The following is a 230,686-nucleotide window of genomic DNA, read 5'->3' as shown; positions in this document are numbered from 1 at the left end:
GCAGGTGCCCGGTTCTGTTATTCCCGGTATGATCGGGTTAGAAGCGGGTCAATCTGCATTTGGTGATGCGTATGCATGGTACAAACGTTTACTCACATGGCCTTTGCAGCAGATACTGTCAAAATCATCTTTACTTGATGATGAAACAAAAGCAAAACTCATCAGTGAAACAGAAGATGCTATCATTCCACAATTAAGCAAACTTGCTGAGCAACTGGAAATAGATGAACATAGTGAATTGGCAGTTGATTGGTTCAACGGCAGAAGAACGCCTGATGCCAATCAATTACTCACTGCTTCAATTACCGGTCTTGATTTAGGAAGCGATGCAGTGCGTATGTTCAGAGCAGTTGTGGAAGCAACCTGCTTTGGTGCAAAAGCAATTGTAGAGCGTTTTGTTGAGCAAGGTATTCCAGTGAAAGGTTTGATCGGTCTTGGTGGAGTAGCAAAAAAATCTCCTTTCATTATGCAGATGATGGCCGATGTCATGAACATGCCCATCAAAATTCATAAGAGCGAACAAACCTGTGCATTGGGTGCAGCGATGTTTGCTGCAACTGTAGGTGGTGTTTATAGCAAGGTGGAAGATGCAATGCAGGCAATGGGTCAGGGCTTTGATGCAGAATATCATCCCAACCCTGATCGTGCAGCCATTTACCAGTATCGTTATGAAAAGTATAAGGAAGTGGGTGCCTTCATGGAAGAGCAAACAAAAGAACAAGCAGTAGAAGCACTCGATTGATGAATAATGAATAAAAATTGCCACAAACACGCAAAGTAAAATAGGTAACAACAGTTTTCTTTGCGCATTCGTGGCCAACAAGAAATATGAGTAAGTATAGTCACATACAAGAGGAAGCATACGAAGCCAATATGCAATTGCCGAAATTGGGATTGGTGTTATTTACATTCGGCAATGTAAGTGCGGTTGACAGAAGCCTGGGTGTATTCGCCATTAAACCAAGTGGTGTTCCTTACGAAGATCTGAGTCCCGATAAAATGGTGATCGTTGATTTTGATGCCAACACAGTTGAAGGTTCTTATCGCCCTTCATCTGATACAAAAACACATGCTGTATTGTACAAGCATTGGGAAAAGATCGGAGGCATCGTTCATACACATTCAACTTATGCAACGGCATGGGCACAGTCGCAACGTGATATTCCGATTTTTGGAACCACACATGCCGATTACAATACGGTTGATATTCCATGTGCTGCCCCCATGAGCGATGACATGATCAAAGGCAATTATGAATACGAAACAGGTTTTCAAATTCTTAATTGTTTTAAAGACCGTGGCTTGAGTTATGAAGAAGTGGAAATGATATTAGTAGGCAATCACGCTCCATTCACATGGGGTAAGAATGCAAACAAAGCTGTTCATAATAGTGCGGTGCTTGAGTTTATTGCACAAACATCATTGCTTACTGAGCAGATCAATCCCAATGCTCCACGTTTAAAAGATTCAATTCGTCAAAAACATTACGAACGTAAACACGGGCCGGATAGTTATTACGGACAAGCATAAACTATCCTGTTCTTATTACAACAAACATTCAATCGATCACAGATATAATTATTAAAATGAAAGCGTTTAAAAATTTAGAAGTATGGTTTGTTACAGGCAGTCAGGACCTGTACGGTGAAGAAACATTAAAACAAGTAGCATCACACTCGCAGGAAATTGCAGGTTCACTCAACGATGCAGCCGTTATTCCTGTAAACGTTGTGTTTAAACCAACCGTTAAGTCATCAGAAGAAATATATGCCGTTTGTGCAGAAGCAAACGCATCAAAGAATTGTATCGGCATTATTACATGGATGCATACATTTTCTCCAGCTAAAATGTGGATCAGGGGTTTAAATGTTTTACATAAACCATTGCTTCACCTGCATACACAATTCAACCGTGATATTCCATGGAGCAGTATTGATATGGATTTTATGAATCTTAATCAAAGTGCACACGGCGACAGGGAGTTTGGATTCATCGCCACACGCATGAAGGTGAAACGTAAAGTAGTGGTTGGTCATTGGCAGGACCCTTTGGTGCTCGAACGCATCAATGTATGGGCAAGAGCAGCAGCAGGCTGGCACGATTCACAAGGTGCACGCATTGTTCGCTTTGGTGATAACATGCGTTATGTGGCCGTAACAGATGGTGATAAAGTAGAAGCTGAAATGAAATTCGGTTACAGTGTAAATACACATGGCATTGGTGATCTTGTAAAAGTGATCAATGAAGTGAGTGATGCAGATGTAGATAAACTCACCGAAGAATATTTTGATACATACAATGTTGTTGCCTCTTTAAAGAAAGATGGTAAACAATACCAATCACTTCGTGATGCTGCAAAAATTGAAATAGGTATGTTGTATTTCCTTGAGCAAGGAAACTACAAAGGTTACAGCGATACGTTTGAAGATCTGCATGGCATGAAACAATTGCCCGGCATTGCATCACAACGTTTAATGGGCAAGGGTTATGGTTTTGCGGGTGAAGGCGATTGGAAAACTGCAGCTCTTGTACGCACCATGAAAGTAATGGGCACAGGTTTGAAAGGTGGTAATAGTTTCATGGAAGATTATACTTATCATTTTGATCCTTCAAATCCTTTAGTGCTTGGTTCACACATGTTGGAAATTTGCGAAAGCATTGCAGATGGTAAAGCTAATTGCGAAATTCATCCGCTGGGTATCGGTGGTAAAGAAGATCCTGTGCGTTTAGTATTCAATGTTGCAGCCGGTCCTGCATTGAATGCTTCAGTTGTTGATATGGGCAATCGCTTCCGACTGTTAGTTAATGAAGTTGAAGCTGTGGCTCCTGTTGCTGAATTACCAAAACTTCCTGTTGCAAGAGTATTGTGGAAACCATATCCAAACATGAATGATGGTTGTGCTGCATGGATATTAGCAGGTGGAGCACATCATACAGGCTACAGTCAGAATCTTACATCAGAACACATGGAAGATTTTGCAGAAATGGCCGGGATAGAATATGTACGTATCGGTAAAAACACAGATATTTATCAATTCAAGAATGAATTGCGTTGGAGTGAAGTATATTACCGCTGATTTGCACCTACCACAAAATATTTTTTCAAAACGTAAAACTTGTCAATGAAAAGTTTATCAGGTTTAGACATTCTCATTTTTGTTTTCTATTTCATTCTTGTAGCCGGTTATGGTTACTGGGTATATCAAAGAAAAAAGAAAGCATCTATTTCCGCATCACATGACTACTTCTTAGCTGAAGGTTCGCTTACATGGTGGGCAATTGGTGCATCGTTGATCGCTTCTAATATTTCTGCTGAGCAATTTATCGGCATGAGTGGTAACGGTTATTTTGTAGGTATTGCAGTTGCTGCTTACGAATGGATCGCTGCATTGGCACTCATCATTATTGCTGTTTGGTTTATGCCGGTGTATTTAAAGAACAAGATCTACACCATGCCCCAGTTTTTGAAAACGAGGTATAATGAAACGGTGTCGTTGATCATGGCCATCTTCTGGTTGTTCTTATACGTGTTTGTAAACCTTACTTCTATTTTGTATTTAGGAGCGATCGCTATTAGTGGATTGATCGGGCCTGAATACTTACATACAGTTATGATCGCTCTTGCAGTATTCTCTCTCATCATCACATTGGGTGGTATGAAGGTGATTGGTTATACGGATGTGATACAAGTGGCAGTGTTGATCATTGGTGGTTTTGCAACAATTTATTTTGCATTGACAATCGTTAGTGAAAAATTTGGTTTAGGCAGAGATGCGGTTGCAGGTTTTAAAACATTGATGACGCAAGCTCCTGATCACTTCCATATGATCCTGAAGAAACCAACAGAAGCATCTTCGCAGGAAGACATTAATAAATACCTGATCCTTCCTGGTATTGCAATGTATTTTGCGGGTCAGTGGATCGTGAACCTGAACTATTGGGGTTGTAACCAATACATCACACAACGTGCATTAGGTGCCGATCTTGATACAGCACGTAAAGGAATTCTGTTTGCAGGTTTCTTAAAGTTGTTGATGCCGATCATTGTAATGTTACCAGGTATTGCTGCGTATGTGTTGCATCAAAATGGTCACTTAAGCGAATTACGTGGAATGGATGATGCATACTCTGCCATTCTTGGTTTCTTGCCATCAGGATTAAAAGGATTGGCTATTGCTGCGTTAACTGCTGCAATTGTTGCATCACTTGCTGGTAAGCTTAATAGTATTGGTACCATCTTTACATTGGACATCTATATGAAGTACTTCAGGAAGAAACCTGCAGTAACTTCTGCAAATGCACCTGCTATGGATGCTGCTCCTGTTTATAATGACGGCGATGAAAAGAAAATGGTTTGGGTGGGAAGAATGGCAGCATTGGTTTCAATTGTATTGGCTGTAATTTTTGAATGGAAAGATATGTTAGGTATCAGTGGTGAAGGTGGATTTACATTTATTCAAAAGTATACCGGCTTTATAAGCCCCGGCGTATTTGCTATGTTTATCCTTGGTATGTTCTGGAAACGTACCACAGGCGCCGCTGCTGTTGCAGGTCTTATTACGGGTTTTGTAATGGCGATTTTCTTCAACAGTTTTGCTGTAAATGTATTTGGGCATGAAACACTCATGTACACTGCATTTAAAAATAATGATGGTGTTTATGAAATTCCATTCCTCATCAATATGGGATGGGCCTTCTTTATCACCATGGCGGTAATGATCGGTATGAGCCTTGCAGGACCTAAGGTTAATCCGAAAGCATTTGTGCTAGATAAGGAAATGTTCAAATTGAAACCTTCAGTTATTGCCATGATCGTATTTACATTGCTTATCCTTACAGCATTGTACGTGAAGTTCTGGTAAGATAAAAGTTGATATAGTTCACATAAACGATCGCTCATGTAAAAATCTTTTGTTGATTTGCATGGGCGATCGTGTTTTTATACGTTAGGAAAACAAGAAAACGAATGAGTAAGAATGCATTTTTATTTGATTTGAATGGAACCATGATCGATGATATGCAGTATCATATCAAAGCATGGCATGGAATATTGAATGAGTTGGGTGCAAACATTTCAATGGATCGAATGAAAGAAGAGTGCTACGGTAAGAATGATGAATTGCTGGAACGCATGTTTCCCGGCCGTTTTACCGAAGCTGAGAAACAAACCATGAGTCTTGAAAAAGAAAAGCAATACCAGCAGCAGTTTAAACCTAATTTGAAGTTGTTACCTGGTTTGCTGGAATTTCTTGAAAAGGCTCATCAGCAACAAATAAAAATGGCCATTGGTTCTGCAGCTATCATGTTCAATATTGATTTTGTGTTAGACAATCTCAACATCCGTGATTATTTCGCTGCTTTGGTGAGTGCAGATGATGTGGCAATAAGTAAACCGGATCCTGAAACATTCTTAAAATGTGGTGAACGTTTAAATACAAATCCAACTAATTGTATCGTCTTTGAAGATTCCCCAAAAGGAGTGGAGAGCGCAAAACGTGCAGGCATGAAAGCGGTGGTATTAACTACGATGCATGAAGAACATGAGTTTACTGTAGATGATCATGTGTTGTTATTTGTAAAAGATTTTACCGATGAACGATTAAGCAAATTGTTTTCTTAACTGCTTACACAAATATCCGGTTGTGATAATTGTAATTTTCCCTGAACTCTTTCGGCGTACATCCTTTTTTCTTTTTGAAAAGACGGTTGAAATTCGAAATGTTATTGAAGCCGCAGTTGTATGCAATTTCAGCAACGGAATGTGTTGTATCAATTAATTGTCGTGAGGAATGGCCAAGACGCAATTCCAATAAACTATCGATAAACGAAATGCCTGTGCGTTGTTTAAAGAAGCGACTGAATGATGCTGGCGTCATGTTCACCAGCTTTGCAACTTCATCAAGCGTAACATTTTTATGAAAGCTATGGTTCATGTGTTCCAGTACTTTTTCTATTCGCCTGCTGTTGTAGGTTAATTCAGCGCCACTGAAGGTTGTGTCAGATAAAGTGCGCATGTTGCGTGATACAGAAAGATCATGGAGGATCGATAATAATTCAAGCACAGAATCAAACCCATGCTTTTGACTTAAGATGATCAGCCGTGGTTCTATTTGCTGCATAGTTTCAGTAGAAAATAAAATTCCTTTTGCTGATCGCTCCAGCATCTTGCGGAGGTAACTCAGTTGGTTGCGTCGTAAAAATTTATCATCGAACAGATCTTTGTGAAATTGAATCGTGATCTCATGTATCTCTTTGCTTTTGCATTTATGTGTTTCCCAAACATGCGGAAGATTCGACCCCACCAACACTAATTCATAATCATCTATCTCCGCAATATGATCGCCAATGATGCGCCTTGCACCTTTTGCTTTGCGAATAAAGTTCAATTCCAATTCTTCATGGCAATGCAATGGAAAATCAAATTCACTCTTGGTGCGTGTGAATAAAGTAAAGCAGTCGCTGCTGGTGAGAGGAGTTATTTCACGCATGAGATTGTTGTGCATGGTCAATCGTTTGATGTAAAATTAGTAAACGGAAGGTAAGAAAGTACAATTGACAGCTTTGAATTGAACAAGGCTATTTGCGGAAAATTGCCCGTTTAACAGGCGTTTCAGCGGTTTCCTGCGGAAAAACTGCATTACAAAATACAATGCTTGGATAAAAAAGTATTAGTATTCGATAGAATATGAAAGATATATTTGTCTAAACATTCTTGCTATATGAGAAATTTACGATTGCTCCGGGCTATCGCGTTACTATGTGCGTGTGTCTTACTCGCTTCTTCCATTTCAGCACAAAACAGAACCATTACAGGTATTATTTCTGACAAAGCGGGCACGCCCGTTGAAGGTGCTACAATTACTGTGAAAGGACAGAAAACTGCAACTCTTACCGATGCAAATGGTGCATTTAAAATTGACGTTCCATCTGCCAATTCAGTTTTGGTTGTATCCTATGTTGGTGCAAAGTCTGTAGAAATATCAACCGCTGGCAAAACTACCGTTCTGGCAACAGTTGATATTGCAGATGTCAAGCTGAGCGAAGTTGTTGTAGTTGGTTACGGTAAATCAAGACGGTCGAATCTTACAAGTGCACAAACAACTGTATCTGCAAAAGATATAGAGCGAACAGTAAACACCACCATTGAGCAGGCTATCCAGGGCAGGGCTGCCGGTGTGTATGTTACACAAAACTCGGGACAACCCGGCGGTGGCATTTCCGTTAACATCCGTGGTATAAGTTCATTAGGTCGCACGCAACCATTATATGTAGTGGATGGTGTGCAAATACAGGCAAATGAAGATGTATCGTATGGTTCATCTAGTTCTTCCAATCCTTTAGCTGGTATTAACCCAAATGATATTGAAGATATCCAGATTCTGCAGGGACCATCGGCTACGGCTATTTATGGTTCACGTGCCAGTAATGGTGTAATCCTCATCACAACAAAACGTGGTAAGGCAGGAGATTTTAAGATCAACTATACTTACCAGCATAATATTCAAACTCCACCCGATGAACTTAAAGTAATGAACTTAAGTCAGTACGCTCAAATGGTTAAGGAATACCATTCCATTGCAGGTGGTACTACTCCCGGCGAATTTTTAGATCCCACTCTTTTAGGTGAAGGCACAAACTGGCAGCGTGAATTATTTAATAATGCCACTATGAGCAAACATCAATTGAGTTTAAGTGGTGGTAGCAACAATACGAATTATTATCTGTCGGGTGAATATTTGAAGCAACAGGGTGTTGCATTAGGTTCTGGCTTTAAACGTTATGGTTTTCGTTTGAATATGGATAATAAACCGAGAACATGGATCACAATCGGCACCAACCTCAGTTTTAATCAAACGAATGAAAACCTCACCGCAACAAACTATGGTGATGCACAAAGTCCGCTTATCTCAAATGCATTGCGTTTAACCCCACAGATACCGGTTAAAAACCTGAATGGTTCATGGGGTGGAAGCGATCCTGTTAATGGCGCTAATCAATTTGCGCCTGTGAATCCTGTAGCGCTTGCAAGCCTCATCAGCAATAACAATATGAAACGCCAATTCCTTGGCGGTTTGAACCTTGGCATCACCATCGTAAAAGGATTAGTATTCAGAACATCACTTAACGGTAGCGCAGGCAACGGACTTTCTACTTACTATACACCAACTTATAGTATTGATCAGTGGCATACGAATTTACTTGCGTCATTACAATCGGGCACATACTCAAGCTGGTACTGGAACTGGAACCAAATGCTTGAATACACAAAGCAGATTGATAAACACAATTTCACTTTAATGGCGAGTCATGAAGCGCAGGAATCGCAATGGAAAGCGTTATCAGCAGGAAGAACAGGTTTCCTTACCAATGATATTTTTGATGTGAATGCGGGAAATCCTACTTCAGCTACAAACGAAGGAGGAACTTATCCATGGTCAATGGAATCGTTCCTTGGAAGACTCAATTATAATTATGACAATCGTTACCTGTTAACAGGAACTTTCAGAAGAGATGGTTCTCCTTATTTTGGTGCCGATAACCGGTGGGGTAATTTCCCTTCTGTATCCGCAGCATGGAGGGTTTCACAAGAAAAGTTTTTTGAAGTTCCTTTCATCAGCGAATTGAAACTAAGATATGAAACAGGCTTAACAGGAAACCAGGGAAGTGGGTCGGGAATTTATGCACCATTAAATACGGGTGCAACACCCTGGGGTACCGGTTTATTACCAGCATCATTTACCAATCCCAAATTGCAATGGGAGCAAACAATGACCCACAACATTGGGCTCAACCTTGGTTTGTTGAAAAACCGAATTACAATTGAAGGTGATTACTACATTAAGAATACCGATAACTTAATTCTCCAGGCAAGCTTACCATGGTACATGGGTACAAATGGAAGCCCCGGTTCAGTTGGTGCACCATTAGTTAATGCTGGTGCATTAAAAACAAAAGGTTGGAATTTCTCTATCTCAAGCAGCAATATTCAGAATAAAAATTTCAAATGGGAAACAAATCTGAACCTCTCACATTTCAGATCAACCATTGAATCATTAAACTCAGACAATGCATTTATCGACAGAACATCGTGGTGGATGAATAACTGGACACAACGTGCAGCAATTGGCCAGCAGCCCTGGTTGTTCAGAGGATATATAGAAGAAGGGATATTCTCATCGATCGATGAAATTAATGGCAGCGCTGTGCCGGTTGATAACAGTGGAAACAGAAGACCCACAGATCCGCAAACAGGTATATGGGTAGGTGACGTAAAGTATAAAGATATTAACGGCGACGGAAAGATCGATGTAAATGATATGACGAATATTGGTAGCCCATGGCCTAAACTCACAGCTGGTTTAACCAACTCGTTTTCTTATAAGGGTTTTGATCTGAGTGTTCTTATTGTTGGAACTTACGGAAATGATATTTACAACTACATTGCTTCTGAAGCAAGCAATCCTAACAATATTAATCTCAGCAGAAATTTATTAACTGCATCAATGGGCTATGCAAAGATCAGTACAGATGCCAACGGAAAACCATATCTCACAAATGCGGGAACAACCATTCCACGTATGTCAAACAATTCTGTAGCCAATGATAACAACTACGGAAAAATTACCACCAGGTTTGTAGAAGATGGTTCTTATTTAAGAGTGAAGAATGTTACACTTTCTTACAACGTGCCTTTCAAATATTTGAATTATGCAAAAGTGATAAAGGGATTAAGAGCAACAATAGGGGCTCAAAACCTTCTAACATTTACAAAGTACAAAGGATACGATCCGGAAGTGGGAGCGTATGTTGGAACAGGATCAAGCTCATCGAACCAGGCAATAGGAATTGATTTTGGTCGCTATCCATTAACCCGCATGTACACTGCAACAATTAGTGTTGACTTCTAAACTTATTCACATGAAAAAAATAACTAGCATAAAATATTTAATAGGCTTACTGGTTGCTGTTGCAGCATTTTCAGGATGTAAAAAAACATTCCTGGAAAAACCACCATTAAGTTCCATTACCGATGCAAACTTTTATAAAACCGATGAACAGGTACTGGCAGGCACAGCTTTGCTTTACAGCACGGTGTGGTTCGATTACAATGATAAAGCCATGTACAACCTCGGTGATTTCAGAGGAGGTACTGCATTCTCAGCATGGAACGACAGAGGAAATGTATTGTTTAATACCACGGGTGATAACGGAGAGAACGGTGCATCATGGCGGGCGTTCTTTAATGTGGTGGGTCAGTCAAATCTTTTTCTTTATAACATCAATCGCTATGGCGGACCAAATGTTTCTGCAACTGTTAAAAAAACAGCCATTGCAGAAGCAAGATTTATGCGTGCATTGGCGTATCGTTTCCTCGTGATGAACTGGGGACCAGTTCCTGTTATTGAAAACAACTTCGATAAATTGTTTGATACATCAATCAACAGAAACACTGTAACAAGTGTATGGCGTTTTATTACAAGAGAAATGCGTGCAGCAGCAGAAGATTTACCAACTGTGGCAACACAGGAAGGAAGACTTACAAAATGGTCGGCCGAAGGAATGCTTGCCCGTTTTTATCTTACAAGAGCTGGTGTTGAAGCTGCTGGCGGAGTTAGAAAGCAACAATTTTTAGACAGTGCAAAATACTATGCTGAAAGAGTTATTAATAACAGCGGAAAGAAATTACTTACGAATTACTACAACCTGTTTAAACATCCGTACGATAATAATTCAGAAGGTTTATTTGAACTGCAATGGGTTTTTGCAGGCGCCAATGTTTGGGGTATTTCAAACAGCATGCCTGAGTATCTTGCTTTCAGTCCTGATATTGCATTTGGCGGATGGGGCGGAGATAAAGGCGCAACATGGTGGCTCATCAAACAATACGATGGTATTACAGAGCAACCTGATGGTACATTAAAAGGTCGTACGCTGGATAACAGGTTATACTCAACCTTTATGCTTCCGGGAGCTTATTATCCGGAGATCACAAAAGTTTCCGACAAAACAAAACTCATTTATCCATTTACAGGAACCGATCAAAACTTTCTTGCAGTTAAAAAATATATTATTGGCTCACCGGTTGACCTGGCTGGAATTGCTGCTCAACAGCGCTATCCAAATAATACGTACATGATGCGGTTGGCAGAGATGTACCTTATCTATGCTGAAGCAACCATTGGTAATAATGGGTCAACGAGCGATGCAACTGCCGTTGATTATTTTAACAAGGTGCATACAAGAGCAGGTTTACCTGCTTATGTAGTGGGAGGAGTAAATGGAAGTGGCCCGCTTACACTTGACGCAATTTTTTCTGAGCGTTTTAAAGAGTTTGCAATGGAAGGCATGGCTTGGTACGATCTTGTAAGCTTACATTATTATAATCCTGCGAAAGCATTTTCTATTCTCAATTCACAGGACAGAGGATTGTTCTTTACAAGACCAGATCAAATGCCGAATCCAACACAATGGACTTTTACAAAGACATCGTGGTTTTCCGAAAGAACGATTTCTGCCAATGAAGGTAACTTCCTGTTACCTATTCCAAATTCAGAGATCAGCAATGCACCAAATCTTCAGAAACCACCGGTTGATTATCCATAATTGTTGCCAACAAGATTGTTAAATCAAAAAGACATTTAAAATGAAAATAGTAACCAAGCACATACTTTTTTTTCTGACAGTTGTCGCTTTTAGCAGTGCCTTTTATTCCTGCACAAAAGAAACAACCGCTGAGCCGAAAGTTAAGTATGTAAGAATAACAAGGCCTGAGTCATCCGATTCATTATTAGTTGGTGCCGGACAGGGAAGCCTGATCGCTATCGTTGGCGAAAACTTAAAAGGAGCAGTTGAAATATGGTTTAACGACCAGCAGGCAAGGCTTACGCCCACATATATTACCAACACAACCATATTGGTATCTGTGCCGAATCCAATTCCAAAACAAATCACCAATAAACTCAAAATTATTTTTAGTGATGGTTTTATTCTCTATCATGATTTTGAAGTGCAGATCAGTAAACCAGTTGTAAGCAGCATGGTGAGCGAGTTTGTAAATACCGGAAGCGTTGCAACAATTAAAGGCGACTTTTTTTATACGCCGTTAACGGTGACGTTTGCTGGTGGGGTCAATGGAACAATTGTTTCTGTAACAGATCAACTTATACAGGTAGAGGTTCCTGCAGGTGCACAACCCGGACAAATAACTGTTAAGACGAATTTTGGTGAAACAAAATCAGACTTCTGGTTTAGAGACAGCAGGGGCCATTTCATTGACAGCGATCCGTATGAAGGCTGGTGGAATTCTGGTTATGTAGTAACGAATCCAGGCCCAACTGATCCTCCTTCTATCAGCGGTAATTATATACGCTTTACAAAACAAATAGGCTCATGGAGCTGGAATGAATTAGCAGGTGGCCCTGCATCAGCAATGCCGGTGCATAGCAAAAATATTCCTGATGCTGCAATATTAAAACCCGAAGATTATTACCTGAAGTTTGAAGTAAACACCGTTAAACCTTATAACGGGAATGTGGTGAAAATTAATGTTGCATTAAGTGCAGAAGATAACAACGGCTACAAATGGATTCCTCCGTATGATACAAAAGGTCAATGGCACACAGTGGTTATTCCATTAACAGAAGTGTTTGCACAATACACGCCTAAACCAGTAGTTAACCCTGCTGGCTATTGGAGCCGTATACTTATGGGGCATGCAGAAGGAAGCCTCGATGCAGATATTGCATTTGATAACTTCAGGGTAGTGCCAAAAGTTATTAAATAAACATTACCTAAAAACTACAATTCAAAACGATGAATAAACTATTTAATATACGGATGCTTTCCTTTGTTTGCTTCGTTACAATAATTGGAATAGCAACTTCATGTAAGAAAAATGATGCGAAGTCTGGTGATGTGAAATTGCTGAGCTTTGGCCCAACCGGTGCAAAGCATGGAGATACATTGCTTTTTATTGGTAACAATCTTAATAAAGTAACTTCCATTCAGTTCACAGGAACTACTTCAATAGTAGATCAGAAAAATTTCATATCTCAATCAGAAGAATTGATAAAGCTGATCGTTCCTTCATCTGCCGAAAAGGGATATGTTACATTAAAAACTACAGATGGCGATATAGTTTCAAAAACAATGTTTAACCTGGATGTATTAACCACTGTAACTTCTATTACCGCCCAGGCAAGGCCCGGAGAAAATATTACCATTACAGGTAACTATCTCAATTGGGTAACAAGGATCACGTTTGCGAGAGATAAACTGGTAACGAATTTTGTAAGTAAATCAATTAATCAAATTGTGGTTACCGTTCCTGCTGATGCAGAAACCGGTCCATTGATTCTTTCTTACGGAGGCACGGATTCAGCAGATGTGCAAACAAAAGATACATTAAAAGTTACGTTGCCGGTAAGCACATCCTTTTCTCCAAACCCTGTAAAACATGCAGCTGACCTTACAATTACAGGAACGAATCTTGATCTGGTTAAAAAAATAATTTTCACTAGTGTTGCAACTCCTGTTACAAGTTTTGTGAGTCAAACAGCTACGCAGATTGTTGTTAAAGTGCCAGCCAGTACCACAAAAGGTAAAGTGAAGTTTGAAGCTGCATCGGGAGTACAAACTACATCAACAAGCGATCTCGATGTTGTATTGCCAGCTATTACTACTATGTTACCTAATGCAGTTGATCCATTGGCAAATCTTACAATAACCGGAACTAACCTTGACCTGGTATCATCAGTTGCATTTATAGGTGTTACAAATGCAGTTACTTCCTTTGTCAGTCAAACAGCAACACAGCTTGTTGTAAAAGTGCCTGCAGGTTCAATAACAGGTAAGTTGACATTGTTTGTAAAAAATTCAACTCTTTCAGTAAAGTCTGCTAACGATCTCATAATTGTTGGTTCATCGGTTCCTCCAATCATTCTTTATGATGATGCGCTAACCTCTGCATGGAATGGCTGGATCGGCGGCGGCTGGGGTGGCACAAAAGATTTAAGCAATGCTACACCTGTGCAGTCTGGTTCCAAATCGTGCAGAATTAGTTATGTCGGCGATTGGGGTGTTCCTCTTCAATTAGGTGGTGCTAATATTTCATTGGCAGGTTATACTTCGTTAAAAGTTTCCATTTATGGAGGCGCAGGAAGTAATAATCAAAACGTAAACATCGGGTTTAATGAGGCGGATGGTAAAACCATAACAATTGTTGAAGGGCAATGGACTGATTATACAATTCCATTAAGTCAGATTTCTTCAGCTTCTACATTATCATTTTTATACTTTAAGAAGTATTCGACCAATGGTGATTTTACAATTTATTTCGACAACCTGGGGATTTATTAAGATCAACAATTAAGCTGTGCAGATTGTTTTTTGCATAAATCTGTCGCATGAAACATAGTCGGTTACCTTACAAAAAATGAATTGCATTTCGATGAGATACAGCCAGCATTGTGTTGCTTTTATTTCAGTTTTCATCCTTGCTGCCTGCCAGGTAAAAGCGCAGCAGGAGCTGCCATCTCATAAGAAGGCAACAAAAGAAACGGTGAGTCTGTACAACAATTTAAAGAGGGTAGCTTCCAAGGGTTTTCTGTTTGGTCACCAGGATGATCTTGCCTATGGTGTTAACTGGAAATATAAACACGGAGCAAGTGATGTAAAAGAAGCAGCTGGTGATTATCCCGCAGTTTATGGATGGGAAATCGGTGGACTTGAACATGATCTTCCAAAAAATCTTGATGCTGTTCCATTTGAAACCATGAAACAGTTCGTACAGGATGGTTATGAACGTGGTGGCGTTGTTACGATCAGTTGGCATGCAAACAGTCCGTTAGGAAATGGCAAGAGTGCATGGGATACAACACATGGAACAGTTGCTACAATATTACCGGGAGCAGTACATCATGCTTTATATAAATCATGGTTAGATAAAGTTGCTTTATTCCTCCAATCATTAAAAGGAAAAAAAGGAGAAGCTATCCCGGTTTTGTTCCGCCCGTTTCATGAATTAACAGGCAGTTGGTTCTGGTGGGGCCAACGGCAATGTACACCTGAAGAGTTTAAAGCCTTGTGGCGGTTTACATTTCAATATCTCCACAATGAAAAAAAACTCAACAACCTGTTGTGGGTGTATAATACATCAGGTGATTTTACAACAGCAGAAGAATTTTTGGAACGTTATCCCGGCGATGATATGGTGGATATGGTGAGCTTTGATACATACCAGTATGGCGACACAACGCAATCGCCAGTATTTGCTGAACGGCTGAGCAAACAATTGAAACTTGTACAATCCATTGCCGATGAAAAAAAGAAATTAAGTGCATTGGCAGAAACAGGTTATGAAGCAATACCCGATACGAACTGGTGGACGAAAACATTGCTGTCGGCTATTGGTGACACCAAAATTTCCTATGTGCTGGTACGGCGCAATCATGGTTATAATGAACACATGAAAAAGATGCATTACTATGCTCCGTATAAAGGACAGGTATCTGAAAATGATTTTCAGAAATTCTATCAGCATACAAAAACATTATTTGAAAAAGAGGCTGCGGTAGAAAAAATGTATAATCAATGAGCAGTCGTTTTAGTATAATCGGTAGTTGGCGGACTGATTCTTCAGTCTGCACTTTGTTCAACGCATGAAGAAACGGATATTCGTTAGATGAAATTAAGTTTTATTGATATCGGCATTATCGTTCTGTACCTCGTAACCATGGTTATGCTTGGTTGGTTTCTGCGCAAGAAAGCAAGACAGAACAAAGAGAGTTATTTAATGGGCGGGAAAAAACTTCCCTGGTATATGTTAGGAATGAGTGATGCTTCTGATATGTTCGATATCAGTGGTACCATGTGGATGGTGAGTTTATGTTTTGTATACGGTATCAAAAGTATTTGGATTCCGTGGTTGTGGCCGGTATTCAACCAGGTGTTTAATATGATGTATCTCTCAAAATGGTTGCGTCGTTCAAATGCAACAACCGGAGCAGAATGGTTGGCAACACGTTTTGGACTTGCGGGAAAAGGAGTGAAGGGTTCACATAATATTGTTGTTGCCTTTGCGCTTATCGGTTGTCTTGGTTTCCTTGCCTATGGTTTTATTGGTCTTGGAAAGTTCATTGAAATATTTGTTCCATGGGAAATGGTAAAAAGTTATGTGCCATTTGATGTGTCGCCACAATATGTGCCGCATGTTTATGGCATTGTGTTTACACTGTTTGCCATGTTCTATTCAATACTTGGTGGTATGCACAGTATTGTATTGGGCGATCTGATCAAGTATGCCATCATGACGATTGGCTGTATTGCTATCGCAGCTATTGCAATGATTCATCTAAACGGTCAGTCGTTGAATGTTCCAACAGGGTGGGATGATCCTTTCTTTGGTTGGAATCTCAATCTCGACTGGAGCAATATTATTAATGATGCAAACAAGAAAATTGCAGAAGATGGTTATGGTTTGTTTGGTTTGTTCTTTATGATGATGTTGTTCAAAGGTGTGTTTGCAGCAGCTGCCGGCCCGGCACCTAATTATGATATGCAAAAAATCCTTTCAACCAAATCGCCAAAAGAAGCATCAAAGATGACAGGGTTTGTTTCCATTGTGTTATTACCTGTGCGCTATTCAATGATCATTGGTTTAACAGTACTTGGTTTATTGTATTACGATAAGCTGCAACTAGGTAATGGCAGTGGCGGAACTGATTTTGAACGTATACTCCCTGCAGCTATCAATAACTTTTTACCAATAGGAATTTTGGGTTTGGTGCTCACTGGTTTGCTGGGTGCATTTATGGGAACTTTTTCGGGTACGTTAAATGCGGCGCAGGCCTATCTTATTAACGATGTTTATTTAAAATATGTGAACCCAACAGCATCTACCAAAAAGATCATCCGCATGAATTACCTGGCCGGTATTTCTGTAGTTACCATCGGTGTAGTGCTTGGCTTTTTTGCAAAAGATGTTAATAGCGTATTGCAGTGGATCGTATCAGGTTTATATGGTGGTTACATTGCATCAAACGTATTGAAATGGTATTGGTGGCGCTTTAATGCAAATGGTTTTTACATAGGCATGTTAACTGGTGTTGCAGGAGCTATGATCTTTTCAAGATTGTTTACCGGTATTGAATTTCTGTTTTATTTCCCTGTGCTGTTTTTATTATCTGTTGCCGGCAGTTTAATTGGTACATATACTGCTGCTCCAACCGATATCGAAACACTCAAAACATTCTATCGCACAGTACGTCCATGGGGTTTTTGGAAACCCATTCATGAGCTGGTGCAGAAAGAAGATCCATCCTTTGAAGCGAATACAGGTTTTAAACTCGATATGTTCAATGTTGCACTTGGAATAATTGGTCAGTTGTTAATGACTTTGCTTCCAATGTACATCGTGTTATCAATGCATTTACCCTTGTTCATCACCATACTACTATTGCTTCTGATTATTCTCATCCTGAAAAAAACATGGTGGAATAAGCTGGAAGATTGACCCCAAACTTTGAATTTATGAGTGAAAGATTTTACAGCCGATTGGCAAAACTCGAAGAGGAGCAGGAAGAATTGCTCAGGAGGCTTAATGAAAAAGAAAAAACGGGAAACGGTATTATCGACCGCTACAAATATCCTGTACTTACAAATCAGCACACACCATTATTCTGGCGTTATGATTTGAATGAAGAAAGTAATCCGCATCTCATGCAACGCTTTGGCATTAATGCAGTGCTAAATGCAGGTGCAATTAAATGGAATGATAAATATTTGTTGGTGGCAAGAGTGGAAGCGGCTGATCGTAAATCGTTTTTTGCGGTGGCCGAAAGCCCGAACGGTATTGACAATTTTCGGTTTTGGGATTATCCTGTCGTAATGCCTGAAACAAACGTGCCTGATACCAATATCTACGACATGCGTTTGATTCAACACGAAGACGGTTGGATCTATGCACTGTTCTGTACAGAACGCAGAGATGCATCAGCGCATGAAGCAGATCAATCAGCAGCAATAGCTCAATGTGGTATTGCACGCACAAAAGATTTAGAGAAGTGGGAACGGTTGCCTGACCTTGTTACCAAATCAGCACAGCAACGTAACGTAGTACTGCATCCGGAATTTGTGGATGGTTGTTATGCATTTTATACAAGACCGCAGGATAGCTTTATTGAAGCAGGTAAAGGCGGCGGTATTGGTTTTGGTTTAAGCAAATCAATTGAACAAGCTGTTGTAGAGAAAGAGGTAGTGATCGATAAGAAAATTTATCATACGGTATATGAAGCAAAAAATGGATTGGGACCTGCACCTATTAAAACAAAACTTGGATGGTTGCACCTTGCACACGGTGTGCGCAACACTGCTGCGGGTTTGCGTTATGTATTGTATATGTTCATGACCGATCTGAATGATCTTACCAAAGTGATATCCAAACCATCGGGCTATTTTATGGCACCGGAAGGTGAGGAGCGTATTGGTGACGTATCAAATGTATTATTCAGTAATGGATGGATAGCTGATGATAATGGCACAGTGTTCATCTATTATGCATCAAGCGATACACGTATGCATGTTGCAACAACTACCATCGACAAATTGCTTGACTATGTACAAAATTCACCGGCAGATGGTTATCGTTCTGCTGAAACGGTTAAAACATTAATGGAACTGATTGATAAAAATCAAGCTGAAATTTTGGTACGTTCAAATCATGCTTTAAAATAATGAATGATGGAATTGACGGAGGAACCACAAGTGGCACAACCTATGGCTTTGCAACAATATAAAGCTGAACTTGAACAGGAGTTGAAAGAGATACTTGCTTACTGGATGAAATACAGCATTGATCATGTAAAGGGTGGCTTCTATGGAAGTGTAAACAATGATAATATGCCTGGCACCAATGCAGCAAAGGGTATTGTACTCATCAGCCGCATTTGCTGGAGTTTTTCGGCAGCTTACCAGTACAAAAAACAAAAAGAATATTACATAACTGCACAACGTGCATTTCAATACATCTTCGATCATTTTATCGACAGGGAACATGGCGCAGTCTATTGGTCGGTTGATGGAGATGGAAATATGCTCGACGGAAAAAAACAAATCTATGGTTTAGCTTTTTGTATTTACGGACTAACGGAGTTTTACAAAATTTCTCAAGACAAGGCTGCGCTGAATACAGCTATCGATCTGTATCATTTTATTGAACAAAAAAGTTTCGATAATAAACATAATGGTTACATCGAAGCATTTGCAAGAGACTGGCAGGAACTAAGTGATCAGCGCCTGAGCGCCAAAGACAACAACGAGCGTAAAACTGCCAACACTCATCTGCATGTTATTGAAGCATACGTAAATTTGTATGCAGTATGGCCCAAAGAAGAAGTGAAAGGAAAGATCATCAACCTGCTATCATTGTTTGATGAATATTTCATCAATAAAGAAAACCATCATCTCAACTTATTTTTTGATGATGAATGGAATCTTCGTTCAACATTACAATCATACGGACATGATATTGAAGCGGCCTGGCTATTGCAACAGTTTGCAGAACTGATACAGCATGAACGATACAGCAAACGATTTAAAGAATTAGCTGTTTCACTTACTAAAGCAGCAGAACAAGGCTTGGATACCGACGGTGGTTTGTGGTACGAATTTGAACCGGAGTCAAATCACCTTATCAAAGAGAAACATTCCTGGCCGCAGGCAGAAACAATGATCGGTTTTTTCAATGCGTATCAACTTACAGCCAATAAGAAATATTTATTGCGATCTATACAAAGCTGGGACTTTGTGAAGGCACATGTTAAAGACCATGTAAACGGGGAATGGTTCTGGGGAGTGTACGATGATTATTCACTCATGCAAAAAGATAAAGCTGGTTTTTGGAAATGCCCTTATCACAACAGCAGGGCCTTGCTCGAAATAATACAACGGATCAATAATTCAATCTGATCAATGAAAATAAAACAACATTCAAACCTGGGCCTGCCCGGGTTGCTGGTTTGCTCCATGATTATTTTTTCTTCCTGTAAAAAACATTCAGCTGCTGTGGTAACTCCTCCTGTTCCGGTAAACCCTAATGATACCATAACTGTAAATCCACAGGTTGATCCTGCACTTGCATCCACCATTGGTTTTTTTATGAACGACTGGGAAACAAGAAATTTCGCCATACCGGCTACAACAACTGCTGGATCTGTTCCAGTTACCGCTAATATAACGGTAACGGTCGACCGCAGTGCAGTTATTACTAAAATCCCCCGTTCATTTGCAGGTAACAATTCGAATATCTGGATGACGCAGATCGTAACAGAAGCGGCCCTAATAGATCATCTGACTACTCTTCATCCGCATCTTATTCGTTTTCCCGGCGGAAGCATCAGTGATATTTTCTTTTGGAATGCACAACCTGATACGCCACCTGCTGATGCTCCTGCTCAATTACTGAAAGCAGATGGAACAAGTGCGAATGCAGGTTATTGGTTTGGAAAAAACACAGCCAGCTGGACATTCTCCGTTGATAATTATTACAACATGTTACAGCAAACAAATAACAAAGGCATGATCACAGTAAACTATGGTTATGCACGCTACAGCACCGGAGCAAATCCTGTAGCTGCCGCTGCTCATCTTGCTGCTGATTGGGTACGTTACGATAACGGTCGAACTCAATACTGGGAAATTGGAAATGAAAATTTTGGCGATTGGGAAGCGGGTTATCGAATTAAAACTGCTGATAACAAAGATGGTCAGCCCGAATACTTAAGCGGACAGTTATATGGTCAGCATTTCAAAGTATTTGCAGACAGCATGCGTAAAGCCGCACAGGAAATCGGTAAGACAATTTACATCGGTGCAGTGATGTCTGAGTCTGCGCCTCTTTCATGGTGGACAAATACTGCTAAAAACTGGAACAGTGGTTTGTTAAGCACCGCAGCAAATACTCCTGACTTTTACATAGTACATAATTATTACACAGCTTACCAAACCAATGCAGGAGCAACTGAAATACTTAACACGCCAGTTACCGTTACACAAACTATGATGGATTATGTGAAGCAAACGATCAGTATTGCAGGAGCTTTACAAAAGCCAGTTATATTAGGTGAATGGAATATTTTTTCCACAGGTTCGAAGCAACAGGTATCACAGGTGAATGGACTACATGCGGTGATGGTATTAGGCGAATCGCTGAAAAATAAATTCGGCATGACGGCCCGTTGGGATCTTGCAAATGCATGGGATAATGGAAATGATCATGGCATGTTCAGCCAGGGCGATGAACCCGATGCTGTTCCAAAATGGACACCACGTCCTGCATTCTATCACATGTATTTCTTTCAAAGGTACCTCGGCGACAGGTTGGTGATTTCCACATCATCTTCTGCTGATATTGTAAGCTATGCTTCATCATTCACATCGGGTGAAACAGGAGTAACATTGGTGAATAAAAGTGCCGAAGCAAAATCGGTTGAACTAAACTTTAAGAATTTCCGTAAAGGAAATAAATTCTATTGGTACACATTAACCGGAAGTAATGATAATGGAGAGTTCTCACGTAAAACAGTAATAAATGAAATTGGCCCTTCCATTGCAGCTGGAGGCCCGGTTAATTACAAATCCATCAGTCCATTTGCTGCGTCGGCAACAGGCACAGTGAGAGTTACGGTTCCCGCAAGAGCGGCCGTGTATATGGTGGTGGAGAAAAAATAAAAGGATTTAATACGTCAGCGACAAACAAACCATTAAATTATAGACTGTGATGATAAAAAAGAGTTGTGTTATTCTTTTTCTGTTGAGTTGTTTGATGCAGGTTAAGGCAATGCCAACGACAGCGCCAACTTACTCAGCTGATCATCCGTTTATTCAATATACCGGTCGTGTTGATTTTACAAATCCAAAATTGCCAAGATTCTGGCAGCCCGGTGTGCACATCAGTTTTCGGTTTAAAGGAAATGAATGCGACATTCTTTTGAATGATGAGATGCTGTGGGGTAGTAATCACAATTACCTGGAATTAATTGTTGATGGTAAAGCATATCGACTGCAAACAGTTAGCAGGCATGATACATTATCGGTAACAAAGTATTTGTCAGCATCAAAAGAACATAGTATTATACTTTGCAAAAATACAGAAGCAAATATTGGCTGGCTTGAACTGACAGGCATTCGCTGTGAAGAGTTATTGCAACCAAAGCCAAAACCCCAGCGCAAGATCGAATGCATTGGCAACTCGATCACCTGTGGTACCGGTAGCGATGAAAGTACAATTCCCTGCGGGCAAGGTAAATGGCAAGATCAGCACAATGCCTGGTTCAGCTACGGTGCAATTACAGCAAGAGAACTAAATGCGCAATTTCATTTATCATCGGTTTCCGGTATTGGGCTCATGCACAGTTGCTGCAGTATGAATATAACCATGCCAGAAGTATTTGATAAGGTCAGCATGCGGAACGATAGCATTCCATGGAATTTTGCCAGCTATCAACCTGATGTTGTTACTGTTTGTCTTGGACAGAACGACGGCATACAGGATTCTTCTAAGTTCTGCCTTAACTATATTTCATTTATTCAGCAGTTGCGTGGCTATTATCCCCGTGCCCAGATCATTCTGTTAAGCAGCCCAATGGCTAATGCAGGGTTGAAAGCATTTATGAAAAAAACTTTAACAGGAGTGATAAAGGCATTGAATAAGAAAGGAGATAAAAAAATTGCTGCTTTCTTCTTCTCAAAACAATATAGCAGTGGTTGTGATTATCACCCTAGTCTGGCAGAGCATGAGCAGATTGCGAAAGAGTTAACTGCCGCTGTAAAAAAGATCATGAATTGGTAATCGCAAATAGATTAACACTGAATTCATGGAGGATTTTCAATATATCACGAAACATTATTTACATGAAACAGATACTTTATTTCTTCTTGCTGCTTACTGTTTCAATTACTTCTTTATCCCAAACGAAAATGAAGTTGATTGATCCTTTGGCAACAAAGGAAACAAAAGCATTATTTAAAAATTTGCATAAACTTTCTAAAAACCATATACTTTTCGGCCATCAGCATGCAACTCAATACGGACATGGATGGGTAGGCGATGAAAACAGAAGCGACGTAAAGTCAGTCACAGGATCGCACCCGGCTGTTATTGGTGTCGACTTGAGCGGCTTATCAGGCCAGCCCCAGCAGATGATTGAAAAAGAAAAGGTAGCACTGCGTAAAAACATTTCAGATACTTACAACAGGGGAGGAATAACTACCGTTTCCTGGCATTTTAATAACCCGGTTTCACCAACATCTTTTTACTGGAATGATTCAACTGTTGCCGCTGCTGTAAAGAATATTATCCCGGGTGGAACGCATCACGAACAGTATAAATCAATTCTTACAACCATTGCCGATCTGGCAAAATCAATCAAAGGCAATGATGGAAAAACTGTTCCAATGATTTTTCGCCCATATCATGAGTTTGATGGTGATTGGTTCTGGTGGGGCAAAAGTCATTGTACCGTTGATGAATTTAAAAACTTATGGCGTTTTACAGTTACTTACCTCCGTGATTCATTGCAGGTTCATAATTTTATTTATGCTTTTTCTCCCGATAATACATTTGCAACTGAAGAAGAATATTTGGAACGCTACCCAGGTAATGATTATGTTGATATGGTAGGTATGGATAACTATGGAGATTTCGGTCGCTATGGAAGGTATAATCCCGAAGCAGGCTACAGAAAGTTGAAGATTGTTTCTGACTATGCCATCAAATCAAATAAATTAGCAGCATTTACGGAAACAGGTCTTGAGTCAATTCCCAATGAAACATGGTGGACAGATAAACTGCTGGCAATACTCCAACGAAGTAAATTGAAGTTGTGTTATGTGCTGGTGTGGCGGAACGACAGTAAAAGCCCGACCCATTACTATGCTCCTTTTCCGGGCCAAGTCTCGGAACAAAATTTTATTCAATTCTACAACGATCCTTATACGCTGTTTGAGAAAGATCTAAAAAAGGTATACAAAAAATGAAAAAGCTATTTCTGATTATTCTTTTAACTGCATTTTGTTTTGCAGGTAAATCACAACCCGTTGCTCAGCACGGAAAGTTAAGTGTAAAAGGCACCAAGCTTGTTGATGCAAAAGGCAATCCTGTTGTTTTACATGGCATGAGTTTCGGCTGGCACAATCTCTGGCCACGTTTTTATAACGAGGGAGCAGTGAAAGAACTGGTAACAAAATGGAACTCTACTGTTGTGCGTGCATCAATGGGTATCGAGTTAAACGCCAGTGGCTATCTCAAAAGTCCGGAGCAATCGGTGAAGTTGATGAAGAATGTAATTGATGCCAGCATCAAAGAGAAGGTGTACGTGATCATTGATTGGCATGATCACAATATGCATACGAAAGAAGCAGTTGATTTTTTTTCAATGATGGCAAAAGAATACGGTCATCATCCAAATATCATTTATGAAATTTTCAACGAGCCTGATTATGAAACATGGGCCGAAGTAAAAGCATATTCAGAAGAAGTGATCAAAGCTATTCGTGCAATTGACAAGGACAATATTATTCTTGTTGGTTCACCAAAATGGGATCAGGATATTCATTTGCCCGCTGCAGATCCAATTAAAGGATTTGGCAACCTGATGTACACCATGCATTTTTATGCAGGCACACATAAACAATGGTTGCGTGACCGCACTGACGAAGCGATCGCTAAAGGATTACCCATCTTTGTTTCAGAATGTGCCGGTATGGAGGCTACAGGAGATGGGCCTCTCGATCACAAAGAATGGAAAGCATTTGTTGACTGGATGGATGCTCGTGGGCTGAGCTGGATTGCATGGTCTGTATCGGATAAAAAAGAAACCTGTTCCATCCTTAATCCCTCAGCAGCTTCAAATGGAAACTGGATCGAAGCTGATGTGAAGGAGTGGGGAAGACTAACCAAAGAATATTTGCATTTATATAAAAAATAACCAAGAGTTAAACATCTTCTTCCACGTTAAAAATATAACCGGCTCCATACACATTACTCAGGCTTATCTTTTTTGATTGAGCAAATATTTTCCTTAACCGTGAAATAAAAACATCAAGACTTCTTCCAAGGAAATAATCATTCTCGCCCCAGATGCGAACGAGAATTTCTTCCTTCTTAATACGCTTGTTTTTATTCTGGTAAAAGTATTCGATAAGTTCTGCTTCACGTGTGGTGAGCTTCGCTACTTTTTTATCAGGAGTTGTAACAGTGAGTTGTTCCCTGTTGTACAAAATATCACCAATCATGTAAGATGACAGCTGCACTTTTGGTGCAACGGCTCCTGAAGTCATCTTAAGAATATTCTTCAGCTTTAATGCCAGCTCATCTATATCGAATGGTTTACTTATATAATCGGTTGCTCCAATATTCAATCCTGTAAGCCGGTCTTTCTTTTCTGTACGTGCAGTTAAAAAAACAAACGGAATATGTTCTTTGATCTTGACAATATTCTCAGCCAGTTCAAAGCCGCTCTTTTGCGGCATTTGCACATCTAATAAACAAAGCCCGTAATTGGCAGCATTTTCCCTGAATGCTTTTAATGCGTTCTTAGGATTATCATACCAATCAATATCGAACCCTTTCGTTTCAAGGTATTGTTTAATAAGACTACCAAGATCCTGCTCATCTTCCACAAAAAGTATTTTCTCTGTCATGTTCACCTCGTTAATACATTACAACATAAATCTTATGCCTGATCCTGAACAGTTGGTATGTAAATGATAAACTCTGTGCCAACCTGTTCTTTACTTATTACTTCATAATCCCAGCCGTGTGCATCGAGGCATTGCTTGGAATGGTATAAACCAAGACCAATACCAGGTGCATTGCTGCTTACAAGCGATGGGTTACGGTAAAACTTCATAAACATTTTCCGTTTTACTTTATTGCTCATGCCATCGCCATTATCTTTTATACTCAATGCCAGCGTTTGACTGTTTTTTGCATAAGTAGTAACGGCAATTTCTTTTAATGATTTATGATTGTACTTCACCGCATTGTCGAGAATATTCAGGATGATGGAGGTGAAATGCAGTTTGTCGAGCAACGCAAGATCGTCATTCGTTTTATTTGCAAATGAAATAGTCGTGTTTGCAAGATCAACGTTTATACGGTAGTCTGAAATGATTTCTTCCAACTCGTGATTAATACGATGTTTCTCCAAAACAAGCCGCACCGGTTTTTCACCCCCGGTTTCAATTACCTGCTGCATTAGAATGGTTAAACGCTCGCTTTGTCGTTTAATAATGCTGTGCAAATTATCAAGCTTCTGACTTTTGATAATCTGGTTTTCGTTTTCAATTGTTTTGTTAGCAATGATGATCGTAGTAAGTGGGGTTTGAAATTCATGGCTGATGGTGTTAATGAAATCTGATTTCATTTCACTTGACTTCTTTTGCCTGATCCAGTTAGCAAAGGTTAAAAAGAAAATTGTCAGGATGGCCACAATAGAAAAGATCGACAGAAGTGTTTGGGGTAATGTTTTATAAACGATTTGTTGCAAGCGATCAGGTCGGTCGCAATACAAAGCAAAATTCATACGGTAGCTACGAGCGGTAGTGGCACTTACTTTTAGGGCCGAAGCAAGTGTTTGCGGGCTGTAGTTTTTTAATGTGCCGCCAATTTTTGCTCCATGATGTTGCAAATAAGGAACGGAAGTTTTGTAATCTGATTCAGTATTAGAAAAAATTGTGTAATACTGGTTGGGTTCAATAGCAATTGCGAAGTTTTCGATAAACAATGCATACTCAAGTTTGGCACTAAGATTATGTTTTCGCTTGAGTGAATCTAAAAACTTATCCATATTGTTTGCTTCATTCAATGCCTTAAATAAAGTATCGCACAAACGGGCTGATAAATTCTTAAATGCATCGGTGTTATGCAATGCAAACACTTCCAGGTTATCGAACTGCTTGTAAAGAATGCTGTCAATAATCTTTACAGCACCCGGGAACACTTTATCATTTACAATACTTTCCTCATATGCCTTTTTAATGATCTTCTTCTCATCAATATTATACACTTTCTCTTCCAGCTTGTAAATATTACGGATGTGGATCAACTGCTCCAGGCAAAGAATGACGGTGCAGATAATAGCAATGACTTTAAATAAGAAAATCCGGTTTCCTTTAAACATAAATGGCACACTGGTTTTACAAGCAGCAAGGAAAGTACAAAAAAACTCATTTCTGCCCTCTAAACTTTTTACGTTAAGTATTCATTAACTATTTGTTCGGTTTGTGTTGACCACAGCATGATTTTATAAAAATTAGTATTGCTATCATTTTCTTAAACCAAAACTATTTATGAGCAAAACAATTGCATGTAAACCATTCTTGAGTTTACTGTTGTGCTTCAGCCTGCTTGCCAATTGGGCTACTGCACAAACAACAGTAAAAATCAACGGTGTGGTTAAAGACAGGTTGGACAAAGTTATTTCCGATGTAAGTGTTACCGTTCAAGGTAAAAACAATGTTGGAACAACTACCAATGAAAAAGGTGAGTTTACACTCACTGTTACTACCGGCGATGTGCTGGTATTTTCTTATGTAGGGTTTATTGAAGTTACACGCCCGGTTAACAACACACTTTATTTCGAAATTATCATGGATGCCAAACAAGGTAGCCAGGAAGAAGTAGTTGTTGTGGGCTTTGGTAAGGCAAAAAAGATCAGCTTGGTTGGAGCTCAATCAACGGTAAACGTTACAGAGTTGAAACAACCTGTTGCTAACCTTAGTACAGTACTCGCCGGCCGTGTATCGGGTATAGTCGGTGTGCAACGTACAGGTTTACCGGGTGAAAATACAGCTGATCTTTGGATTAGGGGTATTTCAACATTCGGGCCGAATGGGTCTGGTGCTTTAGTTATTATTGATGGTGTACAGGGACGTGATATCAATTCACTCGATCCTGAAGACATTGCTTCCTTCACTATATTGAAAGATGCATCGGCTACGGCCGTTTATGGTGTGGCAGGTGCTAATGGCGTAATTCTCATCAACACTAAAAAGGGTAAAGCAGCAAAAGCTGTGTTGAAGTTTAATTACAACCAAGGTATTACAGCATTCACCAAACTTCCTCAGCAAACGGGTGCCGAATCATATATGAATCTGCGTAATGAAGCACGCATTGCATCTGGGCTTGCTGCAGAATATTCTCAGGCTTATATTGATTCAACATTAAAAGGTAATCAACCATACCTCTATCCAAATGTTGACTGGATGAAAGAGATATTTAATAAATCAGGCGTTACACGTCGTTTTAACTTTAGTGCAAGTGGCGGTGCTGAATTAGCAAACTATTATGTGGCGCTGGCATATTATGATGAACAAAGCTTGCTGAAAACAGACGGCTCCCAAAGTTATGAATCTGATCAACGTTTCAAACGTTACAACTTCACCAGCAACATTAACATGAGCTGGACAAAGACAACTAAGTTCGATTTGGGTATTCAAGGTTATATCACCAATCTCAACACGCCTGGGTATAATGCACAGCAGGCGTTCAGAGAAGTGATGCAAACAACGCCAATACTCTATCCGAAGATGTATCCGGGAAATCTTGTGCCCGGTATTAATGCTGCTAACGCACAACGTAATCCTTACGAAGAAATTACACAAACAGGTTATGTAAACATCGCCAGCAACCAGGTTTATTCAAATGCAAGAATCACGCAGGATCTGAAAGCAATACTTCCGGGTTTATCTGTGTATGGTTTATATTCCTTTGATGCATTCAACTCACAAACCATAAGCCGCACACGACAGCGTAATACGTACAAAATAAATCCTATTACTCCCTATAATGCCGACGGTTCGGTGAATTTGTTGCCTGTTATCACGTCAGGTTCCGATAACCTCGCTTATGGAAGAGGTAATGGTGGCAACAGATCCTACTATCTTGAAACAGCACTGAATTATGACCGTGAGTTTAAAAAAGATCATCGTGTTACAGGTTTGCTATTGTATAATCAACGTTCATATATTGATGCGTTCGCAGGCGATCTTACCGCATCGTTACCTTTTAGAAGTATGGGTGCCGCTGGTCGTGGTACTTATTCCTTTCAGGATAAATATTTTGCTGAAGTAAACTTTGGGTACAATGGTTCTGAGAACTTTGCACCAGAAAACCGTTTTGGTTTCTTCCCTTCCATTGGATTGGGCTGGGTTGTATCAAGAGAGAAATTCTTTGAAGCTGTACAGCCCGTATTTCAGTTCTTCAAGATTCGTTACTCTGATGGTTTAGTAGGTGCCGGCTCCGGTGGTCGTCGTTTTGGTTTTTTAACTACGGTAGTAGACAATGCAGCTGGCTACTTATGGGGCAATGGTACATCTAACCAACCCAGTAACGGCGGAGTGCAGGTGCAATTTTATGGCGCACCTGTTCAGTGGTCTAAATCACGCAAACAAGATCTGGGTATTGAATTCAAAACATTGGATTCACGACTCTCTGTTATTCTCGACTTCTTTAAGGAACACAGAACAGGTGTGTTTCTTCAAAGAGCAAGTCTTCCTGCTTATGTTGGTTTAAACAATAATCCTTTTGGTAACCTCGGTGTAATTAACAATGCCGGTTTTGATGCTACAGTTGAAACAACTGCTTTCTACTGGGGACAAACCAAATGGGATTTCAGAGGAACGGTTACATATAACCGTGATATGATCATGGAAAATGATCAGCCAACGCAGCCATACCCTTACATGGAGCGTAGAGGTTATAACGCTATATCAACTTATGGCTATACTGCAATCGGACTCTTCAGCAATCAACGTGAAATTGACAATGCTCCTGATCAAACACCATTGGGTGGTATTCCAAGACCGGGAGATATTCGATACAAAGATCTCAACAGCGATGGTTTGATCAACAATCTCGACGTAAGCCGTATTGGTAATGGTGATGTGCCCAATTGGATTTATGGTTTTGGTTTCAATGTTGAATTCAAACGTTTTTATTTAGGTGCTTTCTTCCAGGGTATACAAGGTGCCGACCGTTTGTTGGGTGGTGATGGTATTATTCCATTTAACAACAGCACTGGTCCTGAAAGAAGTAACCTGCTCACTATAGCAGAAGACAGGTGGACAGAAGCAAATCCTAATCCCAATGCATTCTATCCACGTCTTGCATACGGTAACGCAGCCAACAAGAACAATGCTGTTGCAAGTACATGGTGGGTGAAAGACATTTCATTCCTGCGTTTAAAGAGTCTTGCTTTTGGTTACAACTTACCTGAGAAATGGGTGAAGAAAGCGGGCTTCAGAAGTGCACAGATATATGGTCAGGGCTTTAACCTGTTTTACTGGAGCAAGTTTAAATTATGGGATCCTGAATTAAATACTGGTAACGGTGCATCGTATCCCAACATCAGAAACTTCTCTTTGGGTATTGAGTTTACCTTATAATCAATCCAAACAAACGAACATGAAAAAATTATTTCTTTCTATATCTCTTATAACGGCTCTAGTATCAATGAATAGCTGTAAAAAGTATCTTGATACTGTGCCCGACAACATCCTCACCATCGATGATGTATTTAAAACACGTACTAATGTAACACGTTATATCGGTAATATTTACCAGGCAATGCCCAATGAACATGCACAACGTTTTGCAGGTTCAGAAAATTCTGGAGTGTGGACCGGTGCATCGGATGAAGGCAAATACACCTGGGATTTTGTGTATGCCAATAACATGAACAAAAGTGCATGGGCTAACACAGATGGTAACGTGTCGTCCTACTGGGATAATTATTACCGTGCGATTCGGAATGCAACTGATTTTATTCAGCGTATTGACGGAGCTACACAAGAACTTAGTGTTGCCGAAAAAACAAAATTTAAAGGTGAAGCAAGAGCATTAAGAGCTTTCTTTTATTATCAGTTATTACGCATTTACGGTCCCGTTGTAATTCTTGGAGAAGACCTTATTCCGGTTGCGGCTACCCCCGATGAAGTAAATCGCCCACGTACGTCTTTTGATGAATGTATCAGTTTCGTGGTTGATCAACTGGATAAAGCATATACCGAGTTGCCGACACCAAATCCGAATGACGTTTTAGGAAAATTCACAAAACCTGTTGTTAAAGCCTATAAAGTACAGGTGCTGATGTTAGCGGCAAGCCCGCTGTTTAACGGCAATACGGATTATGCCACGTTGAAAAACGATGATGGTAAGAATCTAATCAATCAAACCTACGATGTAAGTAAGTGGACGAAAGCAGCGGCAGCTGCAAAAGATTTTTTGAATGAGTATGCACCGGGCACTTATGATCTGTATCGTGTTTCCGATGCCGATGCGTTTAAAGCAGCTTATTTATCCTGTCGTGATGTAATTACACAAAGCTGGAACAAAGAATGGATCTTTGGTCGTTCTAACTCAGGTTACGGTCTTATTCGTTACGATCGTACACCTTTTCATGCAGGTTATGCCAGTCAACGTGGTGCAGGTTCAAACGGAGCAACACAAGCACAGGTAGATGCGTACTTCATGGCAAATGGTAAACCTATCACCGATCCTACTTCGGGTTATACTGCGACTGGTTTCAGCAGTTTTAAAGCACCGTATGATAATACGACCCGTTCAACGTTCAATCAATGGGTAAACCGTGAACCTCGTTTTTATGTAGGTATTACTTATACAAATAGTGTTTGGTTGTATCCTGATCAGAATACCGGTAATCCGATTATTACCAATATGGAATTTTCAGGTAATTCAGGTCTTGCACAAAGTACATCGGATGTGTCGCCAACAGGTTATATCATTCGCAAAGGTGTTGCTAATACGGATGATGCAAGAGGTAGTTTGTATTTACGTTTAGGCCAGATCTATCTTGATTATGCAGAAGCATTGAATGAATCAAACCCTGCGGATGCAGATATTTTGAAGTATCTCAACTTTATTCGTGAACGTGCAGGTGTGGCGCAGTATGGAGCAGGTGTTAATCCACTGGCTGTTCCTGCGAACCAGGCCGAAATGCGTGCAGCTATTCGTGCAGAAAGAAGAGTAGAGCTTGCGTTTGAAAACATTCGCTATTTCGAAACAAGAAGATGGAAGATAGCAGAGCAAACAGATGCCGGTCCATTTTACGGTATGGACAGAACAAAGAATGGTACAGCATTTTATACCAAAACGTTGTTGGAGACAAGAACTTTCCGCAAGAGAGATTACCTGTTTCCAATTCCTGCAAATGAAGTGTTGAAAAATCCACTCATTAAACAAAACACAGGTTGGTAATTCATTCTATTCATCATCTCATATTAACTAAGATGCAAAAAAATAATCTCTATAAATTCATAGGAGCGATGTTAATAACAGCATCAATAGCTTCCTGTAACAAGCCGGAAGAAGTGAAGCTGGCCAACGAAGGTTCTGTCTATATGCCACAGGCTGTTGGTACAAGAGCTAAGACGGATCTTTTATTTACATCAACCAACACACGCCAAGAACTTGTATTTGGTGCAGCGTATGGTGGTGTAAAATTTGCCGGTTCGGATAACAATGTTTCATTTGTTGTTGATGCTGCAAAAGTGGCTGCTTATAATACTGCAAACGGAACAAACTATACATTGTTACCTGCAACCAGTTACGAACTATCAGGTTTAACTTCAGTTATTCCATCGGGTGCAACAAGTTCAACACCATTAACATTAACTGTAAAAACAAATACAGTTACGCCGGGTGTTCGTTATATATTGCCCATCACTCTATCCAGCGTTACAAGCGGAGAAATTGTTTCAACATTACAAACAACCTATTTCCGCTTCGATACATTGCTGAAAAAATCAATTGATGTTACAGGGCTTGGTACATTGTCAGTGAGCAATGAAAACGACGGTGGCTCTGCTGCTGGCGAAGGTTCACCCAAGCTCACCGATAATGATGTTAACACGAAATACCTGTTTCAATCATGGACTACAGCCCTTGCTACTAATGGTGGTGCATGGTTTAAGCTTCAGTTTGCAACGCCGGTTGCAGTTGGTGCGTATACGATCACATCTGCAAATGATGCTGCATCCCGTGATATGAAAGATTGGAAACTCCAGGGATCGACCGACAATACAACATGGGTTGATATTGATACCCGTACCGGCGAGATGTTTTCAGCACGCTATCTAACAAGACGTTTTGAAGTTCCGGGAACACCGCAGCCTTATTCTTATTACAGAATATTTATGACGGCAAACAACGGTAGCTCGCTTGTGCAGATAGGTGAGTGGCGTTTGATCAGGTACGAATAATTCAACAGAGCTGCAGCAGTTGATCAACTGATTGCTGCAGCTCTTTTTTTTAGATGAATGCAGGATGATTTTGTATCAATAAAACCAACTGCACGGAAAAAGTTCAGGCAAACAAATAAAACAATGAAACGGAATATGCTCGCAAGCGGAATGATGATGGCTTTGTCGGCAGTTGGCTTATTGATATCGGGTTGCAAAAAGAAACAAACGGCAGATACAATACCTCCGCCAGTTATTAATTATGATGTACCCGCATCAACCTGGCAGGAACATTGGTTCGATCATACACAATTAATTTCAAGGGTCTATTATGACACATCACTTGTTGTCTACTTTGACAATGATGTGCAGAAAAGTATTACATGGCCAAATACTTTTGTAAAAGAAGTGTGGCAGTACACAAGAAAAACCTACGGTTACGAATTTGGAACCGATAAGCGACTGTATGCCATTTTTCATGCCGGTAAATATAGTGGTGGCCATCCGGGTTATTATTACAGTAACCGCCACGATAATAAAAATGTGATTGACTGTGGTTCATCAAGTCTTAACGCATGGACAAGCGGAACCGGCAACGATTTGGATCTTGTAACACATGAAGTAGGACATGTAGTAGAAAGTGCAAATAATAACGCAAAGGGCTCGCCTGCATTTTCCATTTGGAGAGACAGCAAATGGATGGAAATTTATATTTACGACGTTTACCGTGGACTCGGTCGCACTGCAGATGCTGATCGTTGGTATAACCTGATGATGACTACAACAGATAACTTTCCTCAAACCAATACACAGTGGTTTAAGAATTGGTTTTACCCAATCTACAATCAATATGGTAATAGCGCTGTATTAAATAAATTTTTTAAGCTGCTTGAAGCTAATTTCCCCAAAGATGGAAACCGGCAATACTCGAGAGACATGAACTGGGGTGAGTTTATTCATTTTTGGAGTGGGGCAGCAGGTGTAAATTTAAAACCGCTTGCCACAACAGCTTTTGGCTGGCCTGCAGAATGGGAAACTCAGTTCAATAAAGCAAAAACAGATTTTCCGTCTGTAACATATTGAATACATTCTGGTAACAATCAATGCATTTCTTCTGAAAAATAATTTTACTTCGCAATACAATTAAAGGATCAACTTCAACATGTTTAAAAGAAAAATAGCGATAGCGGCAATAGCCCTGTCATGTGCAGCTGCAGTATCAGCCCAGGTGAAAGATCTAGTACAATATGTAAATCCGCTGATGGGAACATTATCGAAACCTGATTTGTCGAATGGTAATACCTACCCGGCAATTGGAACTCCCTGGCCAATGAATATGTGGACGCCGCAAACAGGCGAGAATGGAAATGGTTGGCAATACACTTACACAGCTGATAAGATCCGTGGATTTAAGCAAACACATCAGCCATCACCATGGATGAATGATTACGGCTTGTTTTCAATTATGCCCGTTTCAAAAAGATCCGTTTTTAAACAGGAACAAAGAGCAAGTTGGTTTACACATAAAACAGAAGTGGCACAGCCGCATTACTACAGTGTGTACCTGGCCGATCATAATATCACAACAGAGATCACTCCAACAGAACGTGCAGCAATTTTTCGCATCACTTATCATTCAACGGATAGTGCATTTGTAGTGGTGGATGGTTTCCGCCGAGGTAGTTATATTAAGATTATTCCCGAAGAAAACAAGATCGTTGGTTACAGCACGTACCATGCAAGAGGCCGATTGAAAAATTTTGCCAACTATTTTGTATTGCAGTTCAATACTCCGTTTACGTTTAAAAAAGTTTGGTCGAAGGATGCATATGTAGATGGACTGGAAGTTAAAGCTGATACCACAGGCGCAGTAATTGGTTTCAACATCAGCAAAGCAAATCAACAGGTGATTGTTAAAACATCATCTTCATTCATCAGTATTGAACAAGCCGAACTGAATTTGAAAAATGAAGTGGGCAACAAAACATTTGATGCTGTAAAAGCAGAAACACAAAAACTGTGGAATGATGTATTGGGTAAAATACAGGTAGAAGGTGCAACTGAAGAACAACTGAAAACATTTTACTCTTGCTACTATCGTGCAGTGATGTTCCCGAACAAACTGTACGAGAAAAATGCGGCTGGAGAAATTGTGCACTACAGTCCATACAATGGAAAAACCGAAAAAGGTTATTTGTATGGCGGCACAGGTTTCTGGGATACGTTCCGTGCATTGTATCCATTCCTCAATTTGATGTATCCATCTGTAAACAAGGAAATGCAGGAAGGTTTGCTGAATGCATATAAAGAAGGTGGCTTTCTTCCTGAATGGAGCAGTCCCGGGTTTGCAGATATAATGGTTGGAAATAACTCAGCTTCTGTTGTGGCAGATGCGTATTTGAAAAGCGCAAAGATTGCTGATATCAATAAATTGTATGAAGGCTTATTGAACGGTGCCAACAATGAAGGGCCAATGCATGCGGTAGGGCGTTATGGTGTAAAATATTACAATGCACTTGGCTATGTGCCTTACAATGTAAAGATCAATGAGAATGTTGCACGTACATTGGAATATGCATACGATGATTTCACCATTTTCAAACTGGCGCAGAAGCTTGGTCGTCCTACATCTGAAATTGAGTTGTATGCACAGCGTTCACTTAACTACAGAAATGTTTTTGATCAACAACATAAACTGATGCGTGGCAAAAATGCACAAGGCGATTTCCAGGCACCATTCAATCCGTTGAAATGGGGAGATGCATTTACCGAAGGCAACAGTTGGCATTACACATGGAGTGTGTTTCATGATATTGACAACCTGGCAAACCTGATGGGCGGACGTAAACAGTTTGCAAACATGCTCGATTCTGTGTTTTCATTACCTCCAATTTTTGATGATAGTTACTACGGTGGTACCATTCATGAAATCCGTGAAATGCAGATCGCTAACATGGGGCAGTATGCACATGGTAACCAGCCGATTCAACACATGATCTATCTCTACAATTATGCAGGTGAATCGTACAAAACACAATATTGGGTGCGTGAAGCAATGAATCGTTTGTACAAACCAACGCCCGATGGTTATTGTGGTGATGAAGACAATGGACAGACATCAGCCTGGTATATTTTCTCAGCAATGGGCTTTTATCCTGTTTGCCCGGGAAGCGATCAGTATGTAATAGGTGCGCCATTGTTTAAGAAAGCAACCTTAACGTTTGAAGACGGAAAGAAATTTGTGATAAATGCCCCGGCTAACAGTGCAAGTAACCGTTATGTAAAAACACAAACATTGAATGGCGCAGCTTACAGCAAAACATGGCTTTCTTATTTTGATGTGATCAAAGGCGGAACGTTTGCGCTAAACATGAGCAGCACGCCTGAAAAAGCAAGAGTAACTAAAGAATCGGATCTGCCATATTCATTTTCAAAAGATGAAAAAGCACTTTTTGATAAAGTGAAAGGTATTCAGCCTCCGGGTTTATCAACCATTACTTTACCTGCAAAGCCTGACACAATCTCAAAGAATGGTCTAACACTTTACATGATCGATGAAGAAAGCAGCCTGACAAAGGAATTCAAACAACGAATGATCGATGCATTCTTTTTGCAATATCCAAAGCTGATTCAGAAGTATAATCTCAATGCCAAGAAGGCGATCAACTTTGTGATCGATCCGAAATACGATGGAGTAGCTGTTACAACTGCAGACAACCGCATTGTGTACAACCCGGCATGGTTTCATAAAAACCCCGAAGACATTGATGTGGTAACACATGAACTGATGCACGTAACGCAGGCCTACAAATTCAATAATGTACCGGGTTGGGTTACAGAAGGCATTGCAGATTATGTGCGTGCAACAGAAGGAATCAATAATGTAAAAGGTAAATGGGCGATGCCTGAGTTGCAGGCAACACATAGTTATAAAAGTGCCTACCGCATTACTGCACGTTTCCTTTTATGGATCACACAGAAATACCAAAAGGATTTTGTGGTGAAATTAGATGATGCTGCACGTACAAATAAATACTCTGCTGATTTCTGGAAAACAAACACAGGGAAAACAGTGGATGAATTATGGACAGAGTATAGTGCAAGTCCCAAAGTTGAGATCACTTACAATTAGAATGATGAAGATGTTGAATAAAATAAAAGCAAGTGCATGGATTGTGGCGTTGGGAATAACAGCAGCTGCATCTGCACAAACAAAGTTAACGTCGTATGTAAATCCGTTGATCGGTACGGCGAAAATGGGACATACCTTTCCCGGTGCTACGGTACCGTTTGGAATGGTGCAGTTGAGCCCTGATACAGATACTTTACAATATTTAGATAAAGGACGTTACAATCCCAACATGTATAAGTATTGTGCAGGTTATCAATACACTGATAAAACAATTGTTGGGTTTAGTCATACACATTTCAGCGGCACTGGCCATTCAGATCTGGGTGATTTTTTAGTGATGCCAACAGTCGGTGCGTTGAAATTGAATCCCGGTGTAGCAACTGTGTCACGCAGTGGTTACCGTTCTGCTTATAGTCATGAAACAGAAAAAGCAAGTCCCGGTTATTACAGCGTTGTGTTGGATGATTACAAAGTAAAAGCCGAGTTGACCGCTACTGAGCGGGTAGGATTTCATCAATATACTTTTCCGGAAGCAAACGATGCACATATCATCCTCGATATGGTGCATGGCATTTACAATTATCCCGAAAAAAATGTGTGGACGTTTGTGCGTGTAGAAAACGACACACTGATTACCGGTTATCGCCAAACATTGGGCTGGGCAAGAACAAGAACTGTTTATTTCGCTATTACGTTTTCAAAATCAATTAAAAGTTATGGCAGTGTAAACGAAAAGCAGGAAATGTATGGCGGCTTTTGGCGCAAGTTCAACCAGAAAGAAAACTTTCCAGATCTCGCAGGTCGTCAGTTAAAACTCTATTTTAACTTCGATACAAAGGCTAATGAAAAAGTGAAGATGAAGTTTGCGTTGTCGGGTGTAAGTTCTGCAGGCGCATTGCTCAATCTGCGCACTGAAATTCCCCATTGGAATTTTGAACAAACAGTTGCTGAAGCAAGTGCAAAGTGGGAGAAAGAATTGCAACGCATTCAGATCGATGCAAACCAGGAAACGAAGCAGAATTTTTACACGGCCATGTATCATGCGTTTATTGCGCCAAATACATTCATGGATGTAGATGGGCAATACCGTGGGCTTGATCAGAACAATCATAAAGCAGAGGGCTTTACTAACTATACCACGTTTTCGTTGTGGGATACCTATCGTGCATTGCATCCGTTGTACAATCTTGTGCAGCAGAAACGAAACAGCGATATGGTGAAATCGATGATGGCGCATTACAACCAAAGTGCATTGCATATGCTGCCCATCTGGAGCCATTACGCCAACGATAACTGGTGCATGAGTGGTTACCACAGTGCAGCAGTATTGGCTGATGCAATTGTAAAAGGCACAACCGATGTGGATGCAAGTGCAGCGTTAGATGCATGTATTGCCACTGCACGCCGCAGCAATTACGAAGGAATAGGAGAGTACATCAAGTATGGTTATATCCCAACGGAAAAATCAGGCGTATCAATTTCTAATACGTTGGAATATGCTTATGATGATTGGGCCATTGCACAACTGGCAAAGAAAGTGGGGCGTATGGATGTGTATGATGAGTTCATCAAACGTTCAGCCAATTACAAAAATGTATTCGATAAAGATGGTTTTGTAAAACGCAAAGATGCAAATGGCAACTTCCTACCCAATGCCGATCTGTTGAGTACACATGGACAAGGATTGATCGAAGGCAACTCATGGAACTACAGTTTCTTTGTGCCGCACAATCCAACTGATCTGATTACATTAATGGGTGGCACGAAAAAGTTTTTAGCCAATATGGATTCGTTGTTCACCATGTATTTGCCCGATAAATATTTTGCAGAAACAGAAGACATCACACGTGAAGGAATTATTGGAACTTATGTACATGGCAACGAACCTGCGCATCACGTAGCTTATTTATACAATTTTGCAGGCAAGCCCTGGAAAACACAGGAGCTGATCCGCCGCATTTTAGCCAATCAATACAAACCAACTGTTGATGGGTTGGGTGGCAATGATGATTGCGGACAAATGAGTGCGTGGTATATTTTCAGTTCACTCGGTTTCTATCCAGTTGCTCCTGGCTCGGATGAATATGAGATCGGCAGTCCGATCGTAAACAATGCAATATTCAATTTAGAGAATGGAAAACAATTGAAGATTACAGTGCAGAACCAGGGTGAAAAGAATATGTATGTAAAAACGGTTCTGATTAATGGGAAAGCATTAACCGGAACTGCTCTAAAACATGCAGACTTAATGAATGGTGGTGAAGTTGTTTTTGTGATGACGAACAAACATAGCAAATGATTATTGAGAAATAAATCCTGCAGTGTTTTCTAACCGAGCAGGCATAACGCAAGCAGCAAGCGTTTTAGAGTTAAGCATCAGCAGTTAAGAAAAACGGCAACTTTCCAGTTGCCGTTCGTTTTTATTTTATCTTTCTTGCTTTCACTCCTTCATTTGTTATGACAACAGGCTTAATAAATCCATTTTCATCAAACGATAAATATTCAATACAGGTTTCTCTTGAGTTGCCATCTTTTTCCGTTAACGGTCGACGGTGATAAATAATATACCACTCATCTGTTCCGGGAATATTGATCACAGAATGATGCCCGGCACCTGTAGCGATCTTGGGATCTTGTTGTAAAATTTTTCCAACACGCTTGAATGGTCCAAAAGGCGAATCGCCAATTGCATATGCCACGCTATAGTTCGGTCCCGTCCATCCACCTTCCGACCACATAAAATAATATTTCCCATTGCGGATAAACATGAATGGTCCTTCCACATAATTTTCAGGAGTAATTTCTTTAAACGTAGTTGTGTCGTTGAATGGAATAAATCCTGTGAAATCATCTTTCAGTTGTGCAATATTGCAGTGACGCCATCCTCCATAAATAAGATAGTACTTGCCGTCTTTATCATGAAACACAAACTGATCGATAGGCTGTGCACCATTGTAAAATTTATCAACGAGCGGTTTACCTAAATGATCTTTGTATGGTCCTTGTGGTTTATCTGCAACAGCCACACCAATGCCGCCATATTCATTGTTGTTCTGAATATCATTGGCACCAAAGAATAAGAAGTATTTGTTTTTCTTTTTAATGATTGAAGGAGCCCATACCGCACGCTTGGCCCATTTTATTACAGCTGTATCCACAATGCGTTCATGCTTTGTCCAGTTAACAAGATCTTTCGATGAAAATGCATCAAAGAAAACCTGCTTGCCGTAAGGCGCAGAATAAGTCGGGAAGATCCAGTACTGTTTATCAAAGATGATCGCTTCCGGATCGGCATACCATCCTTTAAATAAAGGGTTGCCTGATTGTTCTTTTTTTGTTTGCTGAGCAAAAACATTTGAGAACATACTTATAGAAAGTAGCGATGCTGCAATGAGTTGTTTTTTGTTCATATCTGTTTTTTTAATGCGTCAAGACTGTATAAAAATAATTCAATCGGGTTGGATAAAATGGTAATAAAAATTAAATAACGAACTTACGCCGTAGGCTGTTTTGGATAACAAAACGATGCAGGTTTTTCCTGCAACTGAAACAGAACGGCAAAATATTGAAACAGCAGGAATAAGTGATGCGAAATGTTTTAAGGTGCTTTACATCAAACGATCTGTTTTGTGTTTGAAACAAAGAACACAAGCCATTTTCTAACGGATGATTCACATGAAGCCATTTTTCCAAATTTCAATAGTAGTTACATTTCTACTGCTGGCAAATGCAGCAGATGCACAAAAGTCAGCAATAAAATCTGCATACAAGAAGCGACCAAACATTATCCTCATCATGGCCGATGATCTCGGCTATTCTGATCTTGGATGTTATGGCGGCGAAATACAAACACCCAACCTCGATTATCTTGCAGCAAACGGTGTTCGCTTCCGTAATTTTTATAATACATCACGCTGTTGCCCAACAAGAGCTTCGTTACTTACAGGCTTATACAATCACCAGGCAGGCATTGGTGAAATGACTACGCCCCGTAAAGAAGAAGGTTATCGTGGATTTATTACGCCTAATGCCGTTACAGTTGCCGAAGTATTGTATGCAGCGGGTTACCGCACAGCTATGACGGGTAAATGGCATGTGTCGAATACCATTGAACAACCCACAAAAGAGGAGCAGGTAAAATGGCTCAATCATCAAACATCGCATCCATTCTTTTCACCAGTTGAGCAATACCCAACAAGCAGGGGTTTTGAAAAATACTATGGAAATATTTTTGGTGTAGTTGATTTCTTCGATCCCTTCAGTTTGGTAAACGGGACAACGCCTGTAGCAAAAGTGCCGGCCGGTTACTATCATACAGATGCGATCAATGACACGACTGTAACTTATATTAAGCAGTTTAGCAAAGGTGAACAGCCATTCTTTATTTATGTTGCACAAACAGCTCCGCATTGGCCTTTACATGCATTGCCGGAGGATATTAAAAAGTACGAGCAAACATACGAAACAGGGTGGGATGCAATTCGTATAGCACGTTACAAAAAAATGGCAAAGCTTGGGTTGATCGATTCTACAGTAACGAAACTTTCTCCAAGAATTAATAACGATCTCAATTGGGAAAACAATCCAACAAAAGACTGGGATGCACATGCAATGGCCGTGCATGCGGCAATGATCGACAGAATGGATCAGGGCATTGGTCGCATCATCAACACATTAAAAGAAACCGGTGAGCTTGATAATACCGTCATTTTATTTTTAAGTGATAATGGTGCAAGCCCCGAAGACTGTGCAAGGTATGGTCCCGGCTTCGATCGCCCCAACCAAACAAGAGATGGCCGTACTATTTTCTATCCTGTAAACAAAGATGTATTACCAGGCCCTGAAACTTCGTTTGCGTCTATTGGTCATCGTTGGGCCAATGTAGCCAATACTCCGTATCGTTTTGCAAAAGAACAATCGTATGAAGGTGGTGTGCGTACACCTATGATCGCCTTCTGGCCAAAAGGTATCAGCAACAAAGGAAGCTTTTCAGACCAGGTGGGACATGTCATGGATTTCATGCCAACCTTCCTGCAGCTTACATCTGCTGAGTATCCAAAAACATTTAAAGGCAATACTATAACAGCTTACAGTGGTATTAGTTTAGTGCCAGCATTTAACACAAAAGCAAAACTGCAGCCCCGGGTTTTGTACAACGAACATTTTAAAGCAAGATATGTGCGTGATGCAAAGTGGAAACTCGTTTCATTAGCCGGTGATACAACGTGGCGTTTATATAATATGGATGAAGATGAAACAGAATTAAATGATCTGTCGGAAAAATATCCGGAAATTGTTAAGAAACTTTCTGTGAAATGGCGCAACTGGGCATTAACACATGCTGTGTTACCTAAACCATAAATTGATACGGAGCTTAAAACACTGATCGATTGCATTTGAAATACCTTTGATGAAACACATTTACAAACTTTAGAAACATTTGAGATAATTGAGAAACATTGATGCGGGTATTTTGCAGTCGATAGATCTGCATTGTTTGATCGCTTAACTTTATTTCACACATTTTTTGATTATGAAAAAATCGCTTGCCATCCTTTTATTTCTTTCTGCGCATTTTACCTATGCCCAGCAATGGAAAATAGTTCCCGGAAAGATCAGCTCTCCATGGGCTGACAAAGTAAATCCTGCTAATACATTACCTGATTATCCACGACCACAACTCGTTAGAACTAACTGGACAAATCTTAACGGGATGTGGGATTACGCTATTCTGCCAAAAACAGAGCAAAGCATTCCTGCAGCATCACAAGGAAATATTCTTGTTCCGTTTGCTGTTGAATCGTCATTATCAGGGGTTGGTAAAACAGTGGGAAAAGACAGCGTGCTTTGGTATAAACGAACAGTAACGATCACGTCAACAAAAAATAAAAATGTATTGTTACACTTTGGTGCTGTGGATTGGGAGTGCACTGTCTTTGTAAATGGAAAAGAGGTGGGCACACACAAAGGTGGATACGACCCGTTTTCATTTGATATCACATCTGCATTAAAGAAAGGCAAAAAGCAGGATATTGCTGTTCGTGTTTGGGATCCGAGTGATGAAGGTCCTCAGCCAAGAGGTAAGCAGGTGAAAAATCCGCATGGCATCTGGTATACACCGGTAACAGGCATCTGGCAAACAGTTTGGGCCGAAACTGTTTCTTCAACTTATATTGCTGAAACAAAACAAACGCCTGATGTCGATCGAAAATCATTGCATGTAACTGCAAAGCTGGAGAATATGCAACCCGGCGATCAGCTTGTTGTGAGTGCATGGGACGGTACAACAAAAATAGCTGAGCAAACAGTTACAAATGGCGAAGCTATATTGGCTGTTGCTAATCCTAAGTTATGGTCAACAACAAATCCTTTTCTCTATAATTTAAAGTATACGATTCTTCGCAAGGGGAAAGCCATTGATGAAGCAACAAGTTATTTTGCCATGCGCAAAATTTCTATGAAGGCTGATGCAAGTGGCATGCAACGTATGTTACTAAACGATCAGTTTGTATTTCAATACGGCCCTCTTGACCAGGGATGGTGGCCTGATGGTTTATATACTGCACCAACTGATGAAGCCCTTAAATTCGATATTGAAAAAACAAAAGAGATGGGCTTTAACATGATCCGCAAACATGTGAAAGTTGAACCTGCACGTTGGTATTACTATTGTGACCTGATGGGAATGTTAGTGTGGCAGGATATGCCTAGTGGTGATCTTGGTAATCGTTGGGAAAGTCGTCCCGGCATTTACGGACGTGCAAGTGATAAGCAACGTACTGCAGAATCAGAATCGATCTTCCGTACAGAGTGGACAGAGATCATGCAGGACCTGCACAATTTCCAAAGCATTGTGGTTTGGGTTCCCTTCAACGAAGCATGGGGTCAATTTAAAACAAAAGAAATCGTTGAATGGACGATGCAAAAAGATCCTTCACGTTTAGTGAACACTGCAAGTGGTGGCAACTTTGAAGATGTGGGACATATAACCGATCTGCACAATTATCCTGAGCCCTTAATGCCACATCCTGATATGTTTGGTAAAACAACTGTGTTGGTGCTTGGTGAGTTCGGTGGTTTAGGTTTGCCGGTTGAGAATCATACATGGCAGGAAAAAAATAACTGGGGCTACCAGAGTTTTAAAAACAATACCGAGTTATGGAACAGGTATGCTGAGTTTGTAAATCGTATCCCTGCACTTATCAAAAAAGGATTGTCTGCAGCAGTGTACACCCAAACAACCGATGTGGAAGTTGAAACCAACGGCATTTTAACTTATGACCGTAAACAAATAAAAATGCCTGTTGACAAACTTTTTCAACTGCATCAGCAATTATACAAAATTAACCTGGATATGAAAGGTTCCATGAGCAAGCAATAATAGTCACTGGCGTGTTTTATAACGTAAGGAAGTGTAAGGCTGATGCATCGTCAATAACATTTGGTTAAGTATTGATGTTGTCGGCCATACACTTTTTCTTATTAGTTTGCTTCTAGAAAATTTATCATGATGAAGAACTATTTGATTCTTTCTCTCACTCTTGCTTTTTTCATTAACCAATCTTTGCCTGCACAGGAAAGTAACTATTACAAAGAAATGAAGCAGCTGCAGGCTGCTATTAAAAAGAACTTTTACGATAGTACAGCAGGGTATTACAAGGAAGTGGTGTCGCCTAAGCCAAACGATAATGCTTATTCGTATCTCTGGCCCATCTGTGCCATGTACCAGGCAGTGCATGAAATTGAAAAGATTGAGAAGGGTACTGATCTCATGCATCCCATGTCACGCATTATTCGTGATTATTACGATCCTGCACCACCGGCTCCCGGCTATGCATCATACATCATGAAATTAAAAGGTGGGGATCGATTTTATGATGATAACCAGTGGATCGGTATTACATCGATGGATGCTTATAGCATAAACAAAGAACTGCAACACCTCAACATTGGCAAAGAAATTTATACCTACATGATGACGGGCTTCGATACTGTACTCACCGGTGGTTTGTATTGGCAGGAAAACAAGAAAGTATCGAAGAACACCTGCTCTAATGGGCCGGGAATTATTCTGGCGCTTCAATTATACCAGGCAACAAAACAAAAAACGTATCTCGATACAGCGCTGTTGTTATACAACTGGGTAAACAAAACACTGAAAGCGCCATCGGGTTTGTATTATGATAACATGAGTGTGAAAAATCGCAAGATCACCACATGGACTTTTTCTTACAACACGGGTACGATGCTGCAGTCAAGTATTTATTTGTATGAATGTACGGGTGATAAAAAGTATTTGCAGGAAGCAACTGCTATTGCAGACAGTTCGCTCGGTTTCTTTTATGGTAGCGGAAAATTCAAAGACAACTACTGGTTCAATGCGGTGTTGCTGCGGGGTTATCAGCATTTATTAAAGTATAATAAAGACACAAAGTATATCAAAGGTTTTCAGCAATGTTTAGATCACGCACTTTCCAACAACAGGAACGGGCAAGGACTTTTTCAGAAGGATCATTTGCTTGATCTTGTAGAACATGGCGGCATGTTGGAAATACTTGCACGCTTTGCATGGCTCCAACAGAAAGGTATTCTAACTAAAAGTCATCATTAAATTAGCAACGATGAGCGCTGATCGTTTTTTCTTAATACTCCTTGTACATGTTATGGCAGTTTGTGCAACAGCACAACAAAAAGAACTGGTGAATTATGTAAACACATTGCAAGGCACCAATTCAAAACATGAATTAACAAGGGGCAATACGTATCCAACCACTGCATTTCCTTTTGCTATGCATACATGGACGCCGCAAACAGGTAAGAACGGCGATGGATGGAAGTACCAGTTTTTCAAAACAACTATTCGTGGTTTTCAGCAAGCGCATCAATGCAGTTCGTGGACAACCGACTATTGTGTGTTTTCGTTTATGCCGGTTACAGGAAAGTTGATTGTAAATGAAGATGAACGTGCAACTGGATTTAAACATGAAAATGAAATTGCAAAGCCACATTATTACAAAGTAAAACTCGATAATGGTATTGTTGCAGAAATGTCGCCAACAGAACGTGGCGCACATTTGCGTTTTCGTTTTCCAAAAACAGGAGCGAGTTACCTGGTGCTGGATGGTTACACCGGTTTCAGCGGAATTAAGATATGGCCGAAAGAACAAAAGATCACCGGTTATGTAAGTAATAACAAGAACAACAAAGGCAGTCTCATTAAAAATTATTTCGAAATTCATTTCGATGAGCCTTTTGTAGATTATGGCACATGGGAAAATCGTAATAACAGCATCAGTGCTGCTAAAACAGAAGGTGAAGGCGGTGGCATTGGTGCATACATCGAATTCAAAAAAGGCGTAGTGGTGCAGGTGAAAACAGCATCATCGTACATCAGCCCCGAACAGGCTGCTCATAATCTCAACAGCGAATTAAGTGCACACAAAACGTTAGACGATACCAAAGCAGCTGCTGCAGCAATATGGAACAAACATCTCGGTCGTATTTTGGTTGAAGGTGGAACAGAAGAACAGAAAGCAACTTTTTATTCCTGCTTCTTCAGAGCGAGTTTGTTTGCAAGACAGTTTTATGAATACGATAAAGATGGTAACCCATATTATTTTAGTCCGTACGACGGAAAAATTCACAAAGGGTACATGTTTACCGATACCGGTTTCTGGGATACATTTCGTGCACAGTTTCCTTTGAATGCATTGATGTATCCCACAATGCATGGCCGCTACATGCAGGCATTGCTCGATGCGCAGGAACAATGTGGCTGGTTGCCATCGTGGAGTTTTCCAGGCGAAGGTGGAAGTATGATCGGCAATCATGCAATTTCGTTATTGGCTGATGCATGGGCAAAAGGCATCCGCACATTCGATCCGCAACGTGCATTAAAAGCTTATCTCAACGAAGCAACAAATAAAGGTCCGTGGGGACCTGCCAACGGAAGAGATGGTTGGAAACAATATTATCAATTAGGTTATGCACCTTATCCGGAAGTGCGTGAGGCAACAGCAAAGACATTGGAATATGCGTATGATGATTTTTGTGGCTACCAGTTAGCGAAAGCAACAGGCAACGAATTTTATCAAAGCATTTTTGCAAGACAGATGTACAACTATAAAAATGTGTACGATGCTTCAACAGGTTTTATGCGTGGACGAAAAGCGAATGGAGAATGGGCTCCCAATTTCGATCCGGTAGAATGGGGCGGGCCTTTTACTGAAGGAAATGCGTGGCATTGGGTATGGTCTGTTTTTCACGATGTGCAAGGCTTGATCAAATTAATGGGCGGTAACAAACAATTCAATACAAAACTTGATTCTGTTTTCTCTGTTCCTAATACAGTAAAGGTTGGAACTTACGGTGGCATGATCCATGAGATGACAGAGATGGTAATGGCCAACATGGGACAGTATGCACACGGTAATCAACCGATACAGCACATGGTTTATTTGTATAACTACAGCGGTGAGCCGTGGAAAGCACAATACCATGCAAGAAATGTAATGGAGAAATTGTACAACTCAACAGAGAATGGGTATCCCGGCGATGAGGATCAAGGGCAAACATCGTCGTGGTATGTTTTAAGTGCCTTAGGTTTTTACAGTGTGTGCCCAGGAACGGATCAATATGTAATGGGTAGTCCGGTGTTTCAGAAAACAACGATCACGTTGGAGAATGGAAAACAGTTTGTGATCGAAGCAAAAAATAACAGCAAAGAAAATATTTACATTCAATCTGCAACACTCAATGGAAAAACGTTCGATCAGAACTGGCTCACGTATGCAGATATAATGAATGGCGGTACATTGCAGTTTGTTATGAACAGTCAACCCGAATTTAAAAGAGGCACAGCCGATAACAGTAAGCCGTTCTCTTTATCAAAATAACAACTATGAACAGAAAACAATTTATACGAAACACGAGTATTGCAGGTGCAGGTGTTTTATTGCATCCTTCTTTTTCTTTTGCAAATAACGGAGTTGAATATCCCATTGTACGTGTAGCAGCAGACAAACGTCATTTTCAAAGTGCAGCTATTGAAAAAGCTATTGCAGAGTTTTCAGCGAACGTAAAAAACAAAGAGCTGACCTGGTTGTTTAACAACTGTTTCCCCAATACATTAGATACGACTGTTTATCACAGCTCAAAAAATGGTCGACCAAATACGTATGTGATCACCGGTGATATTGATGCCATGTGGTTGCGTGACAGTACAGCGCAGGTATCGCCTTATCTTCCGTTTGTAAAAGAAGATAAAGCATTGCAACAGTTGATCGCCGGTGTAATTAACAGGCAGGCGTTTTGCATCAACAAAGATCCATACGCCAATGCATTTTACAACGATGAAACAAAACAAGGCGAGTGGAAGACCGATCATACCGAAATGAAACCCGGTATTCATGAGCGCAAATGGGAGATCGACAGTCTATGTTACCCTGTACGGTTAGCTTACAAATACTGGAAAGCAACCAACGATGCAAGTGTATTTGATGAAAGCTGGAATAAAGCTGCACATTTGATTGTAAAAACATTTAAAGAACAACAACGTAAAACAGGAAAAGGCCCGTACAAGTTCGAACGCAGAACAAGTTGGGCAACCGATGGTGTGCCGCTGGGTGGTTATGGTTATCCTGCAAAACCAGTTGGGTTGATCTTCTCCATGTTCCGGCCAAGTGATGATGCAACCATTTACCCGTTGTTTATACCTGCCAACTTTTTTGCAGTGGTGAGCCTAAAACAAATGGCCGAAATTTTTACATCTGCTTATAAAGACGCTGCTTTTGCAAAAGAATGTACAGCATTAGCAACAGAAGTGGAAACAGCCATAAAGCAATACGGCATTGTTACACATCCGCAATTTGGTAAAGTGTATGCGTACGAAGTAAATGGTTATGGCAGTTTCAATATTATGGACGATGCAAATGTGCCGAGTCTTTTGTCGTTGCCTTACCTGGGAGCAGTTGCTGCAAACGATCCGGTATACATCAACACAAAAAAATTGTTGCTGAGCGAATACAATCCTTTTTTCTTTAAAGGAAAAGCAGGCGAGGGCATTGGTGGTCCGCATGTGGGTGTGGATATGATCTGGCCATTGAGCATTGTGATGCGTGGCCTCACGAGCTCAAACGAAAAAGAAATCAAAGCATGTGTCGACATGTTGCAGCAATCGCATGGCGATACCGGTTTTATGCACGAAGCATTTCACAAGGATGATTCAAAGAAATTCACACGTTCGTGGTTTGCATGGGCCAATACCATTTTCGGTGAATTTTTGTGGAAAGTGTACAAAGAAAAACCGCAATTGCTAAATAGCTGATTAAACTTATGATGCACCTTTTCACCCGCTTGCTTTTGTTGGTATCTTTTCTCACAGTTCATTTTTCATTTGCTGTTGCACAACAGCCAGTAAAAGATCCAACTGCAATTTACTTTGCCGATCCATGCATATTCAATTACAACGGTCTGTATTATCTCTATGGTACAACAGAAGAAAACTCGAATAATGGTTTTGTTGTGTACTTCTCAAAAGATCTTAGGAATTGGAAAAAATCAACTTCACAAGAAGGTTATGCATTAAAGAAGAGTGAAGCATTTGGCAGGTCAGGTTTTTGGGCACCACAAGTGTTTCAACAGAAAGATAGTTTTTACATGGCCTATGTTGCCAATGAAAACATTGCCATTGCAAGATCAATACACCCTGCCGGGCCATTTAAACAAGAGAACAAAAAGCAATTAGATGCACCGGTAAAACAGATCGATCCTTATTTGTTTGTTGATGATGATGGCAAGAAATATCTCTATCATGTGCGTCTTACAAACGGCAATCGCATTTTTGTTGCTGAAATGGAAGATGATCTTTCTGCTATTAAACCATCAACGGTTAAAGAATGTATTGCTGCATCTGAGCAGTGGGAAAATACAAAGAATGTTCCCTGGTCAGTTACAGAAGGCCCAACAGTTATTAAGCATAAGGGCCTGTATTATATGTTTTATACTGCAAATGATTTTCGAAATCCCGATTATGCGGTCGGTTATGCTACTGCCACTTCACCATATGGGCCATGGAAAAAAAGCAGTGATAGTCCGATCATCAGCAGGCATTTGTTGGGAATAAATGGCACCGGACATGGAGATTTTTTTAAAGACAAAAAAGGAAACCTGCTGTATGTGCTTCACACGCATTTCAACGACAGTACTACAGCGCCCAGACGAACAGCGATAATTAAAGTTCGCTTTAAGAAGAATAAAAAGACAGGCATTGATATTTCTGTTGCAGACAAGAAGAGTTTCTATTTTCTGAAAAAAGAAATCGCCACGAAGCATTAAACCTAATGTTTATTTCTTTCTGCCTGCTTTGAGGTTACATAATCTCTCGGCGTTAAATTAAAATGCTTTTGAAAGTTGCGGGAGAAATTGCTTTGTGAACTAAAGCCCACCATGTAAGATATCTCATAGATCTTGTACTGACCTTCAGCCAATAATTCAGCTGCCTTTTTCAATCTTGTAATGTTAATGAGCTCAATAGGTGTTAATACCGATACGGCTTTTATCTTTCTATAAAGCGTAATACGGCTCATGTTCATGATCTTAGCCAGTTTGTTTACGTCAAGATCAACATCGTCAATGTTGCTGGAGATAGCAGTATTCAATTCTTCCAAAAATCGTTCATCTGCCTTTGAATGTTCATTGCTTCTAATATGTACTAATGGTGAACTGGCAAAAAAATCACGGATCATATTCCTGTTTGCAATAAGACTTGCGATCTGTGCATGTAAATGTTCTTTTGAAAAAGGTTTTTCGATATAGGCATCAGCTCCAAGCTCCAATCCTTCTACCTTTGATTGAATAGTATTTTTTGCTGTGAGCAAAATCACTGGTATATGTGAATATTCGAAATTGGATTTAATTCGTTTGCAGAGTTCAAAACCATCAATGCCTGGCATCATTACATCACTTATGACAAGGTTAACAGCTTCTTTACTAAGAATAGATAATGCCTGTTCACCATCTTCAGCTTTCAACACAGTGTACTTGTTGTTGAGCGAACGTTCAAGCAAGTCTAAAATTTCTTCATTATCATCCACAACTAAAATGGGAGGCAACATATTATTCGTTATTAAGTTAAAGTCAGCTTGCAGTATTTTCCAGGGGCAAGGTAACAACAAAGATATTGTGCTCTTCCGCTGAAGTGCGCAAGAAGAGTTTTCCTTTGTGTAATTCAGTTAGTGATTTTGCCAGTGCCAGTCCTATACCAGTGCCTTGTCTTTTTTGCGTTTCCTTTAATCGTACAAAAGGCTCAAATATTTTTTCCTTCATATCATCGGGTATTGCAAGCCCGTCGTTTTCTATTTCAACCGACAATTCTGTTTTGCTATTCTCCTGTGGAAGTAAACGGATGAACACTTTTTGTGAAGCATATTTCACAGCGTTGTCAACAAGATTTGAAAATATTTTGTTCAATGCTTCTTCGTCGGCATAAAGATACACATCACTCTCCGGCAATTCGATGCTGTAGTGGAGGTTTCTTTTTTTAGCAACGGCTGCAAAATCAGTATAGGTATCTTTCAGGAGTTCAGTAATGTTTACTTTCGAAAAATCGAGCCTGAACGAATTTGTTTCGGTTTTCCTGAAATCTAGTATTTGTGTTATCAAAGCAACCAGCCTGTTGGTATTGCGGTTCATCATAAACAGGTCGTCTTTAATAACCGGTATCTCATCTACTTTCTCCATCAGGTTTTCCACAGGTCCTTTTATAAGCGTAAGTGGTGTTTTTATTTCATGTGCCACATTGGTAAAGAAATCGATCTTGGCTTCATAGATCTCTTTGCGTTTTTTGCTTTCGTTATAAATGTGATAGATGTGAAATAGATAATAAAGCAAACAAGCAAACAGAATGAAGTAAATAATATAGGCTATCCTTGTCGCCCAAAAGGGTGGAAGAATTTTTATTTTCAATTCTTTTATCTCTGTAGTGAACGTACTGTCAACAGATGCTTTTACCTGGAATGTATAACTACCGGGTGAGAGATTACTGAAATAAACTTTACGATTCGGTTTAATGGTGGTCCAGGTTTCATCGGCGCCCTTCATTAAGTAACTGTACTCAGTCATTTCAGGTGAAGTATAACTCAGCGAAGCAAAGTCAATGCTGAACGAAGAACGGTCATGTGGCAATACAATTTCTTTTGTCAACAGGATCGATTTTTCCAGGAAAGAATTCTTTGCGCCAACAACCTGCTCTTCATTCTGCACCTGGAAACCTGTGATATACACTGGTGCAATGCGTGAAGCATTATCAAAATCATCAGGATGGAAACGAATCATTCCTTTAACGCTTCCAAAATAAATGGCACCTGTGCTGTCTTTAAATCCTGAATTATAATTAAACTGATCGTTGAGCAATCCATTGTCCTTTGTATACACTGTAATTTTTGATGTGGAAGGGTTCAGGTGTACAAGTCCACGACTGGTAGTAATCCAGATATTACGACTATTATCCTCAAGCACTTTAAAAATAAAATTGCTGGGCAATCCGTTACTTGTGTTGTAGTAAGTAAGTTTTGTTTTGTTTTTATTGAGCTTTGACAAACCGCCCCCATCTGTTGCAATCCAGATATTGTGATCGCTATCCTCCGTAAGTGCATTTACAATATTGTTAGGTAAATTTCTACTGTTGTTTGAATTGTTTTCGATGTGACCTCTTTCACCGGTTCGCTTGTTGAAATAATAAACACCACGTTGATGTGTGCCCACCCAAATTGTATTGTCGCTTGCTTCCATGAGGGAGGATATAAATGTATTGAAGGGAACTTCATTTAACAGATCGAATGCTTTGTCTTTTTCATTATAAGTGAATAATGAATTGCTCGAACCGATATAAATAGTTCCATCCTTGCTCTTCAGCATGCTTACAACAAAGTTGCTTTTCAAATCACGGCTGCCTGAACCATAGCCATATCTTTTGATCACTTTCTCCGTTCTCAGATCCATGATATCAAGACCATGGTCAAATGTGCCGATCCATAATTCGTTTCCATTTAACAACAGTCCATGAATATTACTATACGCAATGTCGGTGCTTTTGCCCGACGGTTGAAATTGCGTAATAACGCCCGTAGCCGGATTAAGTTTGTTCAAACCTGCATCCTCAGTTCCCAGCCACAAGTTGCCTTTATTGTCTTCGCATATTTCACGCACTACATTTCCACTGATGGCTGTCGCAGAATGATCAGGAAAAAATTTCTGGAAAACGGTATTCTGTTTTGAATAGTAATTGATGCCACCAAAATAGGTGCCTGCCCACATGCCGCCTTCACGATCTTTACAAATTGAATAAATCGCATTATCAGAAAGCGAATACACATCAAGAAATTTTTTCTTGAGGTTGATGTATTCGTTTGTTTTTGTGTTGAGAATAAAAATTCCCGATTCAGTTCCTATCCAGAATTCATCGGGCGTGTGTTGTTCAATATCACGCACAAATACAGCGGTACGATCAGGATTGTAAGTAAGTATGTCTTTGTAAGTAAGTGTTTCGAGATCAAATTCCTTTAATCCCTGTATGGATGTGCCAACATAAATTCCATTTCTTCCATTAAAATGAATTTTTGGTATCCAGGTTGAGGAAGGAGAGGGCGAATGCGAAAACATATTGAACGCTGTAAAGCTGTTCGCTGATGGATTATACCGATGTAAGTAACCATTTACTGAAGAAACCCACACATCACCATTGGGAGTAAAACAAATGGATGATGCAAGAAAATAATCAGCTTCAGCAAACTTCGTGAGCCGTTTATCCTTGAAATTATACTTATGCAAAACACCTGCAGCTATAAACCAAAGCTGACCTTGTTTATCAAAAGAAACAGCATTGATCACTTCCAGTGTATCAATAAAAGGTACTAGGATTTCTTTTTCCCTATCGAATGTATAAATGCCACGTTGTGTACCAACCCATAATTTGTTTTGCTTATCAACTTCGAGACAATTTACAATTGCAGGCATAATACTGTTGCCTTTGTTTTGAACATTGTAATGTTTAAACTGGTAGCCATCAAAACGATTCAATCCGTCTTTTGTACCAAACCAGAGAAAACCTGTTGAATCCTGTGCACTGCAAAAAACCATGTTATGCGAAAGGCCGTTTTCAACCTGGTAATGCCTGAAAGAATATGATTGTGCGTTTCCTTCAAATGAAAAAAGCAAGATAGCCGTAACAATCTGCAGCGTTAATAAAATATGTTTCGTTTGTTTCAATAGCGTAGTTAGTTTATATGGTTGCACCGCTTAGGAGGCAAGACACTGCTGTAACATTTGTTAAAAATAAATGAAACAATTTGAAAAAATTATGAAACACGTGGAATGACCTGTCGGGAAAACATGGTTTTAATTTACACAATGAAATTAAAGTAGCTGTAATGCCAAATTAAGTTCATAGCGATTTACCATTATTAACTAATAACTACTTGCCGTATGAGTTTTTTCAAAAAACGCATCATGCCTTTTATTGCCCACACTGCAATAAACTTCAGGCAAAAACAAAAATTCCTTCTTTTTACATTCTTCAGTCTTTTCGCCTTCTGCAGTGCATTTGCACAGGAGGCTGTTACAGTATCGGGTATTGTAAGGGATAGTACTGGTGCGGCTATTCCACAATCGACTGTTTCAGAGAAAGGGAAAAAGAATGCCACAACTACAAATGCAGAAGGAAAGTTTACACTTACTGTAGCCAACAACAGAGCTGTGTTGGTGATCACTTCTGTTGGTTATACACCATTGGAAGTGCCGGTTGGAAATCAAACAAGTCTTACTATTTCACTTGAACAACAAAAGGTGAGTATGGAAGAGGTTGTGGTGATTGGTTATGGTACTAAACGAAAAGAATCATTAACCGGTGCTATTTCTTCTATTACTGCAAAAGATATGGATCGTGTACACGGCGGTTCTACTGTAAGCTCCGGGCTCGCAGGTAAGTTGCCTGGTGTTACATTTAAAATGCCTGATGGTCGTCCCGGTGCAAGTGCAAACATCCAGATACGTAACATGGGCGATCCGCTATATGTTATTGACGGTATTCAACAGGATGCAGGACAGTTTAACAACCTTGCACCAAATGATATTGAAAGCATTACTATCCTGAAGGATGCATCAGCAGCTATCTACGGTGTGCGTGCTGCAAACGGTGTTGTGGTGGTTACAACAAAACAAGGTCGTCGCAACTCTGGCAACACCATCAACATTAATGCTTACACTGGCGTACAAAACTGGTCGAGATTTACAGACGTATTGACTAACTCATACGACTATCAGCGTTATCGTGCAGAAGCTGAAGTAAACCGTTATGGCAGCACAGCCATTACTCAAGCTGAATTAGATAAATGGAAAGACGGTTCATTACCTGGCTATAACAAGAGTTTCGACTGGAGAGATTTCATTATTAAAAAGAATGCTCCGTTAAACTCTGTGAACATCAATTTTACAGGTGGTACTGATAAACTTAATTACTATGTATCTGGTACACGATTGTATCAAAACTCTGTATTAGGTCGTGAGTATAAATTCGGAAGAACAAACCTGCAATCGAACATCACTGCACAAATTGCAAATGGTCTTAAAATAGGTCTTGCACTCAATGGAAGAATTGAAACAAGAGATAATCCTGGTGTACCAGGTGGTGATGACTATTGGTTAGCTCGTTTCGCCATTCTCCGCAACACTCCATTGGAGCGCCCATATGCAAATGATAATCCAGAATACCTTAACGATATTAAGCATAACGAAACAAACTGGGCATACCTCAACTATAAAAATGCCGGTAAGTTTCACAACGATTGGCGTGTAATGCAAACAAATGCAACGGTTGAATACCAGGTGCCGTTTGTAAAAGGTTTAAGCGTGCGGGGTTTATACTCTTATTATATTGCAGATTACCTGTTTAATAACCATGAGTATACATACGATACTTACACATACAAACCTTCTGATTCTTCGTATACAAGAACCGGTGGCAGTATCAATCCATGGAGAGAAAGAGAACAGATCAAACAGATCAATATCTCTTCTCAATTACAAGCGAACTATAACAACAGCTTTGGTCGTCATAACGTAGGAGCCACATTCGTTGCAGAGCGTATCAAGAACCAACGTTTACGTAACTGGATTCACTCTGTGCCAACAACCAACGCATTGCCACTTATTTATTTTGCAACGGCAGATCAATACCAGGATAGTGACGATCGCCAGGCACGTATTGGTTATATCGGTCGCTTGAACTACAACTTTGCAAGCAAATACTTCCTTGAATTATCTGCAAGAAGAGATGCATCTTATCTCTTTGCTCCTGATAAAAGGGTAGGTTACTTCCCAAGTGTGTCTGTAGGCTGGAGATTAACAGATGAAGACTTTATGCAGAAACTTCTTGGCGGCAACAGGATATTAACTGATTTCAAAATCCGTGCATCTTATGGCCAGTTGGGTGATGATGGTTCGGCACTTGGTCTTGGTGCTTATAGTTACCTCGCAGGTTATAACTACAACCAAGGCATTGGTATTCTTGGTGGTGTTCCTGTTATTGGTTCAAGAGATCGTGGCGCACCTACCACAAACATTTCATGGTTGGTCAGTAAGATCACAGATGTTGGTGCTGACTTTGTTTTATTCAAAGGAAAGATCACTGGTTCATTTGATTATTTCTACAGGAAAAGAACGGGTTTAAGAGGGGTACGTACAGATGTATTGATCCCGGTAGAAATTGGTTATGCATTACCTAACGAAAACCTGAACAACGATGCTCAATATGGTTCTGAAGGGTCGTTAAGTTATAACGACAATTTTGGGAACGTGCAATTCCAGGTGGGAGGTAATCTTTCTTATACACGTTCTAAATTCCTTGACAGTTATAATCCAACGTTCTTTAACTCATGGGATCAATACCGCAACTCCGGTGAAAACAGGTTAAAGCGTATTGACTGGGGATACATCATCGATGGCCAGTTTCAAACACAAGAGCAAATCAATAATCACCCCGTTAATATTGATGGACAAGGTAACAGAACTTTATTGCCTGGTGATTTGATCTACAGAGATGTGAATGGTGATAATAAAATTGATGGTTTTGATGTTCGTCCTATTGGTTATGGTGGTGGTGCACAACCAAACATCAACTTTGGGTTTAACGTTGCAGTGGCATGGAAAGGAATTGAATTTCATGCAGACTTTTCTGGTGCATCTGGTTACACCTGGTTCCAGAACTGGGAAACACGTTGGGCATTCCAGAATGATGGTAACTTAAATAAAATTTTTGAAGACAGGTGGCACAGAGCTGATATTTATGATCGCAACAGTGCATGGATCCCCGGTCGTTATCCTGCACTGCGTTACAACGAAGGTGGTCATAGTAACTATAACCGCAGCTCAACATTCTGGGCACATAATGTTACTTATTTAAGAGCCCGTACGTTGGAACTTGCATACACACTGCCTGCTTCCTTAATGTCAAAACAAAAAATAGTGAAGAAAGCACGTTTCTACATTAATGCTTATAACCTTTTCTCTATTGATAATGTAAAGAAATTCAGCATCGATCCGGAAGTGAATGACGATAATGGTCTTCAGTTCCCGCAAAACAAATTTGTGAACGTTGGTGTAAACATCACTCTTTAAATTATTATTCAATCTTACTTAAATGAAAAGAACATTATTATATATAGGTGCAGCTTCGATGCTTACAGTGGCGAGTTGCAAAAAAGACAGCGAATTCCTGGATGTTCAACCAACTTCCATCATCTCCACTGATCTTGCCTTTTCAAATTCTGTGAATGTACTTTCAGTACTGGCCGATCTGTATAACCGCCAGGTGGATATTTCTACGTTGAAAGATTGGGCATCGATGGCAGATTTCAGTGAAAGTTTTCCTTCAGAAAATGGCCGGGCAAACATTGTGCAACGTAATAGCTGGGGCTTTGGCGAATGGGGCAACTGGGACTATGCATATGTTAGGGAACTAAACCTGTTTCTTGAACGTTTAGAAGCATCAACTGCAATTTCTGCTGCCGACAAAGCATTGTTTAAAGCTGAAGGTCGTTTCCTGCGTGCCAACTATTATTTCGAAATAACAAAAAGAATGGGTGGTGTGCCGCTTATCTTAAAATCACTGGTGTACGATTTCAGTGGTAAAGCAGAGAACCTGCGTTACCCAAGATCGAAAGAATCAGAAATGTATGATTTTGTTATAGCAGAAGCAGAAGCTATTAAAAATGATCTGCCTGTTGATAACAAATCAAGCGCAACAACTGCCGCAAGAGCAACAAAAGGTGCTGCTTTAGCTATGGAGGCAAGGGCCGCACTATATGCTGCATCAATTGCAAAATATGGTGTGAATACGCCAACGGTAACCTTAGCAGGTGGTGAAGTAGGTATTCCTGCAAGTATGGCTTCAGCTTATTATACAAAAGCATTGAACGCTGCAAAAGAGATCATCAATGGAACTGCAGGTGCCTATGCATTGTACAACAAGAAACCTGACCTGTCAGAAAACTTTGCAAACATCTTTATCGATAAAGGAAATAATCCTGAAACCATTTTCATTGAGGATTTTAAACTCAAGAGTGGTAAAGTGCATTATTTCACCGGTTGGAATCAACCACGTTATGGCGCTGAAGAGGAAGAAGGTGGGCGTATCAACCCATCACTTAACCTTGTTCAGGAATTTGAATTGCTCAACAACACATTTGCACCAATTGCAATTGCAGATGGTAGTGGTAATCCGATCTTTTACAGTAATCAAACAGATCCGTTTGCAGGAAGAGATGCAAGGCTTGCAGGTACAGTAATGTTGCCCGGTACTGCATTCAAAGGCCGCACAGTTGATATCTGGAACGGTTATCAAATGGCTGATGGTTCAATCATAAGTGGTGATGACAGGGGTCAACAAAAAGTATTACCCGGTACAACAGGTTTACGCCAGGTAGTTGGTTTCGATGGCCCTATTAATGCAAAAGAGTTTACAGCACAAAGTGGCTTTTATCTCCGCAAGTATTTAGATCCAGCCATTGGTTCGGGATCACGTGGTACAAACAGTGAATTGCCATTCATCCGCTATCGTTATGCTGAAGTATTGTTGAATGCAGCAGAAGCAGCTTTCGAATTGGGTAATGCAGCAGAAGCAGCGTTGTACATGAACCAGGTGCGTGCAAGAGCTGGATTAACAACACCTTTAGCAGCTGGCGATATTACATTCGATCGCATTGTTCACGAACGCCGTGTGGAACTTGCATTTGAAGGTCATGTATTGTTTGACCGTAAACGTTGGAGAATCGCTCACCAGGTTTGGGATGGAACAAAAATGACAGTAAGTGATCTGCTTACAAATATTGGTAAAGCAACAAAACGTAATACTCAACCATACGGACTATGGGCGTATAAATATTTCAATCCCGGAAATCCGAACGATGGTAAATGGTTGTATAAAATTGTTCTCCCAACGTTGGTAACAGGTGCAAACAATTTTCAATTGGGCAACTATTATTCATTTATCGATGATAATATCAGGGCTAACAATCCAAAAATTGTAAAGCAGCCTAACCAATAAACGAATTAAGTGAGTTGTATTTTCAATAGTTTTCTCATGCAGTTATCAAATGCAACTCACTTTTTCACTTTGATGTAACAACAAAAAACAAAAAGATGAAAATGAAATTTCAATATATCGGATTGCTGGCTTTCTTAATCGCAGCAGTTTCCTGTAAAAAGGATAATTACAAGGAACCAACAACTGTGCTGAAAGGAAAGATCGTTTACCAGGGTGAAGCTATCCAGGTGGAGTATGATCGTGTTCCATTTGAATTATACCAGTTTGGATTTGGTAAAGTGGGTGCCATCCGTCAATCATTTACACAGGAAGGAACTTACTCCTGCAAATTATTTAATGGTGAATACAAACTCATTATACCTACCGGTCAAGGTCCTTTCAAATGGAAACAAACCACATCAGGTGCACCTGATAGTATTTTAATCAAGTTAAATGGCGATCAAACACTCGATCTTGAAGTAACGCCTTATTACATGATTCGTACGCCGCAGTTTTCTGCAGCAGCAGGTAAAGTGAACGGTTCATTCAAAGCTGAAAAAATTGTGGTGGATGCAACAGGTAAAAATATTGAAAGCGTTAGTCTTTATATTAACAAAACGCAGTTTGTATCGGCCACCGATAATATTGCAGTTACCACTATTACGGGTGCTAATGTTACGGATCCGAATAACATCAGTATGCAGGTGACCATCCCTGCAATGGTTCCTACGCAGAACTATGTGTTTGCGAGAGTGGGTATCAAGATCGCTGGTGTTGAAGACAGGATATTTTCACCTGTACAAAAGCTTACTTTTTAATATTGATTTTACGTAGTTTAATATAACCAAAAAGTCAGCAGTAGTTTTGGTAAAAGGTAAGCAGCTGCTTTAGTTAGCACTGATCGTTACCAAGGCCATTTAGCTCTGGTTAAATGGCCTCTTTATTTCTTAAGATGTGTTTGTGAATAGTGTTTTCAAATAGTATAAAATGAAAAAAACAGGTTTATTAATAGTTACAGTTCTCTTATTGTGTTTAGTGGGTTTGGGGCAAAACAGAAAAGCACCGGCTTACCCGTTGGTTACACATGATCCCTACTTCAGTATATGGTCTAATACCGATTTGCTCACAGAATCGCCTTCACGTCACTGGACAGGTACAGATCATTCTTTAATTGGTATGTTGAAAGTTGACGGAGATGTGTATCGTTTTTTAGGAAATACCGGTAAACAGTTTAAACAAATTTTACCAGCGGCCGATGAAGTGTATTACGAAGCTGCTTACACTGAAGCAACCCCGACAGGGGAATGGACAAGCCTTTCGTACGACGATAGTAACTGGAAAAAAGGAAAGGGTGCTTTTGGCGATAATAAAACCACTGCACAAACCATGTGGTTATCAAATGACCTTTGGTTGCGCAGAGAATTTACAATCAACAACAACGATCTGAATGATCTATATGTAAAACTTCATCATGATGATAATGTGGAAGTGTACATCAATGGTGAGCTGGTTTTTAAAACCATCGGCTGGACAGGGAAATACATCTACCTGCCGGTCAGCGAAGCCGTAAAAGCAAAACTGAAACAAGGAAAGAATGTGTTGGCCATTCATGTGGCAAACACAGCGGGTGGCCAATGGCTCGATGCTGGTATTGTGCAGGAAGTGAAACCATCACAAAGCGAAACCCAGAAAGTTGCAGAACAAAAATCTGTTACGATCAACGCTACGCAAACCATTTACGAATTTACCTGCGGCAAAGTTGATCTTACACTCACATTCACTTCGCCTTTATTGATCAACGATCTTAACCTGCTTGCACGGCCTGTAAGTTATATCAACACTAAAGTAAGATCAAATGATGCTGCAACACATGATGTGCAGTTGTACCTGGGCGCTTCAACTGATATTGCAACCAATACAGCTGCTCAACCGGTAGAAGCAAAAAAATATACTTCCGGCGGTTTAACGATTATGAAAGCCGGTACCGTTGCACAACCAGTATTGCAAAAGAAAGGCGATGACCTGCGTATCGATTGGGGCTACATGTACATCGCTGCTCAACAAACTTCAACAGTAACACAATACGTTTCTGAAGAAGAAGGCATTGCCAATTCATTTGCTGTGCCAACAAAGTCAGCAAGTGACGGAAAGCATTTGTTTTTAAATACGGTTGTACGTATGGGTAAGATCGGTGCAATTGCAAAAGAACAAATGCTAATGATCGGTTATGATGATCTTACACCTGTTCAATATTTTGGAACAAATTTAAAACCCTGGTGGAAGCAAGGCGCAACAGCATCAATGGAACAACTATTGACTGCAGCGCAAAAAGAATATCCAACTGTTTTGGCGAAATGCGCTGCCATCAATAAAACAATTTACACTGATGCATTAAATGCAGGCGGCGAAAACTATGCAAAGCTTTGTGAAATGGTGTACAGGCAAAGTATTGCAGCACACAAATTGGTTAAAAGTCCGCAAGGTGAACTCCTGTTTTTATCGAAGGAAAATTTCAGTAACGGATCAATTAATACGGTTGACATCACTTATCCATCAGCACCAATGTTCCTTGTTTACAACCCGGAATTGTTGAAGGGTATGATGAATGGCATTTTCTATTATAGCGAAAGTGGCAAATGGACAAAACCTTTTGCAGCACACGATCTTGGTACATATCCTTTGGCAAATGGACAAACCTATGGAGAAGACATGCCTGTGGAAGAAAGCGGTAATATGATCATTCTTGCAGCTGCCATTACAAAAGCAGAAGGCAATCCTTCTTATGCAAAGAAGCATTGGAAAACGTTATCTGTTTGGGCCGAATATTTAAGCAGAGAAGGATTTGATCCTGCCAATCAATTGTGTACTGATGATTTTGCAGGGCATCTTGCACGCAACGTAAATCTTTCAGCTAAAGCAATTGTTGCATTGGGTGGTTATGTGCAAATGGCTGAACAATTAGGAGAAAAAGAAACAGCTGCTAAGTATAAAGCACTCACAAAAGAAATGGTAACGAACTGGATGCAGATGGCAGACGATGGTGATCACTATGCACTAACCTTTGATAAAAAAGGAACCTGGAGCCAGAAGTATAATCTTGTTTGGGACAAAGTATTAAACATGAACCTGTTTCCAAAAGATGTGTATGAAAAGGAAATACGCTACTATTTAGGTAAGCAAAATAATTATGGCTTACCGTTAGACAGCAGAGCCACGTATACTAAATCTGATTGGATAGTCTGGACTTCGGTACTTACATCAAATAAAAACGACTTTGATGCATTTGTAAACCCCATATACAAGTTTACTATGGAAACAAGTTCAAGAGTGCCTGTTTCAGATTGGCACCAAACTACAACCGGTCGCATGGTTGGTTTCCAGGCAAGGAGTGTAGTGGCTGGTTACTATATGAAGGTGCTGGAACAAAAAATGAAAAAGAAATAGTTGACTCGTGTTTAAATATTTCTTCATCATATCATTTTTTTCCATTGTGTCGATACAGGCACAACAACTAATGAAGCCGGTAGCTATTTTACACTATGTGTTCGATAGTTTTCAACCCGGTAAGGTAAAAATGAAAACAGGTGAATGGTTTGATCAAAAGTTGAATTATAATACCGTGACCGGTGAAATGATCTTCGAAGAGAAAGGAAAGTATCTCGCCATCAAAGAGCCATCGCAGGTCGATACAGTTTTTATTGCAGGCAGAAAATTCATTCCGGTAGATAAAGCGTTTTACGAGCTGATCTTAAATGGAAAGTATCCTTTGTTCCAGGAATTTACAGCCAAGCTCAACGAGCTCGGAGCATCCATTGGGTATGGTAATGCATCGGCATCAACAAACGCTGTTTCAATAAACCTTCTGCGACGTAACGGACAGGCTTATGAAATGAAATTACCTGATGAATACCTAGTAGTACCATCATTTACTTTCTGGATACTAAAAGATGGGAACTATCAAAAGGCGGGAAATGCGAAACAACTAATAGCTGTTTTTCCTGCAAAGAAGCAATGGATCAACAATTTTATAAAAACAAATAATACAGATTTCTTAACCCGTAACGATGTACTTACGCTTGTTCAACAACTTCAGTGATAAAACAGTGGTCGTAACAGCAGCAATTGCATCCCAACTAAATGATCAATAAATTAATATGTATAAGAAGACCATCATTCTCTGCCAGTTATTTTTATTACTGATATCAGTTTCAGCAGAAGCGCAAAAAACAAAAAAGGAAGCCGTTGCTATTTCGGTACCCCTAGCTTCAAAAATATGGAGCGTTGAAAAAGCGAACGCATGGTATAAGGAACACAAATGGCTTACAGGTGCAAATTATATTCCTGCAAACGCCATTAACCAATTAGAAATGTGGCAGGCGCAAACATTTGATCCTGCTCTCATCGATAAAGAATTAGGTTGGGCACAAAGCATTGGCTTCAACACGATGCGGGTGTTCCTGCATTCACTTGCATGGAAGCAAGATCCGGAAGGTTTTAAAAAACGCATGGATCAGTTCTTAACTATTTCTGCAAAGCGTGGCATTGAACCAATGTTTGTATTCTTTGATGATTGCTGGAATAAAGAACCCAAAGTGGGAACACAACCTGCAGTAAAAACCGGGATTCATAACTCAGGATGGATGCAGGATCCCGGTCAGCCAGCATCTGCAGATAGTACAAACTTTCCTGTGCTTGAAAAATATGTAAAAGATGTGTTGACTCATTTCTCAAAAGACAAACGCATTCTCTTGTGGGATCTTTACAACGAACCTGGCAACAATGGCAAAGGCGATTCATCAATGGCATTGGTGAAAAAAGTATTTCAATGGGCACGTGAGGTAAATCCTGATCAACCCATTACTGCGGGTTTATGGGCATGGAATCTTGAAAATTTAAATGCCTATCAGTTATTGAATTCAGATATCATTACTTACCACGATTACCAGGAAGTATCATTGCACAAGAGAGTAGTGGAAGTATTGAAAGCAAGTGGTCGTCCATTGATCTGCACAGAATATATGGCACGCACAAGAAACAGCCGGTTTGCAACAGTGCTACCAATGCTGAAAGAAAAAAATGTTGGCGCTATTAATTGGGGTTTTGTTGCTGGTAAAACAAATACCATTTATGCGTGGGATACTCCGCTTTCAGATGGCAGTCAACCAATAGAATGGTTCCATGATATTTTCAATACCGATGGCAGCGCATACCGTAACGACGAGATCAATCTCATAAAAAAATTAAACGGTATTAAATAGTTAGCAAGTCTCATATATATAGCAATCGTTAACACACCTTGTGTTTCTACATGAGGTTTTTATTCTTCCTTCGCAATTCAAAAAGAGTATGCTACAACGCTACTGTTGCAGCATAACTATTGACCATAAGTCAATCTTTTAACTAATGAACAAAAGAAATCAGTTAACAACAAAAGTGAAGAAGGCGGCAACTGTTTGTGGGTTTGCATTTGCATCGTTGTGTGCGTACAGCCAGGATAAGATCACAACTGTAAAACGACCTTCCACCGAAAAAACAAATAGTCACTATACAGGTAATCGTTTGCCTCTGCAAACATTAAGTTTTATTAAACTGCCAGCCGGCTCGATCAAGCCTGGCGGATGGGTGTTGAAGTATTTAGAATTGCAGCGAGATGGATTAACAGGGCAACTGGGAACCATCAGTGCATGGCTCGATAAAAATAACAACGCATGGTTTAGTAATGATGGCAAAGGTGATCATGGTTGGGAAGAACTGCCGTATTGGTTAAAAGGTTATGGCAATCTTGGTTATGCATTGAACGATGCAAACATTATTGCAGAAACAAAATTGTGGTTGAACAAAGCATTCGAAAGTCAGCAGGCCGATGGTTACTTTGGCCCAAAGCTTTCTCCAAATGATCGTAAAGAAATTCCTGATCTGTGGCCAAACATGCTCATGTTGTGGACGCTGCAATCGTATTACGAATACACAAATGATGCACGTGTTATTCCATTTATGCTGAAATACAGTAAATGGTTGATGAATGTGCCTGATGAAAAATTATTGAAGACCTATTGGGAAAACAGCAGGGGTGGAGATAATTTATACAGTGTCTATTGGCTTTACAATCGTACAGGTGAAAAATGGTTGCTCGATCTTGCACACAAGCTTCATCGTAACACAGCCGATTGGAATCAACGCAACAACTTACCCAACTGGCATAATGTAAACGTAGCACAATGTTTCAGGGAGCCTGCTACTTATTACATGCAAACAAAAGACAGCAATCATTTAAAAGCAACCTATAACAATTTCTTTCTTGTTCGTAATATTTATGGCCAAGTGCCCGGCGGCATGTTTGGTGCCGATGAAAATGCACGTAAGGGATATGATGATCCACGACAGGCAGTTGAAACATGCGGGTTGGTTGAACAAATGGCATCGAATGAATTATTGGTTGGCATTACAGGTGATCCGTTCTGGGCCGACCATTGCGAGAATATTGCATTCAATAGTTATCCTGCAGCGGTAATGCCCGACTTTAAAGGACTGCGTTACCTCACAGCACCCAATATGGTTGTGAGCGATAGTCGCAATCATGCCCCCGGTATTCAAAACGAAGGGCCTTTCCTGATGATGAATCCTTTCAGCAGCCGGTGCTGTCAACATAATCATGCAATGGGCTGGCCTTACTATAATGAACATTTATGGATGGCAACACCCGATAATGGCATTGCAGCGATGCTGTACAGCGAAAGCGAAGTAACAGCGAAAGCCGGAAAAGGAACGGAGGTTAAACTGAAACAGACAACGCATTATCCTTTTGATGATAAAATAAAAATTGAAGTAAGCACAGCAACTGCAACAAGCTTCCCTTTGTACATGCGTATTCCTGCATGGTGCAGCAATTCAAGCATCAGTATCAATGGTATTGCACAGAAGGTTTCACTTGAAGCAGGCAGCTATGCCCGCATTGAACGCACATGGAAACAAGGCGATGTTGTTGAATTGATATTGCCCATGCAATTGCAGAAAGATGTGTGGACAAAAAATAAAAACAGCGTAAGCATCAATTATGGTCCTCTTACATTTTCATTAAAGATCCAGGAAGTATATAAACAAATGGACAGCAAAAAGTCTGCAATTGGAGATTCAAAATGGCAGGCAAATGTTGATCAATCGAAATGGCCTTCATTTGAAATTTATCCGGCAAGCATGTGGAATTATGGTTTGGTTTTAACTGATCAACCATTGGAACAACAGTTTGAAGTAGTTAAAAAAGCATGGCCGTCAAACAATTTCCCTTTTACACAAGATGCAGTTCCATTCATGTTAAAAGCAAAAGGAAAAATTATTCCTGAATGGATCTTAGATAAGAATGGTTTGTGCGATCTGTTGCCACAAAGTCCTGTAAGCACATCAACCAAAGAGCAAAGCATTGAACTAATACCAATGGGTGCAGCAAGATTACGGATTGCTTCATTTCCTGTAGTAAAATAAAAACGATAAAAGCATGCATATGAAAAAACAAAAACTTTTTAATTTATGCCTGATCGCTGCAGCCATTGCAACTGGTTGCACCAACGCTGCACAAAAGAGTGAAAACAGTGACACTGAAAAACAAACAGTAACCGTACAGCTTCCCTCAGCAGCAGCTTATGCACAAACCATCGATGGTAAACAAACAGCCTTGTATGTGTTGAAGAATAAAAACAATATGCAGGCAGCCATTACAAACTATGGCGGTCGTTTGGTGAGCCTGCTTGTGCCCGATGCAAACAATGATCTTGTTGATGTAGTAGTTGGTTTTGATAGCGTGCTGCAATTCAAATCATCAACCGAACCTTACTTTGGAGCAACTATCGGTCGATATGGCAACCGTATTGCAAAAGGAAAATTTACATTGGATGGGAAAACTTATACCTTGTTCACCAACAACGGGCCTAACACGTTGCATGGCGGTAAAAAAGGTTTCCAATATGTAGTGTGGGATGCAAAGCGGGTGGGCGATAGCTCACTGGTGCTCACTTATCTTTCAAAAGATATGGAGGAAGGTTATCCTGGCAATCTTTCAGTGTCGGTTACGTATACACTCACTTCTGATAATGAACTGAAACTTGACTACGAAGCAACAACGGATAAAAAGACTGTTGTTAATCTTACCAATCATGCATTCTTCAATTTGAATGGACAGGGTAGTGGCACAATCAACGATCATCAACTTATGATCAATGCTGATCTGTACACACCTGTTGATTCAACATTGATACCATTAGGCAAAAACGAATCTGTTGTAAACACGGCATTCGATTTTCGCAAGCTGACAGCTATTGGTGCAAGAGTGGATGCCGATGACGCACAATTGAAAAACGGTAAAGGCTATGATCATAATTTTGTTCTCAATAAATCAACAGGTGCAGGTTTAAACCACGCAGCAACAGTTATTGCAGATAAGACAAATATTGTAATGGATGTGTTTACACAGGAACCCGGTTTGCAATTTTATGGCGGTAACTTTATGCAATCGAAGAATACGATCAAAGGTGGCGGTAAAGATGATTTTCGTACAGCGTTTTGTTTAGAAACACAACATTTCCCTGATTCACCCAATCAATCTTCCTTTCCTTCAACAGTTCTTGAGCCGGGTCAAACATATAAAACAAGCTCTGTTTATAAATTCTCAATGAAACAATAATAGTAAACCCGATATTGTAGAATGAAATTGTTGAAACCTTTTTTTGGTGTGCTTCTTGTCTTCGCAAATTTGTTTGCAGAAGCGCAGCAAATATTTACCAATCCATTATTACCAGCAGGTGCCGATCCATGGTGCATGTATAAAGATGGTTATTATTATTACACACATACGACCGGCCGCAACATCACCCTCTGGAAAACAACCAGCATTGCTGGTTTAAAAACTGCAGAAAAGAAAGTTGTTTTCACGCCACCGGCAAAAGGTCCGTACTCAAAAGAGTTGTGGGCGCCGGAAATACATTTCCTGCAAAACAAATGGTATATCTATTTTGCTGCTGACAGTGGTAAAAATATTGATCACCGTATGTGGGTGCTGGAAAACAGTGCTGCCGATCCGCTGCAAGGCGAATGGATCGTAAAAGGAAAACTCACCACGCCCGGTGATAAATGGAGCATTGATGGTTCTTTGTTTGAACATAACAAACAACTATACATGATCTGGTCGGGTTGGGAAGGCGATATGAACGGCCAACAGAATATTTATATTGCTAAAATGCAAAATCCGTGGACGATAGAAGGCGACCGTGTAAAAATTTCATCGCCTGAATATCCATGGGAGCGTAATGGTAAGATCAGCAATCCTGATGATCCGCCGAATGTATATGTAAATGAAGGGCCGCAGGTATTGGTGAATGGCGATAAACTTTTTCTCATTTATTCAGCTAGCGGTTGCTGGACGGATACGTATGCATTGGGTATGCTCACAACAAAAAGTAATGCTGATCTGATGAATGCTGCCTCATGGAAGAAATCACCCGACCCTGTTTTTAAACAATCAATTGAAAACAGTGTATATGCTCCCGGTCATAATTCTTTCTTTACATCACCAGATGGAAAGGAAAATTATATTCTCTATCATGCCAACTCAAAACCGGCGCAGGGTTGTGGTGGCTTTCGTTCACCCCGTGCACAAAAATTTACCTGGAATAAAGATGGTACGCCCAACTTTGGTGTACCGGTGAAAGAAGGAGAATCGTTATCAGTGCCATCTGGCACTCAGTAACAAGTTTGCTGAAATACTACTATCGATTATAAGCGAGAAGGCGGTCTGAAGGGACCGCCCTTTTTATTCCAGGTCAGTTGTGCAATCGTTTGTACAGTACAGGACGGTGCGCAATGGAATTTACTCGTATTTTCATAGTTCTTGTTAACGGCCATTGCTATATGAAATCTTTCTTCAAACGGAAATCTGTTCTTGTTGTCCTCGTTTTATTTGTATTGCTGTGTGGCTACACTTTCCTCATGCCTTCCCGTAGCATCGATTATAATGTTGATGTAAAACCAATTCTTAATAAAAAATGTATTTCCTGCCACGGTGGTGTAAAGAAGCAGGGCGGTTTCAGTCTGCTGTTCAGGGAAGAAGCATTAGCTGAAACAAAGAGCGGCAAACCTGCTATCGTTCCCGGTGATCCTGCTGCCAGCGAAATGATCAGGCGGTTAACATTGAAAGATGAAGAAGAGCGTATGCCTTATAAAGAACATCCGCTTGCTGAAGAAGAGATAGATGTGCTGCGTGCGTGGATAAAGCAGGGTGCAAAATGGGGAACTCATTGGGCCTATGCTGCTGTTGAAGAACAGGAAGTGCCTAAAGGCAAGCGACGTTTCTTTGGATTGTTACCTGCAAAGAAAAATGAATGGGTGCGTAACAATGTAGACCATTTCATTTACGATAAACTTGCTGAACAAAAACTTACACCTTCAGCAGAAGCCGATAAAGCAACCTTGTTACGTCGTGTGAGTTTGGATATTACCGGCTTGCCACCATCGCAATCAATTGCACAACAATTTTTGAACGATAACACAGCAGGTGCTTATGAACGTTTAGTCGATAGTTTATTGGCTTCTCCCCAATATGGCGAACGCTGGACAGCTATGTGGATGGATATGGCACGTTATGCCGATACAAAGGGATATGAGCGTGATGTGTATCGTTCCATCTGGCGTTATCGTGACTGGTTGATTCAATCGTTCAACGAAGACAAACCGTACAATACATTTTTAGTTGAACAGGTGGCAGGAGATCTGTTGCCCAACCCGACCGATGCACAATACATTGCTACAGCGTTTCATCGCAATACGATGACCAATGATGAAGGTGGTACTGATAATGAAGAGTATCGTACAGCTGCGGTGATGGATCGGGTGAATACTACATGGGAAACGTTGATGGGTACAACTTTCGCTTGTGTACAATGTCACAGTCATCCGTACGATCCGTTCAAGCATGAAGAATATTACCAGTTTCTTGCGTTCTTCAACAACACACGTGATGAAGACACTTACGAAGAATATCCTGTGTTGCGTGAATACAAGAATGCAGACAGTATAAAGTTTGAAAAGCTGAGTGCGTGGTTGCAGCAACATGTATCAAAGGAAAAGAAAGCAGAGATCATCCGTTTTATTAAAACAGGTCAGCCGGTGATTAACTCTGTTGTGTGCGATGAATTTACCAACAGTGCATTGGCTGATACTAAATGGTTATCGTTACGGAACAACGGAAGCACACGCATAAGGAAAGTTGATCTCAATGCAAAGAACGTCCTCATGTATCGTTATGCAACAGGAACGGAAGGAGGTGTGTGGACGATCCATCTTGATAGTATGAATGGAAAAGTGCTTACAAGCATTCAGTTAAAAACAACTAAGGGATGGAACGTTGCTTCAGTATCTATTCCTATAGTTGATGGAGTGCATGATCTGTGGTTAACGTACAAAAATCCGAACCTGAAAAAGCCGGAAGATAACGGAGCAAACTTCAGCTGGTTTTATTTCACGCAAACATTTCCCGGCAGTGACCAGCCCGGTTATGATTCTGCAAAACAACAGTACATTGATCTCATCGGCTCAACAGCGTTTACATCCACACCCATCATGATAGATGGTGCAAATGATTTTGCACGTACAACAAATGTATTTGAACGTGGCAACTGGATGGTGAAAGGTGCGGAAGTGCAACCCGGCGTGCCACATACATTAAATCCCATGCCTGCAAATGCACCGGCCAATCGTTTAGGCTTAGCCATGTGGCTCACAGATAAAAAAAATCCATTGGTTTCACGCACAATGGTGAATCGTATTTGGGAACAGCTGTTTGGTCATGGACTTGCAGAAACATTGGAAGACATGGGCACGCAAGGTATTCCGCCAACGCATCAGCAATTGCTCGATCATTTATCGTGGCAGTTGATGCACAAGTATAACTGGAGCTTAAAAACACTCATCAAAGAAATAGTGTTGTCAGCAACATACAGGCAATCATCCATTGCTACCAAAGAACTGATTGAAAAAGATCCATCGAACAAATGGTATGCAAGAGGGCCACGTGTACGTTTATCTGCAGAACAATTGCGTGACCAAGCATTGGCTGTAAGTGGTTTGCTGAGTACAAAAATGTTTGGACAAAGTGTAATGCCTTATCAGCCTGATGGCATTTGGCTTACGCCTTACAACGGTGCAATATGGACAATGAGTGATGGTGATGACAAATACCGTCGTGCCATTTATACGTTCTGGAAACGAACTGCGCCTTATCCGTTTATGATGATGTTTGATGGTGTTGCTCGTAATGTATGTGTTGCTCGACGCATCAACACCAATACACCTTTGCAGGCATTGGTAACCTTGAATGATTCTTCTTATCTGGATATGGCTCGAAACTTTGCATACGAATTAAAGAGAGAAGGCGTGAAGGATGCTGCACAACAGATCAGCAAAGGATATGAGCAGATGATGTACAAACCCATCAGCAAAGAAAAACTAAAAGCGTTGAACGATCTGTATACACAATCATTACAAAAATTCAATAAGGATAAACTGAAAGCATGCGAAGTGATTGGTATGGACAGCAAACACAACAACCCGGAGACAGCAGCATTGGTAGTGGTGATGAATGCCATGTTGAACCTGGATGAATGGATAACAAAAAATTAATTCAGTAAACGTATTATATGACACGTAACGAATTAAATAATCAACGTCTTGCTGAAGAAGCAAAGCAAAAAGAACTGCAGTTCTTTACACGCAGGCATTTCTTAAAAGAAAGTGCCATGGGTTTTGGTGCGTTGGCATTGGGTTCGTTGCTTGGCAGCTGCGGCAACAACAAGGGAATGGTATCAATGCCGGTGTTTGATGCGGCACATCCGTTGGCACCACGCATGCCGTTCTTTCCTGCAAAAGCAAGATCGATTATTTACCTGCACATGGCAGGCGCACCATCACAACTGGAGTTGTTTGATTATAAACCTGAGTTGGCAAAACTCAACGGACAGGATTGTCCACCTTCACTACTCGAAGGAAAAAAGTTTGCATTCATTCGTGGTGTTCCGAAAATGTTAGGTCCACAGGCAAATTTTAAACAGCATGGCAAGAGTGGTTTGTGGGTGAGCGATTACCTGCCGCATTTTTCTACAATCGTTGATGATGTCTCGATCATCAAATCAGTAACAACAGATCAGTTCAACCATGCACCTGCGCAATTGCTGATGCATACAGGCAGTGCAAGATTAGGACGGCCAAGCATTGGTAGTTGGGTCACCTATGGTTTAGGAACAGAAAATCAAAACCTGCCGGGCTTTGTGGTGTTAACATCAGGAGGTAATAATCCGGACGCAGGTAAGAGTGTTTGGGGAAGTGGATTTTTGCCGAGTGTTTATCAAGGTGTACAATGCAGAAGCGAAGGCGATCCGGTGTTGTTCATTAATGATCCGCAAGGTATTGACAGAGATTTACGCAAAGCTTCCATTGATGCGATCAATAAAGTAAACCAGGAGCAATACAAAGAGTTCAATGATCCTGAAATTCTTTCTCGCATTTCGCAATACGAGATGGCGTACAAAATGCAGATATCTGTTCCGGAAGTAATGAACATCAATGATGAGCCGGAATACATTCGTGAAATGTATGGTGCACAACCGGGCAAAGGAAGTTTTGCCAACAATGTTTTACTTGCTCGCAAGCTTGTTGAGAAGGGTGTACGTTTTGTGCAGTTGTTCGATTGGGGTTGGGATACGCATGGTACAAGTGCAGATGGTGCAGTGGATATTGGATTGATCAATAAATGCAGACAGGTGGATAAAGCAATGACGGCATTGATACTTGATTTAAAACAACGGGGACTGTTAGACGAAACATTGGTGATATGGGGGGGAGAGTTTGGACGTACACCGATGCAGGAAAACCGTGATGGAAAAGAAATGCCGTTTAAAGGAAGAGATCATCATGCAGAAGCATTCAGTATGTGGATGGCAGGTGGTGGTATTAAAGGCGGCACAACTTATGGCGAAACAGATGAAATTGGTTACGGCATTACGAGCGGTAAAACGGAAGCATTCGATATACAGGCAACGATCTTAAACCAACTTGGTTTCGATCATGAAAAATTCACGTACGAATTCCAGGGACGACCATTCCGTTTAACAGATGTGAGCGGAAAAGTGATCAATGATATTCTTGCTTAACAAAACAATCAACTACCAACCCATCAAAAATGAAACAAGATAGACGGGATTTTATTAAATCAGCTTCATCCGTAACAGCAGCAACCATGCTCGCTCCGTTTGCCGCAATAGCTGAAACAGAAAAGCCAATGTTCCCCGCCAACGATAAATTCAGATTGCTGTTTATGCAAACCAGTTGGGGTTTTAATGGAAACATTGATGCATTTTGTGCAGCAGCAAAGAAAGAAGGCTACGATGGCATTGAAGTGTGGTGGCCCGCCGATGATAAAAAAGCACAGGACGATTTGTTTACTGCATTGAAAAAACATGATCTGCAGGTTGGCTTTTTATGCGGTGGTTCACAAAGCAACTGGCAGGAACATCTGACAACATTCAAAAAAAATCTTGATGCTGCTACGAGTAATACTATTCAAAGACCGGTGTACATCAATTGCCATTCAGGTCGGGATTATTTTACGTTTGAGCAGAATCAGCAATTCATTTCATACACAACACAGAAGAACAAAGAAACAGGTATTCCTATTTACCATGAAACACATCGTGGTAGAATGATGTTTGCAGCGCATATCACAAAACAGTTCATTGATAAAAATCCTGAGCTGCGATTAACACTTGATATATCGCATTGGTGCAATGTGCATGAAAGTTTATTGGCCGATCAGAAAGAAACCGTTGATGCTGCATTGGAAAGAGTGGGGCATATTCATTCACGTGTTGGTCACCAGGAAGGGCCGCAGGTAAATGATCCACGTGCACCGGAATGGGATGCAGCGGTAAAACAACATCTTGCCTGGTGGGATAAAGTAGTCGAACGTAAAAAAGCAAACGGCGAACAGCTGACGATTCTAACAGAGTTCGGTCCGCCGAATTATCTACCAACGCTGCCTTATACACGACAGCCGGTAGCTGATCAATGGGCGATCAATGTGTACATGATGCAGATGTTGAAGAAGAGGTATGAATGATGTTTCGTCTGATGCCTACGGCTGACGAGGAGAAAAGAATTTCAGATAATCAAAAAATCGAACTAGCTCACAGCTTTTATGCTATTAACAGTATCAGAATTTATTGGTCGCTTTCATCCGGTGCTGGTGCATTTGCCCATTGGTATTTTACTGATTGGAGCTGTGTTTTATGTATTGTCGCTGCGTGAACAGTACAAGACATTGCAACAAGCGACCAATGTAGCATTGCTGTTGGGGATGCTTAGTGCAATTGGGTCTAGTATCAGTGGTTATTTGTTATCCATCAGCGGCGATTATGAAAATGATGCAGTGAGTACCCACAAGTGGATGGGATTTGCGGTTGCTGCTTTTTCTATTTTGTGCTACTTCCTCCATGCTAAAAAGAACAATACTGTTAAGTGGGTGATTGGTTTAATGACGATACTTATTTTCATAACAGGACACACCGGTGGTTCAATAACACATGGCGCCGATTATCTCACCAAATCACTTTCTCCATTAACAGAAAAAAAGGAACGGAAGCCAATTGCGAATGTGCAGGAAGCTGCAGTGTATGCTGATGTGGTGCAACCCATTCTCGAAGAAAAATGCTACAGTTGCCACAATGCCAATAAACAAAAAGGCAAACTCCGATTGGATGGTCCTGAATGGATCAGCAAAGGCGGCAAACAGGGTGAAGTAGTAATTTCAGGTAATGCAGATGAAAGCGAACTCATCAAGCGATTGTTGTTACCCAAGCAACATGAAGACCATATGCCGCCAAAAGAAAAGCCACAGTTGAATGAAAAGGAAATTGCATTGCTGCATTGGTGGATCAATGCCGGTTTGTCGTTCGATAAAAAAGTAAAAGATCTTGCACAAACAGAGAAAATAAAACCGCTGCTGTTAAGTTTACAATCACTTGCAGGTAATGAAGCAAAAGAAAAACCTCAGATCCCTGATGCAGCAATTGAACAGGCCGATGCGGCAGCAATTAAAAAACTTACTGACAGGGGAGTGGTAGTATTACCTGTGGCACAAAACAGTAATTACCTGATGGCGAATTTTGTAACAGTACAGGATTTGAAACAAGAAGATGTCAAACTTTTATTGCCAATAAAAAAGCAGTTAGTGTGGTTAAAGCTCAATAGTCAACAAGTAAATGACGCAATGCTCGTCACCTTAACGCAATGCCAAACGATTTTCCGACTTGATCTTAGCAATTCAAAAATTACTGATCAAGGAATGGCTTCTATCCAAAAACTTCCTTTTCTGCAAACCCTTAATCTTGTTGGCACTGCCGTTACTTCTAATGGTTTACTGCAATTGAAAAACAATAAACACTTAACAACGGTTTATATTTACCAGTCGGCAGTTGACAAAAGGAACTATGCCATCCTTAAATCTGCATTGCCTAAAATAAAAATAGATACTGGCGGTTATAAAGTGCCCACATTTGCAACCGATACAACGGTGCTAACTAAACCGCCACAATCACAGGCCGATTAATATTAATGAGCCGAATCTTCTTTCTCAACAACCGCCAATTTCTTTTCAGGAAACCAAAGTCGCAAAACCGATGCAGCAATTTCCTGTAACTCGTTATAGGTATCCGGCTTTCGTAAAAAGCAATTAGCTCCTAATTTGTACGATGAACCCTCATCTTGCGAAAAAGTAGAGGTGGTTAGAATGATAACGGGAATGTGTGCAAAGCTTTTGTTCTCTCTTATTTTCTTCAACACATGTAATCCCATTAAGCCCGGCATATTTAAATCAAGTAAGATTAGGGACGGCAAGTTTCCGGGATTTGCCTTTTGAAGTATGTCCATCAGCAGATCGCCTGTTTCTATAAACACATAGTCGATGCTGGAGTTGTTTTCCAAAAAAGCTTCGAGGATAATTTGTCTGTCATCGGGGTCGTCATCAACAATAAAAATGTTTTTTTTCGGTGGCTGTTTCATAAAGGAATAGTTATTGCAGTAAGTTAGTTAGAAATATATAATAATTAGTAAATCAATACCGGGGAAAGTTTTTGAAACAACACCTGTGTGGAAATAATTCCACATTGTGGGGAATTTATTGTTTACTAAAAACGTATCCGGAACATTTTTTAAACTGCTTATTCAAAACCTGACAATCTGCATTTATGAGTAATGCCAAACCTCATGCCAGTACAAGTTCAAACGGAACAATCAGCCCTAAAAAAAAATCTGCTGCTACTTTACCAAAAACCAACGGCAAGAAGCAACCGCTTTTGGATGTTGATATTGATCCATCGGTAAACTTCGACAGTAAACAACTCCTTAAAGTTTTAATGGAAGTAAAAAACGGAAACTTCTCCGTTCGTATGCCCATTGATGAAGTTGGTTTAAATGGTAAGATCTGTGATACGCTTAACGACATCATTTCCTTGAATGAAAGAATGATGTATGAATTTACCAAAGCTGGTAATATTATTGGTAAACAAGGAAAACTTACTCAGCGTATTGAAGTGCCCAATGCAAAAGGACAATGGGGAACAGGTGTTGATTCATTAAATACACTCATCTCTGATCTTGTACATCCCACCATTGAAATTGCACATGTAATCAGTTCGGTGGCAAAAGGAAATCTTTCGCAGGAAATGCCATTGGAAATTGGCGGACATACGTTGAAAGGTGAATTCTCCAGGATTGCCAAAGAAGTAAACGACATGGTGAAACAGCTCAACCTGTTTTCGATGGAGGTTACACGTGTGGCTCGTGAAGTAGGTAGTGAAGGTAAACTGGGAGGCCAGGCGAAAGTAAAAGGAGTAGCTGGTGTTTGGAAAGATTTGACCGATTCGGTAAACCAGATGGGTAGTAACCTTACTGCCCAGGTGAGAAATATTGCAGAAGTAACTACGGCCGTTGCTAAAGGAGATCTATCAAAAAAAATCACCGTGGATGTAAAGGGTGAGATCCTTGAATTGAAAAACACCATCAACACCATGGTGGATCAATTGAACTCTTTCTCATCGGAGGTAACACGTGTGGCGCTTGAAGTAGGTACTGAAGGAAAACTTGGTGGACAGGCACAGGTAAAAGGTGTTGCCGGAACATGGAAAGATCTAACTGACTCCGTAAATCAAATGGCCAGTAACCTTACAGGCCAGGTAAGAAATATTGCAGAGGTAACAACGGCGGTGGCGAAGGGTGATTTGTCGAGACAAATTACGGTGGATGTAAAAGGAGAAATTTTAGAATTGAAAGATACCATCAATACGATGGTGGATCAGTTGAACTCATTCTCTGCAGAGGTAACACGTGTGGCGAGAGAAGTAGGTAGTGAAGGTAAACTCGGTGGACAAGCGAAAGTAAAAGGTGTGGGTGGTGTATGGAAAGATCTTACCGATTCAGTAAACCAGATGGCGAGTAACCTTACCGGACAGGTAAGAAATATTGCCGAGGTAACAACAGCGGTTGCGAAAGGTGACTTGTCAAGAAAAATTACCGTGGATGTAAGAGGAGAAATTCTTGAATTGAAAAATACCATCAACACGATGGTGGATCAGTTGAACTCATTCTCATCCGAAGTAACACGTGTGGCGCTTGAAGTAGGTACTGAAGGAAAACTCGGCGGACAAGCGCAAGTAAAAGGTGTTGCAGGAACATGGAAAGATTTGACCGATTCTGTAAATGGTATGGCGAGTAACTTAACGGGTCAGGTAAGAAATATTGCCGAGGTAACAACAGCTGTGGCGAAAGGTGACTTGTCGAGAAAAATTACCGTGGATGTAAAAGGAGAAATTCTTGAATTGAAAAATACCATCAACACGATGGTGGATCAGTTGAATTCATTTGGTAGCGAGGTAACACGTGTGGCACGTGAGGTAGGTAGTGAAGGAAAATTGGGTGGACAGGCACAGGTGCCTGGTGTTGCAGGAACATGGAAAGATTTAACTGACTCTGTAAATATCATGGCGGGCAATCTTACATCACAGGTAAGAAATATTGCGGAGGTAACAATTGCTGTGCAAACAGGTGACTTGTCGAGAAAAATTGATGTGGATGTAAAAGGAGAAATTCTTGAATTGAAAAACACCATCAATACGATGGTGGAGCAGTTGAGAAGTTTTGCATCGGAAGTAACACGTGTGGCAAGAGAAGTAGGTAGTGAAGGTAAACTTGGTGGACAGGCTGCAGTAAAAGATGTGGGTGGTGTATGGAAAGATCTCACCGATTCTGTAAATGGTATGGCGAGTAACTTAACTGGCCAGGTGCGTAACATCGCCGAGGTAACAACAGCGGTAGCGAAAGGTGACTTGTCGAGAAAAATTACCGTGGATGTAAAAGGAGAAATTCTTGAATTAAAAGATACCATCAATACCATGGTGGATCAGTTGAATTTGTTTGGTAGTGAGGTAACACGTGTGGCAAGGGAAGTAGGTAGTGAAGGTAAACTTGGTGGGCAAGCCGATGTACCGGGTGTTGCAGGTACATGGAAAGATTTAACGGACTCTGTAAATAAAATGGCGAGTAACCTTACATCGCAGGTAAGAAATATTGCCGAGGTGACAACAGCCGTTGCGAATGGTGACTTATCAAGAAAAATTGGTGTGGATGTAAAAGGTGAAATCCTTGAGTTGAAAAACACCATCAACACGATGGTGGATCAACTTCGTGGTTTTGCGTCGGAGGTAACACGTGTGGCAAGAGAAGTGGGTACCGAAGGTAAACTTGGCGGACAAGCGAACGTACCGGGTGTTGCTGGTACATGGAAAGATTTAACGGATTCTGTAAACCAGATGGCTGGTAACCTTACTGCACAGGTAAGAAATATTGCCGAGGTGGCTATTGCCGTTGCCAATGGTGATATGAGTAAAAAAATTACGGTGGATGTGCGTGGTGAAATCCTGCAATTGAAAGAAACACTCAACACCATGGTGGATCAGCTTCGTGCATTTGCATCGGAAGTAACACGTGTGGCTCGTGAAGTTGGTACCGATGGTAAATTGGGTGGACAAGCCTTTGTACCTGGTGTTGCAGGCACATGGAAAGATCTTACCGACTCGGTGAATTCAATGACGGGTAACCTTACTGCGCAGGTGCGTAATATCGCCGAAGTAACAAAAGCGGTGGCATCAGGTGACCTTTCAAAAACGGTTGCCATTGATGTAAAAGGAGAAATTCTTGATTTGAAAAATACCATCAACACAATGGTGGAACAGTTGAACTCATTTGCATTTGAAGTAACACGTGTGGCTCGTGAAGTTGGTACTGATGGTAAACTTGGAGGACAAGCTGAAGTAAGAGGTGTAGGTGGTACATGGAAAGATTTGACTGACTCGGTAAACATGATGGCTTCAAACCTTACCAACCAGGTGCGTGGTATTGCAAAAGTGGTAACAGCGGTTGCAACAGGAAACTTAAAACAAAAACTGGCGATCGTATCACGAGGTGAGGTGGCGCAGTTGATCGATACCATTAATGAAATGATTGATACGCTTGCGTTGTTTGCCGACCAGGTAACAACGGTGGCACGTGAAGTGGGTGTTGATGGACGATTGGGCGGACAGGCAAGTGTGCCGGGTGCTTCTGGTATCTGGAAAAACTTAACGGAAAACGTAAATCAGCTCGCACAAAATCTTACTACGCAGGTGCGTTCAATTTCCGAAGTGGCATCAGCTGTTACAAAAGGTGACTTAACAAGAACCATTCGTGTAGAAGCTAAAGGTGAAGTGGAAGCGTTGAAAGATACGATCAACCAGATGATCGCTAACCTTAAAGAAACAACATTACTTAACCAGGAACAGGATTGGTTGAAATCGAACCTGGCGAAGTTTACGCAAATGTTGCAGGGACAGAGAGATTTGAAAACGGTAACACAACGTATTCTTTCGGAACTAGCACAGGTGGTAATTGCACACTGGGGTGCATTTTATATTTTAAGACAGGATGAAGAAACACAGGATGTAAAACTTAGTTTGTTCTCGGCCTACGGTTATAAATCCGATAGAAATATTCCAGCTGAATTTTCTATTGGTGAAGGTTTGGTTGGACAAGTAGCATTTGAAAAAGAAAGGATCATCCTGTCAAACGTTCCTTCAAATTATATAAAGATCAATTCAGGATTAGGAAAAGCAAAACCCTCTAACCTCATCATTTTACCTGTGTTGTTCGAAAACAAAGTAAAAGCGGTTATTGAACTTGCTTCATTAGATACATTCAGTCAAACGCATCTTGATTTCTTAAGCCAGTTAACAGAAAGTATTGGTATTGTATTAAATACTATTGAAGCAAACTCGAGGACAGAGGAATTGCTGGCTCAATCGCAATCGCTTGCCGGTGAGTTAAAAATTCAGCAGGAAGAGTTGAGTAGAACCAACGATGAGCTACAGGATAAAGCATTGCTTCTTGTGAAACAAAAAAATGAAGTGGAAGATAAGAACAGGGAGGTGGAAGAAGCACGACGTTCACTCGAAGAAAAAGCAGAGCAGCTGCAGCTTACTTCAAAATATAAATCGGAGTTTCTTGCAAACATGAGTCACGAGTTAAGAACTCCTTTGAACAGTTTGCTCATTCTTGCACAACAGTTATATGAAAATGCTGAAGGTAACCTCAACGAAAAACAGGTGAAGTATGCAAAAACAATTCACTCCTGTGGTGATGATCTTATTCAATTGATCAATGATATTCTTGATCTTTCTAAAATTGAATCAGGTTTTATCTCGGCAAATATTTCTCCTGTTCGTTTTGCAGAGATCGCTTCATTTGCTGAAACAACATTTAAACCTCTCTCTGAAGCGAAGCATTTACGATTCAACATTGAAATTGACACTGCATTAGCTGTAACAATGGAAACCGATCTTCAGAGATTAAACCAGATCCTGAAAAATCTTTTATCGAATGCATTTAAATTCACAGAGAAGGGTGAGATCAAATTGAAAATATACGAAGCCAATAAAAACTGGAAACCTGGCAATCCCAGTTTAGATAATGCAAGGAAAGTGGTTGCATTTTCAATTAGTGATACAGGTATTGGTATTCCACAGGAAAAGCAGAATATCATTTTTGAAGCGTTTCAGCAAGCCGAAGGTTCAACAAGTCGTAAGTACGGCGGTACTGGTTTGGGTTTATCAATCAGCCGTGGTCTTGCAGAATTGCTTGGTGGAAATATTGAGCTTGAGAGCAATCCTTCGCACGGAAGTACCTTCACACTCTTCCTTCCATTGGAAAGTGCAACCGGTCTCGTCGTAAAAGAACCACCTGCATCATTAACCTCTCTTAAGCAATTTAAGCTGGGCGATGGAAGCGCTGAGATCGATACCTTGCTTAATTCAATAAGGGTTACTAGTGCTAATGATGCTGATAATCTCAGTATTGTAAATGAAATGATCAATGAATCAGGCGATGACAGAACCAACATTTTACCAAAGGATAAAGTATTGTTGATTGTTGAAGATGATTTACGTTTTGGTAAGATCATGATCGAGAAAGCACATCAGAATAATATGAAAGCAATTGTTGCTATCAGTTATATTGAAGTGTTTGACTTTATTAATCGATATACTCCTGTTGCCATAACACTTGATGTAAAACTACCCGATACCAGCGGATGGAAAGTAATGGATATGTTGAAAAATGATCTCAATTACCGGCATATCCCAATCTATCTTGTTTCGGGTGAAGAAAACCGTAGCCTTGCATTGAAACGTGGTGCCAGGAATTTCTTATTGAAACCGCTCACAACAGAAGCAATTAATGAACTTTTTGAAGATATACTTTCGGTAATCACAAAACCGGTGAAAAAAATCTTACTGGTAGAAGACAACGAAATTGAATCGTCTCAAATAGCAAAAATGATCACGTTTAAACAGGCAAACGTAAGCATTGCATTAACGGGCCAAAAAGCGTTTCAGCAATTAACGACCAAAGATTTTGACTGCATCATTCTTGACTATAGTCTACCTGATATCTCCGGCATGGATCTTATTAACCAGATAGGGGAGATGAAGCATAAAATAACACCTGTGATCGTTTATTCGGCAAAGGATTTTGATAAAGCTGAACTAAGTCATATTCATCGCACCTCTAATACTGTGCTGCTGAAAGGCGTTAATTCACTTGAAAATCTTTTGGAAGAAGTGGTGGTACATCTTCATCTTAACCACAAAGAACTGCCACCCGAAAAACAACGCATTATTGAAAATATCCGCATCAAAAACGATATTCTCACGGGCAAAAATATTTTGGTGGTGGATGATGATGTTAGAAATTTGTTTGCACTCACAACGGTGTTCGAACGACTCAGCATTAATGCTATTACTGCAGAGAGTGGTAAAGAAGCGATCGAAATCATTAATAACGACAATCCCGCAATTGATATGGTGTTAATGGATATTATGATGCCGGAAATGGATGGTTATGAAACCACACAAAAGATCAGGAGAGAACATAAGAACAGTACATTACCTATTATTGCTGTAACGGCGAAAGCAATGAAAGGTGATCGTCAGAAATGTATTGAGGCCGGAGCATCGGATTACATAACAAAACCATTAAAAATTGATCAGCTACTTTCTTTAATGCGTATCTGGTTTCATAAGTAACAAAAATGAAAAAGAAGATTTTATTGGTTGATGACCGGCCAGACAATTTGTTATCGATGGAAAGTCTACTCGATAAGGATGGATATGAATTGGTGAAAGCTGATTCAGGAAGGCAGGCGTTAAAAATTTTGTTGACGGAGTTTGATTTTGCTCTAATCCTGATGGATGTTAAAATGCCTAATTTAAATGGATTTGAAACAGCTGAACTCATTTACCAAAGAGAAAAGCTGAAACATATTCCTATTGTATTTATTACTGCTAATAACTTAGGCGAAGAACATATGTTTAAAGGATATAGCACCGGTGCAGTTGATTATATTTACAAACCCGTAAACCCTGAGTTGTTAAGGGCAAAAGTTTCGGTATATATCGACCTGTACACAAAAAACCGGCAGCTGATTGCGCAGGAGCAGAAATTAATGATCATCAACAAGAATCTTGAAAACGAGATAAGGGAAAGAAAAATATCTGAAGAGCAGGTGATTGAACTTAACAGAAGGTTGGTTGAAAATATTGATCGTTTAGAAGCTGCAAATAAAGACCTGGACAGGTTTGCATTTATGTCGTCGCATGATTTGCAGGAGCCACTCCGTAAAATCCGTACGTTTACCGATCTCTTGCATTCAAAGTACAAAGATGTGTTTAATGATGATGCTATACGCTATATCAACCGTATCCAGAATGCTGCTGAGCGTATGCAAACATTGGTGAAAGATATTCTCGAGTTTTCCAAATTGTCCAATGATAAAGACCGTTTTGTAGAAACCGATCTAAATATTTTGATGGATGAAGTGCTTGCAGATATGGAAAGCATGATTCATGAAAAGAAAGCCATTGTAAATGTAAAATCTCTTCCGTCTCTTGAGGTAAACCCTGGTTTAATGCGACCATTATTCTTTAACTTGATAGGCAATGCGCTGAAGTATAGTCAAAAAGAAGTAGAACCGGTAATAGACATCTATGGCGAGCCTGATGCTAATGATGAAGAACTGAACTCGGTTGTAAAAAAGAAGCGCTATTGCAGAATTTATGTAAAAGATAACGGAATAGGATTCGACCAAAAATATGCAGAGAAGATTTTCGACATGTTTGTTCGTCTTCACGGCAAAAGCGAATACCCGGGCACTGGAATAGGACTGGCTTTATGCAAGCAGATAGTGGAGAAGCACCAGGGATATATTTCTGCGTTGAGTACAGAACAAAAGGGATCAACGTTTATTATTTCATTGCCAATGTAACCAATAGGAGGCGACGCAACTATCATGAAACAAAATGACATTCGAATATTGATTGTAGATGATGATGAAGACGATTTCTTCATTATTAGTGAATATATCAGGCAGATAGACGATCGCAAATTTGTAATTGATTGGTGTAATTCATTCAAAGAGGCAACCGATAAAATATGCGGCTCTAATTATGATCTGTATTTTATCGATTATTTATTGGGTGCAAGAACAGGAGTTGAACTTATTCGTGAATCAATCGAAAACAATTGCGAGGAGCCATTTATATTACTAACCGGGAACGGCAATTCCGCCATAGATAAAAAAGCGATGGAATCTGGCGCAGTGGATTATTTGGTTAAGGGCGAACTGAGCGCTGAAAAACTTGAACGATGCATCCGCTATTCGCTTGAACGTGCATCTGCTTTAAAAGCGCTTCGTAAAAGTGAAAGTAAATTCAGGAACATATTTGAGAAATCGAAGGATAGCCTTTTTATTGCCAACGAGAATCTTCTGTTTGTTGAAGTGAATGATGCCTTTTGTCATCTGGTTCAATATACAAAAGAAGAGTTGTATGGTAAGACGCTTTATGAGCTACTTGCAGATTTTGCCAGCCGTAAAGTGATTAAGCAACAATTAGAAGGTACTGGTGATGTGCCTGATAAGGAAATAGAAGTTCGCACAAAATTTGGTGAGAACAAGATTTGTATTCTTACTTTGTCAAAGGAAAAAAACACCTCCGACGTTAATTATATACAAGGGATTATACATGATATTACGGCGTTAAAGAAAACGGAGAAAGAAAGGTTGATGATTGAAAAGATGGAAGTGGCCAGCCGTTTAGTAAAAGTAATGGCACATGAAGTAAGAAATCCGTTGAATAATATCATGCTCTCCGCTGAACAATTAGAGCATATGATCAACAATGAGCAGTCGCAAGTCTGTTTCAATATTATTCGACGCAATAGCAAACGAATCGATGCTTTAATAGCCGAACTGTTGAAACCGGTAAATGATGAAAAATTGTCGTTGGAGAAACATTCGTTACAGAATATTCTTGAAGAAAGTATTGATGCGGCTATCGATCGTATAAAGCTCAGGAATATTGATTTGCAAAAAGAATACCTGGATGAAGTTGCATGGGTGATGGCCGACCGGGAAAAATTGAAAATTGCTTTGTTAAATATCATTATTAATGCAGTAGAAGCAATGAATGATAACGGGGGGCGTTTGAACATTTCATTAAATAGAAACAATCATCATTATATTGTTTCTATTGCTGATAACGGTTGCGGCGTTAGCGCTGAGAATCTGCCGCTTTTATTTGAACCATATTTTACTTCGAAGAAGCAGGGAATGGGTATTGGGCTGGCCTCAACACAAAACATATTGAATTATCATAAAGCAGAGATTACGGTAGTGTCGCAACCCAACCAGGGCACAACGTTTAAAATGCTGTTCCAGGTTTTTACCGAATAGCCATTTGGTAAAGCAAAAAGAGGTGCGTTTAGAAATGTGTGATATGCAGGAATAATTTTTTTAAAAATTTGAAAGTCACAATGTGAAAACCTACAAAAATTTTTTTATTGCCGACGATGATCCGGATGATCAGGAGCTTTTTATAGAAGCATTGCATGAAGTGGATGAGCTTTGTGTGTGTGTAACAGCTTTTGATGGTTTGGAAGCACTCACAAAATTATCCAGCTCCAGAATTTACTTGCCTGATATTATTTTCCTGGATTTAAACATGCCCCGAATGAATGGAAAAGAATGCCTGGCAGAGATCAAAAAAAGCAGTCTACTTAAAGAAGTACCTGTCATTATTTATTCTACCTCGGCTGATAAAAAAGATATGATCGAAGCGATGCAATTAGGAGCGGTATTCTTTTTGCAAAAACCCAATCGTTTTGAAGAACTTTCCCTGGCGCTAAAACACATTATTGCTTATGACTGGAAGAGAGCATGAGGCAAGAAGCAAAAAGGCGATTCAGAATTGAATCGCCTTTTTGTTATCGTAAACCCGAGCGTTACGTTTTCTTATTCCTCATCTTATTCATATACTCCGAAGGCAGCATATTAAATTTTGCCTTAAAAGATTTTGCAAAGTAATTAGGAGTGGAAAAACCAACTGTATAACCGATTTCAGCAATGCTTAAATCACTTTTTTCTAACAGTTGTGCTGCCTTATTCAGTTTAACAGAACGAATAAATTCAACCGGTGTCTGTCCTGATATTTCGAGAAGTTTGTTGTAGAGCGTGCTTCTGCTCATACCCACATGTCGGCTTAGGTTTTCTACTGACAACTGCGTATCAGTCAAATTTTCTTCCACATATTTCGTGATCGATAATAGCAATTTATCAGAAGAAGATTCAAATGATATTTCCGACGATAGTATATCAACACGCTTACTATATGTTGTCTTTAATGTATCGTTTAACGTTAGCAGGTTCTTGATTTTTGCATTCAGCACTTCAAAATTGAATGGCTTTGTAATGTAATCGTTGGCACCTGTTTGTAATCCTCTTACCTGTTCTTTCTCTTCTGTTAATGCAGTTAAAAGAATAACCGGAATATGATTGGTTCGTTTATCTGCTTTAATTTTTTTACATAGCTCAACACCATCCATGTGTGGCATGCTAATATCGCTTACAATTAAACTAGGGTGCAAAGCCAATGCTTTTTGCCAACCCTCTAATCCGTTTGCTGCTTCAAATACTTTATACGACTGTCGGAGGTTATCCTTTAAATAAAAGCGAAAATCATCATTGTCCTCAACCAACAGAATAGTTGGCAAAACAGTTCCGTTATTATTGGTTACAATTGGGTCAATTAGCACACGGTTGTCTACCTCTTCAACTATGTCTTCGGTATGCAAAACAGGTGCAACTGTGTCAGCTGTTTTTGGTATTTCTGCAAACGGAAGTTCAACTGTGAATGTGCTGCCTTTATTTTCTTCGCTTTCAACTGTAATGTTGCCACCATGCATTTTCACAAATTCTTTTGTGATCGACAAACCGATGCCAGTGCCCTGGTTAAGAATAGATGCAGCTGTGGGCTGCTGAAAAAATCGTTCAAAAATGGCTTCTTTCTTATCAGCAGGAATACCGATGCCGGAATCTTTAACTGAAATAGAAAACATTGTCTGCTTGTCGTTACTTTCTTGTTTCTGAACATTCAGCTCGATAATTCCGCCACTTAATGTAAACTTAAAAGCATTAGATAAAAGGTTGAACAGAATGCGTTCGATCTTATCATGATCAAAACTGGTGTAAAATGATTGGGTATTAGTTTGAAAATTGAATTCAATTTGTTTTCGTTGCGACAGATCAAGAAAAGAATCAAATACTTCTTTTACAAAAACGATCAGATCACCTTCTTTTGGTTGCAGCTTTAATTCCTGCTCTTCCATTTTACGAAAGTCGAGCAATTGATTTACAAGATTAAGCAAGCGTTTACCATTTCGCTTAATAATATTTAACTGGTTTCGAAATGCATTGCTTTTGTCTTGTTCTATGAGGCTATCAACAGGGCCAAGTATTAAAGAGATAGGAGTTCTGAATTCGTGACTAAGGTTTGTCAGGAATTTCAACTTTAATTGATCCAATTCATGAATTCGTTCCGCCTCTTTACGTTCCTGTTCAGCACGAAAAGTTTCCTGCTCAACCATAAACTGACGCCTAATTTTTTCAATGCCTCTCTGCCGGAAATAGATAAGTCCACCAACGATCATTAATCCGTATAATATATAGGCGTAAGTGGTTCGCCAAAAAGGCGGGTGCACATATATCTTTATAGATGTACCCTGTTTATTCCACACACCATTGTTATTACTTGCTCTTACACGTAAAACATATTTACCGGGCGATATATTAGTGTACGATACCGATGAAGTATTCCCGATACTGATCCAGTTTTTATCAAGCCCTTCCAGCTTGTATTCATATTGATTTTGTTCGGGTGATGTAAAGTTTAAGCCCACAAAGCTTAAAGCAAAATTTTGCTTGTGATCCAGATTTATTTCACTGGCTGTAATAATGTTTTCCTGTATAGCCCCATCTTCTGAAGGAACTACCGATCGGTTAGATATTTTTAGATCAGTAAATATTACGGTCGGCGGTATGGTATTCATTTTGGGATTTGCCGGATTGAAATAGTTAAAGCCTTCCTGGCCTCCAAAAAACAAATCGCCACTTTTTAATCGTAATCCAGAGCCATGAATAAAAATATTATGTTGTATGCCATTATGGTAACTGTAATTGTTGATCTTTCTGGTGCTTGTTTCAACACTGCTTAATCCTTTGTTTGTGCTTACCCATATAAGCCCGTTCTTATCTTCAATGATTTTATAAATATTATTATTATTGAGCCCATCTTTTTCTGAATAAGAAACAAAATCATTTGTCTTTCTGTTGAACATAACCAAACCCTCACCAAATGTACCCGCCCAAACATTCCCTTCCTTGTCTTCTAATAATGTAAGAACCTTATCGTTCGGCAGTTTGCTGTTTTGTGTTGTGTAAATTTTAAATTTTTGTGAAGACGGGTTGTAAATAGCAATTCCTCCGCCGTGAGTAGCAATCCACATCTCACCATTTTTCGTTTCCACAATATCACGTATATACCCGTTAATAGGTAAGTTTATATCATTAGGTAAAACAGGGTGGGGCGTCATTCTAAACAATGTCTTATGATTACTGTTTAAAACAACAATCCCATTACCGTTAGTGCCCACCCAGAAGTTGCCCTTCCTGTCTTCATTGATACAATAAATTTGATTCGAAGGAATGTCAGCCGTCCCTGCACCCAGCAGTAGTTGTTCATATTTTCCGGATGCCGGATCATAAATAAAATATCCATCATCAAATGTTCCGATCAATAATTGATCATTGCTTGACATTGTCAGCGTTATGATTGAAAGCCCTTTGATGTCGGGACGCTTTGATCTTATATTGATCTGCTGGAATAATTTTGTTTTCGGATCAAACAAACTAAGACCACCACCATCTGTACCAACAAACACTTTCCCATCGTCTGCCTCAGCAAAAGATGTAACAATGGAAGCATTTAATCCCAACTTATCAAAAGGGTTGCTCGGTATTAAATTAAAGAGGTTTAGATTTTTGTCATATTTGCTTATTCCACCCAAAAAAGTACCGAGCCAACAAATACCTTCCTTATCAAGGTAAACCCAGTGAAGACTATTACTTGAAAGGCCATTGGTATTCCGAGAATCATAATGGTAGCCCTTCATCGTTTTTGTTTTAACGTCAAGGATGTTTAATCCCTTTGATGTACCGATCCATAATTTATTAGCGTCATCAACCGCTACCGAATAAATGAAGTTGCTATTGAGTGTTTGGGGGTTTGCTTCAATGTGCTTAAACCTGGTGAACACTTTTCCGTTCCGGGCCAACATGTTCAAGCCGTTATTTGTGCCAACCCAAATAACTCCTTCTTTATCTTCTGTAATTGATAGCACATGGTTGCTGCTTATACTTGTAGGTTCGTTAGGGGAATGATGAAATGGACTGAGTGAGTTTGTTTCCCTATTATACAAAAACAAGCCTTCGGGAGTTCCGATCCACATCCGCTGTTTGCTGTCTTCAAAAAGAGCAGTACATGTTTTGTTGAAGCGGGAGCGGATCCCCGGTTTGAAATCGGAAATGCGCTGCGTTTTCTTGTCCATGATATTTATGCCATCGAAATGCCCGATCCATAATTTGTCCTGGAAATCGCTGCTAAGACTCATAATTACATTATTTCGAATGGCGCCTTCCTCAGGCCTTGAGTCGAAGTTTATAAAAGCATCTTTTTTCCTGTTATATAAGCTTAGCGATCCGCTGCTGGTGCCAATCCATAAATTGCCAGCTTTGTCTTCGTGAAGTGATAATATCTCGTTGGCTTGCAAACTCGCAGGTTCACTTGGTTTCCTGCGGTAGACTTTAAAATTCACCCCATCAAACCTGTCTAACCCGTCATCAGTGGCAAACCACATGAATCCATACTTGTCTTTTATAACGGCATTTACATTGTTTGATGACAAGCCATCTTTTGTAGTAAGGCTGGTAAAATTGATATCGTCTTGCCCGTTTACGATCGGTAGCCAAGTAAACAAACAGAGGCAGGAGAACAGTAATTTTTTATTATTCAGCATTTGAAACAGCAGTCAATTCCTTTAAAAATAAATCCCGCCTACACTCATTTAACTGTAGGTCAAAGACACAGCATACATTATTAAACGGGCCGGCGCATTCATCAAAAAATCATCCCGTTCAACTGGTTTGAAAGATTTTATCCTCACTCAAAAAGCTGCTTAACACAAAATTTTAGGGCAAACGGTACTTCCATTTTTCACGCAAAAGCTTTTGGCGAGCTGGTAAAAATTTCTTTTGAATACAGCTTTTAAATTCCTTCCAAAAAAATAATTACAAGTGCTAATGTAAAACTTGTTTGTTGAATAAATACAAAACTGCAAAAAATATAAAAAAGGCAATTGGTTGATTTTCAATCAATATAATCGGTTGCATAAAATCGTCACAAAACATTTGTTCTATAAGTTTCAACAAATGAGCCAGCCCTGCAGAACCGGAAAAATTAGTTTTGAAATCATAAGAATTTAACCGGCGAGGGCAAAAAGCAGGAACGTTCGGCTTTGATTTTTTTCCGGAAAAATTCGAAGGTATTGGACGGCAAGGCAAGCCAGCAGTAGGGAGGCCATACGAAAGAATTATCTCCCGCTAAAAGCCTGACCTGACCGTCGGTTGCGATTGTTCAGTTTATCATATACCAACTTGAATTTGGCTGCTTTGGGATTTACATAGTTTCTATGTGGTGCCATGCCGTGTCGTTCAAGATCACACTACTGATTGCCATATGGAAGTAATAAAAGATTTGCAAAGACAGATTGCGATGCATGATATGAGGGCATATAAAGAATTATATATGCTTTTGTTTGATGGTCTTCATAAACTCTCTTTTTCTCTTATTAAGTCTCGGGAAGGTGCTGAAGAAATTGTATCTGACACCTTTATTAAATTATGGCAAATAAGAAGCCAGCTGCACCACATTGAAAATCTCCGGGCCTATCTCTATACCACAACAAGAAATCTATCTCTCAACTACCTGGCAAAAACTTCAAGGCGTCCTGTATATCATTTAAATGATGTGCATGTGGACATAGTTGTTGAGTTTACGAGCCCCGAAGATTTGTTTATTTCCAATGAAACAATAAGAGGAATAGAGGAAGCTATACAAGGGCTGCCTCCCCAGTGTAAACTGGTATTTCAATTAGTGAGAGAAGAAGGGTTAAAATACAAAGACGTAGCGAATGAATTGAATATTTCTGTTTTCACCGTACGCAATCAAATGTCGATAGCTACCAAAAAGATAAGCGATGCTTTAATGTATGGAGTTACCAGTCGGTTTGGATTGGCCACTTCTAACTAATACTGATTGATCCGGTGATAATTCCTGATCAACCAAACAGTTCTTTTAAAAAAGTTTAAACCGGCTTTGGTACATTTTAAACTCCACCTTGTCTATTCAAATAAGGCAGTTATTGTCACTGATCAGTGACGTAACTAAGACGGGAATTAAAATGAAACTGAAATTCTGATTTTTTCAATCGTATGATGATGTCCAACAATTTCAACAATATACAAGAGGATTACTCATGCATAAGAAAGGAGAAAGCCTACAACAAACATCTGAAGCGAATGCAGGATCATTTGGTTAAGGCCGCACTTCAATCAGAAGCTATATCAGAACAAATGCCCGAATCCAAACCCATGAAACCAAAAGCACCATGCGTGCAATGGAATCAATTGAGAAATTGATTTTTTTAACTGCTACCATAAACACCTTCATCCCGCAACAACAGTTGCGTGGATACTTCGAAAACCAAAACGATTGAACATTTAACAATGATGTTTAAAAACTTGCAAAATCAAGCTTTCTATAAATTAAAAAAATCAAGTATGAAATGCGTGGCTAAAAACAAGCTGCTTAAGCTGGCAATTGCTCTTATTTGGATTTTATTGGCAGGCGTACCTGTAATGGCCCAGGATTCCCGAACGGTGTCGGGGACCGTAAGAGATTCATCAGGTGTTGCGCTTTCGGGAGCCACCATTAAGGTAAAAGGAACCAATATATCAACTGCATCTGATTCAACTGGTCATTTCAGGATTACTATTCCTACAAAAGACAGAATACTTGTGGTTAGTTATGTTGGAATGGATGAAATAGAAGTGAATGTAGCCAATCAAAATATGGTTGAGGTGCGATTAAATATTGCTCGATCTACTATGGAAGACGTTGTTGTAGTTGGTTACGGCCGGCAAAAGAAAGAAAGTGTGGTAGGGGCTATTACTCAAACAACGGGGAAAGTTCTTCAGCGTGCAGGTGGTGTTTCAAATATTGGTGCTGCACTCACCGGCAACGTGCCTGGCGTTATAACCGTACAGGGAACAGGGGTACCCGGAGGCGAAGATCCTACTATATATATCAGGGGGCAGGGTACGTGGAATAGTTCAAGCCCTTTAGTGTTGGTAGATGGAATTGAACGTCCGATGAATGGTGTCGATATTGGCTCAGTAGAAAGCGTTTCTATTTTAAAAGATGCATCGGCCACGGCAGTTTTTGGCGTGAAGGGTGCCAACGGTGTTATTCTTATAACTACTAAAAGAGGTGTTGAGGGTAGGGCGAACATAAATTTCACCTTTAACTCTACAATGAAAATACCTTCCCGCCTTCCGCAAAAATATGATGCATATGATGCATTACAAATCAGGAATTTGGCGATCGAACGGGAATTAGCAATCAGTCCTGCATCATGGGCTGATTATACTCCTCAGGCAATAATTAATAAATATCGTAATCCAGCAAATGCACAGGAGGCCCAACAGTATCCCAATATTGACTGGCAGGACGAGTCTCTTAAAAAGATGGCCTGGGCACAAAATGCCAACATCAATATTTCAGGGGGATCGGGATTTGTAAAATATTTTACTTCAGTAGATATCCTTCACGAAGGTGATATCATGAAAATTCCAGACAACCATAAAGGTTACACACCCGGTTTTTTTTATGACAGGTTAAACATTCGTGCAAACCTCGATTTCAAATTAACCAAAACCACAAACCTCTCAGTAAACCTTGCCGGACTACACGGAAACAAACAAAATTCACGTAGCGGTTTTGAGTATTCGTGGTACCAGGGTATTTATGGTAATGCACCTGATCTTTTTTACCCTCAATACAGCGACGGTTCTTATGGCTATTATCCACTTGACCCCGTTTCAACCAATAACCCTGCGCTGATACTTGGAAACAATGGTGTTTTGAATACCAAAACAACCCAAATGACAACCGATTTTGTGCTCACACAGGACTTAAGCTTTTTAATCAAGAACCTTAGCTTCAGAGGGTCCTATTCACTTGATAACACCTTTGTTGCAACCGGTGGAATTAATGATGGCGGCAGTAACATCACTAAATGGATTAACCCAGTTACTGGCGCAGTTCAATACGGCAATACAGCTGGATCGAACCAGTTCGACTATGTAGTACCGCTATGGACAGGAGCTTCAGATGTATTTAATAATGGGGGAACAAGGAGACAGAATGTTTATCAGTTGCAATTAAACCATTCCGCCAAAATAGGAAGGCACAATATTACAGCAATGGGCTTGTTCATGCGTAACGAAAATGCGACAGGCAGTAGTTTCCCCGAATATCGTGAAGATTGGGTGGGCAGGGTTACTTACAATTTTGCCAGCCGGTATTTTGCTGAATTTAATGGAGCATACAATGGCTCACAAAGATTTGGCCCCGATTACAGGTTCGAGTTTTTTCCTTCTGCAGCAATAGGTTGGACGATAACGAATGAAAAATTCATGCAGAAAATTCCTTGGGTATCCTCTCTTAAACTTCGTGGTTCGTATGGTTTAGTGGGAAATGACAGGGTAGGCGGAAATTATCTTTATGTAACGCAGTGGGGTTATGGTGGACAAACCCGAATGGGTGATAATAACGCCAACAGCCCTTATGTAAATTTCAGAGAAAATTCTATAGGCAACCCGAATGTGCATTGGGAAACAGTGGCTAAGGCAAATATTGGTTTAGACTTTTCACTATTCAGAGGACTTTTTGAAGGTACTGTTGAGCTGTACCAAGATCGTAGAACCGACATTTTAATCAATGGTAATCAAAGAGCAGTTCCAGCCTATTATGGCGGTACTCCACCAATTTCCAACCTGGGTGAAACAGTTGTAAAGGGGTATGAATTGGAACTCAAGTTTAATAAAAGGCTTAAGAGGAGTATGCGTGTATGGGCAAACACTGCGATGACCTACGCTAAGGATGAGGTAATTGATCGTGACGATCCGCAATTGCTGGATGCATATCGTAAACAGGCTGGATACCAGATTGGACAGGCCAGGTCTTATATCCGTACGGGGTACTACAATACATGGGATGAGGTTTACGGCAGCGGTATATTAAATGAAAACGACAATAATAAAATGCCCGGAAACTTCAACCTCGTTGATTTTAATGGCGATGGAAGAATTGATGAGGCTGATATTGTGCCGTTCGCTTACCCGTCGAGACCTCAAAATACATATACTGCTACATTAGGCTTTGACTATAAGCACTTCACTATCATGGTTCAATTCTACGCAGTAAATAATGTTACTCGTGAGTTAACTCAAACAAACTTCAATGCAAAGTTGAATTCGGTTTACAAGCAGGGAGATTATTGGTCGAAGGATAATACTGATGCTCAATCTCCTTTGCCAAGATGGAAATCATTACGATCTAACAGTGCTTACGGAGATTTCTACTTATATGATGGTTCTTATGTTCGTTTGAAGACAGCAGAAATAGCTTACACTTTAGACCAAACATGGTTGAAAAAGGCAGGCATACAAACTATGCGTGTATTTGTTAATGGTAACAATCTTCTTTTCTGGAGTAAAATGCCTGACGATCGTGAAGCTAACATCGGCAATGGCAATACTTCAGGACAGGGCGCTTATCCAACAGTTCGCCGAATCAATTTTGGTTTCAATCTTAGTTTATAAACGATTAAAAGTTGTATATGAAAAAGTCAATAAAAATAACTTTATCTGTAGCTGTGCTGCTTTCAGTTTTAGCAATAGCTTCTTGTAAACGATATCTTGACAGGCCATTGGAAGCCAGTATCTCGGAAAAGGACGTTTTTTTGAATTTCCGAAGTTTCCAGGGTTTTACTGAAGAGTTACATAATTGTCTGCCTGACATGTCTAAGTCTACCTGGAATAGTGAGTGGAATACGGGAGACGATGTTTTGTCAACAACAAATGCAAACTACAGGTTGAATGCAGAATTTGACAATGGTAATTACAGGGCCTGGCAAACCGGTGGTGGTGGTTGGGACAATAGCTGGCTCGACGATACTGGTGCCGGTACCGATAATCTTGGGAATAACCATCAACGTAAAGGACTTTGGCCATTAGCCTGGTATGGCATCCGTAAAGCGAATCTAGGCTTGGCTAATCTCGATAAAATGGTCAATGCAACACAGGAAGAAAAAGATGTTATTAAAGGACAATTGTTGTTTTTCCGTGGGTTTTTCCATTTCCAGTTGATGAGTTTTTGGGGAGGGCTTCCCTATATTGATACAGTGCTATCGAGCAGTGCAAAACTAGAGTTGCCCAGACTCAACTACCGCCAGACATCTCTTAAGGCTGCGAAAGATTTTGAAGATGCTGCAGCTTTACTGCCTGCTAATTGGGATAATACAGCCGTTGGACAGCTGACCTTGGGAAATAACCAGCAGCGTATAACCAAAGTTGCGGCCCTGGGGTTCAAGGGTAAAACTTTATTGTATGCAGCGAGCCCGATGATGAATGAAGAATCAACTGGTTCGGCCACTTATGATCAGGCGTTGTGCAAAGACGCTGCTGATGCCTTTACCCGTGCTCTGAAAATTTCATCAGAAGCTGGAGGTAGTGGAGAAGCTGTATATAAACTAATACCATGGTCCAATTATACCGACATTCTTTTTACGATATCATCTTATGGAAAATATCCGGGTTTTCCGGAGGTTATTGTTAGCCCGCCTGCTTATAGCCCGGGACCGGGCGGAGCTTCCAGGTGGTCATTAGTTAACATGTTTATTCCACCACCATTGGGAGGAGAAGCCGGTATATCATCACCTGCAGCAAACTATGTTAACTACTTTGGAATGGCAAACGGACTTCCGCTTGATGCAGCAGGGTCTGGCTATAATCCAGCAGATCCATGGAGCGGCAGAGATCCTCGTTTTTATAAAGACATTACTTATGATGGTGTGCAGATGATCAGGGGTACCGGGAATGCTGCTTACAAATATGCCAACCTCTTCAATGGCGGAAACTTACGGATTGATGCCAGTGCAAGCCGCTCTGGATATCTCATTCGCAGATTTGTAACTGATGGCTGTAACAATACGGACAACGAATGGAACAATCTCAACATTGTAATTCCTTATCTCCGTTTAGGAGATGTTTATCTCATGTACGCAGAAGCAGTATTACATGGATATGGAACGCCTCAAAGTAGTGCTCCGGGTTATTTAACTGCAATAGAGGCCGTAAATAAAATAAGAACCCGTGCTGGAGTTCCCGGTGTAGACGCCAGATACCTCGGCTCTAAAGATGCTTTCATGGAAGAGCTTATGCGGGAAAGAGCTGTTGAACTAGCTTTTGAAGGTTTACGCTGGCACGACCTGCGCAGATGGAAGGTTGCTGATCAGAAAAAATATACAGAAAAAACTGTTATCGATTTTGACCGTGGATCAAATGGCAAGCCTATTAACCTTAGAGAAAGAGTGGTGGTGACAAGAGTGTTCGAAAAGAAACATAATTGGCTTCCGTTACCAACTAACCAGGTAAATATTTATCCGGCGTTCGGCCAAAATCCGGGCTGGTAAGAAGGTTGGTAGTATAACTACCATCACAAGCAAAAATTGAAATAAAATTCTAAGCCTTTAAAACAAAAGAAGTGAATTGTAAAACGATGTTATTGAAGCGTGTAAAAATATGCATAGCATACTGTGTTATTTTCTTGTGCTTTTCAACGGTTTTAAAAGCGCAGGAGGTGAGCCAGGTTACCATCACATCAATTGTACACGATGAAAAAGGTGCGCCGGTTCCAGGGGTTCTTGTGTCGGGTAACACAGGCAAAACCACAGCCTATACAGACAAATCTGGTAAATTTTCAATCACAGTACCAGCAAACTCTCTTGTGATACTAAATGCTAAAGACTTTAAAATGCTCACTTTGCGGGCTGAAGCAATACCTCCGAGAATCAGTATGGCGGCGAGTGGAAAGCAAGAGGTTTATCTGCCCTTTGGACAAATAGACAAGAAGGATCTTCCAGGTGCTATAAGCGTACTAAATCCGGAAACCTATATCAACCGGGATTACAATCTTTCAGTTGAAGGAGGAATGAATGGCAGGGTAGCAGGGTTGTTGTGGAGCAACAATATATGGGGTATGGAGAACGCAATGGTTATGATAGATGGAGTTCGCCGTGAATTTGCTGATATTACTCTTAACGAAATACAACAAATTAGTGTTTTAAAAGGAGTAAATGCAGCTAGCCTCTATGGAAGCCAGGCTGGTAAAGGCATCATATTCATTACAACAAAAAAAGGTGAAGCAAATACCCGTAAAATTGGCTTAAGAGTAAACACAGGTGTTTCATTACCCAGTGCTCTTCCTAACTACTTGAATTCTGCTGACTACATGACATTGTATAATGAAGCACGACGTAATGATGGTCTTGCAGATTTTTATACTCCTGCTGCCATTCAAAATTATCGTACAGGTAATTCATTTCGTTTTCCAAGCGTAGATTACTATTCATCACAGTACCTGAAAAAATACCAGAATGCTACAGATGCAAACGCTGAATTTTCCGGTGGTAACAGCAATGCAAGATTTTACTCAAACATTGGTTTTGTTAATAATTCTACTTTATTAAATATTGGTGAAGGAAAAAATGAACATGACAATCGTTTGAATGTGCGGGGAAATGTTGATTTAAAACTCAACGACAAAATTTCCAGCTCAATATATGTTTCCGCTATTTTTAGCGAAAGCCGCCGAGCACGGAGTAGTACTGCCAATACAAACTATTGGAGTAATGCAGCTTCGGCGCTGCCGAACAGGTTTACGCCGCTTATTCCTATAAATTTAATATCTGCTAATGACAAGGCTTCACTCGCTCTGGTACAGGCAAGTCGCAACCTGATTGATGGCAGATACTTATTGGGTGGGCTGCAAAGTTTTCAAACGAATCCTATTGCTGATTTGTATGTTGCAGGTTACGACCGGAACATCAGGCGTATATTCCAGGTTACTAACCAAATTAATGCTGATTTAAGTAGTGTGATGCAGGGCTTGTCGTTTCACACTTTGTTTAATCTTGATTATTCAAATTCTTACCTGCAATCGATCAGCAACACATACGCTGTATATAATCCCATCTGGAGCAGTACTTCCGACTCGTTATCGTTAAGCTCGAGTCAAAAGTTTGGAGAAGATGCTCGTCCCGGCACGCAAAATATCAACAATACCGCACAAAGGCAGAATGTTGCTTTCGCTTCGTGGTTTGGGTATGACAGAACAATAAACAATGATCATAACTTTTCAGCTAAGTTGCTGGGTTATTCTTCCAGGATTACAGTGAATGATATTTATCAGCAGATTACTAATTCACACTTGGGTTTACAGGTTGGCTACAATTACAAACACAAGTATTGGGCAGACTTTACCAGCACTTATGCCAACTCAACAAGGTTGCCCGAAGGTAACCGTACCGGTTTCTCTCCAGCAGGGAGTATTGGATGGTTACTTAGTTCGGAGAATTTTCTGGTGAATTCCAAAGTGGTGAATTATTTAAAGCTGTCTGCGTCTGCAGGAATTATTAATACTGATTTGGATATCACAAGAAACAATCAGGATGCATTCTACATCTATGATAATACATACAACAGGGGCGCAGGTTTTACCTGGAATGATGGCATACAAGGTTCTAACCAGGCCACTACTGCTGCCTGGGGACCTAATCCCAACCTCACATTTCCAAAAAGAAAAGAAGTAAATCTAAGTTTAGAAGGGTCTTTTTTCAATAACCTTCTTTCACTTCAGACTACAGTATTTAAAATGCAAATGGCAGGTCTGCCAACACAGCGATTTTCTCAATATCCAAATTATTTCAGCACGTTTATCCCCTATACAAACTACAATACAAATCAGCGTACAGGGTTTGATGTTATGTTGAATGTAAACAAGAAGGTTGGGAATGTAGAATTTAGTCTGGGAACAAATATTACCTACGCTACTTCAAAGGTTACAAAACGTGATGAACTTTTTCTCGATTCTTATCAAAACAGAGCAGGTAAACCTGTAGATGCAATCTTTGGATTGGTAAACAATGACTTTTTCATGAATCAAAATGATATAAGCAGCAGTCCGAGACAATTATTCGGTACAGAACTAAAACCCGGAGATATTAAATACAAAGATCAAAATGCAGATAACATTATTGATAGTCGGGATGAAGTAATGATAGGTCGTTTTATTGCGCCGTTCACATATGGAGTCAACTTAAATATCAGCTACAAGGCACTTAATTTGTTTATACTTGGTACAGGGAATAATGGTGGATACGGTGTAATGAATAACAACTACTATTGGGTAAGCGGCGATGTAAAGTATTCGGAAGTAGTGTGGAACAGGTGGACAGAAAGTACAAAGACCACTGCCACATACCCCCGCTTAAGTACACAACAAAGTGCAAATAATTTCCGCACTTCTGATTTTTGGTTATACAAAACAAACCGTTTTAACCTCAGCAAGGTTCAGCTCACGTACAATCTTCCGGATAAGGTATTGAGTAAATTATTTGTCAAAGATTTACTGGTATATGTTTCAGGAGCCAACTTGTACACGTTTGCTCAAAACCGTAAAATTTTGGAGTTGGCTGTTGCCAGCACCCCACAATTCAGAAATTATAACGTAGGAATCAGGGCCAATTTTTAAAGAACGATCTCAAAAAAAAAATGATAAACATGTGTAAAAAAATAATGGTGCTTGTTATACTATGCATAGCCTTTGCAGGGTGTAAAAAGAACCTTACTCCAAATGACGATAACCACCGTACGTTCGAAGATATTTATGGCGATCCTTTTTTTGCAGAAGGAATATTGATGAATGCTTACACAAGGCTCCCGACGAATGGTTATTCTTTTAACGAAGTGGCAACAGATGATGCTGTTACAAATGATAAATTCAGTCCACTTCTTAATATGGCAACCGGATCCTGGTCGGCTGCCAACAACCCTGTTGATCAATGGAACAATTCTTTTACAGCGATTTTGTATTTGAATGTTTTTCTTCGGGAGGTTGACAGTGTGAACTGGGCTCCATCGAGCAAAAACGTGCGCACCTTGTTTACAGACCGTCTTAAAGGTGAAACCTATGGGTTACGTGCACTGTTTATGTTCAATCTTCTGCAGGCACATGCAGGGTACAGCGCAAGCGGAGAATTACTTGGAATACCCATTATTACCGAGGCTCTTGAAGCTAATTCTGATTTTAAAAAACCACGTAATACTTTCGACCAATGTGTGCAGCAGATAAATGCTGATCTTGCTGAGGCTGAGAAATACTTGCCGCTCGACTATATCGATATTAGCTCCGCTGCACAACTACCGGCTAAATACAGTAGTATGGCAGTGGGAGATTATAATCGTGTCTTCGGAACTTTTAACCGACAACGTGTGTCTGGCCGAATTGTAAAAGCAATAAGAGCTAAGGCTGCAATACTTGCTGCAAGTCCGGCATATAATCCACAGTCAACTTCAACCAAATGGGAAAATGCAGCAAACTATGCAGGTCAGGTTCTTTCTTTAATTGGCGGCATTTCCGGATTGGATCCCCAAGGAGCACTGTTTTACAGCGCAACGGCTGTTCCAGGTAATACAACAACTGTTAATACCATTAATCTAGCTAACGGGATCGACCAAAAAGAAATGTTATGGAGAGGTTCTATTGTTAATACAAACAATTTAGAAAGAGACAATTTTCCTCCAACACTTTTTGGAAACGGCAGGGTAAATCCAACACAAAATCTTGTAGATGCATTCCCGATGGCAAATGGTTATCCAATTACAGATGCTGCAAGCGGCTATGTGGCAACAACCCCTTATGCTAATCGTGATCCACGATTGAGGAATTATATTGTTTTTAATGGCAGTACTATGAAAAATGCTTCTACTTTCATTTGGACAAGGACTGACAACCCAACCAATGACGCAGTCAACCTTCTCCCCACCTCAACCAGAACGGGTTATTATATGAGAAAGCTGTTAAGAGAAGATGTCAATGCAAACCCTTCATCCCTTTCTACTCAGAAACACTATCCTGTTCATATCAGATATACAGAGGTGTTTTTGATCTACGCAGAAGCAGCTAATGAAGCCTGGGGACCAGATGGAATGGGAACATTCGGCTTCTCACCCCGAACTGTAATTGCAGCTATTCGTAAAAGAGCAGGAATTACGCAGCCGGATAACTACCTGGCATCAATCTCCACAAAAGAAGACATGCGTAAACTGATACGTAATGAAAGAAGATTGGAATTAAGTTTCGAAGGTTTCCGTTTCTGGGATTTGCGTCGCTGGAAAGAAAACCTTACTGAGCCGGCAAAAGGAGTAACGATCAACAATAATGTGTTTACCATACAAACTGTTGAAAACCGTCAGTATACAGATAACATGTATTATGGACCTATTCCGTTGACCGAGGCTTTGAAAGCCAACCTTCTACAAAACAAAGGGTGGTAACACCAATCTCTAATTATTAATGTATAATAAATATGAAACGAGCTTTTTTACTATCCTTTAGTTTATTCCTGGTGCTTGCTGCCTGTAATAAAAAATGGGAGTTCCCTGACTATAAATATTCAACAGTATATTTTCCGTATCAATCGCCGGTAAGAACGCTTGTGCTGGGAGAAGATATTATTGACAATACATTGGACAACCAACGCAAATGTTTGATCATGGCGGCAATGGGCGGTGTATATGAAAACAAAAAAGACATCACAATTAATGTAGCGGTTGATAATACTTTAACTCAAAGGCTGCGGTTTGGTTCTGCAAGCGGAAGTGACATTATTGCTATGCCGGATAATTATTACGTGTTGCCGCAAGAACGCAAGATTGTTATTCCATCAGGCAAGGTAATGGGCGGCATTGAAGTGCAGTTAACAGATGCGTTTTTTGCAGATCCACGTGCAATAAAAAATACATTTGTTATTCCTTTGAAGATTCTTTCTGTTACCAATGCAGATTCTGTTTTGAGAGGATCTTCCACAAAGGCAACGCCTGATCCACGCTTTGCAGGCGATTGGGCCGTTGTTCCAAAAGATTATGTTCTCTACGCTGTAAAATATGTGAATCCTTTTCATGGCGCTTACTTACGCCGAGGTGTTGATGAAGTAAAAGGAAATAATGGTAATACTGCTTTAGATACTACAGTCGTCTATCACAAAACTTATGTTGAGCAAGACGAAGTGTGTAACCTTTTTACCAAATCGATGACACAAGACTCTATTTCCCTGAATGCAAAAAACAAAGGAAATATCAATGCCCCTTTCCAGTTGGTTCTGACTTTTGACAACACAGGTAATTGTACTGTGGCCGCACCTGCAGCAGCAAGTTACACAGTGAGCGGTAATGGTGCATTTGTAAAGAAAGGTGATATGTGGGGAAATCAAAAGAGAGATGTACTTCACTTAAAATACCAGGTAAATTTTGGAACAACTACACATAGTCTCACTGATACTTTGGTGTTGCGTGACAGGGGAGTGAAATTTGAAACGTTCAGCCCAGTTGTTTACTAAAACCTATTTGTAAAGAGAACTGATATAATAAAGTATGCGCATTAAATATTTACATATTCTCATAGCGGTTGCCGGCGGTCTTACATTCCTCAACTGCACAGGCATAAAAAGCAGCACGACAACGTCAGACTCGCCTTCATTAAAGGAAGTATTTAAAAATGATTTTTTCATTGGTACTGCATTAAATACAGCACAGATTGAAGAGAGAATTCCGGGTGCAGCTGCATTGGTTCCTCAACAGTTCAATGCAGTAACGCCAGAGAATATTATGAAGGCAGAAGTTATGCACCCGGAATGGAGCCGTTACAATTTCGACCTTTCTGATAAGCTGGTTGCCTATGCAAAAAAGCACAACATAGTAGTGAATGCACATACATTGATCTGGCATAGTCAGATGCCGCAATTTGTTCGCCGAATGAAAGATGCTGATTCGGTGCGCATGTTTTTAAATGAACATATTACCACTATTGCTGGTCGTTATGATGGTCAGGTGTATTCATGGGATGTAGTAAATGAAGCGTTGAACGAAGATGGCACCATGCGCAAATCAATTTTTCTTGATAAGCTGGGCGATGATTTTGTAACAGAGGCTTTTCGCATTGCACAAAAAGCGGCGCCTAACACAAAACTTTATTACAACGATTATAATATTGAACAGCCAAAGAAACGGGCAGGGGCTATTACACTCATCAAAAAAATTCAGGCAGCAGGTGTGCGTATTGATGGGGTAGGCATCCAGGGGCATTGGCATATCAACCACTTGCCATTGAAAGATATTGAAGAAAGTATTCGTGAATTTTCTGCATTGGGTATTGATGTGATGTTCACTGAACTTGATTTAAGTGTATTGCCAAACCCACGTGATATTGTTGGCGCCGATGTAAATCAAAGGGCAACATATGAAGCCAAACTCAACCCATATACAGCTGGCTTACCCGATTCTGTACAAACACAACTTGCCAAAAGCTACCAGGATGTGTTCCGCTTATTTTTAAAGTATAAGGAAAAAATTAGCCGTGTTACGTTTTGGGGTGTTGATGATGGACAATCATGGCTAAATGGTTTCCCTGTTCGTGGCAGAACCAATTATCCTTTACTCTTCGATAAAGAATTTAAACCCAAGCCCGCTTTTTATAAAGTCATCGAATTAAAAAACAAGAAAAAATAATTCGTTCCCTTTTGGCCCTACGCCAGGTGAACAGAAATCAGTGTAGAGATATTTTATCTCGCATAGCAATCGATAGCAACAGGTCCGCCGTTTCTACAGCGGACTTTCAATTAGCTGCATGCTATTGTGAAGTGATGTGAAAAAGAAGCTATTCAAATGGTCACAAAATTGAAAACAGCAAAACATTAAAAGAACTGTATGAACGTGAAGAATCATCGTTACATAATATTGGTCAGTTTGTTTTTAGTAAATGTATTCGTTGTACGGGGTCAGAAAGATGATGTTGATTCATCAGTTTACTACAACCAGGTTAATACGTATGTAAATCCTGTATTGCCTGGCGATCATCCTGATCCTACCATGTTACGTGTAGGTGATGATTTTTATCATTGCGGATCAAGTTTTCATTTTACACCTTACCTGCCCATTTATCATTCGAAAGATATGGTGCATTGGAAAGTGATCAGTCGTGTAGTTGCACCTGCGAAAGCTTCATTTGTTACCGATCGTCCATCAGCAGGTATCTGGCAAGGAGCTATTACTTATTTCTATGGTTCTTACTGGATATATTTTTCATCCAACGGTCAATGGTTCAGTAAAGCAAATTCACCTTTTGGTCCGTGGTCTGATGCTGTGCAGGTAAAAACAAATGCTGTTACCGGTCCACTGGGTTATGATAATTCAATTTTTGTTGATGATGATGGCAAGCCGTATATGGTGATCAAAAACGGACAGAAAGTAAATCGTCTGCAAGCGCTTGGAAAAGATGGGCAGCTGACCGACACCGTTATTAACATGGATTGGATCAATGCAAAATTGCAATACAGCTGGGCCGAAGGTCCGGTCATGTGCAAGCGCAATGGTTACTACTATTATTTTCCAGCAGGTGATGTGTCAGGCGGGCAATATGTATTAAGAGGAAAAGCACTTACTGCTGATTCAACGCAATGGGAACGATTGGGCGAATTCTTTAAACCCATTACTGATCCCAACGTTGGCTTTCGTCGTCCGAATCATATATCTGCACCCATACAATTAGCGGATGGAACATGGTGGACGATTGGACAGAGCTATGAAAAGTATGGTACCGATGATTGGTCGGGCAAAGGCCGGCAAACTTCACTTTATCCTGTTATTTGGGAAGGCGATCGTCCCTGGGGAATGGCACCAACAACCCAACCGGTGCACAAGCCAGGTCTTCCCAAATCGGGCATTGCATGGAGAAGTGTATACACCGATTATTTTGAAAAAGATATTCTTGATCTCAACTGGCATTTCTTAACGAAGAATGATGAGGCGAATTATTCGTTGAATGCACGTAAAGGTTGGGTGCGCCTTACACCTGATAGTGGAAGAACAAGCCTGGTGCAAAAAGAAACCGATCATTATTATGCTGCAGTAACAAAAGTTGATTTCAATGCAACAGATACTGCTGCAAAAGCCGGACTTTATCTTTCAAATGGAAATCAAAGAACAGTGGTGCGTTTGTACAGCGGTTTTGATAAAGAGAAACAATTGATATTCTCTTTAGACACAGCCGTTCGAAAAATTAAAAACATAGCTGGTAATATTGTTTGGTTGAAAGTGGAACGACAGCTGCACCAGTTGTTTGCCTATTACAGTACAGATGGAAAAAAATGGTTATCTATGGGTGACCCTATCAGCGCTGTCAGCTTAGATAAAGTACATCCTAATTACAACTCGTGGGTAGGCACCAGTGTTGGTTTGTTTACAGAGGGCAAGCCTGCTGATTTTGATTTCTTTGTTTGCAAGGATGGATTTTCAAAACTACCTGCAGTTGGTTACAGCAATTATTTTGGCGTTGAAAAAACAGATCTTATAGTAACAAATACTTCTGATAATGGTGGATGGTTTATGCTTTCGGGTGTTGAAATAGGCGACTCTGTATCTCCGGCTGCACAAATTGAAGTTGTTGCATCTGCAATAAAAGGAGGCAACATAGAAATTTGGATCGACGATTTAAAAACGGGCAAATTGATCGCCAGCATACCTGTTACTTCAACCGGCAATCAAACAAACTTGAAAGCATTTACGAAATCACTTAAAAATATAACAGGTAAACATGATCTGTTTATCAAATTCCCTGCAGGAAGGAGTGGCGATATTTTCATTAACAGTATCCGTTTCTTGAGAAAGTAATTTTCAATGCAATCAGAGAAGAACTTTGAAAGCAATAGTTTTACTCAATTGTAATTTAAAATAATCAGCTGCTCATGAAATTTATTCTATCGATCATTGTTGTTTTTCTCTATTCTGTTTGTTTCGCTCAAAACAAAACAGCACTGAAGCTATGGTATAACACCTCCGCAGGTAAAACCTGGGAGAATGCTTTGCCCATTGGTAATGGACGTTTGGGTGCGATGATTTATGGCAATGTTGAAACTGAAACTATACAGTTGAATGAACATACTTTATGGAGTGGTGGGCCTAACCGCAACGATAATCTTTTGGCTTTTGATTCTTTAGCAAAGATGCGTCAGCTAATTTTCGATGGTAAACAAAAAGAAGCAGAACAGCTTGCAAACAAAGTCATCATCAGTAAGAAATCGCATGGGCAAATGTTTGAACCTGCAGGTGAATTGCAATTACAGTTCAATAATCACCAACAACACAGCAATTACTACCGTGAGTTGAATATTGAACAAGCGATCGCAACAACAACTTACACATTGGCGGGTGTTACTTACACCAGAGAAGTTCTGGCTTCTTTTAAAGATCGTGTAATTGTTGTTAGGCTTACGGCAAGTAAGCCCGGTCAAATATCTTTTACTGCTTTTTACAAAACAGCTCAACCCAAAACAGAAATAAAAACTACGGCCAGTCATTTGACGTTTGCAGGCACAGTCATCGATCATGAAGGCGTAAAGGGGATGGTAAAATATAAAGGCATTGCTTCGTTCAAAAATGAAGGCGGCACCCTTACTGCAGTTGATACTTTGCTCAGCATCAGCAATGCAAACGCTGTTACTATTTTCATTTCAATTGCAACAAACTTCAACAACTATAACGATGTAGGTGGCAACGAGCAGGAACGGGCTGCATCGTATTTAAAAACTGTTGCAACAAAAACATTTACACAGATCAAAACAGAACATATTGCAGCGTATCAAAAATATTTTAATCGTGTAAAACTCGATCTTGGAACAACCGATGCCGCTAAACTGCCGACAGATGAGCGATTGAAAAAATTTAATACAGTTAACGATCCGCAGTTTGTAACACTGTATTATCAATACGGCCGCTACCTGCTCATCTCTTCATCGCAACCCGGTGGGCAACCTGCAAACCTGCAGGGCATTTGGAATAATAAAATGCGACCACCATGGGATAGCAAGTACACCATCAACATCAATGCAGAAATGAATTACTGGCCTGCAGAAAAAACAAATTTGCCAGAACTGCATGAGCCACTCTTGCAAATGGTAAAAGAATTATCGGTTACAGGTGTGCAAACAGCGAAAGACATGTATGGAGCAAGAGGTTGGATGGCGCATCACAACACCGATATCTGGCGAGCAACAGGCGCTGTGGATGGTGCATTTTGGGGAGCATGGGCCAATGGTGGTGGCTGGCTCAGTATGCATTTGTGGGAACATTATTTATACAACGGCGATAAGAAGTTTTTAGCAACGGCCTATCCGGTATTAAAAGGTGCTGCTTTGTTTTATGTTGATTTTTTAATTGAGCATCCAACAAAAAAATGGTTGGTGATGAATCCTGATATGTCGCCGGAGAATGCACCGGCAGCACACCAGGGCTCATCGCTTGATGCAGGTACAACCATGACGAATCAAATTGTGTTTGATGTTTTCAGCAGTACCATTCGTGCAGCCGAATTATTGCAGAAAGACAAATCATTTGTTGATAGTTTGAAACAGATGCGCAATCGTTTGGCCCCAATGCACGTTGGTAAACATGGACAGTTGCAGGAGTGGCTCGATGATATTGATGATCCCAACGACAAGCATCGGCACATTTCACATCTCTACGGTTTATTTCCTTCCAATCAAATATCGCCTTACCGCACACCGCAGTTGCACAGCGCTGCAAAAACAACACTCATTCATCGAGGTGATATTTCAACAGGATGGAGCATGGGTTGGAAAGTGAACTGGTGGGCAAAGATGCTTGATGGTGATCATGCTTACAAGCTTATTCAAAATCAATTAACACCGGTTGGCACTGTTGATGGTGGCGGAGGTACGTATAACAATCTCTTCGATGCGCATCCTCCGTTTCAAATTGATGGAAATTTTGGATGCACATCAGGCATTACTGAAATGTTGATGCAAAGTGCAGACGGCGCATTGCATTTGCTTCCTGCTTTACCTGCTGTGTGGCAAAAGCAAGGCAGCATTACCGGCCTGCGTGCAATAGGTGGATTTGAATTGCTGAGTATGGAATGGAAAGATGGAAAAGTTGTGAAAGCAGTTGTGCGATCAACACTCGGAGGCAATCTGCGATTAAGGTTGCCGAATAAAATGAAGTCGCTAAATGCAATTGGATTAAAGGAGGCAATTGGCGAAAACCCCAACCCGTTTTATGAAACGCCGGTAATGAAAGAACCGATTATTTCAGAAAAGGCCAGCATCGTTCCTGTTGCATTAGCGAACAGCTTTCTCTATGATGTACTAACCAAACCGGGACAAATCATAACACTGATAAACGAATGAGCAGGATTTGAGTATGAATAAAGTAACGATGAAAGATGAATTTTCTATAAGCATTTTGCTGACGATAGGCTGGAGGCGTTGATGGGTTGTGTAATATTTTCCGCTGTGGTTTTTTGGAAGTTTAAGCCGGCAGGCGTGGCTAACTTGTATCACTTTAATGCACATCAACCACGATCGAAAATTGCTTGACCAATTCACAAACTGCCGCAACTGTTACCGGAAATTTTGGCAACCTGTATCTGCTGTAAAGGCAAAGATCAACAACCTCCATTAACGCATCGTTGAAACGTTTATTAATCGAACCCGCAAAACTTACATTAAACTTAAAATAAAGCAACATAAAAAATGGTAACCAGGTCAATTCAACATCTTGCTTTTTTAGGAATGATCTTTTTTTGGGCCATCAGCGCAAATGCTCAACCACCCCGTGGGCCTTTTGTCATTTCTCCACAGGTGCACGACGATAAGACTGTAACGTTTCGTTACCTGGCGCCTTCAGCGAAAGAAGTAAAATTAGGTGGTGGACAGTTCGGTGCTTCTCAATTGCCAATGACAAAAGATTCCATTGGCATCTGGAGTATAAAAGTTGGACCTATTAAACCCGATATCTATCCTTATAGTTTTGTTGTAGATGGCATAACCGTAATGGATCCTGCCAATGTTAACTTTTTTCCCAATGAACGTTTCAAAGCAAGTCTGGTTGATGTTCCCGGCGAAACGCCTTTGATTCATGCAATGAAAAATGTACCGCATGGTACAGTTACTTATGAATATTATCCTTCGGTTGATGGTTCTACAGGGTCGGTAGTTGTTTATACGCCGCCTGGTTATGATCAGTCTGCCAATAAAACATATCCTGTTTTTTATCTCATCAGCGGAACAACCGATACCGAAGAAACATTTTTTAAAGTAGGCAAAACAAATTTCATTCTCGACAATTTAATTGCAGAAGGAAAAGCTGTTCCAATGATTGTTGTAATGCCTTACGGTAATCCCATGGCACGTATTGCTGAACAAAAGAAACAATCAAAGCCAGGTGATATTGTTGGAAGAGATAGTGAAGATGCCGTTACACGTGCAAAGTTATTTGAAACAGATCTTGTCAGCAATGTTATTCCTTACATCGAAAAAAACTACCGCACTATCAGCAACCGTAACAACAGAGCTATTGGCGGTTTTTCAAGAGGTGGCGGACAAACATTGCGTACTGCTTTCAGCAATACCGATAAGTTCTCATGGGTTTGTTGTTACAGTGCTTATTTATCGTCGCAGGAAATGGACAGCAGGTATAAAAACCTTGTTGACAATCCTGCACAAACAAATAAAGATTTCAAACTGCTTTGGGTAAGTGTGGGCAACGAAGATTTTTTATACAAATCAACTGTTGAGTTTATCGATTATTTAAAAGCAAAGCAGATCAATCACAAAAGTCTGATCACCGGTGGTGGACATACATGGATGAATGTGAAAGATTATGTGTCGCAAACAGTACCATTACTTTTTAAATAGTATATGATGAAATCATTCTTAATAGCAACTGCATTTTTCTTCATTGGTTCTGCTGTGTTTGCACAGCAACGACCACCTGTCATCAGCTCGCCAGATATAAATACCGATGGCAGCGTTACCTTTCGCTACTATTCACGAACAGCACAATCGGTAATATTGAAAGGAGAGTTTCTTACAGCGCCTCTTCCTTTTGCAAAAGATACATCGGGCATTTGGTCGGTTACGGTGAAAGATATTAAGCCCGACATTTACCCCTACAGTTTTAACGTGGATAATGTTGAACTCGCTGATCCCAACAATACCTATGTTTTCGCCAATGAGCGTTTCAAAAGAAGTGTTGTTGAAGTTCCGGGTAATACCCCATTGGTTCATTCGTTGCAAAATGTACCGCACGGAAAAATCAGTTATCGCTATTACAACTCAGTTACATTAGGTACAACAAGACAATTGCTGGTGTACACACCGCCCGGCTATAATGCCAACAGTAAAACAAAGTATCCTGTTTTGTATTTGATTCATGGCGGATCGGATACAGAAGAAACATGGACAAAAGTTGGTCGTGCAAATTTCATTGCAGATAATTTAATTGCACAAGGCAAAGCTGTGCCGATGATCATTGTGATGCCTTACGGCAATGTTCGTCCCAAACCAATGGCCGACTTTACAAAAGATGTCATCAACGATATCATTCCATTTATTGAAGCAAACTATCCCGTGTACACCGATAGTAAAAACCGTGCAGTTGCCGGCTTCTCTGTTGGTGGCGGACAAACACTCAACATTGGTTTAACCAACACCGACAAATTCGCTTACATCAGTTCTTATGCACCGTTTACAGCAACAGAAGAGTTTCAGAAAAACTTTTCGAACTATTCCCCTGATGCAAACAAGATCAATCAGCAGTTGAAATTGTTTACCATCAGTGTAGGCACCGAAGATTTTTTATACGAAAGTGTAAAAGGCAACATTGCAATGTTCGAAGAAAAAAAGATCAAGCTAAAAAGCTACATCGTACCCGGCGGACATACATGGATGAACTGCAAATTGTTTTTAGCCACTACACTCCAGGAAATTTTTAGATAATCGAAACACATAACCACTTTAAAACTTGTAATATGAAAATAAGATCAACCGTTATGCTGGCAACAATGCTTCTTGCAGCCAGCGCATCTTTTTCACAAACAAATATTGTCGAAGATTTTAAGCCATCTCCATTTAATCAACCTTTTCAGGCGTACCCACAGGTAAACTCGCAAGGTTATGCACGGTTTAGAATTTATGCACCCAATGCAGACAGTGTTCGGGTTAGTCTCGGTCTTGGTGGACAAGGCGGAACAAAATTATTAAAAGCAGATAGCGGCTATTTCATTGGCACTACTGCTGGTCCAATGGATGAAGGCTTTCATTACTACAGGGTAAACGTTGATGGGGCTACGTTTAATGATCCCGGTACCGGATTTTTTTATGGATCGCAACGCTGGGAAAGTGGAATTGAAATTCCTTCTAAGGATCAGGACATTTATGCATTGAAAGATGTACCGCATGGTCATATGCAGCACATTATTTTCCCTTCAAAAAGTACCAACACACAAAGGGCAGCAGTGGTATATACTCCTCCGGGTTATGAAAAAGACAACACAAAATATCCGGTGCTTTACCTGCAACATGGCTGGGGCGAGAATGAAACTTCATGGGCTGTGCAGGGAAAAACAAACCTCATCATGGATAACATGATCGCATCAGGAAGAATAAAACCGTTCATTGTTGTAATGACTTATGGTATGACGAATACAGGTGCTCCTATCGGTCGCAGACCAACACCACCACCTCCTCCTGCTGGCACAACAGCAACACCTCCACCAGCTCCTCCTGCAGGAGGTGGAATGGGTGCGCCAAATGTTGTAGCTACAGGAATTACAGCAGGTGAAATTACAGGTGTAGCTGCGTTTCAAACGGTATTACTCGATGAATTAATTCCTTACATCGATGCGCATTTCCGTACAAAAGCAAACAGAGATAACAGGGCGATGGCCGGTTTATCAATGGGTGGTTTTGAAACGCATACGATCACATTAGCAAAACCGGAAGTATTTGGCTACTGGGGATTGTTAAGTGGTGGCAATTATACACCTGCACAACTGGAGGGAAAAATGAAACCAAAATATATGTTCATCTCCTATGGAAGTAAAGAAACCCGTGGCGCTGAAGGATTACCTAAAGTAGAAGCCGATTTAAAAGCGGCAGGTTATAAAGTGGCTACTTATGTTTCTCCGGGTACAGCACATGAATTTCAAAGCTGGCGCAGAAGTTTATACGAAATGGCGCCATCTCTTTTTAAATAAGACAGCAACGATCAATGAACATTATAGCAAAACAAAATCAACGCTTCGTGCTGATGATATCACTATCGGCATTGCTGTTGGTATGTTCGATTGCACATGCAGATGCGCAATCGAAAAAGAGTACAACGCCTGCATACAGAAATGTATTTGCAGCAGCGGGTTATAAAGAAGCGGACATCAAAGCAAAAATCGACAAAGCATACCGTGATCTATTTGAAAGTCCGCAAGGAATTTATTTCAACGTAGGTGATACCATGGGCTATGTATCTGATCTCAAAAATCATGATGCAAGAAGCGAAGGACTTTCTTATGGAATGATGGTGGCTGTGCAGATGAATAAGAAAGAAGTGTTCGACAGGATCTGGCGCTGGACAAAAAAATACACTCAACACCAGGAAGGCCCGAGAGAAGCATACTTTGCCTGGAGCATCAATCCACAAACACTCAAACGCAATTCGCAAGGCTCCGCATCAGATGGTGAATTATATTTTGTTACAAGCTTGCTGTTTGCCGCAAACAAATGGGGCAACAATACCGGCATCAATTATTATGGTGAGGCCCGCAGAATTTTGGATGCCATGTGGAAGAAAGATGGCACCGGTAATATTTTTCATGTTATCAACAAAGAACATAAACAGATCAGTTTTGTTCCCGAAGGCAATGGCTATACATGGACAGATCCTTCTTATCATCTTCCTTCATTTATGGAAGTGTGGGCATTGTATGCACAAGATGGTCATGAAGATTTTTATAAAGAGTGTGCCGATACATCAAGAGCATATTTGCACAGAGCCTGTCATCCCGGTACAGGTTTAAATCCTGATTACAGCGAATTCAGCGGAGCACCGCATAACACGAGATGGATACCTGTTGCATTCCGTTACGATTCGTGGCGTGTGCCCATGAATATTTCCATGGATTATGCATGGTATAAGAAAGATGCAGCCTGGCAATTGGATTATGCAAAACGTATTCAAACATTCTTCCGCTCAAAAGGCATCAACAATTTCGACGATCAGTTCAACATGGATGGCACAAGACCTGATTCTATTTTACAGGCGGGTGGATTTAAAAAACTTCGTCACTCACTCGGGCTTGTATCCACATTGGCAACAACGGAGATGATTTATTCAGAAAATAACCGTTACGATTTTGTACATGCATTGTGGAATGCAAAACTGGAGCCCTATGAAGACGGTTATTTCGATCCTTATTACGATGGCTTATTGTATTTATTCAGCTTGCTGCATTTAAGCGGCAAGTATCAAATTATAAATCCGGCTTAATTAAAGCAGATAAATTCGATCATGATGAAAAAAATAGTCAGCGCTTTTGTTCTTCTTTTTTTGTTTTTGCAAATGCAGGCACAGGAAATATTGAAGCAGATGCCCAAAGGTTTTGATGAAGTGAAAACTTCTGTTCCGCATGGCACCATCGATACCATTACATACAATTCAAAAACAGTAGGTGTAAACAGAAAAGCATTGGTGTACACACCGCCGGGTTTTTCTAAAAAGAAAAAATATCCTGTATTGTATTTGTTACACGGTATTGGTGGCGACGAAAAAGAATGGTTGAATGGTGGGAAGCCACAAAATATTCTTGATAATCTTTATGCAGAAGGAAAACTCCAGCCAATGATCGTTGTAATGCCAAACGGAAGAGCAATGAAAGACGATCGTGCAACAGGCAACATTATGGCACAGGATAAAGTGCAGGCCTTTGCAACATTTGAACAGGATCTGTTGAATGATCTCATTCCATTTATTGAAAAAAAATTTCCTGTGTACAAGGATCGTGAAAACAGGGCCATTGCCGGTTTGTCGATGGGCGGTGGACAATCATTGAATTTCGGATTAGGTAACCTCGACAAGTTTGCATGGGTAGGTGGTTTCTCATCAGCACCCAATACAAAGTTGCCGCAGGAGTTAGTACCTAATCCTGAAACAGCAAAACAACAATTAAAATTGCTTTGGATATCCTGTGGTGATGCTGATGGTTTGCTGTCGTTCAGCAAACGAACACATGATTACCTGCGTCAAAATGATGTGCCGCATATTTATTACTTGGAACCGGGTGGACATGATTTTAAAGTGTGGAAGAATGGATTGTATATGTTTTCGCAATTCCTGTTTAAGCCTGTAGATGCATCACAGTTTTCGAAGTACACGGTGTTGGGCACTGCAGCAGCGAGTAATATACGTTCAGCAAAATATCCGCAGATATTACCAGATAGCCGTGTGATGTTTCGCATAAAAGCACCCGATGCACAAAAAGTGCAGATCGACTTGGGAAGGAAATATGATATGCAGAAAGATACCGGTGGATATTGGATCGTTACCACCGATTCTGTCAGCGAAGGGTTTCATTACTATTCGTTGATCATTGATGGCGTAGCAGTGGCCGATCCTGCAAGCGAAACTTTTTATGGTATGGGACGCATGGCAAGTGGGATTGAAATTCCATTTAAAGGTGATGGCTACTATGAATTGAAAGATGTGCCGCATGGCGACATCCGCATTAAAAAATATTATTCTGCTGTTACACGTTCGTGGAGGCAATGTTACATCTACACACCGCCAGGTTATGATGCAAATACAACAGCAAAATATCCTGTCCTCTATTTGTTGCATGGTGGCGGTGAAGATGAACGTGGCTGGGCGACACAGGGAAAGACAGATATTATTCTCGACAATCTCATTGCCGAACAAAAAGCAAAACCAATGATCATTGTAATGATGGATGGCAATGTTTCAAGTGGCGGCGTTGGTGGTTTTGGCGAGCAGGCGTTGCGTGCTTTTGAAAATGAATTGAAGCAAGCACTCATTCCCTTCATTGAAAAAAACTATCGTGTTGCAACTGATGCAAACAGCAGGGCGTTGGCCGGTTTATCAATGGGTGGATTGCAAACATTGCATGCAGGTGTACGAAATACAAACATGTTTGCTTATCTCGGAGTGTTCAGTTCGGGTTGGTGGAGTAATCAGCCTGCACTTTCTACTCCGCAATATGAATACATGAAAACAAATGCAAGTACCATCAATACAAACCTGAAACAATTCTGGATTGCTATGGGTGGTAAAGAAGATATTGCTTATAATAATTGCAAGATCATGCTTGCAAAATTTGATGAGCTGAATATTAAGTACAAGTACAGTGAATATCCCGGCGGACATACATGGCCGGTATGGCGCAACAACATTTACAACTTTGCACAATTGCTGTTTAAATAATAAGAACATCAGACTAAAATGAAAAAGATAATCGTAGCAGCATTCATCCTTGTTTCAACCTGCACAAACGTTTTTGCGCAGGATCCTAACTTTTATATTTTCTTAAGCTTCGGTCAATCTAATATGGAAGGTTATGCAAGAATTGAAGCACAGGATACAGTGAATGTTGATCCCCGTTTCAAAGTATTGGAAGCCGTTGATTGTCCGGCCATCGGCAGAGAAAAAGGAAAATGGTACACAGCTGTTCCTCCGTTATGCCGCTGCAGAACAGGTTTAACACCGGTTGATTATTTCGGAAGAACATTATTGGCTAATCTTCCTGCGAATGTGAAGATCGGAGTGATTAATGTGTCGGTAGGTGGTTGTAAAATTGAACTGTTCGACAGAGATAATTATCAAACATACGCTGCATCTGCACCCAACTGGATGCTCGGTATGTTAAAAGAATATGATGGTAACCCGTATGGTCGTTTGGTTGAAATGGCAAAGCTGGCACAAAAAGAAGGTGTTATTAAAGGAATACTATTGCACCAGGGCGAATCAAATACAGGCGATACAACATGGCCGAAAAAAGTAAGCATGGTGTATAAAAATTTGCTGAGCGATCTTCAGCTCAATGCACAACATGTTCCGTTGCTGGCTGGTGAAGTAGTGCATGCAGACCAGGGTGGTGTATGCGCAGGTATGAACAACATCATTGCTCAATTGCCTACGATCATTCCAACAGCACATGTTATTTCATCGAAAGGTTGTGCTGATTCACCGGATAATCTTCACTTCAATGCAGAAGGTTATAGAGAATTTGGAAAACGTTATGCAGAAAAAATGCTGGCATTGCTTGGCGTTCAAGTTAAATAGTAAATACATTCTACAGGAATATCCAACATAAATAACTGAACTAAACGTAACATACAAAATGAAAAAAATACTTACACTTGCAATAGCTGCAATAATAGTATCCACAACTGCGATGGCACAAAACCCCATCATCAAACACATCTTCACAGCCGATCCTTCGCCGATTGTGCACAAGGGCACGTTGTATTTATACACAGGTCATGATACTGCATCGGTAACAGCAACCAATTATAAAATGCCCGACTGGCATGTATTCTCTACAACTGACATGAAGAACTGGAAAGATCATGGCACATTGCTTTCGCCACATACTTTTTCATGGGCTACAGGCGATGCGTATGCAGCACAGTGTATTGAACGTGATGGAAAGTTTTATTGGTTTGTTTCAACATTTCATAAAAAAGACAGTGTAAGTGGGGGTGGTGCTGCCATTGGTGTTGCAGTATCGGATAAGCCAACAGGTCCATTTAAAGATGCGATCGGCAAAGCATTGATCACAAACGAAATGACAACCGATAAAAAACACAGTTGGGATGATATTGATCCCACGGTCATGATCGATGATGATGGACAGGCGTATATGTATTGGGGCAATGGAAGTTGCAAGTGGGTAAAGCTGAAAAAAAATATGATTGAAGTAGATGGGCCGATCAATATTGCACCGATTAAAAATTTCATCGAAGGCCCATGGATCTATAAACGCAAAGGCTGGTACTATCTTGTTTATGCAAGTGTGGGAACCAAACCCGAAATGATCGAATACTGCATGGCCAAAAGTGCAACAGGTCCTTGGGAATACAAAGGCATCATACAGGAAAATGTACCGAATAGTTTTACAACGCATCCCGGCATCATCGATTACAAAGGCAAATCTTATTTCTTTTATCACAATGGTACATTGCCAACAGGTGGCAGTTACAGACGCTCTATTTGTGTTGACTATATGCATTACAACGAAGACGGAACCATTCAAAAAATTATTCAGACAACAGAGGGTGTTAAACCAGTTAAGTAATTGTAATTAGCTTTTTCAAATATCTTTCGTAGAAATTATCCGTTTAAATGAATAAGAAATTAGTCTTCGTTTTTGGAGTAATCATTTGTAGCCTCAATTTATTTGCACAAACAAAGCAGTCAGCTAATCCCGTCATCTTTGCTGATGTACCCGACTTATCAATGATCCGTGTGGGCAACAATTATTACATGAGCAGCACAACCATGCACATGAGCCCCGGTGTACCTATTATGAAATCAACTGATCTTGTTAACTGGAAACTGATCGGCTATGCATACGATACATTGGTGAGCAATGATGAAATGAATCTTGTAAATGGCAAATCAACGTATGGTCGTGGTTCATGGGCAAGCAGCATCCGTTACCATAAAGGCACTTACTACGTTTCAACATTTGCAGCAACAAGTGGCAAAACACATATCTACAGCACAAAGAATATTGAAAAAGGTCCGTGGAAAGAAATTACGTTTCGTCCTGATCTGCATGATCATTCCTTGTTCTTTGATGATGATGGCAAAGCGTATATGATCTATGGCAACCGAAAGTTAACGCTGGTTGAATTAAAAGATAATCTCTCGGGTGTTAAGGAAAACGGCATCAAACAAGTGATCATTGAAGATGCCACACAACCCAGTCAAAGCGTTGGGCAAAGTGGTTTGGGCGAAGGTTCGCAACTCTTCAAAGCAAAAGGCATGTATTACCTCCTCAACATTACATGGCCAAGAGGTGGCATGCGTACAGTGGTGATCCATCGTGCAAAAAAACTTACCGGCCCGTGGGAAGGAAAAATTGCGTTACAGGATCTGGGTGTTGCACAAGGTGGCTTAATTGATATGCCTGATGGCAGATGGTTTTCTTATCTCTTTCGTGATTACGGGGCAGTAGGCCGCATTCCATATTTAGTTCCTGTTAAATGGGAAGATGGTTGGCCGGTATTAGGCGAAAATGGAAAAGTACCAGCAACACTCAACTTACCTGCAAGCAAAGGATTGATCCCTGGCATTGTTGTGTCTGATGAATTCAATCGCAAAAGTGGAGAAGCTGCATTACCACTTGCCTGGCAATGGAATCACAATCCGGATAATCGCTTTTGGTCTGTTACAGCACGCAAAGGTTTTTTACGTCTTACAACAGGAAGAGTTGACAGCAGTTTTCTATCAGCAAGAAATTCGTTGACACAACGCACAATTGGTCCTGTTTGCACAGGTATTACTTCATTGAATATATCAGGCATGAAAGATGGTGATTTTGCAGGATTGGCTTTGTTGCAAAAAAATTATGGTTTGATCGGTGTACGTGTAACAGGTAATCGTAAAGAGCTGGTGATGATCAATGCAAGTACGGGCCAGGCTGAAGAGGCACAACATATTCCTCTTGCACAGCCAACTGTATACCTGAAAGCCGAATGCAATTTCACTGACAGGAAAGATGTAGCTAATTTCTTTTACAGTCTTGATGGCAAAAGCTGGACAGCATTCGGCACACAATTAAAAATGCGGTACACACTTCCGCATTTTATGGGTTATCGCTTTGCTTTGTTCAACTATGCAACGAAAGAAACAGGTGGTTTTGCCGATTTTGATTATTTCAGGATAAGTGATACAATTTCTAAAAAAGAATGATCGCAGATACTAATTGATGATCGTTCACAACAATTAAATGAAATGAAAAGCGTAAAGAGAATACTTTTTGCTTGCATGCTCTCAGTGATCGCTGCAAATGGATTGTTTGCCCAAAACCCTTTTATCAGGGATCAGTTTACTGCAGACCCGTCGGCGAGGGTATTCGGAAATAAAGTATATGTTTTTCCATCGCATGATATTCTTGCGCAGGAAGGTAAAGGACGGGTAGGTTGGTTTTGTATGGAAGATTACCATGTTTTTTCATCGGATAATCTTACAGATTGGACTGATCATGGAATTATTGTTACGCAAAACAAAGTACCATGGGTTCGCCCGGATAGTTATAGCATGTGGGCGCCCGATTGTATTGAACGAAATGGGAAATATTATTTCTATTTTCCAACCGCAGCAAAAGATACGGTTACTTATGGAAGAGGGTTTACAATAGGTGTTGCAGTAGCTGATAAACCTGAAGGGCCTTATACTCCACAGGAAACACCCATAAAAGGAGTGCGTGGTATTGATCCGAATGTATTTATTGATAAAGACGGCCAGGCATATCTCTATTGGTCGGCTGGAAATATTTATGGCGCAAAGTTGAAAGCAAATATGCTGGAGTTAGATTCAGAAGTAAAGATATTAGGAGAACTCCCAACGAAAGGACTAAAAGAAGGTCCGTATGTGTTTGAACGAAACGGCATTTACTACATGACCTATCCGCATGTTGAAAATAAAACCGAACGACTGGAATATGCCATCGGCACTAATCCACTTGGTCCATTTAAAATTGTTGGTGCCATTATGGATGAATCGGCAAGCGGTTGCTGGACAAATCATCACTCCATTATCCAGTTCAAAAATCAATGGTATCTTTTTTATCATGATAAAGACTATTCTCCAAAGTTTGATAAAGCAAGATCGATACGAATAGACAGTTTATCGTTCAATGCCGATGGAACAATAAAGAAAGTAATACCAACTCTCCGTGGGGCAGGAATAACAAAAGCTTCATCGCAAATTCAAATCGACAGGTATACAAAAGTAAGTGGGGAAGGAGTTGCCGTTTCATTCCTCGATACGACCAACACCTTCAACGGATGGAAAACAACATTTACAAAAGCAGGAGCGTGGGTACAATACAATACTGTTGACTTTGGAAACAAAATAATTAAAACTTTAAACGTTCATGCAAAGACAGTTGATGGTGCGGTGTTGCAAATGCGCATCAATGATGTTAACGGGCCGGTAATTGCAGAAGTAACGCTGTCTAAAAACGGAGAATGGAAAACCGTTAACACAGCAGTTAGTAAAACTGAAAAGGGCATAAAAAATTTGTTTGTTATTTCAAAAGACAACACGCCGGTAGAAGTAGACTGGATAAGTTTCCAGTAAGGTTTACTGCACAGGGGTGAAAATTAATTCATTAAAGAAATCAGTCTAAATTGACTGAGTTTTGAAACAGAACGAAGACCGCTTTTTAGCGGTTTTCTTTTTTTAATAAGCGGCATTGAAATGATATTAGTCTTGCATAAAACAGGAAGGACAAACAAAAGGCGATTCAGAATTGAATCGCCTTTTGTATTTGTGTCGAGGCCTGTTAATGCGAATAATCTAATTCGCTTGCTTTATCAGCTTCGTTGTTATTTTCTTTTCTCCTTGTATGATCTCAACAATATACATTCCTGGCAGATAGTTGTTACCAAGTTCTATCGTTTGCCTTGAATGAATGTTTCGCATAATTTCCACTTGCTGACCATTCATGTTTATTACACGCAGGTTAATCGGTGTCTTAACATCCTGGCTTTCTATCATTACTTTAAAGTAGGATGTACTTGGATTAGGATAAGCCTGCATCGTGAAACGTACCGCAGCATTCAATTGAACATCGTCATTACTATTGCTTCTTGTTGCTAAAGAAGAGCAACTGCCGCCACCGGCTACGAATACTAATCCTCCGTTCAAATTCTGTTGAATTGTGGTGGCTCCGTTCCAGTTACTGGAATACCAAATTCCTCCTGCCTTCCGATAAAGTGTAATAGCAACTTTTTGGCTACATCCATTCTGATAAATGATCATTTCAAAAGTTGAACCACCTTCTATCTGAACAACACTCAGGTCAGGCATTTGTTCGTAAAGATTTGCTTTTGCACTAAATGTTGCAGTGGCTGTTGGAGTAGCAACATTCAATACAGAAATAGCGGTGGTGCTAATGATATAGGTATGCAATTCTGTATCCAATGTGCCGTCGGGTTTGTAGTGACTACGAACTAAGACATTTGCTTTTCCTTTTGGATTTGTTCCTGATTTGGTGTAAGCAATGTCGGCCTGGAAATCAGTATTCAATCCTGGTTTGCCTTTAATATAACCGGAAGAAGCAATATTCTCTATTCGTCCGCCACCTACAACATAGCCGCCAGCCACCGGTTTAGAAATGGTAACAATTGTTTGAGCCGAAGACAAATTCGGATTGTTGCTGTATGCACCAGACACACCAACTGCTATCAGGAAGTTTTGTGCGTTGTTCGATCCGATATTGAATTGAACCAATGCGCTTGCTGTACCAACAGAACCATCATTGATATCTATTAATCCCACAGGTATATTTTGCGCACCTGTTATTGGTGTGAGTGTAGTACCGTTCACCATATAGAAAGTAACTCTGGCACCTCTCATATCACCTCTTGGTGCACTATTATCTCTGATAGTAGTTGACAACGTGATGGAAGCTGTATTTGCGTTAGGCCCTGATGTCCATGCGAACAAAGTACCTGTATAAAAACCAACATTATCATTATAAGGACTGGCATTGCGCTGCAATACAGTTACTGGATTTGTTTGGTTACTTCCTTCATAATTGTTATTTGTGCTGGTAAACAGTGCCGTAACATTGTAAGCATTTGGTAAGTTTGTTATTTGCGGAATGAATGTTGCCTCAACGGCACCTTCAGAATCTCCAGGAACAGGCGTTACATTAATTGGCGAACCATATGCAATACCTCCAATAGAAAACTGTACAGTTCCTGTTAAAGCAGCAGCAGCATTCAAGGGTTTAATTTTTGCCGTCATTGTTAGTGGATCCATATACCTAACTGTAGCAGCGCTGGTGATCAACGTAGTTGTGGTTGATGCTTTCAGAATTTTTGCACTCGTTGCTGCTGCAGTGTTCAGTAATACATAGTTGCCTGCATCTGCACCCGATACCGCAATGCCTGTTACTTCTACATTCCAAATACCGGTATTAAAATCGGCGAAGTTTGCTGATGTAAATGATGCAGTTACATTATCACCACCAATTTTATCTGTATTGAGTGAAACATCAGCCACAGTATTTCCATCAAAAACTTTGTCAACACCAGTTGGTGAAACCGTCAAATCCTTAGGCGTAATAATCGCATTGTTCGATGTTGTAGCTGTAGTTTGCGCAAGCGTATAGTTGCCAGCAGCTGCACCAGTGATAGAAATACCATCAACTGTAATGATATGATCGTTGCCTGCATTTTTCGTATTAAAATCAGCACTTGTATAGGCAACATCAAACACATCATTATTTATCCTGTCGTCGGATAGTTTTACATTCGCAATGGTATTGAAAGCATCTGTTGTTACACTGGCTGTTGTATTTCCATCATATACTTTTGATGCACCAGTTACCACTGTAATGTTCAGTGTTTTCTTATCTACCTGCAAATAGCCATTGGTGATCGTTATACTGTAATTGGGATTTGAACCAGCTGTTACGGTAACAGGGTAGTTACCGGCAGCTGCAAATTTTTCTGCTGTTGTTGCTAAACTATAATTCAATACATCTCCGTTTATTGTACCAGTGGCTATTGCATCAAGCGATGGATTATCATCACCGTAAGTTTTCGTTTTATTGTTTGCAGCGATAGTTGCCGTTACAGGGTTCACCGTAAGCGTTACTATTTCAGTGGTTATGTTTCCGCAACTGTTTGTGATCACACATTGGTATTGATAACCATTCATGGCTACGGTAAGGGAAGCAATATCCAATTGTGCAGTATTAAATCCCGTATAAATATTTCCTAGATTATTATCTGTAGCAGTAATGTTTGCAAAACCGCTTCCTGTATTTACCTGCCATTGGTAATTGATAGCTGTGCCTGTAGCTTCAAATGAAAAACGTGCTGTATCACCATACGTTTTTTCCCTGTTAACAGGTTGCGTTGTAATAGACGGAACAGCGCAGGTTAATTCATAAGCACCGGTGATGGTGCGTGCCTGCGTTGGCGTGAATTGATGATCGTATCCCTGTTGCGTAGAAGCAACAAGAGTTCCTCCACTTACACTTACTCCTGAAAATGAATAAACATTACCACCCGTAACCGTAACCGTTGCTGGGTAAGAGAAAAATAGTTCTTTATTGGTTGCCACTGGAACGATGAAATCAGTTGGCAAACTTAATGCTGCACTTAATGTTGTGGGATTCGTGTAATACTTATGATTAACCGTTGCAGCAATTGATCCTGCGGGTAAACTACTTGTTGTAAATGTAACATTGCTGAAAGGTTGTTCTTTGATGACGATCTTGTCAAGGAAAGGTGCATCAGCGCTTGTTGCACGCAATTCAATAGTATTGATACCCTGTGCTAATGCTAAAGGAATTGTTTTTACAACGGGTGAACCACCTTCAAAACACCAGTTACCAGATGCATTAAAGGAATAGGTTACAAAAGCGCCGCCGTTTACTGATATTCTTAAATTACGGGCAACTTTCGAAATGTAAGAAACATCTACATCATATACTTTTCCTTCATTGCATGAAATGTTATTGTAACGGATGCCGTTTCCGGTTCCTAAAGGAATATTTGCAAGGGCACTATTAGAAGATGTGTTACACGCTGTTACGGAGGTGGTGCCGACAAACTCTGCCAGTTCAGCTTCAAGACTAACATCAGTAAGAGATGCTTTCTCCAATTTTATTTTATCAATGAAAGGAGAGTTAGGAAGTGGAGAACCAGTACCCCATGGTTTAATATCAATAGTATTGATACCACGATTAAGATTTACAATTACTTCATGAACAGCGGGCGAGCCTTTCGAAGGATTACTTGCATCAATATAACACCAGTTGCCCGATGGTGCAGCTATTTGTCGGCCAAGCGTAACACCGTTCACAATTACTTTAAAACTTCTGCTGTCTTTACCCATGTAAGACACTTTCAATTTATACGCTCCGGCGGCGCTTGCAACAATGCTGTTAAATCTTACTCCGTTGGTTGCAGCTGTTGCCATATTCACCTGTTGTCCATTTGATGAATTTTCGCAAGCCTGAACAGTGATTGTACCAAGGAAAGTAGCAGTCTCTGCTTCAAATTCAAGATTTTCTGTTACCAGCAAAACATCGGGGTCTGTTGCAGATGGATTTTTTCCTTTTGTTGCTACAGCGAAGCGATCAACATGTACGTTGCCACCAGCAATAGCGATCTTAACTGTATGTTGCCCTGCTGCCAGAAAATAACTAAAGCTTCTATCAGCAGATTCGTAACTATAATGAAACTTCTTCCAATACCATTCGTAGAGAGAGCTGCCAAGATGATCCCACTTGCGGTAAGGCTCATCATCAACAGCAATCCATAAACTATTTTCACCTGCATTAATTGCTTTGATCTTTGCCCACAGTTCATATTCATCGGCTTTTGCAACATTGAATGTAAAGCTGATGACATTATCAGTACCAACAGGAGGTTGAGCCGATGTAATATTATTAGCACTCTTCAAATAAGCACCTGCACCTGTACTGGCTGATGCTTCAACAGTCCAGTTTGAACCACGTGCAGTATTTTCTGCTTCATAAACATCAAGAATATCTGTTGCTTCTAATCCAAATGTTGAAGTAGAAGGAATGCAGTAACCTGTACTATTCATCAGTGCATCCAAATTTTCCTGGCCATTTGTAATAACAATTTGGTCGAGCTTAATATTTGAATTGGGGAATTCAATTGTTAAACGATGTAAGCCTGTTCCTAAATCATAAAACCTTGGCACCTGGAACCAGGTAAAACCAGTGCTTGTAAAAGGTGATACCAACTCGGGTATAGTGCCATCCATTCCAATTTTTATTGAACCTGTTCCGGTAGATGCAGTACGAATATAAATGCGGTATGAACCCGCCACTGATGTTTCGAATTCATAATGAATTTGTTTAGCGAGGGTAGTTGCACCTGCAAGATTTGCGTCGCCTTTTATATATAAACCATTTGATGCATTCGCATCACTTGTTACTATCCATTGATTACCGATATATTTTCCACACTCGGCTTCAAAAGCAGTAGTATTGATATTTGGTGATGTGTAAGGAAGATTTAGCCCGTCTAAATTATTGCCGCAAACATAAGTTGCTGCAGGCATCGAAGGTTTTGATTCGGAATTTTTATAAAGCGTTCCGATATTTGTTAGATTACCAGCAGCGTCAAAATAATTTGCAACACCGCCATTGGGTTGGAAATACGCATAGCGTTCAACATAATTAAGTGTGTCAAGAAACGGCAAAGCCAAATTTAAAAAAGCTTCGTGTGTTGCATTAGGGCGGTTGGGATTTGCGTTGAACTCAGTGATCCAGATGGGTAATTTATAAAGATTATAAACATTTTGCAGGTAGGCTTTAAAGCGAGTGAAAATTTGTTCCGGCGTCGCATTCGGTGTGCTGGCGGGATTACTTCCCCAATCGTACCAATGCACTGCTACAAAATCGAAACGAACATCTTTTGATTTTGCGATTGTATTAAACTCTTTCAACCAACCGGTAGGTCCTTCTTCACGTGGAGCCGGCGAACCTAACCGCACACCTGTACTCATCAGGTTTTCGTAAAATGCTACTGCCACAGAAGGCTGACATAGATTGTTGTACTGACCTGATTGATCATTACAATTATCCGATTCATTAAAGCCTAATATCTGTGTTGTTTTTTTCTTTGCGATCATTTGGCTAATAGCTGAAGGAAAAGCTCCACTTGCTCCCCATGCCATTGGCACATATTCAGTGTTGGGTTGAGGATTGCCATTTAAATTCCAGTTGTAATACCAGCCGGCATCAAGATCATAATAAAAACCGGTTCCTTTTTTTGTCACCCAATTCCACGGAACAACTCGTATAAAACTTACGTTGCCTTGTAACGCAACATCAAGCGTATTAACAGTAAGGTCTGATTCAGATGCAATATAAACCCTGCTTTTTCCTGTGCCATTATCGTTTACAGCCAGTGTGGCCATAAAACCTCTTTTCAATTTAAATGAACGGATATTGTTGTTCATTCCATTTGGTAAAGACGAGCCGGTGTAAATCGTATTTTCATTTACATCACCGTTAGCTCCCTGCAAATTTGTGTTACTGTAAACTGTTGCCGGAGCAAAAGAAGCTGATAACGGTCGTACTACTGCTCCTTTTTGATAGTAATTATTGATGCGGAAGTTATTGTCAAGCGAACCCACAACATCATTCACATATATATTACCAACTCTTGTAAGCAAGTTTTTCGGATCATCCTGTTTAATATAAACCCATGAAGCTGCATCAAGAAAATTTATGATAAGCGAAGACGACATTGCACCTTGTTGCTGGCTCACTGTACTTTCGCCGTTTAATGATAATACAGCCTGCGCTATTGTTCCATTTGTTATATTAAGTGTAGAACTAATTACAGTTATCCCTTTTTGCGCACACGCAAAAACAATGTTGCCACTGGCCACCACGCTTGCAGATGAAATATAGAGATTGAACTCAATAGGTGAGCCAGGTTCTAACGAACCGGCATCAGGATGTGCATCATTAACAAGATCGGGTGCCGATGGGCAAATATTATACAAGTAGGAGCTCGATGCATTGCAAGGCACTCCCGAATTGTTTTCACTTGCTATTCGCCAGTTGTCTTCGTTAAAAAAATCGTTGTCTGCTTCACCCGTCCAGTACAAATAGCTGGTTGAAGCAGCGCAAGGATCTCCACCTTGTGCAAAAATAAAGAGCGGAGCAAAGAATAGTAAAATGATTGAAAATGAAAATGCCCGAAGCTGGCAATTGATTTTTGGCATGGCAATTTAGTTTTGATGATTACTTCAGTTCCAAAACTATTTTGTTAAAAAAACAAAGCAGGTCACATTTCAATCAGAAAAGGGGTTGTATTGTTTTATTTGTAGAACCTGTTTATTCTTTTAGAAAAATCGTTCAACCATTTTGAAACAATTGTTAAAGAGTGAAGATTGAAAGGCGTGTTCCCCTCGTCCGGTGCAGTGGACAAAGTCAGCATAATAAAATTCGTTGGTAGTGTTAGAATCATTATGCTGGAAAACGCTGCGACATGAGCATTTGAATTGAATGCCCCCCTTTTTTGAAAGTATACTTCCGGCTCTTTAAACCTGTTACCGTTAGCTTTAGAAAGTTTATAAACAACCCTTTGTTGGTTTAACAAGCATGTTGTTGACACCGTATAAGTTTTAATCATCAGTTCAATGAAAATTAAAATAGTATTTCTAGCACTTCTCATTTGTCTGAGCAATTCGTTGCAAGCCACAAACTATTATATCAACTCAGCAATTGGAGATGATTCAAATAAAGGAACCAGCCCAACGAATTCCTGGAAAACCGTATCGCCGGTAATGTTGATTCAGTTAAAACCTGGCGATTCCCTTCTTTTTGCTTCCGGACAAAAATTTAAGGGTATGTTATCGCTTATAAATGTAAAAGGCGTAGCACATCATCCTGTTGTAATTGCCAATTATGTTTATAAGGGAAATAAATCAAAGCCTGTATTAGATGCAGGGGAACACTTAAATGCATTGCTCATTCAAAATTCTTCCTTTGTACAAGTAAGCGGCATTGAATTTACAGGTATGTTACCTTATCAAAAGAATGTTACGGCTAACAAAGCAGAAATGCGTTGCGGAATTCTTGTTGAAGTAACCACAGATGAAGCATTTGAAAGTATAACATTGAAAGATGTTGTTGTGCATGATGTCTATTACAACCCCAGGGGGTTTACACGTTCAGCAGCTGAAATAAAAACAGCAAACGGAACACAGAGTTATGGGTGGGGAATTCGTGTAATCAATAATACAAAAGCTGGGACTTTAAAAAATATTAAAATATTAAAGTCGGAGGTATATAATGTTAGTCATACAGGCATTAAAGTTACCGCTACAGCAAATGGCATTCAGCAATTAGAAATTGCTGAATGCAACGTGTATCAGACAGGTGGGCCTGGCATGCAGCTTTCCGGTGTTACCGCTGGACACATTCATCATAACAAAATTGATCATTCCGGTTCAACGGCCGATAGCAGAAACTGGGGAAGAGGTAGTGGATTGTGGACATGGGGTTGCAGCAATATTCTCATAGAAAATAATCGATTTGAGAATGCTAACGGTCCCGGTGATTCTGCAGGCGTACACATCGATTACAATTGCAATGATGTGGTGATCCAGTATAACGTAAGTGCTAACAATGCCGGAGGCTTCTGCGAAATTCTTGGCAACAATTATAATTGTGCTTACCGTTATAATATCAGCATTAATGATGGCTATCGTGTAAAAGGACAAAACGGAGCTTTCCAGGAAGGAAAAATTTTCTGGCTAAGCGGTTACCAGGGCGATCAAAAGAAAAATGCTGGCCCATATAATAGTTATTTCTACAACAATACCATTTATGTTGCTGCTAATATTATTCCGAAGATAGCAGTGAGCAGTAGTGCAGATGGAGTGCTGATTACCAATAATGTTTTCTATTTTGAAACAGCTGCCCAAACTGTTGCCGGTGATCAGAAGAAAAAAGAAGTGGATGTTGATGGTGTCCCCAATGTTGTATTTGTCAATAATCTTTTTTTACGTAGAGATAACTGGCCAACAGATATTCCTTTACAGGATGCAGCTCCAATCATTGGTGATCCTTTGTTCAAAAGCATCGGGGGTGTATTAGCAAAAAATTATTTGCCTTCAAATAAAAAACTTATTCTCAACAAAGGAATAACTGTTCAGCCAATTCCAAACGACAGCGTTGGTATACGCATAGGTTTGAAAGTGGAATACGATATCCTTGGAAATTCTATTGAAGGAAAACCAGATATAGGTGCCATTGAATTGACTGAGGGTAAAAAGAAATCATTCCAAACAACAACGAGTGAACAAAAGAAGAATTAAGAAAAACATCGTAGGATTATCTGCATTGCTGCTGATAGCGACGGCCTGGGCTTTTACAAAAAGTTCAAGACAGGAAATAGCAGTTAGTAGCGACAGACCAAATGTTATTATTATTCTTACCGACGATCAGGGTTATGCTGATGTTGGTTTTAATGGTTGTAAAGATATTCCAACACCAAACATTGATCGAATTGCAAAAAACGGAGTTGTTTTTACCAACGGTTATGTTAGCTATGCGGTTTGTGCGCCCAGTCGTGCAGGTCTCATCACTGGCCGATACCAGGATCGTTTTGGTTACAGCCGTAACCCGTTGTATCGCCCATTCGATGAAACCATTGGCCTGCCACTTACTGAACAGACATTACCGGAACTCTTGCAGCAAAGCGGTTATATTACAATGGGCATTGGCAAATGGCATTTAGGTGTACATGAAAAATTTCGCCCATGGAAACGTGGGTTCCATGAATTTTTTGGCTTCCTCGGAGGAGGACATCGCTATATGCCCGAAGATTATACCATTCTGAATCCTGATAGTGCCAAAGACGAGGGACAGAGTTACCGCACCAAACTCATCCGCAATGAAAAAGTCGTGGAAGAGTCGGAATATTTAACGGATGCATTGTCGAGAGAAGCAGTTTCATTTATTAATCGAAACAAACAGCAGCCGTTTTTTCTTTACCTCGCTTATAATGCACCACATGCTCCTCTGCAGGCAACGCCAAAATATCTGAATCGTTTTGATCACATCAAAAATCCGAAACGTAAAACATATGCAGCAATGGTTAGTGCAGTAGATGATGGCATAGGTACCGTACTTGATAAGCTGCAACAATTAAACCTTATAGAAAACACCATCGTTATTTTTCTTTCAGATAACGGAGGGCCTAAAGCGGATAATGCCAGTGATAACGGCTTGCTTCGTGCAGGCAAAGGATCATTGTATGAAGGAGGAATTCGTGTACCCTTTGCCATGCAATGGCCGGCGCACATCAAGGCAGGTATCCATTACGATCTGCCGGTTATCTCGCTTGATATTTTTGCAACCGTTGCAACAAATATCAAAAACGCTGCAGCGCCTAAGAATAACTTAGACGGTGTAAATCTCATTCCTTATTTAAAAGGTACAAAGCAAGGCGCACCGCATGAGTATTTGTTTTGGCAGCAATACGATCAACGAAATTTTGCAGTGCTTCATCAATCAGGGTTGAAAGAAGTAGTGATAAAAGATTCGGTTTTTAGTTTATACAATTTGAAAACCGACATCGAAGAGAAAAAAAATATTGAAGATAAAAACAAGCTTACAAGATTCGAACAGCAACGGCGAAAGTGGGCGGCAACAACTGTTGCTCCCATTTTTTATGGTTTGAACCAGGAGGAGCTATATGAGCGTGAGAAAAGATCTCAGCAAAAACAACATTCATCAAATTGACAGAGACAGTACTCTTATTAAAATTAGATTAATACACAGCAGCATTTTACGGCAATTGTAAATTTTCGTTTAACAAAGACGCCGCTTTTAACCTGATAAATAGCACAATCGTATGATTACTAAACAAAAAAGTGAGAATATTGAAAAAAACAATCAACGGCTAAACATAAAGCTTGCAGTAATTTATTTTTTGCTGGTGCTTCTGTTTATTTCGTTGTTGTTATTTTTATAGTTGTTTGTAGCAAGCTTTTAAATATCTCTAACTAACATGGAATTCATCTAAATTGTAAGTTCGGGTTAACGATTAATTTAGAAATGCTTTGTCTTCCTCTATAAAAAAATATGCTTGCCTGCTGTTTCTTCTTGCTGTAAACTTCGCCGGTTACACGCAACAGGCCAATTCGTTTATCAGCATTACAGATGAATTGGTGAATAATGAAGTTACTTCCATCATTCAGGATAAAAATGGATTCATCTGGTTTGGTACAAGAGGCGGACTGCAACGCTTTGATGGTTATGAAATGAAATTGTTGAAAAATGATTTCGGGAAGGGAAGCAATCTCTTAAGTCAGTCGATTGAAGTGCTGCAAAGTGGCAAACACAATAATATCTGGATTGGCACAAAGTCGGGCGGGCTAAGTAGCTATGATCTTAAGACAGGTAAAATAGCAAACTATACAAATAACAACCCCAACAATACTGGCTTTAATGCCGATTATATTCTTTCCTTATTAGATACCGACAATGAAAAATTATTGATCGGAACATGGAAAGGTTTTCAATACCTCGATAAAAAAACCGGCGCATTCAAAATTTTAAATAGTGTCTGGAAAACATTCGATATACAACCGGATGGCAATGCAGGTTATTGGCTGGCCACAAACAGCGGGCTGAAGCATTTAAATGAAAAACTGGTTAACGATGTTTCTTATAATTTCGGCGTTAACGGTATAAACATTACTTCCATTGTAAATGACAAGGCCAATAACTGTTTATGGTTGGGCACATGGAACGAAGGCTTGCTTCAATTCAACCTGTCAACAAAAGAGTTTAAGAATTACCGTCATCAAAAAAACAATGCAGCTTCATTAAGCGCAAACAATACCTACCGTATCCTTCTCGATTCCAAAGGCACACTATGGGTTGGTACCTGGGGTGGGGGCTTAAACCGTTTCGACCACAAGACTGAGACCTTTGAAAAAATCGTTTTAAACATTCCGGGGATTTATACAAACGATAACCAGATCATTTTAACTATACAGGAAGATCCTTCGGGTTTATTATGGATTGGAACCGATGGGTCGGGTGTTTTTAAATTCGATCTGAAACAGAAAAAGTTTTCAAACATCGGTTACGAAAACAAAATCAATTCTTTGTTGGGAAGTACACATGTGCTTTCTGTTTATGTAGATCCATTCAATAAACTGTGGCTGGGAACAAAAGGTGGCGGCATTCAATATTCAATCAATTGGAAAACATTCACAGAAGTAAATGTTGATAATAACGAAACAAATATTACTCCTGCTTTGCCTTATGAAAGTCGTTCGTTTCTGCAGGAAGCCGATTATTTATGGGTGAGTACAAATAAAGGATTGATCCGCATTTTAAACAAAGGGCAGAAGGTTGGCACTTATGATGTGTTTGTACCGAAGCCTGATGATTCTGCATCCATCAGCGGAAGAAAGACCACGCAAATTGTAAAAGATTCTTCTGGCAGAATATGGATCGGAACACAGGAAAGCGGTCTGAGTTATATTTCCGGTTTCGATAAAAACAATAAGCCGCTATTTAAAAATTACCTGCCTGCATATGGTGTAAAAGGAGCTTTGCAAAACGAACGGGTAAGTTGTTTGTTGGTTGATTCTAAAAAAAGATTGTGGGTAGGAACATATAAAGGACTTCACCTGTATCAACCATCAACAGATCAGTTCCAGGTATTCAACCAAACAGATGAATATAAAAACTCCATCAGCAACAATACCATCCTTTGTTTGGCGGAAGATAAATTTGGAAACATTTGGGCAGGCACACAATATGGATTAAATAAAATTACAGGTTATGATGGCAGCAGGTTACAGGTGAAAAGTTTTACAACCAAAGAAGGTCTGCCAAGCGATTATATTCACGCCGTTATTCCTGATGAAAAAGGAAATATCTGGGCGAGCACAAACAAAGGCATCGTTCGCTTTAATCAAACAAATAACTCCTTTGCTGTTTTTGATAAACGTGATGCTGTGCAGTCAATTGTTTTTTCTGAAAACGCATCTTCTAAAGATGCAAGTGGTCGTTTTTATTTCGGCGGCCTTGAAGGCTTAACTTACTTTTTTCCTGACAGTATTCGAATCAACCAGTTTTATCCGCCAATTTACTTCACCAATTTAAGAGTCAACAATATTCCTTACGAATTTGGCACCGGAAAAACAGATAGTTCTATTCTGAATAAACCGTTTTACGAAACCGAAAGTATAACGCTCAACCATAAAGAAAATATTTTTTCTATTGAATTTGCTGCGCTGGATTATCATGCGCCGGACAAGAATGAGTATATGTATAAGCTGGAAGGTTTTAATCAAGAGTGGGTTTATGCGGGTAATAGCAGGCTGGTTTCATTTACAAACCTGAAGCCTGGCACTTACAGGTTAAAGGTTAAAGCAACAAACAGCGATAAAACCTGGAACCCGACTCCGCACCAATTAACAATTAAAATTCTTCCTCCGCCATGGAAAACATGGTGGGCTTATAGTATTTACATCGCTGTATTTATTTTTCTTCTTTGGCTAACACGCTATTTAGGTTTGCGACAGGTTGCATTGAAGAATCAACTAACACTTAGCAAGCTTGCAAGGCAACAGGAAAATAAATTATCTGATTTTAAGGAGAGGTTGTTTACAAATATTTCGCACGAGTTCCGCACTCCGTTAACGCTGATCCTTGGTCCCTTGGATGATTTGCTGCAAAGGAAGAAGTTTGAAGCGCAAACGGAAAAAAGTCTGCGTTTAATTCAAAAGCAATCAAAGCGGATGTTGCGGATGGTAAATCAGTTACTGGACTTTCAGAAAGCAGAAGCCGGAAGTTTAAAACTTTCCTTGCAACCGGGAGAGATTGTTTCATTTTGCCATGACATCTATATTCTTTTTAATGATGAAGCAAGTCGTAGAAATATTCATTACAGTTTTAATGCATCGGAAAAATATCTTTCGTTTACGTTCGATCCCAACAAACTTGAGATCATCTTGTTTAATATATTATCGAATGCATTTAAGTTCACACCTAATGGCGGAAGCATCACATTCAACGTAAAGAAAAATGCCGACCAATCATGTGAAATAAAAATCAGTGATACCGGGAGTGGAATCCCTGCCAATGAAATCGACCGGATATTTGATCGCTTTTACAGGGGAAGGGCAGAAGATGCTACTACCATTTCAGGAACCGGCATTGGTCTTTCGTTTGTAAAAGAATTAACTGAGCTGCATGGTGGAACAATCGTTGCTGAAAGTGACGGAACACACGGGAGCTTATTTACTGTAACGCTGCCAGCTTCAAAAATTAATGAATCTTTGTTGAATATTTCTGCAGAACCGTTGAATTATACCGCCCAAAACATTGAAACAAATTTAAATTCAGTTTTTATGCCTGAAGAAATTGATCACATCAGCCAGGAACAAGATCTTCCGATTATACTGGTGGTGGAAGATGAGTCGGATATGCTGCAGTACATCTATGAAATTTTAGCTCCGTCGTTTAAAATTGTTACAGCAACAAATGGCAGAGAGGGTATTGAAAAAGCATTTGAAACAATTCCAGATTTGATTGTAAGTGACGTAATGATGCCTGAAGTGGATGGCATTGAATTATGTAAGAAATTAAAGTCTGATAAGGACACATCGCACATACCCATTATTCTGCTAACCGCATTGTCGGATATGGCGCACCATGTGCAAGGTATTCGTGAAGGAGCCGATGTGTATTTGCCCAAGCCATTTAACTCGCAGCTGTTGCTGGTACATGTTCATAACCTTATTAATTCGAGAAACACGCTGAAAGAATTTTATGCAAAACGCATTTTCCTGGGCACAGGCAATTTCGAAATAAAAACGTTTGAAGAAGAATTTTTGGTGAAGCTGATGAAACTTGTGGAGGAAAATATTTCAAACGGGAACTTCAATAACGATGATCTTGCAAACCTCATGTTTATGAGCAGGTCAACTTTTTACCGGAAACTAAAAGCTGTTACAGGTATGTCGGGAAATGAATTTATCCGCACGGCCCGTTTGAATTATGCTGCGAAACTTTTGGAAAGTGGTAATTACTCCGTAACCGAAGCCGCTTATGAATCTGGCTTTAATGATATTAAATATTTCAGGAAGCGATTCCAGGAACAATTTGATGTTTCTCCCTCGGAGTATAAGAAATAGAATTAACAACGGAGATGATTTCGGTCGCTCGGGAATTTTGTAAATGCCACGTCAGCACCCCTTTTTTGAAATAAAAGGTATCAAAGCATGCGATAATTTAGCTTTTACTTAGAACTAAGCTTGTTTCTAAACAATATAAGAAGATAATGAACAAACGATTCTTGCTTGGAATACTTGTCCTTTCAATTAGCATTGCAGTGCATGGGCAAACTGCAAAAACTAAAAAGCCAAACATCATTTTAATTTATACAGATGATCTTGGTTATGGTGATGTAAGTGCTTACGGCACTTCAGCTATTGCCACACCAAATATCGATCGGTTGGCAAAGAATGGTGTGCGTTTCACCAATGCGCACGCAACATCTGCCACCTGCACGCCTTCACGCTTTTCATTACTTACAGGGAAATATGCGTGGCGCAAAGAAGGAACAGGTATTGCTCCTGGTGATGCAACTTTATTGATTCCTGTTACCACCACGACATTGCCGGGGATGTTACAAAAAGCAGGATATAACACTGCAGTGATCGGCAAATGGCATCTTGGTCTTGGCGATGCAAAAGGAATTAACTGGAATGAAAAAATAACGCCTGGCCCGGCGGAGATCGGGTTCAATTATTCATTCCTGATTCCGGCAACTGGTGATCGTGTGCCCTGCGTATTTGTAGAAAACCAACAGGTGGTTAATCTAGATAAAAATGATCCGATAAAAGTCAGTTATACAGGTCCGCTTGATCCAAATGCACCAACAGGTAAAAAGAATCCTGAGTTGTTGAGAATGCAACCATCACATGGGCATGATATGACGATTGTTAATGGTATCAGTCGTATTGGCTACATGACTGGTGGCAATGCTGCACTCTGGAAAGATGAAGATTTTGCGAATATCATTTTGCAAAAGGCAACGGCTTATATCACACAACAAAAAGCAAATCCTTTCTTTTTGTATTTCTCAACACATGATATACATGTACCACGTATTGCAAATGAAAAATTTGTTGGCAAAAGCGGTATGGGGCCAAGAGGTGATGTTTTGTTGCAATTAGACTGGACGGTTGGTCAATTAGAAGAAGTGTTGAATAAAAATGGGTTGCTCGAAAACACACTCATCATTTTTACAAGTGACAACGGGCAGGTAATTGATGATGGTTATAAAGATGAAGCTGTTGAAAAATTGGGAAATCATAAACCGGGTGGCATTTATCGTGGTGGCAAATACAGCGCATTTGAAGCGGGCACCAGAGTTCCGTTTATTGTAAGTTGGAAAGGAACAATAAAACCAGGTAGAATAAATGATGCACTATTCAGCCAGGTTGATCTATATGCTTCCCTCGCCAAACTAGCAGGAGTGAAGGTTGAAGCAGGGCAGGCACCAGACAGTAAAAACTATTTGCCCGTTTTACTCAATCAAACAACAAAGCACCGTGAATATTTAGTTGAGCAATCAATCAACTCAACACTTTCGTTACTGGTTGGTAACTGGAAATATATTGAACCATCAAAAGGTCCAAAGATTAACAAGGATACAAATACTGAACTGGGCAATTTGCCTGAACCGCAATTGTATAATTTAACTGACGATCCGGGTGAAACAAAAAATGTAGCAGCTGCACATCCTGAAAAAGTGAAAGAGATGCAGGCACTGCTGGGAAAAATTAAACAAGGCAGCAATTAAAAATATTGATTTTGACCCTTCCTTCTTTCATTAAATGCACACTATCATAAAATATCTGCTTGTTACTATTTGCAGCTTAACGTTAACACTTACAGCTGTAGCACAACAGAGCCAGAGCAAACCAAACATCATTGTTATACTTGCTGATGATTTAGGTTGGAAAGATCTTTCCTGCTATGGTAGTACGTTTTATGAAACGCCCAATCTTGATGCGTTGGCAAAGAAAGGAGTAAAGTTCACAAATGGTTATGCTACAAGTCCTGTATGCAGTCCTACTCGTTCGAGTATGATGACGGGAAAAAATCCGATCAACACAAGAGTTACAGACTGGATTAAAGGCAGACAGGAAAACGGTAATGCAAAATCATTTGAAAAACTGATTACACCTGCTACGGCTTTTGAATTAGCTCTTAATGAAAATACTATTGCTGAACATGCTTTAAAGAATAGGTATCAAACATTTTTTGCAGGTAAATGGCATTTAGGTGAAGAAGAAAAATACTGGCCACTGAATCATGGTTTTCAAACAAATTTTGGTGGCTGGAGCAAGGGAGGCCCTTACGGAAAAATCAATGATACTATTGGTGGCTATTTTACGCCGTACAATAACCCGACATTAACCGATGGTCCCGCAGGAGAATACATTACCGACCGGCTTGCGAATGAATGCATCAGTTTTATTCAAAAAGAAAAGCAATCGCCATTTTTCCTGATGTATTCTTTATATGCAGTGCATAATCCGCTGCAGGCACCAGCAGCTTTAATTAAAAAGTATAAAGAGAAACAAGAACGGCTTGGGTACACCGATAAAGACCGGTTCATAAAAGATGAAGCATGGATGAAGAATCAAACTGATTGGAAACAACGATTGGTTCAAGATCATGCTGTGTATGCTGCTATGATCGAAAATATGGATTGGAATATTGGGCGAATCATCCAATCACTAAAAGATAGAGGATTGCTGGAAAATACGTTGATCATTTTTACATCAGATAACGGTGGATTGAGTACAGCGGAAGGCAGTCCCACTACCAATGCTCCATTAAGAGCAGGCAAAGGCTGGCTGTATGAAGGAGGAATAAGAGTACCCATGATTATGTACTGGAATGATAAGCTGCAACAAAATATTGTTTCAGATATATCTGTGACAACGTCTGATATTTTTTCTACCGTTGTTACCGCCATCAACAAAAATTATAAAAAGGAAACAGCTGTTGAAGGTGAAAATATATTGAAACTGTTATCAAACCCTACCAAATCCTCAAACAGAACATTGTATTGGTATTACCCGCATTACAGTAACCAGGGAGGAAAGCCAGGTGCGGCAATAAGGAAAGGAAAGTACAAGTTGATCTATAATTACGAAGATGACAGTATTGAATTGTTTGATATTTCAGTTGACATAAGTGAAAAGAAAAACATCGCTGCTGAAAATGTTCAACTGGCAAAGCAATTGAAAAAACAACTCGACTTGTGGCTTGCGTCCAATAAGGCAGGTGGCTTTACCGCCAATCCGGGCTATAAGCAATAATCTAAAAAAATAAACTACTAATGAGCCATCGACTCTTGTGTAGAAGCATGCTTCTATTGATAGGTGTATTCCTGTGTCATTTTCTTTCGGCCCAAGGCTCATTGAGAAAACGATTTTCGTTTAATGAAGGATGGTTGTTTAATAAATCAACAGATTCAACAGCTTTTCAAATAAAATATAAAGATTCAGATTGGCGAAAACTATCGCTGCCCCACGACTGGGCAATTGAAGGCCCTTTTAAACCAGAGTATAATCCACGCACTGGTGGGCTTCCCATTTTTGATAAAGCCTGGTATCGAAAACACTTCAAAATAGATGCATCGGCAAAAGGAAAAATTGTTACACTTGAGTTCGATGGTATTATGTACAACTCATCTATCTACGTCAATGGACAAAAAGTATACGAACGACCTTATGGCTACATCGGTTTTGAAGTTGACATTACTCCGTATATTAAATACGATAGTGAAAATTTAATTGCAGTAAAAGTGAATCCGGAAAGACTTTCTTCGAGATGGTACCCCGGCGCAGGTATTTATAGAAATGTGTGGATGGAAATTAAAAACCCCCTGCATGTGAAACATTGGGGAAACCATATTACCACACCTGTAGTTACAAAATCTATCGCAAAGGTGAAAGTTGAGACAACGGTTTCCGGTAATCAAAAAAATAAAGCAGGAAATTATCAAATCAAGACGAGCATTGTAGATGCTAAGGGATCTGAAGTTGCAAGTGCTATGAGCAAATTCAGCTTTACAAAAAGCGAAGAAAAAATTATCCATGAGCTGGATATTAAAAATCCCAGCCTATGGGATATGGAAACACCACATCTCTACAAAAGCATTACAACCATCTACAATAACAATACTGCTGTTGACAGGTATGTAGAAAATTTTGGTATACGTACAATCAGGTATTCAAGGGAAGGTTTCTTTTTAAACGATAAACGGGTAAAACTGAAAGGTGTTTGTTTGCATAATGATCTTGGTGCATTGGGATCAGCTGTTAATTACAGGGCAACCGAGCGACAATTGCAAATCATGAAAGAAATGGGAGTGAATGCCATTCGCACATCACATAATCCTGCATCGCCTGAGCAACTGGATCTATGTGATAAGATGGGACTTTTAGTACAGGAGGAAGCTTTTGATTGTTGGGAAATGCCCAAAGTAGAAAATGATTACAGTAAGTACTGGGCTCAATGGCATGAACAGGATTTGCGAGATATGATTCGTCGTGACAGGAACCGGCCATCGATTATTATGTGGAGTATTGGCAACGAAATAAGGGAACAAAATAAAGAAGATGGTTATCTCATAGCAAGAGAACTTGCAAAAATTTGTAAAGAAGAAGATCCCGACAGGCCAACAACAGCAGGCTTCAACAATTTTGCTGCAGCAATTAAAAACGGTCTTGCTGCTCAAATTGATTTAGTAGGTGCCAACTACAAACCTGCGGACTACGCTTCAACAATGGCACAGTATAAAGATTGGATTGTGTACGGATCAGAAACTGCATCTTGTGTTTCGTCGAGAGGGGTGTATCATTTGCCATTGGAAAAGTATGATAAGCATTCATCGTTGCAAGTGAGCAGTTATGATAATCAAAGTCCCAGCTGGGCTTATCCTCCCGATGTTGAATTTCATTTCCAGGATTCTTTGCCTAATGTAATTGGGGAATTTGTATGGACAGGTTTTGATTATTTAGGGGAGCCAACGCCTTATGGAGGAAAAGATAATCTTACACACGGCAACTGGGATGTTGATTGGCCCTCACGTAGTTCTTATTTCGGTGCAGTTGATCTTGCAGGTTTTCCGAAAGATCGTTTTTATTTATACCAAAGCCGCTGGACTACTAAACCAATGGTTCATCTTTTACCGCATTGGAACTGGGAAGGAAGTGGCATGGCAGAAATACCTGTGTACTGTTACACCAATTGCGATGAGGCAGAATTATTTGTAAATGGTAAATCATACGGAAGAAAAAAGATGGGTGTTGATAAAACAAGTATCCCTGTTTCATTCTTTGCATGGAAAAACAGGCCCAAATATTTTGATTCGCCTTATCGTCTCAACTGGAATGTGCCTTATGAAAAAGGTGAAATAAAAATTATTGCGTACAAAGATGGAAAGCAAGCGGCTGTTAAAGTAATCAACACAGCAAAGAATCCAAACCAGATCAGGTTAATGCCCGATCGAAAACTAATTAGCGCAGATGGATATGATCTGTCGTTTGTAACAGTAAAAATTGAAGATGAAAATGGAAATTTCTGTCCGCTTACTGATAATAAAATTGACTTTAAGGTAACTGGCCCCGCAACAATAGCGGCCGTTGATAACGGGAATGCTGCTTCGACTGAACCATTCCAGGCCAATTACCGGAAGGCATTTAATGGTTTGTGTTTACTGGTGATCAAAAGTAAGAAAGGAGAGGCCGGCCAGGTGAAGATAGAAGCTTCATCACCGGGATTAAAAACAGCGGTTGTAACAGTTGTAACGAAATAATGATAGCTGTATGATTGATAAAAAAAGTGTGAAAACATCATACCGCCAGGCAATCATTCTTTTGCAGCTGACAATTGCAGGTTTTATTTCTAACGCACAAATATTACAACCAGCCACTACACCGAATGCTGCACAAAAAGAATTGATCAAACGTGGGTACGGCATGTTCATCCATTTCGGAGTGAATACTTTTACAGATCTTGAATGGTCGGATGGTACAACAGCTGCAAGTGCATATAATCCCACGCAACTTGATCCTGATCAATGGGTGCGTACTGCAAAAGAAGCAGGCTTCCGTTACGTATTGCTCATTACAAAACATCACGATGGTTTTTGTTTGTGGGATAGCAAGTACACCCAATACGATGTTGCTTCATCACCGGTTAAAACAGATGTGGTAAAAGCCGTTGCTGATGCTTGCAAAAAATACGGACTGCAGTTTGCTATTTATTATTCACTTTGGGACAGACATGAACCTTCGTGTAACGACACAAATCCGCAGAAATATATTGACTACATGCTCAACCAACTTAACGAATTGTTCAGCAACTATGGTTCTATTTGCGAACTCTGGCTCGATGGCGGCTGGAAGAGACATCCTTCTGACTGGGGCATTGATCAGATCTATAAATTGGTGAAACAGTATAACCCCAAATGTGCGGTAAGCGTAAACCATACCATTGTAAATGAAGTAGGCAAACGAAAATTTACATTGCCTTCATCTATGACAGAAGACAATAAATATTTCTTTCATTATTTCCCGAGCGATTTTAGATTGTGGGATCCAAAGATCATCACCAAATTTGATAAAAAGCAATATCTGCATCAAGGCAAATCGTATTACCTGCCGTATGAACATACAATTTGTCTCAGCAGCAGGTGGAACTGGTTTCAAAAATCAGCACAGCTTCCGGTAAGAGAATTGGATGAACTGCAGGAATTATTTTACTGGTGTACAGATAATGATAATTCATTAGTGATTAATGTACCACCCGATAAAACAGGCAGGATAAGAGAATATGAAGCACTTGCAGTAATTGAATTGGGAAAACGATTAGGCTTATCTTCAAATAAACCACTCCCTAAAAACGGAAAATTTATTTCACTTTTAAAACCTGTTGCTGCATCAAATACGTTTGCAGATAAAGAGAACAGCTACGGTACATCATTTGTAAACGATGGTAATCTTGATAGCCGTTGGATGGCGGCCGATACACTAGCCGAACTTACAATCGAACTCAATCCCGCAGAAGCATTTAATAAAATCAGCATATTTGAATACCAGGATACTAAAAATTTACCTGATGGATTTTCACAAATAAGAACAGGAAGAATAAAAGCTTACAGCATTGATATTTTAAAGAATGCCGAATGGAAAACAATTTATTTAGGTACTGAAACGATGGGTGATTGCAAAGTGATAAAGCTGCCACGCAACTTTAAAACAAGTAAGCTTAGATTAAAGATAACAAACGCATCAGCTCTTCCTTCTATACATGAACTTTCGGTTATCAGGATGTAGTAAACATTCAATGCAACTGCAATATGTCAATTGAAAAATTGACCATAAAAGCTAATTGAAGTACTTAGTTCGAACTAAAACCCTTACCCCAGGAAATATCCCGATCAATCTGCCGCATTGTTTGTTTAGAAGTTTAAGACTTGCCCCAAGAAAAAGTAAAACACTTATAAAAACGGCTTCCTGTTTCAAACACACAGCATTCATTACGATGACCTGAAAGCACCTCTTTTTTGAAGTGCTTACCCACCAGGTAAATGGAATATTGTTGGTTACTTAGTTGCGTAATTGTAAATCAAACTAAAACTGAAACGATGCTTGTGCTAAAACGGTATTTGCCCACTCACATTGGTTTATTCTGCTTCTTATTTTTATTGAACCTGCAATCTTTTTCGCAATCAACAACTGCAACCGGTACTGTAATAAATGCTGCAGATAACACGCCTGTTGCAGGTGTGTCAGTTGTTCAGCAAGGTTCAGACAAAGGAACAACAACCAATAACAAAGGATTTTTCACTTTAAATGTTACCGGAAGCAAACCTGTCCTTGTGTTCAGTAGTGTGGGTTACCAGGCTTACACATTAACATGGGATGGTTCATCTTCTATGGCTATTAAATTAGAACCGGAAGCTTCATCATTGCAAGATGTTGTAGTGGTAGGTTATGGGACACAGAAAAAAGTGAATCAAACAGGCGCCACACAAACATTAAAACTAAGTGAATCAGTTAACCAACCCGTTACCAATTCAGGACAGTTAATGTATGGCAAGTTTTCAGGTGTTCAATTAACACAGGGAACTGGTTTGCCCGGTGCCGACGGCTCAAGCATCACTATCAGGGGCATCGGATCATTTGGTTCAACAACTCCTTTGATAGTTATTGATAATATTCAATATGAAAGTTTGACTGTGTTTAACAGTCTTGCTCCGTCCGACATTGAAAGTATTTCCGTTTTAAAAGATGCATCAGCAGGAGCTATCTATGGTGCCCGTGGCGCAAATGGCGTGGTGATCGTAACCACCAAAAAAGGAAAAAGCGGATCAATGAATGTAGTTTATAACAACTACTTTGGATACCAGGAAGTAACAGTAGTACCAAGATATTTAAATGCAATGGACTACGCCACTCTCATGAACGAAGCGCTTTTTAACAGGAGTGGTGCGTTGCCAAGATACAGTCCTGCCAATATTCTTGCAATGCGTGATGGCACAGACCCTGATCGTTTTTCGAATACCAATTGGGCACGGGAAATTTTACGTAAGGCACCCATACAAAATCATTACATCTCATTCAGCGGTGGTAACGATAAAACAACTTATCGTGCTTCATTTGGATATTTAAACCAGGAAGCAGTTGTCAAGGGTAAGTTCAAATCCAATCGTTACAACATGAGTTTGAACTTAAATTCACAAGTAAAAAAATGGCTTTCATTATCAAACTCGTTTAATGCTTATTGGTCACGCTTTACGGGCCCAACAGGTGGAGCCAATGCCATAACTGGTGAAACAGGAATTATCAATCAGTTCCAACGTTCAACACCAACTGTACCTGTTTATTATTCAAGTGGAGAGTATGGTACAGTAGATGGAGCGTATAATGCTAGCTTTCCAATAACTAATGCAATAAGAAGAGGTGAGTTGGGAACCAGCACAAGCGATGATCTCAATTTTGCCAATCGTTTTGGTGTAACAGCAAATATTACAAAAGATCTTTCATTTGAAACCAGTGGTAGCTTCAACATTTTTACCACACAGGAATCTGATTTCGTTCCCCGTAATAAAACAGTTGATTGGGCCGGGCAGATTATTTCTGAAACGCCTATCAACTCGTTGTCGAATACCACGGCGTTTAACTACCGGTTGTTGAATGAAAATATTCTGCGTTATCATCACACATTCAAATCAAATCACGACCTATCTGTACTGTTAGGGCATTCGGTTCAGTATGGACGTAATGATGGATTTTCCGGTTCGTTAAAGAATTTTCCAACTGATGGTTTGCAGGAGTTTGATGCAGGGGGAGTATTAGAGCCAAATGTTGGGGGCGGTTCTTCAGAGTTTGCATTGCAGTCTTTATTCTCCAGGATCAACTATATCTATGATGGCAAATATCTTTTTGAATTTAACATGAGAAGAGATGCTTCATCAAGATTTTCTTCTGCAAACAGGTATGGAAATTTCCCCTCTGCATCTGTTGGTTGGAGAATGAGCCAGGAAAAATTTCTCAGCCGTGTAAAATGGTTATCTGATCTTAAGGTAAGAGCAAGCTGGGGAATTACGGGAAATGATAACATTGATAATTACCTCTATGCCCAAACCTATAATGTTAGTTTAGATTATTTTCTCGGAACAAGCATTGTAAGTGGTGCAGCACTAACAAGACTAGCCAATCCAAATGTGAAATGGGAAACAATTAAGCAATACGACATTGGTCTTGATGCAGGATTTTTCAGAAACAAACTTTCTGTAACTGCTGATTACTTTAATCGTGAAAGTTATGATCTGCTGTATAGCAATTTCCCGGTTCCTGCTTCTATCGGTGTATCAAACCTGGCAGCCATCAACGCAGCCAGCATGCTCAACAGGGGTGTTGAAGTTGTATTAAACTACCGTGACAGACTGAAAGGTGGATTTAATTATAGTGTTGGTGGTAGCATTACTAAGTTTGCCGACAACGAAGTAACAGGATTAGGAGATCGTGGTTTAGAAAGTATTAGTGGAATTAGTATTGTGCGTGTGGGTGTTCCCTATAACGCTTATTATGGTTATAAAGCCATCGGCATTTTTCAAACAGCCGACGAAATAACAAATTCTCCAAAGCAGTTTAGTAATCCTGCATTAACTAAACCCGGCGATATTAAATATGCCGATATATCTGGTGCCAATGGCAAACCGGATGGTGTAATAAACGAACAGGACAGAACAATTATCGGCAATCCCTATCCTTCATGGGTTTACAATTTCAACGCAAATATTGATTACAAAGGTTTTGATCTGAATGTTGTTTTTGAAGGCTTAGGAAATGTTGACCGTATATTTTATGATAATGGACAACTGCCATTTGAAGGAGACAGAAACAATGCCTTAACCTATTGGCTTAATCGTTGGACACCAACAAATCCTTCAACTGAACTTCCACGATTAGGTGGTTATAGTAACGCATTAATCTCAACATTCTATATCAAAGATGCTTCGTACTTACGAATGAAGAATCTGGAAATTGGATATTCACTTCCTGCTTCGTTAACAAATAAAGTAGGAATATCAAAACTGCGGGTGTTCTTAAGCGGACAGAACATTCTCACATTTACAAAGCTGGAAAATTTTGATCCAGAAAGAGCCAGGGGAAGAAATACTGATCAAAATGTACCCTTATACAAAGTGTATACGTTCGGCTTAAATGTGAAATTCTAAAACATCAACTTTCGATTTTAACCATACAAAAAATGAGTATGAAAAAAATAATTATAGCAATCATTGCTTTGTCCTTAGCCGGTTGTTCTAAAGATTTTACCGAAAAGCAATCGTTGACGCAAATTGCCAAAGAAAATTTCTGGAAGTCAGAATCTGATGCACAGTTGGCAATAAATGGTATTTATGATGCTTTACAAGATCGATCGCTATACAGCGGTAACCTGAATGTAAATGCAGGACTCACGATGTTCGATTGTTTTGGTGACAACCTGTACAATAATTATAAGTGGGAAGGTATCGGCAATTTTATGATTGGAATTGGTACACCTGCCGACGGCATGTATTCTGGTATATGGAACTCCTCATACAAAGGCATCGGGCGTGCAAATGCCGCCATTGAGAATATCCAGAACATGTCAACCACACTCATCACCCAGGATAAAAAGAATGCTTTATTTGGACAGGCACTTTTTCTTCGTGCATTATTCTATTTTAACCTGGCTGTTTATTTTGGTGATGTGCCATTAGTAACAAAAGTGCAAACACTTGACGAAGCTTATGTTGCTAAGAATATGTACCAGGAAGTAAGTGATCAAATTGTAAAAGATTTAACTGAAGCTGCGAAATTATTACCTGCAAGTTATCCAGCTGCGCAGTATGGTTATGCAACGAAAGGAGCGGCTCTTGGATTATTGGCAAGATTTCATCTTTATAATAAAAATTACCAGGGCGTGCTTGATGCAACAGCAACAATGCTTACACTGGGCTATAGTTTAAATACCAGTTACGCACAATTGTTTACCGAAGCAGGTGAGCTGTCGAAAGAAGTTGTGTTTTCAGTTCGCTTTAACCAGGATGTATCAAACAATGGTGAAATTTTTTCTGCAACCTTCCTTGGTAATCCTGCAATTGATAGAAATCCGATGCCCAACCTTGTAAAAGATTTCTATTGCACAGATGGTAAACCAATTACTACTTCACCTTTATACTCACCGGGAACGCTTTGTAATAATGCACCGCAAAAAAATAACCGTGACCCTCGTTTAACAGCATCGGTGTTTTTTGTTGGCGATGTATTCTTAACTGATCGCCCTACAGTGGTGATGAGAGCAGGGCAGGGTTGTGCATCACCAAATGGTGGCGGTCCTCCCACACATTATGGTCTTAAGAAATATCTCAGAACAACGTCAGTGTCAGCTACAGGTATCAGCGTTGGTAACCCAGGGGGCCAGGATTTTTATATCATCCGTTATGCTGATGTGTTATTAATGAGGGCCGAAGCGTTGATCGAATTAAATCAATTAACTCCTGAAGTTTACACGTTGATAAACACAGTAAGACAACGAGTGAGTATGCCTACTGTTCAAACGGTGGAAGGTGCATCGCTTAGTCAGGCTGCATTAAGAGATGTTCTAAGGCATGAAAGAAGAGTGGAACTTGCATTTGAGGGCTTGCGTTATTACGATTTAAAACGTTGGGGCGATGTGCAGAATGCATTTGCTAGAGCTAAAGCCGATAATGTAAATGGTTATTCACCTATTTACCTGCCTGGTAAATCAGAAGTATTTCCTATTCCTCTTGCAGAATTGAACGTGAATTCAAACCTCACTCAAAACAATGTTTGGAAATAATAACGCTGCTGCGTATTAAACTAATTTTTGCAAAAGCGAAGGCCATAAATGAATTGCAGGTGGTTTATATTTTTTGTGGGATGTGCCGTTTTACTTTCATGCAAAAAGAACGATGCGCCATCAACGGTTACAACTACACCAGTAGTTGATAACACGGCCTTTCAACCTGGTTTGGTGCTGGTTGTATCAAAGGCCTTGAATATGGGAGGTGTCCGGGCACAGCTTTCAGCCGATACGGTGTACAGTGATATAAACAACGGACTTACTAAAATCAAATCTTTACCAACAGGTTTCAATAATGCGATCGTTTCATTTTACTTGCCGGTAGGATTTATGGTTGTGTTTTCCGAAAACAATGATGGTACAGGAGAATCGGTTTGTTTTGTTTCTGCAAAATCGGCCATCACTGCAAACTTACCCGACCCTCTAAAAAACAAGGTTTCTTTTATCAGGTATATGCCACTTACAGGCACTACAAAAAAAGGTGTGGCATTTACTGATAGTAATGCAGTTAAGAAATTTTCAACTGCATGGTATTATGGCTGGAGTTATAATCGTCCGTCGTTTGGTGCGCAACAATATGTGCCAATGACCTGGGGAAAAGGCACAGCAATAATAACCAACGTCGCTTATTTATCAGAACGAAAAGATGTAGATCATCTTTTATCATTTAACGAACCCGATAATATTGATCAATCAAATATCCCCGTGATTGATACAGCCACTGCACGATATAAAATAATGATGCAAGCAGGATTGCGATTAGGATCACCTGCAGTAACACAGGACCAGGCGTTCGGCACTGGTAAATGGCTCACAAAATTTATGGACGCTGCAAAATTGCAAAAGCTAAGAGTTGATTTTATAGCGCTTCATTGGTACGACTGGGGAAATCAAACAAACAACCAGGCAACCGATTCGCTCACAGCTTTAGCTGTATTCAACAGGTTTAAAACATATGTTGAACGGGTGCATACAGAATATCCCGGTCAACAGATCTGGATAACAGAGTACAATGCAAACCCCAACAGAAGCTCTTTAGTAATTCATAAATATTTTATGAAGCTCTCTTCCGATTGGATGAATACACTCTCATACGTTGAGAGGTATGCCTATTTTTTTCCTGCATCTGTGCCCGCCGTTGATGTAAACGGAGTGATGACCGAAGCCGGAGTTTACTGGAATGATATTAACTCCCCGGCCGCAATTGGATTAAATATAGAGTAACATTAGTGTAGCATAGATCAACAACCAGTCCGTATCCTTTGAAAACCGGCTGTAAAAAATGCCCCAACAGCACAATACAGTTTAAATACTCTTAGCTGTATTAAAACGATTTTGATATGAAGAAAGGAAATAACCGGATACTTATTACTGTTGCATTTTTAGCGTGCGTCGTTTTATTGGCATCTTTTTCAACCAGGAAAAGCCGTGTACTGATCATCGGCGATTCTATATCGATTGGTTATTTTCCATTCGTTAAAGAGACGTTTAAAAATAAAGCGGACATAATTCATAATACTGGTAATGCACAAAACACCACGGTGGGGCTGGCTAATATTCAGCAATGGATTGGTAAAGAGCAATGGGATGTAATACAGTTTAATTGGGGCTTATGGGATTTGTGTCGCAGATCAGATACATCCCGTTTGTATGGCAAACGAGATAAACTTAACGGTGTACCAGATAATTCCATTGACGCATATGCAAAAAACTTAGAAGAGTTAGTTGTCATCCTTAAACAAACAAATGCAAAGTTGATTTTTGTAACTACAACGGTGGTGCCCGATGATGAACCAGGCCGTGTTGTGGAAGACGTTGAACGTTATAATAACATTGCCCGTTCAATAATGAAAAAGCAACAGGTTGATGTAACTGAATTGTATGAACCGTCGATAGACATCCACAAGCAATACGGCAATGGCCGCAGTGATGTTCATTATAGTAAAAATGGATATCAAAAATTGGCAGAACATATTAGTGCCGGGTTGAAAAAATATTTACAATAACAACATGTCATAACTGCTTTCAGCATATCTGGCAATGCTTTGAACGATGAAATGAAAGAAAAGATTAAAGAACAGTTTGTGAAAGCTTTTGGCGCCGCATCAAAACCTGTTGTTGTACGCTCTCCCGGCCGTGTGAATATTATTGGTGAACATACCGACTATAACGAAGGTTTTGTTTTACCTGCGGCTATTGACAAATACGCATACGTTGCGGTTGGATTGCGTAATGATGATATGATTCAGCTGATTGCTCATGACCTGAATGAAAGTTTTTCCACGTCCATTCATCATGTAAAACCTACCGGTGAAGCAAGCTGGCCCGATTATATTATGGGCGCTGTGGCACAGTTCCAGAAAAAAAATATTCCTCTCACTGGATTTAATTTGATTCTTAGCAGTGACATTCCGATGGGTGCCGGCCTCTCATCCTCAGCTGCTGTTGAATGCGCAACAGTATTTGCGTTAAATGATTTATGGCAAACAAATATCGATCGTCTTACAATGCTGCAAATGGCGCAAAAAGCAGAACATGAATATGCAGGCGTGCAATGCGGCATCATGGATCAGTTTGCTTCTATGATGGGGCGTAAAGATCACGTTATAAAACTGGATTGCCGTTCATTGGAATATGAATATGTTCCTTTTCAACTTGATGGAATAAAAATTTTACTGCTTAATACCAATGTAAAACATTCATTGGCATCATCAGAATACAATGCACGTCGCAAAGAGTGTGTTACATCTGTCGAATGGGTGCGCCAGCATGTGCAGGAAGTAACTTCTTTGCGTAATGTAAATGAAGAAATGCTGAACAAATTTGTAAAGCCAAGGGATGAACTTATTGACAAACGCAGCCGCTATGTAGTGCAGGAAATAGAACGACTCAATGCAGGTTGCGAAGATCTCCGCAACGGAAACCTGGAAGCACTTGGTCAAAAAATGTTTGCAACCCACGATGGCTTGAACAACATGTATGATGTAAGCTGTAAAGAATTGAATTGGCTGGTAGATAATGTTCGAAACAACAAAGAGGTGATTGGTGCAAGGATGATGGGTGGTGGTTTTGGCGGCTGTACCATTAACCTTGTAAAAGAAGAAGCCATTGACACATTAGTTACAGCGTTGCAACCAGCTTATGCACATGAAATGAACCTGCCGCTCACATACTATGTAGCTTCTATTGAAAACGGAACAGAACTGGTAGCTTAATTTTTTTGATCATCGAAAGCCGGGAAAGTTCTGTAATAAATAATTTCTAACACTTCATTCTTATGGCACAAATTGACTGGCTTATTTTAATTGTTTACTTCATCCTTATTTCGCTTTATGGTTACTGGATCTATAAACGAAAAAAACAAACAGAAACAAGCTCTGCTGATTTTTTTATTGCTGAAGGAACACTTTCATGGTGGGCGATAGGCGCTTCGTTAATTGCTTCAAATATATCAGCTGAGCAAATGACCGGTATGAGCGGCTCCGGATTTCAGTTGGGTCTTGCAATATCTTCATACGAATGGATGGCAGCACTTACGTTGATCATCGTGGCGGTATTTTTTATGCCTGTTTATTTGAAGAACCGGATTTTCACCATGCCCCAATTTTTGAATCAACGATATAATTCAAAAGTGGCAATGATCATGGCGGTGTTCTGGCTGTTGCTTTATATTGTTGTTAATCTCCTGTCTATTCTTTACCTGGGTGCAGTAGCTATTGCAGGGATCAGCGGCCTTGATTTTACATTGTGCGTTTTTCTCTTAGCTATATTTTCTGTCTTTATTGCATTAGGTGGTATGAAGGTGGTGGGTTATACATCGGCCATACAGGTGTTCTTTTTGGTGTTAAGCGGTTTTATTGCATTATTTATTTCATTAAAGATTATTGGAGCTGAGAAAGGCATTGCTGCCGGTTTTACTATTTTAAGAACAGAAGCTGCGGATCATTTTCACATGATATTTAAAAAAGATAATCCAAACTATATCGATTTGCCCGGCATGAGTGTGTTGCTGGGAGGCATGTGGATTGCGAATCTCAATTATTGGGGCTGCAACCAATACATTACGCAAAGAGCTTTGGGTGCAAGTTTGCCTGTTGCTCGTAAAGGAATTTTGTTTGCAGCCTTTTTAAAAATGTTAATGCCATTCATTATTGTTGTGCCTGGCATCGCCATGTATTACCTGCATCAACATAATATGATTGATGCATCACTTATTAGTTCCACCAATGCTGCAGGCGAGACAATTGCAGAAAGTAATAAAGCGTATCCAGCATTGCTTACACTTCTTCCGGTTGGTGTAAAGGGAGTAACGATTGCTGCTTTTGCTGCAACGGTAGTAGCGTCACTTGCCGCAAAAGTCAATAGCATCAGCACCATCTTTACCCTGGATATCTATAAGAAAGTATTTTATAAAGAAGCAACAGAAAAAAATCTTGTACGTATTGGCAAACTAGCCATTGTTGTGTCTACAGCCATCGGAATCCTGTTGACACTTGGTTTAGGACATGCATTAATGGGTGAAGGGAAACAAGGTTTTCAATACATACAGGAATACACAGGATTTGTATCGCCGGGAATTTTCGCAATGTTCCTGCTGGGTTTCTTTTGGAAAAAAACAACTTCTAATGCAGCGTTATTTGCAACCATTGGCGGATTTATTCTTTCAGTGCTTTTAAAATTCATGCCGGGTGTGATAAATCTTGAACCTCTTCATAGCATAGGTTTAGCTGTTACGAATAAGGCAGACGTATTTGAAATACCTTTCCTCGATCGTATGGCGATTGTATTTATGCTTTGCGTGATCGGAATGTATATTATCAGCATCATTGAAAACAAAAGAGGTGTAAAACCGAACGGACTTGAAATTGATGCATCGATGTTTAAAACTTCAACAGGGTTTGCAGTGGGCGCATTGCTAATTGTTGGACTCTTAGTAGCGCTTTACAGCATGTTCTGGTGAGATTGATAAGACCAGAAAAGAAAACTGGGTTAAATTAAAAAGACGATTCAACTTGAATCGTCTTTTTTCTAACGGTGCCCAGGACTGGATTCGAACCAGCACATCCTTGCGAACGCTGCGACCTGAACACAGTGCGTCTACCAATTTCGCCACCTGGGCAATTTATCACCGATAATTATCGTGATTCAGGGCTGCAAATATAGAGGAAATAGAGAAATAAATCCGCAGCTTTTCCAGGCTCGCTCAGGCTGCAGCTTGTTTTTTCAACCCCAGTATCAGTATACCGGCAATCACCAAAACAGTACCTACCAATTGCGACCAATGAATCGTTTCACCCAAAAACCACCAAGCCTGTAAAATGGTACTCACCGGGCCAATACTCGAAAGGATCGCCACGTTGTTGCTGCCAATACGCTTCGTTCCACCTGCAAGCAAATAAGAGGGGAGCACTGTGGCAATAATGCCAAGCAACAAACCATAGATCCAATGATCGGCAGCAACGGTGATGATGGATGATGCATCATGTTTAAAAAGAAAATGAATGAAAATACCAGCTGTTGCAGAAAGCATCGCATAAGAAGTGAACGTAGTATCACCGGTGAGCGGAATCAAACGACCGCTGCCCACAATATAAATGGCATAGGTTATCGAACAGAGAAAAACCAGCAATCCGCCCCAAAAGAAGCCAGGCTCCAGATGATATAAATTAAACTCACCGGCATAAGCCAAACCAATTCCACTATACGTCAGCAGCAAAGCCAGCTTTTGATTTTTTTGTATGTGTTGACGAAACACAAATGCATTGATCAACACCACAAAACTTGGGTAGAGAAAAAGGATCAATCGTTCCAACCCTGCAGAGATATAACGCAAACCTTCAAAGTCGAGATAACTGCTTACATAATAACCCAGCAAACCAACAACAATCAACTGCATCCACTTCTTAATACTCAATGAAGGTTTATTTTGTCGTGTTACAAACAACACGATCAAGTAAAACGGCAATGCAAATAACATACGCAAAGCCAACAACGACAATGCATCAATTTCAATTTCAGCAAATGCTTTCTTAACAATAATGGCTTTGGTTGAAAATAATACCGAACCAATAAATGTCAATGCAAAACCAACAAACGATATCGAATATTTCCCAGGCATCATAGCATAAAAAAGTCCCGTCGTTTATCAACAGGACTTTAACTTATAAGAATGTAAACAGATTAAACACTCACATTAAAATCCCGAAGTGCGTCGTTCAGACTTGTCTTCAGATCGGTACTTGGTTTACGCTGACCAATGATCAATGCACAACCAACACCAAATTCACCAGCAGGGAATTTCTTTGTGTACGAACCAGGGATCACCACACTGCGAGCAGGAACACGACCTTTCATTTCAATAGGTTCGCTACCACTTACATCAATGATCTTTGTTGATTGTGTTAACACCACATTTGCACCAAGGACTGCTTCTTTTTCAACACGTACACCTTCAACAACAATACAACGGCTGCCAACAAACACACCATCTTCAATAATTACGGGGCTTGCCTGCAAGGGTTCAAGCACACCGCCAATACCAACACCACCACTCAGGTGAACACCTTTTCCAATTTGTGCACAGCTACCAACTGTTGCCCATGTATCAACCATTGTACCTTCATCAACATAAGCACCAATGTTTACATAGCTCGGCATCAACACCACATTCTTTGCAAGGTAGGCGCCATAACGGGCCACAGCATGTGGCACTGCACGCACACCAAGCTCTTTATAATTTTTCTTCAATAACATTTTATCGTAAAACTCAAACGGAGCAACATCCCATGTTTGCATTTGTTGAATACCAAAATACATCAGGATGGCTTGCTTCACCCACTCATTCACTTCCCAACCATTGGCAGTTGGTGCAGCAGTACGCAAGCGGCCTTTATCCACTTCTTCAATTACAGCACGAACGGCATCGCTATACTTATCATCTTTTAAAAGCTCACGGTTGCCCCATGCTTCAAGTATCAAATCTTTCATTGTCATTTCAAATTTGCTGCGAAAATAGTCAATAGTGAATTGTGAATAGTCAATGGGTGCATTTAAATTATAACTGCAAGAAATGTGTGTTGATACTAGCTTAAGAATTTCATGGCATCGTCTGTTGCGTCGCAATCCTTTCATGGTTCAGTAATACTATGAGGAGGGAAGCAGCATTAACAATTAACCATTAACAATTGCCCATTGCCTATTATTCCGCACCTTTGCCCCCATGAATATTGGTTTCGATGCAAAGAGGGCTTACCACAACCACACAGGGCTGGGACATTACAGTCGTACCTTAGTGCATTCGCTGGCAACTTACTTTCCGCAGCATGAATATTTCCTGTTCAACCCAAAAACATCATCTTCATTTCAATTCAATGAAGCCAATGTGCATGAAGTATTACCCCAATCCTTTTTTTCAAAAAAACTATCATCTGTTTGGAGAAGTAATTGGGTAAAAAAAGATCTTCTGCAACATAAGATCGATCTCTATCATGGATTAAGTCATGAAATTCCGGTCAACATTCAAAACACCGGCATAAAATCAATTGTCACAATCCACGATCTCATTTTTGAACGTTATCCAGAACAATTCAAACTTATCGATCGAAAGATATACGCTAAAAAATTTCGTTACTCCTGCGAGCATGCCGATAAGATTATCGCCATCAGTAATCAAACCAAACAGGATATTATAGATCTGTACAAAACTCCTGCAGAAAAAATTGAAATCTGTTACCAGAGTTGTAATCCTGCATTTGGCGAAACTGTTACTCATTATGAAAAGCAACGCATCAAACAGCATTACAATTTACCAGATCGTTATTTTCTTTATGTAGGTTCTATTATTGAACGAAAAAATTTACTGAACATTTGTGTCGCCATGAACCAGCTTCGCAACGAAATCGATATACCATTGGTGGTGATCGGCAATGGAGGCGAGTACAAACAAAAAGTAAAAGACTACGTTCAACTGAATAAATTAGAAGACAGGGTTATTTTTCTATCTGATAATCCAACGGCAAAGTTTTCACTCACGTTTCAATCAGCTGTCGATTTCCCCGCCATTTACCAGCAGGCAATTGCCATGATCTATCCATCGATCTTTGAAGGGTTTGGCATTCCGGTACTGGAAGCATTGTGGAGCCGCATACCAGTAATCACTTCAAATGTTTCATGCTTACCAGAAGCTGGAGGCGATGGAGCGTTTTATGTTGATCCAACCAAGCCTGAAGAAATTGCACAGCAAATGAAAACCATTCTTAACAATACTTCCTTTGTTCAACAACAGATTGAAAAAGGTTGGCAGCATGCACAACGCTTCAGCAATTACAATACCGCTGCAAAAGTGATGGACGTGTATGAGAAAACTGTCTGAACAGTGATTTGGGTAGATTGTTTAGATTAAGAAGATTTATTGAATAGTTTCAACGCCTCTATAACTTTTCAAACATGCGGAGTCTTTACCCCTCCCTGGAGGGACGATAGAACGCTACACACAGTACACTTTAATAGGGGTGGGTTTTCTTTATACCTACATCATACATCCTAAATCCGACATCATATATCCTTTCCTTATTTTTGCAATGTATGATGATTGATTGTTCCGCAAAAGAATTAGAGCTATTAAAGATCATTGGTGGTTGTGCACAGCGTTTAAATATGCCCTGTTACCTTGTGGGTGGGTTTGTGCGTGATAAACTGTTGCAACGTACTTGCAAGGATCTTGATTTTGTTTGCGTGGGTGATGGAATTAAATTGGCTGAAGAAGTAGCAAAACAATTCCATCCGCAACCACAGGTTTCGGTTTTCAAAACATTTGGTACAGCTAACATCAAACACAACGACTTTGAAATTGAGTTTGTTGGTGCAAGGAAAGAAAGTTATGCATCGCATTCACGTAAACCGGAAGTAGAACCCGGTACCTTGGAAGATGATCAGCGAAGAAGAGATTTTACCATCAATGCACTTGCTATCAGTTTAAACAAAGATGATTTTGGTGCACTCGTTGATCCTTTCAATGGAATAGAAGATCTGAAGTTAAAGATCATACGCACACCATTGGAGCCCGGCACTACGTTCAGCGATGATCCGTTGCGTATGATGCGTGCCATTCGTTTTGCTTCTCAACTCGATTTCACAATATTGCCCGAAACATGGCTCGGCATAATTGAAAATGCTGATCGCATTTACATCATTTCAAAAGAACGTATTGCAGACGAACTCAATAAAATTGTGTTGAGTAAAAAACCATCAGTTGGTTTTGATCTTTTGTATAAAAGTGGTTTACTGAAAAAGTTCTTTCCGCAAATGGTTGATCTTGCCGGCGCAGAATATATTGATGGGAAAGGCCACAAGGATAATTTTTATCACACACTTCAGGTACTCGATAATATTTCAGAAAACACAAATGATCTTTGGTTGCGTTGGGCTGCAATTCTTCACGACATTGCAAAACCTGCCACCAAACGTTTTGAACAAGGTCATGGATGGACATTCCATGGGCATGAAGTTGTTGGCGGAAGAATGGTTCCGAAAATATTTGCGCAACTAAAGCTTCCTGCAAACGAAAAGATGAAGTTTGTGCGCAAGCTGGTGGAATTGCATTTGCGTCCTATCAGCTTAACAAAAGAAAATATAACGGACAGTGCTATCCGCCGCTTATTATTTGATGCGGGCGAAGATTTTGATGCGTTGATGACTTTGTGCAATGCCGATATCACTTCAAAGAATCAGCAGAAAGTGCAACGCTATTTGCAGAATTTTGAAATGGTACGCCAGCGTTGCAAAGAAGTGGAAGAGAAAGATCATATCCGCAACTGGCAACCGCCCATTACCGGGGAGATCATAATGCAAACCTTTAATGTGCCGCCCTCACGCATTGTAGGTGATCTTAAAACCGCAATAAAAGATGCCATTTTAGATGGCGATATTGAAAATAATTACGAAGCCGCCTACGCTTTCATGCTGCAAAAAGCAAAAGAAGTAAATCTTGTTCCTGTGAATGAATAATTTTACTTTTGTAGACGGCAGTTTGATGTGGAAGCAGGTGTTTTCCAGTTTCAAATTTTCAAATTTCTTCATTTTTAAATTGCACTATGGCCATTTTACGTTTCAGGGTTTATTGGGAAGAAGACGATGCAGTTTATCGTGATATTGCAATCAGGCATACGCAGAACTTTAAGGATATGCATGAAGTTATCCTGAAAGCCTATGAATTCGATAATAAGCATAAAGCAACTTTTTATCGCAGTAATGATCACTGGCAGAAAGGCCGTGAAATTTCTTTAGAGAAATACGACAAGGTTTATAAAGCTGATCCATTATTGATGGAAGAAACAGCAGTTGGCACCGAGATACGTGAGCCAAACCAAAAGTTTGTTTATATCTATGATTTCAATAAAAACTGGACCTTTCTTATTGAGCTGATCAATGTAAGCAAAGAAGAAAATCCGAAGCTTACCTATCCTTGCATGGTTCGTAGCGAAGGCATTGCTCCAAGTCAGTACGGAACAAAAGGACTTGTGGGTGATAAGTTAGCGGAGGTGGAGGAGAAGTATGACCTCAGTGCTGTGGGCGATGGTTTTGGTGAAGAAGGCGAAGAGGGTGAAGGAGCCGACGAAGAAGAAGAAAGCGGCACAGAAGAAGAGGATACAGCATTTTAATATCTGACCCCTATTTAGAATTTTTGCTTTCTCTCTTGAATTGCCAATTAACTATTGCCCATTCACCATTGACTGTTGAGTTCTTTACAAACTCATCAACAACATGAACAAAACTGTTATTCTTATTGCAGGGCCAACAGCCGTTGGCAAAACAGCAGTTGCAATTCAACTCGCAAAATATTTCCAGACTGAAATTATTTCTGCCGATTCAAGGCAATGCTTCAAGGAAATCAGCATTGGCGTTGCAAAACCTTCTATTGAAGAATTGAATGAAGTGAAACATTACTTCATCAACTCGCATTCCATTCATGAAACAGTTACAGCAGCATCGTATGAAAAGTATGCGCTTGAAAAAGTTGCTGATATTTTTAAACAGCACGACGTTGCCGTGATGGTGGGAGGCACCGGTCTATACATCAAAGCCTTTTGCGAAGGCATGGATGAAATACCTGCTGTTGATGAAACTCTTCGAAACGAACTGCAGCAACAATATCAACAGCATGGAATAGAATGGCTACAGCAACAACTACAGCAGCAAGACCCACTGTTTGCACAAAAAGGGGAAATGCAAAACCCTCAACGAATGCTTCGTGCATTGGAAGTTGTGAGAACAACGGGTGAATCAATTCTTGCATTCAGAAAAGGAGATAAGCAAGAACGCAATTTCAATATCATTAAAACAGGACTTGATCTGCCGAGGGAAGAACTATACCAACACATCAATCACCGGGTTGAGATCATGATGCAGGAAGGTTTATTGAACGAAGCGAAACAGGTGTATCCCTTACGTCATCTCAACGCATTGCAAACTGTTGGCTATAGGGAATTATTCGATCATTTTGATGGCGCTTGCTCGCTTGAGACAGCTGTAGAGAAGATCAAACAGAACTCGAGGCATTATGCCAAGCGCCAGCTCACATGGTTCAGGAGAGATGCAGCAATGAAATGGTTTCATCCTTCGCATTTAGAGGAGATCATTGAATACACTTCAACACAAATAAAAAAAGGGCAATCAAATTCATGATGCCCTTTTTTAGTAGTCAGAATATATTGTTCTTAAAACTTAAAGCCGACAGTTGCTATTACTTGTCCGTTTGAAATATTATTCTTTGCATAAGGATAAGAAGCATCCGTTAATGTGTAAGGCACATGAAATCCACGGCCGAAACTATGCAGGTAAGCAAGATCAACAAAGAAGCCTTTGTCACGGTAGCCTACACCAAGGCTTGGCGTCATACGCCATGCCTTTAACTCTTCACCAAAAGCATCAGCAAAAAAATCTTTGTTATAGGGGCTACCCATAAAATTAAAGCCTGCTCTCACCATCACGGTTTCAAACTTCAGCTCTCCACCAATTCTTGCATTAATGGCCATCTTATAAATATCATCAATATCCTGGTTTAAAGAATTGAAATAAGCTTCATCACCATTATTGGTTCCTGAATTGGTTTTGTACGACATCATTTTGTAATCAACCAATTCAACATCACCTGAAATAAACGCCTTTTGCTTTGTTACATCGCTGATCTCACGAAAAACATAGGAAAGACCAACACCAGCTTTCCATGGTGTGATCATGCGGTAGCTATACCTGTTTTCATCGCCTTCAATACCGGTAAGAACATTTACATCACCAGTGTTGTAAGTGTAACTTGTGGGTTTGCTATTATCATTATTTACTTTACGGGAATAGTTCTCAATGTTACTAGTAATGGAAGCGCTGGCATAATCAGTTAATGAGATAATAGAAGGAGAGTGGAAGGTTAAGCCAATTCTGAAATATTCTACCGGTTTAATAATGATTCCTGCCTTCGCATTAAAACCACCACCCCTGGTTCCAAGGTTCTCGGTAAAAGTGAAACTTTCAAAATCATTATCTGTATTTCCTGTTCCGTCTTTCTCCGTTACAGTTGTTTTCCTGTCGTACTGAATGATAGGAAAGCCAAGTGTGATACCATACAAAAACTTCTCGTTCAGGTTCCATGCCATTGCTGCCGCCACTTCACTCATGCCGCCTTTCGTTTCGTAAGCAAAGGATTGTGTGAGATTTTTTGCAATATCTGCATTGGTAAAAATGGAGTTGCCATTAATATCGATCAGGTATGATTCGTATGCCTGGCTGGCACCTAAAGGAAAGCGGCTCCGGATATCATCAAAGGAAGTATAACCACTCCGCACAATTTCTTCGAGCCATTTTTCGGAATAAGAACTGTTTAAATTCTTACCACCGTACGCAAACTTAGAATTGAAATTCGCCGACTGGTTAACGGCAATGGAAAAAGTTGTGTTCTTTAAATTGCTGCTGCGAAAACGGTTTCCGAAACTAAAAATAACACCACTTGTTCCACCCGTGAATTTGCTTTTTGTTCCTTTAGTAGTGAGGGCGTTGTAATCAGTTTTCAGTGTATTGAAATTAAACCCCGGTGTAAAAACAATTTCATTTGTTTTAAATTGTCCTAAGCCGGCAGGGTTAATAAAGGCTGAACTAACATCGCCACCAAGAGAAATATTTGTACCGCCTATCGATTGTAAACGTGCTGAGCCTGCAGATGTTTGATAAGAATAGCGTAATGCATCGAACACATCTTGTGAAAAAGCAGATTGTATCAGACACACAGCTATTCCTGTTATGAAAATTCTTTTCATATTACAATGTATTTCCTGAGAAATGAGATCATGAATTAATTACGACGGCCGCCAGATGAGCTTCCACTGCTTTTACTTGAAGAAGAGGAAGAGCTGCTACTGCTACCAGACGAAGAACTACTGCTTGAACTGCTGCCCGTATTGAACGACCTGCTATTGCCGGCTGAACCGGAATTGTCGCCCCATGAACGGCTGCTGTTTGTTCTGTCTCCACCATAAGAATTATTATTACTTCCTCCAAAGAAACCGCTGCGGCGGGTAGTATTGGTGTTATTGTTGTAATAACGGCTACCACTACCTGTCGTTGAAGTTTTTCCGTAGTTGAAATTAGTTCCTGCATTCGGGAAACGCTGAATAGGCGCTGAGTAACGAATACCGGTACTGTACTTTGGTGCAGCAGGGCCTGAAATTACGATCAGGTTGTTGCTGCCTGGTATGCAGATAAAAGGAGAATTCCAGCTATTGTAATATCCACCGTAACCATGGGTATTCCATGCCCATGAATTGTATGGATTGTTCCATGAGTTCCATCCCCATGTGTTATAAGGATTGTTCCATGTATTCCAACCCCAACTGTTGTAACGGGGACTGTTCCAGTAAATATCATCGTCAAAACGGAAACGTGGATCACGGATCTGTTGGCGTAAACGGCGATCTTCTAAATTGCGATCATTGTAAGAAACTCTTCCATCTTCATCACGGTCAACCTGAACATACGTTTCGTTTACACGGCCGGGTGAATAATAGACATCGTCAGGAGTTTGTCCTGTACGATAGGTAGCGCAGGAGGTCATACCTGCAGCGATCAAACCGATAAGTAAAATTCTGGTTACCATGATGTTTTGAATTTGAGGTTTGTAATGTGAAGTTACTACTTTTGCAACTTCGTATATAGCTCGTACTATATTTTAACAAATGACAAGCCATAAGCTTCTTTCCGCTGCAGAATGGCTGTTAAATTAACTCTAAACATATTTAAAGGAACCGAACAATGGCTGAGGCAATTACTACCCGGGAGAAAGACTATTCGCAATGGTATAACGATCTTATTCTGAAAGGCGGGTTGGCCGATTATTCGGCCGTTCGTGGTTGCATGGTCATTAAACCTTACGGCTTTGCACTTTGGGAAAACATGCGTGATCAATTAGACAAAATGTTTAAAGACACGGGTCATGTGAATGCATATTTTCCGTTGTTCATCCCCAAGAGTTTTTTGAGTAAAGAAGCGGCCCACGTAGAAGGGTTTGCCAAAGAATGTGCGGTGGTAACGCACTATCGTTTAAAGAACGATCCGAATGGCGGTGGAGTTGTTGTTGATCCTGAAGCCAAACTGGAGGAGGAACTTATTGTTCGTCCAACTTCTGAAACCATTATCTGGAATACATATAAAGACTGGATCCAATCGTACCGTGATCTTCCCTTGCTTATTAACCAATGGGCCAACGTGGTTCGTTGGGAAATGCGTACACGTTTGTTTTTGCGCACAGCTGAGTTTTTATGGCAGGAAGGACATACTGCTCATGCAACTGCAGAAGAAGCCGTGGAAGAAACCAGGAAAATGCTAGACGTGTATGCCGAGTTTGCTGAAGAGTGGATGGCGGTGCCTGTGATCAAGGGTGTAAAAACTCCGAATGAACGCTTTGCCGGTGCGGAAGATACTTATTGCATTGAAGCTTTGATGCAGGATGGCAAGGCTTTACAGGCTGGTACTTCACATTTTTTAGGACAAAACTTTGCCAAGGCATTCGATGTAAAATTCAGCAATAAACAAAACGAGTTGGAGCATGTATGGGCTACGAGTTGGGGCGTAAGCACTCGTTTGATCGGCGGACTGGTGATGGCGCATAGTGATGATCAAGGTTTGATACTTCCTCCTAAAATTGCTCCCTTACAGGTGGTGATCGTTCCTATTCATAAAGGCGAAGAGCAATTAAATGCAATTACTGAGAAAGTAAATATTCTAACTGCTGAATTAAAAGCATTGGGCGTTCGTGTGAAATACGATAACAGCGATAATGCAAGACCAGGCTGGAAATTTGCCGAACATGAATTGAAAGGTGTTCCGGTACGAGTTGCAATAGGTGGTCGGGACCTGGAGAATAACACAGCTGAGGTTGCCCGCCGTGATGAAAAGACGAAATCCACTGTGAGCATGGAAGGTTTGGCGAGACATTTACATGCGTTGCTGGAAGAAATTCAGCAGAACATGTTCAATAAAGCAAAAGCATACCGTGATAGTCATATCACTAAGGTTGACAATTGGGATGAGTTTGTTTCAACCCTCGAAAAGAAAGGTGGATTTGTTTCCGCACATTGGGATGGCACGGCTGAAACTGAAGAAGAGATCAAAACAAAAACAAAAGCTACCATCCGCTGTATTCCGTTAAATAATGAACAGGAAGAAGGGAAGTGCATCCTCACAGGCAAGCCTTCAAAAGAAAGAGTATTGTTTGCATTGGCTTATTAAGATTCACACAACTATAAAACGGGAAGCATGGCTGTAATGGTCATGCTTTTTTCATTTGAAAATATTCGCTGTGCATTGTATGTTTGAAAAATGCAAACTATTCTTTTGACCGGTTTTTACACGGAGGCCATATTGTGGCTTGAAAAGAATTTGCTTACCTGTCCCAGCAAAAAGGTTCTGCATATTGAATGCCCGGGCTGTGGTTTACAACGAAGCTATGTTGCATTATTGAAGGGAGATATTGCAACGAGCTTCGGATTATATCCTGCTGCAATTCCAATGCTGTTCCTTTTTTTATTCCTGCTGCTGCACCTGTTCTTCCGGTTTAAGAACGGAAGTAAAATTCTGATGATGCTATACATTTTTTGCGCAGCAATTATTGCTGTACATTATATTTACAGAATTGCGACTCACCAAAACTTAACTTAATGGAACAAAATCAGCAGGATTATTTATCTCCCAACCCGCAACAATTTTTACCTCCCTTACCCAATGCAACCGCAGTTTTAGTACTGGGCATTTTATCAATCGTTGTTTGTTTTATTACCGGCATCATTGCCTTGGTATTAGCCAACAGGGACATGGCTTTGTACAATGCCAATCCGGGAGTGTACAGTCCATCGTCACTAAGTAATATTAAAACCGGGAGAATATGCGCCATCGTTGGCATAGCATTCCAGCTGGTGGGACTTATCATTTACATCATCTTTATTGTAGCCATGGTTTCATCTGTTGCTACAAATCAATTCAGATAATTTTTTAAATCAAACCCAAAAAATGGAACAACCACAACAACCGCAATTTCAACAACCATTACCAAATGCCACCGCCGTACTTGTATTGGGCATACTTTCCATTGTAGTATGTTTTATTACCGGCATTATTGCCCTGGTGATGGCGAAAAAAGACCTGGCACTATATGCTGCAAACCCCGGTGCATACACAGAAGCATCTTACAGGAATATTAAAGCAGGACGTATCTGTGCTATCATAGGAATAGTGCTGCAAGGTCTTGGTATACTCTTTTACATTCTTATGGCTGTCATTTTTGTAAGCGCTGTAGGAGCATCAGGAGGATTTAATTAACCATTCTTAAAATAAAAACAACCATTATGGATCAACTTCAGCAACAACCACAGCAACCATTGCCTAATGCAACAGGGGTGCTGGTACTTGGTATTCTATCAATCGTACTTTGTTTGTGTTACGGCATTATTGGTCTTATTCTCGGCATTATAGCAATGGTGCTTGCAGCAAAAAGCAAGAAACTTTATGCAGTAGCTCCTGAACTATACACGCAGGCCAGTTACAAAAACTTAAATGCAGGTAGAATTTGCGCTATCATCGGTATTATTCTATCCGTGATTTATATTGCTTATGTTATTTTTATCATCAGCGTGGTTGGTTTCGAAAACCTTGGCAACCCCACTGAAATGATGAACAGAATTAATGAGTTGAAAAAATAATTCAGATTATAAAAGTAAAAGCCGCTTCAATTGAAGCGGCTTTTTTTATTCTTTTGTTGCGAGATAATTATAATCAGCGATCAACTGCTGAAGAAACATATCAACTTCCATATCTGTCTCGATCTGCAGTACCGATTTAATGCGCCCTGCAATACGATGAGCTGTTTCAAAGTTGTTGCGTTTGTAAGTATCGTTCAACACGGTTTTAATCGTATTAATATCACGGTCACTTAGTTTCAGCACCTGCGGAAATCTCACCACATAATCTTTCTGAGTTATTTCCATAAACACCGTATCATGGATGGAGCTTTTAATACGTGTGCTTACAATTACGGTGTTTGCTGCCAAATCGCCTAAACGTTGATTATTAGCTGTAACAGCAATGATGATGATGACAATAATGCCTAACATTCCCACGAATACCAGCTGCAAAAGAATCCAAAAGCCGGGATAAACAAATGAGAACACAAGCGGCCATTCCCACACACGAAAAAACCACCGCAATAAATATTGACTGATGGTAGGATCGCCACCGTCAAGACTCATCACCCGAATTCCCATGGCCATTTTGCCGAGGCTCTGCCCATGAAAAAGAATTTCGAAAACAGGATGATAGAGCAGGAGAGGAACAGACACTGCAAGAATATCAACCCCGCTTGCAAAACTTCCGTCTAACTGAACACCGTCGTACAACACAAAACGCATAAACATAGCAAACGCAACCATGATCATCAAGTCGAGAAAATAAGCCAGTAACCGCTTGAAGAAGGGTGCAATTTCAAATTCAAGTGCAATATTAAAAGGCGTGCTGATCTGTACGTTTGACATGCGGTTATTTCTGTTTGTAAATTAAAGGAATAATTTCTTCTGCAGATGGTCGTAATTAAAAATTACTTGGTATTTTCATTTCTTAACTCACTATGAGAGAAGCACTTTTTATTAAGAAGAATGCGCAGAAGTGGAACGAATACCAATATCTGCAAACCGAAGACCCTGATCAGATGGCAGATCGTTTCATTACTCTGCTAGACGACCTGAGTTATGCAAAAACTTTTTATCCTCATAGTAAGGTTACCCGTTGGATCAACAGCCTGGCTGTAAGCATCTATCAAACCATTTATCAAAACAGGAAACAACGTTTCTCTCGCCTCATTACTTTTTGGCAATACGAATTGCCGCTGATGTTTCGTAAGCATCACCGGATGTTTTTATATACATTCCTGTTTTTTCTTTTACTTTTTGCAATGGGTGTTCTTTCTTCCATGAAAGATGAAGAGTTTGTAAAAGGTGTGTTGGGTGAAGATTATGTAGCCATGACGGAAGAGAATATTGAAAAAGGCGATCCGTTTGGTGTATACAGCAGCGAAAGCAGGTTTGCCATGTGGGTGCAGATTGCTTTTAACAATATTAAGGTTGGCTTTTTAATGGTGGCGGGTGGCATTTTAGTTGGGCTTGGAACCTTGTATGTTTTTTTTCAGAACGGCATCATGATCGGAAGTTTTCAATACATGTTTTTTGCAAAAGGACTCGGCTGGCAAAGTGTATTGGTAATATGGATACACGGCACATTAGAAATTGCGGGAATGATCATTGAAGCATGTGCCGGATTTATGATGGCGAAAAGTATTTTATTTCCCGGCACGTTTACAAGATGGGTATCGTTCAAGCGTGGAGTAAAAGATGCGATGAAGATTTGTGTAAGTCTTATTCCAATTACTATTCTTGCTGCGTTCCTGGAAAGTTATATCACAAGACTTAGCTCTGCCGCATTTGATAAAACCACCAATACTTCATTACCATTACCTGTCAGCATCAGTATATTGGCGGTATCGTTCCTGTTTATTGTCTGGTATTTTGTAATCTATCCCATCCGTTTAGAAAGAAGAATAAAAAAAGATCCTGCGTTTGCAGAAAAAATTCTTGCATGATAAAGCGCTTCCTCTGTTTATTGCTATGCAGTTTGCTGATCACTTTACTGGGTGATTCTGCAGAACTGTGCGCACAAGTAATAGTGGATAGCAGTGTGCAGGTAATGGAAGAAACGGTGGTGGACACAACAGCGGTTTACGACGAGGAATATGACGAACAGGAAACAAATTTATTTGATACAACATTACATCGCTCTTTTTGGGTTTACCCAACAGATAGCGTTCGTTCACTAAGGTCTCAAAAGGATTTTGAGTACATGAAAGACCTCGACAGCTTGCTGAAAAAAAGGCAGGAGCTGGCGAACAAGAAACAAAAGAAGCAAAACACAGTAGCAGAACCTGTAAATGTTTTCCCGGTTATTGAGGTTGTACTTTGGTCGTTGCTGGTTGGCGCATTATTATTTGTGCTTTATAGAATTTTCCTTTCTGACCGGGGTTTGTTTGCATCACCTCTTCGCAACAAAAACCTGGAAGTGGAAGAGGAACATTTTACTGATGAGGTTTATCTAGATCAGCAACTACAACAAGCAATAAGAGATAGTAACTATCGTTTGGCTATTCGCTTTCTTTACCTGCAATCCCTAAACAAATTGGCAGAAAGAGAATGGCTGCAGCTTTCGCCCGATAAAACAAACTATCAATATGTTCGTGAGCTGGCAAAGCCACAATTGAAAAAATCGTATGCACGCATCACATTACATTACGAATATGCATGGTATGGCGATTTTGTGATAGAGCAGCATGTGTTTGATCCCATCAAAAAAGAATTTGAAGAATTTCATCAAAGCATAAAAAAAGGTTGAGAATTTTCTTACGATATGGTTTTTATCTTTCTTTCATCTGCATGCTCATTGCCTGCGGAGGAAACAATGATATAAAGCTGCCTGACATGCGGCACAGCTATTCAAAGAATAGTAAGAAACCCTTTGGTGCTTACACTGCTCATAGCATGTTCAACAGCAAATACCGGTACTCAAACCTGGAAGTGCTCGATAAAGAATTTTCGGAAAATGTGGAGTATCCCCTGGGAAGTAAACAAACGTTATATGCCGTTATCAGCAGGCGTATTTTGTTAAATGAAAGAGACCGGGATGCTATTCTTGAATATGCTGCGAAGGGCAACCAGGTATTTATGTCGGCGGAATACATTGATGAACAATTGATGAAGACCCTTGATTTGAATGTGCAGTATGTCACCATGAACAGCCTCTTTCAACAGCAGGCTGATACAATTGGCCCCATGCGACATACATCGCTTTCTGTTCGCAAGTTTGACTCTGCAAAAGCTGCTTTGTATGGATTTTTTTATTACCCGTTCGAAGCGCACTTTCTTCGTCCCGATGAAAGTGATGCTGTGATCCTTGGACGAAACGATGAAGGAAGTCCCAACTATATTTCAGTAGTGCATGGCAATGGACGATTCTTTTTCCATCTTAATCCTGAAGCGTTCAGCAACTATTATTTGCTGAGCAATGAGAATAAAAAATATGCAGAGGAAGTATTCAGCTATTTACCATCAGAAAGGAAAATTGTTTATTGGGATGATTACTACCGCATAGGTCGTTCGCCTAATCAGGCTTTCTCACTCTTTGATGTATTCCTGAACAATCCTATGCTGAAAGGAGCTTTGCTTCTTTTCCTTTTTATGTTGATCTTATATATCGCATTTGCAAGTAAACGCAGGCAACGGGCAATACCAATAAAAACGGTTAACAGCAATGCAAGCATTTCTTTTGTGGAAACCATTGGCCGGCTTTACCTTCAGAAAAAAGACAACCAGAATATTGCACATAAGATGACGACATATTTTCTTGAACATATTCGTTCAAAGTATTATCTCAATACGGCTCATCTTAATGCAGAATTCTTTTCATCTCTTGCCCGCAAGAGTGGAGTTGATGAGATAGAAGTAAAACAGTTTTTTCAATTTATTCAGCAATTGCAGGAATCAGGAGAGGTAACCGATATGGACTTGCTTGAGTATAATAATAGAATGAAACAATTTATTAGGTAGTAAACTTAAGAAGTACGAAATACGAAGTACGATTTACGAATAGCATACTTCGTAATTGTAAAATCAGACAGATTTAAAACTAAAACAGTTCATGGAAAATCAATTTTTTGTACAACGTACCGATCTAACGCAACTCAACAATGCAATTGCTACTATTCGTGAAGCAGTGGGGAAAGTAATTGTAGGGCAGGAGCAAATGCTGGAGTTGATGATCGCCGGTATTCTTGCCGATGGACATATTCTGATTGAAGGTGTGCCGGGTGTTGCAAAAACATTATCAGCAAAACTCATGGCTAAACTGATTGATGCAGATTTTTCACGCATCCAGTTTACACCTGATCTGATGCCGAGTGATGTGTTGGGTACCTCCGTTTTCAATCCAAAGGAAGCGAGCTTTCAATTTAAAGCAGGTCCCTTGTTCAGCAACATTGTGTTGATTGATGAGATCAACCGTGCACCTGCAAAAACACAATCGGCGTTGTTTGAAGTAATGGAAGAACGGCAGGTAACCGTTGATGGCACCACGTACCAAATGAATGTTCCGTTCATGGTATTGGCTACACAAAACCCCGTTGACCAGGAAGGAACCTATCGTTTACCTGAAGCACAACTTGATCGCTTCCTGTTTAAGATAGAAGTGGGCTATCCATCACTTGAGGAAGAAGTGATCATACTCAGCAATCAGCACCAGGCCGATAATCGTTTCCTCTTAAATGAAGTGACGAAAATATTATCATCATCAGATATTGCTCAATACAGGGAAACTATTCGCAGCATCGTAGTTGAACAGAAACTACTGGAGTTTATTGCACGCATTGTACATGAAACACGCAATAATCCTTCCTTGTTCCTTGGCGCATCGCCACGTGCATCATTGGCTATTGTAAAAGCATCAAAAGCATTTGCGGCTATGCGTGGGCGTGATTTTATTACGCCTGAAGATATTATCGAAGTCACGCCGCATGTTTTGCGTCATCGTATCATCCTTACACCTGAAAAGGAAATGGAAGGTATTACGGCCGATGAATTAGTTGACCGCATCATTAAATCTCTGGAGGTACCACGCTAAATGTTCTGGTTGTTTCTACTATCCGGTGCAATTGTTTATTTGCTGGCACACTTTGTTTTGAAGTCGCTGTATTTTAGTACACGTTTCTTCCAATTGCTTGCAGCAAATATTGCATTGTACCTGCTTGCCTATTTCTTTCCCGTATTGGAAACGCCGGCAAAAATATTTTCGATTTTATTATCCATTGCATTTGTTGCCGATCTTTTTTTTCTTTTTGTCATCAACCGCAAACCTGTTATTGAACGTGAACTTCCTGAGCGATTAAGTAATGGTGATGATAACCCGGCACACATTAACATTCAGAATAATTATCCCTTTCCTGTAAAAGCAGAAGTGATTGATGAATTGCCGTTGCAATTTCAACAACGGAATTTCTCCATAAAACTAAACATGAAAGCGGGTGAGAGTCGTGAACTGATCTATCACCTTCGCCCAACAGAAAGGGGTGAATATCATTTTGGAAAAGTGCAGGTGTTTATTCGTTCGTTACTAGGTTTTATTGAACGGAAATTTATTGGTGCAGAAGAAGTGATGGTTCCTGTTTATCCATCGTTCATTCGTATGCGGCAGTACCAATTACATGCAGAAGCAGCGCAAACAAAAGAAGCAGGTAACAGGCGTTTACGTAAGATCGGGCACAGCATGGAGTTTGAACAGGTGAAAGAATATGTGCAAGGCGATGATGTGCGTACGCTCAACTGGAAAGCAACAGCACGCAAAGGTTCATTGATGGTGAATTCATACACCGATGAAAAAAGTCAACAGGTATATTGCGTGATCGATAAAGGACGTTTGATGAAAATGCCTTTCAATGATTTGACATTGCTTGACCATGCAATGAATGCCAGCCTCGTGATGTGCAACGTAGCATTGTACCGGCAAGACAAATTTGGACTAATGACCTTCAGCAATAAAATGGGATCAGTACTTGCGGCAGATCGTAAACCTGTACAACTCGAAAAAGTGTTGCAATTGCTTTACAACCAGCAAACAGCTTTCCTTGAATCTGATTTCGAATTGCTTTATACCAATATCCGGGCAACTGTAAAGCAACGCAGTTTGATTATTCTTTTCACAAATTTCGAATCGCTTGCGGGGATGCAAAGGCAAATGCAATACCTGAAACGTATCGCTAAATATCACTTGCTGTTGGTTGTATTTTTTGAAAACACCGAACTAAAACAAGTAGCAGGTCAGGAAGTAAAAGATATCGAGGACCTCTATGTAAAAACAATTGCAGGAAAATACATGCACGAAAAACAACTTATTGTAAAAGAATTACAGAACGCAGGCATCCTCAGTATTCTGTCCGCACCAGAAAACGTAACTGTGAACACGATCAATAAATACATTGAGATTAAGACAAGACAAGCCATTTGAGAAAATACGAGGTACGAAGTAAGAAGTACGAAATGCCTACTCCCGTCGGTACGGTTGCAGGCCGTCAGACGTAGATGGAATGTTATAACTCTAACGTTAAAAATATATTCCCAGACTTAAAAGATACAACTGCCATCAGTGGTTCTACTCTTTTTCATAAATATTAAATAACTTTTTCACCATCGACACAATTGTGGTAGCAAGGATGGCTCCTGAAAAAGCAAGAAAGATATCTTTTTGCGCATCCCAAATATCGCCTTGTGTCCCCAAATAAGCATCGCCTTGTGCTTTAAAGAAAATATCAGCAACGGCCCATTCAATCAACTCATAAAAAGCACTGATGGATAATGTGATCTCAATCGGCAATATCCATGAAACAAGCTTTGGATATTTAAACCATTTCAAAAACATTTCACGCATGGGGTAGGCAAGTAAAAAACCAAAACTGAAGTGAACGATGCGATCATAATTATTCCGCTTGGCATCAAAAACATCCTTCAAATAATATCCCAAAGGATTTTCAGCATAAGTATATTTTGAGCCATATACATGCAGGCACAAATAAATACAAACCAACAGGTAGGTAAGATCACTAAACTGAAAACGTTTGAATGTGACGATGAGAAAGACCAGGAATAAAAAGGTTAATGTATTTTCAAGAAGCCAGTTATGGATATCCGTAGTGCCGATATACGTGTTCACCCATACAATCATAAAAACAGCGATAAACAGCCAGAGCCAATAGTTCTTAACAAGAGGTGTTCTATCGGCTGAAATTGCAATTGTAAATGCCATTGTTCAATGTGATTTTGGAATGTGGGATAAATATAGGCTGAGTTTTTGAATCCATTACCTTTGCCCACGCATGAAACAGGAAGTTGCAACAATCTTTACAGAAGGGCAGGTAATATTGGTCGATAAACCATTAGAATGGACATCGCATGATGTAGTGGCCAAAGTGCGGAATGCCATAAAAATAAAAAAGGTAGGACATGCAGGAACGCTTGATCCACTTGCAACAGGTTTACTTATTCTCTGCACAGGAAAATTCACCAAACGCATCAATGAATACCAGGCTCGTGAAAAAGAATATACCGGAACCTTTACTATTGGCGCAGTAACACCCACGTACGATCTTGAAAGCAAACCCGAACAATTCAACGACTATTCTTTTGTGACTGATGAATTAATAAATGAAACAACAAAGCAGTTCACCGGTGATATTATGCAGGTGCCCCCAACACATTCCGCTATTAAGCGTGATGGCAAACCTGTATATCTGTTAGCAAGAAAAGGAGTGGACGTTGTGCTGGACCCAAGACCATTGCACATTGCAGCATTTGAAATAACAAAAATTGAACTTCCTGTGTTGCATTTTAGAGTTGTGTGTTCAACAGGCACTTACATACGGAGTCTTGCACATGATTACGGCAAAGCATTGGGCTGCGGTGCATACCTCAGCAGTTTACGTCGCACACGCATTGGCGAATTCACAACCCAAGAAGCAAGAACATTACCTGAAACACTGGAGTGGATCAAACAAGTAAAAGCAGCCATGCCACCAACTGAATGAGTAGCTACCACTGGAACGGGTAACCAATACCCAGCGAGATATTGATGTTTTCATACCGCCAGGTACGTGCTTCAGTTGAGCGACTGAATAAATTTTCAAGATCATTTAAGCCTGGGATTCTCCATCCATTATTTGTAGCAACAAAAGGATAGGCAGGATTTTTTAAGCGATAACCAATATCAACACGTATCAAGAACAATCCAACAAAATCTAAACGGAAACCTGTGCCAACACTTACACTCATATCACGATAGAGATTTTTTAGTTTGAACACAACCGTATCATTCCCAAGATTACTCTTGTTGCGGAAGTTCCAAACGTTACCTATATCAGTAAACAAAGCGCCCCGAAGAATTAATGTGTTGGGCCAGATGCTTAAGATGTTATAACGGTATTCAGCATTCGCTTCAAGGATCATATCGCCTGAACGACTGAAGAATTGATTTCTCCCGGTTCGTACATCGGCAATACTTGCACCCGGACCAATACTACGCAAAGGCCATGCACGCATGCTGTTAGGACCACCACCAGCATACTGTTTAAAGAACGGCATGCTCGATGTATCATTATCATACAAATAACCAGCACCTGCTGCCGCACGAAATACCCAGCGTTCCTGTTTTGTAGCCGGGCTTATGATCTGGTATTTAAATTCAGCATCGCCTTTTACATACTCAAACAATTCTTCATCAAACAAATTGATTGCTCTCTTTAATCGGCCAGCCAATGCACCCGATTCTTCAAAATTGAGTCGTAATGCTGAAAGATGATTTTGTCGTTTTCTATTCTGGTAACGTTTTGTGTAGTTAATACTCGCAGCACCTAACCCCAGTACAAACCCCTGGTTAAAAGAGTTACGAAGAAACACATTGCTTGCCAACTGATCTTTGAATGATTGTGAAAGATCGAACAATTTTACATATTCAACATTCACAGGGCTTACACGCCAAATGGCATTGTTAGGTGTTTGAAACTGCCAACCAAATGTTGAGCTTGCAGTTGTGAGTGCAAACAAACCGTTCTGATTAATATTCCGATCGATGAATGAAATAGAAGAAGTGAGGAATGTTTTCCGATTCAGCCATCTCCGGCTTTTACGTGTAAACAACCAGGCAGGAATACGTGGTGAACTGATGGAGTTGCTATACGTCAATTCCGTTGCCTGTAATCCTGAATTGATTGGAGGTAGACCTAATTCAATACCTGCACGCAACGTGTTATTCATCTGTATACCTTGCTTGGCAATATTCCTGTCCTGCAAACCAACCGTTACACCAAAGCCTACAAGATTTCCAGCTGTTGTTAATCCCGATTGCACCTGGTTAAAAACACTTTCAACGTTTGCACTAAATGTGAAACGTTTGTAGGGGATCATGAACAGATCGTAGTCGATGGAATTTGAATCATCAGTAGCAAGTTTAGGTTGAATACGGATGACCTGCCACACATTCAATTTATTTAATTCATCAGCTGTTTGGTTCAGTTTTAAAGAGCTGAACAAACTATCGGTACGCAAACGAAGATTGCGTCGAATGAAGGCCGGTTTAAATTTCCCTTTCTGGAAACGCACCGTGATATTATTGCGTACACTATCAATGTAGGCAACTGAATCAACATTGTCACCACCTTTATATTCCGGATACACTACAATGTTGCGGTTATAGTATTGACGGAAGATAGAATCTTTCAGGTTGGGTTTGGTACGTATATAAACATTGATCAATGGATTCTTTCTTCTTTCCTGTGCTTCCTGAAACACTTCAAACTGTCGGATAGGATCAAGTGCTAAACTCGGATCAAGCAATGCAAGAAAAGTAGTATCAACATCTGCATAAATCACATCACGGTTCATATTGTAATAACCGTTGTTGCGATAGAGTTCAATCAACCTGTTCATTTCTCTGGAGATCAACTCTTCACTAAAAGCCATACCTCGGCGCAGGAACGTTTGCGAACTATGCTGATCAGTTAATTCTTTAATGGGAAGAATCTGAACCCTGTTTGAATCGTTCGGAATGAGTGCAATGGAATCGATACGAAATACCGGGCCTGTGTTCACCCTGAATTTTGTTGCAGCCCTAACCTGCAAACGATCGGGATCTTCTTTATGCACTGAATCAATATAAAACGTATCGATGGTAACCCTGCCGTTGTAATAGCCCAGTGTTTGCAGGTAGATCTGCATATTGCGGGCACTTTGATTAGCATAGCTTGTATCAAATACAGGCGGATTGTCAATTCGTTTAAATAGGAGCCAGCGTTGACGAACATATACACGCATGCTGTCATCAAGCTGCGTCTCTAATCCACTTTTCAGAAGAGTGAGCGAATCTTTCGACAGTTTATTGTTTACAACGTTGATCTCGTTAAAATAAACAAAGGGCTTATTTTTTGGATAGTTCTTTACTTTATATTTACCCCGGGTTAACAATTTTGAATTACAGGAACTAAGCACCGTGAGTACTGCCAAACAAGTAAATATGGTAATGGTTAACCGGGTGAAACTCATAAAATGATGATCGATGCTCAGTAAAAATGAAGTCAAATATATCCAAAGTTTAGGCCATAAAAAAAGAAGGGATGAAGAACGGCTTTTTTTGATGGAAGGAAGCAAAATGGTGGCCGAGCTTTTAACGCATTATTCATCGCAGGTTGTTCGGCTATACGCCACCGAAACATTCTTTCAACAACATCCTTCCGCAAAAAATATCGTTAAACATCACATTGTTTCGGAAGATGAACTTGCACGCATTTCGCAACTGCAAACACCCAACCAGACGTTGGCATTGCTGCATTATTTTGAAGAATTCACACCCGAAGCGCCGTTTACAGATTGGTCATTAGTGCTCGATGGTATTCGTGACCCCGGCAACATGGGAACAATCATTCGGCTTGCTGATTGGTTTGGAATCAAAACAATTATTTGCTCGCCCGATTGTGCTGAGATCTACAACCCGAAAGTAGTGCAGGCAACTATGGGCAGTATTATGCGGGTGACTGTTTTGGAAAAAGAATTAAGCAGCTTTCTTGCTAATCAACAATTGCCGGTTGTTGGAGCGGTGCTGGGCGGCGAGGAACTTTCTTCATTTGAGTTTCCCAAAGCAGGCTTCCTTGTTATTGGAAATGAATCAAACGGTATACGGGAAGATGTGATTTCCTTACTCACAGATAAATTAATGATCCCTCGCTTTGGCGAAGCAGAATCGCTGAATGCAGCTATTGCAACGAGTATTTTCCTGTGGGAGTTGAAACGGAGTTAAAGCAGTTATGAGTGCATGTAACCCATACCCTTTAACTCATAACAATAAGTTCTGAGCGTCTTAGCGGCGAACTATAAAGCAGAAATACCAACCCTGCTCTTCACGTATTCATTTTTCTCCAGTTCATTCAGCATAAACTGTGCAAGATCACCGGCATTAATATGATTTTTATTTGGTTGAGGAGGATAATCTTTTGTGGTAATATAGTTACCGGTTGGACCTTCATTCATAATATCGGGACTACAAACAAACGTCCAGTTAAGCATGGAGTTTTTTAAATATTCATATGCCTTACGATGTTCGTTACCCACCGGCAGGAATTCTTCAGGATAATTTTCCTGATCAATGATGAGCGATTCTTCATCAAAATTCAAAATACTCATATTACCTAAGGCAACAATGCGATTTACAGAAGCCTTTTGCATTTGTGCAATAATGGTTTTCATACCCAGCGACCGGGCCTTATCCGATCCATCAAATGCTCCACCAATTGCGCTCAATACAGCATCGGTTCCTTTAATTGCATGCAATATGTCTGATGCATCAAATAACCCGCCTTTTATCTTTTCAAGTTTTTCATTTTCAATATCCATCTCATACACATTGCGGCCATAGGCTTTTACAGAATGCCCACGCCATAAAGCCTGTTTCACGAGTTGAAGACCTACCTGACCAGTTGCTCCAAAAACAATTACGTTCATAACAATTGATTTAATAAACAATTTACAAAAGCCTTTCTAACTATAGGGTAAAGAGTGCATATTTCATACCATCTTCAAAATAACTGATTTCGAAAGGATGAGCGTGAAAGAATGTTAAAATTTGTCTTTGAGCAACCTGTGGCACATTATTCCAATCTTTGCAGATAAATCAACGATTTTGAAACAAGCTTATTTGCTAACATTCTTTCTCCTATCTTTTGACTTTTCGCAAGCGCAAAAGATCGACAGTTTATACTTTAATCTTTATACCGACAGCCTAAAAAAAGGTTCCTGGAATTATATTAATGTTGATGCCAAACTCAGCAATGGCACTTACGCTCCTTTAACAACAGAGCAATTGAATTTTAAAGTAAGCAATGGCAAACTGCAAGGCAATAGTGTGTGGATCGATTGGATATTTAAAGACGATTCAGTGGTAGTGGAAGTGGAGCTGAAAAAAGATCCCTCCGTTCGCAGGTCAGTTACTATCTGGATCAAAAAGAAAGATGAGCAATTAAATGCACCAGTGAATGATTCCTTACTTCAGCAAATCAACAACAATCAAAAACCGAAATCTACCAGCAAGAAAAAAGGCAAGGGCTAGCAACCGGTTGATCAATTACCTGTTTTCTTTTTCACCGGCGGTTTTGCTGCAGGTTTCTTAACTGCTGGTTTTGTAGTGGCCGGTGCAGGCACATCAATTCCTTCTCCCATTTTTAAACGATTGTTGAAATCAATTGCTTCCGGTATAGGAGCTTCTCCATCTTTTAATTTAAAGTCGAATACCTTGTCAATGTGCAGCCATTGTCCATTTGTCCATTTGAAGCCTTCATAATCACCATCAGGAATTAAGGTGTAACGTTTGCCGGGCTCATTGGTTTCAGAGATGAGGTGATCGAAAATGATCATATCCAACTCTTCATCGTACTGCACTCTTGCTCGGCCATCTTTTTTATATTCTAACAGGAAACGATTCAACGCAGGCTTAGGCACTGAATCTTTTGCATATGAAAATGCCTCAGGTATCCCAAACATCGGCGTTCCATTATCATCAAACCACATTACATCTAACCATTTCTTTGTTGTACGTGAATCATTTTCATCGTAACCAAACAATGTATAGAATTTGCGTCCGTTATGTTCTTTTTCAAGGATACGATAATACACAGCGCCAACCCACCACAGGTTATTTGCTACTGTATCAACGTCGTTTACGATAAACTGGTCCGCATCACGCAGCGGAATAAATTTTTCTTTTCCTGTAGTATTCCGAAGCTGAATAAATCCTTTTTGCCTGCAGTAATCATCATCTTTCACAACCTGCCAGGTAAAAATGCGGAAGGAGCTATCGGGGCTGTAAACTTTCGAAATTGTTTTTAATGAATCAAAGGGAAACTGGAATGATTTATCCTGAATAAGTGCACGAACAAGCATACGGGTAAAATTGCTGTCGCTGCGAAAACGAACGGCTGCATCTTTACCACGCACAATTTCATAACCAAAACGTTTAAGTGAATCTTCACGAAGTTTGAATTGTTTGAGTTCCGCCGGCGTGAGTTGCTGTGCCGAAGCAAACAAGGCAAAGGATACGCAGAAAAGGGTAAACAGTTTTTGCATAGTGATATTAACTTATTCAGGGCAAAATTATTGTGTTTTGAGCCTGCTAACGAGCGCTGTGGCAAATGCTAACAAATCTTTATACTGCGCATCAACGGTTGAAGGATCAGGATTCTCTTCCGGTCGGGTAGGAAGATAAACGGTGAAGGCGCCAATCTTACGACCAAACCACATATCATTGGGCATGTTTCCCACCATGATCGACTTTGAAAAATCAACTGCCGGGAATTCCTCTTTTGCCTTGTAAGCCATCCCAGGATTGGGTTTACGGTTGATGTGTTTGTTGTCTGTTTCAGGACAGAAATAAATCTTATCAATACGCCCTCCGTTTGCAGTGATTTCCTGCTGCATATTGGTATGAATTTCCGCCAGGTCATCGAGCGACATTAATTTTTTACCAACTCCCGCCTGGTTTGTTACAATAAATATGCGTGGAAATAATGCTGATAATTGTTTGACTGCTTCCAACACGCCTTCCATAAAATGAAACTCATTCCAGTTCTTGATATAGTCGCCCACCACGTCCTGGTTAATGACGCCATCTCGATCAAGAAATAATGTCCAGTCTTTATCAATCAAAGGCAATTCCTTATGAGGAAGCGGCATAAAATAGGCGGTATTTGCAGGATGATTTGTTGGAAGCGTTGTGTGGATCATGAATTAGTTTTTTGCAGCGAAATAACGTTCTTCCACCAGTTGACAAATGATATGACCCAACATGATATGGCTTTCCTGTATACGTGGCGTTGTCTTCGATGGCACATTGAATAAATGATCACTTAATTGTTTAAGTTGACCACCCGTTTCACCTGTAAGTCCAATCGTGATCATCCCTTTTTCTTTTGCTGCTTTAAATGCTTCAATGATATTGGGGGAGTTACCTGAAGTTGATAAACCAACTAACACATCGCCGGCAACGCCAATACCTTTTACCAATCGTGCATAGGCCACTTCAAAACTATAATCGTTGGCAATAGCGGTGAGATAAGAAGTGTTTACATGCAACGCTTCGGCAGGTAATGCTTCACGATCGAGATAAAAACGGCCGCTGAATTCCGCTGCTAAATGCTGTGCATCGGCAGCGCTGCCGCCGTTACCACAAAACAATACTTTCTTGCCATTACGGAATGCATCAACAATCAAATTGCTGATGGTATCGAGCTTGGCAATAACTGTTTCATCGTTGAGGAGTTGTTGCTTAACTGTTATGGAATCAAGAATTATCTGTTTGATCTGTTCACTCATGCTGCAAATGTAAATGAAAAGCTGAAAGCGGTAGGTACCGGGATAAGTATGCCATACCTAACTAGCTGTATAATTCTGCTCTACCTCTGAGATAAGTATGGTATACTTAAATCGATGCCACTAACTGAAGAATAGCACCGGTCATTTTATCCCACCCATACTTCTTTTTTTCTTCCTGCAAATACGGAATAAAATGAGCAGATCCTGTTTGCCTAAATTCTTGCATTGCTGCAGCAATTGCATCAACAGTTGGTTCGCAAACCAAACCCACTTTTCCTTGCGGAACAAAGGCTGGTAAACCACCAACATTGGTAACGATCATGGGAATTTCAAAATGATAAGCCAGGGGAGTAACGCCGCTTTGCGTTGCGTTGCGATAAGGTTGCACAACAGCATCGGCAGCGCAAAGATAATATTTTACTTCACTATCGGCAATAAACTCTGTTTTTAAAATCAGATCATCTTTCAGTTGAAGTTGCTCAATAAGATCATCATAATGTTTTCGGTCTTCGTAAAACTCACCTGCTATGAGTAATTTGGCATTGGGATTTTGGTATTGATATTTTTTCAATTGTGCAAATGCCTCCAGTAACATATCGAGGCCTTTGTACTTGCGAATGAAACCGAAGAAAAGAAATACAAATGTTGATTGATCGATACCAAGATGAGTGCGTGCTTCTTGTTTTGATACCGCATTTCCAAACACATCATACAAAGGATGCGGTTGCAAAACAGCGGGTTTGGTTTGGGTGAACGTACGCAGATCGCTGAGTACTTTTTCACTCATGGTGATGAATGCATCAACTGGTTTAATGAAGTAGTTGGTGAACGCATGATCGCCGAAACGTTTTTCATGCGGCAAAACATTATCAGCTATGCAAATAATTTTTGTGTGTTTATTCGATTTAATGCGACGAAGAATAGTTCCTAAAGCAGGGCCCATCAATGGCAGCCAATAGCGTACAACAACCAGATCGGGTTTCAAATTCTTTACCCCGTTGCCAACTGCCAACCAGTTTATTGGATTAATGGAGTTGACTTCGATCTTAATGTTTAAATCGGCAGGTGCCGGTTCAGACGAATATTGTGTGGTACCGGGAAATAAGAAATCGGGGTATTGTAAACTGAACGAATAGATTGTTACATCATGCCCTTCGTTTTGAAACTGCCGGGCCAACCGCTCATTGAAAATGGCAATACCTCCACGTAAGGGATGGGCCGGGCCGAGGATGATTATTTTCATAACCCTGCTTTATCTCCAATCAAATACACGTTTCGTTCAGGTGCATTGCGGGCAATAAGTTCACCAATAAATCCCGCAAGGAATAATTGCGAGCCAATGATCATTGAAACCAAAGCAATAAAGAAAGTTGGACGATTGGTAATAGAGAAATTGAAATCAACCAGCTTAGCAATCACTAGATAACCACTGATGAGAAAACCAACCAGGAAAAACAACGTGCCCCACAAACCAAAGAAATGCATTGGCCGCTTGCCGAATTTGCCCACAAATGAAATAGTAGCAAGATCTAAAAATCCGTTTACAAAACGATCCCAGCCAAACTTGGTAACACCGTATTTACGTTTGCGATGTTCCACCACTTTTTCACCTATTTTTCGGAAGCCCGCCCATTTAGCCAGCACCGGAATATAACGGTGCATTTCGCCATACACTTCAATGCTGCGTACCACTTTTCCATTGTAAGCTTTAAGACCGCAATTAAAATCATGCAGGTAGATGCCGCTCATTTTACGGGTGGCCGCATTGAATAATTTCGACGGAATATTTTTTGTAAGTGTATTATCGTAACGTTTCTTTTTCCAACCACTTACCAAATCAAATCCATCAGCTGTAATCATCTTATACAACTCAGGAATTTCATCGGGACTGTCCTGCAAATCTGCATCCATTGTAATAACAACATCGCCTTTTGCTGCTTTAAATCCCTCGTTCAACGCAGCTGATTTGCCGTAGTTTCGTTGAAATGAAATTCCTTTTATGTTTGGATTGGCGGCACGAAGTTGTTTAATCACATCCCACGAAGCATCTGTACTGCCATCATCCATCAGAATAATTTCATACGAAAGTTGCTGCTCATTTACCACCCGTTCGATCCATGCACAGAGTTCGGGCAACGATTCAGCTTCATCTTTCAGAGGAATAACAATACTCAGGTTCATGCTTGAATTTAAATAGTTTGTGGCATATCGTTTTGCGGATTCTTCTTTTTTACAATTGCCGCAATGATCAGGGAAATGAGAAATGAAATAAAACAGCTAAATGCAAACCCGAGCATAACACTACCAAATGAGAAATTGTCTTTTTTACTTGCCTGCTCTACTGCTTTATCTATCTGGTCTTGTGATGCACCAAATTTTTTCATCATATTCTCTGTCATCTCAAGAGATACCTGCTGCATTGCTTCCTTAAATTCCACATCAATAAAATTGAGTAAGATGTAAGAGAAAAGAGTAGTAGCCAGGCCCGTGATCACAAATACGCCAAAACTTATTTTAAGTGCTTTGCCAAATTCGAGATAACCATCATTTTGTTTTTTTGCTGCAACGCAAGCCAGCACAGCAAAGATGATCGGCAACAGGTACGATGCATATGCCAACGGACTGGTCATTAATTTAACTCCGCCCAAATACAGGGCAATGTAGATTACTAATCCTACAACTGCTGACAATAATCCATACTGCAAAAGGGGATTGGTCTGTTTCTTTTCCATAAACAAAAATTTAGTTTAGTTTAAGCTGGTTGTTATTAATGATGCCGATCACTTTTCCTTTCAACTCTTTGCCAATAAAAGCTGAGTTCTTTGATTTGGAACGGATGGCACCAGTTTCAAACACATATGTCGCCTTGGGGTTAAACAATGTTACATGAGCTGCTGCACCTTCTTTTATGGAGGGCATAACAATATCTAATACTTTACGTGGATTGATGCTCACCAGCTCAACCCAACGCTCCGCAGTTAACTCATTCCCTAAAGCAGCACCCATAACACCGTAAGCGGTTTCAAGACCAATCATACCGGGTTTTGCATACTCAAACTCACAGATCTTACTATCGTATTCATGCGGCTCATGATGTGTAGCGATACAATCAACGGAACCATTCAACACCGCCAGCCTTAATGCATCACGTTCAACAGCAGTGCGAAGAGGCGGATAGAGTTTCAAATTAGTATCATAACTCTGCAGGTCTTCATCAGTAAAATAAAGATGAGCCGGAGTTACAGAACAGCTGATGGCTGCACCACTTTCTTTTGAGCGGTTAATATATTCAATACTCTTTGGTGAAGTAACGCCTGTGAAGTGCAGTTTTGATTCTGCATAACGGGCCAGCTTAATATCTCTTGCCACTTGTATTTCTTCTGCAAGAATAGGTTTGCCGGGCAAACCAAGTTGAGTGCTGATAATACCTTCGTTCATCAACCCGTAAGTTCCAATTGTTTTATCGTCGGGTATCTGAATAATTGTTCCGTTGAAAGCTTTTACATATTGCAATGCTTTCAGCAATAAACCAGCCGATTGAACGGGATGCAAACCATCCGTAAAAGCAGCGGCACCTGCAGCACGCATATCATACATTTCTGCCAATTCTTTTCCCTCGGTTTGTTTTGTAACAGCTCCTAACGGGTGAATGTTGACAGGTGATTGTCTGGCTTTCTGTACAATATATTCTACCTGCGATTTACCTGTTACAACAGGATTTGTATTTGGCAACACCATTACATCGGTATAACCGCCCGCCGCTGCTGCTTCAATACCCGTTTCCAATGTTTCTTTAAATTCAAAACCAGGATCGCAGAAATGTGCAAACAGATCCACCCAGCCTGGTGATAGATGAAGATCGTTTTCTTCAATCACGTTATCGGCTTGTTGTGTTGCCAACGAACCAATCTGTTTAATTTGGCCGTCTTCAATAAAAACATCCTGGATCGTTTTATGGAAAGGAGAAGTGGGATCGATAATGTGCGCCTGCCTGATAAGAATGGTCATGTAAGAAGTTCAGATTATTGCGCCGCTAAGATCGTTTTTTTTAATACAAAATGTATCAAAATGATACAATTAGATATCAAAATCTTACATTTGCTGCCCGCTGAAATCCAGGGGTGGATTTCTGTTTTTTGTTCGGGACGTAGCGCAGCCCGGTAGCGCATCCCGCTTGAGGCGGGAGGGTTGCTAACTAAAAGAGAGTGTATATGTTTTATGTGTATATACTTTTTAGTAGTTCTTTAGAAAAGTATTATGTTGGTTATACTGATAATGTAAATCGCAGGCTTAATCAACATAATGCAGGAAAAGGTGATTACACCTCAAAAGGTATTCCCTGGTTTTTAGTTGCCGCTATTGAATGCATTTCAAAATCTGATGCTATTCAGTTAGAATTGAAAATTAAAAAACGAGGAGCCAAAAGATATTTACAGGATCAGGGTCTTGTATAAGTTCGGGACGTAGCGCAGCCCGGTAGCGCACTTGCATGGGGTGCAAGGGGTCGCTAGTTCGAATCTAGTCGTCCCGACTAAGTTGGACAAGGTGGTTTTTATACCACCTTGTTTTTTTATATCATCTTCTGAAAGTCCCGCCAGCTCTGCATTTAAGGAAAGCAATAAATTTACTTTCGTGGTTCGAAATGATTCATTTTTCACATCATAGCTTACTCCATCAGGAAATAGCAATTTTTGAAACCGTTCCTTTGACTTCACTGTGCTGGAACTCCATACCAGAGCGAGTTTCGAAGAAATCGTAACAGCAGTTTCAATGATTTGATAATGGTTCGAACTGTTTGTAAAGTTGCTTTGAAAAATTCCGTTGATTTCATCCTTTTCCTGCGAATACTTCATTAAGAATTTATCATAGGTTTCTTTACTCATGTCTCCACTCACGAAATACTTTTCTTCAATGGTGTCAATTTTCTTCTGCACCTCTTTTAATGCGCTGGAAGCTTCTTTTTGTCGTTGCTGATTAGTCTCATTAATCTTTTCCATTGAATCAAGTAATTCATCAATCAATAAGGTCATATACTCTTCTTTGATTTGAAACCGACTGAGAAATTCTTCAAACTGCGTATTTACTTTTGAAGCATTCTTATTTGCGCAGCAACCTTTCGTCCTGCATTTATAATACCACAGATTTTTTGCTTTCACAACATAGCCTGTATATCCTTCTCCACACACAGGGCAATGCATAAATACTTTTAATGGCACAGCTTCAATTTCTTTTTGATGTGCTACGCCGTACTTATTAGCAGTTTGTCGAATGTTATGGATTTTTAAGAACAGCTCTTTTGAGACCATACTTTCGTGATCACCGTCAACCACTCTTCCGTTAAGCATTTTATTAACCAATAATCCGCAGTAATAAGGATTATTGAACATCTGGCTTAGTTTCTGCTTGTAGATGTTTAAACCTTTAGATCGTAACTCGGCTATGATTTCTTCGTTCTTCCAGCCTGTAACTTTCCATTCAAATGCTTTTTTGATAAGCTTCCCTTCTTTGTTTATTACAATTTTCCTTTGTCCATTCGCTCTTATAACATCATATCCCATCGGAGGCTTAAGACACCAGATACCTCGTTCGAGCTTTTCTTTTATCCCTGCAATGGCTCGTTGCTTTCTTAATTCATTGTCGTATTGCGAAAAGAGAAACTGCATGTTCTGCTGGAACACACCTCCTGGATTACTGGTGTCAATGGGTTGCGTAACTGCAATGATCGTTACACCATATTTCTCCCTGAGATCCTGTGCCAGTTTAATAGCACCTCCACCAGTACGACTAAACCTATCTAAGAGGTAAACAAGGATATGACTGACTTTTCCTTTTTGGCAACGTATATAGTCAAGCATGGCCTTAAATTCCTTTCGACCATCAGTCTTGGCACTTTCATAAGTTCCACCGAAATAGTTCATAATCTCAAAACCATTGCGTCCTGAAAATTCTTCAATTGTCTTACGTTGCCAGTCAAGACTCAGGTTTTTATCGAATTGTTCTTTTGAAGAAACACGGGTATATACGACAGCTTTTTTAACTGATGGAGAGAAGATAGGGGTCGTAGATTTTTTGGCCCATTTTGAAAATAATTCGTTGTTAATCATGCGGCTTTGTTTTCACAATTCAAATTTACATCTTGTTGATTATCAATGAAATATATTTTATTTTGGCAGGCCGACTCATATAAAGCAATGGATAGTTTTTTAATACTTTCAACTGCTTGATCTGCCTCTTCTTCCGTTAAATGCTCAAGGCCAGGTGTTTTAAGCACTTTTGCTGCCGTTAACGGTTCACGAATTGCCGCCCTTCTGGAATTAAGCAGTAGTTGCAGGGTTGACACATCACTAACAGGCTGAACGGAGCCTTTTTCAGCTTTGATGAATTTTAGCGTTTTTGACATAGGTGGGTATTAGTAGGTAAAAAGAAATTGCGGCAAATCAGTAAAAGAGATGCCGCAATCAGATTAGGAAATATGAATTTAAAAGATGAACATTTCGCCTCCTTGATTGAACCGTCCAAATTGTACCGCTTTGCCCTTCTCCGGTACTTCAATAACGACATCAACATCGTGTTGAAAAGAATTTGCACCTCTGAAGTTGCCGGTTTTGGTCGATTGAAATATAAACACAAAGGATTTGCTGGGATTATTTGTTCTTAGTTCATTTAAATCTTTTGGCTCAAGTCCAAGTTTGTTTACACTGTCCAAAAAAATAAAATCGTAAGCGGATAAATTTTCTGGTAAAACGGAAGCAACAAAAAGATTAGGATGAGCCACATCTTTATCATTAAGTTTTTTTTGCAGTGTCATATCTAGGCCTTCTTCTTTGGCTACATACAATACCTTTCCATGATTACGTGCCATGTGGCCAGCAAAATCAATACTGAGATATGATTTGCCCATCTTTGGTTTGCCATAAACCATTGCGGTAAAATTGGAAGAAGGATCACCAATAAGTTCTCTCCATTTTCCTTGCAAGCCGATTGTTTTAAATTCAAGGTTAGCAAAATCAATACTGTTCATTATCGCCGGTTTAGACTCGATACCATTAAGAGGATTGCATGCACAACCTAAAATACCATTCAATCCATTTAATTCATTTGGCTCGATAGAAAGTGTTTTCTGCGAAGGAGTATTTAAAAATGATTCAAGATTCTTTGTGATTTGTATCAGTTCATCCATATAAGGGTCATCAGCCGGAATTCTTTTCTGGTCAACAGACTTTGTAATACGTTGCAAAAGCTGATCCGCTTTTTTCTTCATTCCTTGTTTTCCATTAAGGTTGATATAGCTTTTAATAAAACTGACTGAAGACATTACCCTCTCTCCACCAATAAGCTTTTTTAAGGTCTCGAATGTCTCCGGTTTAATTTCAATCTTGATTTTTGCTCTCATACTGTTGTACATGTCAATCAACTTTTTCTGGATCATCCTGATATGCTCTGCATGTGTAGAAGATTTGCGTATTCGTTTTTCAAGAATTGCTTTCTGAAGCGCATTGATGAAACGGAGGACTTCTTCTTTGGTTTTTGTTTTTCCATCAAGATTTGCAAAACGTCTGATGAAGCGAATATCATCCGTTACCCGTTCAACCATATTCACAGTAGGTAATGTATCACGTTGCTTGGAAGATTTCTTTGGTCTGGCAACTTTGGTTTGGATTGATTTTTTAGTGCCGGTATCTTTTTGCTTGCTTTGTTTACTCTCTACTTTGTTCTTGTTGGAAAGGTATTCACTGATCTTACTTAAATAAAGATCAATCGTCTTTTTGATTGCGTCACTACCGTGATAGGAAGTCCAGGAAGAACCATTCTTTGTTACTTTAAGAACAAACTCATGTCCCTTCTGTAACGTATCAGGTAGAGTTGAGATGCTAATGTTTGAGGTAGTTTGAAAATAGTTATCAATGGTGATCATAGGTAGATTTTAAGATGTGGTTTGACAAAAATGTTTATCAGTAGGTGTTCTACGCTCTCATTAATTCCAGTTCCAGCATCAGTGCTTCGGCTTCAAGCTCCATCATGATAACATTGTTATCTGTTTTCTCTTCTTTAGGTGGAAACTCAATTTTCTTTCGGTTACTGTATTTAACCATTGTATTTGTCAGTTCTTTTAATTGATGTGAGTGAACTGTAACAGATAATGAATGATTGGTTTGTAAGAGTTGCACTAACTGATCAATTTTCTCATAAGGCAGCATGGCCACCATCTTATCTGATACTTTTTCAAAATTGTTTTTCTCTACTAGTTGAAGGATTTGAGGATCGAGATAAATGTCACCGCCTTTCGAACGGGAAGCTGCAATAATAAGTTTGTAATTATCACCTTGCCTGAAGAACGATAAGCCGTTGTTGGCTGCAATTTGTGAATGAGTTGTTAGTGATTTAATTAATGGTAAAGCTTTAATAATCGGTACAACTACTTTGTCCTGCACCTGTTCTACAGGATTCCAGTTCTCAGGAAGCAGAATACCTTTTTTTGTTTCGCCATTAATCGTTGTGTAACTCACCAGCTTTCCTTTAAAATCAGAAAAAGCTTGTAACAAGTTGCCCGTGATAATATGCCTCGTTCTTCTGTCGGCGTTATTCTGTTTGGTGTAGTGTTCCCAAATGTTAAGTATTGTCGGCAAGCTATGTTGAGCAATATCAGCACTTGTACCGATCATCGCCATAATGTCATCGGAATAAGAAGCTGGGACGGCCAGGTATTTAGAACTGTTTGCAATGGCAAAGCGAAGTTTTAAAGCAGAAGGAACGAACGGGTTTTTCTTTTTCAAATCAATCATAAATCCAAGAAACATAGCCGGTACTAATTCATGTCCATCGTTGTAAGTTTCAACTGGAAAGTTGAGGCTACGACCAGGATAGAAAAATTGAAATATTTTTGAGAGATACTGTTTTCTGTTATCTGATGTTTTTTTGAGTTGCTCTTTTTTCAACTGACGAGCTGTTTCCAATTCTTTCTCCCGTTCTTGACATGCCGCCATATATGCGGCATCTCCTTGTTTACTTTTGATTTTGAGCATCGCTTTTTCTTCGCTGATGTTTGCAATCAACTCATCGTATTTAAAATTTGTTCCCTCCAACTCCTCCTGCAATGCACCCGCCTGAAATTGTTCAAACTTTGTAAGGAGTTCCGATTGCAACTGCTTTGCATCTTTGCCTTTTAGCGTTTCCTGTAAAAGATTTTCCAGTTCAGTTGTTGTGAAAGGTTTTTTCAACACATTGGCACGTACTGTTTCCAATATGCTGTCTTCGCCAAAAGCGCTGTCTGAACCTTTCCCCATTTTGATCACTTTACTCGTCGTTGTTTCTGCTTCGAGGTTCATTGCTTCCACTTCAAGATCATACTCACCGGTTTGTTTTAAGTATTCAGTATAATCGGTATATCGTTCTGCAATCTCATTATAAAAGTCTTGCTGCATTTTGGTTGAGAGTACTGCAACCCGACCAGATACTTTATGCGCTGCATCTTCGAGTAAAATTGCTTCCTGGCTGCCACTATCTGCTTTCGCATCTGTTAAACGCAAAGGATCGTCCAGCAACTCATTAATCTCTTTATTTTCCAATAAATACTCTTTGACCATTTTATCACCATACTTATTTAAAAAGTCGGGGACATCTAAAATGCGGGAGGAGTTTTTCTGGTTAGACGCTGTATTTGCATCAAGGGATTTCAGTTTCTTTTGCAACATCATCATCAATCTCTTTTCTGCCGGAATTGCTGAAGTAACATAATCATAGATTGGTTTTAAGATTTGTCCGGTACGATTAATACGTCCACGTTTTTGTACTTCAGTATTTATATCCAGTTCAGCCTGCAAGACAATCATCACACGCTGTTTCACTTCTGCCTTTGATACTTTGGCTGTTGGGATGGCATGAGCGGATGCACCAGTTGAACCTGATTGATTAATCATCAATACATCCACTTCATTGTTATTGAACTGCCGGAATGCATCATTGGTGTTAATACGTTTCCGTGCAAGCACAAGGGCTTTAGATCCTTTCGGATTTATTTGCAATTCATATTTTCTTCCTGTTACTTCAGCAACTGCATAGCCAGCTTTTTTAAGCTTCTGGATGATCATATCAATCGGAGAAATCGTAATCCCGGTTGATGCTGATTGAATACGTTCGCTGATACGATGATATTCAACCTGACCTTCCGGTGGCAGATCAGCGAGTTCAAACTTTTTATGAACAGGATTTCCATCTACATCCTTTTCCGTGTAACGAAGAATACCATCAAGACCTCTCTTCAAAACTTCTGTAAAATCCGCATTAATCGTATCTCCATCACTCACGGGCAAACCATTTTCATTCTCCATACCTTCAATAAAACTGCCCATTGTAGAAGCAAAAGCAATCACAGGTTTCTTTCCTTCCTGCAATCGTTGTATGGTTCGTTCAGCAACGGCATCGGCTTTTAGCGAAAACAACATCTGATTGATCACCTGGAATACTTTAGAAAAGTAGGGGAGATTGTCTACTCCGGCTTGTGATGTACCCTCACGAAGTGCAACTTCTTTACCTTCTGCTACTGCGATCTTATCTAGTTCTTCAATCTGATTATCGACATGGTTTGATTGAAATGCAATAATATCCCGGAGTATTTCAGTGATATTATCAGCGATGGCTTTATGTTCTTCCGCTTTTTCATCGAGTGAAATATAGTTCACTTCAACACCTTCAAAACTTCGTTCTCTACGAATCATTTGACCTTCAGCAACAAGTTGAGAGGAGAGAACTTCCTGCAAAGCAACCCCGCCTCTTGTGATTGCTTCTACTAATTCATCTTTAGTCATATTACAATCTGCAATCGAAGTTTTCATGGCATAGATCGGCATGTTATCTGGACGTTTGGCAAACGTTGCAGATAGAAAGACAACACCTTTTGTATTTGAAACGACCTTTTGCAAAAACTCCCCTGTGTTGGATGAACCACTGGAGTTATGGGCTTCATCAAGAATAAAAATGTTATTGTCTGCAATAGCACGAAGGAAATTTGGTTTCTCTGGTTTTTTCTCAGGCGAATTAAATTGCGAATAGGTTGCTACCACAAAATCATACTGTGATGGAACTTCCCGACTCTCGATAATACTGTTTTGCTCAGTAATAGCTGGAGCCTGATAAATTACAGTGCCATCTTCATCTTTTATATCTGTTTTAGATTCTTTGGTATTAACAATAAAAGGTTTGAAGTGGGCAGAACCTATGGCTGAAAGATCTCGATAAATATCAGAAAACAGATTTGCTTTTTCAGTAAGGAAAACGGGTTTATGTCCCTGCATAACCGAATAGCGTATCATCGCCGCTGCAACACGACCTTTACCAATTCCTGTTTGATCGCCAATGATCATTCCCTGTTCCCTTGCTTCAATGTTATAAATAGCCATTGCTACTGCATCAATCTGTTCAGCAGATAAGACTTTACACAACGCTGTTTTATTAGGATATTTTAAACGATGACAAACAAATTGGTCGATGTCTCCACCAACTTCAGATTTAATATTATGCACGGCTTTTTTTGTTTCAAAAGCCATACTATCAGGCACCTGGGTATTTAACACAACGCAACTATCTGAAGCTGGTTCATAAGGAGCACCTAATTCACCATCTTCAGTTGAAAATAATTTCAATAAATCCTTTGCTTCTTTTTCAAGTGTTGTCATAGGAGGTTCAGGTTTCATAAGTTCATCTGCGACAGCCACTTTGTAACCAGCTTTCACAACTTTATTTAAATAGTAATCAAGAGCGTTGGACGGAAAACGAATTGCACGAATTAAGTTGCCGTAGTAGTTAAAGGAGTAACCAATCAGCAGATCAGTACCTCTTGCAAGTTGCAAAGCATCGTCACCAAAAATCTGATACTCATCATTTACACGCAGAAAGATAACGGTGTCAGTATATTTTGATTTTAGCGACAAAACCTTTTCATAGTACGTGATAAATTTTTCGTTTCCTGTGTGTGGGTTCGTTTCCATTGCTTCACTTACACGTTCAAACAATATTTCAAAGGACTTCACTTCCGCATCTTTCGCTGAATCAAACACAGGAGCAGCGCCAGATGATGTTTTCTTTCTCCCATTGATTAAAATTAAACGCACATCAAAAGATGTTCCCTGTCTTGAATAGAGTTTGGCTCCATCGATATTGATGACATCCATTACATGATAACGGCTGTAGAGATAGTTAAAGAAGATTCTGTTTTTGCCTGCCTGTATTCTTCCCTTGTCATCCCATCGTGTATGTCCCCCAATGATGATGGCGGCTTTGCCTTCATCTTTCATGCAGTCTAACGCACGCAATGCCATTACATGCTCCAAAGGTTTAATTGGAAACGTATCATACATCACTTCAACGTCCATTAAGCCAAATGGCGGATTCGTTAGGATTGCATCAAACTTTTTTTCAAAGCCTTTAAATGGTTTTGTAGCATCTTGCCGTAAGACTTCATTAAAACTTTGTACTTTAAGATTTCTGTTGCGCAACGAGTCAATTTCGTTGACAGTGCATTGAGAAGGATGAGCAGTAATTGTGAGCAAACCGTTTCCGGCAGAAGGCTCAAAAACAGAAACATTATTTTGCAGTAAACAAAATGAACCAGCGAGATAAGCGATAGGAGCCGGTGTTGAATACTGTTGCAGTAAAATGGATTGCGAAGTACGATGCGAAAGATTAACCTGAGAGTGATAAAGTTCGACAATGCTGTCGAATATCGTTTTGGAGAAAGCACCTTGCGCAAGGGATCTGGCACGCTTAACGATTGCCAGTTCTGTATATTCTTTAACAGCTGTTTTATCTGTGATGCTGAAAGAAGCAGCAAGTTTTTCAATCGTAGTTTTATTATGAGGAGTTTTATTTTTAAGTGTAGTTGTGACGGCTTCAATAAATCGCTCACTATCGTTTTTTATTTGTGCGAATCCTCCAAGTGCAAAAAGTCCTTCGTCTGCAAAAGACAGGTAACTGTCTTTTGTAACAATCACATGATCGAGTAAACGGATATCCATCAGAGCGGCACTTTCCTTAAACTTCTGAGTAATCTGTTCATCCGCCCTTGAAGGTTTGCGATTACCGGAAGGATGATTGTGTGCAATAATCATTGACACTGCCATACATTTCAAAGCAGTGCCCAGTATGATACGTAAATCTGCTATTGTTGCAGTAATCGATCCTTTTGAATGACGATAGTAGCCTATGATGTGATTAGCCTGGTTGAGGTAGAGGACGACAAACTGTTCCTGTAATTCAATTTCTCCTGTACCATAAATGCTTCGGATAAATTCTGCAACCGTAAAAGAAGACATTATGGGGCCAGACAGAAATTTTCCCGAACTGCGGTTATAGGAAACCTGCAGTTCGGGAACTTGAATTTCCGGAATTTCTCCCAGCACAATTTCAGGAAGGGTACTGTAGTTCATTCAAGATTGTATTAAGGAAGTGGGCCGCTTGGAGGAACTAAAGCTGCACCGGTTGGATCAAAAGGCAGGTAAGTAAATCCTTCTCTGTTATCCCAAACATTTTCTTTGTTTTGATTAGCAAAGGCCCACTCATAATGTATAAGATCTCCTTCTTTACGAATTCTGCGGATAGCCCATTCAGGGTTAGCGGGGTTGCCGATCAATTTATGCCAACCCTGGAAAATCATATAAGGATTGGATTCATCAATGAGTGTTGGATCGGTCTTTGCTAAATCCGTTTCGTTTTGATTCAACGTAGTGAGCAATCCGGCTATGGCAGTAAGCTGCGTTAAAATATTGATCTGTCCTTGTTCTGTCGCATCACCTCCATCGAAGTTATCCGAGAGTAACATTTCTTTGATCTTATCTCGCAAACTGTTTGCAGATGTAACTTCCGGAACAGTTACATCCTGGTAGTTGATAAATATATTTTTAAGAGGGCCTTCACCAATATCGATACGAACAATATTGTCTTTGATCGTATCAATCATTTTAACCTGCTCTTTGGTGACGAGCATCGTCTTAGTGCCGTTTTTGATTCTGATACATGCACCGTCATTAAATAACTGAATAGGCATAGGATGTTGTTTTAATTATTATGATTTGATTTTGATATTCGTTCTGCAATTGTTTCACCGATGATTGAACCTAAGAAGCCACCCATCATCACATAAGGCACCGAATCTTTCTGTGTTTCCCTTGAATACCAATAGGCAATCAGAGAGGTTAAAAGCGTAATACCTGAAACAATTGCTTTTTCTTTAAGTGGATTCTTATCTTTCAAGGGCGAACGGTTTTATACGTGATGATCCCGGTTAATACAAACAGCGTAGCTTTTTGGAATTTGCCTTTACGTTCTTGCCGCTTGATCTGTTTTTGTAAATGCTTGTTTTCGATAAGAAGCACTTGTTGCTGATCAATAGATTGTTTGAAACTGGTTTTTAATTCCGCATACAGCTTGTCATTTATCTCAATAATGGAATCTTTATTGACCAGTTGGATTTCTAAGTTTTTTATGACCAATTCATAAAGACTGTCTTTTGTTGCTACACTTTGCAAAAGCTCCTTGCTGCCTTCAATAACGGAATCACAATAAGCGTATCGATGAACTTCCGATTGGGCAAAAGCGTTTTCTGATCTATCCAGTAGCTTTTCAACTGAGGATTTTAATGAAGAATTCTTCTTCTTCACTTTTGCCAGTTCAGTTTTTAACGCAATCAGTTGAGTAGATTGAATGGAGTTTTGCTCTCTGAGCGAATCCACAATTTTAATAGCGATTTGTTCCGACTGAACAAACCTTTTTAAAACTGGCTTTACTTCTATGTTTCTTTGGTGCGTGTCATTGTCAAGGACTTTGACTGATTGAAAGAGAAAGAGTAAAATCGAAGCCAGAATCAACGCACAGATAATAGGGTAGAGGATGTTTTTCATGTGTTCAGTTTTTTTGTTCGTTTTCATTTTTACCAAAGGTTTTTCGCTCGATGGAGTAACCAAAATAACCGGCGGCTACCAGGCTGGTGAAAGAGTAAAACATAAATTCAGGTATCGGCATAGCAAAAAACTGCTGCCCAAGCCAACTTATTATCATCACCAAAACCAGTACGGCATTTACACATTCACGAAGGGAAAAATTGCCGTTTTTGTCACGGAAGATTTCTGTCAGAAAAAATTTCATGTACTGTCAGTTTGAATAGTGTAGGAGAGTGTCGCTGCACCGACACCAAATAATAATGCTGATAACAGCATCAATCCTTTTTTTTTGTTGTACGGTTATAGGCCCGTTCATCAATCAACGTGTAGGTGAAACGATTGCCGTACAACTGCCGATGTCTCTCGCAAAGGGACATAAATAAATTGAAGTCAACAGCACTTGCAAATACCTGGCATCCTGCTGAATACTGATCCACTGATTTAGTCGTGCCATTTTCTGCAGCCCTGTGAATATTGATACCGAATAATCCTGCTTCTTCACGACCATTCATAAAATCCAATACAGCATTACGGTCATAGTCACGAAGTACAGTTACAGGTAATAATTGAACAAGTGCCAGGTATTTACCACGATGCATGCCAATACTGTAAGCGTTACGATATTGTCCTTCCTTTAAAATGGCTGTGCCTTGCGGGTTCATGGGATTTTTAAGCCAATATGTACCGGGGTCAGTTGTTGCTGCAAATCGCTGCTGAACTGTTTTTCCTTCATTGTTGTGGTAGAATATATAGATCGAATCATCAAAGCGATTAGGTTCAACGCTATTGCTGCGAACACCAACGATGTTTATTTCAAAAGGTCGTGTTTGTACATGATACCCTTTTATACGTAAGGCATCAGCCATTGTATTTGACATAGGTATGGAAAGTGTTTTTGAAAAAGGTTATGCAACGGCCAATTCAGGTTCATAATTTCTGAGCCAGTCTTTCACGGAGAATCCCGGACAGCCCGATGAAGCTATTATATCATCATGCCCTACGATTGCTGCACTCGGATATTTCATGGAGAGTACTAATAACTTATTAAACAATGCTTCTTCCTGAACAGGAGTGCGGGTGTCACAGAGATTACCAGACTTGTTTCTGCCTCCAGCATAGGCGATGTGTACCGATTCATTGTCAACCGTCTTAATGTTACTGACGATCTGATTTTCATGATGCACTTTTTTGATCTCTCCGTTTCGTTCAACGACGTAGTGAAAATCGCCGTAGAACTGAGTTACTTTGGGATCAAAGGTGGCTGTACTGTGTACAATGAGATACTTAATATGTCTTTTCATTTTCATAGAGTTTTATGATTATAAATATTTAACAGATGCGGATTCGACCAAAAAGTATTTTCCTTTGTTTTCAAATAGGGTATAGTCTAAACGTTTACTTACTTCATTACCCAAAACCATTCGGGAGGGAACTGCAACCTTTTCGTTTACATTGATCCAAACAGTGGCAGGTTTAATGGTAACAATCGGTCTGCCATCGATACCAGACAAGCTCCATTTGTTACCATCGTACTGAAGGCCGATTCGCAAGAATTCAAATTTGATCTTTTGCTTTTGAACTTCTGTGCTAAAACTATTCAGAAGACCGTTCACGATGGTTTGCCTTACACCATTGATGCGTCCTAGTTTAAACTGTTCATTGGCGGTTGTATAATCATCAACTGTGGCAAGTTGTTTCAATAAGCTGATCGCCTTGTTTAAATCTTTTGAAATTGCTGTCTTGTAAAGATCTTTCCCAATTGAAGATGCGTTTGCTTTCGAAACTTGTGTCAATACATGAAATGTGCTTTCAGTAATTGAAGAGGGAAGATTCAGGTTTTTTAATGCACTGACTACTTCTGAACCAAAATCACCATCAGCGCCATATTTAGGCAGGATTTGTTTGCCATGCTTAGAAATCAATGCAAGCTGTAAATGTTTGACATTCTCTCCTTTGCTGCCTTTCTTCAGTGGAAAGTCATCATTACGTTTGGTAGAAGAAGCAGTTGGAACACTTGTTTTAACTGCGGCGATTTTAGGTTGCAATGCAGTGTAAACCGGTGTAGTAACAACAGGCGATTGAATATTGTTAATGAACGTATCAAGGTCCGTTGTTTTCGATTGCTTCTTTTGTTTCAGGTACTGCCAGCCAAAATATCCTAGTATGCCCGTTGCGCCAACAGCAAGCGTAGTAATTAAAATCTTTTTCTTTTTCTGCTTTCCCGCAGCAGGTTTCTTTTTAGTCATATGATTTACGCTTTGGGTTTTTGATTGATCAATTCCATCATAGGACCATATTCCCATAGTTCCAATTCTGCCTTCAGATCCTTGTATAAATCATTCCCATATTCTTTTGCATAAGCTGTTGCCACTTGCTGAAAATCTTTTTGTGTGGGGATTTCAATAAAAACAGCTTTGATTGCATCTTCATCTGTTCCAGGCATAAACCAATAGGTGAGATCAAAAGCGGCTTTCAGTCGTCTAGCCCATGCCATGTGTTGTGCTGCACTCACGTTTGCGTTTTTGGTTTCAACCATTGTATCGGGTTTAGGTGCAATGATGGCCATCATTTCACTATACTCACTACTGCTAAGTGCACTTTTTAAATCAGCCATTAAACTTTTTGCATATAGTTTTTGGTAAGACAGCATCACTTTTTTGAAAAAATCCTTCGTTGGTATTTTACGCATCACGGTTCGTACATTATTCTCATCAGTTCCCCATCCGAAATAATTATCGTTTTCAAATGCCATCTTTAATTGCTGTGCGTAAGCAGCCGGATTACCTTCTTCAAATGTTTTCTTTTGTTCATTCGTTGCTCTTGCAGTACGTATAAGCGTTCTTCCAATAAAGAAACTTCCACCGAGTACAATAATCCCCATCAGGGTATATGCCATAGTTTCTTTCAAGGCCGTGTCTGTTGACTTTGTGGTGGAAGTGGTTTTCAAAGGATAGGATTGATCAATTATTAAACACCTAAATATTTCTTAGCTAATGCAGTTTTGACAGGATCGGTCTTCACGATATGCGCCAGCTTGCTCAGTTCTTTCACCGTAAGTTTTTTTGCAAGGACTGTCAGTGCATTAATTTTTTCATCTGCATCCTGTTCTGATTTTTCTTCCAGCGTAACCTGGTACTTGTAGGGTTTCATATGTTATAGTTTGTTTTTGTTTAGAAATTCAATGATGCCTGGAATGGTAGCAGGTTCTTCAATCATAGCACTCAATACAAGATTGAATTGTTCTGCCTGTTCCCGGTTAAAACTTTGTTCGAGTTTGCGGAGGTAAGCCAAGTGTCGCTTCTCTTCATCTGTTACTTCAGCTACCGAAGTTTTTTCTACACTGACTGCCGATTCCATTGGAGTGTCATTAAGAATTTTTTCTTTATCACGATTATCTTGTTCGATTATACCGGCAAGGGCTTCACCTCCTGGAATCTTTGCCAACATTTGCGGATTGCGACGAACAATGCCTTCAATAGCAACAGAGGCCAGTTCACCTAAATTGATATTGCCGAGTTTGAATTTGTTCTCCTTTAAAAAAGCAATTTCTTTTTCCAGCTCCTTTGCATAGGCTTCTGTTTCTGCGGTTTCTTCTCTTGCTGATTCCAGTTCTTCCTTTAATCGATTCATTTCATGTTCACGATCACGGGCCGCCAGTTTATCCTGTATAATTCCTTCAATATCTCCAAGACCATTCAGAGGCTTCTCCGTTTTATTTCGTTGCACCATATAACAATACTGATCGTTACGTGGCGAGAGATGAGAGTTGTAAATGAGTATGCGGACTTTTTCAGTATCCTCATTCATGTAAAATTCATAACTGTCAAACTCTTTGGGATCATCCGTTTTAGAAACCACTTTGAGATTATCGACAAAGACTTCAAAAGGGCGAGCCTGACCTTTCTCTGCCTGTGCTTCTAAGAAATGTTTGAGCTTATCAATTTTCAACTGGTCATATAGATCATTGGTTACCGGCATCTTCCTTCAGGTTTACGGGTATTGCTTGCAAGAATCTTGCATTGGTTGGGGAGAGTGATAAGTTGGTAATCTTAATTCTACCCCGGTGTTCATATTGCATTTCATTGGCATGATCTTCATTTACATCAAAAAGTCCAACATCACTTTCAATTCGTATTGTACTCATGGGATCAATCAATAAAAAAATCTGGTTGTAGGCTGATATCTCCCGTACTTCACCAAGTTTTAAAAGAACGTGACGGAATCGTAGCAAATAGTCTTTGCCATGACCCATTTCTTTCATTCGTCTGTTGATATATTCCAGTGCCAGATCACTTGTCATGACTTTTGTTTTTCAAACCAGATAATAATATTCAAATCATAACTTAAATCCATACTGTGAAAATCTCCCAGGCTGTCTTTATAGTAAGCCTCAAGTAGAGGTGATGCTGTATGAATAAGCAGTTCATTAGCATATCTTTTTTTCCCTTTAAGTGATTCCCCACTTTCTGAACCAATGAAAGAAAAATCCCCGTAATTCACATTGCGGTCTTCCCGAAATACATCAGTCTGAAAAAAAATATCAGTCACATCTGGACTTTGTAATGCTAATGAACCTGCTTTTTCATTTCGTTTAATTTTAAATAAGGGATCATATTGCAACAGCGCAGGTGGAGGATCTTGCGGCGGATCAACCGGTGGAGCAGCACCCTGACATTCACCTGAACCGGAGGCAAAGAATGAATGCTGATAATCGGTTGTCAAGGTTAGATATTGATCAAAAGCAGTTGCAGTTGGTTTGTAATTGTGATTATTGCTTCCATATTGACTCCATGTTCCAAGTGATGTATTATTCACCTCTAAAGCCAGTTTCTCTGCAATATGCATAGGAGTATCACCCTCAACAGCAACTACTATCACAACCACAGAATATACTCCACAACTATAGATAAAACCGGGATTAACAGCCGCACCAATACGGAAAACCTGTGTACGAATACCATTGACACCCGTATCGGTGTTACTGATAGGATCAATAGAAGCTACACCGGGATTCGGACAATTACTGGTGGTTGTGGTTGTTGTCGGCGAAGGTTGAGTCACTACAGGTGTTCCATTTTCTGGAGCTGCTTGTTCATTTGGAGTAGTGCTGTAACAAAAAACACTTGCTTCAGCTGCAATGATATGTTTGACAGTACCTGGTAAAGGAATCTGAAAATATTTGATCTCACCACGCCTGGTAATCTGTTCACGGTGAAGTATCGCTGTTTGTTGCATCATCAGCATTCAATTTTGTTTAGGCTTTAATTTCTACATCGAGATAGATGGAAACTCGATAGGCAACAAATGCCAGCCTTGCATCAGCTGTGTCCTTGTATTCTACCTTTACTTTAAAATTACCTGGAGGAATACCACCTAAGTTGTAATAACGATCATTGGGAGATACGTTTAATCCACTCATCAGTAGTTTGCTTTCGTAGCTTTCAGGGAAAATTTCTTCACTGTTGATTTCAACCTTGGCCGACCCACGATAATACATGAGATCATCCCTGTCGGACGCAAAAAGAATCCCATGAATTTTTTCAACCGTTTTATCCAGTTCAAATGTTTTGCTGTGAAGCGTTGAAGCTGCCGTTACATCAACATCATAGCGTTTTTTAATTCGTTTATTCATGCTCTTAAACTTTAATTATACCACCTGCAGTTTTATAAACTGTCAACAGATTTGTTTTGCTTTTTTCATTCTGTCCATAACCAGCTCCTGGAAGTGAGGCCCATTCTTTTTTACATTTTTCCAGAGCCTGATCAATTTTTCCAGCCAGTACATCTTCTAATGCCTTTCTTCTGCGGATCAATTCAATAGCAGCTTTGTCCTGGCTAATGGGAGTAAAATCAGGAAGCTTTAATTTCTTCTGTAACTCATTCCATGTTTTGCTTAAAATCTGGTAAGCACCAGCAGCTGTGCTTGTAATACCCCAACGGGTATTTGCTTTGTTCGGATGTTTTGATAAATCATTAATGATTGTGCCGCCAAAAAGTTTACGGTAGCCATCCTGGGTAAATGTGCCTTCCGCATATTGGATCATAATGAGAAAGGCACGCAGGTTTTTATACGCTGTTGAATTATTATTCATAAGATGAATTCGATTCAACCCGAACCACAGGGCTGTTATTCATGCAACAGCCCTGTGATCCGCAGTTGATCGATGGTGATTTCATAGGTTAAACTCTTACGGTGTGGTTATCGTGCCATGCAGTCCCGCATAGATATAAGTATTGGCAGCAATGCCATCCATTGAACCGAGTTCAATTGTCATTTCAATTAAAATGTCATCGTGAATAAGTCGGGGATTGGCAAGCTTGTAATAACCAACAGGTACATTTTTATTGCCAGCTGTTTTAAAAACGACATTGCCAGTCTCAGGTACAATTTGTTTTTTATTACTCTTGAGTGAAAACTCACCATTAGCAATGCTGTTAAATGTTTCCAGCCCTTTAAATTCGGTGGCAATGATTTTATCTTTTGTTCCATCAGCAGAAATACCGGCAAGCAAAAAAATGCCGCTTACAAGAAAAGCCTGGTTCTTTGGCAGTTTCGCATTGGAAACATTACGTAAACCAATTTCTTTATCATCCTGCGTTTCAAAAAGCTTGATCGTTTTTGAATTCACTGCTTTAATAGAATAGATAGTAGAATCAGCAAGTCTTAATTCACCACGCACTAGCCCTTCTTTAATGTGTGCAGGAAGTTCAGCAAAGAATTTTTCCATCTCTGCCCTGGAACCACGTGAAGCAGCTCCTGTATTGGAAAGTTTATTAACTGTTTTGGCACGTTGGATCGGATTCATGCGGCGTAATGCACCAAGCAGTTCACCATCATCCATTCCATCAAGACCTAATAATGCGCCTTGGTTATTGTATTCTTCAATTCCTTCAAGTAAGCCTAACATAGAGTAAATTGTTTTTTTGTTTATTAAATTTTTTTCTGCTTAGAATAAGCGATCATTAAGATCACCTGTTCCGGTTTCCAGTTCAGGTATTCCTCCATTAAATTGAATTGCACTATCTGTTAATTGTTCTTCAATGGCATCCAATCCTGCGAATTCATTATTGGGGTAAGAGAAATAATGCAGTTCGCCGACACCGTTTGCAGCCATTTTCTTTTTTAGCTTGTCGATATAAAGTTTCTCTAAAAAGTTTTCTTTGTAGGCTTGCAATCGCTCTTTTACGCCATCCAGTCCTTCCAAACCACTGACGGTTACGTTGCTTTTTTGGAAACCATTAGCTGCCATGATACCCAACCCTAATAGTTGAGTTAACCTGCTGCCTGTGTAATGTCCCAAACCGGTGGTTACAATACCAACAGCAAGTGAGGGCTTTCCAATCGCTGCTCCAATCAATCCTCCACCAAGTACACATACCAGAATATCTTTTCCGGTTTCAAGGGCTGTATTTTTTACATTGCCTTTGGTATTAAGTTGCGAACTGAATCCTTTCAGGAAACCATTTCGTCTTGCATTTTTCGCATATTGTTTTTTTCTTTTTTTAGCCATGATTATAGGATTTGAATAGAGTTAATTACAGTAGAGCAATTGCTTTTTTTCTTGCGTGTTGGGATTTTGACTTTGAATATTTTTTCTTCCGGTATTGTTTGCTTTTCTTTCGTGGCAGACCAGATAAAGACCGTGATGATTTTACAGATGACTTAGCAGGTTTTAGAACAGCAAAGCCAATAGCAATTAAACTGATACCACCTACACCAATAGCCACTGGTTTTAACCAGCTTTTATTTTTCTCCCAAAAAGTGGTTTGAGTTGGTGTTGGAGGATCTTTAGAAATAACTGTGTTTGGGTTTTCAGTAAGCGGAACTACTGTATTAATCTCGTCGTCTTCCAATGAATCTCTTGGAGCAATTTCATTCGAAGTATTGAAAGCGCCAGGGTCATTGTTGTTTTCCGAAAAGACAGTTCCACCATTGCTTCCAGGTAACTGATTATTTTCTGTTACGCCAGTTGATAGGGGATTAGTTGCTGTTTCGGGAACTTGCGTTGTTCCTGGCACAGGTTGGTTGTTTTCCGCAGCTTCATTCGTTTTTTCATCAAAATCTTCAGAGCCTTTCGACTTACCCTTAAAAATATCACCTACCTGTTTGAGAGCAGCAATAATACCAGAGATAACACCAGTCGCTGCTGCAATAGTTGCCAATGTAATTGGTTCACCAAGCTGCCCAAGCCCATCAACGTTTTCTGAATAATAAACATCATTGCCAAGCAGCTGAGATAAGCCGGTATAAGTGCTCATGTAATCAACTCCACTCACACTGTAACCATTCAATCCGCTAACAGCTTTGTCTTTATTTCCTTTGCCTGAAAGAATTGCTTTTTTTAAATTCTCCGGTTTGCCACCCGCACCATAAAAAATATTCTCCAGCTTTTGTCTTACAGCAACTAATCGCTGAAACTTTGCAGGATCAATATTTTTTTGCGCAGCCTGTTCAGGAGTGAGATAACTCCAGCGTAATCGACCTGCAGCATTTTTAATATTAAGTTTCATGGAAGCCAGGATGCCATTGCGTAACAGCACAGTAGCCGGATTAATCTTGTTAACTGCATTTAGGATTTTTTTGATGCCCTTCTTTTTAGCAGGAGCATTGCCTGCAGTTGCGGCTTTAGTTGCCTTCTTGGCTTTTAGTTTCTGAAATATATTTGTCTTCTTCGCAGCAGTTACCGCTTTACTTACAGGCAATGTTAGTTTGGATTTGCTCGCCCCCTTTTTTGCAAACAACTTACCAAGTCCATCAAAATTGTTTTCTTCAAAGCCATTAAGATATTGCAGATCCATAGGATAATCTTTTTTTTCAGAATAGGGTACTTCATAATTGAACTGTTCTGTTACACAATCAATAATAATTTCTTTTCCATTGTTAAGCACGACGGGGTAGATGTGTTGAAAATAATCCCGGTGATATTTGGTGATACGTAGCAGATGCGGAATCCCCAGGTTGCTAAGAATACTGGAAATAAACACCGAGTAGCAATCACAATCCACCCCTTGCTTTCTATCGTGCCATACCCGTGCAGGGCTTCGGATTTCTTCATAGCCATCCCTGTCTTTACGATAGGCAATGTGCTGATAAACGAAATGCCAGATACGGGAGCAGGTTTCATAGGTTGTTTTATCTTTTAACTGTTGGGCAATCTGTTTTGTATGATGCAGTGTTTCTGAAACTACTTTAGGAATAAAAGCAACGGTATGTGTTACGTTCGCATTGCTGCGAATAGTGGAAGTCGTTCGTTCTGCTTTTGGAAATAGAGCAGTATACTCCTGTCCACTTTTGATGACACGCTTTTTTGTTACTTCCATTGGTACAGATATTGCCTGTTTATTTTTTGATGCTTACTTCTGTTTTGTTTTCATAGGGCAAGAGCATCCAACCAAGATTGAGATGTGTTGCTGTCTTTACTGTCATTTTAATTGTTTCCTTGTTGATCAGTGCTTTGATCAGATTAAACACCAAAGAGAAAACACTGGTTACTGGTATCTGTATCATGATCGCATCTAACCTCAATTCTCCGAACGCTGGTATCTTTATTTCTTTGTCCAGGCTTTGGGAACTGCCAACTACAGTGTCTTTGTATATCAATTTCACAAACGGAAATTTTATGCTGAAACTTCCTTTCGTTGGGTTCTTCACTAATACATCTACTTTGATCGTTAACCCCTGAAAGGTTACCTGATGTATGGATGCTTTTGGTATTACCAGCAATTCTTCCCCAGCTTTTTTAAGTTTGTTTACATAAGACCAGCCAGCAACAACTGCAATTCCAACTGCCGCACCAGTTGCGATTTTTTTCAGCAAACTCATTTACGGGCGTTGCGTTTTCGATCAATGAAATCAGCAGACACTTTATATCCTAGCCAGATGGCTCCGCCAATTAAAGCCTTAATGGCATAGTCGAGCAGGCCGGTGAAATCAAGGTTAGCGAGAAGTATGCAACCGGTAAGAAAAACACTGCTGGACGTATTGCCATTATGTATAAGTTCGTCTTTCATAGAGTTTGATTTTTTATTTAGAAGAATATGGTGATGCAAGCACGTTATGCTATGCAGCCATTCTTGTATCTATTCTTTTAGGTAATCCGAATTTTGAGATCATGAATTCTACCTGGTGAATGGAAAAGTATTTGCCTTCTTCTTTCTTCAGTTCAACTGGATACTGATTGATCCAGCGTTGCATTGTTTTGCGGTTAATATCAAAGATGTTTGCCAGGTCGATTATCCGGTACGGTTTGATTAATAAGTGTCCATTTTCGTCGAAGTATTTTTTAGGTTCATGTTTCGCCATAGGGTAGTGTTGTGCTATTTTGTTTTTCGTTGTGCAAACATACAACGGCCTCAAAGTATCACTGTCCCGGTTTGGGTAGATTAGGGGAGTGTATGGCAATATTTGGACGATTAGTACTCCTAAAAGGAAAAAGCAATTAAGAAAATTATGCAGCTTCATCTAACACAGCAGGTAAACCAAGTGTATCAAAGATGATCTCTATTTGTTTGACATTGTAATAACGTCCTTCTCGTTTCCCGATTTTTTCTTTGTGAGGTTTAAGCCAGCGTGTCATGGTTTTCGAACTAACATTATACATCTCTGTTAATTCTTTTTTGCTGTAGGGTTTAATAACACCTGATCGGGTGGTGAGTTGTAAAAGTTTCATACAAGATTGGGTACGGGTTTAAAATTATGGATAGGGTATAATGAGCGACAATAAAGCAATAAAGCTTTCTCTGTTTGTATTTGCAGGGAAGATTTTGCTGAAGTGGGTTTCAGCAATGGATTTGGGTTTTACATAGTAGAAGTGAATTATGGGAAGTAATTCCGGTTTTTGTTAGCAATGTGTTGAGCGGACAAAGATTTCTTTATTCGCAGGGCAATAAAAAAAATATTCCGTGAACAGGCCGATTGTCGATGTGTAATGGCATTCTGGCTTTGTTTGTTCGTGTGGCAATATTATCATCAACCTCCCTTTTATTGTCTTTAACTACAATTATTATGTGAACAGCCTGATAACCGATGTGTAAAAAATAGGTTTGGCTTTCATAGATTTTTTTGTTCTTATAATTTAGGGAACAGTTAAATCATGCCCCTGTAAGTTTAAGGAATGATCATCACAAGTATTCGTTTTGCTCCTAAAGTTTAAGGAAAGGTTATGAAGAATTTGTGTTGACTGCATATTGAATCAACAACCTGGATAATATGAAATCACCTTTGAAAATAAACTTCCTGCAACCTGATGCCGGAGTGCTAGAAATAACCAACAAATATCCTTCTGATTTCAACTACGCATTAAATTTTGCTGAAGTGCTTTACACAAGTTGTGACCTTGGTGAATTTGTTGTTCAATCAGTTAAAGGAAAAGATTACTGGCTTGAAGTATGGTGGTTTGCCGTCAATAAAAATGGTTCGCTTGAAATTTTTGTGGCAGAAGCGCAGGTTATTGTTGCGGTATTTCTGAAAGGGAATCTCGAAGGAAACCTGACAGGACATGGTAAAGTATATACTGATTCAAAAACGATCAATGTGTTTTACGTTCCGGCAGGTATTCATCAAATTCAATTAAAAAAAGAAGAATACTTTTTACTCTATTTTATCCCTCCCCCTAATAGTTTTCATGGAATGACCATTGAGCATGCAGGTATTGAAGAATTAATTGAACGGCAGTTGCAACAAAACAGGAATGGCACTTTACTTAGAGGATTCTCTTTCCCAAAAGATGCATGGATGAAGTTGAAACGAATGGAAACAATCTCTCAAAAAGCATTTGCCCTTGATTTGCCCTTAAGACAATTCATGATTGAATTATTAAATTATTATAGTGAAGGACTACGTAAACATGAATATAGCTTACCAATAAACTCTTCGTCAAAAGAAAAGGCAATTGCATTGAGGGAATACATTTTTGCAAACCTGGATGACGCTGAATTAGAAAGTGTAAATGAAATGGCGAAGCGGTTTTACATCAGCAGTAAGACCTTGACAAAAGAATTTAAACTGCTTACAGGAATGACAATTCATCAATACATTGTTGATCAACGGCTGGATCTTGCAAAGAAGCTACTCCATGAAACTAAACAGCCGTTGGTTGACATTGTAACACAAGCAGGATTTAAAGACAGTTCTCATTTTATTAAAAAGTTCAAGAAAAAATTCGGCTATACACCACGAAAGAAAAAAGGTGACGTATAAAACGACTTTCCAAAACAGACGATTGAGATTGACTTGAATTGACTATCAGTTTAAAAATACAGTTGCAAACTTTACAATAGTTCATCGATAATTAAACTCAACCCATGCGTAAAGTTGCTAACTGGACAAATAAGGAAATCACACGTGATATTATCAGTGCCACTGTGCTGCTACTCTTTCTTTATACAGCCGTTAGCAAGTTCACTGAATTTGATAGGTTCAGGAATGTTTTGGGGACTTCTCCATTACTAAAGAAATATACAGCATTGCTTGCTTGGGGAATACCGCTAGCCGAGTTACTACTTGTCATCCTTCTGTTTATACCCGTAACACGTTTAAGAGGTCTTTATGGGTCGTTGGGATTGACGCTGTCGTTTACTATTTACCTGACATGGATGGTTCGGTTCGCTTCGCATCTTCCCTGTAACTGCGGCGGAGTAATCAGTAAAATGAACTGGAACCAGCATATTCTTTTTAACCTGACGGTTTTGGTACTAATAGTTGTGGGAATAATCTGTTACAGAACAGAGAAGCAAAAAATATATCAATCGCCTCCCTAGTTCCCTTAAGGGAACAACTAATTATTGCTAACAGAAACAGAACACTCTCATGGAAACATAAAACCATTTTCAATTAACTAAACTTTATTTTTATGCGTAAGATTTTTTTCAGCCTAATAGCTGTCGTAATTGCAATCGGAACTTTTTCTTTTACTGAATATCAAAAAAGGGGACAGGTGGATATGTACTATTTTGAGTTTGATGGTTCACAAAGTGGTGGCTATTCAGTAGCGAATGTTGAAACCGAAACCAACACATACTGGAAGTATGTAGGCAAAAATGTTGATGATTGCGGCGGACAGGACCAGAAAGCTTGCAGGGTTAAAGTAATCGGAGCAAACGTTGATAATACAACAACGCCTACCGAGTTACGAAATGTAGCCATCTCTGCAACTCTGAGCGGATCAACTGCGCATGTTACTGCTATTACAGGCACAAGCAGCGCATACTCTAACCAGGAAGACTAAGAAAAATCAAAAAGGCAACGAGCCTGCTTAATGCAGGCTCTTTTTTGTTTCTAGTTGTTTTGTGAAATACCCGTTAGGTGTATAATATCAGCAGGTATTGGTAAAGCATAAAATCCTGCATTTGGAAGCAAGGTAAACATGTTGCCTGCAATTTTGCGTTGTAAAGTGATGTTAGCGTTTTCTTTATTTAAACGTTTTATATCAATCCATCTTAACCCCCGCATGTATAATTCCTTTCTTCGCTCTGTTAAAACTTTCCGTAATGCATCCGCAGGATCTGTTGCAGTAAAAGCCGGATAAGTAACAGTATTGCTCCATCTCTTCTGCATCAGTGTATTTAAGTCAAGCATAGCTGAAGCAGTATTCTGAAACCTTGCATAACATTCCGATCTGATCAAAAACATTTCGGCGGTTGATATACCTGTAAAATATTGATTGTTATTTCCAGTATAACTACCCTTGAACTGATAATACGGAGCTGCCAGGCGGTAGAAAGCTCTTTTACGTAAATCGTTTCCATCGTAGGATGCATATAAAAATGTGTCAACCCTTGCCCTTGATATGGATTGCGTAGTGTAGGTGCTGGTCATTTCAGAATAGAAAATGGTTTCTTTATTAAATCGTTTAAAAGGTGTTGTAGAATTAACCGTCCCGTTTAAATCAGCATCAGCATTATAATCGATCAAACTGTTTTTTATTTGAAGACAAAGCCCTGCATATTTAAATGCACTGTCGTATTGCCGCATGGATAAATAAGTACGGGCCAGCAATCCATAAGCAGCCGCTTTCGAAGGACGCAACACATGCACAGCTAGATCGGGCAGATAGATTGCAGCTTCTTTTGCATCCATAACAATACGATCGTACGACTCCTTTACCGTTGCTCTCTGAGAGGGCTGATTAAAATCTGCACTAAGCCTGAGGACTATTCCAGGATGGATTGATGAAGAATCTTTATCGTATGCTTTAGCATGCGACCAGGTAAGTCCCAGGAAGTAATAGCTTCGGAAAAATAAAGCGGAACCTTTAATATTGTTCCATAGGCTAAGTGTTGATGGGCTAATAGCCAACTTGTCTAATTGTTCAAGGCAATAGTTGGCAATATAAACGGGCTCATATGCCAGTGACCAATCATTCTGAAAATTATATGCCACCGGTTGCCAGCGATAGATACGCTGCCGTTCGTCATCAAACGCATTATACGTAGCCTCCGGAAGAAAATAATCGTCACAGGAAGATTCACTGTAGTTAGGAGTGCGTTGTAAATTCATTTTGGTTGAATTGTCAAGCAATGCTTGTAAATCAGCCATACTCGCTGGAACAACAACCGCCGTATCTGATTTTTTATCAAGATACTTTTTGCATGAATTGAATGAGCAGCAAATAAGAGCAAAGAACAATAATCTGCCTACTGTGTATGTTAATTTGAACATGAGTAAATTTTTTTTAGTTAAAACCTTGCTTTAATACCGGCAGCAACTGATTTTGATTGTGGTAACCCGCCGGGATAATCTGGATCAATCTGGTATTTATTTGCCCTCCAGAGTATACCAAGATTAGAAGCATTTACATACAACTGAATCTGCATGGGCTGCGTTGCTTTTTTATTTTGCCAGTTGTAGCTGAGGTTAATATAACGCAAGCGTATATGATCGCCTTTCAACACATTTATTTCAGCAATAGAATAAAAATTATCCCGGTCATTATTTACTGGGTATTGAAAGGAGGGAACAGTGGTGATTTTTTCATCACCAGGCTTTTGCCATCGCTCGCTATATTCTTTATTACCGTAGCCGTTATTTACCAACGCCGAATAGTTTATGTAAGGCTTACCGAAATAGTACCCGAATTTATAACTGATGTTTACCGAGAGTTCGATTTGTTTCCATGTAAATGTGTTGATGATTGAACCAAAAGAGGTTGGTATGGCCGAACCAACAAAATAGATGTTACTGTTATCGAGCCCTTTTGATAATGCCTCTGAAAAAATAGCTGAATAGTTGGTGCTTAACTGGCCGTTTAAATAACCCAATGGATTACCTGCCGCATCCAAACCTCCCCATTTGTATGCAGCCATTGCATACAACGGTTTCCCGATTACAGGAGTAATGTTCCGGCCCGAACTCAGTAAAGATATTAGTGTGAGTGACCTGCTATCGTTATATTTCGTTGTTTTCGATGTATTGTAATTATAAAGCAAGGTGGTTGACCATTGCAACCGTTTATTAATATTACGGGAAGTGAGCATTACATCTATACCTTCTCCTTTCATATTGGCTGCATTTGTAATGATGTTGTTCTGCTGACCCCATGCAGTGTAATCGTACGGTGTTTGACCGTATAGATCGGTTCCCTTTTTTTGATACCAATCGACAGAACCAATCAGGAATTGATTTTTCGTTTGGAACTCCACTGCAATGTTTAATTGTCTTGCCTGCTCCCAACGCAGTTCGGGATTATTAAGCGTGCTGATAATTGCAGTTGGAAGATTGGTAAATCTATCCACCCCATAATATGCAACGGGGAGGGCGGAACGGCTCAAATCAACATTGCCGCTATAGCCATAGGTGGTTCTCAATTTCAGAAAAGGAATGCCTTTCAAGTTATAAAACTCTTCTCCTGAAATTTGCCAACCTGCACCCACCGACCAGAGCGGTTTCCATTTATCGTTTGTGTTTACACCAAATATATTAGAACCGTCTTTTCTTACACTTGCTGAAAAACTATACCGCTGTTTGAAAGTGTAAGAAACGTTTGTGTAAAAGGAAACAAAGCGGTTTAGCCTGTTCGATAAATTGAACGACCCCGGAATGGTGGCCGTACTACCCGTAATGAATGTTGGGTAGCTGTTAACCATATCTACATTTGAAAAAGTTAACGGATCTTCCTTGTAACCGTAATACCTTGCACCGTTTGATGTTGATTTAACGTCACGGATTTCTGTTCCGGTGATCGCATTCAATTGATGTTGCTCCCACACTTTAGAAAAGTTTAATTGCGTGCGAAAATTCTGACTTCGCAGTAAACTGTTATCAAGGTTGAGAATGTCGCCAACAGGTACAATGTATTTTACCAGTCCTGTAGAACGATCTAATTGACTAAACAGGTTGATCGTATTACGGGCATCGAAACTCTGGATAGACGCATTGGCTTCTGTATTGCTGCGCTGTTGCTGAAACTGGTATTTTATTTCGATCTGAAGTGGTTTAAACAGCTGGTAACTTATACCTGCCGTCGCAAGCATTTCATCAAGCCTTGAAATGCCTTGGTTTTGTTTGTAATCTTCCAACGGAATATATTTCCAGTTGAGTAATTTGCCCTGGCCTGCAGTATCAGTATATGCATCCCTATAGAGATTTGCTACAGGTAAAGGATTGCCATTTTCATTGGCAAATTGTATGTAAGGCACATAACGGCCACTGATATTTGTTACATAGTTATAAGTGGGTTTACCTGTAACCGATTTGCTTGCGGTGTAATAAACCGAAAGATCAATGAGCAGTTTTTTTACCGGACGATAGGTATTACTGAAACGGAAATTGAGTTTTTCGTAATTCGCCGAAAGGTGATCAATGCTTCTGTCATAAGTACCGGAAACAAGCCATGCTAAATTGTTTGAGCCGCCTCTAAGATTTAAAGCATACTGTTGGGTAACAGCGTGCTGATAAAAATACTTCTCATACAGTTGTTTACTATCATTGTTTTTTAATGCATTGATTTGCGTTGCAGAATCAGAAGCAGAGAGTTGACCGTTCCTTCTTTTTAAAAATAATTCCACAGCGGGGGAGAGCGCCTTGTATTGCTGTGAAATACTGTTATCGAAATAACCTTTATTAAAAAGAAATTGCTCCACATCAATATAATCGGCCACGCTCATTTCGGGCAGGGTACTCAAGTTGGGCTTTTGAGTAATAAGCAGCGTGGAATTAAATTCCAGTTTTAGTTTTTGATTAAATAATCCTTTCTTGGTTGTAATAACAATTACACCGTTGCCAGCTCTTGCACCCCATATAGAAGCTGCGGCAGCATCTTTTAATACGGTGATGCTTTCTACATCATTAGGATTGATGTTTCTTATATCGCCTTCGTAAATGAAATTGTCAACCACTACAAGCGGGTCTAAAGGCCCATTAATGGTACTTAACCCACGCACACTTATATTGGTTTTATTTTGTGCATTGCCGTTGCCATAGCCTTCATTAAAGGAAAGGCCGCTGGTGACCGATTCAAGCCTTTTTAAAATATTAGTACCCACCTGCTGGTTAAGCATTTTGTTGTTCACCTGTGTTACAGCGCCGGTTACTTCATTTGGTTTAACTTTCTGGTAGCCGGTGTTTATGACGATTGTTTCAAGATCGACTGTTAAAGGTTTAAGGTTAAGAGTTATGTGTGCGCCTGTGTTGGTAACGGCAATTGACTGTGAAACATAACTGATGTGTGTAATTATTAATGAATCGGGTAAAGAAGACAGCCGTATACTGAAAACACCCTTGCTATCGCTGCTAACGGTGCTGCCCGAACGCAATGCTTTTATCGTAGCATTTGCCACGGGCTGATTATCGGTTGCAGAAGTGAGGAGGCCAGTGATGTTGTGCTGTGCACGCAAGAATTGCGTTGCAAACAGCAACAGTAATAAAAGTTTATAATGCATTGCAATAATAGTTTTGGGTTTACTAATGATCCTGTTTAACAGGAAGATTGATGGGCTTACCTTCAATTGCATTTTTAATGTTGGCAGTTGTTAGTTCTGTTGCGCTGGTAATGGCAAGAACTTTTCCCTGGGGCCCTATCCATACATAGTGAGGCAAATGTGAATGCGGAAAAAACTGCTTGAGAAGAGCGGCAGTGTCAGCAAAAATTGGCAAGCGTTGCAATGCCTTTGTTGTTTGGCTGCGTTTGCTGATGAACTCTGTTATTTGTTCCCTGCTGTTACCGGTAGTTTTTAAATTATTTACCAATATAACCTGTAACTGCCCTGAGAATTTTTGTTGAAGAGAATCGAGCTTGGGGAATTTATTAATACAACTGGTACACCATGTAGCCCAAAAATCGAGAATGGTAAGATTACTTTTTGTATTGGGTAATTGGATTTTAGAAACGGGGAAATTGATGACGTCGGTAAGAATAATGTAGGGGATGGTGTCGCCTACATTTAGCGGTTTATTGCGGGAGTGCGTTTGGGCACAGCAGCTTAGTACAAGGCACGAGAATGCCATTAAGCAAGTATATAGTTTCATTGCAGTTGAAATTGGTTAATGAAGAATGTATAAAACCGGCGGCGGGGCTGAAACCAAACATGAGAAAACGTAATTGCCGCCGGTAAAGCATTAATATGCTTTAACCGTTAAACAGGATTTTTCGGTTTGCAGGCAAAAAGGATAATGTAACCAAGCAGGAATTGGGTTGCAGGTAGCTTACCGGTTAGCAGCATCTGCATATAATAACTTAAGGCAGGGCTCATTTTTGTTTTACCGAAGCGTGAGATGATGCCCCATGTAAAAGGAGAAAATGATGCCCCGCACTTAATGCGGTAGTATGGTGTTCTTTTCAAACTCATTGACGGAGTTTCTCACGCTTCCGGTAATGAGTTGTGAATCATCACGAGGTCAAATATAATTTGATTATATCTAAATAACAAATTTAAAGTATAACAGCTATAAAGAATTTGTTCGGTGAAGAAGTATAGAAACAAGACCGAAACTGTAAAGATTGGAAAGAGGATCCGCCACTTTAGAGAAGTCGCTGAGCTGTCCATATCTGATGTTGCGGACATGACTGGATTTACCTACCCAACAATAGCTTCAATTGAGATCGGGGAAGAGTCAACTATTAGTTATATAATCGAAATATGTAAAGCTCTTGGCGTACACCCCTCAGAACTATTCAATGTGCCTTTCACTTTAAAACCTCGGAATAAATTAAGCCCACAAAAAGAGGAGCGATTTTTTTTGACTCAGAGAATAACATCGCTAACTAGGGATTCTGATTTTTTTGATACTCCTCGTTTTGTAAGAGATGTATCAATACATCTTACTGAAGAATTTAAAATTAAAGCAAACTCAACTTCTATTGCAGTTGTTTTAAAAAGACTAACTGATTCCGGAAAGTTGAAGGTTAAAAAGAGTGGGCGTCAAAACTTGTATCAAAGAAGAAAACGATAACCTCTTTCTACTTGAAGTTTTCAATGTGTGACGCACAAATGTTTCTAACAATTGGAATCATCAATGAAACTCTTTCCACTAAAAATGAAAATTCGTTACTTGTTATTTTGAAATCTAATCTATAACGAGCATCAATATATCCTTGTTTTAACAGTTCAAACAACCTTTTTTCTTCTTTGTCGATTTCTGCTCTAAAAACATGAAAAAGATCCGGCGAATAGGGTTTAGCTTTTTTCCTCAACTTCCAGAGGTTGTGTGTCTTTGGTTTATAATCAGTAAATACCAATAGAGTTGCGTAGTAAAGGCTTTCAGTAGCTTGATGCAAACTAAAAGTTGCTACTCTAAGGCTAGAATCATTACTTGAAAACTTGCTAGCAGCTAAGAAACTCTCCGCTTGAGGAAACCAAGTGTCAAAATACCGCTGAGCTTTCTCTTTCCGCTCTACGACTGTTAATTCTCTAGGTTCTGCCAGCTCAACTGTTTTTTTGTCGACTAGCAGAATGCCCTCGTTAACTATATCTGTCCAGAAATACTCACCCCATTCCAGGCCCTTGTTTACATAATCAATATCGTGTATTTCCAAATTAACCGGAGGTTCCAGAATTTCGGTTAAACTCATGATCTTACTTTCCTGTGTTGAGGCTTTTTCCGGATTATTTTTAGTAACCACCAAAAAATCGTAATCGCTGATATATTCATACCTTATTCCATCAGAAATATAACGGTGCTCCACAAACGTACCCTTGGCATAGCTGCCAAAAAGGATAATCATTTCGGGATTTACTATTTCCTTAATAATACCCGTAATGAAATTGATTTCCTTTTTCTTCTTTTCCGGTAAGTGGGAGAGGGAGGTTTTCATCAGACGTAAAAGTAAGAAAAATAAGAAAGGGTAGTAGATAGGAGTTCAACAAACTACCACAAGTACAGGCGAAAAACTTAAAGAAATTGTTTATTCTTGTAAAAACTAAAATTATGTCTGATAACACAGAAAACAAAGATCCAAAACGTGTAGTGGGCATTTCTGGCTTAAACATGAACAATTCCTCAATATCAAACACTGAAATTATTTCGAGTAATTCAGAAACAGAAAGAGTAGGAATATTCGATATGGTAATGAATAATGCTCATATTGATGGCTTGAAAATTCACGACACTTTTGAACTTTCGGTTGAACAAGAGAAACAATTAGAAAAAGGTGGTGTGACGACAGAACAGGTTCAAGAACTAAAAGATCTTATTAAAGAAGGTCAAGCAGATCAATCAACAGTAGGAAGCAAGGTCAAGGGCTGGATTGGACGTATAGCTGCCTCTTTAATTGCCAAAGGATTATACGACGCCACTTCATTTGGAGAATGGATCAGCAAAATTTTTTAGTTAGGAATTTCAACATTTATAATTCGACAGTTGGTATGAACCAACTTTCATCAATGAAGGTACTATATTATGAAACCTTACTTTGACAAGCTCAAAGAAGCTGAATATAACCTTAATGAAGCTAAACGAAACCTTGCACTAGGAAATAATAATTTTGTCCATTCCTTGAATAATTTTTTATCATCTGTGCAGTCGATAATATGGACATTGAACAAAGCATTCGCCCATAAGGAAGGTTATGACGGTTGGCAAAGTGGTCGGGGTGCCAGGCTCCCGGCAATAGGAAAAGTTTTTAAGGAACTAAGGAATATAAGCTTAAAAGAACAGCCCATTAGAAATGAAAATTTGATTGTTGAACTGGACTTTGGGGCAAAGGGAATTAAAATTCCCCCGCATGCCAGAATAGAAGGCCCGGTGTTCGATACGGTAAAGGGAGTATATATTTCAAATATGGTTACGATTATTCCAAAAAATGGCGCTCCCTATGAAGTTGAACCATTAATAATATATGATTTCAGTGTTAAGACTGAGAGTGACGGGATAGAATATAGACTTGATAATTTTGTAAGCAGCGCAAACAGCTACGTTGCCGCTCTTAGGTTTGAAATTGAAGCGACAGAGAAAAAGTTTAAATAATTATGAAAGAGTGTTTTTCGAAATGCAACCGTTACCAAATAATTAACGACCCTTTCCCCTCAATATTTCAAGTGCACTGTTGAACTCCTCAATGACTTGAGTTTGGGTCATTCCCATTAATCTAAACTCATGGTTAATGATAAAACGTATCAATCGAATAAAGTTTTCTTCCTGTGAAGCACCCTTCAACAAGTTTAAGAATACCCGATGAGCAACGGCATTCTTGTCCTCCAGCGTTTTCCAGTTGACAAGATATACCTCTTTCAAAAATCGAATTGCAGTGCCAAATATCGAATGAGTAGGGTTGTAGTAATATGAAATATTCAATAAACAATGATGATAGTTATTTTCTTTCCCCGCTTGGGATTTTACCCATTCTTCATATATTATGTCGGATGAAAGATCAATTCCGATATATCTCTTTTGAAGTAAATACTCTTCAATTTTTTTTGCATCAATAGCTGGTAAATGTTCAAGGTAATTCTGAGGGGCTACTATATTTTCATGGTAGCCTGGAAATTTCCTGTAGTAAAAAAAGTCATTTGAGATCAGAGAATAATTTTGCTCTAAGCCCAAATAGTTGTCGATGATGATTCTTATCGCTGTTTTGGTTTCACCTTCACTATTATCAAGAAAAGCATTGTAACTGACTCTTTTCGGAATGATCAGAGGTTCAGTAAATTCCTCCAACCATTCTATTACAGCGGATAAATAAGCAATGCTATTTTGATGAAAATCATCCGGATAAAATGTAGGGTGAACTCCTTCTACTGTAACTGTTAGCCACATGGAAGAAGGTTTCGATAACTGTAGATTCGTTAATTCTTCTTTCAGTTGATGTATTATAAAAGGAGAGATGAAGAATTTTTTCGGATAAGAAATTTTTAGATCCTTCGATAATTCATAGAATAATAAAACGGAAGACGAATCTAAGAGGAAATTAGCGTCCATATCCCAGTTGTTATCGTTAAATAGAATTTTAGGGAGCGTCAGAAAACCTTCTGAACTTTTCGAAGTCAGAAATGTATACGCCTTTACAAATTCATCCTTAAATACACTGGCCAGGAGTTCTGAAAATGATACTTCGCCAATATGGTATTTCTTTAGCTGATCATTAATGTGCTGTTTCCTCATGCTACCTTCTGCACCAAAATTTTCAATCAGGCTTTTTTCAAAATCCTTTATATCGTCAGATGCGGTATCAATTTTTTTCATTGTCAGCCCTGAATAAGGGTTGTCAGCCTCTTGAATTATTTCCTCAAAAAGAGCTGTATACTTATTCATTATTCGGATAATCTTGACTTTTTTGTAGTTCAATCCAATGGATTCAGCGATTAAAAATTCATCGCCGACATTTTTTTTCAACATTGATGCTTGTGGTTCTATACTCGATTTTTGCTTTGTTAAATGAATAAAGCTAACCTTGTCGTCAATCGAATATTTGATATAGCTATCAATTTCAACAGTTTCAAAATCCTGAAACAGTCCTTCAGGTAATGAATAGGTATTGGTAATATACGTTTGTCTTGATTGCTTGTTTTCCTTTTCGGAAGCTGATTTATATATCACACCTAAAGCAGCTTTGAAAAACTTATGTTTTAATAAAATGCCAAAAGTATTTATTGCATCTGTCTCTCTTGAAAAATTCACATTGATTAATTCGGGAATAAGGGCTTCCAATTCTGCCGTTTTCGACTGACGTTCATATGCAAGTGACTGTAGCATTAAAAAATGTTCTTCTTCGGGAAATTCCCTTTTACCCAGAATTGAAATTTGCTCAATTTCTTCCCACTCTTCCAAATATTGGCGATGATAAATTTCCCTTGAAAGAAATCTTTTGTCATATTCGCCATTTTCCCGCCACAATTTTAGAAGGCTTAATAGTTCTTCTGTATCAGACTCCTCATAATCCATCAGGCATTTTATATAAAGAGACAAGTTGCTGTTGGTTATCTTCTTGTTAACAAAGGATTTTAAATATAAAATGGCATCCTTCAGCTTGGAAGAATTACACATTGAAATGGCAACATAACGTTTTAAAAGCTCATTAAAAGTAGGTACAGACTTTAATTCTTCAAGTTTTTTATCCAGTTCAACTCCGGAAAGTTCTTTAAGAAAGGCTGTATCAAAATAAACAACAAATAATAACTTGAGTTGATCATTTCCAAACTTTGAATTTTGTAAATGAGTTGATACAAATTGGCTTGCTTCTTCTTTTGAGCTGAAAATCCCTTCAACACTTGAAAAAATGTTTGATAAAACTACTTCGTCGATAATTCCTTCGTGGTCAATATATTCACTTAAGGATATTAACGAATTCATTCGATCTCCTTTCAACCTGTATAAGATGCATTTCATACTTGATTTATAACGTAGATCAAATAGAACGCCTTTGGGATCGAAGTTTACTACATAATCTAATGCTTTGTCTTCAAGGTTCTCTGTTACCAGAATTTGTACCAATGCCATTAAATTAGCCGACACAGGAAAATCAATTTGTCTGTAAGAGTTTTCAAAAGAAGCAAGCGAAAATTTTCCTTCTTTAAAAATATACGCCAGATAATTATAATAGAATATGTGTGTACTAAATTTGCTTTTTATTTCTGTCTCTGAAAATGTCTTGGCGATCAGTTCTGTTATTTGGTGTAAGTAATGCAGGCGTTTATCTTTTTGCATCAAACTTCTCTTAATTATGTAATAGTTCAGGCTGTTGTCGTGATAATAAACGTAAAGATTTACAAAGGCAATTAAGAACCAGTAGTCTTTTGACTCATAAGTTATTTTTTCAGGAATTGGAGGTTCAAGTATATCCAGAGGCAGATATTGGTTCTCAATTATTTTTGCTTCTTCAATATGCTGCTTTGATAGCAACCAGTTGTAAAGCATGGGTATAAATAACTTTCCTGACAATACCTTTTTTGGAACGGTACCCAATTTTTTATCGAAGGATTCTTCATTTAAAATAAAATAAAAAAACCACCCTGATGCGTTGTATTCGTCTTTTTCCAGAATCTCATTAACTAGAGTTCTACTTTTTTCAAAATCGCCATTATTTAAATATGCCAAGGAAGCCCTAAGCTTATATTCAGCGTCCTTTTTATTGTGATTATATGCTTTTATATACAAATCATATTTTTTTTCATTTTCGATTTCTAAATCTTCATAACAAAGTCCTTGTAAGAAATAAATCCTTGCTTCAAGTGAATCGGTCATTTGATTGTTATCTAAAATTGCCTGTTGAAGCAATTGAAGCCTAGTTAAAGCAGTTTTGGGTTGGAAAGATTTGATATTGTCTTTTATTTCATTTAGCTGGCGTTGATATTCGCCTTTTAAAGAAGAATCAATTTCAGAAAGTGTTTTTTGTAAAGTGTTGCTAATTGAATTTGTTCTTTCCAATATTTTGGCAATGTTTTCATTAGAACGAAATTCAGTTTCTAATTTTTTAAGATCTGGATGTTTCGATAAATTACTTTTAAATAGTTCAAAAAAGCTATCAATAACTTCGCTATTGGAAGGCAGGTAAATTTCGCTCGCATATATCTTGCTTTCAACATCAGCAAAAGAAAAATCGTCAAAAAAGCTATAGTTTAATAAACATTCAAACACTTCCTGTGATTCGTAAAATGCAATCTTGTCACCATTCGATGAAGAATATTTATCCCGAAATTGCTCCATAGTGACATTGATGACCTTGGAAAGTTCTTGCGTAAATTGATCGGTGTTTTTAAAATTGGTATCAAAATAATTTTGGCCCATTTTTAAAGCAAATTTCTTTACAAGAGAGAGGGCAATTGTGGGAATATCAATCGTTGGAAGAGACATTTTTGTCATAATTAATTAACTAATAGATTTAGTAAATATAGTCTTAATTTGACCGTTCTTATGGACTTTCAGGATAATAAATGTATCCTGTTGATTTACTAATACCGTTAAAACACGGGCATGCGTCAATGTTTGATTTTATAATTTGAGACTTTTCACATTTTAAAATCAAATTTATGAGTTGCTATCAAAGCGCATCAGCGGTTTTACGAAGTGGCACAACAGGTTTTCTGTTGGTAGTTAAAGTAAAAGTTTTTGCCGGTATTATACCTCCAACTTTGGAAAAAGGTGATCCTCCATATGAGCCAGAAAACGTATTTCCGGTAAGAATTGTCAGATGGGTGCCTTCCAGCGTAACACAGATCGATTTAGAATTAACTCATAATGTAGAAAGTGAAGATCAGTTTGAATTTGTGGAACTTATTTGTAATGAAGGCAAACCAGGCACACAAATTCCAATTACCAGAGAATAAAAAAGTATAAAGACCGCTGCTACTATTGAGTTGGAGAATGAAGAAATATCCAGCCAGATAATTATATTCCACGGACCTCCTTTTAGAATTTTCACATCGGCTATTGCAACGTTTACATAAAAAACGCTGTAATAATTGGCGTTGTAATCAGGCTTATTCAAATTTGCCCAAATCCATCACATGCAAATAGATGCACTAACAAAGAATCCACAACAATTGGTGGACGCAATTAACAAGGCAATAAAGGACGGCGATTTAAAAACCTGGGCTATAGTTGAAAACGAAAAAAGGGATATTCTTTACTCTCATACACCCGAACAATGGGCGCAAAAAGCAATGCCTAAGCCACTTTTCTATTCTGAAGGAGTTCGTTTTATAATAACATGGTGGAATAAAAATGGTGAACCTTCTCCTGAAATTAAAGGATATATAGCGGGCAGATTCACAGAAATTTTACTTGTTCATTTTCGAAATTACTTTGCTAAGTTGGAAACAACGGCTTAATAAATGGATTTAGCATATATGAGAATAAATTGATAATCAAATAATTAAGAACTAATAAAAAAATTCACAAATTTGTGAATTTTTTTATGCAATTTTGTAGAAGTATGTTAGTCACATTTAACGATCCTGAACTGGCTGACCTCTATGAGGGGAAATCTGTAGCAAGCTACAGATCAAATCCTCAATTGATAAACCAGTTCGTAAAAACTGTGAAAAAACTACAAGCAGTTGATAAAGTTGAACAGCTTTTCCAATTCCATAGTTTGCGTTATGAAAAACTAAAAGGGAATCTTCGAGGTCTAAGTTCAGTTCGTATTAACAAACAATACAGGCTTTTATTTAAAGAAATAGGTACCAGTAACGAACCCGAAAAAGTATCAATGTTTGCGATTGAGGAGATCAGCAAACATTACGAATGACTATTATTAGAAACAACTGGCTCTGGAGGCTCACCAGAATAAAAAATGAGCATACTAAATATGGCTACAAAATTGGACAAACTTACCCCTGCATTTGCAATACATCCAGGTGAGGTGATAAAAGACGAATTAGAAGAAAGAGAAATTAAACAAAAGGATTTTGCGGAATTGACGGGAATACAACCCAGCCAATTAAACGAAATTTTGAACGGGAAGAGAGGAATTAATGCGGAATATGCGTTAGTTATCGGCAAGGCTCTGCAAATGGATCCAAAAATTCTATTAAATCTTCAGAATAACTACGAGTTGGATAAAGCGAAAATTAATTCCAAAACCCAACAACGTCTTGATGCAATTGAGCAATGGATGATGATCAAACCATATATTTCTGAAACTTATTTTCGAAAGCAAGGTTATATAACAGGAGATCCGATAAGTGATATTGATTGTGTCAAGAATATTTATAAAATTGACCATTTAGAACAACTTCCAATTATCTACTCACGCCAAGAACATGCTCGATTGCGTAAATCAGAAAAAGCTTCTGTTGAAAAAGTTAATTTGTTTGCATGGATCAATTTAATTATTTATGAATCACATCAGATAATAGTTGATTCTTTTAATCACACAAGACAGAATGAACTTATCGATCAATTAAGGAGAATAATTTACAAGAACGAAAACACAATAGAAAATACCAGGCAAATATTGCATAGTCAAGGAATAAAATTAATTGTACTTGAACAACCTGAAAAATGCGCAGTTGATGGATTTGCATTTTGGAGCAATGGCAACCCAGCAATAGGTCTTAGTTTAAGATTTAATCGAGTAGATTATTTTGCTTTCACCTTATTTCATGAATTGGGTCATGTGTTTCTTCATTTGGTAAATGATAATAAAGCTGAATTTATTGATATTGAAACGGAGAAATTTGTTGACAAGGAATCGAAAGAAGAAGATGAGGCTAATGATTTTGCAAAGAACAACTTGATTTCGCCTCAAAGTTGGGACGCCTTTATTAACTCAAATACCAGAAGTGAAGAATTATCAATTCTGAAATTAGCACAAAAAGAAAGAATTCATCCTGCTGTTGTGAAGGGTCGTTTGTGTCATGAAACAGGAAACTACAGGCTCAAAACAAGATTCAAAAATATAATTCAATAATTACAAGTTTAAAGTCATGGATTTCAAAATTTATCAAGATCAGGCAGGGAAGACAATCCAGAGTTATATAGCAGATGAGAAGATTAATGAGTTTATTCCGTTTTTAGGAATTATCGGTGAGGCAGGCTCTGTGTTAACTGAATTAAAGAAAAAACTACGTGACGGAGAAGGGTATGCAGGCTTTAGAGATAAATTGAAAGAAGAGCTAGGGGATGTTCTTTGGTACGTGTCAACCATTGCAAGTCAACACAAACTCGACCTTGAAGAAATTGCAATAGATAATATCGCAAAAGTAAATGACCGATTTTCAGATTTAGATTTGACAAAATTTAAAATCTATGATGAAACATTTGAAGCGCCTGAGCAATTCCCTCGTGAATTTGAAATAGTATTTACTCCTTTTGAAGAAGGAGGAAAAAGTAAAATGAAAATTACTACCAAAGAAGGAAACCCAATTGGAGATCCATTGACTGATAACGCATATGATGACGATGGGTACAGATTTCACGATATTTTTCATTTTGGCTATGTAGCCTATCTTGGCTGGTCACCTGTAATTCGGAAGCTTTTGAAATTGAAACGGAAAAGCAGTGAAGCGATAGATGAAATTGAAGATGGTGCAAGGGCCGGAATTACAGAAGAATTAATAACCCTATTTATTTACAATCATGCACAAAACCATCGACTATTTAAGTATAGTGATAGAGTAGATACTGAAGTATTAAAAACAGTTCAGAAACTGGTTAACAAAATTGAAGTGAAGGATTGCACCGCAAAGCAATGGGAGATTTGTATCATTAATTCTTATAAGGTGTTTGATGAACTTATTAAAAATAATGGAGGCAGGGTGTTGATAAGTGTAAAAAACAGGAAATTAATTTATCTAGGAAAGAATTAGTTATAATGAAAACCATATCAGGAAATAATTGTTTAGAGGCATGGCTTAATGTAGCAGACTACTTAGTAAAACACCCTGCGAAGGAGGATACTAACGTTATTGTTACAATTGAAAATCCTTGCGATTTTGCAGACCTTGAAAACTGGAAACAGAAATATAATCCAAGCCGCCTCAATGAGAAACACGACAATTTACGTCAAGTAATAAATACGATTTTCCCATATCAGCTTCGAAACTATTTTAAAGATAGACACGACTTTTACAAAAAGTATGAGGCAATATATTCAAAGTCAAGGAATAGAAGTTGGGGTACGTATTTTCAACGTTTAATTTCTTTCGGAAAAGGTTTTAATTCAGATCATCCCAATCAACTTGAAAATGCAATAGGCGCACTTCAAGGAGGTAGCCCACAGAAGTATTTTATCACATTTCATTTAACAGCGTCAAACGTAGAAAGTAATGTTAGACCAATGGGACCACCGTGCTGGCAGTATGGAGAATTGACAGTAAATTCAAGTGGTGCAATTAATTTGACAGTTGTTTATCGAAATCACGATTACTTCAATAAAGCTTTTGGTAATTTCATTGGACTTTCTAAATTATTGGAATTTGTTTGCGAAGAATCAGGTCGAACTCCCGGTCAATTAATTATTCATTCAATTCATGCTTTTAGTAGCGAAGGTTTCCGTAAATTAGCGCTTTTAGCAACACCAGCAATTGAATAATAAACCTTTGGGAATCAATCTCGAATCGGATTTCAACAACTTGTGCAATAAAGTTTTCTCCTGTCAGCTTTGTGATAGGATGAAGAATTCTAAGCGTATACTAGGACGATCTTCTGGCAACATTGAGGCTGATATTATGTTTATAGGTGAAGCGCCTGGCCGATTGGGTGCTGACGGTTCCGGAATTCCCTTTCACGGAGATAAATCTGGGCATAATTTTGAAGAGCTCCTGCAGCAATCTGGTCTCAGTAGAGATGATATTTTTGTAACGAATGCTGTGCTTTGTAATCCTCGAGATTCTGACGGCAACAACGCCACTCCAATAAGTAGTGAAATAAATAATTGTTCCGGTTTCTTATCTGCGCAAATCAAAATTATTAATCCAAAGATTATTGTTACGCTAGGAGCAAGTTCATTGTTGGCATTAAGGCAAATTGCACCTCATAATCTAATTTTAAGAGAACATGTTAGGACCTGCCATGATTGGAATGGTGTGAAACTAATTCCACTATATCATCCTGGGCAAAGGGCAATGATTAGTAGAAGTTTTGCGAATCAACGCTCAGATTACCAATTCGTGGCGGAGCAGTTAAAAAAAACTCGAAAAAATAAGTTAAGTACAATACATGGCAAAACCCAACTAAATGTCTCTTTAATTATTGATTACATTTTTCATAAAAAAAATAGTCTCACGTATTTTGCTCTCCATAAACTTTTTTATCTGATAGAATATAAAAGTGTGCAAGTGAATGGAAGGCGTCTGACCAATAGTTATATCATAAGACAAAAAGACGGCCCATACTGCACAGATCTTCATCTGTTTAAAATACAAAAAGCACTTCCTTATATTAAGTCTAAGCCTCTTAGTAAATCTAATATCATGTTATTTAAAATGTCAAATTCGCTTTTTGACATTAAGTTAATTGACCAGTACGAAATAGATGATAACACAAGGCAAATAATAGACGATATTTTAAATGAGCATGGTGAAAAAAGCAATGCAGCTTTAAAAAGAACAGTGTATTTTACCAGGCCAATGAGGAATCTTTTATTAAAGGAAAGTGAACAAAAACTAAACTTGTATAATTCTCCAATTCAATTTTAAGACTTTCAATTTTTAACAACCTACTCACGCATTAGAAAATTACAATTGAGATCGTTGCTTGCATCTTCTTATTCATTTTTCAGATAGTAATTGTTGCAATTTTCATTTAAATGATGCTAAAATTTTCCCATCAGCATTTCTATAAATGGGCCGATATTGCGCATTCTATTTTACAAGACATCGGCTAACTTTTTCTTGACATCGGCTATTTCTAACTACACGTAATAGTTTTTTACAGCCATTTCATTCTTCTGATGTTTGACTTGTAAACACACTGCTGAGTACCAGCAGATCATTAACAGTCAAACTAATAATTATGAATTTAGAAAATGCTTTAAGCATTGAAAACATGGAGAGCCGTTTTAAACCGTACTCCCCAGGTGTATTGTCGTTTTTATTTGAAAGCAGTTGTATTGATACACAGCCGCCTTTACCTCCAGGAGCAGGTGGCTAATGACAACATGTTTCCCGCAGGAATCTTCTAAAGATTCCTTTTTTGTTATCAGATGTTTCACTCAAACTGGCATTAATGCTACAATCGAATTATTTAGAACAAAGAGATAAACTGATCCATTATTTTACGAACGACTTGAATGTTCGTGCAGATGAATACTTAAACGGGCAATTTCAAATGGTAAGTGCAGGCTTGATAAATTATCTTCCTGATATAGCAATTGAAAGACATGAAACGCTTTTTAAACAAATATTACTGCACAAACGCCTGAGTGCGCTTGAACAGGGTGATCGTAATGTGTTGGAGTATTTGGAAGCCGAAGGTTTTGAAGGTGAATGTGCGAACCTGCTAAAAACAAAACCTGCTATCATCTGCACATTTCATACAGGTTCGTATCGTTTGCTAAATCTTTTTCTTTGTGAACATGAAATTCCCTTTTCACTCGTAGTTGGAAAAGAGGTGATTGAAAAAGAAGGGGATTTATTCGGAACGATGTACAAAAATCTTCCCGCTCATCGATCAAAAGCAGGGTTTAATATTATAGACGCTGAAGCTCAAACTGCAGGTCTGCAAATGCTACGTGAACTAAAGCGAGGACGCAGCCTTGTTTTATATATTGATGGAAACAGCGGCGCAGGAATCGAAACAAAAAAAAATGAAAACTCCTGCGTTGTTAATTTTTTAGATCAACAGTTATATGCAAGAAAAGGTATTGCTTTTTTTGCGTATGCGGCCAACGTACCAATAATTACTGTGATTAGTTGCCGGAAAAGTTGGGACAATATCTGTTTAAAATTCTTTGCCCCTATAAATCCTGACCAGGATAAGCCAAGAGATATTTTTGCAACGGAAGTAACACAGAAAATTTATGATCTCATTTCGCCCATTATCACACAATATCCTGAACAATGGGAGGGGTGGTTGTACATTCATAAAGTTGCAAAAATTATAAGTGTGCCCGTCAATGAAATAAAGAAGGAAAATCCTAAATCAGAGTTCCAAAAAATAGTTTTCAATTCAACCCGATTTGGTATTTTTAAAGTTCATGGGCAAGCCTTTCTTTTGAAAAAACATTCGTACTCTTTCTTTGAGATTTCAACTGACTTGTATGATGTTTTAAACAATTGTTTCGATGAAGCAATTGATAAAGACTGTCTTGATGAAGAACAGCAGCGAATTCTTTACCAGGAAGGGATTATTAATTTTATATAGATTGAAATTTACTAAGCAACCCCGAATCACTGCATTATGACAACACTTATGCCTGGAAGCCGCAAACGTTCATTTCATATTCTTGTGCATATATGTGCATGGATCGTTTATGCCAGCTTTATTTACACCGCCAATTCAATTGCCAAACCGGATGTAAAGATTTTCCCGACCATTTTCTTTTTGCTGCCATTCTGTATTACATTTTATATAAGTATTTACTGTTTGAACCTTTACAAACAAAAAGGTGTGATATGGAGTATTGCCTCTTTTGTAATTGTATTTGTGGTGATGGCGTTTCTTGGTTATATCTATGTTTATTTGTTACTCCCGCAATTTGGTATAGAATTGTACAGTACCAATCGTTTTGCTGATTTTTTGCATGGAGCTGTGTTGGGATATGTGCAGTATTTCTCTTATGCCATGTTGTATTTCTATGTAACAGAATCGTTCAGGAAAGAGCGTGAGGTAAGAAAGCTGGAAGAGGAAAAACTTCGCAATGAACTGGAGAATTCCATTCTGAAACAAAATGAACTGAACTCGGAGAAAGATAAGCTGTTGCTTGAATATGCTTTTCTTCGTGCACAGGTAAATCCACATTTTTTGCATAATACGCTGAATGTTTTGTTTTCGCAGGCATTGGAGTATTCGCAAGACCTGGCAGATAATATTCTTAAGCTTTCGAAGATCATGCGTTATTCCTTAGAAAGCGTGGAGTTTGAGAGTGATAAGGTTTCTATTGGTAAAGAACTTGATCATCTGCAACTATTGATCGAAATCAATAACATCCGTTTCGGACATTCAAAAGTTATTGATTACACGATAGAAGGTGAGGTTGGAGACCAAATGATTCCTCCGTTGTCGATCATTACAGTGGTGGAGAATGCCTTTAAATACGGCGACCTCAAAGACCCGTTGCATCCCTTGTTAATCAGGATAGTCTTAAGGAAGTCGGAAGTTTATTTCTATTGTCAAAACAAAAAAAGAAAGAATAATCTTGATTTGTCATCTCATAACATAGGTATCACTAATCTTCGCAAAAGGCTTGATGTTGCGTTTGCGGGAAAGTATACTCTTAAAGCTGATGACAGCGACGACTTCTATAGTTTTGAATTAACCGTAAAATCATGACCTTATGATAAAATGTGTAATTATTGACGACGAACAACCAGCGATCAATATCCTGAAGCGTTATATTGACCGTATTCCCAATCTTGAGATTGTTGGTACTGAAACAAATCCTCTTGCCGGTATTGAATTGATAAAGAGAGAAAGCCCGGATGTTGTGTTCCTGGATATTCAAATGGATGAATTGAATGGGATAGAGGTTGTGAAGTTATTGGATGAAAAAATTAAAGTTGTGTTCTGTACCGCTTATTCAGAATTTGCTGTTACTAGCTATGAATTTGATGCAGTGGATTATTTGATGAAGCCGATAGAGTTCAATCGTTTTTTAAAAGCTGTGCACCGGGTGGCAGATGTGTTAGCACACCGTACGACTGCAAATCTTGAAGCGATTCCCAACGATTATATTTATATAAAAGCAGGAAGGAGGGGAAAGCTGCTTAAGATCGATCTTGATGATATTGATTATGTGGAAGCGTTGAATAACTATGTAACCTTTCATCGTGGTGCACAATCCACCCTGGCTTATCTTTCATTGAAAGACCTTGAAACAAGGTTGCCTGCCAGCCAGTTTATGCGCATACATAAATCATTTATTATAGCGCTTAAACAAATTTCTTCAATGGAAAATAATGAGCTGATACTTAAAAGCGGGAAAGTAAAGATTCCGATAGGTGCGAGTTACAAGGAAGTATTCCTGGAAAAAATGAAAGATAAGCTGATGGAGAAATAGTGTAAGCCTTTCAACTCTATGCCTATGCAAAAGAATATTACAGCGCCTGCTGCCGTGCTGGTGGTTTCTTCTTATGAATTTGTGCGTGCCGGTATTGTAGCTGCACTGCTGAAGATGGAATCGACATTGGTTGATAGTATTACAGAACACGAGAGCGTTGAAGAGGCTATTGAAGCTTGTTCTCGAAAGCATTTTCCATTGATCGTCATTGATGAAAGTGTCCTTAAAAAAGAAGATTTACATGCAGTTAAAAGGCTTATGAAAATGACAAGTCATTCCATTGTCCTTTGCCAACTCTTCAAGGAGGATGAAGATTCCCGAAATCTTTTAGAACATTGTGGGCTGAGCGGCTTTTTTTATCGCAGCATTGATGCGGAAGTTTTTAGAGAAGATCTGAAGAAATTATTGAAAGGGCTGGAAATGAGCGGAGAGGGGATTTTTGTGATCAATTAATTACCCTTGTTGTTTTTTTGAACCTCACTAAGCTGTTCGCCATTAACAATACTTTGCATTTCTTTTTTCAATTGCCCGGCAACCTCTTGCTGTCTCTTGGTAAGAATTTCATCTTCTAAAGGGAGTGCGTCGGCTGTTATCACAAATGAATTGAACTTGCCAGCAACATCTGTTATTAAAAAGCATTTATTGCCATCAATATCACCTATCTGATTCACATACACACTCACATCGCTCGCTAATTCAACAGTGTATTCCGGTTTATTGCGCTGTTTTGGCATGTTTGACTAGTGAGTTAATGAAGTTATTTCAATTTACATGTATTCTCGGGTCAAGGTAAAAAAGCGTCAGTAAATTTTATGTGAAAGTGCGTTTAACCGATGTGAACAAGTGACAAATCCGTAATTTCCGCAAAATTAATAAGTAAAATTACGTTACGCTTAAAATAATTTGGATATTTCTGTTGCTTGAATGCGGATGACAACTGTGTCTTTTTTGAACCATATGTGTGTTGGCTGGAACAATTGCTGTGCAAAATTCGTATTTAGTTTACAAGTTTGAACGCTCTGAATTTCTTTGATGGGTGTTTTCACCTATTGCAAAAAAAGTGTTTGTATCACAATTTAGTGTTGCAAACATTTTGAAGCGACTAACTTACCATGAGATTAAGCAGCTTGCCCAAATTCCTGCTTTTGCTGTTTATCAGCC

Annotated in this window: 168 protein-coding genes, 2 tRNA genes and 1 pseudogene (1 of these 171 cut by a window edge); 114 read left to right on the top strand and 57 right to left on the bottom strand. The window is 39.6% G+C overall.

Annotated features, from left to right (window positions below; genetic code table 11):
- The 5 genes from ACO1QW_RS10515 to ACO1QW_RS10495 form a co-directional block, all read left to right on the top strand.
- Positions 1-742, top strand: the 3' end of a protein-coding gene (locus ACO1QW_RS10515; RefSeq protein ID WP_486258266.1) for a ribulokinase. It extends 959 nt beyond the left edge of the window; 742 of the gene's 1,701 nt are visible here — the last part of the coding sequence; the start codon falls outside the window, past its left edge; the stop codon is at positions 740-742.
- Positions 743-828: 86 nt separating this feature from the next.
- The gene (locus ACO1QW_RS10510) at positions 829-1,530 is read left to right on the top strand and encodes an L-ribulose-5-phosphate 4-epimerase (RefSeq protein WP_486258264.1); all 702 of its coding nucleotides are present in this window, start codon (positions 829-831) and stop codon (positions 1,528-1,530) included.
- 56 nt (positions 1,531-1,586) lie between these two features.
- Positions 1,587-3,077 carry an L-arabinose isomerase gene (gene araA / locus ACO1QW_RS10505; RefSeq protein ID WP_486258262.1) on the top strand — a complete coding sequence of 497 codons (1,491 nt, stop codon included), beginning with the start codon at positions 1,587-1,589 and terminating at the stop codon, positions 3,075-3,077.
- 45 nt (positions 3,078-3,122) lie between these two features.
- A complete protein-coding gene (locus ACO1QW_RS10500; protein ID WP_486258260.1) occupies positions 3,123-4,862 on the top strand; it encodes a sodium:solute symporter family transporter in 1,740 nt (579 codons plus the stop codon).
- Between the two features lie 104 nt (positions 4,863-4,966).
- Positions 4,967-5,620, top strand: a complete 654-nt coding sequence (locus ACO1QW_RS10495) for an HAD family hydrolase (RefSeq protein ID WP_486258258.1) — start codon at positions 4,967-4,969, stop codon at positions 5,618-5,620.
- A 4-nt stretch (positions 5,621-5,624) separates the two neighbouring features.
- Here ACO1QW_RS10495 and ACO1QW_RS10490 read toward each other — a convergent pair whose 3' ends face one another.
- Positions 5,625-6,503, bottom strand: a complete 879-nt coding sequence (locus tag ACO1QW_RS10490; RefSeq protein WP_486258256.1) for an AraC family transcriptional regulator — start codon at positions 6,501-6,503, stop codon at positions 5,625-5,627.
- Between the two features lie 216 nt (positions 6,504-6,719).
- On the opposite strand from ACO1QW_RS10490, the gene ACO1QW_RS10485 reads away from it, so the two are divergent.
- The 12 genes from ACO1QW_RS10485 to ACO1QW_RS10430 all read left to right on the top strand — a co-directional run bounded on the left by ACO1QW_RS10485 (position 6,720) and on the right by ACO1QW_RS10430 (position 24,983).
- Positions 6,720-9,908, top strand: coding sequence for a SusC/RagA family TonB-linked outer membrane protein (locus ACO1QW_RS10485; RefSeq protein ID WP_486258254.1), 3,189 nt, complete (start codon positions 6,720-6,722; stop codon positions 9,906-9,908).
- A 10-nt stretch (positions 9,909-9,918) separates the two neighbouring features.
- Positions 9,919-11,604 carry a RagB/SusD family nutrient uptake outer membrane protein gene (locus ACO1QW_RS10480; protein ID WP_486258252.1) on the top strand — a complete coding sequence of 562 codons (1,686 nt, stop codon included), beginning with the start codon at positions 9,919-9,921 and terminating at the stop codon, positions 11,602-11,604.
- A 40-nt stretch (positions 11,605-11,644) separates the two neighbouring features.
- Positions 11,645-12,784 carry a glycan-binding surface protein gene (locus ACO1QW_RS10475; RefSeq protein WP_486258250.1) on the top strand — a complete coding sequence of 380 codons (1,140 nt, stop codon included), beginning with the start codon at positions 11,645-11,647 and terminating at the stop codon, positions 12,782-12,784.
- A gap of 29 nt (positions 12,785-12,813) precedes the next feature.
- Complete coding sequence (locus ACO1QW_RS10470) at positions 12,814-14,358, top strand: IPT/TIG domain-containing protein (protein ID WP_486258248.1); 1,545 nt, start codon at positions 12,814-12,816, stop codon at positions 14,356-14,358.
- Positions 14,359-14,449: 91 nt separating this feature from the next.
- A complete protein-coding gene (locus ACO1QW_RS10465; protein ID WP_486258247.1) occupies positions 14,450-15,595 on the top strand; it encodes a glycoside hydrolase family 26 protein in 1,146 nt (381 codons plus the stop codon).
- 87 nt (positions 15,596-15,682) lie between these two features.
- On the top strand, positions 15,683-17,512 hold the full coding sequence (locus tag ACO1QW_RS10460; RefSeq protein ID WP_486258245.1) for a sodium:solute symporter family protein: 1,830 nt from the start codon (positions 15,683-15,685) through the stop codon (positions 17,510-17,512).
- Positions 17,513-17,529: 17 nt separating this feature from the next.
- Entirely contained in the window at positions 17,530-18,732 is a 1,203-nt protein-coding gene (locus ACO1QW_RS10455) for a glycoside hydrolase family 130 protein (RefSeq protein ID WP_486258243.1), read from the top strand.
- A 6-nt stretch (positions 18,733-18,738) separates the two neighbouring features.
- Positions 18,739-19,965 carry an AGE family epimerase/isomerase gene (locus ACO1QW_RS10450; RefSeq protein ID WP_486258241.1) on the top strand — a complete coding sequence of 409 codons (1,227 nt, stop codon included), beginning with the start codon at positions 18,739-18,741 and terminating at the stop codon, positions 19,963-19,965.
- 3 nt (positions 19,966-19,968) lie between these two features.
- A complete protein-coding gene (locus ACO1QW_RS10445; RefSeq protein WP_486258239.1) occupies positions 19,969-21,726 on the top strand; it encodes an alpha-L-arabinofuranosidase in 1,758 nt (585 codons plus the stop codon).
- A gap of 49 nt (positions 21,727-21,775) precedes the next feature.
- Positions 21,776-22,846 carry an SGNH/GDSL hydrolase family protein gene (locus ACO1QW_RS10440; RefSeq protein ID WP_486258921.1) on the top strand — a complete coding sequence of 357 codons (1,071 nt, stop codon included), beginning with the start codon at positions 21,776-21,778 and terminating at the stop codon, positions 22,844-22,846.
- Positions 22,847-22,908: 62 nt separating this feature from the next.
- Entirely contained in the window at positions 22,909-24,033 is a 1,125-nt protein-coding gene (locus ACO1QW_RS10435) for a glycoside hydrolase family 26 protein (protein WP_486258238.1), read from the top strand.
- Entirely contained in the window at positions 24,030-24,983 is a 954-nt protein-coding gene (locus tag ACO1QW_RS10430) for a glycoside hydrolase family 5 protein (RefSeq protein ID WP_486258236.1), read from the top strand. The genes ACO1QW_RS10435 and ACO1QW_RS10430 overlap by 4 nt, the downstream gene beginning before the upstream one ends.
- A gap of 7 nt (positions 24,984-24,990) precedes the next feature.
- Here the strand turns inward: ACO1QW_RS10430 and ACO1QW_RS10425 are convergent, their stop codons facing one another.
- Positions 24,991-25,698, bottom strand: coding sequence for a response regulator transcription factor (locus tag ACO1QW_RS10425; protein ID WP_486258234.1), 708 nt, complete (start codon positions 25,696-25,698; stop codon positions 24,991-24,993).
- A 32-nt stretch (positions 25,699-25,730) separates the two neighbouring features.
- Positions 25,731-27,179, bottom strand: coding sequence for a sensor histidine kinase (locus ACO1QW_RS10420; protein WP_486258233.1), 1,449 nt, complete (start codon positions 27,177-27,179; stop codon positions 25,731-25,733).
- 169 nt (positions 27,180-27,348) lie between these two features.
- Here ACO1QW_RS10420 and ACO1QW_RS10415 point away from each other — a divergent pair, with 169 nt between their 5' ends.
- The 6 genes from ACO1QW_RS10415 to ACO1QW_RS10390 all read left to right on the top strand — a co-directional run bounded on the left by ACO1QW_RS10415 (position 27,349) and on the right by ACO1QW_RS10390 (position 39,689).
- A complete protein-coding gene (locus ACO1QW_RS10415; RefSeq protein ID WP_486258231.1) occupies positions 27,349-30,444 on the top strand; it encodes a SusC/RagA family TonB-linked outer membrane protein in 3,096 nt (1,031 codons plus the stop codon).
- A gap of 19 nt (positions 30,445-30,463) precedes the next feature.
- A complete protein-coding gene (locus ACO1QW_RS10410) occupies positions 30,464-32,275 on the top strand; it encodes a RagB/SusD family nutrient uptake outer membrane protein (protein ID WP_486258229.1) in 1,812 nt (603 codons plus the stop codon).
- Positions 32,276-32,307: 32 nt separating this feature from the next.
- Positions 32,308-33,279, top strand: coding sequence for a BT_3987 domain-containing protein (locus tag ACO1QW_RS10405; RefSeq protein WP_486258227.1), 972 nt, complete (start codon positions 32,308-32,310; stop codon positions 33,277-33,279).
- A gap of 123 nt (positions 33,280-33,402) precedes the next feature.
- On the top strand, positions 33,403-34,341 hold the full coding sequence (locus ACO1QW_RS10400) for a hypothetical protein (protein ID WP_486258225.1): 939 nt from the start codon (positions 33,403-33,405) through the stop codon (positions 34,339-34,341).
- A gap of 79 nt (positions 34,342-34,420) precedes the next feature.
- Positions 34,421-37,390, top strand: a complete 2,970-nt coding sequence (locus ACO1QW_RS10395) for a GH92 family glycosyl hydrolase (protein ID WP_486258222.1) — start codon at positions 34,421-34,423, stop codon at positions 37,388-37,390.
- A gap of 1 nt (position 37,391) precedes the next feature.
- On the top strand, positions 37,392-39,689 hold the full coding sequence (locus ACO1QW_RS10390) for a GH92 family glycosyl hydrolase (RefSeq protein WP_486258221.1): 2,298 nt from the start codon (positions 37,392-37,394) through the stop codon (positions 39,687-39,689).
- Positions 39,690-39,810: 121 nt separating this feature from the next.
- Here ACO1QW_RS10390 and ACO1QW_RS10385 read toward each other — a convergent pair whose 3' ends face one another.
- Positions 39,811-40,800: a glycoside hydrolase family 43 protein gene (locus ACO1QW_RS10385; protein WP_486258219.1), complete on the bottom strand. Its 990-nt coding sequence runs from the start codon at positions 40,798-40,800 to the stop codon at positions 39,811-39,813.
- 265 nt (positions 40,801-41,065) lie between these two features.
- Between ACO1QW_RS10385 and ACO1QW_RS10380 the strand changes: the two genes are divergently transcribed.
- From ACO1QW_RS10380 to ACO1QW_RS10355, 6 genes are all read left to right on the top strand, one after another.
- Entirely contained in the window at positions 41,066-42,751 is a 1,686-nt protein-coding gene (locus tag ACO1QW_RS10380) for an arylsulfatase (protein ID WP_486258217.1), read from the top strand.
- Between the two features lie 172 nt (positions 42,752-42,923).
- A complete protein-coding gene (locus ACO1QW_RS10375; RefSeq protein ID WP_486258216.1) occupies positions 42,924-44,771 on the top strand; it encodes a glycoside hydrolase family 2 protein in 1,848 nt (615 codons plus the stop codon).
- Positions 44,772-44,900: 129 nt separating this feature from the next.
- Complete coding sequence (locus ACO1QW_RS10370; RefSeq protein WP_486258214.1) at positions 44,901-46,001, top strand: glycoside hydrolase family 76 protein; 1,101 nt, start codon at positions 44,901-44,903, stop codon at positions 45,999-46,001.
- A gap of 10 nt (positions 46,002-46,011) precedes the next feature.
- Positions 46,012-48,285 carry a GH92 family glycosyl hydrolase gene (locus ACO1QW_RS10365; protein WP_486258212.1) on the top strand — a complete coding sequence of 758 codons (2,274 nt, stop codon included), beginning with the start codon at positions 46,012-46,014 and terminating at the stop codon, positions 48,283-48,285.
- A gap of 5 nt (positions 48,286-48,290) precedes the next feature.
- The gene (locus ACO1QW_RS10360) at positions 48,291-49,715 is read left to right on the top strand and encodes a glycoside hydrolase family 125 protein (protein WP_486258210.1); all 1,425 of its coding nucleotides are present in this window, start codon (positions 48,291-48,293) and stop codon (positions 49,713-49,715) included.
- Between the two features lie 8 nt (positions 49,716-49,723).
- On the top strand, positions 49,724-50,725 hold the full coding sequence (locus ACO1QW_RS10355) for a glycoside hydrolase family 43 protein (RefSeq protein WP_486258208.1): 1,002 nt from the start codon (positions 49,724-49,726) through the stop codon (positions 50,723-50,725).
- A 2-nt stretch (positions 50,726-50,727) separates the two neighbouring features.
- On the opposite strand, the gene ACO1QW_RS10350 is transcribed toward ACO1QW_RS10355, so the two are convergent.
- Positions 50,728-51,504 carry a response regulator transcription factor gene (locus ACO1QW_RS10350; RefSeq protein WP_486258206.1) on the bottom strand — a complete coding sequence of 259 codons (777 nt, stop codon included), beginning with the start codon at positions 51,502-51,504 and terminating at the stop codon, positions 50,728-50,730.
- A gap of 22 nt (positions 51,505-51,526) precedes the next feature.
- Complete coding sequence (locus ACO1QW_RS10345; RefSeq protein WP_486258204.1) at positions 51,527-54,655, bottom strand: ligand-binding sensor domain-containing protein; 3,129 nt, start codon at positions 54,653-54,655, stop codon at positions 51,527-51,529.
- Positions 54,656-54,871: 216 nt separating this feature from the next.
- Here ACO1QW_RS10345 and ACO1QW_RS10340 point away from each other — a divergent pair, with 216 nt between their 5' ends.
- The 13 genes from ACO1QW_RS10340 (at position 54,872) to ACO1QW_RS10280 (ending at position 76,608) form a co-directional block, all read left to right on the top strand.
- A complete protein-coding gene (locus tag ACO1QW_RS10340) occupies positions 54,872-58,060 on the top strand; it encodes a SusC/RagA family TonB-linked outer membrane protein (protein WP_486258202.1) in 3,189 nt (1,062 codons plus the stop codon).
- 22 nt (positions 58,061-58,082) lie between these two features.
- A complete protein-coding gene (locus tag ACO1QW_RS10335) occupies positions 58,083-59,987 on the top strand; it encodes a RagB/SusD family nutrient uptake outer membrane protein (RefSeq protein ID WP_486258200.1) in 1,905 nt (634 codons plus the stop codon).
- A 101-nt stretch (positions 59,988-60,088) separates the two neighbouring features.
- Positions 60,089-60,784, top strand: coding sequence for a DUF3823 domain-containing protein (locus tag ACO1QW_RS10330; RefSeq protein ID WP_486258198.1), 696 nt, complete (start codon positions 60,089-60,091; stop codon positions 60,782-60,784).
- Between the two features lie 169 nt (positions 60,785-60,953).
- Positions 60,954-63,410: a glutaminase family protein gene (locus tag ACO1QW_RS10325; protein WP_486258196.1), complete on the top strand. Its 2,457-nt coding sequence runs from the start codon at positions 60,954-60,956 to the stop codon at positions 63,408-63,410.
- Positions 63,411-63,417: 7 nt separating this feature from the next.
- Positions 63,418-64,062, top strand: a complete 645-nt coding sequence (locus ACO1QW_RS10320) for a hypothetical protein (protein WP_486258195.1) — start codon at positions 63,418-63,420, stop codon at positions 64,060-64,062.
- Positions 64,063-64,120: 58 nt separating this feature from the next.
- Positions 64,121-65,224 carry a cellulase family glycosylhydrolase gene (locus ACO1QW_RS10315; protein WP_486258193.1) on the top strand — a complete coding sequence of 368 codons (1,104 nt, stop codon included), beginning with the start codon at positions 64,121-64,123 and terminating at the stop codon, positions 65,222-65,224.
- Between the two features lie 145 nt (positions 65,225-65,369).
- Positions 65,370-67,445 carry a beta-L-arabinofuranosidase domain-containing protein gene (locus tag ACO1QW_RS10310; RefSeq protein ID WP_486258191.1) on the top strand — a complete coding sequence of 692 codons (2,076 nt, stop codon included), beginning with the start codon at positions 65,370-65,372 and terminating at the stop codon, positions 67,443-67,445.
- A 19-nt stretch (positions 67,446-67,464) separates the two neighbouring features.
- Entirely contained in the window at positions 67,465-68,640 is a 1,176-nt protein-coding gene (locus tag ACO1QW_RS10305; RefSeq protein WP_486258188.1) for an aldose epimerase family protein, read from the top strand.
- A gap of 21 nt (positions 68,641-68,661) precedes the next feature.
- Positions 68,662-69,702 (top strand): glycoside hydrolase family 43 protein, encoded by a 1,041-nt coding sequence (locus ACO1QW_RS10300; RefSeq protein ID WP_486258186.1) that lies wholly within the window; start codon positions 68,662-68,664, stop codon positions 69,700-69,702.
- Positions 69,703-69,941: 239 nt separating this feature from the next.
- A complete protein-coding gene (locus ACO1QW_RS10295; protein ID WP_486258184.1) occupies positions 69,942-72,629 on the top strand; it encodes a DUF1553 domain-containing protein in 2,688 nt (895 codons plus the stop codon).
- A 17-nt stretch (positions 72,630-72,646) separates the two neighbouring features.
- Positions 72,647-74,155: a DUF1501 domain-containing protein gene (locus ACO1QW_RS10290; protein ID WP_486258183.1), complete on the top strand. Its 1,509-nt coding sequence runs from the start codon at positions 72,647-72,649 to the stop codon at positions 74,153-74,155.
- Between the two features lie 29 nt (positions 74,156-74,184).
- Positions 74,185-75,120 (top strand): sugar phosphate isomerase/epimerase family protein, encoded by a 936-nt coding sequence (locus ACO1QW_RS10285; RefSeq protein ID WP_486258181.1) that lies wholly within the window; start codon positions 74,185-74,187, stop codon positions 75,118-75,120.
- A 78-nt stretch (positions 75,121-75,198) separates the two neighbouring features.
- Entirely contained in the window at positions 75,199-76,608 is a 1,410-nt protein-coding gene (locus ACO1QW_RS10280) for a c-type cytochrome domain-containing protein (protein ID WP_486258179.1), read from the top strand.
- A gap of 2 nt (positions 76,609-76,610) precedes the next feature.
- On the opposite strand, the gene ACO1QW_RS10275 is transcribed toward ACO1QW_RS10280, so the two are convergent.
- Positions 76,611-77,060 (bottom strand): response regulator, encoded by a 450-nt coding sequence (locus tag ACO1QW_RS10275; RefSeq protein WP_486258177.1) that lies wholly within the window; start codon positions 77,058-77,060, stop codon positions 76,611-76,613.
- 185 nt (positions 77,061-77,245) lie between these two features.
- Between ACO1QW_RS10275 and ACO1QW_RS10270 the strand changes: the two genes are divergently transcribed.
- The 4 genes from ACO1QW_RS10270 (at position 77,246) to ACO1QW_RS10255 (ending at position 86,860) form a co-directional block, all read left to right on the top strand.
- On the top strand, positions 77,246-83,668 hold the full coding sequence (locus ACO1QW_RS10270) for a HAMP domain-containing protein (protein ID WP_486258175.1): 6,423 nt from the start codon (positions 77,246-77,248) through the stop codon (positions 83,666-83,668).
- Positions 83,669-83,673: 5 nt separating this feature from the next.
- A complete protein-coding gene (locus ACO1QW_RS10265; protein ID WP_486258174.1) occupies positions 83,674-84,906 on the top strand; it encodes a response regulator in 1,233 nt (410 codons plus the stop codon).
- Between the two features lie 24 nt (positions 84,907-84,930).
- Positions 84,931-86,373, top strand: a complete 1,443-nt coding sequence (locus tag ACO1QW_RS10260) for an ATP-binding response regulator (RefSeq protein ID WP_486258172.1) — start codon at positions 84,931-84,933, stop codon at positions 86,371-86,373.
- An 82-nt stretch (positions 86,374-86,455) separates the two neighbouring features.
- On the top strand, positions 86,456-86,860 hold the full coding sequence (locus ACO1QW_RS10255) for a response regulator (RefSeq protein ID WP_486258170.1): 405 nt from the start codon (positions 86,456-86,458) through the stop codon (positions 86,858-86,860).
- Positions 86,861-86,921: 61 nt separating this feature from the next.
- Here ACO1QW_RS10255 and ACO1QW_RS10250 read toward each other — a convergent pair whose 3' ends face one another.
- A complete protein-coding gene (locus ACO1QW_RS10250; RefSeq protein ID WP_486258168.1) occupies positions 86,922-91,049 on the bottom strand; it encodes a hybrid sensor histidine kinase/response regulator transcription factor in 4,128 nt (1,375 codons plus the stop codon).
- Positions 91,050-91,786: 737 nt separating this feature from the next.
- Between ACO1QW_RS10250 and ACO1QW_RS10245 the strand changes: the two genes are divergently transcribed.
- The 18 genes from ACO1QW_RS10245 to ACO1QW_RS10160 all read left to right on the top strand — a co-directional run bounded on the left by ACO1QW_RS10245 (position 91,787) and on the right by ACO1QW_RS10160 (position 121,665).
- Positions 91,787-92,341: an RNA polymerase sigma-70 factor gene (locus tag ACO1QW_RS10245; RefSeq protein ID WP_486258166.1), complete on the top strand. Its 555-nt coding sequence runs from the start codon at positions 91,787-91,789 to the stop codon at positions 92,339-92,341.
- 530 nt (positions 92,342-92,871) lie between these two features.
- Positions 92,872-95,976, top strand: a complete 3,105-nt coding sequence (locus ACO1QW_RS10240; RefSeq protein WP_486258164.1) for a SusC/RagA family TonB-linked outer membrane protein — start codon at positions 92,872-92,874, stop codon at positions 95,974-95,976.
- Positions 95,977-96,173: 197 nt separating this feature from the next.
- A complete protein-coding gene (locus tag ACO1QW_RS10235; RefSeq protein ID WP_486258162.1) occupies positions 96,174-97,847 on the top strand; it encodes a RagB/SusD family nutrient uptake outer membrane protein in 1,674 nt (557 codons plus the stop codon).
- Positions 97,848-98,014: 167 nt separating this feature from the next.
- Positions 98,015-100,966, top strand: coding sequence for a SusC/RagA family TonB-linked outer membrane protein (locus ACO1QW_RS10230; RefSeq protein ID WP_486258160.1), 2,952 nt, complete (start codon positions 98,015-98,017; stop codon positions 100,964-100,966).
- A gap of 29 nt (positions 100,967-100,995) precedes the next feature.
- On the top strand, positions 100,996-102,771 hold the full coding sequence (locus ACO1QW_RS10225) for a RagB/SusD family nutrient uptake outer membrane protein (RefSeq protein WP_486258158.1): 1,776 nt from the start codon (positions 100,996-100,998) through the stop codon (positions 102,769-102,771).
- 32 nt (positions 102,772-102,803) lie between these two features.
- The gene (locus ACO1QW_RS10220) at positions 102,804-103,832 is read left to right on the top strand and encodes a DUF5627 domain-containing protein (RefSeq protein WP_486258156.1); all 1,029 of its coding nucleotides are present in this window, start codon (positions 102,804-102,806) and stop codon (positions 103,830-103,832) included.
- A 34-nt stretch (positions 103,833-103,866) separates the two neighbouring features.
- The gene (locus ACO1QW_RS10215; RefSeq protein WP_486258154.1) at positions 103,867-105,000 is read left to right on the top strand and encodes an endo-1,4-beta-xylanase; all 1,134 of its coding nucleotides are present in this window, start codon (positions 103,867-103,869) and stop codon (positions 104,998-105,000) included.
- 198 nt (positions 105,001-105,198) lie between these two features.
- On the top strand, positions 105,199-107,160 hold the full coding sequence (locus ACO1QW_RS10210; protein WP_486258152.1) for a family 43 glycosylhydrolase: 1,962 nt from the start codon (positions 105,199-105,201) through the stop codon (positions 107,158-107,160).
- A gap of 74 nt (positions 107,161-107,234) precedes the next feature.
- On the top strand, positions 107,235-109,694 hold the full coding sequence (locus tag ACO1QW_RS10205; protein ID WP_486258150.1) for a glycoside hydrolase family 95 protein: 2,460 nt from the start codon (positions 107,235-107,237) through the stop codon (positions 109,692-109,694).
- A gap of 345 nt (positions 109,695-110,039) precedes the next feature.
- The gene (locus tag ACO1QW_RS10200) at positions 110,040-111,203 is read left to right on the top strand and encodes an alpha/beta hydrolase-fold protein (RefSeq protein WP_486258148.1); all 1,164 of its coding nucleotides are present in this window, start codon (positions 110,040-110,042) and stop codon (positions 111,201-111,203) included.
- Between the two features lie 6 nt (positions 111,204-111,209).
- Positions 111,210-112,286: an esterase gene (locus ACO1QW_RS10195; RefSeq protein WP_486258146.1), complete on the top strand. Its 1,077-nt coding sequence runs from the start codon at positions 111,210-111,212 to the stop codon at positions 112,284-112,286.
- Positions 112,287-112,318: 32 nt separating this feature from the next.
- Positions 112,319-113,545, top strand: coding sequence for an alpha/beta hydrolase-fold protein (locus ACO1QW_RS10190; protein WP_486258144.1), 1,227 nt, complete (start codon positions 112,319-112,321; stop codon positions 113,543-113,545).
- A 14-nt stretch (positions 113,546-113,559) separates the two neighbouring features.
- On the top strand, positions 113,560-114,831 hold the full coding sequence (locus tag ACO1QW_RS10185) for a family 8 glycosyl hydrolase (RefSeq protein ID WP_486258142.1): 1,272 nt from the start codon (positions 113,560-113,562) through the stop codon (positions 114,829-114,831).
- Between the two features lie 24 nt (positions 114,832-114,855).
- Positions 114,856-116,778, top strand: coding sequence for an alpha/beta hydrolase-fold protein (locus ACO1QW_RS10180; protein WP_486258140.1), 1,923 nt, complete (start codon positions 114,856-114,858; stop codon positions 116,776-116,778).
- An 18-nt stretch (positions 116,779-116,796) separates the two neighbouring features.
- The gene (locus tag ACO1QW_RS10175) at positions 116,797-117,636 is read left to right on the top strand and encodes a sialate O-acetylesterase (protein WP_486258139.1); all 840 of its coding nucleotides are present in this window, start codon (positions 116,797-116,799) and stop codon (positions 117,634-117,636) included.
- 58 nt (positions 117,637-117,694) lie between these two features.
- On the top strand, positions 117,695-118,651 hold the full coding sequence (locus tag ACO1QW_RS10170; protein WP_486258137.1) for a glycoside hydrolase family 43 protein: 957 nt from the start codon (positions 117,695-117,697) through the stop codon (positions 118,649-118,651).
- 47 nt (positions 118,652-118,698) lie between these two features.
- Positions 118,699-120,273, top strand: coding sequence for a glycoside hydrolase family 43 protein (locus tag ACO1QW_RS10165; RefSeq protein WP_486258135.1), 1,575 nt, complete (start codon positions 118,699-118,701; stop codon positions 120,271-120,273).
- A 75-nt stretch (positions 120,274-120,348) separates the two neighbouring features.
- On the top strand, positions 120,349-121,665 hold the full coding sequence (locus ACO1QW_RS10160; protein ID WP_486258133.1) for a family 43 glycosylhydrolase: 1,317 nt from the start codon (positions 120,349-120,351) through the stop codon (positions 121,663-121,665).
- A gap of 219 nt (positions 121,666-121,884) precedes the next feature.
- On the opposite strand, the gene ACO1QW_RS10155 is transcribed toward ACO1QW_RS10160, so the two are convergent.
- Entirely contained in the window at positions 121,885-128,319 is a 6,435-nt protein-coding gene (locus ACO1QW_RS10155) for a glycosyl hydrolase (protein WP_486258131.1), read from the bottom strand.
- A gap of 417 nt (positions 128,320-128,736) precedes the next feature.
- Here ACO1QW_RS10155 and ACO1QW_RS10150 point away from each other — a divergent pair, with 417 nt between their 5' ends.
- From ACO1QW_RS10150 to ACO1QW_RS10090, 13 genes are all read left to right on the top strand, one after another.
- Positions 128,737-130,419 (top strand): right-handed parallel beta-helix repeat-containing protein, encoded by a 1,683-nt coding sequence (locus ACO1QW_RS10150; RefSeq protein ID WP_486258129.1) that lies wholly within the window; start codon positions 128,737-128,739, stop codon positions 130,417-130,419.
- The gene (locus ACO1QW_RS10145) at positions 130,400-131,848 is read left to right on the top strand and encodes a sulfatase-like hydrolase/transferase (RefSeq protein WP_486258127.1); all 1,449 of its coding nucleotides are present in this window, start codon (positions 130,400-130,402) and stop codon (positions 131,846-131,848) included. The genes ACO1QW_RS10150 and ACO1QW_RS10145 overlap by 20 nt, the downstream gene beginning before the upstream one ends.
- Positions 131,849-132,168: 320 nt before the next feature.
- A complete protein-coding gene (locus ACO1QW_RS10140; RefSeq protein WP_486258125.1) occupies positions 132,169-136,266 on the top strand; it encodes a hybrid sensor histidine kinase/response regulator transcription factor in 4,098 nt (1,365 codons plus the stop codon).
- Positions 136,267-136,412: 146 nt separating this feature from the next.
- Positions 136,413-137,939, top strand: a complete 1,527-nt coding sequence (locus ACO1QW_RS10135; protein WP_486258123.1) for a sulfatase family protein — start codon at positions 136,413-136,415, stop codon at positions 137,937-137,939.
- 34 nt (positions 137,940-137,973) lie between these two features.
- Positions 137,974-139,470, top strand: coding sequence for a sulfatase (locus ACO1QW_RS10130; protein ID WP_486258121.1), 1,497 nt, complete (start codon positions 137,974-137,976; stop codon positions 139,468-139,470).
- A 20-nt stretch (positions 139,471-139,490) separates the two neighbouring features.
- Positions 139,491-141,974, top strand: a complete 2,484-nt coding sequence (gene galB, locus ACO1QW_RS10125) for a beta-galactosidase GalB (protein WP_486258119.1) — start codon at positions 139,491-139,493, stop codon at positions 141,972-141,974.
- Positions 141,975-141,984: 10 nt separating this feature from the next.
- On the top strand, positions 141,985-143,496 hold the full coding sequence (locus tag ACO1QW_RS10120) for an alpha-L-fucosidase (RefSeq protein ID WP_486258117.1): 1,512 nt from the start codon (positions 141,985-141,987) through the stop codon (positions 143,494-143,496).
- A gap of 311 nt (positions 143,497-143,807) precedes the next feature.
- Positions 143,808-146,906, top strand: coding sequence for a SusC/RagA family TonB-linked outer membrane protein (locus ACO1QW_RS10115; RefSeq protein ID WP_486258116.1), 3,099 nt, complete (start codon positions 143,808-143,810; stop codon positions 146,904-146,906).
- Positions 146,907-146,944: 38 nt separating this feature from the next.
- Positions 146,945-148,537: a RagB/SusD family nutrient uptake outer membrane protein gene (locus ACO1QW_RS10110; RefSeq protein WP_486258114.1), complete on the top strand. Its 1,593-nt coding sequence runs from the start codon at positions 146,945-146,947 to the stop codon at positions 148,535-148,537.
- 48 nt (positions 148,538-148,585) lie between these two features.
- Positions 148,586-149,764 carry a glycosyl hydrolase gene (locus ACO1QW_RS10105; RefSeq protein WP_486258112.1) on the top strand — a complete coding sequence of 393 codons (1,179 nt, stop codon included), beginning with the start codon at positions 148,586-148,588 and terminating at the stop codon, positions 149,762-149,764.
- Between the two features lie 116 nt (positions 149,765-149,880).
- On the top strand, positions 149,881-150,546 hold the full coding sequence (locus ACO1QW_RS10100; RefSeq protein WP_486258110.1) for an SGNH/GDSL hydrolase family protein: 666 nt from the start codon (positions 149,881-149,883) through the stop codon (positions 150,544-150,546).
- A 51-nt stretch (positions 150,547-150,597) separates the two neighbouring features.
- Entirely contained in the window at positions 150,598-151,755 is a 1,158-nt protein-coding gene (gene galK, locus ACO1QW_RS10095) for a galactokinase (RefSeq protein ID WP_486258108.1), read from the top strand.
- Positions 151,756-151,817: 62 nt separating this feature from the next.
- A complete protein-coding gene (locus ACO1QW_RS10090; RefSeq protein ID WP_486258106.1) occupies positions 151,818-153,500 on the top strand; it encodes a sodium:solute symporter family transporter in 1,683 nt (560 codons plus the stop codon).
- 75 nt (positions 153,501-153,575) lie between these two features.
- Here ACO1QW_RS10090 and ACO1QW_RS10085 read toward each other — a convergent pair.
- The 3 genes from ACO1QW_RS10085 to ACO1QW_RS10075 all read right to left on the bottom strand — a co-directional run bounded on the left by ACO1QW_RS10085 (position 153,576) and on the right by ACO1QW_RS10075 (position 155,527).
- A tRNA-Leu gene (locus tag ACO1QW_RS10085) sits at positions 153,576-153,659 on the bottom strand.
- Between the two features lie 84 nt (positions 153,660-153,743).
- The gene (locus tag ACO1QW_RS10080) at positions 153,744-154,661 is read right to left on the bottom strand and encodes a DMT family transporter (RefSeq protein ID WP_486258104.1); all 918 of its coding nucleotides are present in this window, start codon (positions 154,659-154,661) and stop codon (positions 153,744-153,746) included.
- Between the two features lie 59 nt (positions 154,662-154,720).
- Positions 154,721-155,527, bottom strand: a complete 807-nt coding sequence (locus tag ACO1QW_RS10075; RefSeq protein WP_486258102.1) for a 2,3,4,5-tetrahydropyridine-2,6-dicarboxylate N-succinyltransferase — start codon at positions 155,525-155,527, stop codon at positions 154,721-154,723.
- A gap of 232 nt (positions 155,528-155,759) precedes the next feature.
- Between ACO1QW_RS10075 and ACO1QW_RS10070 the strand changes: the two genes are divergently transcribed.
- The 4 genes from ACO1QW_RS10070 to miaA all read left to right on the top strand — a co-directional run bounded on the left by ACO1QW_RS10070 (position 155,760) and on the right by miaA (position 160,222).
- On the top strand, positions 155,760-156,911 hold the full coding sequence (locus tag ACO1QW_RS10070) for a glycosyltransferase family 4 protein (protein WP_486258100.1): 1,152 nt from the start codon (positions 155,760-155,762) through the stop codon (positions 156,909-156,911).
- A 212-nt stretch (positions 156,912-157,123) separates the two neighbouring features.
- Positions 157,124-158,545, top strand: a complete 1,422-nt coding sequence (locus ACO1QW_RS10065; protein WP_486258098.1) for a CCA tRNA nucleotidyltransferase — start codon at positions 157,124-157,126, stop codon at positions 158,543-158,545.
- Positions 158,546-158,631: 86 nt separating this feature from the next.
- Entirely contained in the window at positions 158,632-159,198 is a 567-nt protein-coding gene (locus tag ACO1QW_RS10060; protein ID WP_486258096.1) for an IS1096 element passenger TnpR family protein, read from the top strand.
- Positions 159,199-159,301: 103 nt separating this feature from the next.
- A complete protein-coding gene (miaA, locus tag ACO1QW_RS10055; protein ID WP_486258094.1) occupies positions 159,302-160,222 on the top strand; it encodes a tRNA (adenosine(37)-N6)-dimethylallyltransferase MiaA in 921 nt (306 codons plus the stop codon).
- 32 nt (positions 160,223-160,254) lie between these two features.
- On the opposite strand, the gene ACO1QW_RS10050 is transcribed toward miaA, so the two are convergent.
- Together ACO1QW_RS10050 and ACO1QW_RS10045 are read right to left on the bottom strand one after the other, a co-directional pair.
- Entirely contained in the window at positions 160,255-161,844 is a 1,590-nt protein-coding gene (locus ACO1QW_RS10050; RefSeq protein ID WP_486258092.1) for an OmpP1/FadL family transporter, read from the bottom strand.
- A gap of 35 nt (positions 161,845-161,879) precedes the next feature.
- Complete coding sequence (locus tag ACO1QW_RS10045) at positions 161,880-162,680, bottom strand: hypothetical protein (RefSeq protein ID WP_486258090.1); 801 nt, start codon at positions 162,678-162,680, stop codon at positions 161,880-161,882.
- A 155-nt stretch (positions 162,681-162,835) separates the two neighbouring features.
- Here ACO1QW_RS10045 and proS point away from each other — a divergent pair, with 155 nt between their 5' ends.
- The 5 genes from proS to ACO1QW_RS10020 all read left to right on the top strand — a co-directional run bounded on the left by proS (position 162,836) and on the right by ACO1QW_RS10020 (position 165,777).
- Complete coding sequence (gene proS, locus ACO1QW_RS10040) at positions 162,836-164,311, top strand: proline--tRNA ligase (protein WP_486258088.1); 1,476 nt, start codon at positions 162,836-162,838, stop codon at positions 164,309-164,311.
- 90 nt (positions 164,312-164,401) lie between these two features.
- Complete coding sequence (locus ACO1QW_RS10035; protein ID WP_486258086.1) at positions 164,402-164,740, top strand: DUF2752 domain-containing protein; 339 nt, start codon at positions 164,402-164,404, stop codon at positions 164,738-164,740.
- Positions 164,740-165,066 (top strand): CCC motif membrane protein, encoded by a 327-nt coding sequence (locus ACO1QW_RS10030; RefSeq protein ID WP_486258084.1) that lies wholly within the window; start codon positions 164,740-164,742, stop codon positions 165,064-165,066. Before ACO1QW_RS10035 ends, ACO1QW_RS10030 begins: the two co-directional genes overlap by 1 nt.
- A gap of 22 nt (positions 165,067-165,088) precedes the next feature.
- The gene (locus tag ACO1QW_RS10025; protein ID WP_486258083.1) at positions 165,089-165,397 is read left to right on the top strand and encodes a CCC motif membrane protein; all 309 of its coding nucleotides are present in this window, start codon (positions 165,089-165,091) and stop codon (positions 165,395-165,397) included.
- Between the two features lie 26 nt (positions 165,398-165,423).
- A complete protein-coding gene (locus ACO1QW_RS10020) occupies positions 165,424-165,777 on the top strand; it encodes a CCC motif membrane protein (RefSeq protein WP_486258081.1) in 354 nt (117 codons plus the stop codon).
- Between the two features lie 45 nt (positions 165,778-165,822).
- On the opposite strand, the gene ACO1QW_RS10015 is transcribed toward ACO1QW_RS10020, so the two are convergent.
- Positions 165,823-166,605, bottom strand: a complete 783-nt coding sequence (locus ACO1QW_RS10015) for an RDD family protein (RefSeq protein WP_486258080.1) — start codon at positions 166,603-166,605, stop codon at positions 165,823-165,825.
- A 92-nt stretch (positions 166,606-166,697) separates the two neighbouring features.
- Between ACO1QW_RS10015 and ACO1QW_RS10010 the strand changes: the two genes are divergently transcribed.
- From ACO1QW_RS10010 to ACO1QW_RS09990, 5 genes are all read left to right on the top strand, one after another.
- Entirely contained in the window at positions 166,698-167,705 is a 1,008-nt protein-coding gene (locus tag ACO1QW_RS10010; protein ID WP_486258078.1) for a stage II sporulation protein M, read from the top strand.
- Positions 167,702-168,508: a DUF4129 domain-containing protein gene (locus ACO1QW_RS10005; RefSeq protein WP_486258076.1), complete on the top strand. Its 807-nt coding sequence runs from the start codon at positions 167,702-167,704 to the stop codon at positions 168,506-168,508. Before ACO1QW_RS10010 ends, ACO1QW_RS10005 begins: the two co-directional genes overlap by 4 nt.
- Before the next feature lie 86 nt (positions 168,509-168,594).
- Positions 168,595-169,719, top strand: a complete 1,125-nt coding sequence (locus ACO1QW_RS10000; protein ID WP_486258074.1) for a DUF4350 domain-containing protein — start codon at positions 168,595-168,597, stop codon at positions 169,717-169,719.
- A 91-nt stretch (positions 169,720-169,810) separates the two neighbouring features.
- On the top strand, positions 169,811-170,788 hold the full coding sequence (locus ACO1QW_RS09995; protein ID WP_486258072.1) for an AAA family ATPase: 978 nt from the start codon (positions 169,811-169,813) through the stop codon (positions 170,786-170,788).
- Complete coding sequence (locus ACO1QW_RS09990; RefSeq protein WP_486258070.1) at positions 170,789-172,168, top strand: DUF58 domain-containing protein; 1,380 nt, start codon at positions 170,789-170,791, stop codon at positions 172,166-172,168.
- A 144-nt stretch (positions 172,169-172,312) separates the two neighbouring features.
- On the opposite strand, the gene ACO1QW_RS09985 is transcribed toward ACO1QW_RS09990, so the two are convergent.
- Positions 172,313-172,963 (bottom strand): DUF2238 domain-containing protein, encoded by a 651-nt coding sequence (locus ACO1QW_RS09985; RefSeq protein WP_486258068.1) that lies wholly within the window; start codon positions 172,961-172,963, stop codon positions 172,313-172,315.
- 70 nt (positions 172,964-173,033) lie between these two features.
- Between ACO1QW_RS09985 and truB the strand changes: the two genes are divergently transcribed.
- Complete coding sequence (gene truB, locus ACO1QW_RS09980; RefSeq protein WP_486258066.1) at positions 173,034-173,741, top strand: tRNA pseudouridine(55) synthase TruB; 708 nt, start codon at positions 173,034-173,036, stop codon at positions 173,739-173,741.
- A 4-nt stretch (positions 173,742-173,745) separates the two neighbouring features.
- Here truB and ACO1QW_RS09975 read toward each other — a convergent pair whose 3' ends face one another.
- Positions 173,746-176,286, bottom strand: a complete 2,541-nt coding sequence (locus ACO1QW_RS09975) for a BamA/TamA family outer membrane protein (protein ID WP_486258064.1) — start codon at positions 176,284-176,286, stop codon at positions 173,746-173,748.
- On the opposite strand from ACO1QW_RS09975, the gene ACO1QW_RS09970 reads away from it, so the two are divergent.
- On the top strand, positions 176,264-177,001 hold the full coding sequence (locus tag ACO1QW_RS09970; RefSeq protein WP_486258062.1) for a TrmH family RNA methyltransferase: 738 nt from the start codon (positions 176,264-176,266) through the stop codon (positions 176,999-177,001). The two genes, ACO1QW_RS09975 and ACO1QW_RS09970, sit on opposite strands and share 23 nt — an antisense overlap.
- Before the next feature lie 71 nt (positions 177,002-177,072).
- Here ACO1QW_RS09970 and ACO1QW_RS09965 read toward each other — a convergent pair whose 3' ends face one another.
- Positions 177,073-177,702 (bottom strand): NAD(P)-dependent oxidoreductase, encoded by a 630-nt coding sequence (locus ACO1QW_RS09965; RefSeq protein ID WP_486258060.1) that lies wholly within the window; start codon positions 177,700-177,702, stop codon positions 177,073-177,075.
- Between the two features lie 178 nt (positions 177,703-177,880).
- Between ACO1QW_RS09965 and ACO1QW_RS09960 the strand changes: the two genes are divergently transcribed.
- Positions 177,881-178,306, top strand: a complete 426-nt coding sequence (locus tag ACO1QW_RS09960) for a hypothetical protein (RefSeq protein ID WP_486258058.1) — start codon at positions 177,881-177,883, stop codon at positions 178,304-178,306.
- A gap of 11 nt (positions 178,307-178,317) precedes the next feature.
- Here the strand turns inward: ACO1QW_RS09960 and ACO1QW_RS09955 are convergent, their stop codons facing one another.
- From ACO1QW_RS09955 to ACO1QW_RS09925, 7 genes are all read right to left on the bottom strand, one after another.
- Positions 178,318-179,319 (bottom strand): hypothetical protein, encoded by a 1,002-nt coding sequence (locus tag ACO1QW_RS09955; protein ID WP_486258057.1) that lies wholly within the window; start codon positions 179,317-179,319, stop codon positions 178,318-178,320.
- A gap of 27 nt (positions 179,320-179,346) precedes the next feature.
- Positions 179,347-179,976, bottom strand: coding sequence for a D-glycero-alpha-D-manno-heptose-1,7-bisphosphate 7-phosphatase (locus ACO1QW_RS09950; RefSeq protein ID WP_486258055.1), 630 nt, complete (start codon positions 179,974-179,976; stop codon positions 179,347-179,349).
- 3 nt (positions 179,977-179,979) lie between these two features.
- The gene (locus tag ACO1QW_RS09945; protein WP_486258053.1) at positions 179,980-180,564 is read right to left on the bottom strand and encodes a D-sedoheptulose-7-phosphate isomerase; all 585 of its coding nucleotides are present in this window, start codon (positions 180,562-180,564) and stop codon (positions 179,980-179,982) included.
- Between the two features lie 106 nt (positions 180,565-180,670).
- Complete coding sequence (locus ACO1QW_RS09940) at positions 180,671-181,807, bottom strand: glycosyltransferase family 4 protein (RefSeq protein ID WP_486258051.1); 1,137 nt, start codon at positions 181,805-181,807, stop codon at positions 180,671-180,673.
- Positions 181,804-182,745: a glycosyltransferase family 2 protein gene (locus ACO1QW_RS09935; RefSeq protein ID WP_486258049.1), complete on the bottom strand. Its 942-nt coding sequence runs from the start codon at positions 182,743-182,745 to the stop codon at positions 181,804-181,806. Before ACO1QW_RS09935 ends, ACO1QW_RS09940 begins: the two co-directional genes overlap by 4 nt.
- Before the next feature lie 8 nt (positions 182,746-182,753).
- A complete protein-coding gene (locus tag ACO1QW_RS09930) occupies positions 182,754-183,296 on the bottom strand; it encodes a DUF4199 domain-containing protein (RefSeq protein WP_486258047.1) in 543 nt (180 codons plus the stop codon).
- Between the two features lie 10 nt (positions 183,297-183,306).
- Positions 183,307-184,572 (bottom strand): dihydroorotase, encoded by a 1,266-nt coding sequence (locus ACO1QW_RS09925; RefSeq protein ID WP_486258046.1) that lies wholly within the window; start codon positions 184,570-184,572, stop codon positions 183,307-183,309.
- Positions 184,573-184,775: 203 nt separating this feature from the next.
- On the opposite strand from ACO1QW_RS09925, the gene ACO1QW_RS09920 reads away from it, so the two are divergent.
- Together ACO1QW_RS09920 and ACO1QW_RS09915 are read left to right on the top strand one after the other, a co-directional pair.
- Positions 184,776-185,018: a GIY-YIG nuclease family protein gene (locus ACO1QW_RS09920; protein ID WP_486258044.1), complete on the top strand. Its 243-nt coding sequence runs from the start codon at positions 184,776-184,778 to the stop codon at positions 185,016-185,018.
- 3 nt (positions 185,019-185,021) lie between these two features.
- A tRNA-Pro gene (locus tag ACO1QW_RS09915) sits at positions 185,022-185,095 on the top strand.
- Between the two features lie 742 nt (positions 185,096-185,837).
- Here the strand turns inward: ACO1QW_RS09915 and ACO1QW_RS09910 are convergent.
- The 25 genes and pseudogenes from ACO1QW_RS09910 to ACO1QW_RS09790 all read right to left on the bottom strand — a co-directional run.
- Positions 185,838-186,668, bottom strand: a pseudogene (locus tag ACO1QW_RS09910) (recombinase family protein); the annotation flags it as partial.
- Positions 186,665-186,964 (bottom strand): hypothetical protein, encoded by a 300-nt coding sequence (locus ACO1QW_RS09905; protein WP_486258042.1) that lies wholly within the window; start codon positions 186,962-186,964, stop codon positions 186,665-186,667. The pseudogene ACO1QW_RS09910 and the gene ACO1QW_RS09905, both read right to left, overlap by 4 nt.
- 78 nt (positions 186,965-187,042) lie before the next feature.
- The gene (locus ACO1QW_RS09900; RefSeq protein ID WP_486258040.1) at positions 187,043-188,479 is read right to left on the bottom strand and encodes a hypothetical protein; all 1,437 of its coding nucleotides are present in this window, start codon (positions 188,477-188,479) and stop codon (positions 187,043-187,045) included.
- A gap of 49 nt (positions 188,480-188,528) precedes the next feature.
- Positions 188,529-193,985: a JAB domain-containing protein gene (locus ACO1QW_RS09895; RefSeq protein WP_486258038.1), complete on the bottom strand. Its 5,457-nt coding sequence runs from the start codon at positions 193,983-193,985 to the stop codon at positions 188,529-188,531.
- A gap of 11 nt (positions 193,986-193,996) precedes the next feature.
- Positions 193,997-194,602, bottom strand: coding sequence for a hypothetical protein (locus tag ACO1QW_RS09890; protein ID WP_486258037.1), 606 nt, complete (start codon positions 194,600-194,602; stop codon positions 193,997-193,999).
- An 11-nt stretch (positions 194,603-194,613) separates the two neighbouring features.
- A complete protein-coding gene (locus tag ACO1QW_RS09885) occupies positions 194,614-194,808 on the bottom strand; it encodes a hypothetical protein (RefSeq protein WP_486258035.1) in 195 nt (64 codons plus the stop codon).
- The gene (locus tag ACO1QW_RS09880; RefSeq protein ID WP_486258033.1) at positions 194,805-195,455 is read right to left on the bottom strand and encodes a hypothetical protein; all 651 of its coding nucleotides are present in this window, start codon (positions 195,453-195,455) and stop codon (positions 194,805-194,807) included. The genes ACO1QW_RS09885 and ACO1QW_RS09880 overlap by 4 nt, the downstream gene beginning before the upstream one ends.
- Positions 195,456-195,459: 4 nt before the next feature.
- Positions 195,460-195,699 (bottom strand): hypothetical protein, encoded by a 240-nt coding sequence (locus ACO1QW_RS09875; protein WP_486258031.1) that lies wholly within the window; start codon positions 195,697-195,699, stop codon positions 195,460-195,462.
- A gap of 70 nt (positions 195,700-195,769) precedes the next feature.
- Positions 195,770-196,372: a hypothetical protein gene (locus tag ACO1QW_RS09870; protein WP_486258029.1), complete on the bottom strand. Its 603-nt coding sequence runs from the start codon at positions 196,370-196,372 to the stop codon at positions 195,770-195,772.
- Positions 196,373-196,399: 27 nt separating this feature from the next.
- Positions 196,400-196,795, bottom strand: a complete 396-nt coding sequence (locus ACO1QW_RS09865) for an N-acetylmuramoyl-L-alanine amidase (RefSeq protein ID WP_486258027.1) — start codon at positions 196,793-196,795, stop codon at positions 196,400-196,402.
- Between the two features lie 18 nt (positions 196,796-196,813).
- Positions 196,814-197,740: a peptidoglycan-binding domain-containing protein gene (locus tag ACO1QW_RS09860; protein ID WP_486258025.1), complete on the bottom strand. Its 927-nt coding sequence runs from the start codon at positions 197,738-197,740 to the stop codon at positions 196,814-196,816.
- 5 nt (positions 197,741-197,745) lie between these two features.
- Positions 197,746-198,390 (bottom strand): hypothetical protein, encoded by a 645-nt coding sequence (locus tag ACO1QW_RS09855; RefSeq protein ID WP_486258023.1) that lies wholly within the window; start codon positions 198,388-198,390, stop codon positions 197,746-197,748.
- Positions 198,391-198,461: 71 nt separating this feature from the next.
- Positions 198,462-198,644: a hypothetical protein gene (locus ACO1QW_RS09850; protein ID WP_486258022.1), complete on the bottom strand. Its 183-nt coding sequence runs from the start codon at positions 198,642-198,644 to the stop codon at positions 198,462-198,464.
- A gap of 3 nt (positions 198,645-198,647) precedes the next feature.
- Complete coding sequence (locus ACO1QW_RS09845) at positions 198,648-199,472, bottom strand: hypothetical protein (RefSeq protein ID WP_486258020.1); 825 nt, start codon at positions 199,470-199,472, stop codon at positions 198,648-198,650.
- Positions 199,456-199,794: a hypothetical protein gene (locus tag ACO1QW_RS09840; protein WP_486258018.1), complete on the bottom strand. Its 339-nt coding sequence runs from the start codon at positions 199,792-199,794 to the stop codon at positions 199,456-199,458. The genes ACO1QW_RS09845 and ACO1QW_RS09840 overlap by 17 nt, the downstream gene beginning before the upstream one ends.
- Positions 199,791-200,732: a hypothetical protein gene (locus ACO1QW_RS09835; RefSeq protein WP_486258017.1), complete on the bottom strand. Its 942-nt coding sequence runs from the start codon at positions 200,730-200,732 to the stop codon at positions 199,791-199,793. The genes ACO1QW_RS09840 and ACO1QW_RS09835 overlap by 4 nt, the downstream gene beginning before the upstream one ends.
- Before the next feature lie 16 nt (positions 200,733-200,748).
- Positions 200,749-201,126: a hypothetical protein gene (locus ACO1QW_RS09830; RefSeq protein WP_486258015.1), complete on the bottom strand. Its 378-nt coding sequence runs from the start codon at positions 201,124-201,126 to the stop codon at positions 200,749-200,751.
- 4 nt (positions 201,127-201,130) lie between these two features.
- The gene (locus ACO1QW_RS09825) at positions 201,131-201,586 is read right to left on the bottom strand and encodes a glycoside hydrolase family 24 protein (RefSeq protein ID WP_486258013.1); all 456 of its coding nucleotides are present in this window, start codon (positions 201,584-201,586) and stop codon (positions 201,131-201,133) included.
- Between the two features lie 96 nt (positions 201,587-201,682).
- A complete protein-coding gene (locus ACO1QW_RS09820) occupies positions 201,683-202,402 on the bottom strand; it encodes a hypothetical protein (RefSeq protein WP_486258011.1) in 720 nt (239 codons plus the stop codon).
- Positions 202,403-202,441: 39 nt separating this feature from the next.
- On the bottom strand, positions 202,442-203,005 hold the full coding sequence (locus ACO1QW_RS09815; protein ID WP_486258009.1) for a hypothetical protein: 564 nt from the start codon (positions 203,003-203,005) through the stop codon (positions 202,442-202,444).
- Positions 203,006-203,030: 25 nt separating this feature from the next.
- Positions 203,031-204,815, bottom strand: a complete 1,785-nt coding sequence (locus tag ACO1QW_RS09810) for a transglutaminase-like domain-containing protein (RefSeq protein ID WP_486258006.1) — start codon at positions 204,813-204,815, stop codon at positions 203,031-203,033.
- Between the two features lie 19 nt (positions 204,816-204,834).
- Positions 204,835-205,317 (bottom strand): hypothetical protein, encoded by a 483-nt coding sequence (locus ACO1QW_RS09805; RefSeq protein WP_486258005.1) that lies wholly within the window; start codon positions 205,315-205,317, stop codon positions 204,835-204,837.
- Positions 205,314-205,505 carry a hypothetical protein gene (locus ACO1QW_RS09800; RefSeq protein ID WP_486258004.1) on the bottom strand — a complete coding sequence of 64 codons (192 nt, stop codon included), beginning with the start codon at positions 205,503-205,505 and terminating at the stop codon, positions 205,314-205,316. Before ACO1QW_RS09800 ends, ACO1QW_RS09805 begins: the two co-directional genes overlap by 4 nt.
- Positions 205,506-205,554: 49 nt before the next feature.
- Positions 205,555-205,797, bottom strand: a complete 243-nt coding sequence (locus ACO1QW_RS09795) for a hypothetical protein (RefSeq protein ID WP_486258002.1) — start codon at positions 205,795-205,797, stop codon at positions 205,555-205,557.
- Positions 205,798-205,942: 145 nt separating this feature from the next.
- Entirely contained in the window at positions 205,943-206,164 is a 222-nt protein-coding gene (locus ACO1QW_RS09790) for a hypothetical protein (protein WP_486258000.1), read from the bottom strand.
- A gap of 539 nt (positions 206,165-206,703) precedes the next feature.
- Here ACO1QW_RS09790 and ACO1QW_RS09785 point away from each other — a divergent pair.
- The 3 genes from ACO1QW_RS09785 to ACO1QW_RS09775 all read left to right on the top strand — a co-directional run bounded on the left by ACO1QW_RS09785 (position 206,704) and on the right by ACO1QW_RS09775 (position 208,720).
- Positions 206,704-207,693: a helix-turn-helix domain-containing protein gene (locus ACO1QW_RS09785; protein WP_486257999.1), complete on the top strand. Its 990-nt coding sequence runs from the start codon at positions 206,704-206,706 to the stop codon at positions 207,691-207,693.
- Positions 207,694-207,797: 104 nt separating this feature from the next.
- The gene (locus tag ACO1QW_RS09780; RefSeq protein ID WP_486257997.1) at positions 207,798-208,253 is read left to right on the top strand and encodes a MauE/DoxX family redox-associated membrane protein; all 456 of its coding nucleotides are present in this window, start codon (positions 207,798-207,800) and stop codon (positions 208,251-208,253) included.
- A 92-nt stretch (positions 208,254-208,345) separates the two neighbouring features.
- On the top strand, positions 208,346-208,720 hold the full coding sequence (locus tag ACO1QW_RS09775) for a hypothetical protein (RefSeq protein WP_486257996.1): 375 nt from the start codon (positions 208,346-208,348) through the stop codon (positions 208,718-208,720).
- A 50-nt stretch (positions 208,721-208,770) separates the two neighbouring features.
- Here the strand turns inward: ACO1QW_RS09775 and ACO1QW_RS09770 are convergent, their stop codons facing one another.
- From ACO1QW_RS09770 to ACO1QW_RS09755, 4 genes are all read right to left on the bottom strand, one after another.
- A complete protein-coding gene (locus ACO1QW_RS09770; protein ID WP_486257995.1) occupies positions 208,771-210,153 on the bottom strand; it encodes a RagB/SusD family nutrient uptake outer membrane protein in 1,383 nt (460 codons plus the stop codon).
- Positions 210,154-210,170: 17 nt separating this feature from the next.
- On the bottom strand, positions 210,171-213,371 hold the full coding sequence (locus ACO1QW_RS09765) for a SusC/RagA family TonB-linked outer membrane protein (RefSeq protein WP_486257992.1): 3,201 nt from the start codon (positions 213,369-213,371) through the stop codon (positions 210,171-210,173).
- A gap of 22 nt (positions 213,372-213,393) precedes the next feature.
- Positions 213,394-213,936: a TlpA family protein disulfide reductase gene (locus ACO1QW_RS09760; protein WP_486257990.1), complete on the bottom strand. Its 543-nt coding sequence runs from the start codon at positions 213,934-213,936 to the stop codon at positions 213,394-213,396.
- A gap of 128 nt (positions 213,937-214,064) precedes the next feature.
- Positions 214,065-214,277: a hypothetical protein gene (locus ACO1QW_RS09755; protein WP_486257989.1), complete on the bottom strand. Its 213-nt coding sequence runs from the start codon at positions 214,275-214,277 to the stop codon at positions 214,065-214,067.
- A 115-nt stretch (positions 214,278-214,392) separates the two neighbouring features.
- On the opposite strand from ACO1QW_RS09755, the gene ACO1QW_RS09750 reads away from it, so the two are divergent.
- Positions 214,393-214,881, top strand: coding sequence for a helix-turn-helix domain-containing protein (locus tag ACO1QW_RS09750; RefSeq protein ID WP_486257987.1), 489 nt, complete (start codon positions 214,393-214,395; stop codon positions 214,879-214,881).
- Positions 214,882-214,888: 7 nt separating this feature from the next.
- Here the strand turns inward: ACO1QW_RS09750 and ACO1QW_RS09745 are convergent, their stop codons facing one another.
- Positions 214,889-215,743 carry a HEPN domain-containing protein gene (locus ACO1QW_RS09745; protein WP_486257985.1) on the bottom strand — a complete coding sequence of 285 codons (855 nt, stop codon included), beginning with the start codon at positions 215,741-215,743 and terminating at the stop codon, positions 214,889-214,891.
- A 113-nt stretch (positions 215,744-215,856) separates the two neighbouring features.
- Between ACO1QW_RS09745 and ACO1QW_RS09740 the strand changes: the two genes are divergently transcribed.
- Together ACO1QW_RS09740 and ACO1QW_RS09735 are read left to right on the top strand one after the other, a co-directional pair.
- Positions 215,857-216,258 carry a hypothetical protein gene (locus tag ACO1QW_RS09740; protein ID WP_486257983.1) on the top strand — a complete coding sequence of 134 codons (402 nt, stop codon included), beginning with the start codon at positions 215,857-215,859 and terminating at the stop codon, positions 216,256-216,258.
- A 69-nt stretch (positions 216,259-216,327) separates the two neighbouring features.
- The gene (locus tag ACO1QW_RS09735) at positions 216,328-216,894 is read left to right on the top strand and encodes a hypothetical protein (protein ID WP_486257981.1); all 567 of its coding nucleotides are present in this window, start codon (positions 216,328-216,330) and stop codon (positions 216,892-216,894) included.
- Between the two features lie 42 nt (positions 216,895-216,936).
- On the opposite strand, the gene ACO1QW_RS09730 is transcribed toward ACO1QW_RS09735, so the two are convergent.
- Positions 216,937-220,716: a tetratricopeptide repeat protein gene (locus tag ACO1QW_RS09730; RefSeq protein WP_486257979.1), complete on the bottom strand. Its 3,780-nt coding sequence runs from the start codon at positions 220,714-220,716 to the stop codon at positions 216,937-216,939.
- Between the two features lie 176 nt (positions 220,717-220,892).
- Between ACO1QW_RS09730 and ACO1QW_RS09725 the strand changes: the two genes are divergently transcribed.
- The 12 genes from ACO1QW_RS09725 to ACO1QW_RS09670 all read left to right on the top strand — a co-directional run bounded on the left by ACO1QW_RS09725 (position 220,893) and on the right by ACO1QW_RS09670 (position 229,978).
- Complete coding sequence (locus ACO1QW_RS09725) at positions 220,893-221,189, top strand: hypothetical protein (protein ID WP_486257977.1); 297 nt, start codon at positions 220,893-220,895, stop codon at positions 221,187-221,189.
- 180 nt (positions 221,190-221,369) lie between these two features.
- A complete protein-coding gene (locus ACO1QW_RS09720) occupies positions 221,370-221,693 on the top strand; it encodes a hypothetical protein (protein ID WP_486257975.1) in 324 nt (107 codons plus the stop codon).
- A 104-nt stretch (positions 221,694-221,797) separates the two neighbouring features.
- Entirely contained in the window at positions 221,798-222,112 is a 315-nt protein-coding gene (locus tag ACO1QW_RS09715) for a type II toxin-antitoxin system RelE/ParE family toxin (protein ID WP_486257973.1), read from the top strand.
- Positions 222,113-222,172: 60 nt separating this feature from the next.
- The gene (locus ACO1QW_RS09710; RefSeq protein WP_486257971.1) at positions 222,173-223,276 is read left to right on the top strand and encodes a HigA family addiction module antitoxin; all 1,104 of its coding nucleotides are present in this window, start codon (positions 222,173-222,175) and stop codon (positions 223,274-223,276) included.
- 16 nt (positions 223,277-223,292) lie between these two features.
- Complete coding sequence (locus ACO1QW_RS09705; protein ID WP_486257969.1) at positions 223,293-224,174, top strand: MazG nucleotide pyrophosphohydrolase domain-containing protein; 882 nt, start codon at positions 223,293-223,295, stop codon at positions 224,172-224,174.
- A gap of 5 nt (positions 224,175-224,179) precedes the next feature.
- Positions 224,180-224,899, top strand: coding sequence for a thymidylate synthase family protein (locus ACO1QW_RS09700; protein WP_486257967.1), 720 nt, complete (start codon positions 224,180-224,182; stop codon positions 224,897-224,899).
- A 79-nt stretch (positions 224,900-224,978) separates the two neighbouring features.
- Complete coding sequence (locus tag ACO1QW_RS09695) at positions 224,979-226,004, top strand: uracil-DNA glycosylase family protein (RefSeq protein WP_486257965.1); 1,026 nt, start codon at positions 224,979-224,981, stop codon at positions 226,002-226,004.
- 316 nt (positions 226,005-226,320) lie between these two features.
- Positions 226,321-226,458, top strand: coding sequence for a hypothetical protein (locus tag ACO1QW_RS09690; protein WP_486257963.1), 138 nt, complete (start codon positions 226,321-226,323; stop codon positions 226,456-226,458).
- 75 nt (positions 226,459-226,533) lie between these two features.
- Positions 226,534-227,670, top strand: a complete 1,137-nt coding sequence (locus ACO1QW_RS09685) for an LpxL/LpxP family acyltransferase (protein WP_486257961.1) — start codon at positions 226,534-226,536, stop codon at positions 227,668-227,670.
- A 36-nt stretch (positions 227,671-227,706) separates the two neighbouring features.
- Positions 227,707-228,798 (top strand): sensor histidine kinase, encoded by a 1,092-nt coding sequence (locus tag ACO1QW_RS09680; protein ID WP_486257959.1) that lies wholly within the window; start codon positions 227,707-227,709, stop codon positions 228,796-228,798.
- Between the two features lie 4 nt (positions 228,799-228,802).
- Complete coding sequence (locus ACO1QW_RS09675) at positions 228,803-229,525, top strand: LytR/AlgR family response regulator transcription factor (RefSeq protein ID WP_486257957.1); 723 nt, start codon at positions 228,803-228,805, stop codon at positions 229,523-229,525.
- 24 nt (positions 229,526-229,549) lie between these two features.
- Positions 229,550-229,978 carry a hypothetical protein gene (locus ACO1QW_RS09670; protein ID WP_486257956.1) on the top strand — a complete coding sequence of 143 codons (429 nt, stop codon included), beginning with the start codon at positions 229,550-229,552 and terminating at the stop codon, positions 229,976-229,978.
- Here the strand turns inward: ACO1QW_RS09670 and ACO1QW_RS09665 are convergent.
- Complete coding sequence (locus ACO1QW_RS09665) at positions 229,975-230,259, bottom strand: hypothetical protein (protein WP_486257954.1); 285 nt, start codon at positions 230,257-230,259, stop codon at positions 229,975-229,977. The genes ACO1QW_RS09670 and ACO1QW_RS09665 overlap by 4 nt on opposite strands.
- Between the last annotated feature and the right edge of the window lie 427 nt (positions 230,260-230,686).

This window comes from Lacibacter sp. (assembly GCF_057361365.1).
This window is presented reverse-complemented; position numbering and strand designations above follow the sequence as displayed.

Excerpts from the sequence above, each read along its gene's own strand:
- ACO1QW_RS10510 (WP_486258264.1), top strand. The coding sequence starts at position 829 with ATGAGTAAGTATAGTCACATACAAGAGGAAGCATACGAAGCCAATATG.
- araA (WP_486258262.1), top strand. The coding sequence starts at position 1,587 with ATGAAAGCGTTTAAAAATTTAGAAGTATGGTTTGTTACAGGCAGTCAG.
- ACO1QW_RS10500 (WP_486258260.1), top strand. The coding sequence starts at position 3,123 with ATGAAAAGTTTATCAGGTTTAGACATTCTCATTTTTGTTTTCTATTTC.
- ACO1QW_RS10495 (WP_486258258.1), top strand. The coding sequence starts at position 4,967 with ATGAGTAAGAATGCATTTTTATTTGATTTGAATGGAACCATGATCGAT.
- ACO1QW_RS10490 (WP_486258256.1), bottom strand. The coding sequence starts at position 6,503 with ATGCACAACAATCTCATGCGTGAAATAACTCCTCTCACCAGCAGCGAC.
- ACO1QW_RS10485 (WP_486258254.1), top strand. The coding sequence starts at position 6,720 with ATGAGAAATTTACGATTGCTCCGGGCTATCGCGTTACTATGTGCGTGT.
- ACO1QW_RS10480 (WP_486258252.1), top strand. The coding sequence starts at position 9,919 with ATGAAAAAAATAACTAGCATAAAATATTTAATAGGCTTACTGGTTGCT.
- ACO1QW_RS10475 (WP_486258250.1), top strand. The coding sequence starts at position 11,645 with ATGAAAATAGTAACCAAGCACATACTTTTTTTTCTGACAGTTGTCGCT.
- ACO1QW_RS10470 (WP_486258248.1), top strand. The coding sequence starts at position 12,814 with ATGAATAAACTATTTAATATACGGATGCTTTCCTTTGTTTGCTTCGTT.
- ACO1QW_RS10465 (WP_486258247.1), top strand. The coding sequence starts at position 14,450 with ATGAGATACAGCCAGCATTGTGTTGCTTTTATTTCAGTTTTCATCCTT.
- ACO1QW_RS10460 (WP_486258245.1), top strand. The coding sequence starts at position 15,683 with ATGAAATTAAGTTTTATTGATATCGGCATTATCGTTCTGTACCTCGTA.
- ACO1QW_RS10455 (WP_486258243.1), top strand. The coding sequence starts at position 17,530 with ATGAGTGAAAGATTTTACAGCCGATTGGCAAAACTCGAAGAGGAGCAG.
- ACO1QW_RS10450 (WP_486258241.1), top strand. The coding sequence starts at position 18,739 with ATGGAATTGACGGAGGAACCACAAGTGGCACAACCTATGGCTTTGCAA.
- ACO1QW_RS10445 (WP_486258239.1), top strand. The coding sequence starts at position 19,969 with ATGAAAATAAAACAACATTCAAACCTGGGCCTGCCCGGGTTGCTGGTT.
- ACO1QW_RS10440 (WP_486258921.1), top strand. The coding sequence starts at position 21,776 with ATGATAAAAAAGAGTTGTGTTATTCTTTTTCTGTTGAGTTGTTTGATG.
- ACO1QW_RS10435 (WP_486258238.1), top strand. The coding sequence starts at position 22,909 with ATGAAACAGATACTTTATTTCTTCTTGCTGCTTACTGTTTCAATTACT.
- ACO1QW_RS10430 (WP_486258236.1), top strand. The coding sequence starts at position 24,030 with ATGAAAAAGCTATTTCTGATTATTCTTTTAACTGCATTTTGTTTTGCA.
- ACO1QW_RS10425 (WP_486258234.1), bottom strand. The coding sequence starts at position 25,698 with ATGACAGAGAAAATACTTTTTGTGGAAGATGAGCAGGATCTTGGTAGT.
- ACO1QW_RS10420 (WP_486258233.1), bottom strand. The coding sequence starts at position 27,179 with ATGTTTAAAGGAAACCGGATTTTCTTATTTAAAGTCATTGCTATTATC.
- ACO1QW_RS10415 (WP_486258231.1), top strand. The coding sequence starts at position 27,349 with ATGAGCAAAACAATTGCATGTAAACCATTCTTGAGTTTACTGTTGTGC.
- ACO1QW_RS10410 (WP_486258229.1), top strand. The coding sequence starts at position 30,464 with ATGAAAAAATTATTTCTTTCTATATCTCTTATAACGGCTCTAGTATCA.
- ACO1QW_RS10405 (WP_486258227.1), top strand. The coding sequence starts at position 32,308 with ATGCAAAAAAATAATCTCTATAAATTCATAGGAGCGATGTTAATAACA.
- ACO1QW_RS10400 (WP_486258225.1), top strand. The coding sequence starts at position 33,403 with ATGAAACGGAATATGCTCGCAAGCGGAATGATGATGGCTTTGTCGGCA.
- ACO1QW_RS10395 (WP_486258222.1), top strand. The coding sequence starts at position 34,421 with ATGTTTAAAAGAAAAATAGCGATAGCGGCAATAGCCCTGTCATGTGCA.
- ACO1QW_RS10390 (WP_486258221.1), top strand. The coding sequence starts at position 37,392 with ATGATGAAGATGTTGAATAAAATAAAAGCAAGTGCATGGATTGTGGCG.
- ACO1QW_RS10385 (WP_486258219.1), bottom strand. The coding sequence starts at position 40,800 with ATGAACAAAAAACAACTCATTGCAGCATCGCTACTTTCTATAAGTATG.
- ACO1QW_RS10380 (WP_486258217.1), top strand. The coding sequence starts at position 41,066 with ATGAAGCCATTTTTCCAAATTTCAATAGTAGTTACATTTCTACTGCTG.
- ACO1QW_RS10375 (WP_486258216.1), top strand. The coding sequence starts at position 42,924 with ATGAAAAAATCGCTTGCCATCCTTTTATTTCTTTCTGCGCATTTTACC.
- ACO1QW_RS10370 (WP_486258214.1), top strand. The coding sequence starts at position 44,901 with ATGAAGAACTATTTGATTCTTTCTCTCACTCTTGCTTTTTTCATTAAC.
- ACO1QW_RS10365 (WP_486258212.1), top strand. The coding sequence starts at position 46,012 with ATGAGCGCTGATCGTTTTTTCTTAATACTCCTTGTACATGTTATGGCA.
- ACO1QW_RS10360 (WP_486258210.1), top strand. The coding sequence starts at position 48,291 with ATGAACAGAAAACAATTTATACGAAACACGAGTATTGCAGGTGCAGGT.
- ACO1QW_RS10355 (WP_486258208.1), top strand. The coding sequence starts at position 49,724 with ATGATGCACCTTTTCACCCGCTTGCTTTTGTTGGTATCTTTTCTCACA.
- ACO1QW_RS10350 (WP_486258206.1), bottom strand. The coding sequence starts at position 51,504 with ATGTTGCCTCCCATTTTAGTTGTGGATGATAATGAAGAAATTTTAGAC.
- ACO1QW_RS10340 (WP_486258202.1), top strand. The coding sequence starts at position 54,872 with ATGAGTTTTTTCAAAAAACGCATCATGCCTTTTATTGCCCACACTGCA.
- ACO1QW_RS10335 (WP_486258200.1), top strand. The coding sequence starts at position 58,083 with ATGAAAAGAACATTATTATATATAGGTGCAGCTTCGATGCTTACAGTG.
- ACO1QW_RS10330 (WP_486258198.1), top strand. The coding sequence starts at position 60,089 with ATGAAATTTCAATATATCGGATTGCTGGCTTTCTTAATCGCAGCAGTT.
- ACO1QW_RS10325 (WP_486258196.1), top strand. The coding sequence starts at position 60,954 with ATGAAAAAAACAGGTTTATTAATAGTTACAGTTCTCTTATTGTGTTTA.
- ACO1QW_RS10315 (WP_486258193.1), top strand. The coding sequence starts at position 64,121 with ATGTATAAGAAGACCATCATTCTCTGCCAGTTATTTTTATTACTGATA.
- ACO1QW_RS10310 (WP_486258191.1), top strand. The coding sequence starts at position 65,370 with ATGAACAAAAGAAATCAGTTAACAACAAAAGTGAAGAAGGCGGCAACT.
- ACO1QW_RS10305 (WP_486258188.1), top strand. The coding sequence starts at position 67,465 with ATGAAAAAACAAAAACTTTTTAATTTATGCCTGATCGCTGCAGCCATT.
- ACO1QW_RS10300 (WP_486258186.1), top strand. The coding sequence starts at position 68,662 with ATGAAATTGTTGAAACCTTTTTTTGGTGTGCTTCTTGTCTTCGCAAAT.
- ACO1QW_RS10295 (WP_486258184.1), top strand. The coding sequence starts at position 69,942 with ATGCCTTCCCGTAGCATCGATTATAATGTTGATGTAAAACCAATTCTT.
- ACO1QW_RS10290 (WP_486258183.1), top strand. The coding sequence starts at position 72,647 with ATGACACGTAACGAATTAAATAATCAACGTCTTGCTGAAGAAGCAAAG.
- ACO1QW_RS10285 (WP_486258181.1), top strand. The coding sequence starts at position 74,185 with ATGAAACAAGATAGACGGGATTTTATTAAATCAGCTTCATCCGTAACA.
- ACO1QW_RS10280 (WP_486258179.1), top strand. The coding sequence starts at position 75,199 with ATGCTATTAACAGTATCAGAATTTATTGGTCGCTTTCATCCGGTGCTG.
- ACO1QW_RS10275 (WP_486258177.1), bottom strand. The coding sequence starts at position 77,060 with ATGAAACAGCCACCGAAAAAAAACATTTTTATTGTTGATGACGACCCC.
- ACO1QW_RS10270 (WP_486258175.1), top strand. The coding sequence starts at position 77,246 with ATGAGTAATGCCAAACCTCATGCCAGTACAAGTTCAAACGGAACAATC.
- ACO1QW_RS10265 (WP_486258174.1), top strand. The coding sequence starts at position 83,674 with ATGAAAAAGAAGATTTTATTGGTTGATGACCGGCCAGACAATTTGTTA.
- ACO1QW_RS10260 (WP_486258172.1), top strand. The coding sequence starts at position 84,931 with ATGAAACAAAATGACATTCGAATATTGATTGTAGATGATGATGAAGAC.
- ACO1QW_RS10250 (WP_486258168.1), bottom strand. The coding sequence starts at position 91,049 with ATGCTGAATAATAAAAAATTACTGTTCTCCTGCCTCTGTTTGTTTACT.
- ACO1QW_RS10240 (WP_486258164.1), top strand. The coding sequence starts at position 92,872 with ATGAAATGCGTGGCTAAAAACAAGCTGCTTAAGCTGGCAATTGCTCTT.
- ACO1QW_RS10235 (WP_486258162.1), top strand. The coding sequence starts at position 96,174 with ATGTCTAAGTCTACCTGGAATAGTGAGTGGAATACGGGAGACGATGTT.
- ACO1QW_RS10225 (WP_486258158.1), top strand. The coding sequence starts at position 100,996 with ATGTGTAAAAAAATAATGGTGCTTGTTATACTATGCATAGCCTTTGCA.
- ACO1QW_RS10220 (WP_486258156.1), top strand. The coding sequence starts at position 102,804 with ATGAAACGAGCTTTTTTACTATCCTTTAGTTTATTCCTGGTGCTTGCT.
- ACO1QW_RS10215 (WP_486258154.1), top strand. The coding sequence starts at position 103,867 with ATGCGCATTAAATATTTACATATTCTCATAGCGGTTGCCGGCGGTCTT.
- ACO1QW_RS10210 (WP_486258152.1), top strand. The coding sequence starts at position 105,199 with ATGAACGTGAAGAATCATCGTTACATAATATTGGTCAGTTTGTTTTTA.
- ACO1QW_RS10205 (WP_486258150.1), top strand. The coding sequence starts at position 107,235 with ATGAAATTTATTCTATCGATCATTGTTGTTTTTCTCTATTCTGTTTGT.
- ACO1QW_RS10200 (WP_486258148.1), top strand. The coding sequence starts at position 110,040 with ATGGTAACCAGGTCAATTCAACATCTTGCTTTTTTAGGAATGATCTTT.
- ACO1QW_RS10195 (WP_486258146.1), top strand. The coding sequence starts at position 111,210 with ATGAAATCATTCTTAATAGCAACTGCATTTTTCTTCATTGGTTCTGCT.
- ACO1QW_RS10190 (WP_486258144.1), top strand. The coding sequence starts at position 112,319 with ATGAAAATAAGATCAACCGTTATGCTGGCAACAATGCTTCTTGCAGCC.
- ACO1QW_RS10185 (WP_486258142.1), top strand. The coding sequence starts at position 113,560 with ATGAACATTATAGCAAAACAAAATCAACGCTTCGTGCTGATGATATCA.
- ACO1QW_RS10180 (WP_486258140.1), top strand. The coding sequence starts at position 114,856 with ATGAAAAAAATAGTCAGCGCTTTTGTTCTTCTTTTTTTGTTTTTGCAA.
- ACO1QW_RS10175 (WP_486258139.1), top strand. The coding sequence starts at position 116,797 with ATGAAAAAGATAATCGTAGCAGCATTCATCCTTGTTTCAACCTGCACA.
- ACO1QW_RS10170 (WP_486258137.1), top strand. The coding sequence starts at position 117,695 with ATGAAAAAAATACTTACACTTGCAATAGCTGCAATAATAGTATCCACA.
- ACO1QW_RS10165 (WP_486258135.1), top strand. The coding sequence starts at position 118,699 with ATGAATAAGAAATTAGTCTTCGTTTTTGGAGTAATCATTTGTAGCCTC.
- ACO1QW_RS10160 (WP_486258133.1), top strand. The coding sequence starts at position 120,349 with ATGCTCTCAGTGATCGCTGCAAATGGATTGTTTGCCCAAAACCCTTTT.
- ACO1QW_RS10155 (WP_486258131.1), bottom strand. The coding sequence starts at position 128,319 with ATGCCAAAAATCAATTGCCAGCTTCGGGCATTTTCATTTTCAATCATT.
- ACO1QW_RS10150 (WP_486258129.1), top strand. The coding sequence starts at position 128,737 with ATGAAAATTAAAATAGTATTTCTAGCACTTCTCATTTGTCTGAGCAAT.
- ACO1QW_RS10135 (WP_486258123.1), top strand. The coding sequence starts at position 136,413 with ATGAACAAACGATTCTTGCTTGGAATACTTGTCCTTTCAATTAGCATT.
- ACO1QW_RS10130 (WP_486258121.1), top strand. The coding sequence starts at position 137,974 with ATGCACACTATCATAAAATATCTGCTTGTTACTATTTGCAGCTTAACG.
- galB (WP_486258119.1), top strand. The coding sequence starts at position 139,491 with ATGAGCCATCGACTCTTGTGTAGAAGCATGCTTCTATTGATAGGTGTA.
- ACO1QW_RS10120 (WP_486258117.1), top strand. The coding sequence starts at position 141,985 with ATGATTGATAAAAAAAGTGTGAAAACATCATACCGCCAGGCAATCATT.
- ACO1QW_RS10115 (WP_486258116.1), top strand. The coding sequence starts at position 143,808 with ATGCTTGTGCTAAAACGGTATTTGCCCACTCACATTGGTTTATTCTGC.
- ACO1QW_RS10110 (WP_486258114.1), top strand. The coding sequence starts at position 146,945 with ATGAAAAAAATAATTATAGCAATCATTGCTTTGTCCTTAGCCGGTTGT.
- ACO1QW_RS10105 (WP_486258112.1), top strand. The coding sequence starts at position 148,586 with ATGAATTGCAGGTGGTTTATATTTTTTGTGGGATGTGCCGTTTTACTT.
- ACO1QW_RS10100 (WP_486258110.1), top strand. The coding sequence starts at position 149,881 with ATGAAGAAAGGAAATAACCGGATACTTATTACTGTTGCATTTTTAGCG.
- galK (WP_486258108.1), top strand. The coding sequence starts at position 150,598 with ATGAAAGAAAAGATTAAAGAACAGTTTGTGAAAGCTTTTGGCGCCGCA.
- ACO1QW_RS10090 (WP_486258106.1), top strand. The coding sequence starts at position 151,818 with ATGGCACAAATTGACTGGCTTATTTTAATTGTTTACTTCATCCTTATT.
- ACO1QW_RS10080 (WP_486258104.1), bottom strand. The coding sequence starts at position 154,661 with ATGATGCCTGGGAAATATTCGATATCGTTTGTTGGTTTTGCATTGACA.
- ACO1QW_RS10075 (WP_486258102.1), bottom strand. The coding sequence starts at position 155,527 with ATGAAAGATTTGATACTTGAAGCATGGGGCAACCGTGAGCTTTTAAAA.
- ACO1QW_RS10070 (WP_486258100.1), top strand. The coding sequence starts at position 155,760 with ATGAATATTGGTTTCGATGCAAAGAGGGCTTACCACAACCACACAGGG.
- ACO1QW_RS10065 (WP_486258098.1), top strand. The coding sequence starts at position 157,124 with ATGATGATTGATTGTTCCGCAAAAGAATTAGAGCTATTAAAGATCATT.
- ACO1QW_RS10060 (WP_486258096.1), top strand. The coding sequence starts at position 158,632 with ATGGCCATTTTACGTTTCAGGGTTTATTGGGAAGAAGACGATGCAGTT.
- miaA (WP_486258094.1), top strand. The coding sequence starts at position 159,302 with ATGAACAAAACTGTTATTCTTATTGCAGGGCCAACAGCCGTTGGCAAA.
- ACO1QW_RS10050 (WP_486258092.1), bottom strand. The coding sequence starts at position 161,844 with ATGAAAAGAATTTTCATAACAGGAATAGCTGTGTGTCTGATACAATCT.
- ACO1QW_RS10045 (WP_486258090.1), bottom strand. The coding sequence starts at position 162,680 with ATGGTAACCAGAATTTTACTTATCGGTTTGATCGCTGCAGGTATGACC.
- proS (WP_486258088.1), top strand. The coding sequence starts at position 162,836 with ATGGCTGAGGCAATTACTACCCGGGAGAAAGACTATTCGCAATGGTAT.
- ACO1QW_RS10035 (WP_486258086.1), top strand. The coding sequence starts at position 164,402 with ATGCAAACTATTCTTTTGACCGGTTTTTACACGGAGGCCATATTGTGG.
- ACO1QW_RS10030 (WP_486258084.1), top strand. The coding sequence starts at position 164,740 with ATGGAACAAAATCAGCAGGATTATTTATCTCCCAACCCGCAACAATTT.
- ACO1QW_RS10025 (WP_486258083.1), top strand. The coding sequence starts at position 165,089 with ATGGAACAACCACAACAACCGCAATTTCAACAACCATTACCAAATGCC.
- ACO1QW_RS10020 (WP_486258081.1), top strand. The coding sequence starts at position 165,424 with ATGGATCAACTTCAGCAACAACCACAGCAACCATTGCCTAATGCAACA.
- ACO1QW_RS10015 (WP_486258080.1), bottom strand. The coding sequence starts at position 166,605 with ATGTCAAACGTACAGATCAGCACGCCTTTTAATATTGCACTTGAATTT.
- ACO1QW_RS10010 (WP_486258078.1), top strand. The coding sequence starts at position 166,698 with ATGAGAGAAGCACTTTTTATTAAGAAGAATGCGCAGAAGTGGAACGAA.
- ACO1QW_RS10005 (WP_486258076.1), top strand. The coding sequence starts at position 167,702 with ATGATAAAGCGCTTCCTCTGTTTATTGCTATGCAGTTTGCTGATCACT.
- ACO1QW_RS10000 (WP_486258074.1), top strand. The coding sequence starts at position 168,595 with ATGCGGCACAGCTATTCAAAGAATAGTAAGAAACCCTTTGGTGCTTAC.
- ACO1QW_RS09995 (WP_486258072.1), top strand. The coding sequence starts at position 169,811 with ATGGAAAATCAATTTTTTGTACAACGTACCGATCTAACGCAACTCAAC.
- ACO1QW_RS09990 (WP_486258070.1), top strand. The coding sequence starts at position 170,789 with ATGTTCTGGTTGTTTCTACTATCCGGTGCAATTGTTTATTTGCTGGCA.
- ACO1QW_RS09985 (WP_486258068.1), bottom strand. The coding sequence starts at position 172,963 with ATGGCATTTACAATTGCAATTTCAGCCGATAGAACACCTCTTGTTAAG.
- truB (WP_486258066.1), top strand. The coding sequence starts at position 173,034 with ATGAAACAGGAAGTTGCAACAATCTTTACAGAAGGGCAGGTAATATTG.
- ACO1QW_RS09970 (WP_486258062.1), top strand. The coding sequence starts at position 176,264 with ATGCTCAGTAAAAATGAAGTCAAATATATCCAAAGTTTAGGCCATAAA.
- ACO1QW_RS09965 (WP_486258060.1), bottom strand. The coding sequence starts at position 177,702 with ATGAACGTAATTGTTTTTGGAGCAACTGGTCAGGTAGGTCTTCAACTC.
- ACO1QW_RS09955 (WP_486258057.1), bottom strand. The coding sequence starts at position 179,319 with ATGCAAAAACTGTTTACCCTTTTCTGCGTATCCTTTGCCTTGTTTGCT.
- ACO1QW_RS09950 (WP_486258055.1), bottom strand. The coding sequence starts at position 179,976 with ATGATCCACACAACGCTTCCAACAAATCATCCTGCAAATACCGCCTAT.
- ACO1QW_RS09945 (WP_486258053.1), bottom strand. The coding sequence starts at position 180,564 with ATGAGTGAACAGATCAAACAGATAATTCTTGATTCCATAACAGTTAAG.
- ACO1QW_RS09940 (WP_486258051.1), bottom strand. The coding sequence starts at position 181,807 with ATGAAAATAATCATCCTCGGCCCGGCCCATCCCTTACGTGGAGGTATT.
- ACO1QW_RS09935 (WP_486258049.1), bottom strand. The coding sequence starts at position 182,745 with ATGAACCTGAGTATTGTTATTCCTCTGAAAGATGAAGCTGAATCGTTG.
- ACO1QW_RS09930 (WP_486258047.1), bottom strand. The coding sequence starts at position 183,296 with ATGGAAAAGAAACAGACCAATCCCCTTTTGCAGTATGGATTATTGTCA.
- ACO1QW_RS09925 (WP_486258046.1), bottom strand. The coding sequence starts at position 184,572 with ATGACCATTCTTATCAGGCAGGCGCACATTATCGATCCCACTTCTCCT.
- ACO1QW_RS09920 (WP_486258044.1), top strand. The coding sequence starts at position 184,776 with ATGTTTTATGTGTATATACTTTTTAGTAGTTCTTTAGAAAAGTATTAT.
- ACO1QW_RS09905 (WP_486258042.1), bottom strand. The coding sequence starts at position 186,964 with ATGTCAAAAACGCTAAAATTCATCAAAGCTGAAAAAGGCTCCGTTCAG.
- ACO1QW_RS09900 (WP_486258040.1), bottom strand. The coding sequence starts at position 188,479 with ATGATCACCATTGATAACTATTTTCAAACTACCTCAAACATTAGCATC.
- ACO1QW_RS09895 (WP_486258038.1), bottom strand. The coding sequence starts at position 193,985 with ATGAACTACAGTACCCTTCCTGAAATTGTGCTGGGAGAAATTCCGGAA.
- ACO1QW_RS09890 (WP_486258037.1), bottom strand. The coding sequence starts at position 194,602 with ATGCCTATTCAGTTATTTAATGACGGTGCATGTATCAGAATCAAAAAC.
- ACO1QW_RS09880 (WP_486258033.1), bottom strand. The coding sequence starts at position 195,455 with ATGAAAAACATCCTCTACCCTATTATCTGTGCGTTGATTCTGGCTTCG.
- ACO1QW_RS09875 (WP_486258031.1), bottom strand. The coding sequence starts at position 195,699 with ATGAAATTTTTTCTGACAGAAATCTTCCGTGACAAAAACGGCAATTTT.
- ACO1QW_RS09870 (WP_486258029.1), bottom strand. The coding sequence starts at position 196,372 with ATGTCAAATACAATGGCTGATGCCTTACGTATAAAAGGGTATCATGTA.
- ACO1QW_RS09865 (WP_486258027.1), bottom strand. The coding sequence starts at position 196,795 with ATGAAAAGACATATTAAGTATCTCATTGTACACAGTACAGCCACCTTT.
- ACO1QW_RS09860 (WP_486258025.1), bottom strand. The coding sequence starts at position 197,740 with ATGACTAAAAAGAAACCTGCTGCGGGAAAGCAGAAAAAGAAAAAGATT.
- ACO1QW_RS09855 (WP_486258023.1), bottom strand. The coding sequence starts at position 198,390 with ATGGCATATACCCTGATGGGGATTATTGTACTCGGTGGAAGTTTCTTT.
- ACO1QW_RS09850 (WP_486258022.1), bottom strand. The coding sequence starts at position 198,644 with ATGAAACCCTACAAGTACCAGGTTACGCTGGAAGAAAAATCAGAACAG.
- ACO1QW_RS09845 (WP_486258020.1), bottom strand. The coding sequence starts at position 199,472 with ATGCCGGTAACCAATGATCTATATGACCAGTTGAAAATTGATAAGCTC.
- ACO1QW_RS09840 (WP_486258018.1), bottom strand. The coding sequence starts at position 199,794 with ATGACAAGTGATCTGGCACTGGAATATATCAACAGACGAATGAAAGAA.
- ACO1QW_RS09835 (WP_486258017.1), bottom strand. The coding sequence starts at position 200,732 with ATGATGCAACAAACAGCGATACTTCACCGTGAACAGATTACCAGGCGT.
- ACO1QW_RS09830 (WP_486258015.1), bottom strand. The coding sequence starts at position 201,126 with ATGAATAAACGAATTAAAAAACGCTATGATGTTGATGTAACGGCAGCT.
- ACO1QW_RS09825 (WP_486258013.1), bottom strand. The coding sequence starts at position 201,586 with ATGAATAATAATTCAACAGCGTATAAAAACCTGCGTGCCTTTCTCATT.
- ACO1QW_RS09820 (WP_486258011.1), bottom strand. The coding sequence starts at position 202,402 with ATGTTAGGCTTACTTGAAGGAATTGAAGAATACAATAACCAAGGCGCA.
- ACO1QW_RS09815 (WP_486258009.1), bottom strand. The coding sequence starts at position 203,005 with ATGGCTAAAAAAAGAAAAAAACAATATGCGAAAAATGCAAGACGAAAT.
- ACO1QW_RS09810 (WP_486258006.1), bottom strand. The coding sequence starts at position 204,815 with ATGGAAGTAACAAAAAAGCGTGTCATCAAAAGTGGACAGGAGTATACT.
- ACO1QW_RS09805 (WP_486258005.1), bottom strand. The coding sequence starts at position 205,317 with ATGAGTTTGCTGAAAAAAATCGCAACTGGTGCGGCAGTTGGAATTGCA.
- ACO1QW_RS09800 (WP_486258004.1), bottom strand. The coding sequence starts at position 205,505 with ATGAAAGACGAACTTATACATAATGGCAATACGTCCAGCAGTGTTTTT.
- ACO1QW_RS09795 (WP_486258002.1), bottom strand. The coding sequence starts at position 205,797 with ATGGCGAAACATGAACCTAAAAAATACTTCGACGAAAATGGACACTTA.
- ACO1QW_RS09790 (WP_486258000.1), bottom strand. The coding sequence starts at position 206,164 with ATGAAACTTTTACAACTCACCACCCGATCAGGTGTTATTAAACCCTAC.
- ACO1QW_RS09785 (WP_486257999.1), top strand. The coding sequence starts at position 206,704 with ATGAAATCACCTTTGAAAATAAACTTCCTGCAACCTGATGCCGGAGTG.
- ACO1QW_RS09780 (WP_486257997.1), top strand. The coding sequence starts at position 207,798 with ATGCGTAAAGTTGCTAACTGGACAAATAAGGAAATCACACGTGATATT.
- ACO1QW_RS09775 (WP_486257996.1), top strand. The coding sequence starts at position 208,346 with ATGCGTAAGATTTTTTTCAGCCTAATAGCTGTCGTAATTGCAATCGGA.
- ACO1QW_RS09770 (WP_486257995.1), bottom strand. The coding sequence starts at position 210,153 with ATGTTCAAATTAACATACACAGTAGGCAGATTATTGTTCTTTGCTCTT.
- ACO1QW_RS09765 (WP_486257992.1), bottom strand. The coding sequence starts at position 213,371 with ATGCATTATAAACTTTTATTACTGTTGCTGTTTGCAACGCAATTCTTG.
- ACO1QW_RS09760 (WP_486257990.1), bottom strand. The coding sequence starts at position 213,936 with ATGGCATTCTCGTGCCTTGTACTAAGCTGCTGTGCCCAAACGCACTCC.
- ACO1QW_RS09755 (WP_486257989.1), bottom strand. The coding sequence starts at position 214,277 with ATGAGTTTGAAAAGAACACCATACTACCGCATTAAGTGCGGGGCATCA.
- ACO1QW_RS09745 (WP_486257985.1), bottom strand. The coding sequence starts at position 215,743 with ATGAAAACCTCCCTCTCCCACTTACCGGAAAAGAAGAAAAAGGAAATC.
- ACO1QW_RS09740 (WP_486257983.1), top strand. The coding sequence starts at position 215,857 with ATGTCTGATAACACAGAAAACAAAGATCCAAAACGTGTAGTGGGCATT.
- ACO1QW_RS09735 (WP_486257981.1), top strand. The coding sequence starts at position 216,328 with ATGAAACCTTACTTTGACAAGCTCAAAGAAGCTGAATATAACCTTAAT.
- ACO1QW_RS09730 (WP_486257979.1), bottom strand. The coding sequence starts at position 220,716 with ATGTCTCTTCCAACGATTGATATTCCCACAATTGCCCTCTCTCTTGTA.
- ACO1QW_RS09725 (WP_486257977.1), top strand. The coding sequence starts at position 220,893 with ATGAGTTGCTATCAAAGCGCATCAGCGGTTTTACGAAGTGGCACAACA.
- ACO1QW_RS09720 (WP_486257975.1), top strand. The coding sequence starts at position 221,370 with ATGCAAATAGATGCACTAACAAAGAATCCACAACAATTGGTGGACGCA.
- ACO1QW_RS09715 (WP_486257973.1), top strand. The coding sequence starts at position 221,798 with ATGTTAGTCACATTTAACGATCCTGAACTGGCTGACCTCTATGAGGGG.
- ACO1QW_RS09710 (WP_486257971.1), top strand. The coding sequence starts at position 222,173 with ATGGCTACAAAATTGGACAAACTTACCCCTGCATTTGCAATACATCCA.
- ACO1QW_RS09705 (WP_486257969.1), top strand. The coding sequence starts at position 223,293 with ATGGATTTCAAAATTTATCAAGATCAGGCAGGGAAGACAATCCAGAGT.
- ACO1QW_RS09700 (WP_486257967.1), top strand. The coding sequence starts at position 224,180 with ATGAAAACCATATCAGGAAATAATTGTTTAGAGGCATGGCTTAATGTA.
- ACO1QW_RS09695 (WP_486257965.1), top strand. The coding sequence starts at position 224,979 with ATGAAGAATTCTAAGCGTATACTAGGACGATCTTCTGGCAACATTGAG.
- ACO1QW_RS09690 (WP_486257963.1), top strand. The coding sequence starts at position 226,321 with ATGAATTTAGAAAATGCTTTAAGCATTGAAAACATGGAGAGCCGTTTT.
- ACO1QW_RS09685 (WP_486257961.1), top strand. The coding sequence starts at position 226,534 with ATGCTACAATCGAATTATTTAGAACAAAGAGATAAACTGATCCATTAT.
- ACO1QW_RS09680 (WP_486257959.1), top strand. The coding sequence starts at position 227,707 with ATGACAACACTTATGCCTGGAAGCCGCAAACGTTCATTTCATATTCTT.
- ACO1QW_RS09675 (WP_486257957.1), top strand. The coding sequence starts at position 228,803 with ATGATAAAATGTGTAATTATTGACGACGAACAACCAGCGATCAATATC.
- ACO1QW_RS09670 (WP_486257956.1), top strand. The coding sequence starts at position 229,550 with ATGCAAAAGAATATTACAGCGCCTGCTGCCGTGCTGGTGGTTTCTTCT.
- ACO1QW_RS09665 (WP_486257954.1), bottom strand. The coding sequence starts at position 230,259 with ATGCCAAAACAGCGCAATAAACCGGAATACACTGTTGAATTAGCGAGC.